The organism is Clostridium sardiniense (assembly GCF_016907995.1).
Classification (GTDB): domain Bacteria; phylum Bacillota; class Clostridia; order Clostridiales; family Clostridiaceae; genus Clostridium; species Clostridium sardiniense.
The window spans coordinates 57672-288357 of the sequence record NZ_JAFBDA010000002.1; the positions used below are offsets into that span (position 1 = coordinate 57672).

At 28.8% G+C, this 230686-nt stretch carries 223 protein-coding genes, 1 other RNA gene, 1 pseudogene, 3 riboswitches and 1 other annotated feature; of the genes and pseudogenes, 186 read left to right on the forward strand and 39 right to left on the reverse strand.

Annotated elements, in window-relative coordinates; translation table 11 throughout:
• The first annotated feature begins 58 nt into the window (after positions 1 to 58).
• The 27 genes from JOC62_RS02580 (at position 59) to kdpC (ending at position 28578) form a co-directional block, all read left to right on the forward strand.
• Positions 59 to 1123, forward strand: coding sequence for a DHHW family protein (locus JOC62_RS02580; RefSeq protein ID WP_341534788.1), 1065 nt, complete (start codon positions 59 to 61; stop codon positions 1121 to 1123).
• A 125-nt stretch (positions 1124 to 1248) separates the two neighbouring features.
• Positions 1249 to 1524, forward strand: coding sequence for an iron-sulfur cluster biosynthesis family protein (locus tag JOC62_RS02585; protein ID WP_204593610.1), 276 nt, complete (start codon positions 1249 to 1251; stop codon positions 1522 to 1524).
• Complete coding sequence (gene fni / locus JOC62_RS02590; RefSeq protein WP_204593611.1) at positions 1521 to 2564, forward strand: type 2 isopentenyl-diphosphate Delta-isomerase; 1044 nt, start codon at positions 1521 to 1523, stop codon at positions 2562 to 2564. The genes JOC62_RS02585 and fni overlap by 4 nt, the downstream gene beginning before the upstream one ends.
• Before the next feature lie 82 nt (positions 2565 to 2646).
• The gene (gene scfA / locus JOC62_RS02595; RefSeq protein ID WP_035279055.1) at positions 2647 to 2784 is read left to right on the forward strand and encodes a six-cysteine ranthipeptide SCIFF; all 138 of its coding nucleotides are present in this window, start codon (positions 2647 to 2649) and stop codon (positions 2782 to 2784) included.
• A 68-nt stretch (positions 2785 to 2852) separates the two neighbouring features.
• Positions 2853 to 4208, forward strand: a complete 1356-nt coding sequence (scfB, locus tag JOC62_RS02600; protein WP_204593612.1) for a thioether cross-link-forming SCIFF peptide maturase — start codon at positions 2853 to 2855, stop codon at positions 4206 to 4208.
• Positions 4209 to 4236: 28 nt separating this feature from the next.
• Positions 4237 to 5448: a M16 family metallopeptidase gene (locus tag JOC62_RS02605; RefSeq protein ID WP_204593613.1), complete on the forward strand. Its 1212-nt coding sequence runs from the start codon at positions 4237 to 4239 to the stop codon at positions 5446 to 5448.
• 218 nt (positions 5449 to 5666) lie between these two features.
• Complete coding sequence (locus JOC62_RS02610; RefSeq protein WP_204593614.1) at positions 5667 to 7082, forward strand: aminotransferase class I/II-fold pyridoxal phosphate-dependent enzyme; 1416 nt, start codon at positions 5667 to 5669, stop codon at positions 7080 to 7082.
• A 144-nt stretch (positions 7083 to 7226) separates the two neighbouring features.
• A complete protein-coding gene (locus tag JOC62_RS02615) occupies positions 7227 to 7670 on the forward strand; it encodes a hypothetical protein (RefSeq protein ID WP_204593615.1) in 444 nt (147 codons plus the stop codon).
• Positions 7671 to 7754: 84 nt separating this feature from the next.
• Positions 7755 to 7895, forward strand: a complete 141-nt coding sequence (locus JOC62_RS02620) for a hypothetical protein (protein ID WP_204593835.1) — start codon at positions 7755 to 7757, stop codon at positions 7893 to 7895.
• A 167-nt stretch (positions 7896 to 8062) separates the two neighbouring features.
• Positions 8063 to 8327 (forward strand) — a binding site (T-box leader).
• Between the two features lie 66 nt (positions 8328 to 8393).
• A complete protein-coding gene (locus tag JOC62_RS02625; protein WP_204593616.1) occupies positions 8394 to 8876 on the forward strand; it encodes an Lrp/AsnC family transcriptional regulator in 483 nt (160 codons plus the stop codon).
• Positions 8873 to 10042, forward strand: a complete 1170-nt coding sequence (locus JOC62_RS02630) for a pyridoxal phosphate-dependent aminotransferase (protein WP_204593617.1) — start codon at positions 8873 to 8875, stop codon at positions 10040 to 10042. Before JOC62_RS02625 ends, JOC62_RS02630 begins: the two co-directional genes overlap by 4 nt.
• 168 nt (positions 10043 to 10210) lie before the next feature.
• A complete protein-coding gene (locus JOC62_RS02635) occupies positions 10211 to 11581 on the forward strand; it encodes an MATE family efflux transporter (protein ID WP_204593618.1) in 1371 nt (456 codons plus the stop codon).
• Between the two features lie 272 nt (positions 11582 to 11853).
• Entirely contained in the window at positions 11854 to 12564 is a 711-nt protein-coding gene (locus JOC62_RS02640; RefSeq protein ID WP_204593619.1) for a phosphatase, read from the forward strand.
• A gap of 116 nt (positions 12565 to 12680) precedes the next feature.
• Positions 12681 to 13394, forward strand: a complete 714-nt coding sequence (locus JOC62_RS02645) for a hypothetical protein (RefSeq protein ID WP_204593620.1) — start codon at positions 12681 to 12683, stop codon at positions 13392 to 13394.
• 322 nt (positions 13395 to 13716) lie between these two features.
• Entirely contained in the window at positions 13717 to 14784 is a 1068-nt protein-coding gene (locus JOC62_RS02650) for an AEC family transporter (RefSeq protein WP_207758137.1), read from the forward strand.
• A gap of 25 nt (positions 14785 to 14809) precedes the next feature.
• Positions 14810 to 15808: a 2-hydroxyacid dehydrogenase gene (locus JOC62_RS02655; protein WP_204593621.1), complete on the forward strand. Its 999-nt coding sequence runs from the start codon at positions 14810 to 14812 to the stop codon at positions 15806 to 15808.
• Between the two features lie 125 nt (positions 15809 to 15933).
• Complete coding sequence (locus JOC62_RS02660) at positions 15934 to 17472, forward strand: ATP-binding protein (protein ID WP_204593622.1); 1539 nt, start codon at positions 15934 to 15936, stop codon at positions 17470 to 17472.
• Position 17473: 1 nt separating this feature from the next.
• Positions 17474 to 18148 carry a response regulator gene (locus JOC62_RS02665; protein ID WP_204593623.1) on the forward strand — a complete coding sequence of 225 codons (675 nt, stop codon included), beginning with the start codon at positions 17474 to 17476 and terminating at the stop codon, positions 18146 to 18148.
• Between the two features lie 73 nt (positions 18149 to 18221).
• A complete protein-coding gene (locus JOC62_RS02670; protein ID WP_204593624.1) occupies positions 18222 to 18395 on the forward strand; it encodes a hypothetical protein in 174 nt (57 codons plus the stop codon).
• Between the two features lie 160 nt (positions 18396 to 18555).
• Complete coding sequence (locus tag JOC62_RS02675; RefSeq protein ID WP_204593625.1) at positions 18556 to 20058, forward strand: DUF1846 domain-containing protein; 1503 nt, start codon at positions 18556 to 18558, stop codon at positions 20056 to 20058.
• 216 nt (positions 20059 to 20274) lie between these two features.
• Complete coding sequence (locus tag JOC62_RS02680) at positions 20275 to 20817, forward strand: NADH peroxidase (RefSeq protein WP_204593626.1); 543 nt, start codon at positions 20275 to 20277, stop codon at positions 20815 to 20817.
• 309 nt (positions 20818 to 21126) lie between these two features.
• Positions 21127 to 21753, forward strand: a complete 627-nt coding sequence (locus JOC62_RS02685) for a DUF47 domain-containing protein (RefSeq protein WP_204593627.1) — start codon at positions 21127 to 21129, stop codon at positions 21751 to 21753.
• On the forward strand, positions 21746 to 22750 hold the full coding sequence (locus JOC62_RS02690; RefSeq protein WP_204593628.1) for an inorganic phosphate transporter: 1005 nt from the start codon (positions 21746 to 21748) through the stop codon (positions 22748 to 22750). Before JOC62_RS02685 ends, JOC62_RS02690 begins: the two co-directional genes overlap by 8 nt.
• Before the next feature lie 163 nt (positions 22751 to 22913).
• Entirely contained in the window at positions 22914 to 23810 is an 897-nt protein-coding gene (locus JOC62_RS02695; RefSeq protein WP_204593629.1) for a DUF368 domain-containing protein, read from the forward strand.
• A 429-nt stretch (positions 23811 to 24239) separates the two neighbouring features.
• Positions 24240 to 25895 carry a potassium-transporting ATPase subunit KdpA gene (gene kdpA, locus JOC62_RS02700; protein ID WP_204593630.1) on the forward strand — a complete coding sequence of 552 codons (1656 nt, stop codon included), beginning with the start codon at positions 24240 to 24242 and terminating at the stop codon, positions 25893 to 25895.
• 23 nt (positions 25896 to 25918) lie between these two features.
• Positions 25919 to 27964 carry a potassium-transporting ATPase subunit KdpB gene (gene kdpB, locus JOC62_RS02705; protein ID WP_341534789.1) on the forward strand — a complete coding sequence of 682 codons (2046 nt, stop codon included), beginning with the start codon at positions 25919 to 25921 and terminating at the stop codon, positions 27962 to 27964.
• A 14-nt stretch (positions 27965 to 27978) separates the two neighbouring features.
• Positions 27979 to 28578 (forward strand): potassium-transporting ATPase subunit KdpC, encoded by a 600-nt coding sequence (gene kdpC / locus JOC62_RS02710; protein ID WP_204593631.1) that lies wholly within the window; start codon positions 27979 to 27981, stop codon positions 28576 to 28578.
• Positions 28579 to 28615: 37 nt separating this feature from the next.
• Here the strand turns inward: kdpC and JOC62_RS02715 are convergent, their stop codons facing one another.
• Positions 28616 to 29749 (reverse strand): universal stress protein, encoded by a 1134-nt coding sequence (locus JOC62_RS02715; RefSeq protein WP_204593632.1) that lies wholly within the window; start codon positions 29747 to 29749, stop codon positions 28616 to 28618.
• 22 nt (positions 29750 to 29771) lie between these two features.
• Positions 29772 to 30332 carry a response regulator gene (locus JOC62_RS02720; RefSeq protein ID WP_204593633.1) on the reverse strand — a complete coding sequence of 187 codons (561 nt, stop codon included), beginning with the start codon at positions 30330 to 30332 and terminating at the stop codon, positions 29772 to 29774.
• Between the two features lie 235 nt (positions 30333 to 30567).
• Here JOC62_RS02720 and JOC62_RS02725 point away from each other — a divergent pair, with 235 nt between their 5' ends.
• Both JOC62_RS02725 and JOC62_RS02730 read left to right on the forward strand, forming a co-directional pair.
• Entirely contained in the window at positions 30568 to 32436 is a 1869-nt protein-coding gene (locus JOC62_RS02725) for a HAMP domain-containing sensor histidine kinase (protein WP_204593634.1), read from the forward strand.
• Positions 32414 to 33076 (forward strand): response regulator, encoded by a 663-nt coding sequence (locus JOC62_RS02730; RefSeq protein ID WP_204593635.1) that lies wholly within the window; start codon positions 32414 to 32416, stop codon positions 33074 to 33076. The genes JOC62_RS02725 and JOC62_RS02730 overlap by 23 nt, the downstream gene beginning before the upstream one ends.
• Positions 33077 to 33108: 32 nt before the next feature.
• On the opposite strand, the gene JOC62_RS02735 is transcribed toward JOC62_RS02730, so the two are convergent.
• On the reverse strand, positions 33109 to 34011 hold the full coding sequence (locus JOC62_RS02735) for a GGDEF domain-containing protein (protein ID WP_204593636.1): 903 nt from the start codon (positions 34009 to 34011) through the stop codon (positions 33109 to 33111).
• A 217-nt stretch (positions 34012 to 34228) separates the two neighbouring features.
• Between JOC62_RS02735 and JOC62_RS02740 the strand changes: the two genes are divergently transcribed.
• The 11 genes from JOC62_RS02740 to JOC62_RS02790 all read left to right on the forward strand — a co-directional run bounded on the left by JOC62_RS02740 (position 34229) and on the right by JOC62_RS02790 (position 45250).
• On the forward strand, positions 34229 to 34741 hold the full coding sequence (locus tag JOC62_RS02740; RefSeq protein ID WP_204593637.1) for a hypothetical protein: 513 nt from the start codon (positions 34229 to 34231) through the stop codon (positions 34739 to 34741).
• Between the two features lie 254 nt (positions 34742 to 34995).
• Positions 34996 to 35244, forward strand: a complete 249-nt coding sequence (locus tag JOC62_RS02745) for a TM1266 family iron-only hydrogenase system putative regulator (protein ID WP_204593638.1) — start codon at positions 34996 to 34998, stop codon at positions 35242 to 35244.
• A gap of 17 nt (positions 35245 to 35261) precedes the next feature.
• On the forward strand, positions 35262 to 36320 hold the full coding sequence (gene hydE, locus JOC62_RS02750) for a [FeFe] hydrogenase H-cluster radical SAM maturase HydE (RefSeq protein WP_204593639.1): 1059 nt from the start codon (positions 35262 to 35264) through the stop codon (positions 36318 to 36320).
• A 27-nt stretch (positions 36321 to 36347) separates the two neighbouring features.
• Complete coding sequence (gene hydG, locus JOC62_RS02755) at positions 36348 to 37727, forward strand: [FeFe] hydrogenase H-cluster radical SAM maturase HydG (RefSeq protein WP_204593640.1); 1380 nt, start codon at positions 36348 to 36350, stop codon at positions 37725 to 37727.
• Between the two features lie 27 nt (positions 37728 to 37754).
• On the forward strand, positions 37755 to 39134 hold the full coding sequence (gene hydG / locus JOC62_RS02760; RefSeq protein WP_204593641.1) for a [FeFe] hydrogenase H-cluster radical SAM maturase HydG: 1380 nt from the start codon (positions 37755 to 37757) through the stop codon (positions 39132 to 39134).
• 15 nt (positions 39135 to 39149) lie between these two features.
• Positions 39150 to 40337 (forward strand): [FeFe] hydrogenase H-cluster maturation GTPase HydF, encoded by a 1188-nt coding sequence (gene hydF, locus JOC62_RS02765; protein WP_204593642.1) that lies wholly within the window; start codon positions 39150 to 39152, stop codon positions 40335 to 40337.
• 54 nt (positions 40338 to 40391) lie between these two features.
• Positions 40392 to 40501: riboswitch (TPP riboswitch) on the forward strand.
• A 145-nt stretch (positions 40502 to 40646) separates the two neighbouring features.
• The gene (gene tenA, locus JOC62_RS02770) at positions 40647 to 41312 is read left to right on the forward strand and encodes a thiaminase II (RefSeq protein ID WP_204593643.1); all 666 of its coding nucleotides are present in this window, start codon (positions 40647 to 40649) and stop codon (positions 41310 to 41312) included.
• 2 nt (positions 41313 to 41314) lie between these two features.
• On the forward strand, positions 41315 to 41911 hold the full coding sequence (gene thiT, locus JOC62_RS02775; protein WP_204593644.1) for an energy-coupled thiamine transporter ThiT: 597 nt from the start codon (positions 41315 to 41317) through the stop codon (positions 41909 to 41911).
• 120 nt (positions 41912 to 42031) lie between these two features.
• On the forward strand, positions 42032 to 43462 hold the full coding sequence (locus JOC62_RS02780; RefSeq protein ID WP_204593645.1) for a DEAD/DEAH box helicase: 1431 nt from the start codon (positions 42032 to 42034) through the stop codon (positions 43460 to 43462).
• A gap of 209 nt (positions 43463 to 43671) precedes the next feature.
• Positions 43672 to 44784: an iron-containing alcohol dehydrogenase family protein gene (locus JOC62_RS02785; RefSeq protein ID WP_204593646.1), complete on the forward strand. Its 1113-nt coding sequence runs from the start codon at positions 43672 to 43674 to the stop codon at positions 44782 to 44784.
• 49 nt (positions 44785 to 44833) lie between these two features.
• Complete coding sequence (locus tag JOC62_RS02790) at positions 44834 to 45250, forward strand: DUF3785 family protein (protein ID WP_204593647.1); 417 nt, start codon at positions 44834 to 44836, stop codon at positions 45248 to 45250.
• Between the two features lie 42 nt (positions 45251 to 45292).
• Here the strand turns inward: JOC62_RS02790 and ytaF are convergent, their stop codons facing one another.
• A complete protein-coding gene (gene ytaF, locus JOC62_RS02795; protein WP_204593648.1) occupies positions 45293 to 45913 on the reverse strand; it encodes a sporulation membrane protein YtaF in 621 nt (206 codons plus the stop codon).
• A 191-nt stretch (positions 45914 to 46104) separates the two neighbouring features.
• Complete coding sequence (locus JOC62_RS02800; RefSeq protein WP_204593649.1) at positions 46105 to 48507, reverse strand: hypothetical protein; 2403 nt, start codon at positions 48505 to 48507, stop codon at positions 46105 to 46107.
• Positions 48508 to 48661: 154 nt separating this feature from the next.
• On the opposite strand from JOC62_RS02800, the gene JOC62_RS02805 reads away from it, so the two are divergent.
• The 5 genes from JOC62_RS02805 (at position 48662) to JOC62_RS02825 (ending at position 54210) form a co-directional block, all read left to right on the forward strand.
• Positions 48662 to 49216, forward strand: a complete 555-nt coding sequence (locus JOC62_RS02805) for a TVP38/TMEM64 family protein (RefSeq protein WP_204593650.1) — start codon at positions 48662 to 48664, stop codon at positions 49214 to 49216.
• Positions 49217 to 49267: 51 nt separating this feature from the next.
• On the forward strand, positions 49268 to 50083 hold the full coding sequence (gene yidA / locus JOC62_RS02810; protein ID WP_204593651.1) for a sugar-phosphatase: 816 nt from the start codon (positions 49268 to 49270) through the stop codon (positions 50081 to 50083).
• A gap of 570 nt (positions 50084 to 50653) precedes the next feature.
• The gene (locus JOC62_RS02815) at positions 50654 to 52006 is read left to right on the forward strand and encodes a sodium-dependent transporter (protein ID WP_204593652.1); all 1353 of its coding nucleotides are present in this window, start codon (positions 50654 to 50656) and stop codon (positions 52004 to 52006) included.
• A gap of 85 nt (positions 52007 to 52091) precedes the next feature.
• Complete coding sequence (locus JOC62_RS02820) at positions 52092 to 52796, forward strand: response regulator transcription factor (RefSeq protein ID WP_204593653.1); 705 nt, start codon at positions 52092 to 52094, stop codon at positions 52794 to 52796.
• Positions 52783 to 54210 (forward strand): HAMP domain-containing sensor histidine kinase, encoded by a 1428-nt coding sequence (locus JOC62_RS02825; RefSeq protein ID WP_243425002.1) that lies wholly within the window; start codon positions 52783 to 52785, stop codon positions 54208 to 54210. The genes JOC62_RS02820 and JOC62_RS02825 overlap by 14 nt, the downstream gene beginning before the upstream one ends.
• A gap of 4 nt (positions 54211 to 54214) precedes the next feature.
• Here the strand turns inward: JOC62_RS02825 and JOC62_RS02830 are convergent, their stop codons facing one another.
• Positions 54215 to 55699 carry a phytoene desaturase family protein gene (locus tag JOC62_RS02830; protein WP_204593655.1) on the reverse strand — a complete coding sequence of 495 codons (1485 nt, stop codon included), beginning with the start codon at positions 55697 to 55699 and terminating at the stop codon, positions 54215 to 54217.
• 1 nt (position 55700) lies between these two features.
• A complete protein-coding gene (locus JOC62_RS02835) occupies positions 55701 to 56342 on the reverse strand; it encodes an undecaprenyl diphosphate synthase family protein (RefSeq protein WP_204593656.1) in 642 nt (213 codons plus the stop codon).
• A gap of 142 nt (positions 56343 to 56484) precedes the next feature.
• Between JOC62_RS02835 and JOC62_RS02840 the strand changes: the two genes are divergently transcribed.
• The 12 genes from JOC62_RS02840 (at position 56485) to JOC62_RS02895 (ending at position 68260) form a co-directional block, all read left to right on the forward strand.
• Entirely contained in the window at positions 56485 to 57168 is a 684-nt protein-coding gene (locus JOC62_RS02840) for a Crp/Fnr family transcriptional regulator (protein WP_204593657.1), read from the forward strand.
• Positions 57169 to 57221: 53 nt separating this feature from the next.
• Positions 57222 to 57995, forward strand: coding sequence for a formate/nitrite transporter family protein (locus JOC62_RS02845; RefSeq protein WP_204593658.1), 774 nt, complete (start codon positions 57222 to 57224; stop codon positions 57993 to 57995).
• Positions 57996 to 58008: 13 nt separating this feature from the next.
• Positions 58009 to 59028 (forward strand): anaerobic sulfite reductase subunit AsrA, encoded by a 1020-nt coding sequence (gene asrA / locus JOC62_RS02850; RefSeq protein ID WP_204593659.1) that lies wholly within the window; start codon positions 58009 to 58011, stop codon positions 59026 to 59028.
• Positions 59018 to 59812, forward strand: a complete 795-nt coding sequence (asrB, locus tag JOC62_RS02855) for an anaerobic sulfite reductase subunit AsrB (RefSeq protein WP_204593660.1) — start codon at positions 59018 to 59020, stop codon at positions 59810 to 59812. Before asrA ends, asrB begins: the two co-directional genes overlap by 11 nt.
• Before the next feature lie 15 nt (positions 59813 to 59827).
• Positions 59828 to 60799 carry a sulfite reductase subunit C gene (asrC, locus tag JOC62_RS02860; RefSeq protein WP_204593661.1) on the forward strand — a complete coding sequence of 324 codons (972 nt, stop codon included), beginning with the start codon at positions 59828 to 59830 and terminating at the stop codon, positions 60797 to 60799.
• 240 nt (positions 60800 to 61039) lie between these two features.
• Positions 61040 to 62239 (forward strand): glutamyl-tRNA reductase, encoded by a 1200-nt coding sequence (gene hemA, locus JOC62_RS02865; protein WP_204593662.1) that lies wholly within the window; start codon positions 61040 to 61042, stop codon positions 62237 to 62239.
• Entirely contained in the window at positions 62197 to 62868 is a 672-nt protein-coding gene (locus JOC62_RS02870; protein ID WP_204593663.1) for an NAD(P)-dependent oxidoreductase, read from the forward strand. Before hemA ends, JOC62_RS02870 begins: the two co-directional genes overlap by 43 nt.
• A 13-nt stretch (positions 62869 to 62881) precedes the next feature.
• Complete coding sequence (hemC, locus tag JOC62_RS02875) at positions 62882 to 63751, forward strand: hydroxymethylbilane synthase (RefSeq protein WP_204593664.1); 870 nt, start codon at positions 62882 to 62884, stop codon at positions 63749 to 63751.
• 17 nt (positions 63752 to 63768) lie between these two features.
• The gene (gene cobA / locus JOC62_RS02880; RefSeq protein ID WP_204593665.1) at positions 63769 to 65238 is read left to right on the forward strand and encodes a uroporphyrinogen-III C-methyltransferase; all 1470 of its coding nucleotides are present in this window, start codon (positions 63769 to 63771) and stop codon (positions 65236 to 65238) included.
• A 6-nt stretch (positions 65239 to 65244) separates the two neighbouring features.
• Complete coding sequence (hemB, locus tag JOC62_RS02885; protein ID WP_204593666.1) at positions 65245 to 66207, forward strand: porphobilinogen synthase; 963 nt, start codon at positions 65245 to 65247, stop codon at positions 66205 to 66207.
• Positions 66208 to 66219: 12 nt separating this feature from the next.
• On the forward strand, positions 66220 to 67506 hold the full coding sequence (gene hemL / locus JOC62_RS02890) for a glutamate-1-semialdehyde 2,1-aminomutase (RefSeq protein WP_204593667.1): 1287 nt from the start codon (positions 66220 to 66222) through the stop codon (positions 67504 to 67506).
• A 1-nt stretch (position 67507) separates the two neighbouring features.
• Positions 67508 to 68260 carry a sirohydrochlorin cobaltochelatase gene (locus JOC62_RS02895; RefSeq protein WP_204593668.1) on the forward strand — a complete coding sequence of 251 codons (753 nt, stop codon included), beginning with the start codon at positions 67508 to 67510 and terminating at the stop codon, positions 68258 to 68260.
• Positions 68261 to 68406: 146 nt separating this feature from the next.
• Here JOC62_RS02895 and JOC62_RS02900 read toward each other — a convergent pair whose 3' ends face one another.
• Positions 68407 to 68565 carry a hypothetical protein gene (locus tag JOC62_RS02900; protein WP_204593836.1) on the reverse strand — a complete coding sequence of 53 codons (159 nt, stop codon included), beginning with the start codon at positions 68563 to 68565 and terminating at the stop codon, positions 68407 to 68409.
• Between the two features lie 171 nt (positions 68566 to 68736).
• Between JOC62_RS02900 and JOC62_RS02905 the strand changes: the two genes are divergently transcribed.
• The 4 genes from JOC62_RS02905 (at position 68737) to JOC62_RS02920 (ending at position 72043) form a co-directional block, all read left to right on the forward strand.
• Entirely contained in the window at positions 68737 to 69246 is a 510-nt protein-coding gene (locus JOC62_RS02905) for a hypothetical protein (RefSeq protein ID WP_204593669.1), read from the forward strand.
• A gap of 121 nt (positions 69247 to 69367) precedes the next feature.
• Positions 69368 to 70429 carry an ABC transporter substrate-binding protein gene (locus tag JOC62_RS02910; RefSeq protein WP_204593670.1) on the forward strand — a complete coding sequence of 354 codons (1062 nt, stop codon included), beginning with the start codon at positions 69368 to 69370 and terminating at the stop codon, positions 70427 to 70429.
• 98 nt (positions 70430 to 70527) lie between these two features.
• On the forward strand, positions 70528 to 71094 hold the full coding sequence (locus tag JOC62_RS02915; protein WP_204593671.1) for a DUF3867 domain-containing protein: 567 nt from the start codon (positions 70528 to 70530) through the stop codon (positions 71092 to 71094).
• Between the two features lie 82 nt (positions 71095 to 71176).
• Complete coding sequence (locus JOC62_RS02920) at positions 71177 to 72043, forward strand: tRNA 2-thiocytidine biosynthesis TtcA family protein (RefSeq protein ID WP_204593672.1); 867 nt, start codon at positions 71177 to 71179, stop codon at positions 72041 to 72043.
• A gap of 34 nt (positions 72044 to 72077) precedes the next feature.
• Here JOC62_RS02920 and JOC62_RS02925 read toward each other — a convergent pair whose 3' ends face one another.
• The gene (locus tag JOC62_RS02925; RefSeq protein ID WP_204593673.1) at positions 72078 to 72944 is read right to left on the reverse strand and encodes a Cof-type HAD-IIB family hydrolase; all 867 of its coding nucleotides are present in this window, start codon (positions 72942 to 72944) and stop codon (positions 72078 to 72080) included.
• A 205-nt stretch (positions 72945 to 73149) separates the two neighbouring features.
• Between JOC62_RS02925 and JOC62_RS02930 the strand changes: the two genes are divergently transcribed.
• The 6 genes from JOC62_RS02930 to JOC62_RS02950 all read left to right on the forward strand — a co-directional run bounded on the left by JOC62_RS02930 (position 73150) and on the right by JOC62_RS02950 (position 78312).
• Positions 73150 to 73728, forward strand: coding sequence for a metallophosphoesterase family protein (locus JOC62_RS02930; RefSeq protein WP_204593674.1), 579 nt, complete (start codon positions 73150 to 73152; stop codon positions 73726 to 73728).
• Positions 73729 to 73786: 58 nt separating this feature from the next.
• Positions 73787 to 75124: an MATE family efflux transporter gene (locus tag JOC62_RS02935; RefSeq protein ID WP_204593675.1), complete on the forward strand. Its 1338-nt coding sequence runs from the start codon at positions 73787 to 73789 to the stop codon at positions 75122 to 75124.
• 166 nt (positions 75125 to 75290) lie between these two features.
• Positions 75291 to 76046: a carbohydrate deacetylase gene (locus tag JOC62_RS02940; RefSeq protein WP_204593676.1), complete on the forward strand. Its 756-nt coding sequence runs from the start codon at positions 75291 to 75293 to the stop codon at positions 76044 to 76046.
• Between the two features lie 23 nt (positions 76047 to 76069).
• Positions 76070 to 76258: a DUF4250 domain-containing protein gene (locus JOC62_RS02945; protein ID WP_341534790.1), complete on the forward strand. Its 189-nt coding sequence runs from the start codon at positions 76070 to 76072 to the stop codon at positions 76256 to 76258.
• 143 nt (positions 76259 to 76401) lie between these two features.
• On the forward strand, positions 76402 to 76524 hold the full coding sequence (locus tag JOC62_RS19270) for a hypothetical protein (RefSeq protein WP_279381495.1): 123 nt from the start codon (positions 76402 to 76404) through the stop codon (positions 76522 to 76524).
• A gap of 21 nt (positions 76525 to 76545) precedes the next feature.
• On the forward strand, positions 76546 to 78312 hold the full coding sequence (locus tag JOC62_RS02950; RefSeq protein WP_204593677.1) for a putative bifunctional diguanylate cyclase/phosphodiesterase: 1767 nt from the start codon (positions 76546 to 76548) through the stop codon (positions 78310 to 78312).
• Between the two features lie 13 nt (positions 78313 to 78325).
• Here the strand turns inward: JOC62_RS02950 and JOC62_RS02955 are convergent, their stop codons facing one another.
• Complete coding sequence (locus tag JOC62_RS02955; protein ID WP_204593678.1) at positions 78326 to 79057, reverse strand: polysaccharide deacetylase family protein; 732 nt, start codon at positions 79055 to 79057, stop codon at positions 78326 to 78328.
• 329 nt (positions 79058 to 79386) lie between these two features.
• Between JOC62_RS02955 and JOC62_RS02960 the strand changes: the two genes are divergently transcribed.
• Together JOC62_RS02960 and JOC62_RS02965 are read left to right on the forward strand one after the other, a co-directional pair.
• Positions 79387 to 80670 carry a uracil-xanthine permease family protein gene (locus JOC62_RS02960; RefSeq protein WP_204593679.1) on the forward strand — a complete coding sequence of 428 codons (1284 nt, stop codon included), beginning with the start codon at positions 79387 to 79389 and terminating at the stop codon, positions 80668 to 80670.
• A gap of 178 nt (positions 80671 to 80848) precedes the next feature.
• A complete protein-coding gene (locus tag JOC62_RS02965; protein WP_243424997.1) occupies positions 80849 to 81229 on the forward strand; it encodes a SpaA isopeptide-forming pilin-related protein in 381 nt (126 codons plus the stop codon).
• Between the two features lie 55 nt (positions 81230 to 81284).
• On the opposite strand, the gene abc-f is transcribed toward JOC62_RS02965, so the two are convergent.
• On the reverse strand, positions 81285 to 83216 hold the full coding sequence (gene abc-f, locus JOC62_RS02970) for a ribosomal protection-like ABC-F family protein (RefSeq protein WP_204593680.1): 1932 nt from the start codon (positions 83214 to 83216) through the stop codon (positions 81285 to 81287).
• Between the two features lie 162 nt (positions 83217 to 83378).
• On the opposite strand from abc-f, the gene JOC62_RS02975 reads away from it, so the two are divergent.
• Positions 83379 to 83990 carry a TetR/AcrR family transcriptional regulator gene (locus JOC62_RS02975; RefSeq protein WP_204593681.1) on the forward strand — a complete coding sequence of 204 codons (612 nt, stop codon included), beginning with the start codon at positions 83379 to 83381 and terminating at the stop codon, positions 83988 to 83990.
• 45 nt (positions 83991 to 84035) lie between these two features.
• On the opposite strand, the gene JOC62_RS02980 is transcribed toward JOC62_RS02975, so the two are convergent.
• Together JOC62_RS02980 and JOC62_RS02985 are read right to left on the reverse strand one after the other, a co-directional pair.
• Complete coding sequence (locus JOC62_RS02980; protein ID WP_204593682.1) at positions 84036 to 84659, reverse strand: DUF4397 domain-containing protein; 624 nt, start codon at positions 84657 to 84659, stop codon at positions 84036 to 84038.
• Positions 84660 to 84669: 10 nt separating this feature from the next.
• Positions 84670 to 85197 (reverse strand): hypothetical protein, encoded by a 528-nt coding sequence (locus tag JOC62_RS02985; RefSeq protein ID WP_204593683.1) that lies wholly within the window; start codon positions 85195 to 85197, stop codon positions 84670 to 84672.
• Between the two features lie 166 nt (positions 85198 to 85363).
• On the opposite strand from JOC62_RS02985, the gene JOC62_RS02990 reads away from it, so the two are divergent.
• Together JOC62_RS02990 and JOC62_RS02995 are read left to right on the forward strand one after the other, a co-directional pair.
• A complete protein-coding gene (locus tag JOC62_RS02990) occupies positions 85364 to 86668 on the forward strand; it encodes an aminotransferase class V-fold PLP-dependent enzyme (protein WP_204593684.1) in 1305 nt (434 codons plus the stop codon).
• 22 nt (positions 86669 to 86690) lie between these two features.
• Positions 86691 to 86957, forward strand: coding sequence for a hypothetical protein (locus JOC62_RS02995; RefSeq protein WP_204593685.1), 267 nt, complete (start codon positions 86691 to 86693; stop codon positions 86955 to 86957).
• A gap of 39 nt (positions 86958 to 86996) precedes the next feature.
• Here JOC62_RS02995 and JOC62_RS03000 read toward each other — a convergent pair whose 3' ends face one another.
• Positions 86997 to 88214: a 6-phosphofructokinase gene (locus JOC62_RS03000; protein ID WP_204593686.1), complete on the reverse strand. Its 1218-nt coding sequence runs from the start codon at positions 88212 to 88214 to the stop codon at positions 86997 to 86999.
• Between the two features lie 205 nt (positions 88215 to 88419).
• On the opposite strand from JOC62_RS03000, the gene JOC62_RS03005 reads away from it, so the two are divergent.
• Complete coding sequence (locus JOC62_RS03005; protein WP_204593687.1) at positions 88420 to 88965, forward strand: manganese efflux pump MntP; 546 nt, start codon at positions 88420 to 88422, stop codon at positions 88963 to 88965.
• A 79-nt stretch (positions 88966 to 89044) separates the two neighbouring features.
• Positions 89045 to 89464 (forward strand): Fur family transcriptional regulator, encoded by a 420-nt coding sequence (locus tag JOC62_RS03010; RefSeq protein ID WP_204593688.1) that lies wholly within the window; start codon positions 89045 to 89047, stop codon positions 89462 to 89464.
• A gap of 14 nt (positions 89465 to 89478) precedes the next feature.
• Here JOC62_RS03010 and JOC62_RS03015 read toward each other — a convergent pair whose 3' ends face one another.
• From JOC62_RS03015 to JOC62_RS03025, 3 genes are all read right to left on the reverse strand, one after another.
• Entirely contained in the window at positions 89479 to 90273 is a 795-nt protein-coding gene (locus JOC62_RS03015; protein WP_204593689.1) for a metal ABC transporter permease, read from the reverse strand.
• Positions 90274 to 90295: 22 nt separating this feature from the next.
• Positions 90296 to 90970 (reverse strand): metal ABC transporter ATP-binding protein, encoded by a 675-nt coding sequence (locus JOC62_RS03020; RefSeq protein WP_204593690.1) that lies wholly within the window; start codon positions 90968 to 90970, stop codon positions 90296 to 90298.
• A 71-nt stretch (positions 90971 to 91041) separates the two neighbouring features.
• Positions 91042 to 91425 carry a hypothetical protein gene (locus JOC62_RS03025; RefSeq protein WP_204593691.1) on the reverse strand — a complete coding sequence of 128 codons (384 nt, stop codon included), beginning with the start codon at positions 91423 to 91425 and terminating at the stop codon, positions 91042 to 91044.
• 149 nt (positions 91426 to 91574) lie between these two features.
• Between JOC62_RS03025 and JOC62_RS03030 the strand changes: the two genes are divergently transcribed.
• The 4 genes from JOC62_RS03030 to JOC62_RS03045 all read left to right on the forward strand — a co-directional run bounded on the left by JOC62_RS03030 (position 91575) and on the right by JOC62_RS03045 (position 95669).
• Positions 91575 to 91982, forward strand: a complete 408-nt coding sequence (locus JOC62_RS03030; protein WP_204593692.1) for a DUF6762 family protein — start codon at positions 91575 to 91577, stop codon at positions 91980 to 91982.
• 117 nt (positions 91983 to 92099) lie between these two features.
• Positions 92100 to 93896 (forward strand): oligoendopeptidase F, encoded by a 1797-nt coding sequence (gene pepF / locus JOC62_RS03035; RefSeq protein ID WP_204593693.1) that lies wholly within the window; start codon positions 92100 to 92102, stop codon positions 93894 to 93896.
• Positions 93897 to 94061: 165 nt separating this feature from the next.
• Positions 94062 to 95054, forward strand: a complete 993-nt coding sequence (locus tag JOC62_RS03040; RefSeq protein ID WP_204593694.1) for a rhomboid family intramembrane serine protease — start codon at positions 94062 to 94064, stop codon at positions 95052 to 95054.
• A gap of 9 nt (positions 95055 to 95063) precedes the next feature.
• Positions 95064 to 95669, forward strand: coding sequence for a DUF2238 domain-containing protein (locus JOC62_RS03045; RefSeq protein WP_204593695.1), 606 nt, complete (start codon positions 95064 to 95066; stop codon positions 95667 to 95669).
• A gap of 53 nt (positions 95670 to 95722) precedes the next feature.
• On the opposite strand, the gene uvsE is transcribed toward JOC62_RS03045, so the two are convergent.
• Positions 95723 to 96961, reverse strand: a complete 1239-nt coding sequence (uvsE, locus tag JOC62_RS03050) for a UV DNA damage repair endonuclease UvsE (protein ID WP_204593696.1) — start codon at positions 96959 to 96961, stop codon at positions 95723 to 95725.
• Positions 96962 to 97218: 257 nt separating this feature from the next.
• Here uvsE and gdhA point away from each other — a divergent pair, with 257 nt between their 5' ends.
• The 26 genes from gdhA (at position 97219) to JOC62_RS03180 (ending at position 129836) form a co-directional block, all read left to right on the forward strand.
• The gene (gene gdhA, locus JOC62_RS03055; protein ID WP_204593697.1) at positions 97219 to 98565 is read left to right on the forward strand and encodes an NADP-specific glutamate dehydrogenase; all 1347 of its coding nucleotides are present in this window, start codon (positions 97219 to 97221) and stop codon (positions 98563 to 98565) included.
• A gap of 232 nt (positions 98566 to 98797) precedes the next feature.
• Positions 98798 to 100186 (forward strand): glycosyltransferase family 2 protein, encoded by a 1389-nt coding sequence (locus tag JOC62_RS03060; RefSeq protein WP_204593698.1) that lies wholly within the window; start codon positions 98798 to 98800, stop codon positions 100184 to 100186.
• 191 nt (positions 100187 to 100377) lie between these two features.
• Complete coding sequence (locus JOC62_RS03065; RefSeq protein ID WP_204593699.1) at positions 100378 to 101547, forward strand: iron-containing alcohol dehydrogenase; 1170 nt, start codon at positions 100378 to 100380, stop codon at positions 101545 to 101547.
• Between the two features lie 224 nt (positions 101548 to 101771).
• The gene (gene tpx / locus JOC62_RS03070; protein ID WP_204593700.1) at positions 101772 to 102260 is read left to right on the forward strand and encodes a thiol peroxidase; all 489 of its coding nucleotides are present in this window, start codon (positions 101772 to 101774) and stop codon (positions 102258 to 102260) included.
• A 125-nt stretch (positions 102261 to 102385) separates the two neighbouring features.
• Entirely contained in the window at positions 102386 to 103420 is a 1035-nt protein-coding gene (mnmH, locus tag JOC62_RS03075) for a tRNA 2-selenouridine(34) synthase MnmH (RefSeq protein ID WP_204593701.1), read from the forward strand.
• A gap of 13 nt (positions 103421 to 103433) precedes the next feature.
• A complete protein-coding gene (locus JOC62_RS03080; RefSeq protein ID WP_204593702.1) occupies positions 103434 to 105383 on the forward strand; it encodes a DNA gyrase/topoisomerase IV subunit B in 1950 nt (649 codons plus the stop codon).
• Positions 105384 to 105406: 23 nt separating this feature from the next.
• Positions 105407 to 108316 carry a DNA topoisomerase IV subunit A gene (locus tag JOC62_RS03085; protein WP_204593703.1) on the forward strand — a complete coding sequence of 970 codons (2910 nt, stop codon included), beginning with the start codon at positions 105407 to 105409 and terminating at the stop codon, positions 108314 to 108316.
• Between the two features lie 16 nt (positions 108317 to 108332).
• On the forward strand, positions 108333 to 108881 hold the full coding sequence (locus JOC62_RS03090) for a DJ-1 family glyoxalase III (protein WP_204593704.1): 549 nt from the start codon (positions 108333 to 108335) through the stop codon (positions 108879 to 108881).
• 17 nt (positions 108882 to 108898) lie between these two features.
• Positions 108899 to 110665: a single-stranded-DNA-specific exonuclease RecJ gene (gene recJ, locus JOC62_RS03095; RefSeq protein WP_204593705.1), complete on the forward strand. Its 1767-nt coding sequence runs from the start codon at positions 108899 to 108901 to the stop codon at positions 110663 to 110665.
• A gap of 92 nt (positions 110666 to 110757) precedes the next feature.
• On the forward strand, positions 110758 to 111837 hold the full coding sequence (locus JOC62_RS03100) for an undecaprenyldiphospho-muramoylpentapeptide beta-N-acetylglucosaminyltransferase (RefSeq protein WP_204593706.1): 1080 nt from the start codon (positions 110758 to 110760) through the stop codon (positions 111835 to 111837).
• A 329-nt stretch (positions 111838 to 112166) separates the two neighbouring features.
• Positions 112167 to 115679, forward strand: a complete 3513-nt coding sequence (gene nifJ / locus JOC62_RS03105; protein ID WP_204593707.1) for a pyruvate:ferredoxin (flavodoxin) oxidoreductase — start codon at positions 112167 to 112169, stop codon at positions 115677 to 115679.
• Positions 115680 to 115956: 277 nt separating this feature from the next.
• Positions 115957 to 117195, forward strand: coding sequence for a sensor histidine kinase (locus tag JOC62_RS03110; protein WP_204593708.1), 1239 nt, complete (start codon positions 115957 to 115959; stop codon positions 117193 to 117195).
• Positions 117196 to 117217: 22 nt separating this feature from the next.
• The gene (locus JOC62_RS03115) at positions 117218 to 117979 is read left to right on the forward strand and encodes a response regulator transcription factor (RefSeq protein WP_204593709.1); all 762 of its coding nucleotides are present in this window, start codon (positions 117218 to 117220) and stop codon (positions 117977 to 117979) included.
• A gap of 376 nt (positions 117980 to 118355) precedes the next feature.
• Complete coding sequence (locus tag JOC62_RS03120) at positions 118356 to 120020, forward strand: propanediol/glycerol family dehydratase large subunit (protein ID WP_204593710.1); 1665 nt, start codon at positions 118356 to 118358, stop codon at positions 120018 to 120020.
• 20 nt (positions 120021 to 120040) lie between these two features.
• Positions 120041 to 120616 carry a propanediol/glycerol family dehydratase medium subunit gene (locus JOC62_RS03125; protein WP_204593711.1) on the forward strand — a complete coding sequence of 192 codons (576 nt, stop codon included), beginning with the start codon at positions 120041 to 120043 and terminating at the stop codon, positions 120614 to 120616.
• A 19-nt stretch (positions 120617 to 120635) separates the two neighbouring features.
• Positions 120636 to 121055 (forward strand): diol dehydratase small subunit, encoded by a 420-nt coding sequence (locus JOC62_RS03130; RefSeq protein WP_204593712.1) that lies wholly within the window; start codon positions 120636 to 120638, stop codon positions 121053 to 121055.
• 25 nt (positions 121056 to 121080) lie between these two features.
• The gene (locus tag JOC62_RS03135; RefSeq protein WP_204593713.1) at positions 121081 to 122913 is read left to right on the forward strand and encodes a diol dehydratase reactivase subunit alpha; all 1833 of its coding nucleotides are present in this window, start codon (positions 121081 to 121083) and stop codon (positions 122911 to 122913) included.
• Positions 122914 to 122918: 5 nt separating this feature from the next.
• Positions 122919 to 123281, forward strand: coding sequence for a glycerol dehydratase reactivase beta/small subunit family protein (locus JOC62_RS03140; RefSeq protein WP_243424998.1), 363 nt, complete (start codon positions 122919 to 122921; stop codon positions 123279 to 123281).
• Between the two features lie 20 nt (positions 123282 to 123301).
• Positions 123302 to 123817 carry a cob(I)yrinic acid a,c-diamide adenosyltransferase gene (locus tag JOC62_RS03145; protein WP_204593714.1) on the forward strand — a complete coding sequence of 172 codons (516 nt, stop codon included), beginning with the start codon at positions 123302 to 123304 and terminating at the stop codon, positions 123815 to 123817.
• A 16-nt stretch (positions 123818 to 123833) separates the two neighbouring features.
• Positions 123834 to 124259, forward strand: coding sequence for a GlcG/HbpS family heme-binding protein (locus JOC62_RS03150; protein ID WP_204593715.1), 426 nt, complete (start codon positions 123834 to 123836; stop codon positions 124257 to 124259).
• A gap of 112 nt (positions 124260 to 124371) precedes the next feature.
• Positions 124372 to 125529 carry an iron-containing alcohol dehydrogenase gene (dhaT, locus tag JOC62_RS03155; protein ID WP_204593827.1) on the forward strand — a complete coding sequence of 386 codons (1158 nt, stop codon included), beginning with the start codon at positions 124372 to 124374 and terminating at the stop codon, positions 125527 to 125529.
• Positions 125530 to 125647: 118 nt separating this feature from the next.
• Positions 125648 to 126358 (forward strand): MIP/aquaporin family protein, encoded by a 711-nt coding sequence (locus JOC62_RS03160; protein WP_207758138.1) that lies wholly within the window; start codon positions 125648 to 125650, stop codon positions 126356 to 126358.
• 176 nt (positions 126359 to 126534) lie between these two features.
• Positions 126535 to 126888 carry a DUF1292 domain-containing protein gene (locus JOC62_RS03165; RefSeq protein ID WP_204593716.1) on the forward strand — a complete coding sequence of 118 codons (354 nt, stop codon included), beginning with the start codon at positions 126535 to 126537 and terminating at the stop codon, positions 126886 to 126888.
• A 110-nt stretch (positions 126889 to 126998) separates the two neighbouring features.
• On the forward strand, positions 126999 to 127820 hold the full coding sequence (locus JOC62_RS03170; protein ID WP_204593717.1) for a PHP domain-containing protein: 822 nt from the start codon (positions 126999 to 127001) through the stop codon (positions 127818 to 127820).
• Positions 127821 to 127836: 16 nt separating this feature from the next.
• Positions 127837 to 129030, forward strand: coding sequence for a pyridoxal phosphate-dependent aminotransferase (locus JOC62_RS03175; RefSeq protein ID WP_204593718.1), 1194 nt, complete (start codon positions 127837 to 127839; stop codon positions 129028 to 129030).
• A gap of 167 nt (positions 129031 to 129197) precedes the next feature.
• Positions 129198 to 129836 (forward strand): HAD-IB family hydrolase, encoded by a 639-nt coding sequence (locus JOC62_RS03180; RefSeq protein ID WP_204593719.1) that lies wholly within the window; start codon positions 129198 to 129200, stop codon positions 129834 to 129836.
• A 140-nt stretch (positions 129837 to 129976) separates the two neighbouring features.
• Here the strand turns inward: JOC62_RS03180 and JOC62_RS03185 are convergent, their stop codons facing one another.
• On the reverse strand, positions 129977 to 131617 hold the full coding sequence (locus JOC62_RS03185) for a putative manganese-dependent inorganic diphosphatase (RefSeq protein WP_204593720.1): 1641 nt from the start codon (positions 131615 to 131617) through the stop codon (positions 129977 to 129979).
• Positions 131618 to 131784: 167 nt separating this feature from the next.
• Between JOC62_RS03185 and JOC62_RS03190 the strand changes: the two genes are divergently transcribed.
• Complete coding sequence (locus tag JOC62_RS03190) at positions 131785 to 134322, forward strand: calcium-translocating P-type ATPase, PMCA-type (protein ID WP_207758142.1); 2538 nt, start codon at positions 131785 to 131787, stop codon at positions 134320 to 134322.
• Positions 134323 to 134420: 98 nt separating this feature from the next.
• On the forward strand, positions 134421 to 134711 hold the full coding sequence (locus JOC62_RS03195) for a Dabb family protein (protein WP_204593722.1): 291 nt from the start codon (positions 134421 to 134423) through the stop codon (positions 134709 to 134711).
• Positions 134712 to 134805: 94 nt separating this feature from the next.
• Here the strand turns inward: JOC62_RS03195 and JOC62_RS03200 are convergent, their stop codons facing one another.
• Entirely contained in the window at positions 134806 to 135219 is a 414-nt protein-coding gene (locus JOC62_RS03200) for a hypothetical protein (protein WP_204593723.1), read from the reverse strand.
• A 245-nt stretch (positions 135220 to 135464) separates the two neighbouring features.
• On the opposite strand from JOC62_RS03200, the gene JOC62_RS03205 reads away from it, so the two are divergent.
• From JOC62_RS03205 to holA, 27 genes are all read left to right on the forward strand, one after another.
• Entirely contained in the window at positions 135465 to 135845 is a 381-nt protein-coding gene (locus tag JOC62_RS03205) for an NADH-quinone oxidoreductase subunit C (RefSeq protein WP_204593724.1), read from the forward strand.
• A 10-nt stretch (positions 135846 to 135855) separates the two neighbouring features.
• The gene (locus JOC62_RS03210) at positions 135856 to 136938 is read left to right on the forward strand and encodes a hydrogenase large subunit (protein WP_204593725.1); all 1083 of its coding nucleotides are present in this window, start codon (positions 135856 to 135858) and stop codon (positions 136936 to 136938) included.
• A 5-nt stretch (positions 136939 to 136943) separates the two neighbouring features.
• The gene (gene hypA, locus JOC62_RS03215; RefSeq protein ID WP_204593726.1) at positions 136944 to 137285 is read left to right on the forward strand and encodes a hydrogenase maturation nickel metallochaperone HypA; all 342 of its coding nucleotides are present in this window, start codon (positions 136944 to 136946) and stop codon (positions 137283 to 137285) included.
• Complete coding sequence (gene hypB / locus JOC62_RS03220) at positions 137286 to 137939, forward strand: hydrogenase nickel incorporation protein HypB (RefSeq protein WP_204593727.1); 654 nt, start codon at positions 137286 to 137288, stop codon at positions 137937 to 137939. It abuts the gene before it with no gap.
• A gap of 10 nt (positions 137940 to 137949) precedes the next feature.
• A complete protein-coding gene (locus JOC62_RS03225) occupies positions 137950 to 138474 on the forward strand; it encodes a Na+/H+ antiporter subunit E (protein ID WP_204593728.1) in 525 nt (174 codons plus the stop codon).
• Positions 138471 to 138731: an MrpF/PhaF family protein gene (locus tag JOC62_RS03230; protein WP_243424999.1), complete on the forward strand. Its 261-nt coding sequence runs from the start codon at positions 138471 to 138473 to the stop codon at positions 138729 to 138731. The genes JOC62_RS03225 and JOC62_RS03230 overlap by 4 nt, the downstream gene beginning before the upstream one ends.
• On the forward strand, positions 138728 to 139063 hold the full coding sequence (gene mnhG / locus JOC62_RS03235; RefSeq protein ID WP_204593729.1) for a monovalent cation/H(+) antiporter subunit G: 336 nt from the start codon (positions 138728 to 138730) through the stop codon (positions 139061 to 139063). Before JOC62_RS03230 ends, mnhG begins: the two co-directional genes overlap by 4 nt.
• 4 nt (positions 139064 to 139067) lie before the next feature.
• The gene (locus JOC62_RS03240; RefSeq protein ID WP_204593730.1) at positions 139068 to 139319 is read left to right on the forward strand and encodes a Na(+)/H(+) antiporter subunit B; all 252 of its coding nucleotides are present in this window, start codon (positions 139068 to 139070) and stop codon (positions 139317 to 139319) included.
• On the forward strand, positions 139316 to 139603 hold the full coding sequence (gene mbhE, locus JOC62_RS03245) for a hydrogen gas-evolving membrane-bound hydrogenase subunit E (RefSeq protein WP_204593731.1): 288 nt from the start codon (positions 139316 to 139318) through the stop codon (positions 139601 to 139603). The genes JOC62_RS03240 and mbhE overlap by 4 nt, the downstream gene beginning before the upstream one ends.
• Entirely contained in the window at positions 139593 to 140045 is a 453-nt protein-coding gene (locus JOC62_RS03250; protein ID WP_204593732.1) for an MnhB domain-containing protein, read from the forward strand. The genes mbhE and JOC62_RS03250 overlap by 11 nt, the downstream gene beginning before the upstream one ends.
• Positions 140035 to 140379, forward strand: a complete 345-nt coding sequence (locus JOC62_RS03255) for a sodium:proton antiporter (protein WP_204593733.1) — start codon at positions 140035 to 140037, stop codon at positions 140377 to 140379. The genes JOC62_RS03250 and JOC62_RS03255 overlap by 11 nt, the downstream gene beginning before the upstream one ends.
• Entirely contained in the window at positions 140376 to 142229 is a 1854-nt protein-coding gene (locus JOC62_RS03260) for a proton-conducting transporter transmembrane domain-containing protein (RefSeq protein ID WP_204593734.1), read from the forward strand. The genes JOC62_RS03255 and JOC62_RS03260 overlap by 4 nt, the downstream gene beginning before the upstream one ends.
• A 13-nt stretch (positions 142230 to 142242) precedes the next feature.
• Positions 142243 to 143199: an NADH-quinone oxidoreductase subunit H gene (locus tag JOC62_RS03265; protein ID WP_204593735.1), complete on the forward strand. Its 957-nt coding sequence runs from the start codon at positions 142243 to 142245 to the stop codon at positions 143197 to 143199.
• Between the two features lie 9 nt (positions 143200 to 143208).
• Positions 143209 to 143643, forward strand: coding sequence for an NADH-quinone oxidoreductase subunit B family protein (locus JOC62_RS03270; RefSeq protein ID WP_204593736.1), 435 nt, complete (start codon positions 143209 to 143211; stop codon positions 143641 to 143643).
• Position 143644: 1 nt separating this feature from the next.
• Complete coding sequence (locus tag JOC62_RS03275; protein ID WP_204593737.1) at positions 143645 to 144034, forward strand: 4Fe-4S binding protein; 390 nt, start codon at positions 143645 to 143647, stop codon at positions 144032 to 144034.
• Positions 144035 to 144256: 222 nt separating this feature from the next.
• The gene (locus tag JOC62_RS03280; protein WP_204593738.1) at positions 144257 to 145225 is read left to right on the forward strand and encodes a DUF4003 family protein; all 969 of its coding nucleotides are present in this window, start codon (positions 144257 to 144259) and stop codon (positions 145223 to 145225) included.
• A 17-nt stretch (positions 145226 to 145242) separates the two neighbouring features.
• On the forward strand, positions 145243 to 146289 hold the full coding sequence (locus tag JOC62_RS03285) for a DNA polymerase IV (protein WP_204593739.1): 1047 nt from the start codon (positions 145243 to 145245) through the stop codon (positions 146287 to 146289).
• 101 nt (positions 146290 to 146390) lie between these two features.
• Entirely contained in the window at positions 146391 to 147065 is a 675-nt protein-coding gene (gene deoC, locus JOC62_RS03290; protein ID WP_204593740.1) for a deoxyribose-phosphate aldolase, read from the forward strand.
• Between the two features lie 218 nt (positions 147066 to 147283).
• Positions 147284 to 149572, forward strand: coding sequence for an AAA family ATPase (locus JOC62_RS03295; RefSeq protein WP_204593741.1), 2289 nt, complete (start codon positions 147284 to 147286; stop codon positions 149570 to 149572).
• Positions 149573 to 149777: 205 nt separating this feature from the next.
• On the forward strand, positions 149778 to 150113 hold the full coding sequence (gene spoIIAA / locus JOC62_RS03300; RefSeq protein WP_204593742.1) for an anti-sigma F factor antagonist: 336 nt from the start codon (positions 149778 to 149780) through the stop codon (positions 150111 to 150113).
• Positions 150114 to 150126: 13 nt separating this feature from the next.
• Positions 150127 to 150561 carry an anti-sigma F factor gene (spoIIAB, locus tag JOC62_RS03305; protein WP_204593743.1) on the forward strand — a complete coding sequence of 145 codons (435 nt, stop codon included), beginning with the start codon at positions 150127 to 150129 and terminating at the stop codon, positions 150559 to 150561.
• A 9-nt stretch (positions 150562 to 150570) separates the two neighbouring features.
• Positions 150571 to 151326: an RNA polymerase sporulation sigma factor SigF gene (gene sigF, locus JOC62_RS03310; protein ID WP_204593744.1), complete on the forward strand. Its 756-nt coding sequence runs from the start codon at positions 150571 to 150573 to the stop codon at positions 151324 to 151326.
• Positions 151327 to 151457: 131 nt separating this feature from the next.
• Positions 151458 to 151916, forward strand: a complete 459-nt coding sequence (spoVAC, locus tag JOC62_RS03315) for a stage V sporulation protein AC (RefSeq protein WP_204593831.1) — start codon at positions 151458 to 151460, stop codon at positions 151914 to 151916.
• Positions 151917 to 151936: 20 nt separating this feature from the next.
• On the forward strand, positions 151937 to 152959 hold the full coding sequence (spoVAD, locus tag JOC62_RS03320) for a stage V sporulation protein AD (protein WP_204593745.1): 1023 nt from the start codon (positions 151937 to 151939) through the stop codon (positions 152957 to 152959).
• Between the two features lie 20 nt (positions 152960 to 152979).
• Positions 152980 to 153333, forward strand: coding sequence for a stage V sporulation protein AE (gene spoVAE, locus JOC62_RS03325; protein WP_204593746.1), 354 nt, complete (start codon positions 152980 to 152982; stop codon positions 153331 to 153333).
• 51 nt (positions 153334 to 153384) lie between these two features.
• Positions 153385 to 155079 carry a ComEC/Rec2 family competence protein gene (locus tag JOC62_RS03330; protein WP_204593747.1) on the forward strand — a complete coding sequence of 565 codons (1695 nt, stop codon included), beginning with the start codon at positions 153385 to 153387 and terminating at the stop codon, positions 155077 to 155079.
• Between the two features lie 23 nt (positions 155080 to 155102).
• Entirely contained in the window at positions 155103 to 156137 is a 1035-nt protein-coding gene (holA, locus tag JOC62_RS03335; protein ID WP_204593748.1) for a DNA polymerase III subunit delta, read from the forward strand.
• A 103-nt stretch (positions 156138 to 156240) separates the two neighbouring features.
• On the opposite strand, the gene rpsT is transcribed toward holA, so the two are convergent.
• Positions 156241 to 156504, reverse strand: a complete 264-nt coding sequence (gene rpsT / locus JOC62_RS03340) for a 30S ribosomal protein S20 (RefSeq protein ID WP_204593749.1) — start codon at positions 156502 to 156504, stop codon at positions 156241 to 156243.
• Positions 156505 to 156681: 177 nt separating this feature from the next.
• Here rpsT and gpr point away from each other — a divergent pair, with 177 nt between their 5' ends.
• The 13 genes from gpr to dnaJ all read left to right on the forward strand — a co-directional run bounded on the left by gpr (position 156682) and on the right by dnaJ (position 170099).
• A complete protein-coding gene (gene gpr / locus JOC62_RS03345) occupies positions 156682 to 157656 on the forward strand; it encodes a GPR endopeptidase (protein ID WP_204593750.1) in 975 nt (324 codons plus the stop codon).
• 155 nt (positions 157657 to 157811) lie between these two features.
• The gene (locus tag JOC62_RS03350; protein WP_204593751.1) at positions 157812 to 158876 is read left to right on the forward strand and encodes a stage II sporulation protein P; all 1065 of its coding nucleotides are present in this window, start codon (positions 157812 to 157814) and stop codon (positions 158874 to 158876) included.
• A 63-nt stretch (positions 158877 to 158939) separates the two neighbouring features.
• Positions 158940 to 160001 (forward strand): stage II sporulation protein P, encoded by a 1062-nt coding sequence (locus tag JOC62_RS03355; protein ID WP_204593752.1) that lies wholly within the window; start codon positions 158940 to 158942, stop codon positions 159999 to 160001.
• Between the two features lie 63 nt (positions 160002 to 160064).
• On the forward strand, positions 160065 to 160439 hold the full coding sequence (locus JOC62_RS03360) for a hypothetical protein (RefSeq protein ID WP_204593753.1): 375 nt from the start codon (positions 160065 to 160067) through the stop codon (positions 160437 to 160439).
• A 135-nt stretch (positions 160440 to 160574) separates the two neighbouring features.
• The gene (gene lepA, locus JOC62_RS03365) at positions 160575 to 162380 is read left to right on the forward strand and encodes a translation elongation factor 4 (protein WP_204593754.1); all 1806 of its coding nucleotides are present in this window, start codon (positions 160575 to 160577) and stop codon (positions 162378 to 162380) included.
• Between the two features lie 120 nt (positions 162381 to 162500).
• Positions 162501 to 162773, forward strand: a complete 273-nt coding sequence (locus JOC62_RS03370) for a hypothetical protein (RefSeq protein ID WP_204593755.1) — start codon at positions 162501 to 162503, stop codon at positions 162771 to 162773.
• Positions 162774 to 163061: 288 nt separating this feature from the next.
• On the forward strand, positions 163062 to 163277 hold the full coding sequence (locus tag JOC62_RS03375; RefSeq protein ID WP_204593756.1) for a hypothetical protein: 216 nt from the start codon (positions 163062 to 163064) through the stop codon (positions 163275 to 163277).
• Positions 163278 to 163424: 147 nt separating this feature from the next.
• Entirely contained in the window at positions 163425 to 163865 is a 441-nt protein-coding gene (locus JOC62_RS03380) for a hypothetical protein (protein WP_204593757.1), read from the forward strand.
• Positions 163866 to 163953: 88 nt separating this feature from the next.
• Complete coding sequence (hemW, locus tag JOC62_RS03385; protein WP_204593758.1) at positions 163954 to 165078, forward strand: radical SAM family heme chaperone HemW; 1125 nt, start codon at positions 163954 to 163956, stop codon at positions 165076 to 165078.
• A 173-nt stretch (positions 165079 to 165251) separates the two neighbouring features.
• Positions 165252 to 166283 carry a heat-inducible transcriptional repressor HrcA gene (hrcA, locus tag JOC62_RS03390; RefSeq protein ID WP_204593759.1) on the forward strand — a complete coding sequence of 344 codons (1032 nt, stop codon included), beginning with the start codon at positions 165252 to 165254 and terminating at the stop codon, positions 166281 to 166283.
• Between the two features lie 27 nt (positions 166284 to 166310).
• Positions 166311 to 166925 (forward strand): nucleotide exchange factor GrpE, encoded by a 615-nt coding sequence (grpE, locus tag JOC62_RS03395; RefSeq protein ID WP_423882971.1) that lies wholly within the window; start codon positions 166311 to 166313, stop codon positions 166923 to 166925.
• A 68-nt stretch (positions 166926 to 166993) separates the two neighbouring features.
• The gene (gene dnaK / locus JOC62_RS03400; RefSeq protein WP_204593761.1) at positions 166994 to 168853 is read left to right on the forward strand and encodes a molecular chaperone DnaK; all 1860 of its coding nucleotides are present in this window, start codon (positions 166994 to 166996) and stop codon (positions 168851 to 168853) included.
• 106 nt (positions 168854 to 168959) lie between these two features.
• Positions 168960 to 170099 (forward strand): molecular chaperone DnaJ, encoded by a 1140-nt coding sequence (dnaJ, locus tag JOC62_RS03405; RefSeq protein WP_204593762.1) that lies wholly within the window; start codon positions 168960 to 168962, stop codon positions 170097 to 170099.
• 115 nt (positions 170100 to 170214) lie between these two features.
• Here the strand turns inward: dnaJ and JOC62_RS03410 are convergent, their stop codons facing one another.
• Complete coding sequence (locus JOC62_RS03410; protein ID WP_204593763.1) at positions 170215 to 171318, reverse strand: ABC transporter ATP-binding protein; 1104 nt, start codon at positions 171316 to 171318, stop codon at positions 170215 to 170217.
• 324 nt (positions 171319 to 171642) lie between these two features.
• On the opposite strand from JOC62_RS03410, the gene JOC62_RS03415 reads away from it, so the two are divergent.
• The 24 genes and pseudogenes from JOC62_RS03415 to ppdK all read left to right on the forward strand — a co-directional run.
• Positions 171643 to 172602: a BadF/BadG/BcrA/BcrD ATPase family protein gene (locus tag JOC62_RS03415; RefSeq protein WP_204593764.1), complete on the forward strand. Its 960-nt coding sequence runs from the start codon at positions 171643 to 171645 to the stop codon at positions 172600 to 172602.
• A 182-nt stretch (positions 172603 to 172784) separates the two neighbouring features.
• Positions 172785 to 174941 carry a 1,3-beta-galactosyl-N-acetylhexosamine phosphorylase gene (gene gnpA / locus JOC62_RS03420; RefSeq protein ID WP_204593765.1) on the forward strand — a complete coding sequence of 719 codons (2157 nt, stop codon included), beginning with the start codon at positions 172785 to 172787 and terminating at the stop codon, positions 174939 to 174941.
• A gap of 134 nt (positions 174942 to 175075) precedes the next feature.
• A complete protein-coding gene (locus JOC62_RS03425; protein WP_204593766.1) occupies positions 175076 to 176797 on the forward strand; it encodes a cache domain-containing sensor histidine kinase in 1722 nt (573 codons plus the stop codon).
• Positions 176790 to 178358: a response regulator transcription factor gene (locus JOC62_RS03430; RefSeq protein WP_204593767.1), complete on the forward strand. Its 1569-nt coding sequence runs from the start codon at positions 176790 to 176792 to the stop codon at positions 178356 to 178358. The genes JOC62_RS03425 and JOC62_RS03430 overlap by 8 nt, the downstream gene beginning before the upstream one ends.
• A gap of 123 nt (positions 178359 to 178481) precedes the next feature.
• Positions 178482 to 179837, forward strand: coding sequence for a carbohydrate ABC transporter substrate-binding protein (locus tag JOC62_RS03435; protein WP_204593768.1), 1356 nt, complete (start codon positions 178482 to 178484; stop codon positions 179835 to 179837).
• A 76-nt stretch (positions 179838 to 179913) separates the two neighbouring features.
• Positions 179914 to 180795 (forward strand): carbohydrate ABC transporter permease, encoded by an 882-nt coding sequence (locus tag JOC62_RS03440; protein WP_221861405.1) that lies wholly within the window; start codon positions 179914 to 179916, stop codon positions 180793 to 180795.
• A 17-nt stretch (positions 180796 to 180812) separates the two neighbouring features.
• On the forward strand, positions 180813 to 181658 hold the full coding sequence (locus tag JOC62_RS03445) for a carbohydrate ABC transporter permease (protein WP_204593769.1): 846 nt from the start codon (positions 180813 to 180815) through the stop codon (positions 181656 to 181658).
• A 211-nt stretch (positions 181659 to 181869) separates the two neighbouring features.
• Positions 181870 to 182811 carry a 50S ribosomal protein L11 methyltransferase gene (gene prmA, locus JOC62_RS03450; RefSeq protein ID WP_204593833.1) on the forward strand — a complete coding sequence of 314 codons (942 nt, stop codon included), beginning with the start codon at positions 181870 to 181872 and terminating at the stop codon, positions 182809 to 182811.
• An 18-nt stretch (positions 182812 to 182829) separates the two neighbouring features.
• Positions 182830 to 183579 carry a 16S rRNA (uracil(1498)-N(3))-methyltransferase gene (locus JOC62_RS03455; RefSeq protein ID WP_204593770.1) on the forward strand — a complete coding sequence of 250 codons (750 nt, stop codon included), beginning with the start codon at positions 182830 to 182832 and terminating at the stop codon, positions 183577 to 183579.
• Positions 183579 to 184886, forward strand: a complete 1308-nt coding sequence (gene mtaB, locus JOC62_RS03460) for a tRNA (N(6)-L-threonylcarbamoyladenosine(37)-C(2))-methylthiotransferase MtaB (RefSeq protein ID WP_204593771.1) — start codon at positions 183579 to 183581, stop codon at positions 184884 to 184886. The genes JOC62_RS03455 and mtaB overlap by 1 nt, the downstream gene beginning before the upstream one ends.
• A 33-nt stretch (positions 184887 to 184919) precedes the next feature.
• Positions 184920 to 185264, forward strand: coding sequence for a histidine triad nucleotide-binding protein (locus JOC62_RS03465; RefSeq protein WP_204593772.1), 345 nt, complete (start codon positions 184920 to 184922; stop codon positions 185262 to 185264).
• A gap of 117 nt (positions 185265 to 185381) precedes the next feature.
• Positions 185382 to 185558, forward strand: coding sequence for a 30S ribosomal protein S21 (gene rpsU / locus JOC62_RS03470; RefSeq protein ID WP_008429643.1), 177 nt, complete (start codon positions 185382 to 185384; stop codon positions 185556 to 185558).
• A gap of 23 nt (positions 185559 to 185581) precedes the next feature.
• Positions 185582 to 186034 carry a GatB/YqeY domain-containing protein gene (locus JOC62_RS03475; RefSeq protein WP_204593773.1) on the forward strand — a complete coding sequence of 151 codons (453 nt, stop codon included), beginning with the start codon at positions 185582 to 185584 and terminating at the stop codon, positions 186032 to 186034.
• A gap of 173 nt (positions 186035 to 186207) precedes the next feature.
• Complete coding sequence (yqfC, locus tag JOC62_RS03480) at positions 186208 to 186492, forward strand: sporulation protein YqfC (RefSeq protein WP_307494979.1); 285 nt, start codon at positions 186208 to 186210, stop codon at positions 186490 to 186492.
• Complete coding sequence (gene yqfD / locus JOC62_RS03485) at positions 186492 to 187613, forward strand: sporulation protein YqfD (protein WP_204593775.1); 1122 nt, start codon at positions 186492 to 186494, stop codon at positions 187611 to 187613. Before yqfC ends, yqfD begins: the two co-directional genes overlap by 1 nt.
• A 38-nt stretch (positions 187614 to 187651) precedes the next feature.
• Positions 187652 to 189718: an HD family phosphohydrolase gene (locus JOC62_RS03490; protein ID WP_204593776.1), complete on the forward strand. Its 2067-nt coding sequence runs from the start codon at positions 187652 to 187654 to the stop codon at positions 189716 to 189718.
• A gap of 65 nt (positions 189719 to 189783) precedes the next feature.
• Entirely contained in the window at positions 189784 to 190284 is a 501-nt protein-coding gene (ybeY, locus tag JOC62_RS03495) for an rRNA maturation RNase YbeY (protein WP_204593777.1), read from the forward strand.
• A 20-nt stretch (positions 190285 to 190304) separates the two neighbouring features.
• Complete coding sequence (locus JOC62_RS03500; protein ID WP_204593778.1) at positions 190305 to 191006, forward strand: diacylglycerol kinase; 702 nt, start codon at positions 190305 to 190307, stop codon at positions 191004 to 191006.
• Between the two features lie 99 nt (positions 191007 to 191105).
• Entirely contained in the window at positions 191106 to 191504 is a 399-nt protein-coding gene (locus JOC62_RS03505) for a cytidine deaminase (RefSeq protein ID WP_204593779.1), read from the forward strand.
• Between the two features lie 11 nt (positions 191505 to 191515).
• Positions 191516 to 192406, forward strand: coding sequence for a GTPase Era (gene era, locus JOC62_RS03510; RefSeq protein WP_204593780.1), 891 nt, complete (start codon positions 191516 to 191518; stop codon positions 192404 to 192406).
• A gap of 11 nt (positions 192407 to 192417) precedes the next feature.
• A complete protein-coding gene (recO, locus tag JOC62_RS03515; RefSeq protein ID WP_204593781.1) occupies positions 192418 to 193167 on the forward strand; it encodes a DNA repair protein RecO in 750 nt (249 codons plus the stop codon).
• Positions 193168 to 193173: 6 nt separating this feature from the next.
• Positions 193174 to 193812 (forward strand): DUF4342 domain-containing protein, encoded by a 639-nt coding sequence (locus JOC62_RS03520; protein WP_204593782.1) that lies wholly within the window; start codon positions 193174 to 193176, stop codon positions 193810 to 193812.
• Between the two features lie 190 nt (positions 193813 to 194002).
• Positions 194003 to 194635 carry a transcriptional regulator CcpN gene (gene ccpN, locus JOC62_RS03525; RefSeq protein ID WP_204593783.1) on the forward strand — a complete coding sequence of 211 codons (633 nt, stop codon included), beginning with the start codon at positions 194003 to 194005 and terminating at the stop codon, positions 194633 to 194635.
• An 89-nt stretch (positions 194636 to 194724) separates the two neighbouring features.
• Positions 194725 to 196623: pseudogene (ppdK, locus tag JOC62_RS03530) on the forward strand (pyruvate, phosphate dikinase); the annotation flags it as partial.
• Here ppdK and JOC62_RS03535 read toward each other — a convergent pair.
• On the reverse strand, positions 196603 to 197190 hold the full coding sequence (locus tag JOC62_RS03535) for a protein kinase family protein (RefSeq protein WP_204593784.1): 588 nt from the start codon (positions 197188 to 197190) through the stop codon (positions 196603 to 196605). The pseudogene ppdK and the gene JOC62_RS03535 sit on opposite strands and share 21 nt — an antisense overlap.
• 169 nt (positions 197191 to 197359) lie before the next feature.
• Here JOC62_RS03535 and JOC62_RS03540 point away from each other — a divergent pair, with 169 nt between their 5' ends.
• The 9 genes from JOC62_RS03540 to JOC62_RS03580 all read left to right on the forward strand — a co-directional run bounded on the left by JOC62_RS03540 (position 197360) and on the right by JOC62_RS03580 (position 206239).
• On the forward strand, positions 197360 to 198391 hold the full coding sequence (locus tag JOC62_RS03540) for a deoxyguanosinetriphosphate triphosphohydrolase (protein ID WP_204593785.1): 1032 nt from the start codon (positions 197360 to 197362) through the stop codon (positions 198389 to 198391).
• 204 nt (positions 198392 to 198595) lie between these two features.
• The gene (gene dnaG / locus JOC62_RS03545; protein WP_204593786.1) at positions 198596 to 200368 is read left to right on the forward strand and encodes a DNA primase; all 1773 of its coding nucleotides are present in this window, start codon (positions 198596 to 198598) and stop codon (positions 200366 to 200368) included.
• A 7-nt stretch (positions 200369 to 200375) separates the two neighbouring features.
• Positions 200376 to 201500 carry an RNA polymerase sigma factor RpoD gene (gene rpoD / locus JOC62_RS03550; protein WP_204593834.1) on the forward strand — a complete coding sequence of 375 codons (1125 nt, stop codon included), beginning with the start codon at positions 200376 to 200378 and terminating at the stop codon, positions 201498 to 201500.
• Positions 201501 to 201620: 120 nt separating this feature from the next.
• A complete protein-coding gene (locus tag JOC62_RS03555; RefSeq protein ID WP_204593787.1) occupies positions 201621 to 202316 on the forward strand; it encodes a tRNA (adenine(22)-N(1))-methyltransferase in 696 nt (231 codons plus the stop codon).
• Between the two features lie 16 nt (positions 202317 to 202332).
• The gene (locus JOC62_RS03560) at positions 202333 to 203127 is read left to right on the forward strand and encodes a Nif3-like dinuclear metal center hexameric protein (RefSeq protein ID WP_423882970.1); all 795 of its coding nucleotides are present in this window, start codon (positions 202333 to 202335) and stop codon (positions 203125 to 203127) included.
• Positions 203128 to 203188: 61 nt separating this feature from the next.
• Positions 203189 to 203392, forward strand: coding sequence for a hypothetical protein (locus JOC62_RS03565; RefSeq protein WP_204593789.1), 204 nt, complete (start codon positions 203189 to 203191; stop codon positions 203390 to 203392).
• 52 nt (positions 203393 to 203444) lie between these two features.
• Positions 203445 to 203789, forward strand: an RNA gene (gene rnpB / locus JOC62_RS03570) — RNase P RNA component class A.
• Positions 203790 to 204276: 487 nt separating this feature from the next.
• On the forward strand, positions 204277 to 205203 hold the full coding sequence (locus JOC62_RS19090; protein ID WP_243425000.1) for an N-acetylmuramoyl-L-alanine amidase: 927 nt from the start codon (positions 204277 to 204279) through the stop codon (positions 205201 to 205203).
• A gap of 265 nt (positions 205204 to 205468) precedes the next feature.
• The gene (locus JOC62_RS03580) at positions 205469 to 206239 is read left to right on the forward strand and encodes a formate/nitrite transporter family protein (RefSeq protein ID WP_204593790.1); all 771 of its coding nucleotides are present in this window, start codon (positions 205469 to 205471) and stop codon (positions 206237 to 206239) included.
• Between the two features lie 220 nt (positions 206240 to 206459).
• Here the strand turns inward: JOC62_RS03580 and JOC62_RS03585 are convergent, their stop codons facing one another.
• Positions 206460 to 207644, reverse strand: coding sequence for a 3D domain-containing protein (locus JOC62_RS03585; RefSeq protein WP_204593791.1), 1185 nt, complete (start codon positions 207642 to 207644; stop codon positions 206460 to 206462).
• A 459-nt stretch (positions 207645 to 208103) separates the two neighbouring features.
• Complete coding sequence (locus JOC62_RS03590; protein ID WP_204593792.1) at positions 208104 to 208961, reverse strand: 50S ribosomal protein L11 methyltransferase; 858 nt, start codon at positions 208959 to 208961, stop codon at positions 208104 to 208106.
• A gap of 111 nt (positions 208962 to 209072) precedes the next feature.
• Between JOC62_RS03590 and JOC62_RS03595 the strand changes: the two genes are divergently transcribed.
• Positions 209073 to 209936, forward strand: coding sequence for a TraX family protein (locus tag JOC62_RS03595; RefSeq protein ID WP_204593793.1), 864 nt, complete (start codon positions 209073 to 209075; stop codon positions 209934 to 209936).
• Positions 209937 to 210177: 241 nt separating this feature from the next.
• On the opposite strand, the gene JOC62_RS03600 is transcribed toward JOC62_RS03595, so the two are convergent.
• Complete coding sequence (locus JOC62_RS03600; RefSeq protein ID WP_204593794.1) at positions 210178 to 210546, reverse strand: DUF1667 domain-containing protein; 369 nt, start codon at positions 210544 to 210546, stop codon at positions 210178 to 210180.
• Between the two features lie 144 nt (positions 210547 to 210690).
• Between JOC62_RS03600 and JOC62_RS03605 the strand changes: the two genes are divergently transcribed.
• Positions 210691 to 211650, forward strand: coding sequence for a D-2-hydroxyacid dehydrogenase (locus JOC62_RS03605; protein WP_204593795.1), 960 nt, complete (start codon positions 210691 to 210693; stop codon positions 211648 to 211650).
• Positions 211651 to 211694: 44 nt separating this feature from the next.
• Here the strand turns inward: JOC62_RS03605 and JOC62_RS03610 are convergent, their stop codons facing one another.
• From JOC62_RS03610 to JOC62_RS03620, 3 genes are read right to left on the reverse strand one after another with little or no spacing between them, the layout of a single operon-like run.
• Positions 211695 to 212855, reverse strand: a complete 1161-nt coding sequence (locus tag JOC62_RS03610; protein WP_204593796.1) for a Ger(x)C family spore germination C-terminal domain-containing protein — start codon at positions 212853 to 212855, stop codon at positions 211695 to 211697.
• Complete coding sequence (locus JOC62_RS03615; RefSeq protein WP_204593797.1) at positions 212812 to 213924, reverse strand: GerAB/ArcD/ProY family transporter; 1113 nt, start codon at positions 213922 to 213924, stop codon at positions 212812 to 212814. The genes JOC62_RS03610 and JOC62_RS03615 overlap by 44 nt, the downstream gene beginning before the upstream one ends.
• Complete coding sequence (locus tag JOC62_RS03620; RefSeq protein ID WP_204593798.1) at positions 213908 to 215398, reverse strand: spore germination protein; 1491 nt, start codon at positions 215396 to 215398, stop codon at positions 213908 to 213910. Before JOC62_RS03620 ends, JOC62_RS03615 begins: the two co-directional genes overlap by 17 nt.
• 115 nt (positions 215399 to 215513) lie before the next feature.
• Here JOC62_RS03620 and JOC62_RS03625 point away from each other — a divergent pair, with 115 nt between their 5' ends.
• Complete coding sequence (locus JOC62_RS03625; protein WP_204593799.1) at positions 215514 to 216104, forward strand: GNAT family N-acetyltransferase; 591 nt, start codon at positions 215514 to 215516, stop codon at positions 216102 to 216104.
• Between the two features lie 182 nt (positions 216105 to 216286).
• Positions 216287 to 216369, forward strand: a riboswitch (glycine riboswitch).
• 2 nt (positions 216370 to 216371) lie between these two features.
• Positions 216372 to 216468: riboswitch (glycine riboswitch) on the forward strand.
• A 70-nt stretch (positions 216469 to 216538) separates the two neighbouring features.
• On the forward strand, positions 216539 to 217870 hold the full coding sequence (locus JOC62_RS03630; RefSeq protein ID WP_204593800.1) for an alanine/glycine:cation symporter family protein: 1332 nt from the start codon (positions 216539 to 216541) through the stop codon (positions 217868 to 217870).
• 60 nt (positions 217871 to 217930) lie between these two features.
• On the opposite strand, the gene JOC62_RS03635 is transcribed toward JOC62_RS03630, so the two are convergent.
• Entirely contained in the window at positions 217931 to 218203 is a 273-nt protein-coding gene (locus JOC62_RS03635) for an acylphosphatase (protein WP_204593801.1), read from the reverse strand.
• A gap of 156 nt (positions 218204 to 218359) precedes the next feature.
• Between JOC62_RS03635 and ndk the strand changes: the two genes are divergently transcribed.
• A complete protein-coding gene (gene ndk, locus JOC62_RS03640) occupies positions 218360 to 218758 on the forward strand; it encodes a nucleoside-diphosphate kinase (protein WP_204593802.1) in 399 nt (132 codons plus the stop codon).
• A 43-nt stretch (positions 218759 to 218801) separates the two neighbouring features.
• Here the strand turns inward: ndk and JOC62_RS03645 are convergent, their stop codons facing one another.
• The 5 genes from JOC62_RS03645 to JOC62_RS03665 are packed head-to-tail and all read right to left on the reverse strand — an operon-like array spanning position 218802 to position 223093.
• On the reverse strand, positions 218802 to 219851 hold the full coding sequence (locus JOC62_RS03645; RefSeq protein WP_204593803.1) for an ABC transporter substrate-binding protein: 1050 nt from the start codon (positions 219849 to 219851) through the stop codon (positions 218802 to 218804).
• Positions 219852 to 220634, reverse strand: a complete 783-nt coding sequence (locus JOC62_RS03650) for an ABC transporter permease (RefSeq protein ID WP_204593804.1) — start codon at positions 220632 to 220634, stop codon at positions 219852 to 219854.
• Positions 220628 to 221467, reverse strand: a complete 840-nt coding sequence (locus tag JOC62_RS03655; protein WP_204593805.1) for an ABC transporter permease — start codon at positions 221465 to 221467, stop codon at positions 220628 to 220630. Before JOC62_RS03655 ends, JOC62_RS03650 begins: the two co-directional genes overlap by 7 nt.
• Positions 221460 to 222518, reverse strand: coding sequence for a spermidine/putrescine ABC transporter ATP-binding protein (gene potA, locus JOC62_RS03660; protein WP_341534791.1), 1059 nt, complete (start codon positions 222516 to 222518; stop codon positions 221460 to 221462). The genes JOC62_RS03655 and potA overlap by 8 nt, the downstream gene beginning before the upstream one ends.
• Positions 222519 to 222553: 35 nt before the next feature.
• A complete protein-coding gene (locus JOC62_RS03665; RefSeq protein WP_204593807.1) occupies positions 222554 to 223093 on the reverse strand; it encodes a helix-turn-helix domain-containing protein in 540 nt (179 codons plus the stop codon).
• A 421-nt stretch (positions 223094 to 223514) separates the two neighbouring features.
• Here JOC62_RS03665 and JOC62_RS03670 point away from each other — a divergent pair, with 421 nt between their 5' ends.
• The gene (locus JOC62_RS03670) at positions 223515 to 224603 is read left to right on the forward strand and encodes a GNAT family N-acetyltransferase (protein WP_204593808.1); all 1089 of its coding nucleotides are present in this window, start codon (positions 223515 to 223517) and stop codon (positions 224601 to 224603) included.
• A gap of 30 nt (positions 224604 to 224633) precedes the next feature.
• Here JOC62_RS03670 and JOC62_RS03675 read toward each other — a convergent pair whose 3' ends face one another.
• Positions 224634 to 224951, reverse strand: a complete 318-nt coding sequence (locus JOC62_RS03675) for a hypothetical protein (RefSeq protein WP_204593809.1) — start codon at positions 224949 to 224951, stop codon at positions 224634 to 224636.
• Positions 224951 to 225334 (reverse strand): YtxH domain-containing protein, encoded by a 384-nt coding sequence (locus tag JOC62_RS03680; protein ID WP_204593810.1) that lies wholly within the window; start codon positions 225332 to 225334, stop codon positions 224951 to 224953. The genes JOC62_RS03675 and JOC62_RS03680 overlap by 1 nt, the downstream gene beginning before the upstream one ends.
• Before the next feature lie 227 nt (positions 225335 to 225561).
• On the opposite strand from JOC62_RS03680, the gene JOC62_RS03685 reads away from it, so the two are divergent.
• A complete protein-coding gene (locus JOC62_RS03685; protein ID WP_204593811.1) occupies positions 225562 to 226392 on the forward strand; it encodes a hypothetical protein in 831 nt (276 codons plus the stop codon).
• Between the two features lie 51 nt (positions 226393 to 226443).
• Here JOC62_RS03685 and JOC62_RS03690 read toward each other — a convergent pair whose 3' ends face one another.
• Entirely contained in the window at positions 226444 to 227847 is a 1404-nt protein-coding gene (locus tag JOC62_RS03690) for an alanine/glycine:cation symporter family protein (RefSeq protein WP_204593812.1), read from the reverse strand.
• 274 nt (positions 227848 to 228121) lie between these two features.
• Entirely contained in the window at positions 228122 to 230647 is a 2526-nt protein-coding gene (locus JOC62_RS03695) for a transglycosylase domain-containing protein (protein WP_204593813.1), read from the reverse strand.
• Between the last annotated feature and the right edge of the window lie 39 nt (positions 230648 to 230686).

Consider the following 230686-nt stretch of genomic DNA (forward strand, 5'->3'; position numbering starts at 1 on the left):
GAGATTATTAGCAGTTAGTTTTCTACTTTTTCTAATAATCTTAGTAAGTTTAAATATTGTGATTAAACCCAAAGAGTTTTCAGAAGTAGAAAATAGAATGCTAGCTCAAGCTCCAAAATTTTCAATAGATAGATTATTCGAAGGTAGATTTATAAAAAAATATGAGAAATACAAAAGTGATCAATTTGCATTTAGAGGTTCTTGGATAAATATTAAATCAACAATTGATAAAATAAGTGGTAAAAAAGAGAGTAACGGAATTTATTTATCAGAGAATGCTTATCTTATAGAGAGTTTTAAGGAACCTAATGATGATTATATAAATCAAAATATAAATGCTATAAATAAGTTTTCAAAAATACATAAGAATATTAAGAGTTATGTAATGGTTGCACCTAATGCTATAAGTATAGTTAAAGATAAGTTACCTAAATTTGCACCAGTATTAAATCAAAGAGATTACATAAATAATTTTAAAAGTAAATTAAGTTCAGATATTAAATTTATTGATACTTTTGATATATTAAATAATCATAAGAATGAGTATTTATATTATAGGACGGATCATCATTGGACAACTTTAGGAGCGTATTACTCATACTTAGAAGCATGTAAGACTATGAATTTAAAAGCAAATACTAAAGATAATTATTCTATAGAGCGAGTTACTAATGATTTTTATGGAACATTATCTTCAAAGAGTGCATTTGATGTTGATGAGCCTGATAGCATAGATATATATATTCCTAAAAGTAGTGATGATGAAGTAATAGCAAACTATGTTAAAGAAAAGAAAAAAGAAGGGACTTTATATGATAGTGATAGTCTTAAAAAGAAGGATAAATATACAGTGTTTTTAGAAGGAAATCATCCTATTGTAAAAATAAATACAACTTCCAAGAGTGATAAAAAGTTATTACTAATAAAAGATTCTTATGCAAATAGTTTTGTACAATTTTTAACTACTCATTATAGTGAAATCGTAATGGTTGATCCTAGATACTATTATGATGATATTGAAAGTTTAATTAAAAATGAAGGAACAACAGATATATTATATCTTTATAATGCGAATACATTTTTCCAAGATAATTCCTTAGCACCAGTTTTAAATAACGAATAAGAAAATAAATTTAATATGTAAAAGGGACCATCATAGATTATGATGGTTTTTTTATATATTAAAAATAGAATTTTATTTTAATAAAAGGATAATCCTAAATATATAAAAATTAAGGAGATGATTTTATGAATATAAATATAGATGAAAAAGCAAAGGAAGCATTAATAAAATTAGGTGCAAATTCACAGGATGAATATGTTAGAATAAAAGCAACACTTTCTTGTGGAGTTTCCTATTATGAACTATTTACTGATTTTAAGAGGGAAGATGATAAAGTATTTAATATAGATGGAATAAAGTTTGTGCTAGATGAATATTCTGAGAAAGCATGTGATAATACTACAATCTTTTATGATAGAGATAAGTATATTAATGGATTTTATATAAAGGAGAATAAATGAAAGATTTAGAAAAGAGTAAGAGTAGAAAGTTAGAGCATATAAAATATGCTATGGAGGCTTATTCTAAAGAAGATTATTTTAAGGATATAAAAATTTTTAATAATTCTGTACCAGAAATAAATTATGATGAAATAAATCTTAAATGTAATTTTTTAGAGAAAAAAATAGATATGCCAGTTATGATAAATGCTATGACTGGTGGAACAGATTTGAGCTTTGAAATAAATAGAGATTTAAGTATTATAGCAAAAGAATTTAATATTCCTATGGCAGTTGGATCCCAAGCTATAATGTTTAAAGATAAAGGGTTAGAAAGAACATTTAAGGTAGCTCGAGAGAATAATAAAGAGGGTATTATTCTCTCTAATTTAAGTGCACTTAGTTCTTTAGAAAATGTAAAAAGAGCAATAGACTTAATAGAAGCGGATGGAATTCAGCTTCATTTAAATCCAGCGCAGGAATTGGTTATGACAGAAGGGGATAGAAATTTTAAGGGAATGTTAAAAAATATAGAAAATATAATAAAAAATATAGACGTTCCAGTTATTATAAAGGAAGTTGGCAGTGGAATTAGCTTTGATGCTTGCAAAGAATTAATAAATGCTGGTGTAGAGTATGTGGATGTTGGTGGAAAAGGTGGAACAAGCTTTATTAAAATTGAAGCATTAAGAAAAACTATTGATATATTCGAAGAAATAGAAGAAATTGAAATACCAACACCTCAATCAATCCTTTTTTGTAAGGTTGCAAAACCAGATTTAAATATAATATCATCTGGAGGAATAAGCAAAGGAAGTCATATAATAAAGTCTATAATGCTTGGTGCAAATATAAGTGGGATATCAGGACCTATACTATATAAATATTTAAATGGTGGAATGTATGAAGTTATAGAATATATAAATTCATTAAGAGAAAATATTAAAATACTTATGGGATGTTTAGGATGCGAGAATATTGAAGATATCAAAAAAGTAAAATATTACTATAAAGAGGAAGATATTATTAAAAACTTTGTAAAATCTAAAATAAATATTTAGTAACTATCCAATAAGTGTAGAAGATACAAGCTGTTTGTGTTATAATTTTCATGTTATTCTTTAATAATGGAGGAGTAAGTATATGAAACACATAAAAACAATTAATAAAACAAACATCAAGAACAGTTTAAAGAAACCAGGATGCAAAGAATGTGCAAATTCATGCCAATCAGCATGTAAAACTTCATGCACAGTTGCAAACTTAGAGTGCGAAAACTAATAAATAAGCAGTAACTTAAACTTAAGTTACTGCTTAATTATTAATGTAATTTAGGAGGAGTTTTTAAAATGGCATTAATACATAAATTTAAACAAGGGGACAATTGTTTTGTCTTAGATGTTAATACAGGAGCAGTTCACGTTGTTGACGAACTAGTTTATGACTTAGTAGATGACAATGGATTAAGAGATAAGAATACAGTTATAAATGAATTAAAATCAAAATATGATGAAAAAGAGCTTAGTGAAGCTTATGATGAAATAAAGCAATTAGTAGATGAGGACATGCTTTATACAAAAGATATGTATGAAGATATAGCTCATAGTTCAATGGATGATAGAGACTATATAAAGGCTGTATGCTTAAATATTATTCATGGATGCAACTTAAGATGTAAGTATTGTTTTGCAGATGAAGGAGAATATCATGGACACAAAGGTGTTATGGATATAGAAACTGCAAAGAAAGCAATAGACTATGTCGTAAAGAGAAGTGGTCCTAGAAGAAATATAGAAATAGATCTTTTTGGTGGAGAACCAACTCTTATAATGGATACTATTAAAGAAATAATAAAGTATGCAAGAGATAATGAAAAAGCGTGGAAGAAAAATATAAGATTCACTATGACAACTAATGCAACTCTTTTAAATGATGAAATGATGGAATTCATGGATAAAGAAATGGGTAATATTATACTTTCATTAGATGGAAGAAAAGAAGTAAATGATAATGTAAGAATTAAAGTTGATGGTTCAGGATCATATGATGATATACTTCCAAACATCAAAAAGATGGTTGAAAGAAGAAATAAAGATAAGATGTTCTATGTAAGAGGAACATTTACAAGAGCAAACACTGATTTCTATGAAGATGTTATGGAAATGGCTAAAGAAGGCTTTAGAGAAATATCAATAGAACCAGTTGTATTACCAGGGGAGCATCCTCTTTCATTAAGAGAAGAAGATTTAGATACTATCTTTGAAAACTATGACAAGCTATATGATGAAATGGTTAGAAGAAAGAGAGAAGGGGATGAATTTAGATTCTATCACTTCAATGTAGATCTTAATGGAGGACCATGTGTATACAAGAGAATTTCAGGTTGTGGAGCTGGATTTGAATATGTAGCAATAACTCCTCAAGGTGATGTATATCCATGTCATCAATTTGTTGGTAAGGAAGAATACAAATTAGGAACAATATTTGATGATAGCTATGATAAAGAACTTGGAAGAGAATTTAAGAAAGCTCATATATACAACAAACCAAAGTGTAAGGATTGCTGGGCAAGATTCTACTGTAGTGGTGGATGCCAAGCTAACAACGTAAACTTTAATGGTGATATACATGTTCCTTATGAAATAGGATGTAAGATGCAAAAGAAGAGAATTGAATGTGCAATTGCATTAAAGGCAGCAGAATAAATTTTAAAATATTTTGGAGTGATAAAGTTTGAAAGAGTATATCCTTGAAAATGGAGTAAAGTTAATATATAAAAAAAATATATCAGATCTTACTTCAATATGTATATCTTTAGATGCTGGAGCTTTAAGAGATGAAGAAAAGTATGGAGTAGCACATGCTACAGAGCATATGGTTTATAAAGGAACAAAAAATAGAAGCGAAGAAGATATAAATAAAGAACTTAGTGAAATTTTTGGATTCCAAAATGCTATGACAAATTATCCATATGTAATATACTACGGAACTCTTTTAGGAGAAGATTTAGAAAGAGGAATAGAACTTTTCTCAGATATTATTATAAATCCTTCCTTTAAAAATGATGGCTTTAAAGAAGAAATGAGTGTAATAGTTGAAGAGTTAAAAGAGTGGGATGAAGATTTAGAGCAATATTTAGAAGATAAACTATTTTTAAATGCATTTAAAAGTAGAAGAATAAAGTATCCTATAATAGGTACATTTGATAGTTTAAAAAATATATGCTTAGAAGATATTAAGGGGTTTTATAAAAAGACATATTTCCCAAGGAATACTAAAATTGCAGTTGTTACTTCATTAGATTTTGATATAGTCTTAGACATAGTTAAAAGATATTTTGAAGAGTGGAACAGTACACTAGATACAATAGATGAAATAACTTATGAAACTCTTTATTCAAAAGTCTTTGAAGATATAAAAGGTGATATAAAAACTAATAAAATACAAATAAATTATTCTATTGATAAACTTTCAGAAAAAGAAGTAAGAGCTCTTAGAATATTTAATGAATATTTTGGAGAAGGTATAAACTCTAAACTTTTTGATACATTAAGAACTAAAAATGGATTAGTATATGATGTATTAACGAGAGTTTGTCATGAAAATGGGATAAAATTTTATAAAATTACATTTAGTACAGCAAAAGAAAATGTGGATAAAGCACTATCTTTAATAGATGAGTGTGTTTATGAAATTAAAAATCTTAAAAATACAATTAGTGAATCTGAACTTTTAAAGTGGAAAAAGAGGTTTAAGCTTAAAAGATTATTTAGAGAAGAGCAAAGTATTGTTTTAGCTAAAGAGTTATCTACCTATGAGACCATGTTTAATGACTATAGAGTTTATATCAATGAAACGGAAGATATAGATAATATTGATATAGATTTTATAATAGATACTTTAGAGAAGGTATTTAAAAATAAATTAGTTCAAATTATCAAATAAAAAAGTTGCCTTATTAGCTTAGGGCAACTTTTTTAGTTATATAAATATTCAAAATTAGATTATAACCTTGTATAATTTATATAGTTAAAGCCATATTATGTTTTGAATATTAATATAAATTAATTTATTTTAAATAGAGATTTTAAGGGAAAATAAAGGGTTTAATTAGAATATTATAAACTGAATGGAAGAACTTATTAAAAATAAGGAGAAGTACTATGAGTAGAAAAATACCAATATTACAAACACTATTAGATTATCATAATGAAAATAATTTGATTTTATCAATGCCAGGAAATAAGTGTGGCATAGGTTTTTTGAAGGATGATATAGGAAAAGAATTTACAAATAGACTTGGATTTCTAGATATAACAGAAAATGATCCTTTGGATAATCTTCAACACCCAGAGGGAATAATAAAAGAGGCAGAAGAACTTTTAGCAAAAACTTATAACGGAAAAAAGGGTTATTTTATGGTTAATGGAAGTTCAGGTGGAAATATAATTTCTATATTTAGTGCTTTTAATGAAGGTGATGAGGTGCTTGTTGAAAGGAACTGTCACAAATCTGTATATAATGGATTGATATTAAGAAAACTTAAAGTTACGTATATAGAGCCAGTAATAGATAAGGAAAGAGATATATTCTTGCCACCGGATAAGAGTAAAATTTATGAAGCATTAAGTAAAAGTAATAATCCAAAAGGTATAATATTAACTCATCCAAACTATTTTGGTATAAGTTATATCTTAGAAGATATAATTAAAGATTTAAAAAATAGAGGTTTAAAGGTTGTAATTGATGCAGCACATGGAGCTCATTTTGGAATAAATGAAAGATTACCTAAAAGTATTACACAAGTTGCAGACTATACAATTTTAAGTGCTCATAAGACAATACCAGCATTAACACAAGGTGGATATTTAATTGTAAATGATGAAGAAGGAAATGTAGAGTTTTATAAAAATGCATTACTTACAACATCTCCATCATATCTTTTAATGGCATCTTTAGATTATGCAAGATACTATTTAGATGAATACGGAAATTTAGATTATGAGGAACTTATAGATAGAGCAGAAGCTTGGAGAGAAAGGATAAATAGTCTTAAAAAACTTCATATATTCTCAAGAGAAGATTTAAAAGAAGGATATGAATTTGATTTAAGTAGATATCTAGTATTACTTCCTAAAGGATATAGTGGACACAAGTTTCACGATTATCTGAGAAGAGAAAAAATTCAAGCAGAAATGAGTTTTTCAAGAGGTGTAGTTTTAATACTATCACCATTTAATAAAGATGATGATTTTAAAAAGATATATGATGCTATAGAGAAACTAAAAATTGATGATATTAAAGAAAAAGGAGGTTGTAAAATTTTTGACATTACACCAGAGAAGGTTTTAGAGCCTTATGAGGTCTTTGAAAAGCCCGGAAAATTTTGCAAAATTGAAGAGGCAATTGGACTTATAGCTAAAGAAGCTATAATACCATATCCACCTGGTATACCATTAGTTTGTCAAGGGGAAAGAATCACACAAGAAGTTGTAGATATGGTTATCAGTTATATAAAAAATAAAAAGGATGTAATTGGTCTATATAAAGATAGTTTTAAGGTTATAGAGAAAAAATAGTTTAAATAGAACATAGGATTTAAGTCTTATGTTTTATTTTTTTGGTATATTTCTAGAAGGAAATACTGGTAACAATAAGAGACATAATTCATATAGTATATTATAAGGATAAAAACTAAGTATACAAAAGAGAGGTAGGAAATTATGGGTAATTGTAATAGAGACTGTATGGAAAATAGAAGAAGACGCAATGATTGGGATTGCGATAAACATGATTGGTGCAAAGACAAATGCAAAGATAAATGCAAAGATAAAGATGATAAATGTGAAAAATTTGAAAAATGTGCAAAAGAAATGTCAGAAAGAAATCAAAAGTTAATCGAATGCATAAATAGAAAGTTAAAAGAAATAATTTGCTTACAAGAAGAAGGCGAAAAGAGTCTTGAAAGAGCTGCACGTTTATTTGAACAAGCTGAAGAAAGAACAAAGGAAGTTGAATGTTTAGTTAGAAAACTTAAAGAAATGGAAGAGAAAAGGGATTGCTGTTGTGAGAAAGCTATAAAATGTTTTAAAGAAAAATGCGAAGAAGAAGAATGCGAAGAAGAAAAATGCGAATGCGATTTTCATGATTGCTGGCGTTGTAGATAATTAATTTATAGAGAGGCTATAAAAAGAAGATTCTTTATAGTCTCTTTTTTACATAAAAAAGCATAAGAAAGGAAGTATATATTAATGCAGTTAGAGAAGGAACGATTAAGAACTTTTTTAATTGGAAGTTGTGATGGAGCATGTCCAGGAAGAAATTACTATAGAGAAATGGCACAAAAAGTACCAGAAGATGATTTAAAAACTATATTAAATCATCAAAATTAGACCTATCTATGTAGACTAAACTTAATATTAATTAGATAACATTTAAGAAGAGATTAATTATAAATGTTATCACATATATAAAAAAATATATTAAACTGTAAAAAAAAATAAAAAAAGGTATTGAATTTATTAAAATATAGTCATATAATATAGAAAATAAATAAATGTAAAAAGTTTTGAAGAGGAAGAGTACATTTAGATATAACTTTTAAGAGAGCTAAAGAGTGGTGTGAATTTAGTAAGTTAATCTTATGGAAGCAGCCTTGGAGTTGTCTATTGAGAAATAAGCTTATTGCTTAATAAAATAGTGCCGGAGTCCTACCGTTAAAGAGGAAGGAATATAATATGTATTCCTACTGAGTGAGTAATTATAGTAATATTTTTACTTATTAGGGTGGTACCGCGAAAGAGTTAGTAACCTTCGTCCCTTTTTTGGGATGAGGGATTTTTTTATTTTAAAAGAAAAAGATTATTGAGATCTATAGGGAGGAATAAAAAATGGAAGAAATTCTTGAAGTATTAGAGAAAAACAGTAGATATACTGATGAAGAAATTGCTATAATGACTGGGAAAACAGTAGAAGAAGTCAGAGATGCTATAAGAGATTATGAAGAAAAGAATATAATTGCAGGTTATACGACTTTAATTAATTGGGAGAATACAGGAAGAGAGACAGTAACAGCTTTAATTGAAGTCAAAATAACTCCACAAAGAGGAGAAGGATTTGATAAAGTAGCTGAGAGAATATATAAATTTTCAAATGTAAAAGCATGCTATTTAATGAGTTCAGGCGGCTTTGATCTAACTGTTATAGTTGAAGGGAAAACAATGAAAGAAGTTGCTATGTTTGTATCTGAAAAACTTTCAGTACAAGAATATGTTCAAGGAACAGCAACTCATTTTGTACTTAAGAAATATAAAGATCATGGAACAATATTTAAAGATAAGAAGATTAATGATAGGGAGGCAATATTTATATGATGATGGAAAAAATGATTTTAAGCAAAGTAAAGGACATGCCTCCATCAGGTATAAGAAAATATTTTGATATGATAAATGAGATGGAAGATGTTATATCACTTGGTGTCGGAGAGCCAGATTTTGTTACACCTTGGAATGTTGTAGAAGCTGGAATATATTCACTAGAGAAAGGTCATACTCATTATTCATCAAATGCAGGTTTTATTGAGTTAAGAGAAGAGATATCAAGCTATATGAACAGAAGATACGATCTTTCTTATAAAGCGGAGAGCGAAATATTAGTAACTGTTGGAGGCAGTGAGGGTATTGACTTAGCACTTAGGGCTTTAGTTGGACCTGGTGATGAAGTTATAATACCAGAACCAAGCTTTGTAGCTTATAGAGGATGTACTGCATTTACTGGAGCTACAGCAAAAATAATTAATTTAAGAGCAGAGGATGATTTTAAACTTACGCCAGATATGCTTAGAGAAGCGATAACTCCTAGGACAAAAGTAGTAATACTACCGTTTCCTAATAATCCAACAGGAGCTATAATGACAAGGGAAGAGCTCGAAAAAATTGTTGATGTATTAAAAGATAAAGAGATAGTGATCTTATCAGATGAGATATATAGCGAATTATCCTATGATAAGAAGCATGTATCAATTGCAAGTTTTCCTGAAGTTAAAGATAAAACGCTGATAATAAATGGATTTTCAAAGGCTTATGCAATGACAGGTTGGAGACTTGGATATGCATGTGGAAATGAAGTATTAATAGATGCTATGAAAAAGATACACCAATATGCAATTATGTGTTCTCCAACTACTGCTCAATATGCTGCTATAGAAGCCCTTAAAAATGGCGATGATAGTGTAAAAGAAATGGCAGGAGAGTATAATAGAAGAAGAAGAGTATTAGTTGATGGATTTAGAAAAATGGGACTAGATTGCTTTGAGCCATTAGGAGCTCTTTATGTATTTCCTTGTATTAAATCAACAGGAATGACATCGGATGAATTTTGTGAAAAACTTTTAATGGAAGAAAAAGTTTTAGCAGTACCAGGAAATGCATTTGGAGATTGTGGAGAAGGTTTTATACGAGCATGCTATGCAGCATCAATGAATGACATAATGGAAGCTGTTAAAAGAATAAGAAGATTTATAGAAAAACATAAAATATAATATATAGAATTATTAACAAGTGATAATAGTAGTACTATTATCACTTGTTTTATTAAATAATATAAATAAAAAACTTTATGAATTTTAGTTCATTTAATGTTGAAAAAGTATTGCAAAAAGATTAATATTATATGTATAAAATTAATAAAAGAAGAATGAGGGAAGAGTATGAGAGAAAAGGTTATAAATTTAGGCGATGGAAATATTAAGAGTTTATTATTTAAATTAGCACTTCCAGCGATTATAGCACAGCTTGTAAATGTATTATATAACATAGTAGATAGAATATTTATTGGAAGAATTCCGAATGGAGGAATTGCTATGGCAGGGGTTGGAGTTGCTTTTCCAATTATAATGATAGTTGCTGCATTTAGTGCTCTTATTGGATCTGGAGGTGCACCTATTGCAGCTATAAAGATGGGTGAGAAAAAGAATGATGAAGCAGAAAAAATAATGAGTAATAGCTTTGGAGCATTAGTTATTATTGGAGTAGTTATGACCATAGGATTCTTAATATTTAAAGAGCCTTTACTTTGGGCTTTTGGAGCAAGTGAAGCTACTATAGGTTATGCATCAGAATATTTAGGGATTTATTTAATAGGAACAGTATTTGTTCAAATTGCCTTAGGTATGAATCCTTTTGTTAATACACAAGGATTTGCAAAAATAGGAATGGCTACAGTTGTGATAGGCGCTGTTATAAATATTATATTAGATCCAATATTAATTTTTGGATTTGGTTTAGGAGTAAAAGGGGCAGCACTTGCAACTGTTATAGGACAGTTAGTTTCAGCTATATGGGTATTAAAGTTTTTATTTGGTAAAAAAAGTACTCTGAAAATAAGAAAAGAGCATATAATACCAAAGTTAAAAATATTATTACCTATAATGGCTCTTGGTGTATCACCTTTTATAATGCAAGCTACTGAAAGTTTAGTGATAATAATAATGAATAATCAATTATTAAGATTTGGAGGCGACCTTGCAGTTGGTGCAATGACTATAATGAGTAGTATAATGCAAATAATTATTTTACCACTTATAGGTCTTTCACAAGGTGCACAGCCAATAATTAGTTATAATTTTGGTGCAGGGAGATTAGATAGAGTAAAGAAGACCTTTAAGTTACTTATAATAAGTTGCGTAGTTTATTCAACTACTATGTGGCTTTTACTTATGACTGTTCCAGAAGTATTTGTAAGAATATTTAACAATGATCCTCAGCTTCTTGAAATAACATCATGGAGTATAAAAATATTCTTTGCAGGAATTCTAATTTATGGAGCACAAGTTGGATGTCAACAAACATTCCTTGCACTTGGACAAGCAAAAATATCTTTAGTTTTAGCTTTACTTAGAAAAATAATACTGCTAATACCATTAGCATTGTTATTACCAATGATTTTTGAGAATAAGCTTGCAGGTGTATTAATGGCAGAACCAGCAGCAGATATTATAGCGGCGACCATTACGATAATAGCCTTTGCTATATTTTATAAGAAACAATTATCAAATATTGATAAAGAAATAGAGCGTTAATTTGAATATAAGGTGTTTACTATTATTTAAAATATTTAAAAAGAATATGTAAGAGATATAATAAAAATGGTTAAGGATTTATATAAGTATTAATCATAAAAGTTTAATATTTATGCCCATAAATTCTAATAAAGCAGGAGTCTTTAAGATTTCTGCTTTTCTTATAAATTAGCATATAGTCAATAATAATTTATATGAATATATTTAGTTATTTTTGTTATAATAATTTTTTATGGTAAAATATATTAATAGTTACTTAAGGAGGAATTTAAATGAGAGAGTTAATAGATTTACATACACACACAGTATCTAGTGGGCATGCTTATAGTACTGTAAAAGAAAATATAGATAGTGCAAGTAATAAAGGGCTTAGATACTTAGGAATATCAGATCATGCACCTCAAATGCCAGGAAGTGCACATATATTTCATTTTCATAATTTAAGAGTTATACCAAAGGAAATAAACAATGTTAGAACGTTAGTTGGTGCAGAGGTGAATATTTTAGATTATGAAGGAAATTTGGATTTAATAGATAAAGATTTAGAGATGCTAGATTATGCAATTGCTAGTTTACATGCCACATGCATAGCATCAGGTACTGAAGAAGAGAATACGATAGCTGTAATAAATGCTATGGATAGGCCTAATATAAAGATAATAGGTCATTTAGATGATGCAAGATATCCAGTAAATTATGAAAAAATAGTTAAAGCAGCTAAAGAAAAAGGCGTTTTATTAGAACTTAATAATTCATCATTAAAGCCAAATGGGTTTAGAAAAGGTGCATTAGAAAATGATACAAAGATGCTAAATATATGTAAAAAGGAAAAAGTTAAAATTATATTTGGTAGTGATGCACATATATGTTATGATATTGGAAAATTTGATAATTGTATTAAGTTAGTAAAAGAACTAGATTTTCCAGAAGAATTAATTGTAAATTATAATGAAGATGATATAAAAGAAATATTTAAAATATAATTCAGGAGAGTTAGCAACTGAAAAATTGCTAGCTCTTTTTTATCATAGGTTACTTTGTTAAAAAATAAGCTAATTCATGGTACAATATATTTAAGGACATTAAAGGGGAGTTTGCTGTGAGAGAAGAGAATAATATAAAAATACTATACTATGGTATAGGGGAATCCGCTATAGTTAAAAATATAGATAAATTTAAGACTTCAAATTTTGAAAGGAAAATAAAATTAAAAGATAATATAATAAGTTTTTATGATACTTTTAAAATAAATATTAATAGATATAAAGTAAATTTTATAGATTTAACAAGAACGAATAAGTATGCAATAGTTGATATTTTCAAAGATGAAATAAATGAATATGATAATATAATTATTCTTGGAGATGATAATGATTTTGCAGAAGGTATAAATAAGTCGATATCTTATAAAAATATAAAATTTATAAATATAATTATAAATAAGGAAACAATAAAAAGAAGTAATATAGAAAATAAGAAAATAATATCTAAAGAAATGATAGAATTTTATATAAATAAATTACTAAATAGAGATGAAATCTTTGAAGGAAGAGTGTATATCTCTCAGGAAACTCCAATTAAAAGGTGTGGTATTGGTGTTTATAATGTATTAAGTGAATGTAAAGAATTATATTCTCAAAAAGAAGTAGCTCTAAATATAATTAGTGGAGAAAAATTATATTTAGATACTCTTGCATATATTACAGATCCTATTTTAGAATATATAAATGAGAATGCAAAAGTAAAGGTCAAGAATATAGTTTCAAAAGAACTTAATGAAAATTTTATAGTTAATATATTGGGAGTTCAATAACAAGAAGTTATTGAACTTTTTTTATTAATATAAGAATTAAAGTTTAAAATAATAAAAATATAGATAATACTAGATATTGTACTTATATAAAAATAAGACAAGAGTCTAAATTAATATCAAATATTGTCAATAAATTAACAAAAAACAAGTTAATTAAGTTAATTAAGTGATTTGGAATTGCAATTATACTTAAATAAGTTAAATAATTATTTAGAAATTTAAATATAATTTAAAGTTAATTGTTAATGTTATAACATAAATGTGAAAGAAATAACAAAAGCAATCATAAATTAAAAAAGATAAATAGAGGAGGATTTAATTAATGGACATCTTAAGCATTTTAGGAAAAACATTAACAGATAATGCAATTATCGGAGCAATTTTTTCATCAATAGCAATTATTTTCTTAGGATTTTATTTAAGAAAGAAAAACATAATTAATGATGGAGCATCAAAAATATTAACTAAGGTTGTTCTATCAGTAGCAATTCCAGCACTTGCATTAAAAGCATTCTTAGTAGATATAGATAAGAAGAGCATGCAAGAAGGGATAAACCTTTTAATATGGGGATTTGTAATATACATACTTCTTATATTTATAAGTAAATTAATTTACTCAAAATATCAAGGGGACAAGCAAGACACTTTAAGAGTATTAACTATATTTGGTTCAACTACTTTCTTTGGTACTCCAATAGTACAAGCTGTTTATGGACCAATCGGAGTTATGTACTCATCAATATTTAATATAGCTTATAGAGTATTTCTTTACTCATACGGTTACATAAAAATGTCAGGCGTAAAAATGGACAAGAGTAACATGAAGAAGAACTTAAAAGATATGTTCTTAAATCCAATAATTATAGCTACATTCTTAGGATTATTTATATGGTTATTCCAAGATTCATTACCACAAGTTGCGGTTACAACTAAAGAAGGTGTAAAGAATTATGCATTCTTAAGAATAGATCAAACATTACCATGGCTTTATAAACCATTAACATATTTAAGTTCATTATGTTCACCACTTGCATGGCTTGCAATTGGAGCAAAACTTGCGACAATACCATTTAAAGAAGCCATGGCTTCAAAGGAATCATGGATGTATAGTATACAAAAAGTTATTATAGTACCACTTATAAACATTGTATTACTATATGTATTAAATGTTACAGGTATATTACCAGTATCATATGTTGGACTAGCTACAGTAGTAATAATGATGGCAACACCAACTGCTACAGTTGCAGCTGCATATGCTATAAGTTTTGATAAAGAATCACTTTTATCATCTAACTGTTCATTATTATCAACAATAGTTGCAGTAGTAGCTATGCCATGTTGGATAGTTGTATTAGAAGTAATTAAAAACTTAGGATTATTTGTTTAGATAGCATAAGAAGGAGATGACTTGTATGTCAATTAAATTAGTTTGTTTTGGAGTAAGAGAAACAGAAGTTGAGTTCTTCCATAAATTAAATAAATACGGATATGATTTAAAACTTGTAGAAAAGGGATTAAATCATGAAAATGTTAAAGAAGCAATAGGTGCTGAAGCTATAATGGTTAGAGGTAACTGTATGGCAGATAGGCAAAACTTAGAATTATTAAGCAAGCATGGGCTAAAATATGTTCTTACAAGAACAGTTGGATTTAACCATGTTGATTTAGAGGCAGTTAAAGAACTTGGGCTTAAATCTGCAAGAGTACCTGGATATTCACCAAATGCAATATCAGAACTTGCAGTAACATTAGCAATGATGTTACTTAGACATACAGCATATACAGTTAATAGAACTAAGGATAAGGATTTTACTATTGATGCAACTATGTTTAGTAAAGAAATTAGAAATTGTACAGTAGGTGTAATTGGAGCAGGAAGAATAGGTCTTACGACAGCAAAACTTTTCAAAGGCCTAGGTGCTAAAGTTTTAGCTTATGATGTATTCCAAAGTGATGCTGCAAAAGAAGTTGTAGAATTTGTAAGTCAAGATGAATTATTGAATAGATCAGATGTAGTATCAATACACATGCCGTTTATCAAAGATGTTAATCATCACTTTATAAATGATGAATTCATTTCAAAGATGAAAGATAATTCAATACTTATAAATACAGCAAGAGGAGAGCTTCAAGATTTAGATGCAATAATTAGAGGTCTTGAAAGTGGAAAGCTTGCTGGATTTGGGGTAGATACATTTGAAGGAGAAAGTGAAATATTCTTTAAGAATTTAAATGGACAAGATATAAAAGATAAAAATATAGAAAAACTTATAGGAATGTTCCCTAAAGTATTAATAACTCCTCATATGGGTTCATATACAGATGAAGCTTTAACAAATATGATAAGTATTTCATATGACAATATGAATGAGTATTTAACTGAAAATGAATGTAAAAATGCAATAGCATAATATTTTATATAGTCCCACTTTGATTAGTAATATAATCTAGTGGGACTATTTTATAGTAAAATTAATTGTTAAAAGAACAATGAATATGTATAATCTAATATACAAACTATAATTAGGAGGGGAAAATGAGCTTTAAGAGAAGAATTAGAAAACGAAGTATAATAATAGCTGCAATACCGCTTGTTCTTACTTTTGCTTTCTTTATGAATATTAGGGTAGATGATATAAAAGATGGAATAAAGAAAGACTTAAAAGAAATAGCTTATGTGGTGTCAAACACCCCTTTAGTCCAAGAAAAATTAGCACATAAAGAAAATGATTTTTCAATTCAAAAGTATGTCCAAGGCTATATTGAAAAGTTCGATAATGTAGATATTATAGTTACTGGAGATATGAGTGGTGAAAAATACTCTCATTTAGATAGCAATCAAATAGGTAAAAAGTATGTAAATCCTGACAACACAGATGTAATAAAGTATGGTACTAGTTATTATTCGACTATGAAGGGGTCTATGGGAGTGACACTTAGATATTTTGAGCCTGTTTATTATAATGGACATCAAGTTGGATTTGTTATGGTTGGTAAGTATTTAAAAGATGTTCAAACCCTTACTAATAAAGTTATTGGTGGAGCACTATTACTTTTTATAATAATAATTACAATCACAATATTTCTTTCAGAAAGTTTTGCTAGAAAAATAAAGAAAGAAATGCTTGGAATGGAACCAGATGAAATTGCAAGATTATATAATGAAAAGAAAATAATATTAGACTCTATAGATGAAGGTGTTATTGCCATAGACAATAATAACAAAATTTTAGAAATAAATGATAATTGCCTTAAGATATTTGATAATTTAAACATTGATGAACTTATAGATAAATTAGATAAATACATAAAGAAGCATGAAAGTGTACGAATGAAGGAAATTAATTTATCTGGAGAAAAGGTATTTATTAATCTCAGCTTTATAAAAGAACAAGGAAAATACTTAGGAGCTGTAGTTACTCTATTAAAAGGTGAGAATATTAATAGACTTGCAAGAGAAATAACAGGTATAGATGGACTGTTAAAGAGTGTTAGGGCAAATGTTCATGAATTTAAAAATAAATTGCACGTAATACTTGGATTAATAAATGTAGAGGAGTATGAAGAAGCTAAAAAATATATTTATGATTGTCAGAAAGAAGTATTAGAAAATTCAACTAATGTAGCAAATATAAATGATAATTTAATAAGTGCTATGTTACTTAGCAAGAAATTAATTGCAAAAGAGAGAAATATAGAGTTTATAATAGATGAAAGCTCTTATATGAAAGAAAATCATGGAAATATAACATCTATAGATTTAATAACTATTCTTGGAAACCTTATAGAAAATGCATTTGATGCATGTGTTGAGGATGAAGATGAAAGCTTTGTTAAAGTATTTATAGATGAAAATGATAAAGAGATAGAAATAGAAGTAAGTGATAATGGAAAGAAAATAAATAAATCAATTAAAGATAAATTATTTGAAAATGGGGTAAGTTCTAAAGGGGAAGGACGTGGTATAGGACTATCTACTGTTAAAGGTAGAGTAGACCTGTACGAAGGAAGCATAGAGATAAAAGAATATAGAAAACATAAAAAATTTAAAGTTGTAATACAAAGGATGGGATAAAATGAGAAATGTTGTTATTGTTGAAGATGATCCAATGGTAGCACTTATAAACAAAAAATATGTTGAAATGATTGAGGACTTTCAGGTAGTGGGAACTGTTTCGAATAAAGAAGATCTTATCAAGTTATTAGAAAAAAATGATGTAGCATTAATATTAATGGATATATATCTACCAAAGGAAAATGGTATACAGATATTAAAGCATATAAGGGAGCGTGGCATTATAACCGAAGTTATAATGATGACAGCAGCAGATAATACAGAAGAAATTAAGACAGCTTTTGCATATGGAGCTATTGATTATCTTATAAAGCCATTTGAATTTGACAGATTCAAAAAAGCTATAGAGAAATATAACAAGAAAAGAAGCCTTCTGATAGGTACATCTAAATTAGATCAAACAGCAGTTGATAAGTTATATAGTGATAATATATCAAATAATGAATATAGAGATCTACCAAAAGGAATAAATAAGACCACACTAAATAAGATATATGAGGTTATAGAAAATAATAAAAAAGAATATTGGACTATAAGACAAATATCTAAAGAGACAGGTGTAAGTAATGTAACTATTAAAAAGTATATAGATTATTTAGAAAGTATAGATAAAGCTATAGTTACAATAGATTATGGAAATATCGGAAGACCAGAATATAAATATACATTTAAGTAAAATTAATAATTCATAGAAAAATATCCTAAATTTGTATATAATAAAAGAAGAATACAATTTTGGAGGGAGTTCTATGGAGTATAATAAACACAAATATATAGGTCTTTTAGGACTACTATCACTTATAGGATTAAAAGGGTTTACAGCAGGAGAACCATTATATTACATATTCTTTGTTAATATTTTATGGTTTACTTATTTTTATGAAAATAGTCCTATATATAATAAATTCAAAGCAAAGCAATAAATAAAAAAAGAAGTAAAATGAAGTTATTTTACTTCTTTTTTTATTTTATATTAATTTAACGAATATTTTAAGTATTATACAAATTTACATTAGAATTAATTTGTGCAATAATAATGGTTGTTATAAAAAATTAAAGAATAAAGTATATAAAGGAGATATTATGAAAGTAGGATTTGATCACAAAAAATATTTAGAAGAACAATCTAAGTACATATTAGAAAGAGTAAATAATTACGATAAGTTATATTTAGAATTTGGTGGAAAGTTACTTCAAGATCTACATGCTAAGAGGGTATTACCTGGTTTTGATGAAAATGCTAAAATTAAATTATTACATAAATTAAGAGCAAATGCAGAGATAATAATTTGTGTATATTCAGGGGATATTGAAAGAAATAAAATAAGAGGCGACTTTGGTATAACATATGATGCTGATGTTTTAAGATTAATAGATGAACTTAGAGCATATGATTTAGATGTTAACAGTGTTGTTATAACAAGATATGATGATCAACCTGCTACAAATATATTTATAAATAAACTTGAAAGAAGAGGAATTAAAGTTTATAAGCATAGAGCAACTAAAGGATATCCAACTGATGTTGATACAATAGTAAGTGATGAAGGATATGGAAAGAACCCATATATAGAAACAACTAAACCAATAGTTGTAGTTACTGCACCAGGTCCAGGAAGTGGAAAGCTTGCAACATGCTTAAGCCAACTTTATCATGAAAATAAAAATGGAAGAGTAGCTGGGTACTCAAAGTTTGAAACATTCCCAGTATGGAATGTACCATTAAAGCACCCTCTTAATATTGCATATGAAGCTGCTACAGCAGATTTAAAGGATGTTAATATGATAGATTCATTCCATTTTGATGCATACAATAAAGTTGCAGTAAACTATAATAGAGATATTGAAAGTTTCCCAGTTCTTAAAAGAATAATTGAAAAGATAACAGGAGAAGAATCCGTTTATAAATCACCAACTGATATGGGTGTTAATAGGGTTGGATTTGGTATTATAGATGATGAAGTTGTTAAAGAAGCTTCAAGACAAGAAATTATAAGAAGATACTTTAAAACGGCTTGTGAATACAAAAAGGGATATGTTGATAAAGAAACATTCCAAAGAGTATCATTAATAATGAGCGAGCTAAACTTAAAAGAATCAGATAGAAAAGTTGTTATAAAGGCTAGAGAAAATTCTGAAAGACTTAGAAAACTTCAAGATACTAATGATATATGTCCATCAGTTGCAATTGAATTAGAAGATGGAACAATACTTACTGGTAAGACTTCAGAATTAATGGATGGAACAGCAGCCGTTATTATAAATGCAATAAAGCATTTTGCAAATATTTCAGATGATATTCATTTAATTTCTCCAGTTATATTAAATCCTATAATAAGATTAAAAAAGGAAACTTTAGCTTCTAAAAGACCAGCACTTACTTGTGAAGAAGTTCTTATGGCATTAAGTATTTGTGCTGCTACTAATCCAATGGCTCAAGTTGCTGTTGAAAAGCTTCCTATGCTTAAAGGATCACAAGCTCATTCAACTACAATAATTAGTAATAATGATGAGCAAGCATTTAGAAAGCTTGGAGTTGATATAACTTGTGATGCAGAATATCCAACAGAAAATTTATACTACTAATAAAAATAAATTTATAGAGAAAGTTTTTTTGAGAGGGTTTATACCCTCTCTTTTCTTATGCAATAAAAAAATTAAAAAAAGGTATTTACAATGGATAATAATTATTATATAATAATGACTATAGAAAATAAAACAAATAAAACACCTATAAAAACCTATAATAAAAGTAAAAAAAAGTGTGTGAATTAAATAAAGAGAATAGAGGAGAGATTAGATATGAAAAAATTTGTATGTTTAGTATGTGGATATATTCATGAAGGAGAAACTGCACCAGAAAAGTGCCCAGTATGTGGAGTTGGAGCTGATAAATTCAAGGAACAAGTAGGAGAAATGGCTTGGGCTGATGAACACAGAATCGGAGCTGGAAAAGACGTAGATCCAAGAGTTGTAGAAGGATTACAAGCAAACTTCATGGGAGAGTGTACAGAAGTTGGAATGTACCTTGCAATGTCAAGACAAGCAGATAGAGAAGGATTCCCAGAAGTAGCAGAAGCTTACCAAAGAATAGCTTTTGAAGAAGCAGAACATGCTGCAAAATTTGCAGAACTTTTAGGAGAAGTTGTTGATGCTTGTACAAAAACAAACTTACAAAAAAGAGTAGATGCAGAATTTGGAGCTTGCCAAGGAAAGAAAGATTTAGCAACTTTAGCTAAACAATTAAACCTAGATGCGATCCATGATACAGTGCATGAAATGTGTAAAGATGAAGCTAGACATGGTAGAGCATTTAAAGGATTATTAGACAGATACTTTGCTTAATAAATCCTAAAATTTGATTTTAAATTTCTTAAGTGAAATATTAAATATTATCTTCCTAATTATACATTTAAGATACGTAAAATTAACAATTTTACGTATCTTTTTTATTTTTTTAATTCGGCATATCTAATATAAAAACTGTGTAAACGTTATAAAATTTAAACAAATAACTCATAATATTAAATTTAAGTTAAATAATAAAATAATAAGTAAACAAAATAGATAAAGCATTTAAATAAAAAAAGCTAACGATTATACTAAGATAGGAACGGTATTAATACCGTTAGCTGTTAATAAGGAGTGACAAAAATGTTCAATTTAAATCCAAGAGAAGATAAATTTTTTGTATTGTTTGTTGAAGAAGCAAAGAATATTCATGAAGCAGGTAAATTACTAAAGAAAGGATTTGTTGAATTACAAAACAAGGAGGAAAATTCTAAAGCTATAGGAAAGCTTGAACATAAAGGAGATAAAATAGTTCATGATAGCATACTTCAATTAGAAGAGGCATTTATAACACCTCTAGATAGAGAAGATGTATATAGATTAATCAAGAAGATGGATAATATTTTAGATTCAATTGATTCAGCAGGTAGTAGACTTATTATATATGATATAAAAGAAGTTAGAGAAGAAGCTGTTAAAATGTGTGATATGATAGTTCATGCTACAGAAGAAGTTGTAAACTTAATGGAAGAGCTTAAGAAGATAGGGAAGAAAAATAATAGAATAGTAGAAAAGATAAAAGAAATTAATTTAATTGAACATAATGGTGATAAATACTATAGAGAAACTATTACAAATTTATTTAAAAGTGGAGATGATGTTTTAGAAATAATAAAGTGGAGAGAAATCTTCTCGTTATTAGAAAATACATTAGATGATTGCGAAACTATTGCAACTATTGTTGAAGGAGTTGTAATGAAGAATGCCTAGTACAGCTGTTATAATTACTATTGTAATAGTTGTTTTATCATTAGCATTTGATTTTATAAATGGATTTCATGATACTGCAACAGCAGTTGCAACAACAATTACAACAAGAGCATTAAAACCAAAGACAGCAATACTTCTTTGTGCTGTATTTAATTTTTTAGGAGCCTTCATGGGTACAGCGGTTGCTAAAACTGTTGGAGATGACATAGTTAGTCATCAGTTTATGCCACAATGGGTATTAATTGGAGTACTAGTTGCGTGTATAATATGGAACTTATTAACTTGGTATTTTGGTATACCTAGTAGTTCATCTCATGCACTTATAGGTTCATTAATAGGCGGAGGTATAGCTTATAATAAAACTTTTAGTGTAGTTCAGTGGGCAAATGTATTTGATCATGTAATAGTATGGTTAGTACTGGGTCCTGCTATTGGCTTTGTTTTAGGTTACATAATAATGGTAGCATTAAACTGGATACTTAAACCTTTAAAGCCAAGATTCGTAAATAGATTATTCCAAAAGCTACAAATAGTAGCATCAGCATTTATGGCATTAAACCATGGTGGTAATGACGCTCAAAAGTCAATGGGTATAATTACAATGGCACTTTTAAGTGGTGGACTTATAAGCACATTTGAAGTTCCAACTTGGGTAATAGGAGCATGTGCACTTGCAATGGCTCTTGGAACATCAATTGGTGGTAAGAAAATAATAAAGACAATGGGAAGTGGTATGGCAAAACTTACTCCCGTAAGTGGATTTGCAGCTCAAATGGGAGCAGCTACTTCAATTCTTGGAGCAACTATATTTGATGCACCAGTAAGTACAACTCAAGTTATTACAACAACTATAATGGGAGTTGGAGCATCAAAAAATGTTAAGTCTGTTAAATGGGGAGTTGCAAAGAATATTATATGGGCTTGGATTTTAACAGTTCCATTAAGTGCAATAATTGCAGCCATAACAGTAGAAATTTTAAGATTATTTATAGGGTAATTTTTAAGGAGATAAATTTTGAGTTTAGTTTATCTCCTTAATTTTTTATAAAGAAGAATAAGAAAAGCTAGATTTTTAAAAGGAAAAAATGTAAAATATATTCTAGTGCTAACATAAATATACTATTATTTAGCATAATAACTTAAATAAGAGGAGAGATTGAATGTACATTATTAATTTCATAAGAGGTTTTTGTATGGCATTAGCTGATAGTGTTCCTGGAGTATCTGGAGGAACAATTGCATTTATCCTTGGATTTTATGATAAGTTTATAAATTCTTTGAATAATGTAGTAGTCGGAAAGAAAGAAGAAAGAATAGATGCAATAAAATTTTTAATTAAACTTGGAATAGGATGGATAGTTGGGTTTGTACTATCTGTATTATTTATAACATCAATATTCGAACAACATATTTATGAAATAAGTTCACTTTTCATAGGATTTATTATAGTAGCTATTCCTATAATATTTAAAGAAGAGAGAAAGAGTATTATAGGTAAGTATAAGAACATATTATTTTTAATACTTGGAATAATCATTGTTGTAGGAATTTCATATCTTAATCCAGCATCAGCCGGTGGAGAAGGTGTTATTGTATCAACTGACCATCTAACTATAGGTCTTGTAGTTTATATATTTATTTCTGCAATGATTGCAATATCTGCAATGGTTCTTCCAGGAATATCAGGATCAACAATACTTTTAATATTTGGTCTTTATGCACCAATACTTGGAGCTATAAAGCAAGTAATTAAATTTAATTTTGACTATTTACCAATAGTTGTAATTTTTGGACTTGGAGTATTAACTGGTATAGCAGTTACTATAAAGGGAGTAAAATATGCTCTAGCAAATTATAGATCACAAACAATATATTGTATATTAGGATTAATGATAGGTTCACTATATGCAGTAGTTATGGGTCCAACTTCCCTTGAGATGCCAAAAGCACCTATGGATATGAGTACATTTAGTATAGTGTATTTTATAATAGGTGGGGCAATAATTATTGGGCTTGAAAGACTTAAAGTTCAGTTAGAAAAGAAAAAGATAAAGTAATAGATATTTAGTTTAAAGAGATTTATTAAATTCTAGAATATTAGAATGTATATACATTTTAATATTTAAAGAATTAATAAATCTCTTTTTTATTATTAGAAAATTAATTTTCATTTGCAAAATAATTATAATAGTTTCCTTGATAAAATTAGAGAATTATAGAGAAAATATAATTTAACTTAGTTATTCTAGAAATAGAGAATTAAAACTGTAAGGAAATAAAATATATTAAAAGTTATAAGCTTATATATTTTGAAACTATTAGAAAAATGAAGTTGCAGAGGGGATTTATATGACAAAATAGGATATTTTTTAATCAGGTTAATTGAGGATACTGAAAATAGCTATTTATGCCTGAAAATCGCGTTGTTATACTCCAAAATAAGAGTATAATTCATTACAGAATTTAAATTTTGGAGGGGAATTTTAATGGAATGGATAGCTCTTTTAATACTAATTGGAGTATTTATATTTATTACTATTTATGTTGGTAAATATATGTATAGCATACTTTTTAATAAGAAATCATTTATTGATCCAGTTATGGATAAGGTTGATAATTCAATATATAAGGTATGTGGAATAAAGGGAACTGATATGAACTGGAAGCAATATATAATTGCTTTACTTATAACTAATTTAATAATGTTTGTTGTAGGATTTATTCTTCTTATGACTCAACAATATATTTCAGGAATGAAAAATGAACTTTTAGATATGAATTGGCATACAGCCTTTAATACAGCAATTAGTTTTATTACAAATACTAATCTACAAGATTACACAGGAGAATTAAATTTAACTAATATATCTCAGATGATAGTAATTACAATGTACATGTTCACATCATCAGCTACAGGTTTTGCAGTAGCTGGAGCATTTATAAAAGGGATTACGGGGCATCCTCTTGGAAATTTCTATAGGGATTTAACAAGAATTATAACAAGACTATTACTTCCTATCTCAATAGTAGCTTCAATTATATTAATATCACAAGGTGTACCACAAACATTAGACGCTCATAGAGTAGTTCAGACATTAGAAGGTGAAACACAAACACTTGCAATGGGGCCTGTGGCATCACTTGAAAGTATAAAACATTTAGGAACTAATGGAGGAGGATTTTTTGGAGCAAATTCAAGCCATCCATTTGAAAATCCAACACCATTTACAAATTTATTAGAAATATTATTAATGATGCTTACACCAGGTGCGTATTGTTATGTATTTGGAAAGGCATGCAAAAATAAAAAACAAGGATGGGCAATATTTGCTGCGGCACTATTTTTATTCGTTATTGTTATACCGATAATCTATACTTCAGAACTTTCAGGAAATCCAGTTATGAATGATTTAGGAATAAGTAACTCTTTAGGGAATATGGAGGGTAAGGAAGTTAGAAATGGAATTTTTGACTCTTCATTATTCACAGTAGTTACAACTTCATTTACAACAGGATCTGTAAATAATATGCATGATTCGCTTACTCCAATTGGAGGTGCTGTTCCTATGTGGAATATGATGCTTAATTGTATATTTGGGGGTAAGGGAGTTGGTTTCATTAATTTAATTATTTATGCAATGCTTGGAGTATTTATATGTGGACTTATGGTTGGAAGAACACCAGAATTTTTAAGAAGAAAAATTGAAGGAAGAGAAATGAAGCTAATTGCAGCAACAATTCTTATACATCCAATACTAATATTATTACCGTCTGCAATAGCTACAGCAATAGGACAAGCTACTTTAGGTGGATATCATGGATTTTCTGAGGTTCTTTATCAATTTACGACTTCAGCTGCAAATAACGGGTCGGGATTTGAAGGTCTTGGAGATACTACAATGTTTTGGAATGTATCAGCTGGGATAGTAATGTTACTTGGAAGATATCTATCAATGATATTAATGCTTGCACTTGCAGGTTCTATGCTTAGTAAAACAGAAGTACCAGAAGCGTCTGTAGCTTTTAGAACAGATAAACCTTTATTTGTTGGAGTATTAATTGCAACTATATTAATTATTGGTGCACTAACATTCTTACCAGCATTAGTACTTGGACCAGGTGCAGAATTTTTAACTATGTAGTTGATTTAGAAGAGGTGATATAAGTGAAAGAAAAAAAGAAAGGGTTTATAACTAAAGAAATGATGAAAGAAGCAATAGTTGATTCATTTAAGAAATTAAACCCAAAAGATATGATAAAAAATCCTGTTATGTTTGTTGCTTATTTAGGAATGATTATAACGTTTATATTAACTTTTGTTCCACAAATAGTTGGAGAAGATGGTAGGTTATACAATGCTATAGTTACTGTAATATTATTCTTAACAATATTATTTGCAAATTTTGCTGAAAGCATTGCAGAAGGAAGAGGTAAAGCTCAAGCAGATGCTTTAAAGAGCACTAAAAGAGATACTAAAGCAAAGCTTTTAAAACCTGATGGAGGGTATGAAATTGTAAATGCAACTGAACTTAAAAAGGGAGATATTGTATTAGTTGAAGCTGGAGATATAATTCCAAATGATGGTGAAGTTATAGAAGGATTAGCATCTGTAAATGAAGCTGCAATAACTGGTGAATCAGCTCCAGTCATAAAAGAAGCCGGTGGGGATTTTGCATCAGTTACAGGAGGAACTACAGTTCAATCAGATTGGATTAAAGTTATGATAACGTCAGACCCTGGGGAATCTTTTCTAGATAAAATGATATCCCTTGTAGAGGGAGCATCAAGACAAAAAACTCCAAATGAAATTGCATTATCAACTCTTTTAATAGCACTTACAGTAATATTTCTTGTAGTTATAGTATCACTTTATCCAATAGCAAATTTTGTTGGAGTTACTCTTGAAGTTTCAACTCTTGTAGCACTTTTAGTATGCCTTATACCAACGACAATAGGGGGACTTTTATCATCAATAGGAATAGCTGGAATGGATAGAGTTACTAGATTTAATGTTATTGCTATGAGTGGTAAAGCAGTTGAGGCTTGTGGCGATGTTGATGTAATGATTTTAGATAAAACAGGAACTATAACATTTGGTAATAGATTAGCAGCAGATTTTATACCAGTTGAAGGTATAGCAAAAGAAGAACTAATAAAATATGCCTTAATATCTTCAATAAAAGATACCACTCCGGAGGGAAAATCAACTGTAGAGCTTGGAGAAAAGCTTGGAGTAAAAATAGATGAATATGAATTTAGGGATAATGAATTTGTAGAGTTTACAGCTCAAACTAAGAGTAGTGGTATAAATTTAAAAGATGGAGAGAGGATTAGGAAAGGTGCAGCATCTGCAATTATAGAGTTTGTAAAAGAAAATGGGGGAGAAATTCCTAAAGAATTAAAGTCTATTGTAGATGATATATCAAAACTTGGAGGAACTCCATTAGTTGTTGCAAAGGAAGATATAGTATATGGAGTCATATATTTAAAAGATACAGTTAAACCAGGCCTTACAGAAAGATTTGAAAAACTTCGTGAAATGGGAATTAAGACAGTAATGTGTACAGGAGATAACCCATTAACAGCAAAGACTATAGCAAAAGAAGCAGGAGTAGATGACTTTATAGCAGAATGTAAACCAGAAGATAAAATAGATGCTATAAAAAAAGAGCAGGCAAATGGTAAAGTTGTTGCTATGACTGGAGATGGAACAAATGATGCCCCTGCACTTGCACAAGCAAATGTTGGACTTGCAATGAATTCAGGAACAATTGCGGCTAAGGAAGCTGCAAATATGGTAGATTTAGATTCAGATCCAACTAAAATTTTAGATGTTGTTGGAATAGGAAAACAACTATTAATTACAAGAGGAGCTCTTACTACATTTTCAATAGCAAATGATATTGCTAAGTATTTTGCTATAATACCTGCAATGTTTACTTTAGCTATACCACAGATGGCCGTGCTTAATGTAATGGGACTTAATAGTCCAAAATCAGCAATAATATCTGCGCTTATTTTTAATGCTATAATTATTCCACTTTTAATACCAATAGCTTTAAGAGGAGTTAAATATGTTCCTATGAAGCCAGAGAAGATATTAAAAAGAAACTTAGGTATATATGGTGTTGGGGGAATAATAGCACCATTCATTGGTATAAAGATAATAGATATTATAATTTCACCATTATTATCTTTAGTAGGTATGTAGGAGGAATAATAAATATGAGTCATATAAAAAAAGGGATTAAGATAACAATAGCTATGATAATTATTTGTGGATTAATATATCCATTATTTATAACAGGGATAGGTCAGCTCTTTTTTCCACATGAGGCTAATGGAAGTGTTATAGAGGTTAATGGTAAAGAGGTAGGATCTGAACTTATAGGACAAAAGTATAATAAAGATATTTATTTTACAGGAAGAATATCAGCTGTAAATTATAATACTTCAGAATCTAAAGAGGAGATAGATGCAACCTCAGGATCACAAAATCTAGGACCAACAAGTGATGAGTTAAAAGAAAGAGTATCAAAAGATATTGATGAATTCATAAAAAAGAACCCAGAAGTATCAAAAGATGAAATATCATCAGAGCTTATATCTCAATCAGGCTCAGGATTAGATCCAGACATAACTCCAGAGGGTGCATTAATACAAGTACCAAGAATAGCAAAGGCAACAGGGATTTCAAAAGAAAAACTTGAAGCTATTATAAAAGAAAATACAAAAGGAAAATGGCTTGGATTATATGGGGCAGATAGAGTGAATGTCCTAAGATTAAATATAGCCATTGATGAGATGTTAATGAATAAGCAATAATAAAAAGCTTACCTTAAAATTTAAGGTAAGCTTTTTATTATTCATTGTAAGGTATTACGATAATTTCAATATTTTTAGCGTTTTCTAGAACTTTATTTATTGTAGATCCTCTAATTAGCTTTTGAAGCGTTGTTCTTTTAGAATGTCCTATAACTAGCTTAGTTATATTATTTTCATTTGCAAATTTAACAAGTTCATTAGATATTGATCTCCCTTTTAATTTAACTATTATAGCATTGAACTTTTCTGCAAGAAGAAGATTATCTTTAAGAGAAGTTAGATGTTCTGGAGTATCTTTAGGTGATAGTTTATGGGTGCAATCAACATATGCAACATATAGATCACACTTATATTTTTTTGAAAGCCTTGCACCAACTCTTATGAGTCTTTTGCTTTTTGGATTTGATGATATAGATACAAGAATTCTTTCAGAAGTATGCCAATTATCTTTTATATCATGATCCTTCATATACTCCAATAATTCATCATCTACTTCATTAGCAGTTTCTCTTAGAGTTAGTTCTCTTAAAGCATTTAAATTACCTTTTCTAAAAAAGTTTTTAAGTGCTCTTTCAATCAAATGATTTTTATATATCTCTCCACGTTGTAGCCTATTTCTAAGAGCTTCTGGAGTTATATCTATAACAACTACCTCAGAATTTGCTATCAAATTATCAGGAATAGTTTCAGTTACTCTTACTCCAGTAATTTGGGAGATTACATCATTTAAACTTTCAATATGTTGAAGATTTACAGTAGAATAAACATTTATGCCATTATTAATTATTTCGAGAACATCTTCATATCTTTTTTTATTCTTAGATCCTGGTGCATTAGTATGAGCTAATTCATCAACTAGAACAAGATTAGGCTTTTTTTTAATTATTTCAGGTAGATTCATTTCTTTTAATACAATTCCATTATAATAAATATTCTGAAGTGGTATTAATGGTAAGTTTTTAATTTGATTTATAGTTTCTTTTCTACCATGACTTTCAAAATAGCCAATTACTACGTCTTCACCTCTAGAAAGACGCCTATTAGCTTCATTTAGCATTGTATAAGTTTTACCAACACCTGGGGCATAACCTAAGAAAATTTTAAGTTTACCTAATTCATTTTTTTTGCATAATTTTAGAGCAGCTTCTGGAGTTGTCCTTTTTTCGCTCAAATAATCACCTTACTTTACTAAATTATTTTAAATCAAGAAGTTTTAAAGATAACTCTTTAAATAATTTTCCTTTTTCAGATTCTCCTAAATCGATTAGTATATTGCCTAGATTTTCGTAAAGTTTTTCATTTAATGGGTTTTGGTATAGGCCTTCTTTTACTTTAGTTAATTTATTATCTATAGAAACGGATTTTTCTTTATCAGATTTATCAGAATCCAGTTTATTTTCAGGAAATATTTCTAATAGTGTTTTTCTAATAGTATTTGCTGTAAATGGTTTTTGTAAATATACTTTTGCTCCAAGTTTTGTAGTAGTTACCGCATTTTTTATTGTACCGAATGCAGTCATAATAATAACAGGAAATTCATAACCTCGACATCTTAATTCCTCTAGAAGTGCTGTACCACTCATATTTGGCATTTTAATATCTATAAAAGCAACTTCAAAATTATTAGTAGACACGAGTTCTAAAGCTTCATTAGCATTTGTTGCTAAAAAGACATTAAAGTTTTCATTTTCTAAACACTTTGATAATAAAAGTCTAATATTTTTAGTATCATCTACTATTAATGCATTTTTCATTAATTTTCCTCCATAATATACTTTAAAATATATTACTTTAGTTTATAAAAAATATCAATAAATGAATCTTATAGATAATTTAAAAAATACCTAAAAATACTACAAAATTAAGAGAAGGATTTAAATAATAGACTTTAATAGTATAGATTATTTTTAAAGAGGGTTAGATGGCAATTAGTAAAAAATTGTTAAATATATTATAATTTCATTAGTTAATAAATAGAGGAGATTGAAGATGATAAAGAGTATAAAGATAAAGATATTTATGATTTTAATAGTTTTTTTAACATTAACTCTAGGAAATACGTTAGTATCTATAAATTATTTTAATAAATTGCAAGAGTCTATAGACTCTATAATGCATGCTAATTATGATAGTGTAGTTGCAGCACAGAATATGATAGAAGCAGTAGAAAGGCAAGATAGTTTAGAACTAGCATTTATATTTGAAGAAGATAAATCACTATCTTTATTATATCAAGAGAATAATATGAAATTCATAGAGTGGCTTTATAAGGCTAAAAACAATATAACAGAAAATGGAGAAAATGAGACATTAAATAGTATAGAAAAAACTTATACAGAATATACAGAAAAGGTTAAAAGACTAGAAAGCCTAAAAGGAAAAGAGGGGGGAGATAAGGCACAAAAGTATTATTACAATGATATATTACCTTTATTTGATAAAGTAAAAGAAGATTGCACAAATTTATTAAATATAAATCAGAAATCTATGGTTAATATGAAGGAAGAATCTAAAGAATTAGCAAAAGAAGCAATATACTATACCCTAAGTATAGTAGTGGTAGTCTTAATAATAGGACTTTGCATAATTGGGTATTTATTAAAAAAAATAATTAGACCTATCGAAGATTTAACAATTGGAATAAAAGAAGTATCAGAAGGAAATTATGATTACAAAATACCTTTAAAGAGAGAGAAAGATATTAATTTTATGCTAGAAGAATTTAATCATATGGCTTATGAACTAAAAAAATATGAGATGTTAAACGTGAATGAGATATTAATGGAAAAACAAAAGGGAGAAGCAATTATAGAGAGTATAGATTCTCCAATAATAGTTACCGATTATGATAATAAAGTTACCATGGTTAATAAATCAGCAGAGAGAATTCTAGATGTTAAAGAAAAGAATATAGTAGATAGACATTTTCTAGAAGGGATAGAGAATAGGCAAATATTTAATATAATTAATAAAGCAAGAAACTCAGTAAGAGAATATAAAGCATTTGAAGATATAGAAATATATCAAAAGGGGGAAAAGATATATTATAGAGTTATATCTACTCCAATATGGTTCGAGCATAGTGAGAATATAGGAGCTGTAACAATAATGCAAGATATAACTAAATTTAAGGAAGTTGAAATATTAAAATCAGAATTTGTATCAACTGTATCCCATGAATTTAGAACTCCACTTACCTCAATTTCGATGGCAATATCATTATTGTTAGAAGAAAGCTTTAGTGATAAAGAGGAAGAGGAGGAATTATTAAATATTATAAAAGATGATAGTGAAAGACTTAGTAATCTTGTATCTGAATTATTAGATCTTTCAAAATTAGAATCAGGCAAAATAGAAATGGATATACAAAATGTTGATATTAAAAATGCTATAAATGAAGCAAAGAGAAGCTTCAAAATGCAATTTGAAGAAAATAATATAACTCTTAATATTGATTGCAATGGTGTATATAGATATGTAAAAGCTGACTTTAGCAAAATATCTTGGGTACTTGCGAATCTTATAGGAAATGCTATTAGATACGTAAGCAGAGATGGAACAGGATTAATAGAAATAAAGGCTAAAGAAGTTAATAATAATATGTTAATTTCAGTTTCAGACAATGGTGAAGGAATTAATGAAGATGATCAAAAGAAAATATTTGAAAAGTTTGTTCAATTAAAAGATAAAAATGGTGAAGTAACAGGAAGTTCAGGACTTGGACTTGCTATTTGTAAGGAAATAGTAATAGCCAATTGCGGTGAGATATGGGTCGATAGTACTTTAGGTGAAGGAAGCAAATTTTACTTTACTTTGAAATTAGGAGGTGTAATAAATGAAAAAAATATTAATAGTTGATGATGAAAAAAATATAAGAATTGGAATAAAACATTGTTTAAAATCAGAAGGATATAATATATCTATGGCTTGTGATGGAGAGGAAGCATTACACAAAGCAGAAAATGAAAATTATGATTTAATATTAATGGATTATCAAATGCCAAATAGAAATGGAGTAGAAATTTTAAAAATATTAAGAGAAAATAATATTTTAACTAAAGTAATTATAATGACAGCATATGGTACAGTTGACGTAGCTGTTGAAGCAATGAAGCTAGGAGCCGTTGATTTTATTAGCAAACCATTTACATTAGATAAACTAAAAGAGTGTGTTAAAGATAATATGAATAAAGATAATAGTATAATAAGAGTTGAAGAAAATAGTGAGTACTATATAGGAGTTGCTAAAGAAGCAATTTTAAAAGGTGATTTTGAAGAAGCTAGATATTATTTGAAGGAAGCATTAGTTACTGATACAAGCAATGCTATTATACAGAACCTTTTTGGGGTAATAGAGGAAAAACTTCACAATAAGAGTTTAGCACAAAAATATTATAGAGCAGCATTATCATTGGATGCTACTTACAAACCAGCTGATAATAATTTAAGAAGAACTGTTATGTATGGATACACTACTAAGGGAATAGATTTAGGGTAAGATAAACTAGAGTTGATTTTATATAATCAGCTCTAATTCTCTTTTTCAGGATTTGATGTAAATATTGTGTTGTTACGTCCATTATTTTTAGCTAAATATAAATTTTCATCAGCTAATTGAATAAAATCTTCAATATCTATATTTAAATCATTAATAGTATATCCACCTAGACTACAAGTTAATCTTATAGAAATGTCTTTATAGCTAAATAGATTAGATTCTATTTTTTTTCTTATTCTTTCTGCAATAAGGTTTGCAGTATCTAAAGGAGTGTTTTCTAAAATTATCATAAACTCCTCTCCACCAAACCTTCCAAAATAGTCATCTTTTTTTCTAAGACATGATGAAACAACAGAAGAAAATTCTTTTAAAACTTTATCACCTATTAAGTGACCATAAGTATCATTTATATTTTTAAAATGGTCTATATCAAGCATTATTATTGAAAGTGGAAGTGTAGAAGTATCTGAAGATAAAGATTTTGAAAGTCTTTCATAAATAACTCTTTTATTATAAATATTAGTTAATTCATCTTTGTTTAATGTTTCAGATAAATAGCTAAGAAGATTTTCTATTGTTATACAATCTGATTTATCTTTAAGAAAACTATTTTTTGATACGTCTTTTATTAATTCTACAACATATGTAGTTTCATTATTTATGATTGGAGTTGCAGTAACTAAAAATATTTTATTTTCTTTTAGTTCAATCTTAACAAAAGTTTTATTTTCATTGTAAGCCTTTAAAGATATGCAATTTTTACATTTTATATTCTTATTCCAAAATGCGTGACAAGGAATGTCTTCGTATTCCTTAATATTTGTTTTAGAATCTGTGTGTAAAACTTTATCATTAATTGGGTCAACTAATCTAATAGTGTCATAAAAATCTTTAAATATACATAGTCTGTTTTTTATATCATTAAGTAAATCCATATGTAACCTCGTATAAATTATTTTAATATATGTATTTATTATATAGTAGTAATAAAACCAATAACAATAAAATATTTCAAAATATGAATAATATAGTAAAAATTCGACAATGTTAATTGTTAATTAACAAATAGAAACTATATTTTATTATATCGTAGACAATGTTTTTCTACGCTACTATAATATTAATATACTTATATGAGAAAAGGAGAAATACATGGTTATTGAAATAAAGGATAAAAAAATAGAAGAGTCAGCTAAGCAATTAGAAAAAGCAATAGAAATAGTTGGTGGAATAGATTATTTAAAAGAATTTAAAAATGAATCAGAATTAATTGAAGGAATAATAAAGAGTGTGTTTTATAAAGGTTCAGCTACTATATATATAGAGGGAAGAGGATATACAGTAAAAGAACTTATTGAACTTAAAACTGAATTTGAAAAATACTTCTTAAAAAATAAGAGAAAAGTAATAGCAAGAATTGTATCAAAGATAAAAGAATATAATACTTTATTAGAAAGTAAAATAAGAAAATTTAAAAAGAGCAATTCAATTGAAGAGTTTAGAGATATAGTAAAAGAAATAGAAGAGAGATATGATTGGGAATTTGATAATTTCTTCTTAATGTATATAGATAATATTGATGAAAATAAAAATTATTATGGTAAATATTTAACAGAAAAGAAAAAACAAATAGTAGATAGTGTTTTAATGAAGTTAGGTATATAAATTTTAGGAAATTTATACTATAATATATTAGTGTTCAAATATTAAGAGAGTGTTCTTTTTATATTTGTTCCTTTAAATTACTTTACAAATAATCTAACAGAAAAGAGTAATCTAACCTGGAAGAAAATTAATTTAATAATGTATATTAATAAAAAGGTATTTTTGCGTTAAAATATCTTTACTAGTGATACATATTGGACTGATTTTCTTTTTATTATAAGAGAACCAGTCCTTTTTTTGGAGGTTTTTTTTATATGAAAAAAATAGCAGTAATTAGTGCTATACTTGAAGCTCCTAAGGAGTGTCAAGAAGAGTTTAACACTGTTATAGCAAACTTTAGAGGAAGTATTAGGGGTAGAATGGGAATACCATTTGAAGAAGGAATTTCAGTTATTTCTCTAACAGTGACAGGAGAATTAAATGAAATTAACAGTTTAACTGGGAAGCTTGGAAATATAAAAGGCGTGACAGTTAAAACAGCAATAGCAAAAAAAGAAATATAAAATAGAAAGGGAAATGTATGAAAGTAATAGACATTATAAATAAGTTATATAAAGAACATAATGCCAGCAGAGAAGAACTTTTATATCTTTTAGATAATATAACAGATGAAGACCAAGAGTATTTAATAGAAAAAGCTAATGATATAAGAATGCAAAATTATAGTAATAAAGTCTATATGAGAGGTCTTATAGAGTTTACTAATTATTGCAAAAGAGATTGTATGTATTGTGGAATAAGAAAGAGCAATAAGAATGCTGATAGATACAGATTAACTTTCGATGAAATAATACAATGTGCTGATATTGGAGATAAGCTTGGATATAAAACATATGTACTTCAAGGTGGGGAAGATGCTTATTTTACTGATGAGAGAATGATTGAAATTATTAAGGAGATAAAAAAGAGACATCCTAATAATGCAATAACACTTTCATTAGGTGAAAGAAGCTATGAGTCATACAAGAAGTTATATGAAGCAGGTGCTGATAGATATCTTTTAAGGCATGAAACAGCATCAAAACATTTATATGATAAACTTCATCCAGGTGCATCTTTTGAAGAAAGAATGCAATGTCTTAGAAATCTAAAAGAAATAGGCTATCAAGCTGGTGCTGGATTTATGGTTGGTCTTCCAGGACAAACAAACGAAGATTTAGTTAATGATTTACTGTTTGTAAAAGAGTTTAAACCAGAAATGTGCGGTATAGGACCATTTATACCACAAAAGGATACACCACTTGGAGAAGAAACTGGTGGAACTTTAGAAAAAACAGTTATTATGTTAGCTATAATTAGATTACTACTTCCAGATGTATTACTTCCAGCCTCAACAGCTTTAGGAAGTGTTGATCCACTAGGACGTGAAAAGGGAATAAAAGCAGGCGGAAATGTTGTTATGCCAAATCTTTCACCAACAGAAGTTAGAGATAAATATGCTCTATATGATGGTAAGATATGCACAGGTGATGAAGCAGCAGAATGTAGAATGTGCATAGAAGGAAGAATGAGAAGATTTGGATATGAAGTTGAAGTAAACAGAGGAGATAATGTAAAGTGGCTTAAGGAGAACAACTAAGAGGGGCATCATTTAGGAGGAGTAAAAATGTTTATAAACCACGAATTAATCAACGGTATTTTAGAAGAAACAAAAAATCCAACTAGAGAAGAAGCAAGAGAAGTCATAGAGAAGGCAAAGAGAAGAGAAACTTTAGACTATAGAGATATTGCTATACTTTTAGCTACTAAAGATGAAGAAATTGAAAAAGAAATCTTTAAGTTAGCTGGAGAAATAAAAGAAAGTATATATGGTAAAAGAATCGTTATATTTGCCCCACTTTATGTAAGTGATTATTGTGTAAATAATTGTGTTTATTGTGGATATCAAAGATGTAACTCATTTGAAAGAAGAAAATTAACTCAAGAAGAAATAGCTGAAGAAGTTAAGCTGTTAGAAAAGATGGGTCATAAAAGACTAACATTAGAACTTGGAGAAGATCCAGTAAATGCTCCAATTGAATATGTTTTAGAATGTTTAGATACAATGTATAAAACTCAAAATGCAAATGGAGAAATAAGAAGAATTAATGTAAATATAGCTGCAACATCAGTTGAAAACTTTAAAAAGCTTAAAGATAGAGAAATTGGAACATATGTATTATTCCAAGAAACTTATCATAAGCCAAGCTATGAAAAAATGCATCCAAAATCATTAAAGAGTGATTATGAGTACCACTTAACTGCTTTTGATAGAGCAATGGAAGCTGGAATTGAGGATGTTGGAGCTGGAGTTTTATTTGGACTTGCAGATCCAAGATTTGAAGTTTTAGGACTTATGATGCATAATGCCCATTTAGAAGAAAAATTTGGAGTTGGATTCCATACTATTTCAGTTCCAAGAATAAGAAAAGCAAAGGGAGTTACAATGGAGGATTTACCAAATCTTCTAACTGATGAAATGTTTAAAAGAGTAGTTGCAGTAATTAGAATAGCAGTTCCATTTACAGGAATGATGATTACTGAAAGAGAACCAGCAGAAATAAGAAGAGAAGCTCTTAAATATGGAGTATCTCAAATATCAGCAGGATCAAGTACCGTTGTTGGTGGATATAAAAAGAGAGAAATGAATCAAGAACATGATGAACAATTTAAACTTTTTGATGAAGTTAAACCTCTAGAAGTTATAAGAGAATTATTAGAAGATGGATATATACCAAGCTATTGTACTGCATGTTATAGAAAAGGAAGAACAGGAGATAGATTTATGTCTCTTGCAAAGTCTGGAGAAATACAAAATGTGTGTGAACCTAATGCTATATCTACACTTGTAGAATTTGCTTTAGACTATGGAGATGAAGACTTTAAGGAAAAAGCATTAAATACAGCAGAAAGAATAGCTAATGAAATAAAAAATGAAAAAACTAAAGAGATAACTTTAGAAAATATTAAAAGATTAAAAAATGGAGAGAGAGATCTTTTCTTATAAAGATGTGACCATATAGGAGGAGTAAATATGTTTATAGATCACGAATTAATTAATAGAATTTTAGAAGAAACAAAAAATCCAACTAAAGAAGAAGCAAGAGAAGTTATAGAAAAAGCAAAAAGAAAAGAAAATTTAGATTACAAGGATATAGCGATACTTTTATCAACAGAGGATAATGATGTTGTTTTGGATATGTATAAATTAGCTGGAGAAATAAAGGAAAGCATATATGGTAAGAGAATAGTAATGTTTGCTCCTCTATATGTAAGTGATTATTGCGTAAATAATTGTGTTTACTGTGGATATCAAAGATGCAATAAATTTGCTAGAAGAAAGTTAACTCAAGAAGAAGTTGCACAAGAAGTTAGAATACTAGAAAAAATGGGACATAAGAGATTAGCATTAGAACTTGGAGAAGATCCAGTAAATGCTCCAATTGATTATGTATTAGAATGTTTAAAAACAATATATAATACACAAAATGAAAATGGGGAAATAAGAAGAGTAAATGTAAATATTGCTGCAACAACAGTAGAGAACTATAAAAAGCTAAATGAGGCTGGAATAGGTACATATATCTTATTCCAAGAAACTTATCATAAGCCAACATATGAAAGAATGCATCCAAAATCATTAAAAGGAGATTATGAATATCATTTAACTGCTTTTGATAGAGCAATGGAAGCTGGAATAGATGACGTTGGTGGTGGTGCTTTATTTGGACTTGCGGATCCTAAATTTGAAGTTTTAGGACTTATGATGCATAATGCTCATTTAGAAGAGAAGTTTGGAGTTGGATTTCATACAATTTCAGTGCCAAGACTTAGAAAGGCAAATGGAGTTACAATGGAAAACTTCCCACATCTCTTAACTGATGAAATGTTTAAAAGAATAGTTGCAGTACTTAGAATAGCAGTACCGTTTACGGGAATAATACTTTCAACAAGAGAAACAGCAGAAATGAGAAAGGAAGTATTAAGATACGGAGTATCTCAAGTTTCAGCAGGATCAAGCACAGGAGTTGGAGGATACAAGGAAAGAGAAGAAAAAGGCCATGATGATAAGCAATTTGAGACTTCAGATGAGAGAACACCACTTGAAGTTATTAAGGAATTGTTAGATGATGGTTATATACCAAGTTATTGTACAGCATGTTATAGAAAAGGAAGAACAGGTGACAGATTTATGGCTCTTGCAAAGTCAGGAGAAATACAAAATGTATGTGAGCCTAACGCTATAACAACTCTTGTAGAATATGCATTAGATTATGGTGATGAAGAATTTAAGGAAAAGGCCTTGAGAAATGCAGATAAAGTAGCTAATGAAATAAAGAATGAAAAAACAAAAAATATTGTTTTAAACAATATTAAAAAGTTAAAAGAAGGAAAGCGAGACCTTTTCCTATAATAGGAGATGATTTGTATGAATAATACACCAAACTCAAATAGAAAACATATTGCTATTTTTGGGAACACTAACAGTGGAAAATCCTCATTAATGAATAAGATACTAGGACAAGAGATGTCTCTAGTATCTGATGTGGAAGGAACTACAACAGATCCAGTTCAAAAGGCTATGGAACTTATACCTGTTGGACCAGTACTTTTAATAGATACAGCTGGACTTGAAGATAAATCAGAACTAGGGAAACTTAGAATTGAAAAAACAATGGAAGTGCTTAGAAAGACAGATGTTGCAATTTTTGTACTTGATGCATCAAGTCCTGATTTTGAAGCCTTTGATAGATGGAAGATAGAAGCCTTAAAATATAATATTCCATTTGTTGTTGTTGCAAATAAGTCAGAAGTTGCAAATAAAGAAATTGTTGAGACATTAAAAGATAAAAATTCTAATGTAATATGCACATCCACAGTAACAGATATAGGAATAGATGATCTTAAAGAGGAATTAATAAAAATATTAGAAAAAGAAGATGATGAAAAATCTTTAATTGGAGATTTAGTGCCTTATAATGGGAAAGTAGTTTTAGTAGTTCCTATAGATTCAGAAGCTCCCAAGGGAAGACTTATATTGCCACAAGTTCAAGTAATAAGAGATTGCTTAGATAATGGAATTAAGAGTTATGTAGTTCGTGATACAGAACTTAAAGAAGCTTTAGAAGATTTAAAAAATGTAGATTTAGTAGTAACAGACTCACAAGCTTTTAAAAAGGTTAGTCAAATAGTACCAGAAAATATTAGACTTACAAGTTTCTCTATACTTTTTGCAAGACAAAAGGGAGATTTAAATGCTTTTATTGAAGGTGTAAATAAGGTTAGAAATTTAAGACCTAATGATACTATATTAATATCAGAAAGCTGTACACATAATGTTTCACATGAAGATATAGGAAGAGTTAAAATTCCAAAACTTTTAGAACAGTATGTTGGAGGAAAACTTAATTTTGAATTTAGAGTAGGTCATGATTTCCCAGAGGATATAGAGAAGTATGATTTAATCATTCATTGTGGTGCTTGTATGATAAATAGAAAAACTGTTTTAAATAGAGTGAAATCTTGCAATGATAAACAGATACCAATAACTAATTATGGTGTTATACTTGCATTTTTAACTGGTATATTAGATAGATCTACAGATAACTTAATTTAAACTTTTAAAATATAAGTTTAAATTTAAAAGGAAATAGTTTATAATAAAAGAGAATTAAATAGCTAGGGGTGCTTTAAAAAAAGCTGAGAGATAGTTAGATATTACTATTAACCCTTTAACCTGATATGGATAATGCCAACGGAGGGAAGCAAGAAAATAGTTACTTTTATATATCGTAATTTATGGCTTTCTGTGTGTTTCACATAGAAAGCCTTTTAATTTATTAAATTATAAAGAGTATTAATTTTCTAAAACTGCGGTAGCATTTTAGAAATTTAATGCTCTTTTTTTATTAAAAGGAGTGAGAAAATGAAATTTACAGATTATTTATTTGAAGAAGCAAAGGGTATATTTAATGGGTACTTAGAACATCCATTTGTAAAAGAACTTGGTGAGGGTACTTTAGATAAGGAAAAGTTTAAAGACTACTTAATTCAAGACTATCTATATCTTAAAGAATATGCAAAAGTATTTTGTGTTGGAGTTGTAAAAGCTAAAACTATGGAAGAGATGAAATTTTTTTATGATTCTATAAGAGGAACTATGGAAGATGAAACAGCTGTACATATAAAATATCTAGAAGAGTTTGGAGTAAGTCCAAAGGAAGCCGAAAATAGCGTAATAAATTTAAGTAATTCAAGTTATACAAGTTATATGCTAGGACAAGCCTTAACAGGTGATATATACGATATAATAGCAGCTGTACTTCCTTGTACTTGGAGCTACAATTATATAGGGCATGAACTTTATAAAAGATATAATAACAAATTAGAAAACAATTTTTATAAGCCATGGATAGAAGTTTATGTTGATAATGGATATGATGAATTCACAAAAGAATGGTTAGATTATACAAACAGAATGTGCCAAGATTTAAGTGATAATAAAAAGAAAAAGTTAAAGGATATATTTATAAGGTCAAGCCTTTATGAAATGAAATTTTGGGATATGGCATATAAAGTTGAAATGGATTAAATATGATAGTGAATATAATAATAGGTCTTTTCACTGTTTGTATATTTATATTATATGGAATTAGTTTAAAAAAGAATCCATTAAGTACAAAAAAATTAGTTGCAATAGGTATGTATGCTGCAATAGGTTTTTTACTATATTTAATACATTTTATAAGCTATCCCCAAGGTGGAGGAATAACATTATTTTCAATGCTTCCAATAATGCTACTATCAATCTTTTATGGACCAACTACAGGAGTTACAGGTGGACTGGTATTTGGGCTTCTTAAGCTATTAAATGGAGCCTTTATAGTACATCCAGTGCAGTTTTTATTAGATTATATACTTGCAAACATGGCACTTGGGCTAGCTGGAGCTTTTGGAACTAATACTAGGCTTAAGACAAATATAGGTGCATTTATAGCTGTAGCATTAAGTGTTTTTGTATCAATATTATCAGGTGTTGTATTTTTTGGTCAATATGCACCGAGTGGAATGAATATATGGATATACTCATGTATATATAATATAAGTAGTGCAGGCGTTGAAGGTATACTTAGTATTATCTTTATGAACTTTCTTCCATTAATAAAATTAAAAAAATTAGCACTTAAATAAAGTTAGTGAAAAAAAGCTATTTAATTCAAATTAAAGTGGTCAACTGACCACTTTTTTTGTTTATGAATAAAATTTTATGTTATAGTAAATAAGTAAAATAAAAAGTTATGGAGAAAAGATATGAAAAACGAATTTGATAAGTTTAATTTAAGTAAAGAAATAATAAATTCATTAAGTGATTTAGGATATAAAAAGCCAACAGAGGTTCAAGAACTTGTAATAAAAGAGGCACTTTTAAATAAGGATTTAATAGTTAAGGCTCAAACAGGAAGTGGTAAAACAGCTGCTTTTGGCATACCATTATGCGAAAAAATAGATTGGGAAGAGAATACTCCACAAGCACTTATACTTGCACCAACTAGAGAGCTTGCTATGCAGATTAAAGAGGATATTATAAATATTGGAAGATATAAAAGAATTAAAGCTATAGCATTAGTTGGAAAAGAATCTTTTAAAGAACAAGAAAAATCTTTAAAGGGAAAGGTACATGTAGTTGTAGGTACTCCAGGTAGAGTATTAGATCATTTAGACAATGGTAATCTAAATGGAAAAGCCTTTAAATATCTAGTTATAGATGAAGCTGATGAAATGTTTAACATGGGATTTATAGGGCAAGTAGAAGGAGTATGTAGAAGAATAACTAGAAAGAGAGTTACTATGTTATTTTCAGCTACTATGCCAGAAAAGATTAATGAGTTAAGTAATAAGCACATGGATAGACCTATAGAAATAAAAATAAAAGCACAGAGTTTAATAACTGATAAAATAACTCATGAATTAGTAAAAGTAGAGGGAAAAGATAAATTAAATAAAGCTAATGAAATCTTATTAAAAGAAGGGCCAGAAACTGCAATAATGTTTTGTAGAACTAAAGATAATGTAGAGGCTACCTTTAAGTATTTTAGGGATAAGGGATATTCAGTTGATAAAATTCATGGTGATATGCTTCAAAAAGATAGAACAAAGAAGATGAATGAATTTAAAGAAGGACAGTTTAGAATACTCATAGCCACAGATATTGCGGCTAGAGGAATAGATGTAGATAATATAACACATGTAATTAATATAGATATTCCAGTTGAGAAGGAAGCTTATGTTCATAGAATAGGTAGAACAGGAAGAGCTGGAACATCAGGTAAATCTATAACATTTATAACACCTTATGAAAATAAATATCTAGATAGAATAGAAGAATATATAGGTTTTAAGATAGATGATTATAATGAGGTAGAAAATAGCTTTAATATAAAGGATAGAGAAAAGTTATTAAGAAGTAAACCTGTTATAAAAAAGAGTACTAAAAAAATAACAAAAAATATTACAAAGATATATTTAAACGGTGGTAAGAAGAAAAAAATTAGAGTTATAGATATTGTTGGTACTATAATGAGTATTGAAGGTATTGATAAAGAAGATATAGGAATAATTGATGTAAAAGATATGGGGTCAACTGTTGAGATATTAAATAATAAAGGAAGAAAAGTATTAGATTCTCTAAAAACAAAAACTATTAAAGGAAAGACACTTAGAGTTGAAATAGCTAAAAAATAATTAATAAATTTAGTACTGTAGAGCTTAAAAAGCTCTACAGTTTTTTTTATAGATTACTTGCTTAATTTAAATAGTATACAATTTATGGATATTTTATATTTAATCATATTAATAGTACAATTAAAATAATATATAGTATTGGGTATTTTATGCAAAAGTGTTAAAATAAAGATTATAAGGTTAAGATCTTTTAATATGGAGGGGTAATTTTGAGGTTTAATTTAAAAGTTCCAACACAAGTATTTTTCGGAGAAAATACAATAAAAAATAATTGTGATAAGTTTAATAAGATAGGTAATAGAGCTTTAATAGTAATGGGAGGAAAATCAGCTAAATTAAATGGAGCTTTAAGTGATATATTAACAGCACTTGATAGTTGCGATAAAGAATATTATATTTTTGATAAGGTTGAGGAAAATCCATCACTTGAGACAATTGAAGCTGGAAGTAAACTAGGTAAAGCCATAAAAGCAGATTTTGTAATTGGAATTGGAGGAGGGTCTCCTTTAGATGCTGCTAAAGCTATATCATTAATGATTAATAATCCAAAGTTAACAAAGGAAAGTATGTTTAGTCAAAAGAATCTTGAAGGAATTCCAGTTATAGCAGTTCCAACTACAGCAGGAACTGGTAGTGAAGTAACGCAATATGCTATAGTTACAGATCATATAGGAAAAGTTAAGAGAAATTTAGGACAAACAATATATCCAAAGATGGCATTTATTGATTCAAGATATACAGAAAAGTTAAATATTCCTATGACAAGAAATACAGCTATGGATGCATTCTCGCACATTGTTGAGGGATATTTAAATAGCAATGCTACAGAATATACAGATAAGTTATCACAAGAGGCTTTAAAGATATGGGGAGAATCTTTAGACGGACTTCTAAAAGGAAGTTTAACTAAAGAAGATAGAAATAATCTTATGATGTCATCAACTTTAGCTGGGGTGATAATATCTAAAAATGGTACATCTATACCGCATGGAATGGGATATGCATTAACATATCATAAGGGAGTTCCACATGGATTAGCTAATTGTTGTTTATACAATGAATATTTAGATAGTTTCAAAAATAAGAAAAAGGTTAATAATATAGTTAATATATTAGGTTTTTCATCTCTTAAAGATTTAAAGAAAGTGATAAGTAAATTATCACAAATTAATTTATCGATTACAGAAGAGGAAGCTAAAAAATATACAGATGATATATGGAATAATAAAGAAAAACTTAAAAATCATCCAGAAGATATAAGTTATGATGAGTTATATAATATTTATTATAAGAGTTTAGTTAATAGTGGTAATATACAGTAAATATTATATGGTATAATATTATAAATACTAATAGAAAAGAGGTATATGAATGAAATACAGTTTTAAATATGAAGATAAGACATATGATTTAGATGAAAGCAATCTTATAGAAATAATTAATGATGAAGAAAGTCCTATAAAGGATATAGACATAGAGATAATATTAAAGCTTTTAAATGAAGGTGAAGAGATAGCTTTTGATAAAGCATATTATAGTAGTCCATGTGAAGAGTGTAATGCTAATTTTAAGGAAAAGAAAAGTATAAGTGAATATTTAGAATATTACTTCTACATTTATACCAAGGATGGAAAGTATGTTATAAGTGATATATCAAAAGAATATGAAAATCTAACATTTAATAGATTAGAGTTAGAAGGAAAAGTAGATGATAGTTATATAGTTACAGTTATTGTTTGCGCAAATTGTTCTAAGTATTTAGTTCAAATTGAAGAATTAGAAGTATAAAAAATGAGGTTATCTTATATGATAGCCTCTTTTTTAGTGAGATTATAGTTTTAAAAATGCAATTAATAATAAACATATTCCTGAAAGCCATGATAGATTTTTATTGGAGTTTTCAGGTAATAACTTTTTACCTACAAAGGAACCAAGTTTTATTGAACATATTCCAAAAATAAAACAGAATAATATCATAAGTATTGGATTTATATTAATAAAACTAGCTCCAAAACCAACGGCTAAGCTATCTATAGAAAGTGCAATAGCTAGATAAATAGATTCTTTTAATGATATAATTTTTGATTCATCAAAATCTGCTTTTGTTTCATCTATATACACTTGAAGTGCAAAGCTAAAGTCGAATAATTTAAATGTTAATGGCTCTTTACTTTTTGAGAATTTCCCCATGTATTTTTTAAAGAATCCCTCGAATAATTTATAAACACCTAAGATTATAAATATTCCAAAACTTATATACTTAGGTAGATATGAAGGCATTATATTCTCTAGATAATTTCCTAGAGTCAGAGAAAAAGTTAAAATTAAACAGGATACTATATTTATAATAATTACATAAAGATTAGGAATCTTAATTTTATCTGCACTATATGCAATACTTGCAACAAATGAATCTATTACAAGAGAAAAAACTAATATTAGAGCTTCCATAAATTCACCTCAAAAAACTCTTTGTTATACTATCTTATGACAAATACAGACAAAAAGTGAGTGAAGTAAAAGTTATATAGATAAAGTTTAAATAATTAAGCCTATAAGAGTTAAGTATCTCCTATAGGCTTAATAACTATAATAAAATATTGAGTTTAATATAGTTATCTTTTATAATTGTACAGCTATTTCTATTGGATATCAGCTTTGAATGGAGTAATAGGGTTTCCTTTAGCATCTTTAGTTAAAAGTTGATCTTGTTCTTTAGTTGTTGAAACAGAAAGTGGTATACTTGATAAATTTAAAGTATTAGATTCTACAGTTAATAATATAGTCTTAGTGTCACTAGTAGAAAGTTCAGCCTTTGATAATACCATAAATTTATTATCCTCTTCATTGGCTGTTTTTACTGTAAAGTCAGAAAGTGTAACAGAATCTTTATTTATCTCATTATCAAATAATAGTCCTACAGTAAGTGTAACGAAAGGTGTTCCAGTTGTTTGTGAATCCCTATAGGCTCTAACAAGTCTAGCTGATAACATATTTGATGTAATAGTATTACAAGTAGCTGAAGCTTTTATTTTCTTTCCAAATATATCTGTAGTAGTAACTGTATCTGTTGTTGTCATATCTAAAGTAGTAATAGATGATTCAAAAGTTCCAGTTGGGAATGTGAATGTAAGAGTTTTATAATCATCTGATAAAGTAACATTAATAGGAGTTGTAACATTGGAGTTTTTAGTAAATTTAAAGTCAGCAGCCGAAAGTGTTGAAGGATTAAACATAAATTCACTAGAAGTACTAGCTGTAAATTTTAGAGAACTATCTGATAAAATACTCATGGAGCCTCCAGCAATATCAAGTTCTGGAACTAGTGCTGTAATAGTACTTTCTTTACATATAGGGAATATATTACCTGATTGATTAGTTACATATATAATATCTCTAAGTCTTGCATATCCTATATTAATTGCACTCGTATTTACAGTTGCATTAAATTTACTAGATAGGTTTAACCTCATCCATTTGTTTGAATTTAATGAATCAACTTTAATAGATTCACTTAGAGGAATTGGATCAGTAGTTCCTGGAGTTTCAATTAATCTATAATTAGTAGCTACATTTGCTCCGTGCTCATCACTTACATTCATTACTCCATCAAACATTACTAAAAGCACATCTTTATCAGGATCAGGCATTAATATTTTTTCAACTGTTGGAACTGCTAAATCTACTATATCAAATGTTTTGCATACATCAACTATCGGAATTCCAAATATATCAGCTACATTTGAAACGCATAGAGTATAATTTCCAGCAGGTAGTTTAGCTGTTTCTATAACAAATTCGTTTGTAGGATCAGTTGAATTGATTATAGAAGTTATTGTAATAGGATCTGTAGGTGATGTATTACTATTTAGGACATAGTTGCTTAAATTTTTAGCTGAAGCAATATTCATATCCCAAGAATACTTAAGGTTTATTTTAGTTGTAGTTGAAGTAGTATTAGAAGTATCTTGGTATACAGCATCAAGCGTTGGTGAAGCAGCAGTAATAGTTGTAGTTAAAGGAACTATTTTTGTTGTAAAACCTGAGGCGTCAGTTATAGGGCTTACTACAAGTTCAACATTACCAGCTGTAAGTGGAGTTGTATATTTTAGTGTGTATTTTAAGCTCTTTTTATCAGATCCAACTCTTTCACGTGAATCTATTTCTTTAGAAACTCCGTTACACATTACATATCCAATGTTTGAACCATCTGCAGCTATAACATCTTCCTTTCTTAATAGAACTTCTTTATCAAAAGTTACTATGAATTCAGTTAAAGAAATAGGTGTAATATTAACTGGTTTTGTAGGATACTGATCACTTCTTAAGCTGAATGGCTTTTCCATTATAGGTATTTCACGTTCTTCTTTAGAATAGTCAACTAATATAGAAGACTTATCTGTAATATTAGATCCTTGAAGTCTAGTATAGTTTATAGTTAAGCTGTGAGTATCGCCTATAGGAAGATTTTTTATATTTGATTGTATTTCAATAGATTTTTGGTCAGGGCTTACTGTTGCAGTGAATAATTTTTCATCATCATCAATAGTAAAGTATCCTTTCCAGTCAATTGAATCGCCAGCATTAGGTTGGGTAGTTGCTCCTATAACATCTCTATTAAAATATATTGCATAGAAGTTATTTAAATTTTTAGTTCCACTTGGCTCTATTTTATCAAGATTTTTTACTGGGTAAGGAAATACTACTTCTATTATACGATTACCGTAAGTTCTTACATCTGCATTTATAATAGCAGGAAAATCTTCAACTAATATAGTTTGATTAAATAAATCTATACCATTATCTGAAACTACAACGGTATAAGATTCATTAACTTTTAGAAGAGTAGAATCATCAAAGAGTATAGTTCTTACTGTTTCAGAATCATTAAGAGAGCTTTTAACTACTGAAAACTTTAATTCCATATTAGGGTCTTCTATTGAAGAAATAGATACTTTAGTTGTATTTGTGAAATTTGAAGTTAATTCTATATCAAAGCTCTTGGGATTAATGTTAGATATTGAGTTTGGATTAATAGCAAACATTCAATTACCTCCTGGTTATTTAATTGGTATTATAAAATTCTTTTATATACTATGAATTAGCACATATTAATGTGAATTCAAAAGAAAATATAAATTAATAGTAGATATGCTTAAATATTTGTCTTATAATAAATAAAAATGAAGGGGATTTTATATGTTTAGTGTAGATGGAGTTTTGAACCTATTAAATAATTATAGTGAAATAGCAATATTGATTAGTATAGTAATTAGTATACTTATAGCTATATCTGGGGTAATACCTTCTGTATTTGTTACAGGAGCAAATATATTATTTTTTGGTCCTGTATGGGGCTTTTTTATATCGCTACTTGGAGAAGTCATTGGTGGTTGGATTACATTTAGGTTATATAGAAAGGGATTTAAAAAGAGTTTTAATAATTTTACAGATAAGCATGAACTTTTAAAAAAAATTGCAAAAAGTAGTGGAAATAGAGCAGCATTTTTAATAATTCAAGGTAGAATAATTCCCTTTATACCTTCAGGATTCGTAACACTTGCAGCGGCACTATCTAATATAGATGATTTTAGATATAATTTAGCTACATTAGTTGGAAAGATACCATCAATTTTATTAGAAGTGCTTATTAGTTATGAAGTCATTTCGCAAGGTGCTAAAGGTATAGAAATTGTTATTACTATTGTTGCAGTTTACTTTATTTATAAGACTATTAGAAAACGTAAAGTATGATATAATAAAAATGTTTAAATTACAATATAGAGTTAGGAGAGAGCAAAAAATATGTATAAGTTAATAGCATTAGATATGGATGGTACTCTATTAAATGATGATAAAAAAGTATCAGAAAAAACTAAAGAAGCTTTAAGAAAAGCTAAAGAACTTGGAGTTTATGTTGTACTAGCTTCAGGTAGACCAATAGACGGATTATTAAAATATTTGGAAGAGTTAGATCTTTTAGGTGAAGAGGATTATGTTCTTAGTTATAATGGATGTTTAGTACAAAAAACTAAGAGTAGAGATGTTGTTTGCGATGTAACTATTAAAGGTAGTGATCTTAAATACCTAAAGGGATTAGCAGATGAAGCGGGATTAAATATACATGGCTTCTCAAAAGAGAAGGGGCTTATAACTCCTAAGGAAAACAAATATACTTCATATGAAGCTCATCATAATAATATAGACTTTCATATAGATGACTTTAAAGATATAAAAGATGATGAGGAAATAATAAAAGTAATGATGATTGATGAGCCTGATGTTTTAGATGAAGGAATAAAGAAGCTGCCTAAGGAAGTTTATGAAAAGTATACTGTTGCAAAGAGTGCACCATTTTTCTTAGAATTCTTAAATAAAGAATCAGGTAAAGGTATTGGAATTAAACTTTTAGCTGAGCATTTAGGAATAAAGGAAGAAGAAGTAATTGCAGTTGGAGATGAAATGAATGATTTCTCAATGATTGAATATGCAGGACTTGGTGTTGCAATGGGTAATGCTTGTGATAAGATAAAAGAAATTGCAAATTATATAACTGATACAAATAATAATGATGGTGTAGCTAAAGTTATAGAAGAGTTTATAGTAAAAGAAAGAATATAATCTAATACGTTTAATAAAAGACTCCTAAAATTTAGGAGTCTTGTTTATTTAGTATGATACGGGTAGATTACGGTTTTTCTTTTTGATAAATAAATATATTTATTTGGAGGGTTAATATGAATAGCCACTCCTTCTAAAACAGTTAGAGTATTCTTTTTTATGTAAGAACTTTAGCACTAAATTTAGTTATATTACAAAGTATATTTAGTGATGGATGAAATACTTCATGTCTAGTTTCTGAAGTGTTTTAAAGAATTATTTAGACAATATAGAGATAAATATCCAATTGTAAAAGGGAGAGGGGAGGCAAATTGTTAAACTTCTCAGCCAATCAAAATAATCCCTTTGATGTAAGTAAAATAAATTAATAGATAAAATTAATAAAATAATATATTAAAGGAAAAACTGTAGAATATAGTATGCAGTTTTTCTTGTTTTTTCTTATAAATTTATTAAAATATTCCTATAACATGAACAAAAGTTAAAATATAATATAAAAAGATTGAAAATATGACAATGATAAGTATATAATCTACTAGTGATAAATTTAGTGAAAATGGAGAGGATAGTGTGGAAGAAAATAGAGAGAAATTCTCGTCAGGATTAGCAGTTTTTTTTGCTACATTAAGTTCATGTGTTGGTTTAGGAAATATATGGATGTTCCCTTATGTTGTAGGGGAAAATGGAGGAGCAACATTTATACTTATTTACTTAGCTTGTGTTCTAATAATAGGGCTTCCAACCCTTATAAGTGAGTTTGCTTTAGGAAGACAAACAAGAAAAAATATTTATGGAGCAGTATCATCTATAACAGATAAAAAAATGTTTAGAGTTATAGGTATATTTGGTGTTACAGCATCATTTTGTATGTTATTCTTTTATACTGTAGTTACAGGATGGGTATATTCATACGTATTTAAAGCATTAACAGGAGCATTTAAGGGTGCTGATGCACAACAGGTTGCAACTATGTTTAACCAAACAAGTTTGGGACCAATAAGTCCAATTTTATGGCAGCTTTTAGCTTTAGTAGTTGGAGGAATTATTCTAACAATGGGAGTTAAAAGTGGAATAGAAAAATTAACTAAGACATTAATGCCAGTTCTTATAGTATTACTTGCACTATGTGCAATAAGAAGTGTAAGTCTACCAAATGCAATGGGAGGAATAGACTTCTTATTTAAGCCTGATTTTAGCAAAGTTACTTTTAGTGTATTTTTATCAGCTTTAGGATTAGCTTTCTTTAAATTATCTGTTGGTACAGGGTCAATGGTTACATATAGTAGTTATTTTACAGATGATAATAATTTAATAGCTACAGGAGCAAAAGTTGCAGTTGCAGATACATGTGTATCACTAATTGCAGGTATTGCTATATTCCCAGCTGTATTTTCTTTTGGGCAAACTCCAGCAAGTGGTCCAGGGTTATTATTTAATACAGTACCTTTAATCTTTTCAAAAATGCCAGGTGGAACAATACTTGCAGTAGTATTCTTCTTACTTACAGCTATGGCAGCAACAATGGCTATGATATCAATTATGGAAGTTTTAATTGCTACTTTTTCAGAGCAATTTAAAATTGGAAGAGTAAAAGCTATAATAATAAATATAATTATAATAATAGTATTTGGATCATTAGCATCATTATCTGCAAATCCAGATGCACCATTAGCTAATGTAACTATATTTGGTTTAACATTCTTTGATTTCTTTAATGCAATTATATCAAATGTATTGTTACCTATTAACGGATTCTTAGTTACTATACTTATGGGACACGTTATTAGCAATAAAGTTTATACATCTCAATTAACAAATGATGGTACATTAAAGAATGAAAAATTAGTTAACTTTATTACTTTCTTAGTAAGATATATAACACCAGCATTAATATTAATAGTATTTGTTAAATCTTTCATTTAGAATAGAAAAATATGTTATAATAAAGGAAGTCCAATGTATATATTGGGCTTTTTTATTATAAATTTTTATAAGGTAGGGATAAAATTTGAGATACAGTATTTTATTATGCGATGATGAAAAAGAGATATTAGATGTTTTAGAAGTCTATTTATCTAAAGAGGGTTATAAAATTTTAAAGGCAACCAATGGAGTAGAGGCTTTAGAGATATATAAGAATAACGATGTAAATATTGCTGTTATAGATATAATGATGCCTAAAATTAATGGAATTAGAGTAGTTAAAGAATTAAGAGAAAATTCAAATATTCCAATAATAATGCTTTCAGCTAAAAGTAGGGATGAAGATAAAATTCTAGGATTAAATATAGGTGCTGATGATTATATAACTAAACCGTTTAATCCTTTAGAGGTAGTTGCAAGAGTTAAAGCGCAACTTAGGAGAGTTTATAAATTAATAGATGGAGAGAGCGATGGAAAAGAGATTATAAAAATTGGAGAAGTTGAATTAGATAGATATAATGTAAAAGTTCGTTTTAGAGATAAGGAATTAGAGCTTACTTCAATAGAATACAAGATAATTAAGTACCTTATGGAGAATGCAGGGAGAATACTTACAAAAAATCAAATATTTGAAGAAGTATGGAATGAGGTATTTTTAGGAGGAGATAATACCATAATGGTTCACATAAGCAGACTTAGGGAAAAAATAGAAGATAATTCTAAAAAACCGAAATACTTAAAAACAATAAGAGGGTTAGGATATAAATTTGAGAAAAATGTGGATATTTAATAAAGAAAAGAGGAAGGACAAGCTTGTAGTAACTGTTTTTAAAAGATATACAAGTTTTGTTATTATTCTTGGATGCATATGTTTAGTATCTTATGCATACCTAGGTATAGAATTATCTAAGGTTATAGATAAGAGTAGTATACCAGTTTTAGATATAATTAATGGAAAATATATAGATTATAACATAATTAATGTTGATGAATTAAAAAAATTAAAAGGTGAGATTGAGATACTAGATTTATCTGGAAATGTAAAAAAAAGAATAGGGAATATATCTGTAAATAAAGATCACTATACAGATAAAGAATTACTTAATATTGCTAGTAAAAAGGAAGTTGGATCATATCAGGTATTCTTAAATAATATTAAAAATAAAAATGGTGAAGAATATATTACTATATTAAGGCTTCCTAAGGAGAAATTCACATTTAATGTTAATCTATTAGAGATGCCTCTTAGTGTTAGTAAACCTTTTTATAAAGAATATGGAAAGGTATTTGCAATAACTGTAGGTATAGCTTTATTTTGTATAATTATATATAGTATATGGACAGCAAGAAAGATTAGTAAACCATTAAAAGAAATAGATGATACTTTAGTTGATATTATAAATGGTAATTATAATGAACCTTTAACGATAAATGGGGAAGAAGAGTTTCAAGGTGTAAAAGAGACGTTGAATTTTCTAATAAATAAGCTTAAAAAAAGTGAAGAGGAAAATAAGAGGTTAGAAGAAAGTAAGAATAAACTTATGCTTGATTTAGCTCATGATATAAAAACTCCTATGACGACTATTAAAAGTTATTCAATGGCACTTTATGAAGATATGATAGAAGATGAAAATAAGAGAAAAGAATATTTTAAAACCTTATATAAAAAATCAGAAAGAGTAAGTGAACTTATAGAAGAATTGTTTGAATTCGTAAAATTAAACAATGATAAATTAATTATAAATTTAGAGGATATTGATATAACAGAAGAATTAAGATTTATTGTATTAGAATTTTACGAAGAAATAGAGAATCTTAATATAGAGCCTATAATAGATATTCCTGAAGGACCTATATTTTTAAGACTAGATTTAAAATTAATAAGAAGAGGAATAAGTAATATAATAGAGAATTCTATTAAGTACAATGTGAATGCTACATATATAAAAGTAGAGTTAATAGAAACTAGTGATAATGTTGAAATACTGATAAGTGATAATGGTGTAGGAATACCACAAAAGATTAAAGATACATTATTTGATGAATTTGTAAGAGGAGATGAGAGCCGAGGAACTGATGGAGGTACTGGACTTGGACTTTCAATAAGTAAGAAAGTAATAGAAAAGCATAATGGGAAGATATATTTTATTGATGAAGATAAAGGCGCTAAATTTAGAATCTTATTAAAAAAGCAACAATATTAAAGTATTATTGTTGCTTTTTTATATCTTCGTTTATGGTGGAAACTGCTATTTTACTAGAGTTTAGAACTATAGATACGCCAGCACCAGGATGAGTTGATGCACCTACAAAGTATAAGTTATTTAATCCTTTTATTTTACATTGAGGTCTAAAAAATAGTAAGTTCTTAAAGGAATGATTTATTCCATATCCAGCACCAGCATAACTATTGAAAGCATTTAAAAAATCTAGTGGAGTTATATACTTTTCATATTTTATATAATTTTGCAAGTTAGATATTTTTAGATGTTTTTCTAATGTGTTGATTATACTATTTTTTAATGAGTATATAGTTTTATTATTCCAAGTTACATTATTAAAAAGTAAATTAGGAACTCGTAAATTAATAGTTATTAGTTCGTAATTACCAGTTTTATTGATTCTTGTAGGGCAATATACATATAGATGAGGATTAGTTTGTAAATCTCCATTAAAAGGTGCTTCTATATTATATTTAAAATTTTCACTTATAATAGAATTATGAATAGATAATTGAGGAAGTCTTTTATCTATAACTAAATGCATTATAAATGATGAACAAGAAAAATCATTAGCAGAGTTATATTTATTTTTTATATTAAGTTCTTTTGGAAGTAAGTTTTCTAGTGCATAAGGGACATCAGCATTACAAACTACTATATCTGAGAACAATTGTTCATTATTTTTAAGAAGAACACCAATACATGTTCTGTTATTAAAAATAAATTTTGTAACTTCAGAGTTTATTTTTATATTTCCACCTCGTTTTTTAAAGATAGAGATTAAAGATTTAATATAAGATGATATACCACCTCTAATAAAAAACATACCTGTTGAATAATTTATTAGAGGAAGAATAGTAAATAAAGATGAAGTATTATAAGGAGATACACCCATATACATACTTTGAAATAACAATGAGTTTATTAATAACTCACTTTTTAAATTATCTTTTAAGTATTCATAGCATGTAGAATCTAAATCTTTATTAATTAATGTTTTAATATTTTTCAATTTTAGGATATCTTTATTAGTAGTTAAAGGTACTTTCAAAAAAACATTATTTATTTCAGTAAAATCTATATATGACTTAGAGATTAATGATAAATAGTTTTTAAAATCTCTATTATCAATATTAGATATAGTTTCTGTAAGTTTTGGAATACAGGAAGAAAATATATAATTACTATTATTTTCAAAAAAAACTTTATATAGTGGATCTATCGATGATATATCTATATAATCATGTATATTTTCATTTATATCTTTAAATAATTCTATATAAGGATCAAATATTACAGGGATAGTAGCACATAAATCGAATTTAAATCCGTTACAAGATAAATTAGAAGTTTTACCACCTAGAAAAGAATTTTTTTCTAATAATGTAACAGCATATCCTTCATTTTGAAGACGTATAGCTGCAGATAAGCCACCTATTCCGCTTCCAACCACTAAAATATTTTTCTCCATTTTAACCTCCAAGTGTTATATCTTGCTTATCATACCAAGATAATGCGTCAAAAAGATCTGTTTCTTTAAAGTTAGGCCAAAAGTCATCGATAATATAAAAATCAGAATAAACAGATTGTATTGGTAAGAATCCACTTAACCTTCGTCTTCCTCCCCAGCGTATTATTAAATCTATACGAGATATATCAGTAGATTGAATTGAGCTAGAAATATTTTTCTTAAGATCGGTGCTTTTCTTAAGAGAATATAAATCCCATTCCCAGCCATAGTTTATAAGGAAATTAACTTTAATTCCGCCTTTTCCAATTTTCTTTCTAGAGATATACTTAAGTAACTCTTTAGGAAAATTTTTAGATTCTGCATTTCCCATAACTAATATTTCACAGTCTTCTTTCTCAAGAAGCTTTACTGATTCAATGCATGCATCAGTAAAGGCATCCTTTTGTACTGAAGGCCTTTTTGTGTTATCTATTGTAAATCCATAGAAGGTTAATTCTTTAATTCCTAAGTTTTGACACTGTTTAAATAATATAAGTCCAGGCAATATACCACTAGAATATCCTTTATCTTTAGTTAAACCAAGAGATATTGCATACCTTCTATTACCATCGGGAATTATACCAATATGATTTGGAATTCTCATACTTTTTTCCTCCTTAAAGTTTTAATTATTTTTATTGTTTCCATAATAACAAAAAATATCCAATAATAAATTGAGAAAAGTATTGAATTTGTTATAGAATCTAAGTATAGTAATAAAGAAATGGACGTTTACGGGTGATATTATGATAATTTTAAATGAACTAAAACAATGCAAAACATTCCAAAGTATATCAGATAAAACTTTAGAGAAGTTATGTTTGATTGGAGAAAAAACAGCTTTTAAAAAAGGGCAACATATATTTAGAGATAAAGACTTTATAGATAGTATCTATGTAGTCTACAGTGGAAAAGTATCTTTATACAAATTAAATGAAGCTGCTCATAAGAAAGTTATATTTATCTTAGGGGAAGGGAATATAGTAAATGAAGTTGTCTTAGAAAAGATGAAAGCATCTATAAGTTGTGAAATGTTTGACGATGGAGAACTCTTTGTCTTTGATAGAAATAAATTTATAAGGATTATGAGTGAAGATTTTGAACTTACAAAGCAGGTTATAGGAACATTATCTTTAAAGGTAAGAAGATTATATAGACAAATGAAGAATTCTACTCCTTTAAAAATAGAAAAAAGACTTGCAGCAAAGCTTTGGAAGTTAGCTAAGGATTATGGTGTAGAGGAAGATGGAGAAACAATAATAAATTTAAAAATAAGCATAACATATCTTTCAGATATGTTTGGAATGCCAAGAGAAACTATCTCAAGAGCACTTAAAATTTTAGAAAAAGAAGGACTTATAAGAAAAGATAAAAGAAAATTTATAGTAAAAGATAAAGAAAAACTATCAAATTATTTTAAAAGTTTGTGATAATTATCACAGATGTCAAATTAGAAAGGGAATATAATAAGGGGGAATCAACAATGTATGGAGAAGATTTTGGTAGGCTAATAGCACTATCTAGAAAAAAAACTAATTTTTTAGAGGATAACAGAAAAGGTTATGTAATAAGTGCTATGCATGCAGGTCTTTTTGTGGGATTTGGAATAATGCTCGCTTACACTGTAGGTGGAACATTAAATGAGGCTGGATCAGAATTTACTAAAATAGTTATGGGACTATCATTTTCAGTTGCATTATCATTAGTTATATTTGCAGGAGCAGAGCTCTTTACAAGTAACAGCTTAGTTATGGCTTCAGGGTATTTAGGAGAAGAAGTTAAAGTCAAGGATGTAGTTAAAATATGGAGTGTAAGTTATATAGGAAACTTCATAGGATCGATTTTAGCAGCTTTTCTTTATTATGCTTCTGGATTGTGGAGAGGTACTGCAGGTAATTATATGGCAAATTATGCTATGAATAAAATTAATGTTTTACCTAATGAATTATTTATTAGAGGTATATTGTGTAATATACTTGTGTGTTTAGCAGTTTGGTGTGCTTACAAAATGAAAGATGAAACCGCTAAAATATTAATGATGACACTTTGTGTATATGTATTCTTTGCAATTGGCTTTGAACATAGTGTAGCAAATATGACATTATTAGTTATAGGTTATCTACTTCCTCATGGAACAGTTACTCTAGGTGGAATTTTGTACAACCTATTGTTTGTTACATTAGGTAATATTGTAGGAGGAGTATTGTTTGTTGCTATCCCATATTATATGATTTCAAGAAATAAAAAAGCTCATTAGGAAGGAGTTTATTATGGGATTTAAAATTAGAACTAAAGATTTAAACAGTGTGTTTGAAAAAATGTCAGGTAGCTATAAAATAGTAGCGCCAACAGTTGTAGAAGGTGCTGGAAGATGCTCAGAAACAGATATAGTAAGATATGATGAAGTTAAAAGAGTAGAGGATATAGAATTTAATAGAAAGTCAGACTACTCATATAAGGAAGCATTACTTCCTATAACTCAAACTATATTATTCTTTACACAAGATGAATATAAAGAGCCAGTAGTTAATGAAAAGCCTCAAATAATATTTGTAAGAAGCTGTGATTTACATGGTGTAAAGAGAGTAGATGATATATATCTAAGAAATGGATTTGTGGATCCATACTACAAAAAACTAAGAGAGGGCGTTAAGTTCGTTCTTATAGGATGTGAAAAAAGTTTTGATAACTGCTATTGTGTGGATATGGAAACTAATAAATCAGATAATTATGATGCGTATTTAAAGGTTTCTGATGGATATGCGTATTTAGATATAAAGGATGATGAATTAAAGGAATACTTTAATGAAACTCCTAAAATGGAAATGGAAGTTAATCCAGATTTCGTAACAGAAAATAAAATAAAGGTTAATATACCAGAAAACTTAACATTAGATGTTATGGATTCAAAAATGTGGGACGAATACTCAGAAAGATGTATAGCTTGTGGAAGATGTAACTTTGTTTGCCCTACATGTACTTGTAATACAATGCAAGATATCTACTACAGTGATAATGAGAATGTAGGAGAAAGAAGAAGAGTTTGGGCTTCATGCCAAGTACCAGGATACACAACAATGGCTGGTGGTCATGAATTTAGAAAAGCTAATGGTCAAAAGATGAGATTTAAGATCATGCATAAAGTTTATGACTATAAAAAGAGATGGGGATATCACATGTGTGTTGGATGTGGAAGATGTGATGATATATGCCCAGAATACATTAGTGTACCAGGATGTATAAACAAACTACAAGATGCAATGGATGAGGTGAATTCAAATGACAAATAATGATTATATACCATTTCCTTCAAAAATATTAGAAGTAATTGAACATACAGATATAGAATATACATTTAGAATGGAATTTGAAGGTGAAGTAAAACCAGGACAATTCTTTGAAGTATCAATACCAAGATATGGGGAAGCACCAATTTCAGTAAGTGGTATTGGAGAAAACTTTGTTGACTTAACTATAAGAAGAGTTGGTAAAGTTACTAATGAAATATTTAAAAACTATGTTGGAGATAAATTATTTATGAGAGGACCATATGGAAATGGTTTTGACGTAGATATTTATAAAAATAAAGAGTTAATAGTAGTAGCTGGAGGAACAGGACTTTCACCAGTAAGAGGAGTAGTTGATTACTTTGCTACTAATACTAATGAAACTAAGGGGTTAACTTTAATCACAGGATTCAAGAGCCCTAAAGATATGCTATTTAAAGAAGATTTAAAGAGATGGAATGACAAGATGAATTTAATAGTTACTGTTGATTCAGCTGAAGAAGGATATACTGGACATACTGGACTTGTAACTAAGTTTATTCCAGAACTTGATATAAAGGATAAGGAAAATGTTCAAATTATAGTTGTAGGACCACCTATGATGATGAAGTTTACTGTTATGGAATTCCTAAAGCTTGGAATCAAAGAAGAAAACATATGGATTTCACAAGAGAGAAAAATGTGTTGTGGATTAGGTAAATGTGGACATTGTAAGATAGATGATACTTACATATGTTTAGATGGACCAGTTTTCAATTATACAAAAGGTAAACTTTTAAGAGATTAGGAGGGAGAAAGACTTATGGATATAAATACAAAGAAGCTTAAAAAGAATGCATTTAGAGTAACTAAAAAAAGAGGATATACTGCTTCAAGAGTTAGAGTTCCAGGTGGACATCTAGATGCAAAATATTTAGGTATGATTCAAGAAATCGCAGACAAGTACGGAAATGGAACAGTTCATATAACAACTAGACAAGGATTTGAAATTCCAGATATAAAAATGGAAAATATCCCAGAAGTTAATGAAATGTTACAACCTATAATCGAAGGATTAGAAATAAATCAAGAAGTTCCAGGCGGTGGATATACAGCAGCAGGAACAAGAAATGTATCAGCTTGTATTGGTAATAATGTTTGTCCATTTGCAAACTATAATACAGCAAACTTTGCTAAAAGAATAGAAGATGCAATTTTCCCAAATGATCTTCACTTTAAGGTTGCTCTTACAGGATGTCCAAATGATTGTATAAAGGCAAGAATGCATGACTTTGGAATAATAGGTATGACAGAGCCACAATATGATTACTATAGATGTATAAGTTGCCAAGCCTGTGTTAAAGCTTGCAAGAAGAAAGCAACAGGTGCATTAACTTTTGAAAATTATAAAGTAAAAAGAGATGCTAGCAAGTGTATAGGTTGTGGAGAATGTGTAATGGCATGTCCTACAAGATCTTGGACAAGAAGTAAGAAAAAATATTATAGACTTTCTATTATGGGTAGAACTGGTAAGAAAAATCCAAGACTTGGAGAAGATTTCTTAATATGGGTTGATGAAGATAGTATAGTTAAAATCATAGAAAACACTTATAAGTATGTTACTGAATACATCGATAAAGATGCACCAGGTGGAAAAGAACACATTGGATATATTATAGATAGAACAGGATTTATGGAATGGAAGAAGTGGGCTTTAGAGGGAGTAAATCTTTCAGAGGATGTTATATTAAAAAATAATGTTTACTGGAATGGTATTAAATATCCAAACACTTAAAAAGTATTAATTTTAAATTTCGTATAACTAATAACTTATATAAAATATAATATAATATTATTTGAATATCACTAGAGTCTGATTTACAATTAAATTTGAAAGTCTGTATCTAGTGATATTTTTATTATATAAAAATGAATAGAAGATAATCGTAAATAGTTGTATAATAAAGAGTAAATGGTCGTTTACATAATTAAAGTTTTACGATAATTTTACATAATATTTTAATGGAGTGAGAAGATGATAGCAGTTTTAGGAATACAAAAGAATATTCCATTGCAAATACGAGAAAAATTTTCTATAAAGCCTAAGCTGAGAGAAAAAGCTATGAATGATTTAAAGGAAAGCTTAGATGAAGTTGTTATTTTAAGCACTTGTAATAGAACAGAAATTTACTTTAATCATTCTTTAGAAGAACATGAAGTATTAAAAATTATTTTTAATTCTTTAGGATGGGATGAAGAATTAAGAGAGTACATATTTTATATAACAGGTGATAGTGCTGCAAAACATTTATTTAAAGTTATATGTGGTTTTCATTCAAAGATTTTAGGTGAAGATCAAATTTTAGGTCAAGTAAAAGATGCATATATGGAAGCATTAGAAGCTGGTTCAGTTAATTTAGAGCTTCAAAGGTTATTTCAAGAAGGTATAACTTGTGGTAAGAAGTTTAGAAATGAAGCAAAACTTTATGAAATACCAGTATCATCTGCATCAATAGCAGTAAATAAAGGAATTAGTAGTGAATGTAAAAGCTTTATGGTACTTGGGCATGGAGAAGTTGGAAAGCTTGTTGTTAAACATTTATTGTCCCATAATATAGAGGATATTATTATTGCTGTAAGGAATAAGAGCTCACTAGATTATAGTGAAAATGAAAATATCAAAATAATTGGTTTTGATGAAAGAGCTGAATATATAAATAAAGTTGACTCAATAATATCATGTACATCAGCTCCACATACTGTAATTTCAAAGAAGGAAATTGAAGAAGAAGGAGAAGAGTTATTAATATTTGATTTGGCACTCCCAAGAGATGTAAGTGAAGATGTTAATGAATTAGATAGAGTTACTGTTTATAATATAGATGAAATTAGTAAAGTAGATGATGAGAATAAAGATTTACGAAAAGACAGAATGAACGAATTTTATTATTTAATAGATGAGTATTTAGATGCTTATAATAAGTGGAGAAGTCTTAGAGAAGTAGCACCGTACATAAAAGATTTTAAAAAGCATGGAGAAGAAATATATATTAAAAGATATACTACCTTTAAGAATAAAGAAGGTAGAGAAGATAAGTTAGTAAAAATGCTTATGAAAAGTACTTCGGACGCTTATGTAAATAGAGCTATAGAGACTCTAAAAGAAGAAACCATAAGAGGATGTGGTGAGGAATGCATGAGAATCCTAAAGAAGATATTTATAGAGAAAATTTAGAATATATTATGTTATCTCTTTTTTCAAATAAAATAAATGTTTTAATAATTGGAGCTGGAAGAGCCGCACTTATTAAAGCTAAAACATTTTTATCAAATGGATGTAATATTAAAATTGTGGCTAAAGATATAAATGAAGAGTTTTATAAGCTAAGTTGTGAAAAAATTAGCATAATAAAAAGTGAATATGATGAAAAGTTCTTAAAGGGTAATCATATAGTTATAATTGCAATTGACGATGATAGTATAATAAAAAGTATAATAAAGAGTTGTGAAGCTTTAGATAAAATATATATAGACTGTAAGAATCCTAAAGGTGGTATAGGTGTTGTTCCAATGAATATGAGAAGTAAGGAAGTATTTTTAGGAGTTAATACTTTAAGAGGAAATCCAAAGGCATCAAGGATGATGGGAGATTATATATTAGATGAGGTTAAAGAATTTGACGATTTTATAAGGATAACATCTATTATAAGAAATAATATAAAATCTATTAAAAATAAAAAAGATGAGATATTAGATTTTATAATAAGTGATGATTTCAAATATATTATAAGTAAGGGAAAAGAAGAGCTTACCTTAAAGCTTTTTTATGAAGAAGAATTAGTTAATAAATTATTTAAGAATTAGGTAGGGTGAAGTAATGAAATTTATTGTAGCGACAAGAAAATCTAAATTAGCTCAAGTTCAAGCTGAAAAGGTTATGGAGTTATTAAAAGGAAGAAATGTTGATTCAGAAAAGCTTCTAGTTGTAACAGAGGGGGATAGAAGACTTGATATAACTTTAAATAAAATAGGTGGTAAAGGCTTATTTGTTAAAGAAATTGAACAAAAGATGCTTGAAGGAAAAGCTGATCTTGCTGTACATAGTATGAAGGATGTTCCACATGAACTTTTAGATGAATTTGAGCTTGTTTGTATGCCAGAGAGAGAAGATATAAGAGATGCTTTTATATCAAGAAATAATATCTCATTTAATGATTTAAGAGAAGGTGCTGTAATTGGAACTAGTAGTATGAGAAGAGCTGAAATGCTTAAAGAAATTAGAAGTGATTTAAAGATAGTTCCAATTAGAGGAAATGTTCAAACAAGACTTAAAAAGATGGAAGAAGAAAATATGGATGGGATAATTCTAGCAGCTGCAGGTCTTAAAAGATTAGGCATGGAAGACATAATTACAGATTATTTTGATCCTAAAGTATTTCTTCCAGCAGTAGGTCAAGGAGCATTAGGAATAGAATGTCTTAAATCCTTTGAGCACAAAAATATCTTAAAATCAATGGATAATGAGAAAGTAAGAATAGAAGTTTCAGGAGAAAGAAGCTTTATGAGAGCATTAGGTGGAGATTGCCATAGTATGATTGGAGTTTATTCTGAAATAAATGGTGATGAGATATATATGATTGGAACATATATGGTAGATGGAAAAATAGTTAGAAAAGATATAACTGGAAATAAATATGATAGTGAAATATTAGGGAAAAAACTAGCAGATAAAATATTAGGTAAGTAGTAATTTGGAGGTATAAAATGAGTAAAGCATATATTATTGGAACAGGACCTGGGGATGAAGAACTTTTAACCCTTAAAGCTAAGAGAGTGCTTGGAGAGTGTACAGCAGTTCTTTATGATAGATTAGTATCAAACAATATATTAAATTATTTAAATGATGAGTGTGAAATATATTATTGTGGAAAAGAACCAGGTGCGCACTATAAGACTCAAGAAGAAATAAATGATATGATTGTAGCATTAGCTAAAAAGGGGCATATAGTTGGAAGAGTAAAGGGCGGAGACCCATATGTATTTGGTAGAGGTGGCGAAGAAGTATTAGCACTTCAAGAAGATGGAATAGAATTTGAAGTAATACCAGGAGTAACGTCTCCAATTGCAGTTTTAAACTATGCAGGTATCCCAATTACTCATAGGGGTTTAGCTCAAAGCTTCCATATAGTTACTGGTATGTCAGCTAGAAGTTTAAATGTAAACTTTGAAGCCTTAGCTAAAGAAAATGGAACACTAGTATTTATGATGGGGCTTTCAAATATTGATTACATTGTAAGTGAGCTTATAAAGTATGGAAAAGATAATACTACAAAGGCCGCTGTTGTAATGAGAGGAACATCATCAAAGCAAAGAAAAGTTATAGGAACATTACAAGATATCTCAAAAAAGGCGGAAGAGGCTAAACTTAAGTCACCATGTATAATAGTAATAGGAGAAGTCGTTTCATTAGAAAATGAATTATCATGGTATGAAAATAAACCTCTATTTGGTAAAAATATATGTGTTACTCGTTCAAAAAGTCAAGCTAAAGGGTTAAAAGTTAAGCTTAAAAATTTAGGTGCTGAAGTTACAGAAATAAATTCAATAGTTATAGAAGATACTAGTAATAATTTAGATGAATACAAAGATGATATTAGTACATATGATCATATTTTATTAACTTCAGTAAATGGAGTAAAGATATTCTTTGATTACTTAATTAAAGAAAAGATTGATATAAGAACAATAAAAGCAAAATTCTCAGTGGTTGGAAAAGCAACAAAGAAAGCTTTGGAAGAAAAAGGAATAATCCCTTTTAAAGTATCAAGAGAATTTGTAGGGGAAGGTCTTTTAAATGTAATTACTCCTTATGTAAATAAAGGAGATAAAATACTTATACCTGCATCAGCAAAAAGCAGAACTCTTCTTAAAGATGAACTTGAAAATCTTGGAGCTGATGTTACAAAAGTAGATATATATAATGTATTAAAAGGTGAACTTAAAAATGAAAAGGCTTTTGAAGAAGTAGATGCAATACTATTTACATCTCCATCAACTTTTGAAAATATGAAAGAGATGGTTGGTCTTGATAGAATAAAAGAAAAGATATGCATTGCAATAGGTCCAATAACTAATAAAGCTATAAAAGAAGATGGAATTGATGCTTTAGTTTGCAAGGAACATTCAGAGGATGGATTCTTAAAAGAGATAGAGGAAATGTTAAAGGAAGTGTAGTAAACAATGAGAAGAGGAAGAAGATTAAGAGCAGATGAAAATATTAGAGGGTTAGTTAGAGAAACTATATTAACTCCACAAGATTTCATATTACCAATATTTGCTGTTGAAGGTGAAGGTATTAAAAGAGAGATTGAATCATTACCAGGAGTATATCACTACTCAGTTGATATGCTAAATGAAGTAGTAGAGGAAGCAGTTAATCTTGGAATTAAAGGAATTATGATATTTGGACTTCCAAATCATAAAGATTGTTGTGGAAGTGAAGCATATGCTGATAATGGAATTGTTCAAAGAGCTACAAGAAAAATAAGAGAATTAACTAATGATCTTTTAGTTAGTACTGATGTATGTATGTGTGAATACACAGATCATGGACATTGTGGAATAATACATGATGGAGATGTGGATAATGATGAAACATTAGATTATTTATGTAAGATTGCAGTTTCACATGCAAAGGCTGGATCACAAATGATAGCACCATCAGATATGATGGATGGAAGAGTATATAGAATAAGAGAAGCATTAGATAAGGCTGGATTTAAAAATGTTTCAATAATGAGTTATTCAGCTAAATACTGTTCTGCATATTATGGACCATTTAGAGCAGCAGCGAATTCAGCACCTGCCTTTGGAGATAGAAAAACTTATCAAATGGATCCTGCGAATAGAAGAGAAGCTATAAGAGAAGTATTATATGATATTGAAGAAGGTGCAGATATAGTAATGGTTAAGCCTGCGCTTTCATACTTAGATATAATAAGAGAAGTAAGAGATACTGTAGAGACTCCTGTATGTGCTTATAATGTAAGTGGAGAATATGCAATGGTTAAAGCAGCAGCTAAAATGGGATTAATTGATGAAGAAAAAGTTATACTTGAAACTTTATTATCAATGAAAAGAGCTGGTGCAGATATAATAATCACTTACCATGCATTAGAAGCCTCAAAACTTTTAAGAAGATAGGAGAGATAGCAGATGATGAATGAAAAAATATTTGAAGAATCAAAAAAATATATGCCAGGTGGAGTTAATAGTCCAGTTAGATGTTTTAAAGATATGGGAATTAATCCTCCAGTAATTAAAAGTGGAAATGGCGTAATTATAAAAGATGAAGATGGAAATGAATATATAGATTTCGTTCTAGCATGGGGACCATTAATATTAGGTCACTGTGATAGTGATGTTGTTAATGCTATAAATGAAGAATCAAAAATTGCATTAGCATTTGGTGCTCCAACAAAACTTGAGCTTGAAGTAAGTAAGTTTATGTGCGAAAATTTAGATACAATAGACATGATAAGAATGGTAAACTCAGGTACAGAAGCTACAATGAGTGCTATAAAACTTGCTAGAGGATATACTAAAAAGAATAAAATAGTTAAATTTGCTGGTTGCTACCATGGACATTTTGATGGATTCTTAGTTGAAGCAGGTTCAGGAGTATTAACTGAAGGAATAGCTGGATCACAAGGAGTACCAGAAGATAGTATTAAAAATACTTTAATAGGTATATATAATGATGAAAAAAGTATGGAAGATCTATTCTCTAAATATGGAGATGATATAGCATGCGTAATTATAGAACCAGTTGCAGGTAATATGGGTGTTATAAAAGCAAAGGATAGCTTTATCAAAACTTTAAGAAGATTATGTGATGAGCATGGCGCACTTCTAATTTTTGATGAGGTTATGAGTGGATTTAGAGTTGCATTTAAAGGTGCTCAAAGTCTATTTGAAGAAAAGCCTGATTTAGTAACATATGCAAAAATAATGGGAGGCGGACTTCCATGTGGTGCATATGGTGGAAAAAGAGAAATAATGGAGCATTTATCACCGCTTGGAGGAGTATATCAAGCAGGAACAATGTCAGGAAATCCTATTGTAATGGCAGCTGGACTTGCAACATTAACAAAACTTAAAAATAATTTAGATGGATATGATAAGATAGAAGCTCTTGGAAAGAAGTTAGAAGAAGGTATTGCTAGAATATCAGAAGAAAATGGAATAGGTTCAGTTGTAAATAGACTAGGGGGAATGATGACAATATTCTTTACTGACGATTCTAAAGTAGAAAGTTATGAAGATGTTAAAAAATGTGATGGAGAAAGATTTAAGAGATACTTCCTTCATATGTTAAATGAAGGCTTTAATATACCACCATCACAATTTGAAGCAGTATTTTTATCAGTTAAGCATACAGAAGAGCATATTGATAAGTTCTTAAAGGCATTTGAAGGATTTGCAAAGAAGGAAGCAAAATAATATGGATAAGAAGAAAGCTATAGTAATAGTAGCTTTTGGAACAGCTAAGGATGCAGGATTTAATAAATACCTGCTTCCTTTTAAAAAAGATGTAGAAGAAAAATATGGAGAAAGCTTTAATTGTTTTTTTGCACTAACTAGTAAAAAAATGCTTAGCAAATTAAGTGTAGATGTCAAGAGCTATGAGGATACTTTGGAAGAACTTAAAATGAAAAATTATGATGAGGTATATGTTGAAACTCTGTATTTTTCAAAAGGTAAGGAATATTCAAAGGTTGAAGAGATAACAAATAAATATATAAATTCTTTTGAGATTATAAAAATAACAAAACCTATTCTAGAAGAGAATAAAAATTTAATTGATGAATATTTTAATAAATATGATAACATCCTTTTTATTTGTCATGGCGTATTAGATTCAGAAGAATCTTTAGAAGAAGAATATATTAAAGGTGCAATAAAAGAAAAAAGTAAAGGACAGAGTTATGTTGCTTTAATAAATAAGCAAGATGATTATAAAAATGTAATATCTAATATAAAAAATGATAATATTCCTAAGGTAACAATAGTACCTATACTTATCACTAAAGGATATCATTTTAAAAAGGATATCATAGCTGAAAGTAAAGAAAGCTTTTTAGGAAAATTAAAGAATGAGGATATTACGGTAGAAGTTGTAGATAAGTCCTTAGGAGAGAATGAATTTTTTAGACAAGTAGTACTAGAAAGTTTAGATAAAATAATTGAAGAGTAGGAGAGCTTCTTCTGGAATAATAGTAGATAAAATATAAAAAAAGTATATAAAGGTACTGTATATGCCCTTATAGGAATTAATATCGCATTACCTAGCAAATAAAAATAAGTGGTGATTTAATTAATTAAATCACCACTTATTTTTATTTAGATGTCATCTACATCAGTTTCTTCACCATATCTTACAGTGCCTTCAGCAGAGAAGCTATCTCTAGGATCTTTTTCTATAAAGTTACCGTCATTTGGTTCTTTAGATTTTTTACAACTACTATTTGTGGAATTGAAATTTTTCTTTTTATTTCTCATAAAATTACCTCCTAATCTAATTAAGTGTTATTTTGTGTATAACTTATATAATTATCCATAAAACGATTAAAAAGTTCACACAATAGAAAAAAAGTTTACAAAATAGAGACAAATAATAATAAATTATGGTAATATGAAATTACTAATTAATTAAACGGAGGGGAAAAAGGTATGGAAATATCAAACGAATTGTTAAAAACAATGTCTATGCTATTTGTTATAATAACTATATTTACTTTAATAAATTATATATTTGTTGCTTTAGCAACATATAGAATAGCTAAAAAAGAAAATGTAGACAACCCATGGTTATCATGGATACCAATAGGTAATTCATATATATTAATTAAACTTGGGAAGGGAAACATGTTATTTCTTGCACCTTTAATTATTTCTATGTTTACTTCAGGAATAGTTAGAGAAGTAAGTATGGCTGTGTATGTAGTTTATTCAGTTTATATGTATTACAAAATATGTGATAGATATGAAGTTAGCTTTATACCAATAGCTATTGGATCATCTACACTAGTTATAGGATTATTCCCAGGACTTGTGGGTCTTACAATACCTGTTTATTTAATAGGTGTTTATGGACAATGGAAGCTTTACAAAGGGGCTACAAATGGGTCCGTAAATAAAAGAAAAATAACATCAAAGATTACGAATAAAAAGAAAAAATAAGTATAGATTATAAGAGTATTTCAAGTTTATAAAGTAACGTAGTACTCTTATATTTTTTATTTCCAAAAGTTAATAAAAAATATATAATATATATAAAATAAAAACAGGAGGACATAATAAAATGAGAAAAAGCAAAAAGATTATTGTTTCAATAATCTCAGCAGTATTTATGACTACGTTATTTGTAGGTTGTAGTACTAAAAATAAACAAGAGCAGGTTACTATAAACTTTTTTAACTGGGCGGAAAATATACCAGATGAAGTTATAAGTGATTTTGAAAAAGAAACTGGAATCAAAGTTGTACAAGATACATATGCAAATATGGGAGAGATGTATGCTAAACTATCTTCTGGGGCTGTACAGTATGATTTAGCAGTTCCTTCAGATTATATGGTTGATAGATTAAGAAAAGAAGATAGACTAGAGAAGATAGATTATAACAATATCCCAAACTTTGATAAGATAGATGATTCTTTTAAAGATAAGTCAATTGATCCTAAAAATGAATATTCAGTTCCTTATATGTCAGGGACAATAGGAATTTTATATAACAAGGATTTAGTTAAGGGAAAAATTGATAGTTGGAATAGTCTTTGGGATCTACAATATAAAAAGAGTGTATTTATGTTAGATGATATGAGAGATGCACTAGGAGTATCATTAAAAAGACTTGGATATTCAATAAATTCAACTAATCAAGAAGAGATAAATAAAGCAAAAGATGAATTGATAAAGCTAGATACTAATGGAAACTTATTAGCTTATGGAGATGATGATCTTTTAGATAAAATGGTTGCAGGAGAAGCGGCACTTTGTGTATTATGGTCAGGTGAAGGTCTTAATTTAGCTGATGAACATGAAAACTTAGAATTTGTAGTTCCAAAGGAAGGAGCCGATTTCTGGGTTGATTCGCTAGTAATTCCAAAAGGTGCAAAACATAAAAAAGAAGCAGAAATGTTTATAAATTATTTATGTAGCAAAGAGCCAGCTTTAAAGATAGCAGAGGAGATTGGATATACAACACCTCAAAAGGAAGCTAAAGAAGCACAGGAAGATCATGTTAAAAATAATCCGAATGCTTATATGCCAAAGGAAGTTGTAGATAAATGTGAGACTTATGAGTATTTAGGTGATAAACTGAAACTTTATGATGAAGCATTTACAAAAGTTAAGAATAGATAATTAATTTATATTTAATAAGGTACTACTTTTGTAGTGCCTTATTTTGATATATAATAATGAATAAGGGGACATAAATCTAAATTAAGGAGCTGAAATTTATGAGCGATGAGAGAATAATTGATTTTAATGAATTAAAAAATAGAGTAAATGAAAAAGATATAGATAAATTTGAAGGTTATATGTATGATTTGTTTTATAAAACACAAACAGGAGAGCTGAGTTTAAGTGACTTCTCTTTAAATATTTCAAAATACATGGAAGAAAATAATATTTCACAACAAAAACTTTTTGAAATACAAAAGAAGGTTATGGAAAGATACGGTTTTGATCCTTCAGGTATGGAAGAAAGTTTAAAGAATATGGGGATTGATATAAATTTAGAAGATATTCAGCCTGATTATGAAAAGCTAAGAAAGAAAATGTCATTCCAAGAAAAATATAATAAGAAGGTTTTAGCAAAACAAATAGAAGAATATTCAATACAAAATGAAAATAATAATGTAAGAATTATTTTAGACAAAGAATATGTAACTATAGTAAGTGAAAAATCAATAGATTTAAATGATACTGAATTAAATGAGTTTTTATGCTCATACAAGAAGATGGTAGAGGGTAATACATTAAAGATTACTATGTGCCAAAATAGTAGTATATACGATTATTAGATAAAAGCCAGTATTAATACTGGCTTTTCATTTTACTTTTATAAGAAAAATGATATAATATTTTGATGAACGAGGTGATAAGATGAGTATAGCAGGACAAGGTTGTGAAAGATTAATTCCAGAAGAGGAAAAGAAAACCTTAGAGGAAATTGAAAGAAGTATAGTTAAAAGATATAGAAAAAAGATATGGACTAAATTTGTTAAGGCAGTTAAGCAATATAATCTAATTGAAGAAGGAGATAAAATTGCTGTAGCTATTTCAGGTGGAAAAGATTCACTTCTTATGGCAAAATTATTTCAAGAGATTCAAAAACATGGTCAAATTAAATTTGACTTAGAGTTTATTGCTATGGATCCAGGATATCACGAACAAATAAGAGAACTTTTAATAGATAATTGTAATTATCTAAATATACCAATACATATTTATGAATCCGGAATATTTAAGGTTATTGATGAAAAGGCTAGCGAGTATCCTTGTTATCTTTGTGCAAGAATGAGAAGAGGTTCTTTATATGCAAAAGCTCAAGAACTTGGATGTAATAAGCTTGCCCTTGGACATCACTATAATGATGTTATAGAGACAACTCTTTTAAATATTCTTTATGCAGGAAACTTTAAGACAATGCTACCAAAGCTTAAGTCAAAGAATTTTGAAGGGCTTGAACTTATAAGACCAATGTACTTTATAGAAGAAGATTATATTAAGAGATTCATAAATTATAGTGGAATATGGCCTCTTAACTGTGCGTGTATGGTTGCAGCTAAAAAGGTCGGAAATAAGAGATTTGAAATAAAAGATTTAATAAAAAATCTTAAAGAAAACTTTGATGGAGTAGATAAATCAATATTTAAAGCAGCAGAAAATGTATCTATGGATTCTATCTTAGGGTGGGAAAAGGATGGAGTAAAACATTCTTATTTAGATTTTTATAATGAAGAAGAATAAAAAGTGGCTTGCATTAGCCACTTTTTTTATATAATTATGCTAGTTTTATATGCTCATAAATAGCATGAGCAACTCCATGCTCATCATTTTTTAGAGTAACAAATTTACACTCTTTTTTAATATCATCTTTAGCATTACCCATTGCTACACTATATTTTACTTTTTTGAACATTGAAAGATCGTTAAAGTTATCTCCAATCGCCATAACATCGTCTAAAGATATATCAAGTGAGTTAGCAACATATTCAACAGCATTTCCTTTTGAGGAAAGATCACTTACTATTTCAAAATTATTATCATGAGATGAAACGATTGAAATACCTTTTATATCTTTAAGAGCTTTTCGGCCTCTTAATAATTTATTTTGACTAAATGATACTATTGCTATATTATAGCAATGATCATTCATCATATCGTATATAGAATCAGCTTGTCTTAGTTCTGCTGAAGTGTCTGATATATAAAATAAATCTAAAAGATTATATAAATCCTCTTCCTTAAGAGAATCATCTGTTTCTTTAGCTTTATAAAAATCTGCAATTAATCGTTCTCTTCCATTTGAAGGTTCAATTATATAGTTATCAGTTGATATAACATAATAAAAATTATTAAGATCTAAATAAGGTAATAGCTTTTCAAGAACAGATTTCTTTAGCGGATAAGATTGCAATTCATTACCTTGAGATGTATGTATTTGTGATCCGTTACTAGATATTATAAAAGGGGTATCAATACCAGCAGTATTTAATATACTTTTAGCACTATTAAAAGTTCTGCCAGTTGAAATTATAACTTCAATTCCTTTTCTTTGAGCCTCTAGAATAGCTAGTATATTTTCTTGACTAATATTATGATTTGAATTTAGAAGTGTTCCATCTAAATCAGTTGCAATTAATCTCATAAAAATCCTCCTAAATGTGATATATTATCAATTATATTTCTAAGAAATATTTTACCAATAAATTACTGAAAAGTATATTAGCATTAATTAATTTGAAAGCAAGTTTAAATTAATATATTAGCAGATTATATTTATAAGTATTAGATTAAAGTTATTTATGTTAATATAAATTTATTAGGTTATATGATTTTAGGAGGAGAGGTTTTTGAGGGTAGCTATTATATCTGATTTGCATGGGAATTTAAAAGCGTTAGATTATTTTATTAATTACATAGAAAAAAATAAAATAAATATAGTGTTAAATCTCGGTGATATACTTGGGGGATTAAGACCAATTGAAGCTATGAGAATAATAAAGAATGATGAGAGGTTTATAAATGTATGCGGAAATCATGATGAAGATTTAGTATTTTTAGATGATGAACTAAGTAATGATGAAAAAATATGGCTTAGAAATATTCCAAAAAGCAGAGTTATTAATTTATATAATAAAAAATTTCTTATGGTTCATAGTAGAAAAGATAATAATAGAGATATACCAATTTTATATACTGGGGAAAGTATAGAGAAATTTTTAATGGACTATGAAGGCGATTTTGAGTATGTATTGTTTGGTCATACTCACTATCAGTGTCTTTTATCCTTTTATGAAGGTAAAGTTTTAATAAATCCAGGTTCATTAGGTTTATCTTATGACAATAAAATAAGCTTTGCAATAATCAATATAAATAAAAATGAATTTAATATTGAATTTAAGAAGATTGATTATGAGAGTGAAGACTAACAGTATAGGATGTAATTATTAATGAATAGTTTTAAATAGAATTAGGAGAAAACACGGAATGAAAAAAGTAGATTTACTAAAAGAAGATATATTAAAATTAATAATTAGATATATGATTCCTAGCGTTACAGGGATGCTTGGACTTTCTTTATGTATCTTTTTAGATACTATGTTTATAGGACAAGGAATAGGAAATGATGGTCTTGCAGCATTAAATATTGGAATACCTATATATAATTTATTTAACTCAATTGGTCTTATATGTGGTGTTGGAGGCGCAACTGTTCTTGCTATAAGTATAGGAAAAAAGAGATATGATGAATTAGATGAAATTTTTACAGTATCAATTTCTATTGCATTTATAATAGGTGTTTTAATAACAGTGATTGGAAGTATATTTTTAAAGCAAATTTCTATTATTCTTGGAGCTTCAGATACATTATTACCACTTGTTATGGATTATTTAAAAGTAATTCTTGGAGGAAGTATAGCTTTTATAATGGCAAGTATTTTGAATGTGTTTGTTAGGAATGATGGAGATCCTAAAAAGTCAATGTGGGCAATTATAGGAGTTAACATAACTAATATAGTATTAGATTATATATTTATATTTCCACTTAACATGGGAATGAAGGGGGCTGCTATAGCAACAACTATAGGGCAGATTGTTGGTATAGCAATATTACTTAGCCATTTTTTCACTGGGAGAAATGGAATAAAGTTTAATATGAAAAGTTTATCAACAAAGTATGTAAAAAGAATTTTATCAAATGGATTCCCAAGTTTTATATTAGAGATATCAGCAGGAATAGTTATATTTATGTTTAATGTAAAGCTTGCTAAGATAAGTGGGGATTTAGCTGTTTCAGCATATAGTATTATTGCTAATGTAGCATTAATATTTGTTGCAATTTTCAATGGTATATCACAAGGTATTCAGCCAATACTTGGAGTGAATTATGGAGCTGATAAATTGAAGAGAGTCTTTAAAACTTATAAATTGGGAATAATAATAGCACTTATATCAGGAATAGTATTTTTAAGTATAGGATTATTTATGCCAAAGGTTTTAATAAGTATTTTTTCAAGTAATACAGAAGGGTTACTTGAAATAGCAACAAAGGGAATTAGAATATATTTCTTAGCCTTCATTCCAATAGGAATAAATATAGTTAATATAGGTTTCTTACAATCCATAGAAAAATCTAAATTATCTACTTGGTTATCATTAATTAGAGGATTTGTACTAATCATAATAGTTCTTAATATATTCTCTATAATTTTTGGGGTAGATGGAGTTTGGATGACTATACCTATAGTAGAATCTATAACTATAATTTTATCTGGAATAATAGTTAAAAAAATTGAAGGAAGAATTGGGATAGTTCACAAATAATGCTATAATTAAAAGGAAATTTATAAGGTTAATTTTAATATGTCCTAGGAAATAACCTAAGGTAAATTAAATTTACTCTTAGATTAAAGTATGAATATAAACTAATTAAGCTAATTTTATAAAATATTATAAACTAGAGATTAAATAAGAAAGAGGGATGGGAATAATGAGGTTAATAATTAATGGTGATGATTTTGGAATAACAAAAGGGGTATCAGAAGGAATCATAAAATGTATTAAAACTGGAGTAATGGGTGATACAACAGCTATGGCAAATATGCCATTTTTTGAAGAAGCAATAGATATGGCAAAAAATGAAGGGATAGATAAGATGGGTATACATTTAACTTTTACTTGTGGAAAACCAGTACTTCCAAAAGATGAAGTAAAGAGTATATGTGATGAAAATGGAAATTTCTATAGGAAACCAGACCTAATACCTTCTAACATAGATATTAAAGAAGTAGAAAAGGAGTTAAGAGCTCAGATTAAAAAGTTCCAAGATACAGGTATGAAACTTAATCATATTGATGGACATCATCATTTTTATTCATATAATAAATACGTATTTAATTTAGTAATAAAACTTGCAAAAGAGTTAAATGTACCTATGAGATGTCCTCTTAATGATATGAAGTATATATTGGATGAAGATAATATAAAGTGTCCTGATTATTTTGATAATTCATTTTATCTGAAAAATATATCACTTGAATATTTAATTGATAGATTAGGAAAATTAAAAAAAGAATATGATGTTGTGGAGTTTATGGCACATCCATCAGTAGATGGAGAAGAGATTAAAGATATTTCTTCTTACAATATGATAAGAGAGAAAGAACTCGAAATATTAACATCAAAGGAAATAAAAGAGTATGTTTTAGAAAATAACATAAAAATAATTAGTTTTTCAGATTTATAGAATCTAGGAAGGAAGGATATAAAGTGACTACAGAAGAAATAAAAGAAATGGATGTAAATATTCTTGTAAGTATAATTAATCTTAAACTTAGGGATTATTACTCTAATCTAGATATTTTATGTGAAGACATGGATATTGATAAAAAAGTATTAATAGAAACTCTAGATAAAGGTAAATATGAATATAAAGATTCATTAAATCAATTTAAATAATTATGATTTATAATAGTAGCATTTTAATATTAAGAATGCTACTATTTTTTCAATTTGAAATTTTAAATTTTACTATAGAATAGATGCTATAAAATGGGTTATAATAAAGAAAAGATGTATAAAAAAGAGAGAGGTGGTTAATTATGAATATAAAAAAAACAGGGAAATTTGCAGCTTTAGCCGCTGCTACTACAGCTTTAGTTGTGACATTAATTAATGACAAAAAAAGAAAAGAGGAAAGCTTAAATAAAGATAAAAATGAATAATTTAGCTTAAGGGTAATGACAATGAAATATCATGATAGAGATATCAAAAATAATGAAAAAGTTTCTGCTCTGAAACTATCTAACTTTGCAGGAAAAATCAATATAGATAATTTGATTTTTACAAAAAATACTTATAAATATACAAGGGATACATTTATAAGATGGAATCCAGAAGAAGAAAAGGTACAGCTGGTAGGTGGACTAGTTACTGCTATATTTAATATAGAAGAATGTAACGTTGAATTAACTAAAGATGAGTTCTTACTATTACTAGATCGTAATAGTAAGGTCGTCTTTCAAGGACTTATTAATTCTTTGCAGAATAGCAATGCAATAAATGAATTTATCTTAAAAGGTATAAATAAGGATAATAATACATATTGGTTTAAATGTGTTTTTAAAAAGGACAACAATGCTAAAGATGGATTTTCATACATTGGAATATTAACAGATATAACATGTGAAAAGGTTTTGCAAAAAAAGTACAATAAGATAGTAGAGTATGATACAACAACAGGTGTGCCAAATAAATATTTTATGAAAAATGTTATAAATAGTTATCTTTCAAGATGTGAAAAGTGTAGAGACATTGGAGCATTCTTCTTAATTGACCTAGATAATTTTAAGTTTATAAATGATATCTTTAATCATGAAGTTGGAGACAAATTATTATATTTAATAGCTGATGAATTAACATCAATTTTAACCGAATGTAGTGTTATAGGCAGATATAGTGGTGATGAATTTATTATATTTGAACCAAATATTAAAAATATTGAAGGTGCAGAAAAATTTGCAAAGAAGATAATGAAAGTTTTTGAATCCCCTTTAAATGTAAAAGGAAAGCAACTTTATATAACTGCAAGTATTGGAATTGCACTTTTCCCTCATAACGGTAATGATTTCAATATGCTTCTAAAATCAGCTGATACTGCTATGTATTATGCTAAAAAGAATGGAAAGAATGGATACATATTTTTTAATAATGGTATATATACAGAACTTAATAGAGTATATACCCTTCAAAGATGTCTTAAGAATGCACTGAAAGATAATGAGTTATTTGTAGTCTTTCAACCTAATGTATCTTTAAATGACTCTAAAATGCATGGAATGGAAGCACTTCTTAGATGGAATAGTAGGGAACTTGGGCTTGTAAGTGCAAATGAAATAATACCAACAGCAGAGGCGACTAGATTAATTCTTCCAATTGGAAGGTTTGTGCTGGAAGAGGTATTTAAAAAAGTAAAACAATTATTATCAGAAGGATATGATGATTTTAAAATTGCCGTTAATTTATCAGAGCTACAATTAAGATATAATACGATAATTAAAGATCTTCAAGATCTTATGGAAAAGTATAATATTCCATTAAAATATATAGAAGTTGAAATTACAGAAAGTATTTTAATGAAATCATTTGATAAAAATGTTAAAATATTAAATCAAATTAGAGAACTTGGAGGAAGTGTAGCATTAGATGATTTTGGGACAGGATATTCATCTTTAAACTATTTAACAAAATTACCTATAGACATTCTAAAAATAGATAGAAGTTTTGTAATAGATTTAATGAGTAATGTAAAGAGTAGGTGTATTGTAGAAAATATTATACATCTTTCACATCAGCTTGGAATAAAAGTCATAGCTGAAGGGGTGGAAGATGTGGAACAAGTTATTTATTTAAAAAGTATTTGTTGCGATAAGATTCAGGGATATTATTTTAGCAAACCAGATAATTTTGAAAATGTTAAAAAATTATTTTGTAAACAGTTTATTAGTAAATAAAAAGAACGAGTATTTATTGCTCGTTCTTTTTTATGTAGTGGAAATGTTCTGGTGTTGATTCATCTATTTTTTTGAAAGTATATCCCTTAGATTTATAATAAGATATAATTTCTGGTAATGCTTTTGCAGAATTTTTATTAATATTACCACAGTGCATTAAAAGTATTATCATATCTTTATTACTCTTTGAATTCTTTATATATGTAGAAGGATTTAAGTTGTGATTAGCACCATCACCACTATCTACATTCCAATCATAAATTTTAAGGTTATTTTTATGAAGTAAATCCACCATAGAATGAGTAAGTTTATAATAACTATTATTACACCCAAAAGGAAATCTTAAAATTGTAGGAGATATTCCAATTGTTTCATTTATAATTTTTTGATTATTAAGCATTTCATTTAAAAAGCAATTATTTGAGGAATAAATATTACATTTTTCATGAGTGACAGTGTGAAGTCCTATAGAGTGACCTTCTTCATGAACTCTTTTTAAAACTTTTTCTTGACCTTTTATTTCTTCTCCAATAACAAAGAAGGTTGCTTTAACTTCTTCTTTTTTTAAGGTATCTAATATATCAGGTAAAACTTTCTTAGATGGTCCATCATCAAAGGTTAAGTATATTGTTTTTTCTTTAGAGTTATCTTCTTTAGAATCATTAGAAGAAGCAAAAGAAGATAGTTGAGGTATTAAGACTAATGAAAAGATTATTACTAAAAAAGTTAATATTTTTTTTGTCATTATTACACCTTCTTTTAAATAATATATGAATATATATATATTTTAAGTAAAAAAAATATATATATTCATAATAAAAAAATGTTGAATTAAGTCGTATATATATGATATAATTCAAATAATAAAATATTCTTTAAATTGGTCCAGAGAGGCTAGTAAGAAGGAAATATTATTATATATAGGTATACTTATGTATAATCATTTGCGAGTAATTATAACTTCTTACTAAAGTAAGAAGTTTTTTTTATACCTTTTAAAATCAGTCCAGAGAGGCTGAAAAAGGGAGAAGTTTAATAGATTTCTCCTTATATATAACAAGGAGTGATAATTTTATGCAATTATTTGAAACATATGAATTAAAAACAGAAAGAACAATAAAAGAAAAGGTTATAAGATGTGTACTAGCTATGCAGCATCTAATAGCAATGTTTGGATCAACAATATTAGTACCAATCTTAACAGGTTTAGATCCGTCAGTTGCATTATTTACAGCAGGCGTTGGAACTTTAATATTCCATGCATGTACTAAAGGGAAAGTTCCAGTGTTCTTAGGATCATCTTTTGCATTTATAGCAGTAATAAATGTGGTAAAAGTAGATTATGGTGATTTAAGATATGCACAAGGTGGAATGTTCGTAGCTGGTCTTTTATATGTACTAACATCATTCCTTATAAAGAAAATAGGTGTAAATAAAGTTAAAAGAGTACTACCGGCACAAGTGGTTGGACCTATGATTATGGTGATAGGTTTAAATTTACTACCAACAGCATTAAATATGGCAAGTAAAAATTTAATTTTAGCAGCTATAACCCTTGGAACAACATTAATGATAAGATTTTTCGGAAGAGGTTTTATTAAACAAATAGCAATACTTATAGGAGTGGCTGTAGGATATACAGTTGCACTTTTTATAGGTTTCGTAGATACAACTGCTATAAGTCAAGCAACTCTATTTTCAATTCCAAACTTTACATTGCCAAAATTTAATATAGGTGCAATAGCTATAATAGCACCAGTTGTACTTGCAGTATTTATGGAACATATAGGTGATATAACAACAAATGGAATGGTAGTTGGTAAGAATTTTATAGAAGATCCTGGTTTAAATAGAACATTCCTTGGAGATGGACTAGCTACATTAACTGCTTCATTATTAGGAGGACCTGCAAATACAACATATGGAGAAAATACAGGTGTACTTGCAGTTACTAAGAATTATGATCCATCATTATTAAGATTAGCAGCAGTATTTGCTATAGCACTTAGTCTTATATCAAAATTCGGTGTAGCAATAAGAACTATTCCAGAGCCAGTAATGGGAGGCATAAGTTTGATGTTATTTACTATGATAGCTATAGTAGGTACTAAAACAATAAAAAATGAAAATGTTAAATTCAATTGGAAAAATATTATAATAATGGGGTCAATATTATTTGTAGGTTTAATAGCACCGTATATAAACCCTATGTTAAATGAAAATTTTGGATTTATTATAGGACTTAAAATAACAGAAACTGTTACAATATCTGGATTAAGTTTTGCAGCAATAGTTGGAGTAATATTAAATTTAGTATTAAATGGTGTAGGGAAAAAGGAAACTGAAAATAGTAAATAACTTATATATAAATATGTAACAGCATAAAGGCAAAGGTCAGAAGTGATGAATATCACATCCTGACCTTTGCTTTTATAAATTTTATTAAAAAATAAATATAATCAATTATTTTTCTAATCACAACATCCTAACATTAATCATAGTGTGTATATTATAGATTAATTTAGGGGGTTTTTATTTGAGAAGAGAAGCATATAAAAAAAATGATAATAGAATTGAATCACATAAATGTGATGAAAGTAGAAATATTAAGGGAAATATAATTGTACACACATTAATGGATAGCATAAATGGGGAAAAGTTAGAAGGGATAAAGATAAATTTATATAGAATAAATGGGGTATCACCTTATCTTGTAGTAAGTAAATATAGTGATGAAAATGGAAGGGTGGAATTTTCAAACATAGAGGATGGAAATTATAGAATAATAGAAATTATAGATAAAAAATTATATGAAAAACCATCGTATATAAGATGGAATGAAATAAATATTTCAAATTATTCAAAAGAAGAAACTGTATATATAATAAATAAAAAGAAGAAAACATATATAAATTAAGGCTTAGTATTTTATAAAATAAGGAGGATGGTATATAAAGTCATCCTCCTTATAATTAATTATTTAATTCTTCGCTTAAGTTTTCCCATTCTTCATATAAAGATTCGATTTTTAATTCTGTTTCTGAAATTTCATGATTTACTCTTTCAGCCTCTTTAGGATCTGAATAAATTTCTTCTAAACATAAATCATTATTTAACTTTTCTAGTAATTCTTCAGACTCTGATATTTCATTTTCGACTTCTCTAAGTCGAGTTCTTTTAACTCTTATTTCTTTTTGAGCAAGTTTAACCTTTTTTTTCTCATCTTTAACTTGAGTTTTTGTTTTACCGTTAGCTATTTCTTCATAAGATTCAAAACGAGTTGGATTTTCTTTCTTTTCTATATAATAATTATAATTACCAAGATATTCAGTCATCTCATTTTCTTTTAATTCAACTATTTTATTTATTACCTTATTCAAGAAGTATCTATCATGAGATACTATAAGCATACTACCATCATAATTTAATATAGCATCTTCTAGAGCCTCTCTAGATGGTATATCTAAGTGATTGGTAGGCTCATCTAAAAGAAGAAAATTAGATTGTGATAGCATAAGCTTTAAAATATTTATTCTACATTTTTCGCCACCACTTAATGTTTCTATCTTTTTGAAAACATCATCTCCAGTAAATAAGAATGAGCCAAGGGCAGTACGGATTTTAGTTGTTGTTAAATCAGGGAAGGCATCCCAAACTTCATCTAAAATAGTTTTATTATAATCTAAATCAGATTGCTCTTGATCGTAATATCCAATATTAACATTAGCACCTAAAAGTGCTTTACCAGAATCACTTTTTACCTTACCCATTATAATATTAAGTAAAGTTGTTTTACCCCTACCATTTTCACCTATTAAAGCAACCTTTTCGCCTCTCTTTAAGTCAAAAGATACATTGCTAAATAACTTCGTATCTCCAAAGGATTTTGCAAGATTCTCAATATGAAGAACATCATGTCCGCTTTTAACAATGGTCTCAAAAGCAATTTTAGAAGCTCCTTTTTCTTTATCTGGTGCATCTAATCTTTCAAGCTTCTCTAAAGCTTTTTCTCTACTTTCAGCTTTTCTAATACTTTTTTCTCTATTAAATGATCTGAATTTTTGTATTATTTCTTCTTGTCTCTTTATTTCAGCTTGTTGAAGGTTATAAGCTTTAAGCTGAGTTTCATAGTCCTTTTCTCTAAGTTCTAAATACTTAGTATAAGGAGCATTATAACAATTAACATGACCATTTATAACTTGAAATGTTTTATTTGTAACAGCATCTAAGAAGAATCTATCATGGGATATTACTAAAAGTGTTCCTTTATATGTACTTAAGAATTCTTCAAGCCATTCGATTGCTTCTAAATCAAGATGATTAGTAGGTTCATCTAGAAGTAATATATCTGGAGACTGAAGTAAAAGCTTACATAATGCTACACGAGTTTTTTGACCTCCACTTAAATTTTCAATTAAATTATTAAAGTCTTCTTCTAAAAAACCAAGACCTTTTAAGACCTTTGCTATATCACCTTTATATGTATAACCACCCCTATGGGAATAAAGTTCTTGTGCAGTAGTATAATCTTTAATTAACTTTTCATGGTATGATGCATTATCTTCATCATAGGGTTCATTCATTTTAGTTTCTAAAGATTTAATTTTATTTTCTAAATCTATTAAATTTTTAAATACACTACATGCCTCATCGTAAATTGTATTTTCTGAATCAAGGTTAAGATGTTGTGAAAGATATCCTATTGTTTTATTTTTATCTACAAAAATATCTCCGGAATCTGGAGTTAGATTTTTTGATAATATTTTAAATAGGGTTGATTTACCTTCTCCATTGGGTCCAATTAAACCTACCTTGTCTCCTTCATTAATAGATATTGTTACATCTTTTAATACCTCTTGTATACCATAACTTTTTTTTATATTTCTACAACTTAAAACAATCATAATATATCCTCACTTATAAATTTTAATACTTATCATATTTCTTAATTATACTATTTATAAGGGTTTATATCAATTTCATGAATTAGAAAAGGTTTTATTATTTATAAATAAATGATAAGATTAGATTATAAAATACATAGGCATTTTAAGTTGGAGGGTAAAATGAATGATAATAATAATGCAATAAAGGGGAATATATCTTTAAAGAAAAAGAAAAAGGAATTAAATTTGTATAATTCTGCATATGAACTTTTTAAGGAAAAAGGAATAAATAGTACTTCTATCGATGAGATAGTAAAGAGCGCAGGAGTTGCAAAAGGAACATTTTATTTATATTTTAAAGATAAATATGATGTAGTTAATAAGCTTATATTATTAAAGGGGTCTACACTTATAGAAGAGGCATTTGAGGCTACTAAGGATAGACAATTTGTAGAATTTGAAGATATGGTATTGTATTTTACAGAATACATAATAGATTATTTTAAAGAAAATAAACTACTATTAAAAGTTATAAATAAGAATTTTTCTCATGTTATACATAGGAATGCTAAGATAATGGATGAGGATAAGAAGGTTATTGAGATTATAGATATATTCTTAAAAGAATTAATTAAAAGGGGACTATCAGAGGATGAGGGTAAGATAACTCTTTTTATGATAATAGAGTTAGTTGGTAGTGTATGTTATAGTTCTATAATTTTAAATGAACCTGATGACATTGAAGTTATAAAGCCAATATTATTTAAAAAAATAAAGATGATGCTTAAATAGTTAAAAGCCAAGTAAATTTTAATTACTTGGCTTTATTAGTCTATACTAATCTTGTCTACCATCTCTTGCTAATATAAATCCAAGCTGTGGTTCACCATTTAATAGTCCTATTACATAAATAGTTTGAAATTCCCCAGGGGTCAACGAAATGCCAGAAAGAGTTTTGCTTATTGCACTTGCACCTGAAAATGAAAGTTTAAAATCATATATTCCAGGAGAAAGCGGATAGTAGCCTGTTGTTTCTAAATATTCTACATCATTAAAAAGATTCTCTCCATTTTTAAGACCAAGTGTAATTAATGGTGCATTTGGAGAAAGATTAATAAATCTTAAAAAGCAAATATCTTTACCAGCTTTTGAACCAGCATCTTTTAAGGCGAATAATGTTAATACATTATTATTTGTTACTATACATATAGTATTTGAGATTCCAGGAATAACATCAGTTGATTGAGTAAGTAATGGAGTATCATATGTTCCTGATTTATAAACTTCTATACTATAACCACTTGGAGAAAGTTCTACATAATCACTTAAATCCCCAAATTTCACATTAGAAGCAAGTAGAGTCCCATCTGCATATATATCTATTGAAGGAATGCCAGGAGATGAATGTATAAATCTTACTTTTCCTTTTAAATCAGGAAGGGTCTCTCTTAACATAAACATTAAAATTCACCTACTCTCTATTACAATAAATATTACTTAAAGCTATAATACGTTTAATTAATGTTTTAGCAATTGGGAAAGGAATTCTATAAGATTCCATAGTTTTTAAAATTAAAGGATTATTTGCTCTTATTCTCTGGAAAATTTGCTCAGGATTACATTTTTTACCGTATCTTGTATATGATCCTAAAAGTTCATTTTCATCTAAATCCATATCAAATTCTCTTAAAATATCAGTCGGTGTTGGAACACCAGTAGTGGTATCTATTGGTGTACTAGAAGTATTATTGTATGAGTAAAGCTCGGATGGAACTCCTAATGCAGTGTTAATAGCTTGGTCTCTTAAGTCTATTTGGCTTCCTAATGAATATGGAATTTTATTAGATCTATAACCGTGAGAATTTTCTATATCTAAGCTATCCACATTAATTATAGGTGCCCATCCAGAATTAAGGTTATTATATGGTGCAGATGACTCAAAAGCTTCAAATTCATTTTCTTCATCAGTTATAGACATATATTTTTTATCTGGTTTCATTTTATACCTCCAAAGAATACTATATATTAAATATATGAAATCTAAACAGTCTTGTTACTTTAATAAATATTCATAATAGACGATGTATAGAACCATAATATGTATAGAGTAATAAATAGAACAATAGTAAATGATAGGAATATATTATATAGTGGAGGGATAACAAATGGATATAAGAAAAAATATACTAAGAGAGGAACTTCTCGGGATAGAAAGCAAAATTAAGTTAGGTAATGGTAGAGAAGTTTGCCAAATTAATTTTGATAATGCTGCAACAACACCTCCATTAAAAAGTGTAATAGAGTACATCGAGCTATTGAGTAAGTATTATGCATCAATTGGAAGAGGAACAGGGCAAAAAGCTACCTTTACAACTGATTTATACAATAGTGCTAGAGAGTATTTATTAGACTTTTTTAATGTTAAAAATAAAGAGGAATATACAACTATATTTGTTAATAATGCAACGGATGGAATAAATAAAATAGCAGAAACATTGCTTTGTAAAAATGACATAGTATTAACAACAAGAATGGAGCATCATTCAAATGATTTACCTTGGAGAGTCAATGGAAGAGTTGATTATGTTGAGGTTGATGATAAAGGTAGATTGGATTATGATTCTCTTAATAGGAAATTAAATGAATACAGTGGTAGAGTGAAATTTTTAAGTGTAACTGGTGCATCTAATGTTACAGGATATATTAATGATATTCATAGAATAAGCAAGTTAGTTCATAAACATGGAGGAAAAATAATTGTAGATGGAGCTCAATTAGTTCCTCATATTAAAGTTGATATGAGCGGAAAGGATAGTAGTGAAAGCATAGATTTTCTTGTTTTTTCAGCTCATAAGTTATATGCTCCATTTGGTAGTGGAGCAATAATTGGAAGGAAGGATGATTTTAATTCAAAATCCCCTGATAAACAAGGTGGGGGAACAGTAGAACTAGTTAAAGACTGGGACGTTAAATTTTTAGATACTCCAGAAAGAAATGAAGCAGGAACTCCAAACTTTTTTGGCGTATTGTCTATGATAAAATCATTAAAAAAGCTTGAAGATATAGGATTTGACTATTTAATAGCTAGAGAAAGATGTCTTTTTAATATTTTAAATAATGAAATAAAAAATATACCTCATGTAATAACTTACGGAGATACGGAAAATATTGATGATAGACTAGGTATTAGTGTTTTTAATATTGAAGGAATGTATCACAAAGATGTTGCAAGTATTTTGGCAATGGAGAAAGGAATAGCCGTAAGACACGGATGGTTCTGTGCACATCCTTATTGTAGAAGACTTATGGGAATAGATGAGATAGAGGCAGAAAAATATTTAAAAGATTCAAGTAAAAAGATGTATGGTATGATAAGAGTAAGTTTATCACCTTACAATACTATAGAAGAGATTAATGAATTATTAAATGAGATTGAGTATATATCAAAGAAGTATAGAAAAGCTAAGTAATTATTAGGGTGATGGAGCAAATATGAAGAGGTGTGTTTATTGTAATAGAGAGATATCACTTAATTATTTGTTAAAGCAAAGGGGAGAAGATACTATAAAATGTCCATATTGTACAAAGGAATTAAAGGTAAATAAAATATCAAAATTACTAGGAACATCATTATTAATTTTAGTAATTGCTATCATAATAATATTGCCATGTAGATATAACATTAAAATAATATCTGTAGTAGGTTGGACATTTATATGTAATTATTTATTGAGGCCACTTATTTATGTATATGAATAAAAGCACAGCTATAAAGTCTGTGCTTTTATTTTGGTCATATTATTTATTGAAAACTTTATACTTTGGAAGATTATCTTCAAAGCATAAAGAAGGAGTTCCTTCAAAAAGAGGTGAGAAGTATTCATAAGCTTCTTCAGTTAAATTATTTCCTTCTTCATTAATCCATTCTGTAGGGAAATATTTAACATTATTTGCAACCTTTGAAGCATCAACTTCAAAGAATGATGTTTTATAAGGTGAATTTTGATCTCTTTTTATAGCCACCATAGATCCATTCTTATTTTCTTTAGCATATTTTAAGGCTTCATAACCTGCAAGGTAAGCTTCTTCTATATCTAATTTTGATGAACAGTGCATAGCACATCTTTGAAGCACACCAAGCTCTAGTGCCTTAACTCTAGTTGTTATACCAGCTGTTAGTATAAGCTTTCTTAAACATTCACTTACACCACCTAATTGGGCATGTCCAAATGTATCCTGTGAGACACAATCAAATTCAGTTAAGAACTTACCATCTTCAGTTCTTAAACCCTCAGAAGCTACTATGTAAACTTGATTTTGTTCTTTAAATTTTTTTCTAACATCCATTAGGAACTTTTCTTTATCAAAAGCTCTTTCAGGTAAATATATAAAATCTGCTACTTGTGTACCATTTATTTTAGCACAGCATGCAGAAGCTGCAAGCCATCCTGTATCTCTACCCATTGTTTCAATTATAAATATTCCATTGTTACTGTAAACTGATGAGTCTAGATAAGTTTCAAGTACAGCTGTTGAAATAAACTTAGCAGCACTTCCAAAGCCAGGGGTATGATCAGTATACATTAAATCATTATCTATAGTTTTTGGAATACCTATAAATTTTATGTTTAATCCGTTATCTTTTGCATATTTTGATAGTTTTGCTGTTGTATCCATTGAATCATTTCCACCTACATAGAAAAATGCTTCAATATTTAATTCTGATAAAATATTAAATAATTTATCATATTCATCAGTTGACTCATTAATTGATTTTAATTTATATCTACAAGAACCTAATCCTGATGAAGGAGTATATGTGAATGTATTTAATTCTTCCTCAGTTTTAGCGGATAACTCAATTATTTTTTTATTTAATATACCTTCTATTCCATTTAATCCACCATAGACCTTATCATATAACTTTAATTCCTCGTTTGCTTTGACTAAACCAACGACACTTGAATTAATTACTGAAGTTGGCCCTCCTGATTGTGCAATAATACAATTTGACATAAATACTCTCCTTTAGAACAACATATATTTAGCATATGTGATATACTATTTAAAAATTAATCTACTCTGTTTAATACTATACATTAAAAAAGTGATAAAATAAAGACTTTTTATGAAAAAAATTTGAATAAATAAAAAAAGAATAATTTATAAGAGTTACTACTAATAATAATAGTAAAGTAATTTTAAGTGAAAGGTTAAATTTATGAGCATAATAACAGTAGTATTAATAGGTATAGCATTAGCTATGGATGCTTTGGGAGTTACACTTAGTATAGGCGTTTTACCTAATATAAAGAGAAAAATCAAATATACCTATATATTCTCATTTGGTTTTTTTCAGTTTCTTTTTATTTTTTTAGGAGGATTTATAGGCAAGGTGTTTAATAGATTTATTACAATACCTAATGCAATTGGTGGTATAATAGTCGGTGTTATTGGATTTATAATGATATTAGATGCATTAAAACAAAAGGAAGAATCTATATTACTCAAAAAAGGAATGAGTATATTTCTTGGAATATCCGTGAGTATTGATGCATTAGTTATAGGATTTACTATGATGAATGATATATCAATACTTGTATTGCTTTTATACTCAATAATGGTTGGCCTTATAACTATTGTGATATGCTATATAGGCTTTGGGGTATGCGATTACATTAAAAGAATAGATTTTGTAGAAAAGTATGCTAATTTCTTTGGTGGAATCATATTAATTATTATGGCGTTAAAGATGATTTTCTTTTAAAAGGATTTAAAATTATAATAATAAGTGTTAGAATTATTTATATAAAGAGTCTTTTAGCGTATAGAAGAGGGAGTATGTAATGGATATTGAAAAGATATTAAAAGATAAAAATATGAAAATAACAAAAGCTAGAATGAAAATTCTAATGATATTGATAAATGAAAAAGAAGGTATGACAGCAGAAGAACTATTTGATATTTGTAGAGATGAAAATATAAATATAAATTTAAGCACTGTATATAGAACATTAGATTCTTTCTGCGATAATAATATAATAGATAAATATTTGCTTGAAGATGGTGTATCATCATATAAGCTTCATAGTGAGAGTCATAAGCATTTATTAGAATGTGATATATGTCATAAAGAAGTGGAAATGCCATGTCCTATAGGACAAATAGAGGAATTAATTAAAAGGCAAACAGGATTCACCCTAACTGAGCATAATATAGAAATAAAGGGTATATGCGAAACATGTAAAAAAACATCTCAAAAATAAATTTGAGATGTTTTTTATTTAGAAAAGAAATTTTTTAAAATTATAGTAAGTATTAATGAGAATACTGAAACAATTGCGATTGTTCCACCTGGAGCACTGTTAACATAATAAGATAGTGCTAGACCAAACATTATATCTACAAAACCAAAAATTATTGAAAAAATAAGAGTTTTATTAAAATTTTTATTTAGCTGAATAGCAGTTGCAACAGGAACTACTATTATTGATGATATAACAAGTATACCCATTATACGGATAGACATTGAAATAGTTGCACCAATTAAAATTGTAAAAATATAATTTATTAATTTAACTCGTATTCCAGTCGTTTTAGCTCCTTCTTCATCGAAGGTAACATAAACAAGTTTGTTGTAAATAAATAATAATGTTATTAAACAAATAACTCCAGTTATAAAGATTAAAGCTATATCCTGTTTTGTTACTGTAAGGATGCTTCCAAATAAAAATGAGTTAACATTTGCAGAAGCTTTTCCACTACTTATTAGTATTATAGCAATACCTAAACTTAAAGTAAGTACAATTGACATTACAAGTTCTGCGTAACGTTTATAGTAATCTCTTAAAAATTCGATTATAAGAGCACAAAGTGTAGTAAATAAAAAAGCAGTTATCATAGGATTAACTCCCACAACAAGTCCTATTGCAACTCCAGCAAAGGAAGAGTGAGATAGAGTATCGCCAATCATTGAGTATCTTCTAAGTACTAAGAAAAGTCCGATGAAAGGGCATAGAATTGATATAATACCTCCTGCAATAAAAGCATTACGCATAAAGTCTAATTCGAACATAAAGTTTTACACCTTTCTATATCTATAAATTCAATATTTTTTTATCAAGAGAAGCTCTATAATTTATATACTGAGCTTTAGTATATAACGTAGGAACACCGGCTACAACGTGTAGTATATGGGTTGAATATTTTAAAGCAAGTTCAATATTATGCTCTACAGAAATTATAGTTTTACCATTTTCTTTATTTAATTTATTAAGTAATGCATAAATTGACAACTGATTTTTAAAGTCAACACCAGTTGAAGGCTCATCTAATATTATAAGCTCTGGGTTACCCATAAGAGCTCTCGCAATAAATACTCTTTGTTGTTGTCCTCCTGAGAGACTTCCAATTAACTTGTTAGTAAAGTCTAACATATTTACTCTCTCTAAAGCTTCTTTAATTTCATTTTTGTTTTTAACTCCTATTGAGTTACCATGTGTTTTAAGAACTTCATAGACAGAAATGGGAAATTGAGAGTTAAAACTTTCAATTTTTTGTGGAACATAAGCAATTCCCTTCGCATCTATATTTATACTACCTGATGTAGGTTTTAGTAGACCAAGTATTAATTTTAATAGAGTAGTCTTTGCACACCCATTTTCTCCTATTATAGAAAGGTAAACACCTTTTGGTATGTTTAAATTAACATTTTCTATAAGATAAGGAGGTTTGTTTGTATATGAAAATGTAAGATTATTTATATTAATCAAATTATCATCTCCTAAAAATAATTACCCCTTATTATACACTTTTATGCAAATGATTTGCAAGATTAATTGTTTTATTTTAATATATAAGAATTTTCTAGCTTCCAAGAATTATTTTTTTTCCTTAAATGGCACTCAACCTTTCTAGATTGATGAGGTTTTTCTTTAGATAATCCTGATGCATCAACAACTGCTGTATCTCCATCTGAAAATTTAAGTTCCATAGTCTGAACTCTAAGAAGGGCATTATCTACATTAGTAGTCATAAGATATTCAACAGCAGTAGATATATCTTGACATTTAACATAAGCAAATACTTTCTTTGCTGTAAATGCAGTTAATGCTATTATGAGTACGATGATTAAGGTAACTAATCTTCTTCTCTTTTTTTGGTTTATTAAAAAACGTTCTCTTCGGCTAAGTCTTTTATTTCGAGGTCTTCTTCTATTATTGCCCATAATATCACTCCTTAAAATACTTTATAATAAAATATTACCATATTTTTCCATAAAGTAAAGAATATTATATTTAATATTTCATAAAATAGTAGGTATGGTTTATAATAAGAACAACTGAAGAATTTTAAGAGTTAGAAAGGAAGATTAATATGGATTTTTCAAGCTTAGTTTTAATGGAGAAAGATAAAGATACAGGATTTATTTCCAAAGAATTAGGAAGTTTTAGCGTTGATGAAGGTGCTTTATTTGTAAGAAAATTTTTTGTAGAAGATGGAGTTGTTAATTTATACTTTGATACAAATAAAGATGTTGAAGAATGGGAATATTCAGCAATATATGATTTATTTAATGAAGAAGGATTTAAAGAAAAAGGATATGAATTAGAGGAAGATTTAGAAGAGTATAATCCTACATTTATTATAAAATTTGAATATGATGAAGAATATAGCAAAATACAAGAAAAGTTAAATGAGATTATTGGATTAATAAAAACTGAAATGGAAAATGTATTTAAGAATATAGAAGGAAAAGAAGAAGAATATAAGGAAGAAGTTTAGAACTTCATATAAAAGCATATAATAAAAGAAAACTTATAATAGGTGAGGCAAAGGCTTCACCTATTAATATAATTTAATGAAAAGAAATATTTTTAACTATAAAAAGGAGGAATTTATATGGCTCAAAATGTTTTAAAAAATAGAGATGAAATAAAAGAAGATGATAAGTGGAAAATTGAAAAAATCTATGCATCAAATGATGAGTGGGAAAAGGATTTTACAAAGCTTAAAGGTGAAGCACCAAAATTAAGAGAATTTCAGGGTAAGCTTAACAAGCCAGAAGTGATTTTAGAATATTTAAAGTTATCAGAAAAAACTTCTCGTTTAGCTGAGAGACTTTATGTATATGCACACCTAAAAAGTGATGAGGATACAGCTAATAATGAAAATCAAGCTAGAATGAGTAAAGTTGATAGCTATATGGCTGAATTATCAAGCTATTCTGCATATTTTGTACCAGAAATATTATCATTAGGAGAAAATTATATAAAGAAAGCAATTGAAGAAGTAGCAGATCTTAAAGAATACGAATTTATATTCGAAAATATACTAAAAGAAAAAGATCATGTATTAAGCAAAGAAATGGAAGAACTAATGGCACAAGTTTCAGACTGTTTAGATGCTCCATCTTCAATACAAAGCATGCTTAGTAATGCTGATATGACTTTCTCTAAAATTAAAGATGAGAATGGAGAGTTAGTTGAATTAACAGAGGGGAATTATTCTTCATTTATAAAATCAAAAAATAGAGCTGTAAGAGAAGAAGCATTTAAGGCTTTATTTTCTCAATATAGTAAACTTAAAAATACATTTGCAACAACTTTAAGTTCATCAATTAAGAATTTTTCTTTTGATGCAAGAGTAAGAAAGTATAATTCTTGTCTAGAAGCTTCTCTTAAACCTAATAATATTCCTATAGAAGTTTATAAGGAAGCTTTAAATACTATAGATAAGAATTTAAGTTCTCTTCATAGATATATTTCACTTAAAAAGAAGATGCTAGGACTTGAAGAAATGCATATGTATGATTTATATGTTCCAGTTATAGAAATAGAAAAGGATCACATAGAATTTAATGAAGGTGTAAAGCTTGCAATAGATGGACTTAATCCTTTAGGAGAAGAGTATCTTAATATATTTAAAGAAGGAATAAATTCAGGCTGGATAGATAAATATCAAAATAAAGGCAAAAGAGGGGGAGCATACTCTTGGGGATCTTACGATACAATGCCTTATGTTTTATTAAATTATAATTATGAGCTTAATGATGTATCTACATTAGTTCATGAAATGGGTCATTCAATTCATTCATATTATTCAAGAAAGAATCAACCATACTTCTATGCAGGATACACATTATTCTGTGCAGAGGTTGCTTCAACAACTAATGAAGCATTACTTATACACTATTTAATTGACAAAGAAACAGATAAAAAGAGAAAATTATACTTAATAAATCAAGAACTTGAACAAATTAGAACTACTGTATTTAGACAATTAATGTTTGCAGAATTCGAACTTTATACTCATGAAAGTATAGAAAGTGGAAATCCACTTACAGCTTCAGAATATTCAAGTAAATGGCATGAATTAAATGTTAAGTATTTTGGTGATGAGATGATTGTAGATGAAGATATTGATATTGAATGGGCAAGAATACCTCATTTCTACTCAGACTTTTATGTATATCAATATGCAACAGGATATGCAGCTGCATCAGCCTTTGCAAATTCTATATTAAATAAAGAAGAAAATGCTGTAGAGAAATACAAATCATTCTTAAAGAGTGGTGGAAGTGACTATCCTATAAATATATTAAAAAATGCAGGTGTTGATATGACTACATCAAAACCTTTAGAAGCTACAATTAAAAGATTTAATGAACTTTTAGATATGTTAGAAGAAAATCTATAGATTAAATATAAATCAATCTAATTTCCTAAGTCATATAAAACTTAGGAGTATTAGATTGATTTTTTAATATTTCTTATTAATTCTATAAATAGAATAGTATTTTCTTTGAAAAGTTTAAATGTATATTTTATAATGTATTTAAAGATTAAAAATAGTGGAGGAAATATGAGAGACTTTAATCAAAGAGTTTATGAGTTTCTTTCAAGTACTCAAGGCTTTTATATGCAACAATATTATAGTAATTTTTATAAAGAAGATAGATGGATTGCTATTAAAGATTTAGAGGAAGGCATATATGCTGTAATAATATCAAAGGATTCAAATGAAGACATTGATTATGATGAAGCTTTTAGGTATTTAAGTAGTTTAGGAAAGAGATTTTTATTAAATAGTATTGTACTTGTACAAGGTGATTATATAAGAGGGGATAACCCTCATAGGAGTAAGCTGGTATATAATATAAATAATATGGAGGTTACGCACTGTGATGAAGGGTGTATACCTTTAAAAGAATGTTTAGAAATTATAAATAAAGAAAGAGTATCTGTAAATAATAAAAAAAGAATATTAGATATTTTTAGAGAAAGTCCTGTAACTAGTATGCTTATTTTAATAAATGTTATTGTTTTTATAATAACAGCTATAGTATCTAAAAGTATAGTAGATATAAATACAAGGGTATTAATTGAATTTGGAGCAAAAGTAAATTATTTAATAAATCAAGGAGAAGTTTGGAGATTAATAACATGTGCCTTTCTGCATGGTGGAATTATGCATATAGCATTTAATATGTATTCATTATTCATTGTAGGTACAGTTGTAGAGAAAATATATGGATGGAAGAAATATTTATCTATATATTTATTTTCAAGTATAACTTCAAGTTTATTAGGATATATTTTAGGTCCAAATATGATATCAGTTGGAGCTTCAGGAGCTATATTCGGTATATTAGGAGCCTTTTTATGGTTTGCATTAAGGGAAAAGAAACATCTTCAAAGAGGTGTTTTAGGTAATATAATAGCAGTTATTATATTAAATTTATATATAGGATTTACTTCATCAAGTATAGATAATTTAGGACATATAGGAGGTTTTATAGGAGGTTTCATCCTTGCTATACCATTTTATCGTAGTAAAAAACATAATATTAATTAGGGGGTATTTATGAAAAAATTAACTTATGATAGCGTTATAACATATTTATTTTTAATATTATTAGCTATCACAACAGTATGGGATGTAATTTATAGAGAGGGAGAAAAGTTACCTAGGATAGTATTAATTCTAGTTACTGTAGGTCTACTTAAATTATTTTGCAGATATACATTTTTTGGAAAATCTAAAATGACATATGTAGCTATCCTTATATTTATATTCTTTTCAATGTATTTAGCAAATGTATTAAACTTTTATGCAATAGAAGGATATGATAAAATGCTTCATCTTGCATCAGGTTTATTAATAGGAGTTATTGGTTTTGCAATATACACATATTTATTTAATCCTAAAAAGAATAAAGGTATAAAACCTTTTGCTATGGTCTTATTTACTATAATGTTTGCAGTAGCTTGTGCTGGTGTATGGGAAATATGGGAGTTTACAACAGATAGTTTGTTTGGATTAACAGCTCAAAATGGACTAGAGGATACAATGTACGATATTATATGTGGAACAATTGGAGGTATAATGGTAACTATACCAATATATTTATATTCAAAAGGTGGAAAGAATAAGTTACTAGACAAAATGATAAAAGAGATAACTGATTAGTTAATAAGTTAATAAGTTAATATAAGGAGAATAGATAAACATCTATTCTCTTTCTAATTATAGAAATAATACATAGAGAGTGCATTATATAAGTTTTTTTTGAAGGCTAATTTATATAAATATTCTTTAGCTTTTTTTAATTTTTTATCATTAAATAGTTTATTAAAGTGATTTATTTCACTTTTAGTTAAATTATCTTCAAGTTCTAAATAGACTTCTTTAAGAGTGCTTATAGAACATTCAAAGGAAGGTTCTGAATAAATAAATCTATCTATAAATTTATAAAACTCTATTATTCCTTCAGTATTTAATATATATTTAGATTTTTCAAAGACATCCTTTCCTTTTTCTTTAAGATAATATTTATAAGATTCTAATTCTTTAATCTTAGATTCTTCGGATAAAGTTCCTTTTAATTCGCTCAGTAAATGTATAGTTTTAATTGCAGAAAAATCTTTATCTTTAACTTCTGTCATTATATCAATATCTAATCCATTTAAAGAATCTATATAATTTAAGAATCCATTACAAGATATAGTACTAGAATGAGATCCTTTCTTTTTAATTTTATTTTGTTCACTGTAATGAACTTTAATCGTGCCATCTTCTTTATGCCAAGTCTCATTAATGCTATTTAAGATTGAACAATTATCACCTTCATGACCTTCATAGCAAGTATAGTGTAAATTATCATATATTATTGGAATAGAGCATTTTTCACTTATATATAACAAATCTTTTATTCTGTAATTTTTTTCATCATTCTCAATTACTAGTCTTTTCTTTATATTTCTAGAAAGTAAATTATAATTATTAATAAAATTATCTATTGCTAATCTTTTATTGTTATATACTCCACCAACATGAAGTATAATCTTACAATCAGAGTCCAAGTTTAAGCTATCTAAAAATTTACAGTGATATTCTAAATCTCTAATTGATTTAGAAACTGTAGCCTTATTATGACTATTCAAAACAGTATATTGTCCAGGGTGCATTGATACTCTAACAGAATTCTTTTTTATTAAATCACCTATTTCCTTTAGATCTTTTTTAAAATAACTTTCCCAATCAAAAGTATTTATTTCGTGACTTGCAAAAGGAATTATATCAGAACTAATTCTGAATAAGTATATTTCATTAGAAATATTATAATTTAAAATATCTATTAGATTATTTAAATTATTAGATATGCAATTTATTAAAATATCTTCTGAATAGTTTTTTAGAATAAATGATTTTGTTGTTTTATTTGGAACTCTAAGTGGGGTACAGGCATAACCAATTTTCATTTTTATATCTCCTAAATATTTAATAGTTTTAATAATAGTTTTAATAATAGTTTTAATAAAATAGGCTTAAAGAATACATAATAAATATGAATAAAGAAAACTTTTTCATTTTTACTTAAATTTACATATTAACAAAATATTATTTTAAATTTTAAAAAAATGAGAAAATTCTAAAAAATTAATGTATTTTATAGTAAAATATATTAAAAAGTTGTATTATATAAATAAATTACTAAATGAGAAGGGGCGTTAAATTTATGAATGGAAAACAATATGTTGAAAATGTACTAGAACAAGTAAAGTTAAGAAATAGTGGTGAAAATGAATTTTTAGATGCAGTAACAGAAGTTATGAATTCATTAGTTCCTGTTTTTGATAAGAATCCGAAATTCATAGAGAATGGTATATTAGAGAGAATAGTAGAACCAGAAAGACAAATATTCTTTAGAGTACCTTGGGTCGATGATAGTGGAAAGGTTCAAGTAAATAGAGGGTTCAGAGTTCAATTTAATAGTGCAATAGGGCCATATAAAGGCGGTCTTAGATTCCATCCATCAGTAAACCAAAGTATTATTAAGTTCTTAGGATTTGAACAAATATTTAAAAACTCGCTTACAGGATTACCAATAGGCGGAGGTAAGGGAGGATCAGATTTTGATCCTAAAGGAAAATCAGATAATGAAGTTATGAGATTTTGTCAAAGTTTTATGGCAGAACTTTGCAAACATATTGGAAGTAATATAGATGTACCAGCTGGAGATATAGGAGTTGGTGGTAGAGAAATAGGTTATATGTATGGATATTACAAAAAAATAAGAAATACAAGTGAACAAGGAGTGTTAACAGGTAAAGGTCTAACTTATGGTGGTAGTCTTGGAAGAAAAGAAGCTACTGGTTATGGATTAGTTTTCTTTACTGAAGAAATGCTTAAGGATAACGGAACTAGTTTTTATGGAAAAACTGTTGTTATATCAGGTTCAGGAAATGTTGCTATATATGCAGCAGAAAAAGCAACTGAACTTGGAGCTAAAGTTATAGCACTTAGTGATTCAAATGGTTATATATATGATGAAAATGGAATTAACTTAGATGTGATTAAAGAAATAAAAGAAGTTAAAAGAGGAAGAATTAAAGAATATTTAGATTTTGTTAAAACTGCTAAATATGAAGATGGATTCAGAAATATATGGAAAATTAAATGTGATATAGCATTACCTTGTGCAACTCAAGGTGAGATAAATAAAGAGTCAGCAGAAATACTTGTTGAAAATGGAGTAATTGCAGTATCTGAAGGCGCAAATATGCCATCAACACTTGAGGCCATAGAAGTGCTACAAAGTAATAAAGTTATGTTTGGACCTGCAAAAGCTGCCAATGCTGGTGGAGTTGCTTGTTCAGCACTTGAAATGTCACAAAATAGTATTAGACTATCATGGAGTGAAGAAGAAGTTCTAGATAAACTTAAAGATATAATGGTAGCAATATATAAAAATTCAAGTGAAGCTGCTAAGGAATACGGAGAAGAAGGAAATATATTAATGGGTGCAAATATTGCAGGTTTCTTAAAAGTTGCAGATGCAATGATGGCTCAAGGTATAGTTTAGTTAAAAAATGGAGAAAGTAGACTTTAGAAGGGTCTGCTTTTTTTTATATTTATTTAAAAAAATTGCGTTTGAAATATGTGTAAAACTAAGGGTTTTAGCAATTCTTAAATATTTTTAATTTTTATATACTTGATTTTTACACTATGTTGAATTATATTTAAAAGGACGTACTTTTAGAGAAAATAGAAAATGAATGGGGAAGAATTTCCATTTGTCATTAGGAGTGAATTTAATGGGAAACTTAATTTATGCTGTAACAGCAGCGTTTCAATTTTTCGTATTCTTTATAACTATGTATTATTTAATACTAGCTTTCTTCGGATTATTTAGAAGAAAAGAGAAGAAAAATTACACACCAACTAAAAAGTTTGCAATGATAGTAGCGGCTCATAATGAGGAAGTAGTTATAGGTAAGCTTATTGAGAGCATGCAGAAACTTAATTATCCAAAGGAATTATATGATGTTTTCGTAATAGCAGATAACTGTACGGATAAGACTGCGGAAATATCAAGAAATTACGGAGTTAATGTATTCGAACGTTTTAACAAAGATAAGAGAGGTAAAGGTTATGCTCTTGAGTGGATGTTCGATAAACTTTTTAAAATGAATGAAAAATATGATGCTATTTGTATATTTGATGCAGATAATCTAGTGCATGAAGATTTCTTAAAAGAAATAAACTCAAAGATGCTAGAAGGATATAAAGTTGTACAAGGATATATTGATAGTAAAAATCCAAATGACTCTTGGATTGCAACAGCGTATTCAATAGCCTTTTGGTCACAAAATAGAATGTTCCAATTAGCAAGAAATAATGTTGGATTCTCAAACCAATTAGGTGGAACTGGATTTGCAATTGACACAGGAATGTTACAAGAATTAGGATGGGGAGCAACATGTCTTACAGAAGATTTGGAATTTACTTGTAAACTTGTATCTAACGGAGAAAAAGTTGGTTGGGCACATGATGCAAGAATATTCGATGAAAAACCATTAACATTAAAACAATCTTGGTCACAAAGAAAGAGATGGATGCAAGGATTTACAGATGTTGCATCAAGATACTTCTTTAAACTTATAAAAGCTTCAATAAAGCAAAGAAAGTGGTATATGTTTGATTGTGCATTATACGTAATGCAACCATTTGTTACATTGCTACTTGGTTTGTCAGCAGTACTTACTTTAGTGCAAGGAAATCTTGGAGCACCAGATGTCTTTGTTATAAGTAGTGTATTTAGTGATGTAGGTTGGAAGATATTTATAATATGCCAATTCTTAATTACACCATTAGTATTAAAACTTGAGAAGAAAGTTTCAACAGGATTCTTTGCTATAATATTTATATATTCAATGAATGTGTTTATATTACCAATATTATCAACTAAAATAGATAGTATGTATGCATTTACGATAGTATCAGCTGCGTATAATTTAGTAATGTTAGTAATTACATTTATATGCTTAGGAAAAAGTGGTTTACTATTATTTATCAGATTCTTATTATATGGATTATATACTTTAACTTGGATTCCAATTACGGTTCAAGGTATTATAAATAAGAATAATAAAGAATGGAGTCACACTAAGCACGTAAGAAATGTTGAAATATGTGATTTGTAAAATAAAGGTTTAAGACTTTGATTAGTCTTAAACCTTTTTTTGAATTTAAAAAGTCATAAATGATGATAATAAGTAATATAAATTATTTTGCAATAACTTAATATATAGTACAAGAAAAGTTTACCTATAAATTGATAATATATTATTTAAGGGTGTATACTTAAATTAATAAAGATTAGGAGGAGAGGTTTATGAAAAATTTTGATTATTCAATTAAAACAGAAGTCTATTTTGGAAAAGGCAAAATAAGAAGCCTTGGAAGGATATTACAAGGATATGGTGAAAAGGTTTTATTAGTATATGGTGGAGGAAGTATTAAGAAAATTGGATTATATGAAAAAGTTAAATCAATATTAGAAGAAAATAATATTGAATGCATAGAGCTAGGGGGAGTAGATCCTAACCCAAGAATAGAATCAGTAAGGGAAGGGGTTAAGCTTGTACATGAAAATTCTATTGATATGATTTTACCTGTAGGTGGAGGTAGTACTATAGATTGTGCAAAAGCTATATCAGGAGCTAGCTTTTATGATGGTGATCCATGGGAGATAGTAAAGAATCCTTCAAAAATAGAAAAGGCTTTACCTATAATTAGTATATTAACTCTTTCAGCTACAGGATCAGAAATGGATCCATTTGCTGTTATTTCAAATATGGATACAAATGAGAAATTAGGACTTGGTAATGAGATATTAAGACCAGTAGCTTCAATATTAGATCCTGAATATACTTATTCAGTACCTAAAAATCAAACAGCAGCAGGAACAGCTGATATAATGAGCCATGTATTTGAGGTATATTTTAGCAAAACTAAAGATGCATACTTACAAGACAGAATGGCAGAAGGTGTATTAAAAACATGTATTAAGTATGGAGAGATAGCGTATAATGAACCAGAAAATTATGAGGCAAGAGCTAATTTAATGTGGGCATCTAGTTTAGCTATAAATGGATTACTTTCTTGTGGAAAAGAAGGAACAGCTTGGTCAGTTCATCCAATAGAGCATGAATTGAGTGCATTTTATGATATAACTCATGGAGTTGGACTTGCTATATTAACACCTAATTGGATGAAATTTGTTTTGAATGAAGATACATTAGAAAAATTCTATGAATTTGGAGTCAATGTTTGGGATATAGATAAATTACTAGATAAAAAAGAAGTTGCAAATTTAGCTATAGAAAAAACAAGAAATTACTTTAAGAAACTTGGAATTCCAGAAAAACTTAGTGAAATAGGTATTGGAGATGAAAAGTTTGAAATTATGGCCGAAAAAGCAGTAAAGGTTGGAGGCTTAAAATATGGATATAGAGCTTTAAATAAGGATGATGTAATAAGCATATTTAAAGCATCATTATAATTAATAAATTAGGACTTAAGAATTTATATAAATTTTTAAGTCCTAATTTTAATATTAAAAATAATTATATAGGGAACTATAATATTATGTTAATAAAATATTCAAAGATAATCTATTGAATATTTTATTTAAAAGTATAAAATATAATTATCAAAAGAGAAAAATTAGTAATGGAAAACAATTATCGATATAGGTTTTGAATGCTAATTAAAGGAGTGAAGAAAATGAATATAACAGTAAATGGAGAAAAAGTAACAATTAGAGGAGCGGAAGTAAGAGTTGGTCAAGAAGCACCTGATTTTGTTTTATCAGATAATGATTTAAAACCAGTTACATTAAAGGATACAAAGGGAAAGAGAGTATTTCTAACAGTTCCATCATTAGATACACCAGTATGTGATATGGAAGTTAAAAGATTTAATGAAGAAGCTACAAAGTTTAAAGACACTACTATATATGTAGTATCAGTTGATTTACCATTTGCACAAGCAAGATGGTGTGGAGCAGCAGATGTAGGAAATGTAATAACTCTTTCAGATTATAAAGATAGAGTATTTGGAGAAAATTACGGAGTATATATAGAAGAAGTTGGCTTCTTAGCTAGAGCGGTATTCGTTGTAGATGAAAATAATAAAGTTATATATGTAGAATATTGTAAAGATGTAAGTGATCATCCAAACTATGATAAAGTATTAGAGGTCCTAGCTAAATAGTATTATCTAAAAAGATAGAAACATAGAAAAAAATCGTACAAACGTATGTACGATTTTTTTCTTTTTTTATTTTGTAAAAGTATGATAGAATAGAATGGTTAATAAATTGTATAGGGGTCCTTAGTATGTTTAATATAATAGATTATAAAGATATAGTAGATGATAAAGAGTGTATTTTAATTGATGTTAGAAGTCCAAAAGAATATAAAGAAGCTACAATAAAAGGTGCAATTAATATACCTGTACTCTTAGATGATGAAAGAGATATAGTAGGAACACTTTATGTTAGAGAAAGTGTAGAGGCTGCTAGGACTAAGGGGATTGAATTTATATCAAAGAGACTTCCACAGATTTTTAATGATATACAAAACATGTATAATAATGGTGAGAAAAAAATAGTACTTTTCTGTTCAAGAGGCGGTATGCGAAGTGGTAGTATATATTCTCTTTTATATTCATTAGGAATAAAAGTGTATAAATTAAGAGGTGGATATAAAGGGTATAGAAAGTATATAAATGATAATTTTGAGGGAGTAAATAAAGGAGTTAAATATATAGTCTTACATGGAAAGACTGGTGTGGGAAAGACTGAATATTTAAAGGCTTTAAAAGAAAAAGGTTTTGATATACTAGATCTAGAAGGTGCTGCCAATCATAGAGGTTCTTTTTTAGGTAGTATATCTCTAGGAAAATCTAATACTCAAAAAATGTTTGAGACTGAAATTTTTGAAGCACTTAAAAATAGAAAAGGCAATTTAGTTTTTGTTGAAGGGGAAAGCAAAAGAATAGGTAACATAATAATTCCTGAACCTATATGGAGTTCAATGGAGGAGGGAATTAAGGTTTATATTGAAGATTCTATTGAAAATAGGAGTGAAATATTAATAAAAGAATACATAAAGGGCAATGATAGTGTTAAAGAACTTATAGATTGCTTAGACAACTTAAAAAGATATTTAAATGATAAAAGAGTAGAAGAGTATAAAAAGCTTCTTAAAGAATGTGATTATAAAACTGTATGTGAAGAACTTATGTTAAAGTATTATGATCCTTTATATTCTAATAGTTTTAAGATAAAAGATTTTTATGAGACAATAGTAAATAAAGATAGAAATGAAACAATAAATAGATTAATAGATATTTATAATAAAAATACTTAAGGTGGAGGAGAAAATGGTAAAAGAAAGTAATGTATCATATGATGTTACGGATTTAACATCCTTAGAAAAATTAGAACCAGTGAGGATTAGACCAGGTATGTACATTGGTTCTACTGGAAGCAAGGGACTACACCATTGTGTTTGGGAAATACTTGATAATTCAATTGATGAAATTTCAAATGGATATGGTAGTAAGGCTACTGTTATTTTAAATAAAGATAAAAGTGTAACTATAATTGATGATGGAAGAGGTATACCAACAGGTATTCATCCTATTAAGAAAAAGAGTGGGGTTGAGATGGTATATACAGAACTTCATACTGGTGGTAAGTTTGATAATAAAAACTATAAAACATCAGGTGGATTACATGGTGTTGGAGCAGCAGTAGTAAATGCTCTTTCAAAATGGGTAGAAGTTGAAGTTCATCAAAATGGAAATAAGTATAGACAAAGATTTGAATATGCTTATGATAAAGAACTTAAAAAAGATATGCCAGGAACACCTGTAATACCATTAGAAATAGTTGGAAAAGCAAAGGATACAGGAACTAAGGTAACCTTTTTACCTGATAAAGAGATATTTTCAACTACTGATTTTAAATTTGATATTATAGATGAAAGACTTCAAGAGCTAGCATTCCAAAATAAAGGGATGAGACTTGAATTTATTGATAATAGAAAAGATGAAGAAATTAAAAAAGAGTATTATTCAGAAAGAGGACTTTTAGATTTTATAGAATATTTAAATGAAAGTAAAACACCACTTCACAAAGATCCTATTTTATTTGAAGGAGATAAAGAAATAGGAGGAATAGCTATGTCAGGAGAGGTGTGTATTCAATTTACAGACTCAACTACTGATAATATAGCAAGTTATGTAAATAACATTCCAACAACTGAAGCGGGAACTCATGAAACTGGATTTAAAACAGGTATGACAAGAGCTTTTAAGGAATGGGCTAGAAAGCTTGGTCTTGCAAAAGAAAAGGATAAGGAATTTGAAGGAGACGATTTAAGGGAAGGTATGACTGCAATCGTAAGAATTAAAATTTCAAATCCAGTCTTTGAAGGACAAACAAAGACTAAGCTTGGTAATAATGAAGCATATACTATGATGAATGAATTAGCATATACTAAGCTTGGTGAATGGATAGAAGATAATAAAGAATTAGCAAGTAGACTTATAAATAATGCTCTTTCAGCAGCGCAAAGAAGAGAAAAAATTAAGAAAATAAATGAAGCTGAAAAGAAGAAAGTGGGTAAGGGAGCGGCACCACTTGCTGGTAAAGTTGCAGTTTGTACTGGAAGAGAGAAACAATATAATGAATTTATTGTTGTCGAAGGGGATTCAGCTGGAGGTTCAGTTAAGCAGGCTAGAGACAGAAGGTTCCAAAGTATAATGCCATCTAAGGGTAAAATAATGAATACTGAAAAGCAAAAGCTTGAAAATGTACTAGCTTCAGAAGAACTTAAAATATTTAATACAGCAATAGGTACAGGAACTTTAGATAACTATAGTGAAGATAATTTAAAGTATAATAAAATAATAATAATGAGTGATGCTGATGTTGATGGATATCATATTAGAACATTATGGATGACTTATATTTATAGATATATGAGACCACTTATAGCAAATGGACATTTATATCTTGCCCAACCTCCTCTTTACAAAGTGTATAAGAAGGTTAAAGGAAAAGAAGTGAGTGAATATGCGTATACTGATGACGAGCTTGAAGAAGTGAAGAAAAGAATTGGAAAAGGTGCTTTAATTCAAAGATACAAAGGTCTTGGAGAAATGAACCCAGATCAGCTTTGGGATACTACACTTAATCCAGAAAGTAGAACTCTACTTCAAGTTACAATAGATGATGCTGCAAAAGCAGAAAAGATGGTATCACTTCTTATGGGAGATATAGTAGAACCAAGAAGAAAGTATATGTATAAATACGGAGAATTTTAAATAGATAGAAATGGAGTAATGACATGGCTAAGAAAGTTAGTAATATACCAGTGGATAAAAATATAATAAGAATTCCACTTGAGGAAGCAATGCCAGATAACTACCTTCCTTATGCAATAGAGGTAGCAAAGGATAGAGCACTTCCGGATGTTAGAGATGGGCTAAAACCAGTTCATAGAAGAATACTTTATGGGGCATACCTTTTAAAGGCTTTTCCAGATAGACCTTATTATAAGTCAGCGAGAATAGTTGGAGATATACTTGGTAAATTCCATCCACATGGAGATTCATCAGTATATGATGCTATGGTTATTCTAGCTCAAAACTTCTCAACTAGAGAACCACTTATAGATGGACATGGAAACTGGGGTTCAATGGATGGTGATGGTGCAGCGGCAATGAGATATACAGAAGCTAGACTTGCACCAATTGCTATGGAGATGATAAGAGATATTGATAAAGATACTGTTGATATGGTACCAAACTATTCAGATAGTGAAATGGAGCCTACAGTACTTCCAAGCAGATATCCAAATCTTTTAGTAAATGGAACATTTGGAATAGCTGTTGGACTTGCAACTAATATACCACCACATAATTTAGGAGAAGTAACAGAAGGGGTTTTAGCATATATTGATAATCCGGAAATTACAACAGCTGGGTTAATGGAATATATAAAAGGACCAGACCTTCCAACTGGTGGAGTCTTAATTGGAAAGAATTCATTAAAATCTGCCTATGAGACAGGAGAAGGAAAGGTTACATGTAGATCTAAGACCTCTATAGAAACATTAGAAAATGGAAGATTAGGCATTGTAATTACAGAATTCCCTTACAGAAGAAATAAATCAAAGCTTCTTCAAACTATTTCAGAAATGACAGCAGATAAGAAACATGCTAAAGTTTTAGAAGGAATAACAGATATAAGAGATGAATCAGATAGAAATGGTGTAAGAGCTGTTATTGAATTTAAAAAGTCTTTAAGTGAGAGTGATGCAGATAAAGTATTAAAGTACTTATTTAAAAAAACAGATCTTCAATGCAACATAAGTTTTAATATGGTGGCTCTTGCAGATGGAAAACCTCAAACTATGGGACTTAAAACTATAATACGTCATTATGTTAATCATCAAAGGGATATAATTACAAGAAGAACAAAAAGAGAGCTTGAAATTGCAGAAAAGAGATTCCATATTGTAGAGGGATTTATAAAAGCAATAGATATTATGGATGAAGTGATTAAGACTATTAGAGGCTCAAAGTCAAAAAAAGATGCATCAGAAAACTTGATTAATAACTTTGGATTTACAGAAATTCAAGCAGGTGCAATTTTAGAGCTTATGCTTTATAGATTAACAGGACTTGAAATTAAAGTATTCCAAAAAGAATATAATGAACTCAAAAAAGAGATAAAGAAACTTAAGAAAATTTTATCAGAAGAGAAAGAACTTCTAAAAGTAATAAAGAAAGAATTAGAGGAAGTAACGGAGAAATTTAAGAATCCTAGAAGAACTAATATAATAGAAGATGATAGTGAAGCCAAGATAGATGTAGAAGAGCTTATTGTAATAGAAGATGTTATGGTTACCTTATCTAAGGATGGATTTATAAAAAGAATACCAACTAAAAACTATGTTAGATCAAATCAAGATGTTGAGGCGATAGAATATAGAGAAGGTGATGAACTTAAATTCTTATTTGAGTCTAATACTAGAGATAATGTCTTAATATTCACTAATAAGGGGAATATGTATCAATTAAAAGGAATAAATATTCCAGAAGGTAAATGGAAAGATAAGGGTGAAAGAATAGATACCTTAATAAAAACATTAAACCTAGATGAAGAGAAGATAGTTGAAGTTATATCACAGACAACATTACATCCTAATAAATATCTTCAATTTATTACGGATAAGGGAATTGTAAAGAGGAGTTCTTTAGATAAATTTAAGACATCATATAGTAAACTTCAAGCAATAAAGCTAAAGGAAAATGAAGAAGTAATAAATATAATACTATTAAATGAAGATGAAAAGAAAGATTTCTTAAAGATTAAGACAAAATTAGGATTAGAATTTAATCTGGAGTTACCAGAAATCCAAGATACCCCAAGAAATATAATGGGAACATCTTTATTTAATATAACTTCAAGAGATATGGTAATCTATTGTGAATATATAGATTCATTAGAATATAAAGAGTTTGCTATAGGGGTAACAAATAAAAATACATTAAAAGCATTTTCAAGAGTTAGTAAAAATGATAGTTTAAAAACTTATACTGATAATACAAGTGATATGCTATTATTTACTAACAAAGGTAATGTAATTAAGGTTAAGTCATTCTTATTAGAAGGTGCAGTAAATGGTGAAATTAGAATAAGTGATATTGTTGATGGATTAATGAAAGATGAAAAAATAATAAAAATATTATCCTTAAAAATATATCCTGAAAGTTTAGCAGTATATTCAATGACTAAAAGTGGATTAATTAAGAAAACCATTTTAAGCGAATTTAGCAATGAATTTACTTTAACTCAATATTATAAGTTGAAATTTGAAGATGATAGAGTTGTTTCAATAGAGATAAATAATGCAAGTAATGGAGAAATAGTTATAGTAACTAAAAAAGGAATGGGTATACGTTTCTTAAGTACGAACTTAAATCCTATGGGAAAAGTAGCATCAGGTGTTACAGGGATAAGCTTAAAAGAAAATGATGAGGTTATCTATGGAAAGTATATATCAAGAAATGATAATGATGAAATAGCAATAACTTCAGAACATGATAGATTATTTACATTAACATCATCAAATAAAAATATTCAAGAAGTTAAAGTTACTGATATAAAGCTTCAAAATAGAGCTGGAAGAGGAACTGATATAATGATGATTGCCTTAGATGATGAAGTAGAGTCAGTTCAATATAATTAAAAAGGAGTGAGATTTTATGAAAAAAGTAGCTGTATTATTAGCAGATGGATTTGAAGAAATTGAAGCATTAACTGTTGTTGATGTTTTAAGAAGAGCAGATATACATTGTGATATGGTTTCAATTAATAATATAGAAGTTATAGGAGCTCATAATATAAAAGTTTGTGCAGATATTCTAATAGATGATATAGAGGAAGTTGATATGGTAGTCCTTCCAGGAGGAATGCCAGGAGCTACAAACTTAAGAGATAATAAGAAAGTTATAAATTTAATACAAAACTGTATTAAAAATAATAAAAAGGTTGCAGCTATATGCGCAGCACCAATTGTATTATCTAAAGCAGAAATAATAAATGGAGAAGATGTAACATCTTATCCAGGTTTTCAAGAGAATATAATAGGAGCTAATTATAAAGAAGAGTTAGTTGTAGTAAGCAATAATATAATAACAAGTAGAGGTCCAGCAACTGCTTTAGAATTTTCATATACACTACTTAAAGAATTAAACTCACCTAAAGAAGAAGAGATTAGACGTGGGATGTTATATGAAATGCTAATAAAGTAATTAGAAGGGTGAAATAAATGAAAGAGAAGTGGCTTGTAAGAAATAAGAGAGAAGAATTCCAAAGCTTATCTAAGGATATGAGTGAGAATAGTCTTATATTAAGATTATTAGCAAATAGAGGAATCTCTCGAAAAGAGTCTGCTTCTCTTTTTCTAAATGGTACAGTAGATGATATGTATGATAGCTTTTTACTAAAGGACTTAGATAAAGGAGTTGCTATTATAAAAGATGCCATTGAAAAGGGGAAGAAGATAGTAATATACGGGGACTATGACTGTGATGGAGTTTGTAGTACTGCAATTTTATATAAAGGACTTAAAAGACTAAATGCAAATTTTGAATACCATATTCCAAATAGAGAGAGTGAAGGATATGGTATGAATTCTGGAAGAATAAAGATATTAAAAGATGAAGGTGCTGAAGTTTTATTAACTTGTGATAATGGTATATCAGCTTTTAATGAAGTTGAATATGCTAAGGAGGTAGGGCTTTCAGTAGTTATAACTGATCATCATGATATACCTTTTGTTGAAGAAGATGGTAAAAAAATAAAAATGATGCCTAAGGGAGATGCTGTTATTAATCCTAAAAGAGAAGATTGCAAGTATCCTTTTAAAAATCTTTGTGGTGCAGGAGTAGCATTTAAGTTTATTCAAGGGTTATATAGAGAATTAAATGTTGATCTTGAAGAAAGTTTTCAACTATTAGAGTATGCAGCTATTGCAACAGTTTGTGATGTTGTAGATCTTTTAGATGAAAATAGAATAATAGTAAAAAAAGGTTTAGAACTTATAAATAATACAAATAAAAAAGGTCTTAAAGAGTTAATAAAGGTAAAAAAGTTAAATGATAAGGAAATATCAGAATATCATTTTGGTTTTGTTATAGGACCTTGTATTAATGCTACTGGAAGACTAGAAATTGCAGATATATCTGTAGAGCTTTTAATTACGGAAGATGATGAGAAAGCTAAAGAACTTGCAATTAAGTTAAATGATCTTAATGAAAAAAGACAAGAATTAACTATGGAAAGTACTGAAAAGGTAATAGAGAAGGTAGAAAATACTCTAAGAGATGGTGAGAAAGTTATTCTTGTTTATGAGGATAGTATTCATGAAAGTATAGCAGGGATAGTTGCAGGAAGAATAAGAGAAAAGTATAATTTACCTGCAATTGTTATGACTAAAGGAAGCGAGATGCCAAAGGGATCAGGAAGATCTATAGAAGAGTATAATATGTTCGAGGAACTATCTAAATGTAAGGAATTTATATATAAGTTTGGTGGACATCCAATGGCTGCAGGATTATCAGTAGAAGAAGAAAAAATACCTATGTTAAGAAAAGCGCTAAATGAAAAGTGTACACTAACTGAAGAAGATATAATAAGAAAAGTTATTATAGATGCACCATTGCCACTTGAGTATATTGATTTTGATTTAGTAGATAAATTAAATGGAATGCGCCCTTTTGGGAAAGGGAATGGAAGTCCAATGCTTGCAGTTAAAGATGTTTTAGTAAATAGAGTTATCTTCATGGGAAAAGAAAAGAACTTTTTGAGATTTAAAATTAAAATGAATAACGGTAAGACAATTGATGGAGTTAATTTTAATAAATATGATTATTTTAAAGAATTATTTGAAGAAAAATATGGGGAAGATGAATTTTTAAGATTACAAGATACAGGTTACTGTAATTTTAAAATGGATATATTATATTATCCAGAGATAAATGAATTCAATGGGAAACAAAATATACAATTATCACTAAAAAGTTTTAGGTTATAGGTATAAAATATATTGTACTTTTAAATAAATTATATATTATAAAATATAGATAATGAAAAATTAAATATCATGTATTAAGGAGAGGATATTTTTTGAGTAAATATAAAATAATAATGACTGGAGGGGGAACAGCTGGGCATGTTACTCCAAATTTAGCATTAGTACCATCATTAGTAGAAGAAGGTTTTGAAATAAAATATATAGGAAGTAGAGATGGAATAGAAAAAGAAATAATAACAAACAATAATATACCATACTATGGGATTTCATCAGGTAAACTTAGAAGATATTTTGATATAAAGAATTTTACTGATCCTTTTAAGGTATTAAAGGGAGTTCATGAAGCAAGGAAAATTTTAGCTAAAGAAAAGCCAGATGTTATATTCTCAAAAGGTGGATTTGTAACAGTTCCTGTTGTTATAGCGGCCTCAATGAAGAAGATACCAGTAATTGCACATGAGTCAGACATTACACCAGGTCTTGCAAACAAGTTAGCATCACCTTTCTGTGATAAATTATGTGTTACATTTAGGGAAAGTTTACAATTTGTTAAAAACAATAAGGGAGTATTAACAGGAAGTCCAATTAGAAAGGAAATTCTAACAGGATCAAAACTTAAAGGTAAAGATATGTGTGGGTTTAAAGATAATAAAGATACAATTCTTATTATGGGAGGAAGTTTGGGGTCGAAAGTTATAAATGATGCCATAAGAGAGAATATATATAATATTCTGAAAGATAACAATATTATTCATATATGCGGTAAAGGTAATCTTGATAGTAATTTACAAAATGTAGATGGATACAAGCAATTTGAGTATGTAAGTGAAGAGCTTACACACCTTATGCATACAGCTGATTATATAATTTCAAGAGCTGGAGCAAACTCAATTTTTGAATTCCTTGCATTAAAAAAGCCGACTTTATTGATTCCACTTTCAAAAAATGCAAGTAGAGGAGATCAAATCTTAAATGCAAACTCATTTAAAAAAGAAGGATTTTCACTTGTAATGGAAGAAGAGGAGCTTCAAAGAGAAGGGATTTTAAAAGGGATAAAAATGTTAAAAGAAAGTAAACAAGAACTTATTAATAATATGAATGAAAGTAAAATGAATGATGGTGTAAAAGAGATCATAAATGTGATAAAAAGTAGCATCAGAAGGAAAAAGTAGTAAGTTTGATTAGAGGCTTGGGATTGTTAAAAATTTAATTTATAAATATTTTCATAAGCTTGCAAAATTAAAATAGTGTTATATAATAAAAGAGACGGTTTTTTCTTAATGACAAATAAATTTGTTTTAAGAAAGTTTAATTATTATAAACACTATTTTAATAATTATACAATAGTCATGATATTGAATAAAATTATATTTTACGTTTTTTACTGATATATAATTTTATTTTATATACAGTCGTAAAGGTCCAGTATAGGCTTTTACTCAATAATAAATATTAAAAACTAAAATTTTTAATTTTTATAATTAGAAAGAGGGGTCACGCGATGAGAAAAATGAAAACTATGGATGGTAATACTGCTGCTGCTCACATATCTTACGCATTTACAGAAGTTGCAGCTATCTATCCTATAACACCATCATCACCAATGGCAGAACATGTTGATGAGTGGGTAGCACAAGGAAAGAAAAATATATTCGGTCAACCTGTTAAGGTAATGGAAATGCAATCAGAAGCTGGAGCTGCTGGAGCAGTTCATGGATCATTACAAGCAGGTGCATTAACAACTACTTACACTGCATCACAAGGATTATTATTAATGATTCCTAACATGTATAAAATTTCAGGGGAATTACTTCCAGGAGTATTCCATGTATCAGCTAGAGCACTAGCTACATCAGCATTAAACATCTTTGGAGATCACCAAGACGTTATGGCTGCAAGACAAACTGGTTTTGCAATGCTTGCTGAAGGATCAGTACAAGAAGTAATGGATTTATCAGCTGTAGCTCACTTAGCAGCTATTAAATCAAGAATTCCATTCTGTAACTTCTTCGATGGATTCAGAACTTCACATGAAGTACAAAAAATTGAAGTTATTGATCATGAAGAATTAAAACCATTAGTAGATATGGAAGCTTTACAAGCTTACAGAGATAGAGCATTACACCCAAATCACCCTGTAACTAGAGGTACTGCTCAAAACCCAGATATCTACTTCCAAGAAAGAGAAGCTGTTAATAAGTTCTACAATGCTGTACCAGACATTGTTGAAGGATACATGGCTGAAATGACTAAGTTAACTGGAAGAGAATATCACTGTTTCGATTACTATGGTGCAAAAGATGCAGATAGAATCATCGTTGCGATGGGATCATGTACAGATGTATGTGAAGAAACAGTTGACTACTTAAATGCAAACGGACAAAAAGTTGGGGTTGTTAAAGTAAGACTTTATAGACCATTTGACGTTGCAAGATTAAAGAAAGCTATACCAGCTACAGTTAAGAAGATAGCTGTTTTAGATAAGACTAAAGAACCAGGATGTAACGGAGAACCATTATACTTAGATATTATGAGTGCATTCTACGGAGAAGAAAATGCTCCAGTTATCGTAGGTGGTAGATACGGATTAGGTTCAAAGGATCCAAATCCAGGTCACATTGCTGCAGTATACGAAAACTTAGCAAAAGACGAACCAAAGAACGGATTCACTATAGCTATAGTTGATGATGTAACTAATACTTCATTAGAAGTACATGAAGATATAGATGCTACTCCAGAAGGAACTACAGCATGTAAGTTCTGGGGACTAGGATCAGACGGTACTGTTGGTGCTAATAAGAGTGCTATCAAAATCATCGGAGACCATACAGATATGTATGCTCAAGGATATTTCTCATACGACTCAAAGAAATCTGGTGGTATAACTGTATCACATTTAAGATTTGGTAAGAAAGCAATTAAATCACCTTACTTAATAAACAAGGCTGATTTCGTAGCTTGTCACAACCAATCATATGTATACAAATACAATGTTTTAGAAGGATTAAAGAAGAATGGAACATTCTTATTAAATACTATCTGGAGCCCAGAAGAAGTAGAAGCTCATTTACCAGCTTCATACAAGAGATACATTGCTGAAAACAACATTAAGTTCTATACTTTAAACGCTGTTAAGATAGCACAAGAAATCGGATTAGGCGGAAGAATCAACATGATAATGCAATCAGCTTTCTTCAAGTTAGCTAACATTATCCCTGTAGAAGACGCTGTTAAATACTTAAAAGATGCTGTTGTAACTTCATACGGTAAGAAGGGTCAAAAAGTTGTTGATATGAATAATGCTGCTATCGATAAGGGAATCGAATCAATAGTAGAAATTACAGTACCAGCTGAATGGAAGACTGCTAAAGATGAAGTTAAAGAAGAAGGAAGACCAAGACCAGAGTTTGTTAAGAAGATCGTTGATCCAATGAACAGACAAGAAGGATTCGAACTTCCTGTATCAGCATTTGATGGAATGGAAGATGGTACTTTCGAACAAGGTACTGCTGCATTTGAAAAGAGAGGTATCGCTATAAACGTACCAGAATGGGATAAAGAAAAATGTATACAATGTAACCAATGTTCATATGTATGTCCACATGCTACAATTAGACCATTCTTATTAACAGAAGAAGAAGCTAAGGATGCTCCAGAAGGATTAAAGTTAGTTGCTGCTAGAGCATTAAAGACTGAAACTCCAATGAGCTACACAATGGCAGTAGATCCACTTGACTGTACAGGTTGCGGAAACTGTGCACAAGTTTGTCCAGCTCCAGGAAAAGCACTAGTTATGAAACCAGCTCATACTCAAGAAGTTGAAATAGATAACTGGGATTATGTTATTCATGAAGTTTCACCAAAGAAAAACCCAATGAACAAGAACACAGTTAAGGGTAGCCAATTCGAGCAACCATTATTCGAGTTCTCAGGAGCTTGTGCTGGATGTGGAGAAACTGCATACGCTAAACTTGTAACACAATTATTCGGAGATAGAATGATGATAGCTAACGCTACTGGATGTTCATCAATCTGGGGTGGATCAGCTCCTTCAACTCCATATACAACTAACCACAAGGGATATGGTCCTGCTTGGGCTAACTCATTATTCGAAGACAATGCTGAATTCGGATTAGGTATGTTCTTAGGAGCGAAAGCTATAAGAGAAAGATTAGTTGATAAAGCTAACGAAGCTATCACTTCATTAGAAGAAGGAGAAGCTAAAGAAGCACTTAAGGATTGGGTTGCAAATGTAGAAGTTGGTGCTGGAACTAGAGATAGAGCAGACAGAGTAATAGCTGCTTTAGAAGGTTTAGACAACGAATTTGCAAAAGCAATCTTAGAAGAAAAAGACTTCTTAATCAAACCATCACAATGGATCTTTGGTGGAGACGGATGGTCATACGATATCGGATTCGGTGGAGTAGATCACGTATTAGCATCAGGAGAAGATGTAAACATATTTGTATTTGATACAGAAGTTTACTCAAATACTGGTGGTCAATCATCAAAGGCTACACCAACTGCTGCAATCGCTAAGTTTGCTGCATCAGGTAAGAAGACTAAGAAGAAAGACCTTGGAATGATAGCAATGAGCTACGGATACGTATATGTTGCTCAAATTTCAATGGGTGCAGATAAGAATCAAACTCTTAAAGCTATAGCTGAAGCTGAAGCTTACCCAGGTCCATCATTAATCATTGGTTATGCTCCATGTATTAACCACGGAATAAGATTAGGTATGGGTAACAGTACTTTAGAAGCTAAGAGAGCAGTTGATTGTGGATACTGGGGAATGTACAGATTCAATCCAGAACTAAAAGGAACTGGTAAGAATCCATTCACTCTAGATTCAAAAGAACCAACAGCTGACTTCAAGGAATTCTTAATGGGAGAAGTTAGATATGCTTCACTTGCTAAGGCATTCCCAGAAGCTGCAGAAGCTTTATTTGAAAAGACTTATACAGATGCTATGGAAAGATTAGAAGGCTACAAAAAACTAGCTGGAAAATAATAGTTATCTCTTATGAAGCTCAGATGAGAATATTCTCATCTGGGCTTTTTATTTTAATATATTAATAGATTTATTTTACAAATTTAATTAATTTTATAAAAAATGGATGTATAATTGTAAGATTATTAGTAGCTGTATTCGTTTTATGTCGAATTTAGTTGAATTTTATATACATTACAAAGTATAATTAAAGTTAGATAACTAAATAAGAGTAATAAAAAATATATTTAGTTTAAGATGATTTTTTTATCGAAATCTATAAAATAAGGAGGCTAATATGCCTAGGAGAATTTTATATTTAAATGATGTAATAGATATAGAAGTATTTCAAAAGATACAAGATGATATTGCTGAAGCAACTGGAATTTCTATTATAACTGTTGATTATAAAGGCAAACCAGCAACTAAACATAGTAGATGCAGTGATTTTTGTAATCTTATGAGAGCAAATAGTAAGTATTCAGAGCTATGTGAAAAATGTGATTCAAGAGGTGGACTTGAGGCAGCTAGATTAGAAAAACCATATATTTATAGGTGTCATAAAGGATTGATTGATTTTGCAACACCTATAATTGTAAATGGTCAATATTTAGGATCAGTAATGGCTGGTCAAGTATTAACAAGTGAGAATGAAAATATTGATCTTGAAGATATAGTAACTAGAAAACATATATTTTCTGATGTGGCTGAAGAAGAAAGAGAAAAATTATTAGAATCATATAATAAGCTTCCAGTAGTTGAATTTGATAGAATAAAATCTATAGCCAATATGATGTTCCATATAAGTAATTACATAGTAGAAGAAGCAGTGCTTAAAATAGCTCAAAAAGAATTAAATGAAAAAAATATTAAATTTATTGAAGCTAAAAAAGAGAAGGCAGAGCTTGAGAAAGAGTATGAAGCTTGTAGACTAAAAGCGTTACAATCTCAGATAAATCCTCATTTTTTATTTAATGTATTAAACAGTATATCTTCTCTTGCTATAATTGAGGAAGCACCTAAAACTCAAGAAGTCATATATGATTTATCTAACATGCTTAGATATACCTTGAAAAAAGTAGATAAAATACTTCGTTTGGAAGAAGAATTAGAATATATAGAATCATATTTAAATTTACAAAAAGTAAGATTCGGTGATAGATTAGATTATAGTATTAATATTAGTGATGAAGTTAAAGAGCAAAAAATACCTTTTATGAGTATACAAACTTTTGTTGAAAATGCTATAGTTCATGGGTTGGAGACAAAAGAAGAAGGCGGGAAAATAGAAATATTCTCTGAAGAAACAAATGATAGCTTAAGTTTATTTATAAAAGATAATGGTACTGGAATAACAAGGGATAAGTTAAATGAGATAAGAGAAGAGTTAAAATATAAATATGGTAATGATTTAGATAAAATAGGAATAAATAATGTTAATAAGAGAATGGCTCATTATTATGGAGAAGATTATAAAATAGAAATAGAAAGTAAAATGAGAGAAGGAACTTTAGTTAAAATTACCTTTGCAAAATAAAAAGTAGCTTAGGAGTGTAGATATGTTTAAGATAATGATTGTAGACGATGAGGTTTTAGAGAGAAAGGCTTTAAAAGTTATACTTAGTGATTTAAAAGGTGCTGAAATAGTAGCTGAAGCGTGTAATGGAAGAGAAGCTATAGAATTTGATAAAAAATATAATCCTGACTTAGTGATAATGGATGTAAAAATGCCAGGATTTGATGGATGCAAAGCGGCAGAAATAATTAAAGGTAATAGTCCAGATAAAATTATAATTATGATAACTGCCCATGATGATTTTGATTTAGTTAGAAAAGCTTTAGTATTAGGAGTTAATGATTATATTTTGAAACCAGTTAGGCCAAAAGAATTAATAAATACTCTTAGCAATATAATTGTTAATTTTAAAATTAACGAAGATGAAAAAGAAGTGGAAAAATATGCTGATAATAAATGTATAATTAATGAAGAAGTGAGTGATATTAATAGACCTATTGAAAATGCAATAGATTACATTGATAAAAACTTTAAAGAAAATATTAGTTTAGATATGATAGCGTCAATATGCAATTTAAGTCCATGCTATTTTAGTAAATTATTTAAAAAAGAAGTTGGAGTTAATTATACAACATATATAAATAATAAAAAGATAGATTATGCAAAAAGAATGCTAGAAACTACTGATATGCCAATTTTAAACTTATCAATAGACCTAGGATTTGAAGATTGTGGTTATTTTATAAGAGTATTTAAAAAGGTTGAAGGAGTTACTCCCAAAAAGTATAGGGAAATGAATGCATAATATATAATAGCATCCCCTAAGTAAAAGATTATGATAATTTTTTACTTAGGGGATATTTTTTATGATAAAATATTGATATTTTATTTAAAAAGGTGAAATTTTTGATTTTTATTTTTAATAATATAAGAAAATTTAATTTTTTTGACATATGTATACGTTAACCTATGGGATGCTTGACTAAATATTCACATTTCCTGTTCATTGTAGAGAAAAAGTACAATTTTAATTGATAAAAATTAAACAATATAGTTCGAGAAGAAGACAAGATATTTTAATGGATTTTAATGTTTTTTAGATTAAAATGAATACATCGATAAAAAAATAACAATTAATAAAAATATCAAATATAAATTTATTTTAAGGGAGGAAACTTAAAGTGAAATCAAAAAGATTCGAGACTTTAGCAAAACGTCCTGTAAACCAAGATGGTCTTATTGGTGAATGGCCAGAAGAAGGTTTAATCGCAATGGAGAGTCCAAATGATCCTAAATCTTCTATAAAAATAGAAAACGGTGTAGTTATAGAATTAGACAGTAAAAAAAGAGAAGACTTTGATATGATAGACAAGTTCATAGCAGATTATGCAATTAATCTAGATTATGCAGAAGAAGCTATGAAATTAGATTCAGTAGAGATAGCAAAGAAGTTAGTAGATATAAATGTAGGTAGAGATGAAATTGTTAAGATAACAACAGCAATAACTCCTGCAAAAGCAGTAGAAGTTATGTCACATATGAATGTTGTTGAAATGATGATGGCACTTCAAAAGATGAGAGCTAGAAAAACTCCATCAAATCAATGTCACGTAACAAATCTTAAAGATAATCCAGTACAAATTGCAGCAGATGCAGCAGAAGCTGGTATAAGAGGTTTCTCAGAACAAGAAACAACAGTAGGTATAGTTAGATATGCACCATTTAATGCATTAGCAATACTTATAGGTTCACAAGTAGGTAGACCAGGAGTTTTAACTCAATGTTCAGTTGAAGAAGCTACAGAGCTTGACCTTGGTATGAGAGGACTTACAAGTTATGCAGAAACAGTTTCAGTATACGGAACTGAATCAGTATTTACAGATGGAGATGATACTCCATGGTCAAAAGCATTCTTAGCATCAGCTTATGCTTCAAGAGGACTTAAGATGAGATATACATCAGGAACAGGTTCAGAAGCATTAATGGGTTATGCAGAAGGAAAATCAATGCTTTACTTAGAATCAAGATGTATTTACATAACTAAGGGAGCTGGAGTTCAAGGACTTCAAAATGGAGCAGTTAGTTGTATAGGGATGACTGGTGCAGTTCCATCAGGTATCAGAGCAGTTCTTGGAGAAAACTTAATAGCTGCAATGCTTGATATAGAAGTTGCTTCAGCTAATGACCAAACATTCTCACATTCAGATATAAGAAGAACAGCAAGAACATTAATGCAAATGCTTCCAGGAACAGACTTTATATTCTCAGGATATAGTGCAGTTCCAAACTATGACAACATGTTCGCTGGTTCAAACTTCGATGCAGAAGACTTTGATGATTACAATGTACTTCAAAGAGATTTAATGGTAGATGGCGGACTTAGACCAGTATCAGAAGAAGAAACAATAGCAATAAGAAATAAGGCTGCAAAAGCTATACAAGCAGTATTTAGAGAATTAGGATTCCCTAAAATAACTGATGAAGAAGTTGAAGCTGCAACTTATGCTCACGGAAGTAAAGATATGCCAGAAAGAAATGTAGTTGAAGATTTAAAAGCTGCAGAAGAAATGCTTAAGAAGAGATTAACTGGATTAGATATAGTTAAAGCTTTAAGTGTTAATGGATTTGATGATGTTGCAAATAACATATTAAATATGCTTAAGCAAAGAGTTACAGGAGATTATCTTCAAACTTCAGCAATACTTGATAATGATTTTGAAGTTATAAGTGCTGTTAATGATGTAAATGACTATAAAGGACCTGGAACTGGATACAGACTTAGCAAAGAAAGATGGGAAGAAATTAAGAATATTCCTAATGTAATAAAGCCAGAAGATATAGAATAAGGTTCGGAGAGGTGAAGATAATGGAAAATACAACAAACAAATTTGTTATGCCAGAGCTTACTCTTACAGAAGTAGGTGAAGCTAAGGTTGGAACAAGAGCAGATGAGGTTGTAATTGGACTTGCACCAGCATTTGGAAAATTCCAACATAGAACATTAGTTAATGTAGAACACACAGATATACTAAGAGAAATTATTGCAGGTATAGAAGAAGAAGGATTACACGCAAGAGTTGTTAGAATAGTAAGAACTTCAGACGTTTCATTTATAGCAAATGATGCAGCTAAGCTTAGTGGATCAGGAATTGGAATCGGAATACAATCAAAAGGAACAACAGTTATACATCAAAAAGACTTACTTCCTTTAAATAACTTAGAGTTATTCCCACAAGCGCCACTATTAACTTTAGAAACATATAGATTAATAGGTAAAAATGCAGCTAAATATGCAAAGGGAGAGTCACCAACACCAGTTCCTACAAAGAACGACCAAATGGCTAGACCAAAATTCATGGCAATAGCAGCATTATTCCACATAAAAGAAACTAAACACGTAGAAGTTGGTGCAAAACCAATAGAGATAGAAGTTAAATTCTAATTTGTAAGGAGAAGATGTTATGAAGCAAAGAATGACACCTAAAGATTATCCTTTAGCAAGTAAAAGACCTGAGGATATAAAAACACCAACAGGAATGAATTTACAAGAGATAACTTTAGAAAATGTTTTAAATGGAAATGTTAAACCGGAAGACGTTAGAATATCACCTGAAACTTTAGAGATGCAAGCTCAAATAGCTGAAGGTATGAATAGACAAGCTATAGCTAGAAATCTTAGAAGAGCAGCTGAACTTATAAGTGTACCAGATGATAGAATTCTTGAAATATATAATGCATTAAGACCATATCGTTCAACTAAAGAAGATCTTTTAAAGATTGCAGATGAACTTGAAAATGTATATGGAGCAAAAGTAAATGCAGATTTCGTAAGAGAAGCTGTTGAAGTATATGAAAAGAGAAGCAAATTAAAACAAGATTAATTTACTCTTATGCAGGGAGGAAACAATGAAAATAATTGCAGGAGTCGACATTGGTAATGCTACTACGGAAGTAGCATTATCAAGAGTTGAAGATAAAAAGGTTGAATTTCTTTCAAGTGGAATAGTTCCTACAACAGGAATAAAAGGTACTGAAGAAAATATAGAAGGTGTTTTTGATTCACTTAAACAAGCACTTAAAAAAGTATCTTTAGAGCTTAAAGATTTAGATTTAGTTAGGATAAATGAAGCTGCACCAGTTATTGGTGATGTTGCAATGGAAACTATAACAGAAACTATAATAACTGAATCAACTATGATAGGACATAATCCTCAAACTCCAGGCGGGATTGGGATTGGTATAGGAAAAACAATATGTATAGAAGATTTAGAGAATATAGATTCAAAGGATCTAGATGATGATGATAAATTTATACCTCTTATATTAAGTAGAGTTAATTTCTTGGAAGCAGCGGCTAGAATAAATCATGCCACAAGAAGAGGAATTAATATTACTGCAGCAATAGTTCAAAGAGATGATGGAGTACTTATAAACAATAGATTAGACAAGAAAATACCTATAGTTGATGAAGTAATGCTTTTAGAAAAAGTTCCTGTAGGAATGAAGGCGGCAGTAGAAGTTGCAGCACAAGGAGATGTAGTTGAAAACTTAGCAAATCCATATGGAATAGCAACAGTATTTAATTTGTCATCAGAGGAAACTAAGATGATAGTACCTATATCTAGAGCACTTATTGGAAATAGATCAGCTGTAGTTATTAAAACTCCAAAGGGAGATGTTCAAGAAAAGAAAATCCCTGCTGGATGTATAAATATAGATGGTTTAAAACGTAAAGAAAGCGTTGATGTAGAACACGGAGCAGAAAAGATAATGGATGCTGTAAGATTATGTGTGCCAATACAAGATGTTAAGGGTGAAGCTGGAACTAATGCTGGTGGAATGCTTGAAAGAGTAAGACAGGTAATGGCAAATCTTACAAAACAAAAGATAAGTGACATAAAGATACAAGATTTATTAGCAGTAGATACTTTTATTCCTCAAAAGGTTAAAGGTGGACTTGCAGAAGAGTTTTCACTTGAAAATGCTGTAGGAATTGCAGCAATGGTTAAAGCTGATAAGCTTCAAATGCAGATGATTGCAGATAAACTTGAAAATGAACTAAAGGTTCCAGTAGAAGTTGGTGGAGTAGAAGCTGATATGGCAATACGTGGAGCACTTACAACTCCAGGAAGTAGTACACCACTTGCAATACTTGATATGGGAGCAGGTTCAACAGATGCTTCAATAATAAATAAGCAAGGGGAAATATCATCAATTCACTTAGCTGGTGCTGGAAATATGGTAACTATGCTTATAAAGTCTGAACTTGGACTTGAATCATTTAATTTAGCAGAAGATATCAAGAAATATCCTCTAGCTAAAGTAGAAAGTTTATTCCATATAAGACATGAAGATGGAACAGTTGAATTCTTTAAAGAACCTTTAGATCCATCAGTTTTTGCTAAGGTTGTAATAATAAAAGATGGAATGCTTGTGCCAATAGATGGGCAAACTTCTATAGAAAAGATAAGAAGTATAAGAAGAGGAGCAAAGGAAAAGGTCTTTGTAACTAACTGTTTAAGAGCGTTAACAATAGTTTCACCTACTGGAAATATAAGAGATATAGAATTTGTTGTACTAGTAGGAGGATCATCTTTAGACTTTGAAGTACCTCAATTAGTTACAGATTCTTTATCACAATATGGAGTTGTAGCTGGACGTGGAAATATTAGAGGAACAGAAGGTCCTAGAAACGCTGTTGCAACTGGACTTATACTAGCTTGTAATGGAATGGAGTAATTGTTATGGCAATGGTAATGAAAGCATACGAATATGAAATACCTTGTATATACTTATATCATTCATATGCATTAGAAGATACATCAAGATTTGATGAAATATTATGGGGTATAGAAGAAGAAGGAATTCCTTATGATGTAAGAAGTTTAGAATGCAATGATTCAGAAGAACTTAGTCATCTAGGAGCTGTAAAATCTAAACTAGCAGTAGGAATTGGAGTTGATTCTGAAGGAAAGGTAACGCTTGCCTTTAATAAATTATCTAAAGATAAACCATTATTTACAGTACATTTAGATAATGATCCTAATATTTTAAGAGATCTAGGTGCTAATGCGGGTAGATTAGTTAAGGGTATAGCCTTTAAATAAATTTTAAGGAGTAATAAGTTATGTATAAAATTTATACGAAAACTGGTGACAAAGGAACTACTGCACTACTTGGCGGAAGTAGGGTAGATAAAGATAGCTTAAGAGTAGAGGCTTACGGAACTGTAGATGAAGTTATATCACTTTTAGGTCTTGCTTATGCTAAGTCAAACTCTAATGAATTAAAAGAAGAGATTAATGCTATACAAAAGAAATTATTCACTTTAGGTGGAGAGCTTGCAAGTGATAGCAAGGGTCTTGGATACTTAAAAGAATTAGTAAATGAAGATGATATAAAAAATTTAGAATCCTTAACAGATAAATATATGGAAATTACAGGTCCTATAAGAGAATTTGTTATTCCAGGTAAAAATGAATCTTCATCAGTTCTTCATGTAGCAAGAACTGTAGTTAGAAGAGCTGAGAGAAGAATAGCAACTCTTGCTAGAGAAGAAGAGATAAGAGAAGAAGTTAGAATATATGTAAATCGTCTATCAGATACTCTTTTTGCAATGGCAAGATTTGAAGAAGAAAAATAAGGGAGGATTTAATACTATGAAAAAATTAAATGAAGTTAAAGAATTAAGTTTAGAAATAGTAAAAGAAATGGCTAAAGCTGCAGAGAAAAAAGCAACTGAAATGAATGTTCCAGTTATATTTGCAGCAGTTGATAAAGGTGCTAACTTAATGTTAATGCACAGAATGGAAGATGCATTTATAACAAGTATAGATATAGCAATAAATAAAGCTTATACAGCTGCATGCTTAAAGCAAGGAAGTCATGAAATTGCTGAATGCGTGCAACCAGGACAAAGCCTTTATGGACTACAACTTACTAACAATCAAAGAATAGTACCATTTGGCGGAGGATTCCCAATCATCGTTGACGGTCAAGTTGTTGGAGCTGTTGGTGTAAGTGGTGGAACTGTAGAAGAAGATATGGCTATAGCACAAGCTGCAGTAGAAGCATTTAACAAATAATAAAGTACCGTATAAATTTAGTAAAAGTTAATCCAAATTTAAAATATTATTTATAATTTTAAATGTTAATCAAATATAATAACAAATCTAGGAGGAAAATGAAATGAGTGAAATGAGAATGTACGATTATTTAGTACCAAGTGTTAACTTTATGGGTGCAAATTCAATATCAGTAGTTGGAGAAAGATGTAAAATATTAGGTGGAAAGAAAGCTTTAATAGTTACAGATAAATTTTTAAGAAGTTTAAAAGGTGGAGCAGTTGAATTAACTGAAAAATACTTAAAAGAAGCAGGAATAGAAGTTGCTTACTATGATGGTGTTGAACCAAATCCAAAGGATACAAATGTTAAAGATGGTTTAAAAGTATACCAAGATGAAAAGTGTGACATGATAATCACTGTTGGTGGAGGAAGCTCACACGATTGTGGTAAAGGAATAGGTATTGCAGCTACACATGAAGGAGATCTTTATGATTATGCTGGAATAGAAACTTTAACTAATGCATTACCACCAATTGTTGCAGTTAACACTACAGCAGGAACTGCAAGTGAAGTTACAAGACACTGTGTTATAACAAATACAAAAACTAAAGTTAAGTTCGTTATAGTTAGCTGGAGAAACTTACCATTAGTTTCAATCAATGACCCATTATTAATGGTTGGAAAGCCAGCAGGACTTACAGCTGCAACAGGAATGGATGCTTTAACTCATGCTGTAGAAGCATACGTATCAAAGGATGCTAATCCTGTAACAGATGCTGCTGCAATTCAAGCAATTAAATTAATATCAAACAACTTAAGACAAGCAGTTGCTTTAGGAACTAACTTAGAAGCTAGAGAAAATATGGCATACGGTTCATTATTAGCTGGTATGGCATTTAACAATGCTAATTTAGGATATGTACATGCTATGGCTCACCAATTAGGTGGATTATACGATATGCCTCATGGAGTAGCAAACGCTATGCTTCTTCCACATGTTGAAAAGTACAACTTAATAGCTAACCCACAAAAATTTGCTGATATAGCAGAATTCATGGGAGAAAATATTGAAGGATTATCAGTTATGGATGCTGCTCAAAAAGCAATCGATGCAATGTTCAGATTATCAGGTGATGTAGGAATTCCTGCAAGACTTAGAGATATGGGCGTTAAAGAAGAAGATTTCGAATACATGGCTGAAATGGCATTAAAAGATGGTAATGCTTTCTCAAACCCAAGAAAAGGTAATGAAAAAGATATAGTTAACATATTTAAAGCTGCATTCTAATTTGTAATATATAATGTAACACTTATAATGGAAGCTATTATATAAACAATATAAGCCCCTTTAAATACTTAAAGGGGCTTATATTATGAAAAGTTTTAAACCTAGGAGGAATTTACATATGGATATATCAACCTTTATGGCTGAATTAATAGGAACGGCACTTTTAGTTTTACTAGGTGATGGTGTAGTTGCAAACGTTGTACTTAAAAAATCAAAAGGGTTTAGTTCTGGCTGGATGGTTATTGCATCAGGATGGGCCTTTGCAGTAGGAGTACCTGCATACATGTTTGGAAGTATAAGTGGAGCACACTTTAATCCAGCTGTAACTATAGCCTTTGCAGTTACAGGAAAGTTCCCATGGAGTCAAGTACCAATATATCTTTTAGCTCAATTACTTGGAGCTTTTATAGGAGCAGCACTTGTACTTTTATCATATTACAATCATTTTGAAGCTACAGAAGATAAAGCTACTAAGCTTGGAGTATTTTGTACAGCTCCAGAAATAAGAAATACTAAATGGAACTTTGTTACAGAATTTATAGGAACTTTTGTATTAATGTTTGGTATTATCGGAATTACTGCACATCCATTTGCAGATGGACTTCAACCTCTTGCTATAGCTATTCTTATATGGGCTATTGGATTATGTTTAGGAGGTCCTACAGGATATGCAATTAATCCAATTAGAGATTTTGGACCAAGACTTGCTCACTTTATATTACCTGTACCAGGTAAGGGTGGATCAGATTGGAGATACGCTTGGATACCAGTTGTTGCTCCAATATTAGGTGCCATAGCAGGGGCTATTGCATATGGTGTTATATTTTAATAAAGTTTTATAAGTATATATTAAATTTAAAAGTGGCTAAAGCCACTTTTTTGTTATGTAATTTTAATTATATAAAATATAGAAAAGTTTTAAATTTAGCTTTTAATTTGTGGTAAATAAGGGTACAATTAAACTATAATGTTAAGTAAGACGCTTAAGTATAAGGAGGAATTGAAATGGATAAAGAATTAAATAAATGTGGATGTGGAAATCACGAACATAATGAAGGACATGAATGTTGCGGGGGACACGGACATGATCATGGACACGATCATGAATGTGGATGTGGAGAAGACCATCACGAACATTTTGTTGTAGATTTAGTAGATGATGAAGGAAATACTATATCATGCCCAATTATAGATGCTTTTGAATTTGAAGGAAATGAATATGTTTTAGCTAAAAACATGGAAGATGAATCAGTATATCTATTCAGAGCTTCAGAAGAAAATGAAGAATTAGTAGTTCCTGAAGAAGATGAATTCGAAAGAGTTTCAACATATTACAACGAAACATTAGTAGAAGAATAGGAAATAAATAAAGAGAGTGGTGTTACCACTCTCTTTTGTGAATATATTAAAGTGTATCAATTTATAAAAAACATGGTATAGTCATTATTAGGTAAAGAAGGTGTAAGAATATGAAATATGCAGATTTACATATACATTCTACCTTTTCTGATGGCAAGCTAACACCAGAACAAATATTAGAGGATGCTTTAAAAAAAGGAATAAAATATATTTCTATAACTGATCATGACACAATAGATTCGCAATATATAACTAAAAAATCTAATAATGGGGTAATTGTAATACCTGGTATTGAACTAAGTAGTGAAATAGATGATTTTGAGATTCATATATTAGGGTATTTTATTGATGTAGATGATATTAAACTTAATGAAATAGTAAAATCTTTAAAAGAAGCAAGGGTTAGCAGAGTAAAATTGATAGTTAAAAAACTTAAAGATGAGGGGATAAACCTAGATCTTGAAGATATTATAAAGGATAACTCTTCAATTGGTAGAGCTCATATTGCAAATGAAATTGTAAGATGTGGATATGAGGAGAATTTTAAGAGTGCATTTTCAAAGTATTTACTTAAAGGAAAACCAGCCTATGTAAGAGGAAGAAAGCTTACTTATAAGGAAGCTTTAAAAGCCATTAATGATTCAAAGGGTATTGCTGTACTTGCACATCCTGGTAAGATATATAGGAGTATGGCCATTGAAAAAATAATAAAAGAATTAAAGTGTTATGGATTAAAAGGAATTGAGGTATATCATCCAAGTCACACTAAGGAACAGATTAATTTACTTTATAATTTAAGTAAAAAGTATAAGCTTTTAATAGCTGGAGGAAGCGATTTTCATGATGAATCAAATAGAGAGATGAGTATTGGTTCTGAAGGTATAAATGAAGCATTATTAAATAAATTAATTAATAGTAGATGCAATAAGTAAAAGGGGCGAAAAGACAATGAAATTATCTAATAGAGCAATGAATATATCAGCATCAATAACATTAGAAATTACTGCTAAAGCTAAAGAACTAAAAAATAGCGGTGTAGATGTAATTAGTTTTGGGGTTGGTGAACCAGATTTTAATACTCCTTCAAATATAATAGAAGAAGCACATAAAGCTATGGTGGAAGGAAAAACAAAATATACAGAAGTAGCTGGAGTTAAAGATCTTAGAGAAGAGATTTGTAGAAAGCTTAAAAAAGATAATAACTTAGATTATTCTATAGATCAAATAATTGTTTCAAATGGAGCAAAGCAGTGTTTAGCTAATGCTTTTATGGCAATATTAAATGAAGGTGATGAGGTAGTAGTTCCTAGACCTTACTGGGTAAGCTATCCAGAACTAATTAAGCTAGCAGTTGGAGTTCCTGTATATGCAGACTCTAGTGAAGAAGAGAATTTCAAGTATACAATTAAAGCTTTAGAGGCAAAAGTAACAGATAAAACAAAGGCTATAATAATAAATAGTCCTAATAATCCAACTGGTACAATTTATAGAAAAGAAGAACTTTTAGAACTTGCGAAATTTTGTGAAGATCATGATATAATAATAATTTCAGATGAAATATATGAAAAGTTAATATATGATGGAGAAGAACATATAAGTATAGCATCATTAACTAAATATGCTTATGAAAATACTATTGTAATAAATGGGTTATCAAAATCATCAGCAATGACTGGCTGGAGAATTGGTTATGCAGCTGCAAGTAGAGAAATCATAAAGTTAATGACTAGTATACAAAGTCATATGACTTCTAATATAAACTCTATGTCACAATATGCAGCAATTGAAGCATTAAGAAATTCAGAAGAAAGTCTAAAGGTTATGGTAAAAGAGTTTAATAACAGAAGACTATGTATGATAGAGCGACTAAATCATATTAAAAATATTAAATATATTGTTCCAAAGGGTGCATTCTATGTAATGATAGACGTAAGTAATTTTTATGGAAAGAAGATAAATGGCACATTAATTCAAGGCTCTCTAAGTTTTTCAAAAGAATTATTAGAGGAAGAAAAGGTTGCAGTGGTTCCAGGCATTGGATTTGGAGTTGATAATTATATAAGATTATCTTATGCAACTTCAAAAGAAAATATAGAAGAGGGAATAAATAGAATAGAAAAATTTCTTCAAAAATTAAGTTAATAAAGAGATGATTAACCTCCATGGTTAATCATCTTTCTTTTTAATGAAAAAAGTTATTAAATTTACAAATATGATAGAAATAATAGTAGATTAAATTTAATAATGATAGAAATTTATAGTAAAAATATTATATAATATATATAATGACGTTATATTTGGAGGAAATTATGATAAAATTAGCAATGTTTGATGTAGATTTTACTATAACAAAAAAAGAAACACTTATGCAATTTTTTAAATATATGATACATAAAGATAAAAAGAATTTAAGGTTTTTACCAAGAGCTATTTTTTCAGGAGTTATGTATGGTGTTAGGGTTTATGATGAAAAAAGAGTTAAGGAAGCATTCTTAAAGTTTATAGATGGCATTGATGAAAAAGATTTAGCTATATTAGTAAAAGATTTTTATAAAGATGTTTTGAGTAATATTTTATATGATGATGCTATAAAGATGATGAGAGACTTAAAAAAACAAGGCTATAAAATATATTTAATATCAGCATCACCTGAATTTTACTTAAATGAATTCTATCAATATAAGGAAGTAGATAAGATAATAGGAACTAAGTTTAAGTTTAAAGATAAGAAATTTATTAGAGAGATGGATGGATGTAATTGTAAGGGTGAAGAAAAAGTTAAAAGATTAATGGAAGAATTAAAAAAAGACAATATAGAGGTAGATTTTAAAGATTCGTATATGTTCTCAGATTCTTTATCAGACAAACCATTACTTGATTTAGTAGGTCATCCATATTTAATAAATTTTAAAAAGCAAAATGATATAGAAATACTTAAGTGGAAATAACTATAAAGCTAATTTAAATATCTACTTAGGTATTTTATTAGCTTTAAGATAACAATGAAGTCAACAAGTAGATATTAATAAGTTAGTATATAAATAATTAATCTAAAAATAAGCCGTGCTAATTAGCACGGCTTAATATTTTACTTACTCATAACTGAATGTGTAAGTGGTGGTATAACTTGTTTCTTTCTTGAAAGAACTCCTGGTAAGAATGCCGTTGAATCTTCAAGTTGAATTCCAAATGCTTTTTCAACTATTTCAGGTTTCTTTCCAGCTACAAGTATTTGTGAACCTTCGTTTAATATGTCAGTTAATAATAACATAACCATATCAAAGTTAGCTTCTTCAGCTTTTTTATTCATATATTGTAACATTTCATCTTTTAAAGGCATAAATCCTTCAATATCCATTGTATTAACTTGAGCAACACCTATTTTAATATCACCCATAGTAAATGGTTTGAAATCTTGATTGAATATTTGTTCAACTGTTTTACCTTGTAAAGATGTACCAGCTTTAAACATTTCTTTAGCAAATTTTTCTATATTAATACCAGCTATTTCAGCAAGTTTATTACAGATATATTTGTCTTGTTCTGTGCAAGTTGGGCTTCTGAATAATAATGTATCAGAAATTATTGCACCACATAATAAACCAGCAATCTCCTTTGAAGGTCTAATTCCATTTTCGAAGTAGCATTTTGCAACGATTGAAGATGTACTTCCTATTGGCTCATTTCTAAAGAAGATTGGATTGTTTGTTTGAATATCAGCAACTCTGTGGTGATCGATGATTTCAAGAACTTCTGCTTCTTCAAGTCCAGGAACTGATTGAGCTCTTTCATTATGGTCAACTTGAATGACTTTTTTCTTGAAGTTTGAAATTAAGTGGTATCTTGAAATTGTTCCAATAACCTTTCCATCTATATCAATAACAGGATAGCTTCTGTATCTAGTTTCAAGCATTGTTCCTTTAACATCTTCAACTAAATCATCAGTAGAAAATGATACTAAATCATCCTTAATCATAACAAATCTTACAGGAATACTCTGTATGATAAGTCTTGATGTTGTAAATGAATCATGTGGAGTTGATATTACAGTGATACCAGCTTCTTTAGCCTTATCTAATAGTTCATCATTTAATACAGTTGAACCAGTTAAAATCATTAAAGAAACTTTTTCATTTATAACTTCTTCTTGTATTTCAGGTCTGTCACCAAGAATTACTATATCACCTTCTTCAACATGCTCTTTCATTGAATCAGGTTGCATAGCAGCAACACATATTTTACCAGGGAAAGTTTTAGTATTTTCATTTACATAAAAAGCTTTCGCTGATAATGTATCGATTATATTATCGATAGTTGTTTCACTTTTACTTAGAATTTTATTATCCCATATATCCATATAGGATGATGTTAAGTTAGAAACTGATAAAATTCCTATAAGGTGATCATTTGCATCACCAACAGGTATAGTTTTAACGTTCTTATCTCTCATTATATTCCAAGCCATTTTTAAAGATATATCAGATGATATAGGGCTGATGTTATCTATCTTTAAATCTTCAACTTTTAATTTTACTGTCTCTAAAAACTCAGGTGCTTCAACATTGAAGTAATCTAAAATGAATTGAGTTTCTCTACTAACGTTTCCTAATCTAACTGGAACAGCTGGTATTTCACCTACTTTATTTTTAAATGCAGCATATGAAATAGCAGCACAGATTGAATCTGAATCTGGATTTCTGTGTCCAGTAACATATATTACGTTTTTCAAAGACATTACCTCCTTTATCTTATGAAATTACAGTATAATTGTACGACCTAAATAAAAAAATGTAAAGTAAGTTATGGCAAAACTTTTCATAAGTTAACAACTTTTAAATATATATATATAAGAATGCTTAAAAAGGAGGAATTATTAAGGTGATACAGGAACAAAATATGATTCCAGGACTTACAACGAAAGAGGCAGAAAAAAGGATGAAAAGTTTTGGTTTAAATGAGCTTGAACATAAGAGCAAGGCATCTCCAGTTAAGATTTTTTTATCACAGTTTAATGATTTTATGGTATGGGTATTAATAGGAGCTACTGTAATATCAGGATTTATGGGAGATACTGCAGATGCAATAACTATACTTATTATAGTTATAGTGAATGCATTTTTAGGGTTCTTTCAAGAGTTTAAAACTGAAAAATCCTTAGAAGCTTTAAAAGATATGGCAGCACCAACCTGTAAGGTATACAGAGATGGAAGGATAAGTGTAATAAACTCAAAATATCTTACAATAGGGGATATTGTTATATTAGAGGCTGGAGATAGGATACCAGCAGATGGGGAGTTTTTAGAAGCTTCTGGAGTTGTTGTGGATGAATCTCTTTTAACAGGAGAATCTGTTGGAGTAAACAAAGATGCTAACAAAGGACATAATTCTGGTTTCATGGGCACAAATGTTTTAAAGGGTAAAGGACTCTTTAAAGTTATTGAAATTGGTATGAAAACTGAAATGGGTAAGATTGCAAATCTTCTACAAAATATTGAAGAAGAAAAATCACCACTTAAAGAGAAGTTAGATTCACTTGGGAAAATACTAGTAATACTATGTTTAATCATATGTGTTATAGTTACAGTATTAGGTATTTTAAGAGGAAATGAAGCTGGTGAGATGTTTATGCTAGGGGTTTCTTTAGCAGTAGCTGCAATTCCAGAAGGACTAGCTGCTATAGTAACAGTTGCATTGGCACTTGGGGTTTCTAAAATGTTAAAGAGAAATGCATTAGTTAGAAAGCTTCCAGCAGTTGAAACTTTGGGCTGTACTTCTGTAATTTGTTCTGATAAAACAGGAACGTTAACACAAAATAAGATGACAGTTAGAGAAGTTTATATTAATGATAAGATAGTAGAATTACAAAAAGAAAATATTAATAATGTAAAAGGAATAGAAAAATTAAAGAGTGCCTTAGTACACTGTAATGATTGCCAGTTAGATAAAAAGAGTAAAAAATTAGATAAAGCACTATTTGGAGATCCAACTGAAACTGCATTAGTTAGAATGTTTTTTGATAAGGTTTCAGATGTTAAAGACTTTACTGATAAAGTACAAAGAGTATTTGATATACCATTTGATTCAACCAGAAAAATGATGTCTGTAATAGTAAAAGAAAATGATAGAGAAATATGTTATATAAAAGGTGCTCCAGAGAGAATAATTGAAAAGAGTAATTATATATATGAAGATGGAATTGTAAAGCCTTTAACCTATCAAAAGAAAAAGCTGATAAGTAATTCATTAGAGGCTATGTCTTCAAGGGCATTAAGATGTATTGGAGCTGCATACAAGGTTGATGGATTAGTAAAAAATGAAAAGCTTGAAAATGATTTAATATTCATAGGTCTTGCAGGAAGTATAGATCCACCAAGAGCGGAAGCAAGAGATGCTGTATTAAAATGTAAGCTTGCTGGAATAAAGCCAGTAATGATTACAGGAGATCATAAAAATACTGCTCTTGCAATTGCAAAATCTTTAAACATATGTAAGAATGAAGAGCAAGTTTTAACTGGAAAAGAAATAGAAGGTATGACAGATAAGGAGCTTTACAATAAGGTAAATAATACACGAGTATTTGCAAGAGTATCTCCTAATCATAAATTAAGGATTGTAAAAGCATTTAAGTCAAGAGGTAATATAGTTGCAATGACTGGAGATGGAGTTAATGATGCTCCAGCAATTAAAGAAGCTGATATTGGAATATCAATGGGTATATCAGGGACTGATGTAACAAAGGAAGCTTCAGCAATGATATTAATGGATGATAATTTTAATACAATTGTAGCTGCTGTAGAAGAGGGAAGAGTTATATATGATAATATAAGAAAATTTATAAGATATCTTTTATCATGTAATTTAGGGGAAGTTTTAACAATGTTTTTAGCTACTTTATTTATGTTACCGAATCCTCTTACTCCAATACAAATATTATTTGTAAATTTAGCAACGGATGGACTTCAAGCAATAGCTTTAGGTGTAGATCCAGCAGATAGCGATATAATGAGGCAACAACCTAGAGAGAAGAAAGAAGGGATATTTGCAAGAGGACTTACAGAGAAAATCCTTATAAGAGGTACTTTAATTGGGATATGTACATTGCTTTCATTTATGGTAGGAAGATATTATAGAATGGACCTTGAGACATGTAGAACAATAGCGCTTTCAACACTTATAATGTCACAATTATTCCATGTATTTGAATGTAGATCAGAAAGACATTCAATATTTGAAATTAAATTATTTACTAACCCGTATTTAGTTGGAGCAGTTGCTATTTCTATATCAATGCTTCTTGCAATATTATATCTGCCATTTTTAAGAGGTATATTCCATACAGTGCCTTTAATGATAAATCATTGGGCAATAGTAGCATTCTTCTCAGGAGTAATAGCGTTTATAAATAGTGTATATTTATTTATAAAAACAAAATAAAGTATTAAAGGGGGCTGGGTAATTTCAGTCCCTTTTTAATTAGAAAAAATCTTAGTATTAGGATATAATTAAAATAAAATATTTAAGAGGTGATTTACATGATAAAACATATAGTAATGTGGAAATTAAAAGATGAATGTAGAGAAGAAAATGCAAAGAAAATAAAGGAATTATTAGAGAATTTAACTGGAATTATAAAAGAAATAAAAAATATAGAAGTTGGAATAAATATAAATAAAAGTGATGCAGCTATGGATGTAGTTCTTTATTCAGAGTTTAATAATTTAGAAGACTTAGATATATATCAAAATCATCCAGAACACGTCAAGGCTGGAAGTTTTGTAAAATCAGTAGCAACAGAAAGAAAAGTTTGTGATTTTGAAGTATAAAATTTAAATATACAAAAAAATAACCCCATTAAGTAAATTGGATACAGTATTTAAACTGTGTTTACTTAATGGGGTATATTTTATTCTAACTTTTTTACCTTTGTCTCATTCTTGAAGCTGTTTGTCTAGCTTTTTTAATTTGTGAATGATCGATTGGAATTAAGTCTCTCTTTGTAGTTAAGTTAAGGATGTTTTGAATTTGAATTACCTCTGAATCAGCCTTACCCTTAATACCTTTAAGACCCATTATCATAACTTTATGACCTTTATTTAATTGAATGAAGTCAGGTTTTTTAAACCATCTCTTTTTATTGTATCTGCATTTTGTAGCACCTCTACCTGCATCAGGTTTAAGTATTATGTCAACAACTAATTTATGAAAAATTATATAATTCTTTTCTTCAGTTTTAACTGAGATAATAGTTCCTGCAGCACTTGTTATTCTATCACCATATTTTTCGAAATAAGAATCTCTAAAATATTTATCAAATTTATCTTTTAATCCCATAAAAAAATTCTCCTTTTTAAAAAAATAAGTCCGTTTTTGGAAAAATCCATTATAACATCTAGTATTATAACATAAATAAAAAATTAATAAAATATAAAATTACCAGAACAATACCTTGTTATATAGTTCTTTAGAGAATTTATAGGAGTATTTTAATCCGTAATGAAGGAATAAATTTGCAGCTAGAATAATAAAGAGAATATATAGGGAAAGTTTGATATTAATTTTAATTAGGAGATTTATATATGCACGATTTTAACAAAATAGAGATTACCTCAAAGGATATAGTTAGAATAGCTAAAGAAATGATATGTAAAAAAAGAAGATTAGTAATTATTAATGGATATATAAATGAAAATAAAGAGAATGTTATATGCTATAACTTTGATATTGATGGAAAAATAGATACATACACTATAGTTGGAGAAAAAGAGATACCATCAATAACAACAATATACGAGGCATCAGCTAGATGGTGCGAAGAAGAGATTGAGGAAATGATGGAAGTTAGATTTATAGGACTCAATAGAAGTGGAAGATTATTTTTGCCGGAAGAATTTAAAGAAGGGGAAGGTCAAATATTAATAATGCCTTTAGAAGAACTTAAAAAATTAAAGGAAAAATAGGAGGTAATAAATGAGTTATATTGTACCACTGGGTCCATATCATCCATCTCTTGAAGAGCCTATACACGTAAAGCTTTTTACAGAAGGGGAAATAATAAAAGATTCAGAAGTATTTATTGGCTACAACCATAGGGGAATAGAGAAGTTATGTGAAGAGAAAAATTATATACAAACAATAACTTTAGTAGAGAGAGTTTGTGGAATTTGTTCACACTCGCATACATTAGCATATTGCTTAGCACTAGAAAAAATTTTAGACATTAAAGTTCCAAAACGGGGAGATTATATAAGAGTTATTATCTGCGAACTTGAAAGACTACATTCACACTTTTTATGGCTTGGGCTTGCAGCACATATAATTGCCTTTGATTCATTATTTATGATGTGTTTTAAAACAAGGGAGAAAATAATGGATATATTAGAGGAAGTGTCAGGAAATAGAGTAAATTATGCTATGAATATTATTGGTGGAAGTAGAAGAGATATAGATATTGATAAAATTTCAAAGATTAAGAGTATGTTAGAAGAAGTTAAAGAAGAACATAAAAAAATAACTCAAATATATAGTGAAGATAAAATTGTAGAGCTTAGAACTAAAGGTGTAGGAATACTCACTAAAGATGATGCAATAGTTTATGGAGCTTGTGGACCTCATGGTAGGGCATCAGGAATGAAAGATGATGTAAGGGTTTTAGATCCTTATTGCTCCTATGAAGATTTTGATTTTAGATCAATAACATTAAATGATGGAGATGTATTTTCTAGAGTTCTCTTAAGAATATTAGAGATAAATGAAAGTATAAAAATAATAGAACAAGCATTAGAAAATTTACCAGATACAGAAATAAATTTAGGAATTAAAATGAGGAAAATTCCTAAGGGCGAGTATCTATCAAGGATTGAGGCTCCAAGAGGTGAAGTGACTTATTATGTAGTATCAAATGGTGGACAAACAAACGGAAGAGTTAATATACATGTGCCTACATTTAAAAATGCAGCAACAGTGCCTATTATGCTTAAAGAAAATACAATCAGTGAAGCTGGACTTATAGTTGCAAGTATTGATCCATGTTTTTCATGTTTAGATAGGTAATATATATGCATGAGCTTTCGGTAACTAAAAGTATATTAAATATCTGTGAGAATGAAGCGGCTGTAGGTAATTTTAAGAAGATAAATAAAATAAATTTATGTGTTGGAGAAATAACAGGGCTAGTTCCAGATTGTATAAATTATTATTTTAATATTATAAGTAAAGGTACAATTGCAGAAGATGCTGTAATAAATATAAAAAAGATAAACATAAAGATAAATTGCCTAGATTGCAAATATGAAGGAGTAATGGAGAAGAGAGAGTATTTATGTCCCAATTGTAATGGGAGAAAATTTAAGATATTAAATGGTAAGGAATTTTATTTAGAAAGTATTGAGGTGGATTAAATGGAAATAAAAATAGTAAAGCAAATAATGGATTGGAATGAAGAGTGTCACAGTGAATTAAATAATAAGTTAGATAACAATAAAGTTACTATGATAAATGTTATGGGGTCTCCTGGTGCTGGAAAGACTACATTTATATTAAATCTTATAAGAGAATTTAAAAGAGAAGGACTAAAAGTTGGCGTGATAGAGGGAGATATCGCAGGAAAAATAGATGCGGAAAAAATAGCAAAAGAAGGTATTGAAGTTGTTCAATTAAATACAGAGGGTGCATGCCATATTGAAGCAGAATCAATTAAGAATATATTACCAAGTTTCGATTTAAAATCATTAGATTTAATTATAGTAGAAAATATTGGGAACTTAGTTTGTCCAGCTGAATTTAATATAGGAGAGCATTTAAAAATAGCTTTATTATCTGTTCCAGAAGGTGATGATAAAGTTGAAAAGTATCCATTGATGTTTGCAAACTCAGATGGATTGATAATAACAAAGAGTGATTTAAAAGATTATTTTGAATTTAGCTATAGCAAGGTTTTTGATGATGCAATAAAAAGAAATGGAAAGATAAGAACTTTTGCAGTTAACTCTAAAATCGATGGATGCTTAAGTGAAGTAAAGGAATGGATTTTAAGTAAAAGAAATAAATCTTAGGAGGATGTTTATGAGGAAATTAAGAAAAATAATACCGGTTTGGATTATTTTATTTATATTTTGGATTGGGTTTACTCTTCAAGATTTCACTTTGACATCAATAAATGTAACAGAAATAGTAGTTGGATTAGTAATATCTTTCTTAGTCAGTGCTTTAACATCTTTGTACTTACTAGAAAATATTTCTTTTAAATTTAGGAAAAAAGGAGCATTAATTGGAATAATTAGGTTTATACCAATTTATTTGTTAGAACTTATTTATGCAAATATAGATGTAGCTAAAAAAGCATTATCTAAAGATATAGATGTATCTCCAGGAATAATTAAATATAAGACAGATTTAGAGTCAGATATGGGACTATATATATTATCAAATTCTATTACATTGACACCAGGAACAATAACTATGGATATATATGAGGAAGATTTAAAAACTAACCTTTATATACATTGTATTGATGTAAAAGATAAACAAGGTGTTATAAATGGTATTAAAAATAAGCTAGAGAACAATATTAGGAGGTTTTTAAGTTGATAGATTCCATAATGATTATAGTTGAAATATTGTTAGGCTTATTAGCAGTTTCTCTTTTATATAAGGTTTTTAAAGGACCAACAATTATAGATAGGGTAATGTGTGCTGATTGTATAGATATAATACTTGGAGTACTAATGGTAGTATATGGAGCTAAAGAAGAAAGAGCATTGTTTGTAGATTTAGGGCTTGTATTAACTCTATTAGGATTTGTAGGAACAGTTTTGATATGCAAATATCTGGAGGGAAAATTATGATTATAAATTTTATAATTGGTGCATTGATTATTATTGGTATGTTTTTCATTATAGCAGGAGTTATTGGGATATTTAGATTTAAAGATGTATTTTGTAGATTACAGGCTTCAACTAATATATCTACATTAGGAGCTATGTCAATTTTAATTGCTTGTTCAATATATGGATTTTCAAATAATGATATTTCTCTTGGCATGAAGTGTATTATAATAACAATATTTTTACTAATTACTAATCCAGTTGCATCTCATGCAATGACAAGAGCTGCTTATAAAAAGGAAGCTAAGTTATGTGATGAAACTATATGTGACGAATATGGTGGAAGGAAGTAGTATTATGAATTGGTTTAGTTTGCTAAATTTTATAATTATGATTGGAATAATTATAGCTGGAATAGTAGTTTATTTACTGGATGATTTACTTCCATGTATTATTGCAATGGCTGCTCTTGGAGCATTTATGGCTCTTGAATTTTTAATATTAGGAGCACCTGATGTTGCTATAGCTGAAGGTGCAGTTGGAGCTGTGATAACTCCTTTAATTTTCATTGTAACTCTTAAAAAAGTAAGAGGGGAAGAGAAAAAATGAAAAAAATTATAGTTAAGATTTCTATTATTATAATATCTCTTAGTTTTTTATCAGTAGCTATTGAGATGCAGGGGATGGGATCAACATATGATGGAACTGGAGAAACTATAGTTAAAAATACAATTGAGAAAACAGGCGCTATAAATACTGTTACTGCAACAGTATTTGATTTTAGAGGATATGATACCTTAGGTGAATCCTTTGTACTTTTTACTGCAATTTGTGGAACAACAGCAGTTCTTAGAAAAGCTTTGAAAAAAGGAGATGAATCTAATGGAAGGTAAAGAAAAGGATATAATTGTTAAAATATGTGGAAGTATAATATTACCTTTAGCATTGCTACTTGGGATTTATATAATACTACATGGGCATTTAAGCCCTGGTGGAGGATTTCAAGGAGGAGTAATAATTGCAAGTGCTGTGTCTATATATTATGTAGCATATGGAAGAGAAAAAACATTAAAAATGTTTAATAGCAAAAGACTTAGTAGAATGGAGGAGTTTGGAGCCTTAACATTTATTTTTATTGCATCTCTTGGAGTAATTTATGGAGTATCATTCTTTTCAAATATATTAAGCAAGGGGAATGTTGGAAATATATTCTCATCAGGAACTGTATTTTTTATGAACTTTGCAGTTGGATATAAAGTTTTAGCTGGAATATCTGTTTTAATACTCGTTGTTATTTCATCATTAAAAGGAGAGGAGGAGAGGGATGACTATTAATTATCTAGGCGGATTTTTTCTTATAGTCCTTGGATTAGTAATCATTATTTCAAAAAAGAACCTAATAAAAATAGTTATTGGAATGGGATTATTAGATTATGGAATAAACTTAATACTAATAAGTGTTGGATATAGAATTAATGGAACAGCACCAATATTTTTAAATGGAGTGAAAGATAATAGTGGATTTGTTGATCCTATACCTCAGGCACTAACTCTTACATCAATTGTTATAGGAGCATGTGTAACTACTCTTTCTCTTGCAATAGTTATGAAAATTAAGAAGTACTATAATTCTATTAATGCAGATGAGGTTAGGAGGCTTAAAGGATGAGTACCAGTTCTAATTTACCAGTTATATCTATAATGATTCCGTTTATTGCTGCATTTATAATTGGGCTCATTAAAGAAAAAAATATACAAATAAAAAGAGTAATTTCAATTTTTGCATCTCTTTTATCGTTTATAACTACTTTACTTATGATAAAGCCAATTTTTATAGAAAATAAGATATTAGAATATTGGATGGGAGGATGGGAACCAATAGATGGAGCATCTATTGGAATAGCATTAAGAGTAGATGCCCTCTCTTTATTTGTTGGAATAATAATTACTGGAGCTTGTCTTATATCATCCATTTATTCTATACGATATATGGAAGAGGATAATGGATTATCTAAATATTATATGTTATCAATGCTACTAACAGGTAGTATGATTGGCTTTGTATTTACTGGTGACTTATTTAATATGTATGTAATGTTAGAGATTATGACAATAGCTGCTATATCATTAACTGCATTTAGAAACCATAAAGGAAAAGCTCTTGAGGCAAGTTTTAAATATGTGGTTATTGGAGGACTTGGGTCATCTTTTATACTTCTTGGAACTGTTCTTTTATATATGGAGACTCATACCCTAAATATACTAGATATATCTAGTAAGTTATCACAAAATGGAGGAGTATATAGCAAAGTAAGTATATTAGCTTTTGTTATGCTTATTGTGGGATATGCAGTTAAAGCTTTTATGGTACCTTGTCATACTTGGCCACCGGATGCTCATATGTCTGCACCATCTTCAATTTCAATGTTATTATCAGGAGTTATGAGTAAAACAGGAGTTTATGGAGTAATTAGAATTTTATTTTTAATATTTTCTTTTACTACAAATAATGCGATAGCCTATTTAATAATAGCATGGGGAATTATAACAATGATACTTGGAGTAACTATGGCATTACTTCAAAGTGATTTCAAAAGACTCTTGGCATTCCATTCTGTATCGCAAATAGGATATATAATAATTGGAATTGGTGTGGCTTTATTTGCGAATGATTGGAGAGGAGACATTGGACTTGCATCATCATTGTTCCATATGATAAATCATGCAAGTTTTAAATGTTTATTATTTTTATGTGCTGGTGCAATTCTTTATAGAACTGGCACAACTAATTTAGATAAGGTCTCTGGTATAGGAAAAAAGATGCCATTTACTATGGGAGTATTTATAGTAGGAGCCTTAGCTATTAGTGGAATACCACCATTTAATGGGTTTAGTTCTAAATGGCTTATTTATTATTCAACTTATAATATTAGAATGCCAATAGTAACAATAGCATGTCTTATTGTTTCAGTTATGACTTTAGCTTCATTTATTAAAGTGTTCTATACAGTTTTTATGGGTACACCTTCAAAAAGTATACTTAAAGTTAAAGAAGTACCTTTTTCAATGAAAGTACCAATGGGACTTCTTGCGGCATGTTGTTTATTATTAGGTTTGTTCTCGGATAATATTATTAAAAATTTTATAAACAAGATTATAGAGAGTATAAGGGGCAGAGCTGTATTTTTAGATTATATTTCTCCATATAATCCTAGTTCATTTTTAATTCTATTTTTCATATTGATACTAGCATTTATAGTACTTCTTAATATTAAAAATACTAGAGTAAGCATAGTACATGAAAATATAGAAAATAGTAAATTTGAACCTTTTGTTGGAGGGGAAGTAGATTACAATTCTAAATTAGGATCACACGATATATTTTGGGGAATGAAATACGAATTTAAGGAATACTTTAATATAATAAGGGATGCTCATAGTGGGTGTGTAAATGATTATGCTCTTTGGGTAGTTTTGACATTAAGCTTTATGCTTGTATATTCTTTTATGTTTATGTAGAAGAGGTGAGAAAGTGGAATTTTTTAAATTACTATTTCATGCATTTATATTTCCGGGGGGAATATTCATAATATGCATATCTTTATTAATTTCTGGAATTGATAGAAAATTAGTAGCAAGAATGCAAAGAAGAATTGGACCACCTATATTACAGCCCTTTTATGATATTTTAAAGCTTATTGGAAAAGAGGTAATAATACCTAAATATTCAAATAAAAAAATATTTTTAGTAATGCCGATAGTTGGATTGGTTAGTGTTTGTATTACACCATTACTTATTCCTATCTTTAATAATATCTATATAAGTTTTAATGGAGACATTATTTTTATAATATATTTAATTACTATTTCAGTAATTGCATTAATTGTATGTGGAATAAATTCATCATCAACCTTTGGAAATATAGGTGCATCCAGAGAAGCAGTACTTCTTTTAAGCTTAGAATTACCTATGGTTATATCTATTATTTCAGTATGTATTTTTTCAGGTGAGATATTAGGGATAAATAATAATTTTTTAATGAATAGTATATCTCTTGCGCAGATAAATCAAGGAAGCTTTATGTTTACACTAAAATTACTACCAGCAGCTTTAGCATTTCTTATGATAATTCCAGGAGAAGCTGGTGTAATTCCATTTGATATTGCAGAAGGCGAAACAGAAATATGTGAAGGACCATTAGTAGAGTATTCAGGAAGATATTTAGCTATTTTAAAGTTAACTCAATCTATAAAAGGCTTTATTATGTCATCTTTATTTGTATCATTGTTTTTAGGTGAAAATATTAGTAGTTATAAAGTTATTAATATTATTATATTTATAATTTTAACTTGTATAGTTATGTTTTTTTCTATAACGGTTGTAAGAACTGTATTTGGTAGGCTGAAAATAAATCAAGCATTAAAGTTTTATTGGACAATCCCAACAATTTTATCATTAATCAGTTTAATATTAGTTAGCTATTTTTAGGAGGAAGATATGGAAATTCTAAAAAGAGGAATGGAAAAATCACCTTGGATATACCATATAAATACTGGATCATGTAATGGATGTGATATTGAATTAGTTGCTCTTTTAGGACCAAGATATGACATTGAAAGATATGGTGCAAAGCTGGTCGGAACTCCAAGACATGCAGATATAATTGTAGTAACGGGACCAATTACATCACAGTCAAAAGAGAGAATGCTAAGAGTAATATCACAAGTTCCAGAGCCTAAGGTTATTATGTCTTTAGGGTCATGCCCTATGTCTTGTAATGTATTTAAGGGAAGCTATTCTGTTGAGGGACCTTTAGATAAATGGGTAGATGTAGATGTTTCAGTTGGTGGATGTGCACCTAAGCCTGAGGCTATAATTGAAGGCTTAAAAAAAGCCATAGATATATTAATTAAAAAAAGGAGCGTGACTTAAAATGAAGGTTCCTTTTTTTAGAGAAGCATTTAAAAATTTATTTAAAGCATCTAGTACAAATAAAGAATTAAATCAAAGTAATCCAGAAGGGTATCGAGGGAAAATTAAATTTGATAGTGAAAAGTGTATAGGGTGTGGCTTATGCACAAGGGTTTGTGCTCCATGTGCTATAACAAAAACTACGAAGAAAATAGATGAGAACACACAAGAGATAACTCTAATATTTGATTTAGCTAGTTGCACTTTCTGTGGAATGTGTAGTGATTTTTGTTCTAAAAAGGCAATAACATTGACTAAAGAATCAAATATTATAGTATGTAATAAAGAAGAGCTTATGGTTAGAGGAAGTTTTACTAAAACTATGCCTAAGAGAGTAGAAAAGAAAAAATAATATAAAAATGACTAATTCGATTTTTTTGAATTAGTCTTTTTGCGTGAAAAAGATAAATAATACAATTAATTACAAATAAAAGGAAATATATTATTTAGCCATACTATTGTCATAAATAAATAGTATAATAAAAAAGAAAATATTGTAACTAATATTTAAGAGATTAGTTTATAAAATGATATATAATATAGTTAAGCAGTATTTTAAAGGGAGAGGGATATTATGAATAACCTGTTATATACAATTACAAATAGAGTAATAGAAAATTATAAGTTAGCAAAACATAAATTAAGATTTGATGGGGAATATATAAATCATTTTGCATCATTAATATTTGGTGAAGATGAAAATATCAATATAGATAGAATAAAAGAGATTAGAAAATATATAAAATCAAATACAAATAAAATGTCAAGTTTTAGAGGTGACATTCTATATATGATATCTATTCTAATAAGTAAAGAAAATAATTATATTGAATTTTCAAATAGAGTTATGGAAATGAATGAATATTTGAAAGATAACGATTTCAAGGATGGGAATTTTTTAGTTCTATCATCATATGCTCTAGCTAAGCATGCAAAGATAGGTGAAGAAGAAGCTATAATTAATGATATGAAAATGATATATAAATCCTTAAAAAATCAATATGAGGGATTTATAGACGAGGAAGATTATCTAGTATTTGCACTTCTTGCAATTAAGGGCAATAAAGATAAATCTGATATAGAAGACACTAGTAAGTACATCGATAGTATGTTTAATTATTTATCAGACTTAGATTATTATTCAAAAAATGACTTGCAAGGAATAGCTAGTAGTTTACTTTTAAATAGTAGTGCATCAGCACCTTATGAAATAAAAGAATTTATTAAGGCTTTCAATGATAAAGATATGAGAATTGGAGATGAGGTTTTGCCCTTAATAGGTGTAGTTGCAAGAGATGAAGAGATTTATGAGTATTTAAATAAAGTTAAAGAAGTTACAGAATGTCTTTGTGAAGAAGAGGGAGAATATGCTTTTTATATGGATAAGACATTTAGAACATTAATAGCTATAGTTATAGTTGAAATTTATGAAAGGAACAGTAGCTCCTTCTCAAATGAGTATTTAGAGGAATTATTATGCTTCGCCATATATTCCTTTCTTGTCAGCAAAAAGCAAGGGCTATTTGAGGAGGTTTTAGCGTAATAGATGGAATAAATCTAATGGAAAAGGTAATTTTACACGTTGATATGGATGCTTTTTTTGCATCAGTTGAGCAAAAGGATAATAAAGAACTTAGAGGTAAGCCAGTTATAGTTGGTGGAGTTAGTGAAAGAGGAGTAGTTTCAACTTGCTCTTATGAAGCAAGAAAATATGGTGTGCATTCTGCTATGCCAATCTTTATAGCAAGACAAAAATGCCCAAATGGGATTTTTGTTAATGTAAGATATTGGAGATATAAAGAGGTATCAAATAGAGTATTTAAAATATTTAAAGAAGTAACACCACTAGTTGAACCTCTTTCAATTGATGAGGCTTACTTAGATTTATCAGAAGGAAATATTAAAGATGGTAGGGAAGCCGCATTATATATAAAAAAAAGAGTTTTTAAAGAACTAGGATTAACTTTATCTATAGGTATTTCTTATAATAAATTTTTAGCAAAGCTTGCATCGGATTGGAATAAGCCAAATGGAATTATGGAAATAACCAAAGAAATGATACCAAAGGTTTTGTTAAAACTTCCTATATCAAAGATATATGGACTTGGAGCTAAGTCTGTATCTAAACTAAATAATATGGGATTTTTTAATATAGAAGATTTATATTTAGTATCTAAGGAATTTTTATATGAATACTTAGGAAAACAAGGAATAGAAGTATATGAAAGAATAAGAGGTATAGATAAAAGGGAGGTTAAAGTAGTAAGAGATAGAAAATCTATGGGAAAAGAAAGAACTCTTAAAAGAGATACAAAAGATAAAGATGAACTATTAAAATATTTAAAAGAATTCTCAAAAAATATAGCACATCTTCTAAAAGAGAAAGATAAATCAATAAAAACTATAACAATAAAATATAAAACTAGTTCCTTTGAAAATCATACAAGAAGTAGAACGCTAAATGATTATATAAATATGGAAGAAGATATACTAAGAATAGCTAATGAAATTCTAAATGAAGAAGAATTCTTAGAAGATATAAGACTTATAGGACTTAGTGTATCTTCATTTAAAGAGAGTTTAGAAGAGCAAATTTCATTGTTTTAGTATGTCGTAAAATAGATGATTTAAGATAATAATATTTGACAAAACTGAAGAAAAAGTTCTATAATCACCTTAAAGAATAATTATGTAAAGGAGTGCAAATGATGAGCAAAAATGAATTAGCAAGAATGATAGATCACACTATTTTAAAACCAGAAGCAACAAGTGAAGGGGTTAAAAAATTATGTGAAGAAGCATTAGAATATACATTTGCGTCAGTATGTGTAAATCCTACAAGAGTTAAGGAAGCATATGAAATATTAAAAGATAGTGAAGTTAAAGTTTGTACGGTTATAGGATTCCCTTTAGGAGCCACAACAACGAATGTAAAAGTATTTGAAACTAAAGATGCTATAGAAAATGGTGCAACTGAAGTTGATATGGTTATAAATATCGGAAGACTTAAAGATAAAGATTACGATTTTGTAAAAGAAGATATAAAGGCAGTTGTAGAAGCTGCAAAAGGAAAGGCTTTAACAAAGGTTATAATTGAAACTTGTTTATTAACAGATGAAGAAAAGGTTATAGCTTGTAAACTTGCAAAAGAAGCAGGAGCAGATTTTGTAAAAACTTCAACTGGATTCTCAACAGGTGGGGCTACAAAGGAAGATATTAAGCTTATGAGAGAAACTGTAGGACCAGAACTTGGAGTTAAAGCTTCAGGTGGAGTTAGATCATTAGAAGATGCTGAGAGTATGATAGAGAATGGAGCTACAAGAATAGGAGCTTCAGCTTCAATTGAAATATGTGAAGGTAAAGTGTCAAATAGTAATTACTAATTGAAAATACTTTAAAATACCTAAGGAGATTAATCTCCTTAGGTATTTTTTTTGCTTTAAATAGCTACTTATTAGAAATAATTAAACTTATTTGCATTAAATGAAAAAAACTATATCTAAAATCCAATAAATAGAATATTAATATAATATACAACTATAAAGGTAAGGAGGAATTAGCTGAGTTTACTTTTTAAGAGTAAATTTGGGAAAAGCATTATATGAAGAAAGAATTAACTCAAAGTGAAATAATTTATGATGTGGAATATATTAGTGAAGACGAGGAAATAAACTTTAAAGAAATTCCAGAGATAAGCACTCCTTATAAGGAAATAAAGAGAGCTATTAATATAAAGAGGGCTGGGTATAACTTATATATGATAGACTCATTTTCAAATGACAAAATAGATGGGTTAGTTAATTTCATAGATAATGAATATAAATCCTTAGAACCTCCTTCAGATATATGCTATGCAACTCTGAAAGATAGAAAGAAACCTTTTCCTATATTTATTTCTAATGGAAGAGGAAAAGAGCTTAAAAAGGAAATCAAAGAATTAAAAGAAGAATATACAATAAGCTTTTTAGAATTTTTTAATACATCTTCAGACGAGGAAAAAGACGATATAGTAGAAAATATTCATCTTAAAAGGAATAAATATATAAGTGAACTTGTAGAAGTTGCAAAAGTAGATGGATTTGATGTAAAAGCAACTTCAGGGGGATTTGCTTTTATTCCTTTAAGTGAAGGTGAAGTAATGACAGAGAAGGAATATGATGAGCTAGATATAGAAGATAGAGAAGAAATACTTCAAAAAGCAACTAAACTAAAACAAAGAGCAGAAGTTATACTAGATGATCTTAAAGAATTAGAGGTTGGATCTATTGAAAGACTGAAGGTTATTTTTAAGAATTTTATTGATGAAAGAATGGAAAATATAAGAGATGATCTATTACTAGAATTTATAAGAGACGATGACGTATATAATTATCTTGAAAATTTATATAAAAGCATAGAAGAAGAATTAATTGAGAATTATAGTATAGACTTAGAGGATGAAGATACTAAAGTTGAAGAGATATTAGGAAAATATAATATAGAAGTATTAGTGGATAACTCGAATAATGATCATCCAAGAGTTATTTATGAGGATGATCCAAATATCGTAAATCTCTTAGGTAATATCGAATATGAAAGTCAAAATGGTAATTATGTAACGGATCTTTCATTTATAACTCCAGGATCTCTTTTAGAAGCAAATGAAGGATGTGTAATTATTAGATTAAATAGGCTTATACAAAATCCAAATAGTTATTATTATTTAAAGAAGACACTTATGTCAGAAAAGCTTAACCTAGATAGTAATAGAAATTATCTAGAGCTTTTATCTATAAATGGACTTAAGCCTGAAGCTGTACCAATAAATGTTAAGGTGATAATAATTGGAGATTATGAAAGTTACAATATTCTTTGTAGCAATGATGATGACTTTAAAAATTTATTCCCTTTAAAGTGTGAAATTAAAAGTGAAGTTAAAAATCCTAAGAATATAATCAATGGATTAAAAAAATTCATTGTTGAAAGAGCAGAAAAAAATAAATTATTGAAAATAGAAGAAGCCGGGATTAATTCTATAATAAGATTCTTAGTTAGAGAAGCTTCTAGTAGAGAAAGAATTAATGTAAATGAAAGTAAAATTGATAATATATTAGTTAAAGCTGATAATCTTGCGAAGGAAGATAATGAGGATATAATAGGCAAGAAATATATTGAGAATATAATATATGAGAAAGATAGTATTCTGGATGACTATATGGATATGTATAAAGAGAAGAAAATATTTATAAAGACTGAAGGGAAAGTAGTTGGGAATATTAATGGACTTGCAGTACTAGATACTGGAATTTATAGATTTGGAAAACCACTTAGAATAACTTGCCTGGCATTAAAGGGTGATGGTAGTGTAATAGATATTCATAAAGAATCAAAATTAAGTGGTAAGATACACGAGAAATCTATACAAACACTAACTGGATTATTGTATAGTATATTATCTCCTTATGAAAAACTTCCTATAAATCTTCATTTAAGTTTTGAACAAAGTTATGGAATGATTGAGGGAGATAGTGCATCTGTTGCTGAAATGATAGCAATGTTATCATCTATAAGTAAGAGAGGTGTTAAACAAAATATTGCTGTAACAGGATCTTTAAACCAATTTGGAGAAGTTCAAGCTATTGGAGGAGTAAATGAAAAGATAGAAGGGTTCTTTAATGTGTGCAAAGAAATTGGAGGATATAAGGGTAAGGGCGTATTGATTCCATCTACTAATAAGGATGAGTTAATATTATGCCCAGAAGTGGAAGCTGCTATAAGAGAAGGTGACTTCCATATATATGAGATGGATGTTTTAGATGATGCTATTGAAACTCTAATATTAGAAGATAATGAAAAGTTAGAAGACTTTTATAAATCAATAAATGAAGAAATAAATAAATATAAAGAATAAGTATAGGACTACTACATTTAAGGTTTAAAAATTTTATTATGTAGTAGTCTATTTATTTATGACTAATTTAATAACAAAAATTTCCATAAAAAATGCTAATATAATTGACTTTGAATATAAATATATGTTAAAATATGGAAGAAATAGAGTGAAAAATATAAATTAGGAGGTGAATTACTCTAAAGCAAACTTTAGGGTAGCTTATATGTATCTTAAATTTGAAAAAAGTGATGAGACTTTAATTGTTCATCTAATAGGAGAGTTAGATCATCATAGTGCAGAAGAGGTTAGAGTTAAGATTGATGATAGAATAGAAAGAGATAACATAAGAAAAGTTATATTAAATTTTAGTGGCGTAACATTTATGGATAGTTCAGGAATTGGAGTAGTTGTAGGAAGATATAAAAAGGTATTGTCAAACGGTGGGAATATTTGTGTAGCAGATGTTAATAAAAGTGTAAATAGAGTTTTTGAATTATCAGGATTATTTAAAATTATAAAAAAATTTAATACTGTAGATGAGGCAGTAAGGTGCGTTTAATGGAGGGGTTTTCATGTATGATAATAAAATAAGTATTGAATTCTTAAGCAAATCTCAAAATGAGGCTTTTGCAAGAGTAGCAGTGGCAGCCTTTGTTTCACAGTTAGATCCTACAATAGAAGAATTAACAGATGTAAAAACTGCAGTATCTGAGGGAGTAACAAACTCTATTATTCATGGATATGAGAATAGAGAGGATGGAAAGGTTAGAATTGATGCATCTATAAAGGGAGATGAAATTGAGATAGTTATAGCTGACTTTGGTAGAGGAATTGAAGATATAGAAAAAGCAAAAGAACCATTATATACATCAAGACCTGACCTTGAAAGATCAGGAATGGGCTTTACTGTTATGGAAAGTTTTATGGATAGTTTAGAAGTATATAGTGAAAAGGGAAAAGGGACAAAGGTGGTTATAAAGAAAAAATTTGATACTGAATTAGGTTAGGGGAATAATATGAATATTGAGAATTATAAAAGAGAGGAATTTAATTATGATGATAATTCTGAGCTTTTACCTTTAGCTAAAAGTGGTAATCAAAAAGCCTTAGATAGATTGATAGAAATGAATCTTCCATTAGTATCTTCTATTAGTAAAAAGTTTTTAAATAGAGGATATGAATATGAAGATATATATCAAATAGGCTCAATTGGGCTAGTTAAAGCTATAAAGAATTTTGATGATTCATTTAATGTTAAGTTTTCAACATATGCAGTTCCAATGATAATTGGAGAAATCAAAAGATTTTTAAGAGATGATGGAATGATTAAGGTAAGCCGTAATGTTAAAACTTTAGCTAGAAAAATTCATTACTGCAAAGAAGAGCTTACAAAAACCCTTAATAGGGATCCTACAATCGATGAGTTAGCCGAATACTCTGGAATAGATAAGGAAGAGATTGTTATAGCTATTGAAGCATCATCTAGTATGCAGTATTTATATGATACAATTCATCAAGATGACGGTGCTCCTGTACTCTTAATAGATAAACTCAGTCAAAAGGGAGAAGATGATACTTCTATGATTGACAGAATAGCACTAAAAGAAGCTATAGGAACACTAGATGTTAAGTCTAGACAAATTATAATGCTTAGGTATTTTAAGGATAAGACACAAGTTCAAGTAGCCAAAATGCTTGGAATAAGCCAAGTTCAAGTTTCTAGAATAGAAAAAAAGGTGCTATTAAAAATGAAAGAAAAATTAAAAGAATAAAAAAAGAAGGATTTTAAATCCTTCTTTTTTATTTTCAAAAATTGAGTATATTTTCCAGTGTTAGATTTAAGTTTTTACAAATACTAATTATATCAATTTAGAAAGGGGCTGTAATTTTGAGTAAGAAAAAAATGAAAACTAAAGAAGAGTCTGTAAAACAAAGGTTCCAAACTCTTTCCAAAGAAAGCGAGCCTAAACCACAACTTACAAGAAATTGCATTAGAGCATTTTTTGTTGGTGGAATAATTTGTGACATAGGACAATTAATATCAAATATATTTTTGCAACTTGGATTTCCAAAAGAAGAAGTTGCAAGTATTTCAGCAATAATAATGGTATTTTTAGGGGCACTTTTAACAGGTGTAGGGATATATGATAAGATTGCAAATTATGGTGGTGCAGGTACAGTAGTACCTATAACAGGGTTTGCAAATGCAGTAGTTGCACCAGCTATAGAGTTTAAAAAGGAAGGCTTTGTTTTAGGAGTTGCTGCAAAGATATTTACAATAGCTGGTCCAGTTTTAGTCTATGGTATTGGAACTTCTGTAATTGTAGGATTAATTTATTACATAAAAGATTTGTTTTTTTAAAGTAAGGAGTTGGATTTAGAATGGATAAAAAGATTAAGAAAGTTGGAGGTCAAACAGTAAAATTAGAGCATCCTCCAAGAATAATATCTGCTTTTTCAATAGTAGGTCCAAAGGAAGGCGAGGGTCCTTTAAAAGAATATTTTGATGAAGTTTTAAGCGATGAAACTTGCGGAAAAGAAACGTATGAAAAGGCAGAGAGTGAAATGATGTACACAGCTATAACCCAGGCTATAAAAAGAGCTAGCTTAAAAGAAACTGATATAGATTATATGTTTGCAGGAGATTTATTAAATCAAATAATATCTTCAGGTTTTGCCGCAAGAGATCTTAATATACCATTCTTTGGACTTTATGGTGCTTGTTCTACTATGGCTGAATCTTTAGGGCTTGCAGCTTTAATTATGGATGGTGGATTTGCAAATAATGTTGTTGCATCGACTTCATCACACTTTTGTGCGGCTGAGAGACAATTTAGATTTCCATTAGAGTATGGATCTCAAAGAAGTAAAACAGCTCAATGGACAGTTACAGGTTCAGGAGCAATGATACTTGGAAAAGAAGGGACTCAATTTCCAAAGATTACATATGTTACAACAGGAGTTGTTAAAGACTATGGAATAATGGATGCAAATAATATGGGAGCTGCAATGGCTCCAGCTGCAGTAGATACTTTATATAAGCATTTCAAAGATACAGGAAGAACTCCTAAAAGTTATGACGTAATAACAACTGGAGATTTAGGGAAAGTAGGTAAAACTATTTCTGATAAATTAATATTAGAATATGGTTATGATATAAGAGAAAATCATGTGGATTGCGGTGATATTATATTTGATAATGAAGTTCAAGGAACTGACTCAGGTGGAAGCGGATGTGGATGTTCTGCTGTCGTAACTGCTGGATATATATATAAGAAGATGATGAGAAGAGAAATAAAAAGTGCTTTAGTAATTTCTACAGGAGCTCTTATGAGCACTACATCATCCCTTCAAGGTGAAAGTATTCCAGGAATAGCTCATGCGGTTGCTATTGAAATGGATTAGAGAAAGGAGAATATAGTCATATGGATTATGTAAAAGCATTTATTGTAGGTGGTCTTATATGCGTTATAGCTCAAATACTTATGGATAAAACAAAACTTACACCAGCTAGAATATTAGTTTTATTTGTTACCTTAGGTGCTATACTTGGAGCATTTGGAATATATGATAAACTTGTTGAATTTGCTGGAGCTGGAGCTACAATACCACTACCAGGTTTTGGTAACTCCCTCGCTGTTTCAGTAATAAAAGAGGTAAGGGAAGTTGGATTAATTGGAATATTTAGTGGAGGAATAAAGGGTGCAGCAGCTGGAATTACAGCATCTATTTTCTTTGGATATTTAATGGCAATTATATTTAATCCAAAAAGCAAATAAAAGTATAAAAAATAATTATCTGTCAATAATCATCTATGAGGTGGTAAGGTTATGAGGTTATTTGAAATAGGCAAAGTGAAATTACCTATTTTATATATAGCTATAGCACTACTTATTAGTAGTTTATATTATAGATATTTTGATAGAGATTTATGGCTAGCTATTATTTTAGTTAGCCTTTTATTTTTATGGGTATTTTTAAAAGAAGGAAAGGAATTTTTAGTTTTTATATCATTTGTATTTATTATTGGAATCTTAATAAATAACAATTTTTATAATTTTAATATTAGTGAATATCAGACCATAAGAGTTGAAAGAAATTATTCCTATGGGGGAGTAGGTAAAGTAAATGGAAGAAAGGTTATTTTAAAAGGCAGCCTAAAAGGATGTAGAGAGGGAGATTTAATATTAGCTAGAGGAAGCTTTAAAAGAGATATAGATAAAGAAAAAGGTGTAATTGGAGAATTTAAAATTAAAGAGTTTAAGATTGATAATAAAAGTATATTTACTAAATTAGCTAAACTTAAAGAGAAGTTTAAAGAGATACTAACTGATAATATTGGTATACGAAAAGCTTCACTAGTTACATCTATAGTATTTGGACGAGATAGTACATTAGATAAAGAAGATGAAGAATATATGAATAGATTTGGCGTTATACATGCACTTAGCGTATCTGGACTTCATATAGGAATTATATTTATAATATTTAAGAAGCTTATAAATGAGAAGGTATCTCTTGTAATGACATTTATTTATGTAATTATGACAGGAATAGCTTTTTCAAGTCTTAGAGCATTTATAATGCTTTTATTCTCAAATTTAGGCTTTATATTAAAGAAAAAATATAATCCCATAGGAGGTATAGCTATAAGTGCTATAATAATATTTATTATGGCTCCATACTGTATTTTTAATATAGGATTTTTATTATCTTTTAGTGCAACTATAGGAATATTACTATATAGTAAAAAAATAAGAAGAAAGCTATATAAAATACCAGAATTTTTATGTGATACAATAAGTATATCACTGGCAGCACAGATATTTACCCTTCCATTACTTATAATATTTTTTAATGAGTTTTCTATTGGGTTTATAGTGGGGAATATTATTTTGATTCCAATTATAAATTTAATTCTTATAATAGGCGTTATATGTATTGCTACGATAGGGGTTCAAGAGATATTTGATTTCTTAAGTTTTATATTAAATATAATAATAAATATTTTAGATGATATAATAGACATATTCATAAACTTTGTTCCAGAGACTTTAAATATAACTGTGGAGTATGCTTACTTTTATATAAGTTTATTAATTACATATTACCTATATAAAAGAGGAGTTAAGAAAATTATAGTATTACCTATTGCTTATATAGTGGTTATTTCTATTAATTTCTATAGCTTAAATCCTAAGATAACCTATAGAAAAGAGGGCGGATTAGTAATATCTTATAAGGGGGACAGGATAGTAGTTTCTGATAAAAAAGCTAATATGGATGATTTGAAAAGTAAAACTGCATCTTCAAAAGGATATAAAGATTTTAAGAAAATAAATATATCAGATAGTTATTACTTAGAAAAAGAAGGAAAAGATTATATTCTAAGTGTAAGTGGAAGTAATTATTATTTAAATGTATCTGGTGGGAATAAAAAGGAAGTGAAATATGATATAATAAATTTCAAAGATAATGAAGCCAGTGAGATTATTATATTAGGTGATGATATATTAGTAAAGTAAATTAAATTTGAAAGGTGATTAGTTTGATAAATTATGAAACATTAGAGAAGGACATAAAAAATCAAAAAATTAAGAATTCATATGTTTTTTGTGGTGCTGATGAAGAATTAATTAAAGAAGCAGTAGGGAATTTAGTAAATCCATATATTGATGAAGGACTTAGAGATTTAAATTTTATTAAGTTTGATGGAGTTCAATGTACTTTTGATGAAATTATGAATGCATGTGAGACTCTTCCATTTATGGCCGAAAAGAAAGTGGTTATAGTCTATAGATGTGCATTTTTAAAAGAGAAGTTAGATGCTTCAAGCAAGATTTTATATAATAGTATTAAGGAATACTTAAAAGATATGCCAGAACATACTATATTGGTTTTATATCATGTTTTTGGTGATAAGAGAGACACTGTAAAGAAAAATAAAAATATAGTGGCGTTGGATAAAATAACTACTGTAGTTCAGATAGATAAACTAAAGAGAGATGGTTTTTATAAAAGAGTTGACTCTATGTTTAAAGAAAATAATAAGAGTATAAATAAAATAGAACTTAGGTATCTTTGCGAAAAGCTTCCGATGAATTTAGATATAGCTAAAAAAGAAGTTTCTAAAATTGTTGATTACACAGGGAATAGAGATATAAGTAAAAAAGATATTGATTTATTAATTCCAAATAAAAGCGAAGACGATGTATTTGATTTAGTTGATTTAATATCACAAAGAAAAATTGAAAGAGCACTTGATATATTAAATGAACTTTTATTTAAAGCTGATCAACATATGCTTATAATTACAACCATAGAAAATCAATTTAAAAGACTGTATGATATAAAGATTGGGTTATTAAAAGGTAAGAATGTACAAGACTTTATTGGAGAATTTAGAATACCTCAATTTGTTGTTGAAAAGTTAATTCTTCAAAGTAAAAAATTTTCGAGAGGCCAGCTTGAAAAAATATTAACTTTTTGTATAAATACAGAGAAAAATTTAAAGAGTAGTTCAGGAGATAAAAAAGCAGAGCTTGAATTATTCCTTTTAAATATTGCAATGGTTAAAAAGTAAAAATACCTCACCAATAAGTGGTGAGGTATTTTTATGTAATTAAGATATTCTTAATCAAATTCACTAAAAGTAAATAACCGACCGTCAAGGTCGGTTTATGTTACTATGCCATAGCATTTAACTTTGCAGCTAGTCTTGATTTCTTTCTAGCAACCATGTTCTTGTGTAGAACTCCTTTTGAAGCAGCCATGTCTAAAGACTTAGTAGCTTTAACGAATAAAGCTTTAGCTTCTTCAGCGTTGTTAGCAGCGATAGCAGCTTCTAACTTCTTTATAGCAGTTTTTAAAGCTGATTTAACCATTCTATTGTTTAAAGTTTTTGTTGCAGTAACTTTAATTCTTTTCTTAGCTGATTTTATATTTGCCATTACTTTTCACCCCCTCTAAATTTTATAGGGCCTCATAGCAGAATTCACAGGGAATTTGCGTACGAGTTTACATTCAACAAACCATATTATAGCATTGAAGTTTATTATATTCAAGTATTAAATTTAAACAAAGAGGAAAAATAATTTAGAATACATAATAAAATAAGAGGTGAGAGTATGTTAAACTTTAGAACAGACCTTGCAATTGAAGCAAAGGAGGACTATTCCAAGGCTCATAAAAACGACATTGACGGGGTTATTGTAGACGAAGATATAATAAACGATAGTAAAGTTACAAAAGTAACAATAAAAAATGAGGATGGAGCAAAAAAATTAGGAAAACCAATAGGAAATTATATAACCGTGGATATTCCAGAGTATACAGTATATGATGGAGAGATTATGGATGATGTTTCTCAAGCGGTAGGAAAGACATTAAAAGCCTTAGTAAATATTGAACAAGATAAGACAGCTCTTGTAGTTGGACTTGGAAACTGGAAGGTTACTCCAGATGCTCTTGGACCTAAGGTTGTAGAAAAAATAATGGTAACAAGACATTTAAAAGATGTAATGCCAGAATCTATTGATGATTCAATAATACCAGTTTGCGCTATTGCACCTGGAGTACTTGGTATTACAGGAATAGAAACAGGAGATGTTATAAAAGCTCTTGTAGATAAAATAAAACCGGATATAGTTATATGTATTGATGCATTAGCATCTAGAAGAATAGAAAGGGTAAATAGAACTATTCAAATAAGTGATACAGGAATATCACCAGGAGCTGGTGTTGGAAATCATAGAATGAGAATAAATGAGGAAACATTAGGTGTAAAAGTTATAGCAATTGGAGTACCAACAGTAGTTGATGCTGCAACTATTGCAAATGATAGTATAGATTTAGTAATAGATGAGCTTATAAGTAAGTCTGAAAAAGATTCAGCATTCTATAATATGATAAAAAGTATAGATAAGCATGAAAAGAGTGTACTTATAAAAGAATTATTAAATCCATATATAGGTGATTTAATGGTTACACCAAAGGAAGTTGATTTAGTAATAGACTCCCTTTCAAGAATAATTGCAAATGGAATAAATATAGCTGTACAGCCGAACTTAGATATGGAAGATATAAATAAGTTTATGAGTTAAAAGCAGGTATTGATTAAATATGGAAATAAAAAAGGTTAGAATTAAATTCTGATCTTTTTTATTTTATTTATATATAGATAAATTCATTAATTAAAAACATATAATAACTATGTAAATTCCCTCATATATATTTATAAATGAGGAGGGGATAATAGGTGATATCAAAAACTAAAGGAAGAAAAATAAATAGTTCTATGGATATAGGAGTTATAGTACTACTTATAATTATAGTTATATTCTTTGGAAGATGTATTTATATAATGAAAAATAATAATGAGAGAGGTGGACTTGCATATGTAGAGCTTTTAAATTTTTCACTGCCTTTAGTGGAGACTCAGGTTTATGATAGGGAAGCGTATTATGAGAATAATCTATCTCTAAAAAACATAGCGTTAGAAGCAGTTGGGCTTTCAGATATAAGTGGAGAAAAATTAATAAAGAATGAAATGCCTATATTTAAATTAAATGAAAAGATATTAAAGAGAGATGAAGTAGAAAGATATGATTCTTTTCAGTTAAATCAAGGGGCAATAATAAAATATACAGAAGAAGAAAAAAGTAATCTATATAATCCAAAACTTAAAAAGGATCTTAATAAATCGAAGCCAGAAGTTCTAATTTATCATACTCATACAGGAGAAGGATATTCAGAGAGTAAGAATTTTAGTGATGATCCAAATCTTAATGTAGTTGGAGTTGGAAGTATAATAGCTAAAGAGCTTGAAGAAAAGTATGGTATATCAGTTATACATGATAAAACAGCTCATGATGTTTCTTATAATGATAGTTATGATAGATCTAGAGAAACTATAAAAAAATATTATAAAAATTACGGTGATAGCTTCAAATTGGTAGTTGATATCCATAGAGACGGTATAGATCGTAAAAAAGCTACAAGTAGAACAAAAGAAGCTTTTACAGCTAATATAAATGGAGAAGATATGGCGAGAATAATGTATTTAAATACAAGAGGAAGCTCTAAATTTAAATCTAATGATAAAATGCAAAAAGAATTAGTAAGTATAACTAATTCTTTGTATCCTAGTCTTATAAAAAATGTTGAAACATGGAATGGAGGAATAAATCTGCTTAATCAAGATATATTTAACAACTCAATTCTTATAGAAGTAGGGTCAAATATAAATACATCAAAAGAATCTATGACAACGGCAAAATATCTTGCGAGAGTAATAGCTGAATATATAAATAAGAAAAAATAATTTACTAAAAGAATAATTATGTAAATCCCCTCATATATATTTAAAAGTGGGAGGGGATAAGATGTGATATCAAAAAGTAAAGTGAAGAAAATAACAGGTTCCATGGATATAGGAATTATGATCTTACTTATTTTCATAGTTGTATTTTTTGGAAGATGTATCTATATATTGAAAAATAACAATGAGAGAGGTGGCCTTGCGTATGTAGAACTCTTAAATTTTTCAATACCCCTAATAGAAACTCAAGTTTATGATGAGGGTGCATATTATGAAAATAATTTATCACTAAAAAATATAGCATTAGAAGCCTTAGGGCTTTTAGATATTAGTGTGGCAAAGTTAGTAAATAGTGAAATCCCGATGTTTAAATTAAATGATAAATTAGCAAAAAACGACCAAGCAGAGGAGTACACTCCATTTAAATTAAATGATGGTGCAGTATCAAAGTATACAGCGGAAGAAAAAAATAATTTATATAATCCAAAACTTAAAAAGGAACTTAATAAATCAAAGCCAGAAGTTTTAATATATCATACACATTCAGGAGAAAATTATGCTGAATCAAAAAAGTCAACTAATGATCAAAATTACAATGTAGTTGGCGTTGGAAATGTAATTGAAAAAGAACTTGAGGAAAAGTATGGTATATCAGTTATACATGATAGGACAATACATGATACTTCATATAATGATAGTTATAATAGATCAAGAGAGACTGTAAAAGGATATGCGAAAAAATATAATGATACTTTGAAACTTGTAATAGACATTCATAGGGATGGTGTTGATCTAAAAAAAGCAACTCAAAAAACTAAGGATCTATTTACAACAAGTATAAATGGTGAGAGTATGGCTAAAATAATGTATGTAAATTCAAGAAGCAGCTCCAAATTTAAAGCTAATGATAAGTTAGAAAAAGAATTATCTACAATAACCAACGAATTATATCCGGGACTTGCAAGAAAGACATACACATACGATAGGGGAATAAATTCATTTAATCAAGATATATTTAGCAATTCAATACTTTTAGAGGTTGGAGCTAATATAAATACATCAAAAGAAGCTATGACATCAGGTAAATATGTTGCAAGAATAATTGCTGAACATATAAATGGGGAATAAATGAATAAATTTACTTAAAGTGGAAATCTTTATAAATAGGAATTTTTAAAGAGGTGAAACTTTATGAAAAAGAAGAAGTATTTAATAATAATATTTTCAAGTTTTCTTTTAATCTTTGCTAGTGTTGGACTAGTAAAAATTAATATTATAAATACTAAATCATTATCACCAGTAGGAAATACTGATGATAATAAAAAGATAGTTAATACAGAGTTTGGAGAAGAGTTTAATAGTTTTATTCAAGATAATTCAAATGTTAAAATCTATAATAATGAAAATGAAGGGGAATATTTAGTAACTATAAATGATAAAAGAATAAAAATAAAAGAGGAATCTTACCTAATAAGTGGAATTAAAAAAGCGGTTTTAGCAGTTAAGAATATATCAGTAAATTTAATTAATGACATAGAGGCCTTATTTGAAAAAATAATGCCTTAAAATAAATAATAAATAGCAGTTATATTACCCTATAAATTATTGACACTTACTATGCAAAGTGTGATATAATTTAGCTTGACTTTAATATATGGGGGTGAAATAACTGCTTTTGTACATAGAAGGGCAGTTTTATATATGAAAAATGATAGACAAAAATTTATTAGAAATTTTTCAATAGTAGCGCATATAGACCACGGTAAATCAACATTAGCAGATAGATTGTTAGAAATTACAGGTACTTTAACTAAAAGAGAAATGGAAGAACAAGTACTTGATAATATGGAAATTGAAAGAGAAAGAGGAATAACAATTAAGTCTCAAGCAGCAAGACTTATCTATAGAAGAGAGAACGGAGAAGAATATATATTAAATCTTATAGATACTCCAGGACATGTAGATTTTACATATGAAGTATCAAGAAGTTTAGCAGCATGCGAGGGTGCAGTATTAGTTGTTGACGCAACACAAGGGATACAAGCACAAACATTAGCAAATTGTTATTTAGCATTAGACAATGATTTGGAAATAAGTCCTGTTATAAATAAGATAGACCTTCCATCTTCAAGAGCGGATGAAGTAAAGCAAGAGATTGAAGATGTAATTGGTATTCCAGCTGAGGAAGCACCAATGATATCAGCCAAGACAGGGTTAAATGTAGAAGATGTATTAGAAGCTGTAGTTCGTGATATTCCAGCACCAAGTGGAGATGAGGATGCACCTCTTAAGGCCTTAGTTTTCGATTCATACTATGATACTTATAAAGGTGTTGTAAGTTATGTAAGAGTTAAAGATGGTATAGTAAAAAGAGGAACTAAAATAAAGTTTATGGCAACTAATAAAGTTTATGATGTTACAGAAGTTGGAGTATTTACTCCAGGATTCTTACCAACAAATGAACTAAGAGCAGGTGACGTTGGGTATATCACAGCATCTATTAAAAATGTAAAAGATGCTAGAGTTGGGGATACAATAACTGAAAGTGGAAGAGAAACTAAAGAGGCACTTCCAGGATATAAGCCAGCTATTCCAATGGTTTATTCAGGTATTTATCCAGTGGATGGAGCAAAATATGAAGAGCTAAAAGAAGCATTAGAAAAACTTCAAATAAATGATGCAGCATTAAACTTTGAACCAGAAAGTTCAGTTGCATTAGGATTTGGATTTAGATGTGGGTTCTTAGGATTGTTACATATGGAAATAATCCAAGAAAGAATAGAGAGAGAATTTAATCTAGATATAATTACAACAGCACCATCTGTTATATACAAAATTAAAAAGACTGATGGAGAAGTTTTAGATATTACAAATCCAACAAATCTTCCAGAAATGAGTGAAATTGATTATATGGAAGAACCTGTTGTTAAAGCTTCTATAATAACTCCAACTGAATATGTAGGAGCTGTTATGGAACTTTGCCAAGATAGAAGAGGAACATATATTGATATGCAATATATGGAAGAGACAAGAGCCGTTATAAACTACGATATTCCTTTAAATGAAATAGTTTATGATTTCTTTGATACATTAAAATCAAAGACAAGAGGTTATGCATCATTGGATTACGAATTTAAAGGATATGAAAGAGCGGATCTTTGTAAGCTTGATATTCTTCTAAATGGAGATGTAGTAGATGCACTTTCAATGATAGTACCAAAAGAAAGGGCTTATCATAAAGGCAGAGGAATAGCAGAAAAGCTTAAAGAAATTATTCCAAGACAACTTTTTGAAGTGCCAATACAAGCAGCAATAGGAGCTAAAATCATAGCAAGAGAAACTGTTAAAGCTATGAGAAAAGACGTACTTGCTAAATGTTATGGTGGAGATATATCAAGAAAGAGAAAACTTCTTGAAAAGCAAAAAGAAGGTAAGAAGAGAATGAGACAAGTGGGATCAGTTGAAGTGCCACAAGAAGCATTCATGTCAATTTTAAAAGTAGATTAATAAATGTTTTTAAGAAACTCTAATTAAATTAGAGTTTCTTTTTTATAAATTTTGATGTAAGAATTAATTTATTTATGTTGCATATACATTACTATAAGAAATTATGGAGGTGTATATTAAGTGATAGAAGTAAGTAGAAGAGATCCAAAAATAAAGTGTAAGAAATTAAGAAGAGAGGGGATCATAACAGGAACCCTTAGAAGATGTAATGGAGACATAATTCCTATAAGTGTAAAAGGAAGTAGTATAGACACCTATGTTAACAATAATGGCTTAAATAATGAACTTATTATATTATTCGATAATAATGAAATCAAAACAAGGATATATAGAGTTCAGAAGAATCTTATAATGCATAATGTAGACAATATAGATTTATTAGAAAAGAAATAAAGTGATAATTTAAGCGTTAAAGTTAAAAGTTTAAATAATAGTATAAAAATTTATTGAAAAAGTGCTTACTTTATTAGTAAGTGCTTTTTATGTTTTATGTTATTTTTAAAATTAGAAGGATATGTTTTAGTTAATAATTTTTTTTTACATAGGATAGTAATAGATACGTAAATTGACAAAGCTATTACTTCGTATCTATAAAGTATTCAATTGATCTATATAATAGCACTTTCAGCGATGTTCTTGCAGATAGTGGAGGAGAAATTCTTTTGTTAGTGGTTACATGTATTGGTATATGATTTGAAAACAGCAATTGTAACTAGTGTTTTTATTATGTCATTCACTGCTTTAACTGGAACAGCTGTACATATAATTCATGGAGGAACTGACGTATTAGATTTAATAATATGTGTAGTATTTGCTATAGTTGATTCTAGAGGGTCGGCAAAATTTGCAAATAAAGCAAATAATAAGAAGTTAAATAAAGTATCAGGTGTCTTTTAAATTATATTTGGAGTTGCTCTTATAACTTAAATAGTTTAATTTACGATGAAAATAAGTTTTTATAAATTTAAAATTAAAGTTTAATTAAGTTGAGTGAAAAAAGGCATTTTTTAATGTATAATAAACAAAAGAAATGGAGGGTGTTAGATGTTTTTAAAAGAACTTAACAATGAAGAGGCAGTATCATTTGTAAATTTATTAGATCAATTTGCAAACATAGATAATGAAGTTGCTAGAGAAGAAAAGAGATTAATAGAAGGTTATGTAAAGGAACTTGGATTAGAGAAAGATAAAATTGGGATATTATCTTATGATGATATAGTAGCTGTTTTAAAGAAAAGTAAGGAAAGAATAAAAAGAATTATATATTTTGAATTAATTGGACTAGCTTTAGTAGATGGCAATTATGGAGATTTAGAGGTAGATTATTTAGATAAAATAGCAGTAGATCTTGACATAAATAGGGCTCAGAAAATAGCATTTGCAAACTTTTTCTATAATTTCAAAGAAATACACGATTTTTCTGTAATAGAAACTGAGAATAAAGAATTAAAGCTGCTTGAAGAGCAAGCAGAAGCGTTACTATAAATTTATTAAAGAAGATTCTAATAAATTAAGATTAGAGTCTTCTTTTTTGTTATAATAATTAAAAGTAAAAGAAGAAGGTGAATTTAAAATGAAAGAAATTGCATTATATGTACATATTCCATTTTGCAAGCAAAAATGTTTTTACTGTGATTTTCCATCATATGCTGGAAAGGAAGGTCTAGAAGATGATTATATAAATTCTTTAATCAAAGAGATAGATATAAAGTGTAGCGATAAAGTTATTAAAAGTTTATTTATTGGAGGTGGAACACCATCACACTTAAATGAAGATAATCTATATAAGTTATTAAATAAGTTAAATTGCCTAAGTTATATAAAAAATGTAGAAAGAACTATAGAATGTAATCCAGGAACATTAACAGAGAGTAAGCTTAGAATTATAAAAGATTGTGGGATGAATAGAATAAGCATGGGACTTCAGGCAACTAGTAACAATCTGCTTAAAAAAATAGGAAGAATACATACAATAGAAGAATTTTGTGAAAATTACAATAGAGCTAGGAAGTTTGGATTTGAAAATATAAACATTGACATTATGTTTGGGTTACCAGATCAAAGTATTTCTGATTATAAAGAAACTTTAAAGGATATTATTAAGTTAAATCCAGAGCACATATCATGCTATAGTCTAATCATTGAAGAAGGAACACCTTTCTATGATATGAGTGAAAGCGGTATTCTTAATCTTCCAAAAGAAGATGATGAAAGACAAATGTATAAATTAACTAAAGATATATTAGAATTTAATGGATATCATCAATATGAAATATCTAATTATTCAAAAGAAGGTATGGAATGTTATCATAATAAAGTTTACTGGAAATGTGAAGAATATTTAGGAGTAGGAGTATCATCTAGCTCATATATAAATGGTAGTAGAGTAAAGAATATAGATAGTATAACAGAATATATCGAAAGAATATGTAGCGGGAAAGATATATATGAAGAGGTTGTAAAAAATACTGAAAAAGAAGATATGGAAGAGTTTATGTTTTTAGGACTTAGAATGATCCAAGGTATAAATAAAGATGACTTCAAAAATAGGTTTAAAAAAGATATATATGATGTATATAGAGCGGTAATTAAGGAAAATATAAAAAAGGGCCTTTTAAAAGAAGAAAATAATAATATTTATCTAACTGACAAAGGTATAGAATTATCAAATTACGTTATGAGTGAATTTATATTGTAAAAAGTAAAAAATAAAAGTAATTTGAAGAAAAATAAAGATAATATGGATTAAATTAAATAAATTAATATTAAAAAGTAAAAATTCTCGTTGACAAAAATAATCAACGAGAATATTATTTAAATATAGTCATTAGCACTCGTTATTAGTGAGTGCTAATAAGTAGAGGTGATGATATGGTTATTGATGATAGAAAAATAAAAATATTAGAAGCTATTATCAATGATTACATTAAAACTGGAGAGCCAGTAGGTTCTAGAACAATAGCAAAGAATCATGACTTAGGAGTTGGATCTGCAACAATAAGAAATGAAATGGCAGATCTTGAAGATATGGGTTATTTAGAACAACCTCATACCTCTGCAGGAAGAATTCCATCAAGCAAAGGATATAGATTATATGTAGATAGTTTAATGGAAAAACCACTTTTAAGTAAAGAAGAAGATTTAAAGATAAAAGAATATGTTATAAACTCAGCAATGTTAGAAGTTAATAAGATAGTTAAAAATGCAAGTGCTTTACTTTCAGAATTAACACATCTTACATGTGTTGTAAAAACACCTTCTATGAGCATGAGCTATTTAAAATCTATCCAAGTTATGAATCTTGATGAGAAAAGCCTTTTAGCAGTAATTGTTACTGATGGTGGACTTATTAAGAATCAAATAATTAGAATTAATAAAGTACCTTCTATAGAAGTATTAAATAAAATAAATACTATTTTAAATAAAAGGCTATTACATCTTTCAATAGATGAAATTAACTTGGAGGTTATAAATAACTTAAAAGTAGATTTACATGGGTATGAGGAAGTATTTAATGCAATGCTCCCAGCATTATATCAATGCTTAAAAGAAGATGATACATCTAGAGTATTTATGGAGGGTGCAACAAATATTTTTAATTTCCCTGAGTACAACGATATAGAAAAGGCAAAAGAGATATTATCACTTCTTCATAATAAAGATTGTGTTGTTGAACTTATAGAACCTGAAAATGATATAACAATAAAAATAGGCGATGAGAATTATATTCCAGAAGCAAGAGAGTGTAGTGTTATATCAGCTGAATACTCGCTAGGCGATAGTGCAAAAGGGACTATTGGATTGATAGGACCTAGAAGAATTAACTATTCAAAAGTAATCGCAATAATGGCACAGGTCATGAAAGAATTGAATAAGACTTTAAAAGGACAGTCTAAAAATTAAAGAAGACGAGGTGTGTATAAGGAAATGATAGATAAGAATGAAAATTTAGAAAATGAGATCAAAGATGATGAAAATATCATAGTTGATGAAGAGATAAAAGAAAATTTGGAAGAGCCAGTAAATGGAGAAGAGGAAGTAGTAGAAGAGTCTCAGGAAAATGATAATAAAAAAGAAGAGGATGAGTTAGAAATGTTTAGAAAGACTAAAGATGAAAACAAAAAATTAACTAACGAACTTGAGACTTTAAAAGATAGACTTCTAAGAGTTACAGCTGAATATGAAAACTACAGAAAAAGAACAGCTAAAGAAAAAGAAGGTATTTATACAGATGCATGTATAGATGTACTAAAAGAAATAGTACCAAATCTTGATAACTTAGAAAGAGCTGTCGAAGCTAATGGAAGTGTTGAAGACATGAAAAAAGGTGTTGAGATGACTCTTAAAGGCTTCCAAGCTGCTCTAGAAAAGTTAGGAGTTGAAGAAATAGCAACATCAGAAGGATTTGATCCTAATCTTCATCAAGCAGTAATGCATATTGAAGATGAGAACCTTGATAATAATTCAGTTGCTGAAGTATTTATGAAAGGTTACAAAAGAGGAGATAAAGTTATAAGACATTCAGTTGTTAAAGTAGCTAATTAAAATAAAAATAACATAAATAAAATAGAAATTAATAGTAAGCTAGGGCTTGCGTTAAGGAGGAATAAATTATGTCAAAAATAATAGGAATTGATTTAGGAACTACAAATTCATGTGTAGCAGTTATGGAAGGTGGAGAACCAGTTGTTATAACTAACTCAGAAGGTTCAAGAACAACTCCATCAGTTGTTTCATTCCAAGCAAATGGAGAAAGATTAGTTGGTCAAGTTGCAAAAAGACAGGCAATTACTAATCCAGATAAAACAATAATCTCAATAAAGAGACATATGGGAACTGATTATAAAGTTAAGGTTGACGAGAAAGAATATACACCACAAGAAATATCAGCAATGATACTTCAAAAATTAAAAGCTGATGCTGAAAGTTATTTAGGAGAAAAAGTTACTCAAGCAGTTATAACTGTACCAGCTTACTTCAATGATGCTGAAAGACAAGCAACAAAAGATGCTGGTAAAATAGCAGGACTTGAAGTACTTAGAATAATAAACGAACCAACAGCTGCAGCTTTAGCATATGGATTAGAAAAAGCAGATCACGAAGAAAAAGTATTAGTATATGATTTAGGTGGCGGTACTTTCGATGTATCTATCTTAGAACTTGGTGATGGAGTATTTGAAGTATTATCAACAAACGGAGATACAAAGCTTGGTGGAGATGACTTCGATAATAAGATCATGGATTACATTGCAGACACATTCAAAGCTGAAAATGGAATCGACTTAAGACAAGATAAAATGGCACTTCAAAGATTAAAAGAAGCTGCTGAAAAAGCTAAGATTGAATTATCATCATCAACACAAACAAATATTAACTTACCATTCATCACAGCTGATGCAACTGGTCCAAAACATATAGATATGAACTTAACTAGAGCTAAATTCAACGAATTAACTCATGACTTAGTTCAAAGATCAATTGAACCAATGAAGAAAGCAATTGCTGATGCTGGAATTTCAGTAAATGATATAGATAAGATATTATTAGTTGGTGGATCAACAAGAATACCAGCTGTTCAAGAAGCAGTTAAAAACTTTACAGGAAAAGAGCCTTCAAAGGGAATAAATCCAGATGAATGTGTTGCAATTGGTGCAGCTATTCAAGCAGGTGTATTAACTGGAGAAGTTAAAGATGTATTATTATTAGATGTTACACCATTAACACTTGGAATTGAAACTTTAGGAGGAGTTGCTACTCCACTTATAGAAAGAAATACAACAATCCCAGCTAAGAAGAGTCAAACATTCTCAACAGCTGCAGATGGTCAAACATCAGTTGAAATTCACGTAGTTCAAGGTGAAAGACAAATGGCTGCTGATAACAAGACATTAGGAAGATTCACATTATCAGGAATAGCACCAGCACCAAGAGGAATTCCTCAAATCGAAGTTACATTTGATATAGATGCTAACGGTATCGTTAAAGTATCAGCTATGGATAAAGGAACAGGAAAGGAAGCTAATATTACAATTACTGCTTCAACAAACTTAAGTGATGACGAAGTAGAAAATGCAGTAAAAGAAGCTGAAAAGTTCGCTGAAGAAGATAAGAAGAGAAAAGAATCAATAGAAGTTAAGAATAATGCTGATCAAGTTGTATACCAAACTGAAAAGACATTAGAAGAACTTGGAGATAAGGTTTCAGCTGATGATAAAGCAAAAGTTCAAGCTAAGTTAGAAGAAGTTAAGAAGATCAAAGATGGTGATGATATAGAAGGTATCAAGAAAGCTATCGAAGAATTAACTCAAGAATTCTATGCAATATCATCAAAGATATACCAAGAAGCTGGAGCACAACAACCAGGAGCTGAAGGATTCGATCCAAACAACATGGGTGGAGCACAAGGAACTAATGAAGCACCACATGATGATAATGTTGTAGATGCAGATTTTAAAGTAGAAGACGATAAATAGTTGTAAATATACTATAATCTCTTATATAATACAGGGAGGGAAGGCAAGTGTCGTCTTCCCTTTTGTAAAGTTTATGAAATTTAAAAAAATATGGTGGTGAAAATAGATGGCACAAAAAGACTATTACGAAATCCTTGGTTTAGAAAAGGGTGCAAGTGATTCAGAGATTAAAAAAGCCTTTAGGAAGCTAGCTATAAAATACCATCCTGATAAAAATCAAGGAAATGCTGAAGCTGAAAAGAAATTTAAAGAAATTAATGAGGCTTATCAAGTACTTTCAGATCCAGAGAAAAAAGCTAAGTATGATCAATTTGGAACAGCTGATTTTGATGGAAGTGGATTTGGAGCAGGAGCTGGTGGATTTGGTGGATTTGACTTCTCAGATATGGGAGGATTCGGAGATATATTTGACTCATTCTTTGGAGGCGGTGGTGGTGGTTCATCAAGAAGTAATGGACCAAGAAGAGGCGCTGATATAGAATACACAGTAAGATTAACTTTTGAAGAGGCAATAAAAGGAGTAGAAAAAGAAATATCAGTTACAAGAAGCGAAAATTGTGAAACTTGTAATGGAACGGGTGCTAAACCTGGAACAACTCCTAAGACATGTCCATCATGTCATGGTTCAGGACAAATAAGAGTACAAAGACAAACTCCGCTTGGAAGTTTTGTAAGTACAACAACTTGTGATAAATGTCATGGAACTGGTAAGATAATTGAAGAACCATGTACAACATGTAAAGGAAAAGGTAAGGTTAGAAAGACTAGAAAGATTAAAGTTAATATACCAGCAGGGGTTGATACTGGAAATGTTATGCCACTTAGAGGACAAGGTGAACATGGTAGCAATGGTGGACCAGCTGGAGATCTTTATATAAAGATAGTAGTTGCACCTTCTAATAAATTCACAAGAAAAGGTAATGATATATATGTAGATACACATATATCAATGGCAAAAGCTACTTTTGGAACAGAAATAACTGTTGAAACAGTTGATGGTAATGTTAAATATACAGTACCATCAGGAACTCAATCAGGAACTTTATTTAGATTAAAAGGAAAAGGTGTACCAAGAGTTAATAGTAGTGGAAGAGGAGATCAATACGTTAAAGTTATAGTTGATATTCCAAAGAAGCTTAATGAAAAGCAAAAAGAAGCTTTAATGATGTTTATGGAAGCATCAGGAGAAAAGGTTGATGGAGCTGAAGAACATCACAAAAAAGGATTTAGAGATTTATTTAAATAAATCTTAAAGACTGCTTTTAGCAGTCTTTTTTTATACGAAAAAGACATAGAATTAATTCTATGTCTTTTTCGTATAAAAAATATTTCGGGGATAAAATAAGTTTATATTTTAAAATTTAAAATATCGTATCTTGTGACTCCTTATCAAATACATGGATTTTATTAATATCAAAAGCAAAAGTTATTTTATCTCCATTATTATAAGATAAAGCGCCAGCAGCTTTGATAATAATGTGTCTGTCTTCTTTCTTTAAATGAATATAAGTTTCAGAACCTAGATTCTCTAAAATATCAACAGTACCAGTAAACTTAACCATGTTCTTATCAGTAGGAATATTATCAGTTATAAAAATATTTTCAGGTCTAATTCCTAGAATAATATCTTTTCCTTTAGACTTATTTAGTAAATTAATTTTATCCTTAGGAATAGGGATATTATTTTCAAATATTTTAATAGTATAATTATCATTTTTATTATCAATAGATCCATATAAGAAGTTCATTTGAGGACTTCCAATGAAGCTAGCTACAAACATATTAACAGGATTCTCATATATTTCTTTAGGAGTATCTACTTGTTGAATTATACCATCTTTCATTACAACAATTCTTGTTCCAAGTGTCATAGCCTCAGTTTGATCATGAGTTACATATATAAAAGTAGTTTCAAGATCATTGTAAAGTTTTGAAATTTCTATTCTCATTTGAACTCTAAGCTTTGCATCAAGATTTGAAAGAGGCTCGTCCATTAAGAAAACTTTAGGGTGTCTAACGATGGCTCTACCCATAGCTACTCTTTGCCTTTGTCCTCCAGATAATGCTTTAGGCTTTCTGTCTAATAAATGAGTAATATCTAAGATCTTAGCAGCTTCCTTAACTTTTTTATCAATTTCATCTTTAGGCATTTTCTTTAATCTAAGACCAAAAGACATATTTTCATAAACTGTCATATGAGGGTACAGCGCATAATTTTGGAATACCATTGCTATATCCCTATCCTTTGGAGCAACATCATTAACTAAGGTATTCCCTATATAAAGTTCACCACCACTAATTTCTTCAAGACCTGCGATCATTCTAAGAGTCGTAGATTTACCACACCCAGAAGGACCTACAAATACTATAAACTCTTTATCTTCAATATTTAAATTAAAATTGTTAACGGCTTTAAAACCATTATCATAAACTTTATCGATATTTTTCAGTACTAATCCTGCCATAATTAAACTCTCCTTTATGTAGTTAATAAATTAACTAGTGTTTTGAAATATTAAAAAACGTAGTATCAATCAATATAGTTTAATTATAAAGATGTATAAAAATAAACACTATGTATTATTTTTACTAGTATTATTAAATAATTTACTTTTTTTGTAGTTATAATATTTAGAATTTTTATAAAAAGAATTATATGTATAATTATAGTTACTTGTACTATTATTTTTTTAACATATAGCAATTTCATTGACTGTAGTTAAAATTTATTGATAGAATTAATAAAAAATATGGTAATGCTTTAAGAAAGTTTTGGGAGGGATAGATTTATGTATTATTTAGGAGTAGATGGTGGAGGAACTAAAACTAGATATATTTTAGTAGATGAGAACCTTAATATAATTAAAGATGTAGAAAGAGGTACAATTCATATACATCAAATAGGAGCTATAAATTTAAGGAATGAACTTAAAAGTGCTTTAGATATTATAATATCAGAAAGTAATATAAGAAAGAATGATATTGAACATGTATTTCTAGGTGTACCTGGATATGGAGAAAGTAAGAGTGATAAGAATATTATAGATGATATAGTAGGGGATATTTTTAAGGGGATAAATTATACTGTTGGAAATGATGCCGTTGCAGGATGGGCAGCAGGAACTGGATGTAATGATGGTATAAATATAGTTTCTGGAACTGGAAGTATAGCTTATGGAAGAAATAAAGAAGGAATAGAAGCAAGATGCGGAGGATGGGGACCAGGAATTGGTGATGATGGAAGTGCATATTGGATAGCTCTTAGGGTTATTAATGAATATACTAAGCAAAAGGATGGAAGAAAAGAAAAGACAGTATTATTAGATATAATGGAGAGGGAGTTAGATATAAAGGATTATTTTGAAGTGGTGGATATTGTTTTTAATAGATTGAAATTTTCAAGAACTGAAATAGCATCCTTTGCTAGAATAGCATCAATTGCTGCAAAAGAAGGGTGCAGGGTATGTAATTTTATATTTGAAGAAGCAGCATATAATTTGTTTCTTCATATAAGATCATTATCAACTACTTTAAATTTAAAAGATGGCTTTATATTATCATACACTGGAGGAGTATTTAAATCAGGAGGTTTAATATTAGATCCATTAAAGGTTATGTTAGATGAAGATAGTATAAATTGTATAATTAAGGAGCCAGAAATAGAGCCTTGGCATGGAGCTGCCCTTATGGCGTATACACTAAGTGGACAGGAGGTTCCAAAAGATTATAAAGAGAGATTTAAACATTAGAAAATAATAATTTAAGGAAGCCTAAGTAGGGCTTCTTTTTTTATTTATGGTGATATTTTAATTACTATTATGATTTGATGGATGAAAGTAAAAATATTATATATATCTAAAAAAAACAACCATTTTAATAAGTAGTCCTATAAATTAAAATTTAATTAAATAACTTTTAGGGGGGATCAATTATGATAAAAGGAAGAGTTACAATACCAACTGATAAAAATATGAATGATTATATAAAAGATATAATAGAAAAGTGGGGAGCAGATGCTATAAGAGATTGTGATGGCACAAAACTTGGCGAAGAAATAACAGGATTAGGTGTAAAAAATTATAGTACATACCTAACTACTAGAAATGATCAAGATTTTATTAGAGAAAATATGGATGAGGTACAACAACTTTATTTAATGTCAGAACCGGTTGTTGCAACTTCAAATAATATAGAGATAGATTTACTTAAGGGATATTTTAAGGAGCAATTTGACATAGATAAAGTACATGATGAAAAACTTTGGTGGGAAGTTATAGATAGAACAACAGGTGAAGTCTTAGATAATAATAAATGGACTTTTGATAGAGAAAACGGAAAAGTTTTAATAGAAGAGGCCGTTATATGGCATAAATATACAGTAAACTTTTTAGTTTATATGATATGGGATCCTACTCAAATGTACAATCATATAACAAATGATTGGGGGGATAAGCCACATGAAGTTCCATATGATTGTAGACAACCTAAATCCCAAAATCATATGCTAGAACTTTTAGAAAAATGGCTTGATGAAAATCCAGAAATAGATGTTGTGCGATTTACAACATTTTTCCATCATTTCACACTATGCTTTAATGAAATAGGAAAAGAAAAGTTTGTTGATTGGTTTGGATACAGTTCATCTGTTAGTCCAAAGGCTATGGAGGATTTTGAAAAAGATAAAGGTTATAAATTAAGACCAGAAGATATTGTGGATGAAGGATATTACAATTCGCCCTTTAGAGTTCCAACAAAGGAATATAAGGACTATATAGATTTTCAATCAAAATGGGTAGCATCCCTTGCAAAAAAGATGGTTGATATGTGTCATGAAAAAGGGAAAGAGGCAATGATGTTCTTAGGAGATAATTGGATAGGTACAGAACCCTATGGAAAATATTTTGAAAGTATAGGACTTGATGCAGTTGTTGGATCAGTAGGTAATGGGGCTACTATGAGAATGATAAGTGATATACCTGGAATTAAATATACTGAAGGTAGATTTCTTCCGTACTTCTTCCCAGATGTATTTACAGAAGGAGGAGACCCTGTTAAAGAAGGACAAGAAAATTGGATTCAAGCTAGGAGGGCAATTCTTAGAAAACCTCTTGAGAGAATAGGATATGGTGGATATCTAGGGTTAACTAAAGAGTTCCCAGAATTTGTAGATGAAGTTGAAAAAATTTGTAATGAATTTAGAGAAATTCATGAGACTATAAAGGGAACAAATTCATATACTTCATTAAAAGTTGGGGTGCTAAACTCATGGGGTAAACTTAGAACTTGGCAAACAAATCAGGTAGCACATGCTTTATGGTATAGAGAAATTTATTCTTATGTTGGAGTAATAGAATGTTTAAGTGGCATGCCAGTTGATGTAGAGTTTATAAGTTTTGATGATATAAAAGAAAGAGGGATTTCAGATGATATAAAAGTAATAATAAATGCTGGTGATGCTTATACTGCTTGGAGTGGTGGAGACAACTGGATGGATGAAAAGCTAGTTAGTAAAATAAGAGAGTGGGTATATAATGGAGGAGGCTTCATAGGTGTTGGAGACCCAACAGCATGTCAATATCAAGGGAGATACTTCCAATTAGATGATGTAATGGGAGTAGATAAGGAAATAGGATTTTCATTGAGTACAAGAAAGTATAATGATACAAATGATAAACATTTCTTGCTTGAAGATATAGATGAAGAGTTAGACTTCGGAGAAGGAATGGATGGTGTATATGCTAAAGGTGATAATTACCAGATATTATCTAAAGATAGAGAATACTCAAATCTTGTAGTAAATACTTTTGGAAAGGGAAGAAGTGTTTACTTTGCAGGTCTTCCCTATACTCCACAAAACTGTAGATTACTTCTAAGAGCAGTATATTTTGTTGCAGGTAGAGAAGATGAAATGAAGAAGTATTATGTTACAAACGTAAATACCGAGTGTGCAGCCTTTGAGGAACTAGGAAAAGTAGTCGTAATTAATAATACTAGATATATACAGAATACAGATTTAATTATAGGTGGGGAAATTAAGGAGCAATTAAAACTTAATCCAATGGAAATGAGATGGATTGAATACAAATAATTTAAAAGATAGTTATGGGAAAACCTATAACTATCTTTTTTTGTATAAATATTTAAATTAAGTAAATTTTGTAAAAAATTTATCGAGGTGATATAATAATTAATATGATGCGGCAAGGGGGCTTAAGGAGGGAAATGAGTAAATTTAAAAGAAATATTATTAGATCTATTGGAATAAAAAAGAGATTGATATTTGGTTTTTTAATAATACCAATAATATCAATTATAGTTATTTTTTTTATAGGATATAAAGAAAGCAATAAGATTATTAAAGAAAATATAGATAATTATTCTAATGAGATGTTAAATATTGTTGAAGAAAATATCAATTTAAATATTGGAAAGTTTGAACAACAATTAGATGAAGTTCTGTTATCACCATTAATTTATGAGGGATTAAATAAATCTAAGATTATGAGTTCTACTGAGGAATATAATTTTGCAAATAGAATGAATGAATTTCTATATTCAAAACTACATTTACTATCAAGTGCTGGAGAAGTTGAGATACTTACAAATGATTTATCTATATTGTACACTCAAGGATTTAAGTATTTTAAAAAAGAAGATGTTTTAAAGTATTCAGCTATAGCACAAGAAGTTCCAGGAAGAACTATATGGTTTTATACGCAAATTGATGGACAAGGTGCTATATCAATGGCTAGAGCTATTAGAGATCCATTGACTAAAGTTGTAAATGGATATATTTTTGTAGCTTTAAATGAGAAGGCTTTTGGAGGAAGTTTTTTAAATGTAAATTTAGATAATTCAGCATCGATAATAGTACTAAATGAAAGAAACGAATATTTATTTGGACAACAAAAATTTCCTTATAAAAAAATTATAGATTTAAATGGAGATAAGACAATTATAGATTCTTCAAGGTATATAGGTAATTATGAAGATGTAAGTAAAGTAGGATGGAAGGTTGTAAATTTAGTACCATATGAAAGTTTTCTAGATAGAATAAGGGGGGTATTAGTGACTTTGCTTATATATATGTTAACTTTTATAGCATTAACAATTATTTTATCTAATTATATTTATAAAAGTATATATAATCCTATAAATAATTTAGTTAAAGGTATGGATAGAGCAATCAGTGGATGTATAGATGCTAAGTTAGAGGATGATAGTAATGATGAAATAGGAAGATTATCAAAGCAATTTAATGGATTAATTTCTAAGATAAATAGTTTGTTAGATGAAATTAAGTACGAGCAAGAACTAAAACGCGAATCAGAGATAAAAATGCTACAAGCTCAGATAAATCCTCATTTCTTATTTAATACGTTAAATACATTAAAATGGATAGCGGTAATGAATGAAGATACATCAGTATCAAATGGGCTTGGAGCTTTAGCAAAGCTACTGAGAAATACGATAGTGGACTCAAATGAATTTGTAACTATAAGAGAAGAAATAGATAATATAAAAAGTTATATAGTAATACAAAAACTTAGATATGGAGATTCTTTTGAAGTTGATTATCATATAGAAGAGGAATTTTATAATTATAAAATAATTAAGTTTATACTTCAGCCTATAATAGAGAACTCTATACTTCATGGCTTTGATGAGGATAAGGATAATCAAAAAATAGATATTATAATATCAGAAAGGAATAATATACTAGAAATACTTATAAAAGATAATGGCAAGGGTTTTAATCAACATAAGCATAAAGAAAAAAAAGAGGGGAAATTATCTGGGGTTGGATATAAAAACGTCTGTGAAAGAATTAAATTAACTTATGGCAAGGAATATACAGTGGAATTAAAAAGTGAGATTGATAAGGGAACAGAAGTTAAGATAATGCTACCGGTAAATAAAGATGGAGGGGAATTAAATGCTTAAGGTTTTAGTCGTAGATGATGAAAAGTTAATTAGAATAGCTATGAGGAATATAGTAAATTGGAAAGAACTTAATTGTGAAGTTATTGGATATGAAAAAGATGGTGTTGAAGCATTAAAAGTTATTGATGAAGATATACCAGATATAATAATAACTGATTTAAAAATGCCTAATTTAGATGGAATAGAACTTATAAAAGAGGTTAAGAGACGAAATATACAAAGTAAAGTTATTGTTTTAAGTAATCATGGAGATTATGACTTAGTAAGAATGGCGATGAAAGAAGGAGCCTTTGATTATTTGTTAAAGGTTACTATTGAAGGTAAAGATATTGAGGGTATAATAAATCAAGTGAGTAAGGAGATAGAGTTTAATAATTTAAAATGTAAAAGTATAGAAAATTTTGATATTGAAGACTTAAAAAAGAATTTACTTCTTATGACAAAACACGAAGAAATTGATGAAAAAGAATTTTTAAAGTGTATTGATAATAAAGAGTTTAAAATACTAGATAAGGGTTTTAATGTTAGCTACTTTAAAGTAGATAATATAGATAAAATTTATAAAGAAAAAATAAAAGAGCATACGAACCTTAAAAAAAATATAGAAAATATTATAGATGAAACTATATATAAGGATATAAATTATAAATTAATATTTATAAATAATCATAGTGGAATAATTATATTTAATAATAGTGAAAAAAATAATTTAATTAATATAAACAGCACCATTATAAAGAATATAAAACAATATTTAAATATAACTATGTCAATTGCAGTATCTAAAGAATATGTTGGGAAAAAAAGTTTTAGAAATTGTTTTGATGAGATAGTAGATTTATTCCAATGGAGATTTTATTTAGGGGAAGAATCTGTTATAGATTGTTCAACAATGCCGAATTTTAAATATATTGATTATACAAAAATAAAATATCCAATGGAAATTGTAAAAAATGTACGTGAAAGAGAGTTTAGCAATAATTCCTGTTTGGTAGATAAAATAATTGATTATGTAATAAAGGAAGAAGCTAATCCTAAGTATGTAAAAGAATTATTTATATTTATTCTTGCCAATATAGAAGGAAATGAATTGCAAAAAGGATTCAAAAATGTAGATAAATTTAATTATATAAGAAAAGCTATTGAAAGTAGTAAAGATATACTTATTCTTAAGAGTTTTCTAAGAGAAGAGTTTAAAAATATAGAAAATTGGATAAATGATGCAAATAATAGAGCTTATAGGAAAGAAATTGAAGATATTATAAATTATATAGATAAAAACATAGAAAGAAAGATTTCTTTAAAAATGCTATCTAAAACTATAAATATGAATGAAAGTTATTTAAGTAGAATTTTTAAGAATGAAACAGGTAAAAATATTACTTATTTTATTAATGAAAGAAAGATGAATAGAGCACTAGAACTTCTTTCAAATAAATCTATTATGATAAAGGAAGCCTCCTTAATGGTAGGGATTGATGACCAGTTTTATTTCAATAAATTATTCAAAAAATTTTATGGTATAAATCCTAGTGAATTTAAGAAAAAATGTTACAAATAATTACGTAAAAATATTCCATATTATTGTAAATAGCGTTTATATTAAGTGAAAACGATTAATGGTAATATTTAGTTGTAAGGTAATTATAAAGTAAATATAAAAAGTATTTAAGGGGGAGAAAAAATGAAGAAGAGAAGTATTAAGATGCTAACTCTTTTAGCAGCGACAACTGTGGGTCTATCAATGTTTGCAGGTTGTGGAAACAAAACTACAGAAACAGATTCAAAACCTGGAGAAGAACAAGTATTAAATATTGCAGTATTTGAAGGCGGACATGGTTCAGAGTATTGGAAAGAGATTAGTAAAAAGTTTGAAGAAGAAAATCCAGGGGTTAAAGTTAATGTTGAAGCCAATCCAAAGATTGGTGAAATAATAAGACCAAGAATAGCATCAGGAGATGCACCAGATTTTATATACTTAGGATCAACTGATAAATCTGGATTAGCTACATCTTTAATAAAAGATAATGCACTAGAAGATATATCAGATGTATTTGAAGGTGAAGATCCAGACGGAGGCGGAAAGCTTAAAGATAAAATTTTAGATGGATTCTTAGATACTTCACTTACAGCCCCATATGGAGATGGAAAGGTATATTTAGCACCACTTTACTATAATGTAACAGGTATGTGGTATAACAAAACTTACTTTGAAGATAAAGGATATAAAGCACCAAAAACTTGGGATGAATTCTTTGCTTTAGGTGATAAAGCTAAAGCTGATGGAAAATCATTATTTACTTACCAAGGTTTAAATCCATCATATAATGAAGCTATGATATGGCCAATGATTGCATCAGCTGGTGGAGAAAAAGACTTAAAAGCAGTATTTAATTATGAAGAAGGAGCTTGGAATAGTGAAGGAGCTAAAAAAGCTTTAGAAGCATTTGAAAAGATAGGAAAAGATGATTATTTATTAAAAGGAACAGTTGGTATGAGCCATACAGCAGCACAACAAGCATTCTTAGATGGAAAAGCTTTATTTATACCAAATGGAAACTGGTTTGAAGATGAAATGAAAAACACAATTCCAAAAGAAGGTTTCTCATTTGGATTTATGGCTCCTCCTGTATTTAAGGATGGAGATACTCAATATGCAACTACTATGATAGAACAAATGTATATTCCAAAAGTTGCTAAGAATAAGGAATTAGCAAAGAAATTCTTAGCATTCCAATATAAAGATGAAAATGTTAAATCGAACTCTGAATTATCAGGTGCAGTTGTACCAGTTAAAAAAGGTTTAGAATTTGCTAAAGAAAAATTAAATCAATCAAACTATGAGTGCTTCAAAATATTTGAAGATGGCGTTAAACCAATAACTGTTGACTTCAAGACAGTAACTGGAACTGAAGTTAATATCGCTGATGAAGTGTACAATCCAATGGCTTCAATCATGAATAAGAAGTTAACAGCTAAAGAGTGGGCTGATAAGCTTGAAAAAGCAGATGCAAAACTTCGTGAAGCATTAAAAAAATAATAAATATTAAAATAATGGATAATGGTTGGGGTAAAACCCAACCATTACTAAATATATAGCATTGGAAGTGAGATACGTGAAAAATAATAAAAAGAAAGTATTTATAGCGTGGTGCATAATTCCTGCATTAGTATTGTTTTGTTTATTTATGGTGTACCCAATAATAAAAGGATTTAGTATGTCTTTATATAGCTGGGGAGGATTATCAGATAATGCAACTTTTATAGGCTTTGATAACTTTAAAACTCTCTTTACAGATGAATATTTTATAAAATCTTTAAAAAATACAGGATTTTTACTTTTAGTATTCCCAAGTATAACAATAGTTTTTTCATTATTGTTAGCAATCTTCTTAACACAAGGAAAACTTAAAGAAAAGAATTTTTATAGATTAGTTTTCTTCTTCCCAAATGTTTTATCTATGGTTGTAATAGGGGTCCTATTTACATACATTTATGATCCTTCAATTGGTATATTAAATTCTTTCTTTGAAATGCTTGGGCTAGAGTCTCTTCAGCTAGTTTGGCTTGGAGATCCTAAAACTGTATTATGGGCACTTGCGATGGCAATGGTGTGGCAAGCGGTAGGATATTATATGGTAATATACATGGCAGGTCTTGATGGAATTCCACCAGAACTTTATGAAGTGGCAGATATAGAGGGAGCTACTTTTTGGCAAAGATTTAGATATGTTACATTACCAATGATTTGGGAAATTGTAAGAGTTACTTTAGTATTCTTTATAACTGGAGTATTTAATTTAAGTTTTATATTTGTAAATGTAATGACTGGAGGAGGTCCAGATGGTGGTTCAGAAGTATTGCTAACTTACATGTACAAGCAAGCTTTTGTTAATTCTAACTATGGTTATGCAATGGCTATAGGGGTCGTAATATTTATTATGGCAGTTGGACTTGCACTTATTTTAAATAGAATAACAAAAAAGAGTGAAGCATAAAAGAGAGGAGAATAGCTATGAGAGTTGAAAATAAAGGCGAAAAAATTAAAAATTGGACATTGAGAATAGTATTGATTTTCGGAAGCTTGCTTGTTATTGTTCCTTTAATTTGGACAGTTTTATCTTCACTAAAATCACCAAGTGAATTTACTACTGCACCATGGGCACTACCGGAAACATTAAAATTTGAAAATTATACAAATGCTTTTACTAAAGCAAATATGGGAGATTATTTTATAAATTCAATAATAGTAACATTACTAGCATTAGCTTTTTTAATGATACTTGCAGTACCATCAGCTTATGTACTATCTAGATATAAATTTATAGGATCAAACTTCTTAAAGAATTCATATATGGCGGGATTATTTATACAATCAGTATATATAATAGTACCATTATTTTTAATAATGAGTGATTTAACTTTATTAAATAATAGAGTAGCACTAAGTTTAGTTTATGCAGTTTTACAATTACCATTTTCAATTTATATATTAATAGGATTTATGCAAAGTATACCTAAAGATTATGAAGAAGCTGCAATGATAGATGGATGTGGTTATACAAGGACATTAACAAGTGTTATAGTTCCTCTTGCAAAGCCTGGAATAATAACAGTTTTAATATTTAATTTCATGGGATTCTGGAATGAATATGCTATGGCAATGACATTTATAACTCAAGATTCAAAGAAAACATTACCTGTAGGACTTCAAAATTTAATGGAAGTAAATAAGTTTGCAACTGATTGGGGTGCAATGTTTGCCGGTATGGTTATAGTAATGGTACCAACAATAATTGTTTATTCAATATTCCATAAGAAGTTAACTGAAGGAGTTAATATAGGTGGAATTAAGGGGTAGGATTATTATATATTATAAAAGATAAAAGCAATATTAAATTAACAAAAAAGATTAAAGAGAGATTTATAAATGATACATTTTAAAGTTTCACTAAAACCCAGATGAATATATATTCATCTGGGTTTTAAGCTTTTCTTGACAGATTTCATTTAAAAAGGGTAAAATTATTTATTAAGTTCATTAATAAATGAAAGAGAAAGGAATGAATTTCATGGAAGGATCATGGATAGAAGTAAAAGTTATTACAACAAGTGAGGCACTTGAACCTATAGAAGGTATTTTTTATATATTAGACTGCAAGGGAGTTTCAGTAGAAGACCCTAATGATATATTAGAAAGAGAACAAGGACCATTAACTTGGGACTTTGCAGATATAAATGTTTTAGAACATAAGGGGGAGTATGCTGTAGTTAAAGGATATTTCTCAGAGGAAGATAATATAGATGAAGTTGTTACATATGTAAAAGAAAAAGTACAAGAAATAAAAGAAATGGGATTCAATGTTGGAGAAGGAAGAGTAGAAGTTACTAAAACTCATGAAGAAGATTGGGCAAATAATTGGAAGAAGTACTATAAGCCTTCAAAAGTTGGAGAACATATTGTTGTTAAACCAATATGGGAAGAATACAAAGAAAGCGAAGGGGAACTAGTAGTAGAATTAGATCCAGGTATGGCATTTGGAACAGGCGATCATGAAACAACAAAAATGTGCATTCAGGCCTTAGAAAAATATGTTGAAAAAGATAGTACTGTATTCGATGTTGGTACAGGATCAGGGATACTTGCAATAGCAGCAGCTAAACTTGGTGCTAAGAAAGCTGTAGGTGTTGACTTAGATCCGGTTGCAGTAGAATCTGCTAAAGAAAATGTAGGATATAATGATTTAGATAATATAGAAATACTTTATGGAAATCTAGTTGAAGTAATAGAAGGAAAAGCTGATATAGTTGTTGCAAATATTATTGCTGAAGTAATATGCATACTAATTGATGATGTTAAGAGAGTGCTGAAAAGCGGTGGAATGTTCATAACATCAGGTATTATACATGAAAGAGTAAGTATGGTTACTGATAAATTAGAAGAAGCAGGCTTTGAAATTATTAAAGTTAACAAAGATGGAGAATGGAACTGTATTATAGCAAAAGCAAAATAAAGGTTAGGTGAAGAGTAAATGCATAAGTTTTTTACCCCATCAAACTATATATTTGATAATAAAGGGAAAATAGTGGGGGAAGATGTAAAACATATTTATAAAGTTTTAAGACTAGCTGAAGGTGAAGAGGTAGTTTTAAATGACTGCGCTGGTGTAGAATATTTAGCTAAAATAAATGAAGTAACAAAGAGTGAGGTTACATTAGATATAATTGAAAAGCTAGATATAAATAACGAAAGTGATGTTGAAATAGTATTATTTCAAGGAATGCCGAAAGCTCAAAAGATGGACTTAATAGTTCAAAAGGGTACAGAACTTGGAGTAAGTAAATTTATTCCACTTATAACTGAAAGGGTAGATGTAAAGCTTAAGGGTGATTTTAAAAAATTAGATAGATTAAATAGAATAGCACTTGAAGCTTGTAAGCAAAGTAAAAGAAGTGTAATTCCAGAAGTTTTAAGCCCAATTGGAATTGATGAATTAATAAATGAAATAAATACCTTTGACTTAATTTTAGTTCCATATGAAAATAAAGAGGACTATGGAATTAAAGCACTTATGAAAGATATAGATAAAGAAAATATAAGAAGAGTTTGTATAATAGTAGGTCCAGAAGGTGGATTTGAAGAGAGTGAAATTGAAAGATTGAAGGATGCTGGAGCTTATATAATAACTTTAGGTAAAAGAATACTTAGAACAGAAACAGCTGGCTTTGTAGCCACTTCATTAATTCAATATGAGTTAGGAGATCTAGGAGGAATAATTTAATGAAAGTTGCATTTGCTACATTAGGATGTAGAGTAAATATGTATGAATCAGAAGCTATGACTGAAAAGTTTGTAAGAGAAGGATATGAAGTTGTAGACTTTACAGAAATTGCAGATGTATATGTTGTAAATACATGTTCAGTTACAAATATGGGAGATAAAAAATCAAGACAAATAATAGGTAGAGCAAGAAGATTAAATCCAGAGGCTATAATTGCAGTAGTTGGATGTTATTCACAAATCGCTCCTAAAGAAGTTTCAGGAATAGAAGGAGTAGATGTTGTTCTTGGAAGTAGAAACAAGGGAGAAGTAGTTTATTACGTAAATAAAGCTATAGATGAGAAAAAACCACAAATAGAAGTTGGTGGAGTACTTAGAAATAAGAATTTTGAACAATTAAAGATAGAAGATTATAGAGATAAAACTAGAGCATTCTTAAAAATACAAGATGGATGTAATAGATTCTGTGCATATTGTTTAATACCATATACAAGAGGAGCTGTTTGTTCAAAAGACTTTAATAGCGTTCTTGAAGAAATAAAACAACTTGCAGCCCATGGGTTTAAAGAAGTGATATTATCAGGAATTCATACAGCCTCTTATGGATTAGACTTAGAAGGTAATGTTAATTTAGTTACATTGCTTGAAGAGATAGAGAAAATTGATGGAATAGAAAGAGTTAGAATAGGCTCTATAGAACCAGCATTTTTCACAGATGATGTTGTAGAGAAAATTAAGAATATGAAAAAACTTTGTCCACAATTCCATTTATCATTACAAAGTGGATGTGATGCTACATTAAAGAGAATGAATAGAAGATATACAGCAGCAGAATATGAGAGAATAGTTAATGTATTAAGAGATACTCTAGAAGATGCGTCAATAACAACAGATGTTATCGTTGGATTCCCAGGAGAAACTGATGAAGAGTTTAATGAAACATATGAATTCTTAAAGAGAAATAAATTAACTAAAACTCATATATTTAAGTTTAGTCCAAGAACTGGAACAAAAGCAGCAGATATGAAAGATCAAGTTGACGGAACTAAAAAAGAAGAAAGAAGTAAAAAATTAATAGAGCTTAATGAAAAAAATGAAGCCGAGGTTACTGAAAGCTTAATAGGAAGAGAAATGGGTATATTAATTGAGCAAGAAGTGAAAGGTAAAGAAGGAATATATGAAGGATATACTAGAAACTTTATTAAAGTTCATGTAGATGGAGCTTCTAAAGATGATATTGGAGATATAATAAAAGTGAAAATTTTATCATCAAAGGGTGACTATGCAGAGGGAAAAGTGGTAAAATAATAAAGTAACTACTCTGTTAAAGGGGGTGAGTTTATGTCAGACTGTATTTTTTGTAAAATAGTTAATGGGGAAATTCCATCAAATAAGATATACGAAGACGAATATGTATATGCTTTTTATGATATAAGTCCAGAGGCTCCAGTTCATTTTTTAGTTATACCTAAGGAACATATAAAAAGTGCTAACTTCATAACAAAAGAAAATTCAAATGTAGTTGCACACATCTTTGAAGTTATAAATAAAATAACAAGTGAACTAGGTATTTCAGAAGATGGATATAGAATTGTAAATAACTGTGGAGTTCTAGGCGGTCAAACTGTAGATCATATGCACTTCCACGTTTTAGGTGGGAGAGAATTAAAATGGCCACCAGGCTAAAAAATCTTTCATGAAATTGTTGACACAATTAACATGAATAATGTATAATATAGCTTGTGTTATTAAGCCCGTAGCTGATTGAATTGATAATTTAAGCTAGCGGAGGGAGGGATAATTATGTCAGAAATAAAAGTTGGAGAAAACGAAACACTTGAAAGTGCGTTAAGAAGATTTAAAAGAAAATGTGCTAGAGCTGGAGTTCTTTCAGAAGTTAGAAAGAGAGAACATTACGAAAAGCCAAGCGTAAAGAAGAAAAAGAAATCAGAAGCTGCTAGAAAGAGAAAGTTCAAGTAGTATTTTGAAAGAAGGTATAGAAAATGCCAACAATTAAAGAGAGACTTCAAGAAGATTGGAAAACTGCTTTAAAGGCAAAAGACAAGTTTAAGGCTAATGTATTAAGTACTGCTAAAGCTGCAATTTTACTAGTTGAAAAAACAGATAGTAAACCTGTAGATGATAGTCAAGTAATTGAGATATTAGCGAGAGAAGTCAAGCAAAGAAGAGAAGCTGTGCTTGAGTTTGAAAAAGGTAATAGACAAGATTTAGTAGATGAAGCTAACGCTGAAATCAGTATCTTGCTAAATTACCTTCCTCAGCAATTAAGCGAAGAAGAAATCTTACAAATCGTTAAGGAATCAGCTATAGAAGCGGGTGCAAATAGCATAAAAGACATGGGAAAAGTTATGGCGTTAGTTAGACCAAAAACAGTTGGTAAAGCTGATGGCAAACTTGTAAGTCAAATAGTGAAAAATTATTTAAATAATAAATAGCAAAAGGACTCTTATAAGAGTCCTTTTTGTTATGCTTAGATTAAATATATTTAGATTAAATATATTTAGATTAAAAGAAGGTGAGCATTATTAAAGCTCACCTTCTTTTTGGTATTAAAACAATATAAAAATCATAAATTACTATGATAGAAATATTGTGGGGAGAGGATTTAGTGAGAGAAAGTTTAGTAAACAAGAAAAATGAGATTTTAGAAAAAATGGACCTTCCTAAGGATGTAATAATGGGATTACCTAAGATAACGGTTTTGGGAGATAGCGAGATAACGATTGAGAATCATAAGGGGATAGAGAGTTTCGAAAATGAGTGTATAAAAGTTAAAACAAATAAGGGAATCGTAAAAATAGATGGGATGAATTTTGAGATTCTATATATAGCCTCAGAAACAATAGTTTTGAGTGGGAAATTTAAATCAATTAATTATGGAGATTTTGTATAATGAATTTTGAAACAAAAAAATTAACAATAATAACAGTAGAAGTAACCCTTATAAATACAGAACAAATGTTAAATGCACTATGGAAAAATGATATAAGAGTAGATAATATACGAAAAATTGATGCAGCTACCTTTACTATGAATATATATGGTGAAGATTATGATGATGTAAAAAAAATTGTTAAAAGGTGTAATGGGAAGATAAAAATATTAAAGAGAAAAGGTGCTATAATAAGATTTTCTAGATTAAAAAAGAGGATTTCTTTTGTAATTGGAGGATTGATATTTTTAGCTATGTTATTTATACTTTCAACTCGTATATGGGCTATTGATATAGAGACAGAGAAGAATGTATCTCCTTTCGAAGTTAGAAAGATGCTTAGTGGATTAGGTATTAAACAAGGATTAAGTAAAAGCCAAATAAATGTATATGATATTGAAAAGAAATTAGAAGATCTTAGTCCAGAAATACTTTGGGTTAGAGCAAGGATGGAAGGATCAAGTTTAAAGCTTAAAGTTGAGGAAAAGGTTAATCCGCCTGAAATTTCTGATGGAAGAGAAGATGAAATAATAGCAAAGAAAGATGGAGAGATAAAGAGAATATATACTGAATCTGGAACAGCTGCTGTAAAGCCTGGAGATATAGTAAAAAAAGGTGATATATTAATATATCCTTATGATGGACTTAGAGAAGAAAAATATGCCGTGAATCCAGAAGGAGTAGTTATAGCTAATGTATTCTATGAAAGGAGTTTGGAGGTTCAAATAAATGGTGAAAAATTAGAGAGAACCGGAAATAAAGATAGGGATATCTATTTAAATATAGGTGGAAAGAAAATTTACTTAAAAAAGTCTACAAATTCCTTTGAGAACTATGATAAAATAGAAGATAAAGATGGAATAGTCCAGTCTGTTACTTATTATGAAATGGAAAATAAAGAAATAAACTTAAATAAAGATGAAGTAGTAGAAGAATCCGTTAAAAAACTTGAAAAGTTTCTTGTAAAAGATCTAACTAATGAAGCTAAAGTGGTAGGAAGAAATTATGATGTAGAATATATTGGCGATGGAAAGATAAAAATTATTGCAAGATTTGCAGTTGAAGAAGATATTGCATCATAACAGGAGGCTATATATTAGTTGATAAGAAGGTGGTAAACTTGATAAGAAGAAATAAAATTGAAATTAAACCTAAAGAGAAATATGTAAGATTTTTAATAAATACAATTACGATTGTTATAACATATATATTACTTATAACTGCAATTGCACCTAAACAATATGATTTAAAAGAGGGAGACATTGCAAGGGTAGATATAAAAGCACCTAGAGATACGGTGAATGAATTAGCTACTCAAGAGAGAATTAAAGAAGCCACGGAGAAGATTGATAAGCCGTATACTCTTAAAGGTGAAATTCAAAATGAGGTGGAAAAGAACATTGATGATGTTCTAAATAAAATTATAAACTTAAATACCACAGTTGATGATGAAAAAGAGAAGCTAAAAGAACTTTCAAAGCTAGGTAATAGTAATTTATCTGAAAGTGATTATAAAGTATTACTTGCTTTGTCACAAGAAACTCTAAATGATATAAAGTTTGAAGTTAACGGAATAATAAAAGAAGTGTATGAAGAGAATATTCAAGATGGTAACGAACAAAGTATAAAAAAGGCAACTGATTTAACAGAAAGAAGAATTAATGAAATGAATGCTTCAGTTAATGTAAAGAAAGTTCTTAAAAAGTTAATTTTGCCTGAATTAAAGCCGAATTTCTTCTACGATAAAGAAAAAACAGATGAACTTATAAAGGAAGTACAAAAAAATGTACCTAAAGTAATTATAAAAAAGAATCAAACTATAGTAAGTGAAGGGGAACCTGTTACAGCAGAACAGATAGCTGTTCTTGAAGATTTAGGACTTCTAGACCAAAGTGGAGGTACTTCTTTCTTAATTCTTTATGCTGTGCTTGCTCTATTTACAATAGTAGTTTTCTTTACACAATATGTATATATATCAAAAAATCATAAAGAAGTTTATAAAAACACTAAGCTTATTATACTTATGAATATAATAAATATATTTAGTTTTATTTTAGCAAGGGTAATAGGTGGATTATCACCTTTTGCAATTCCTCTTGCTTGTGCACCTATACTTATATCATTATTAGTTGATTATAAATTATCCCTTGTTGTATGTAGTATAAATGTAATTATAATAGGAGCTCTAGTCAATTTTAATCCTCAAATTATAATGCTTGGAATTCTAAATGCTATATTAGGTTCTACTGGACTTAGAAAAATGCAACAAAGAAATGATATATTTTATTCATCAATATCTCTGATGATAATGAGTGCGCTACTTACATTTACAACTGGTGTATTACTTTCAAATAATTTTAAAGAAATATTAATGTTTAGTGGGCTTGCAGCTGTAGGAGTTGTATTCTCGGCGGTTTTAGCTATTGGGGTGTTACCATTTTTAGAATCAAGCTTTGATGTTGTTACAACATTAAAATTACTTGAATTATCAAATCCTAATAATCCATTACTAAAAAAATTATTAATGGAGGCACCAGGGACATATCACCATAGTATGTTAGTTGCAAATCTTGCAGAAATGGCAGCAGAAGAAATTAATGCAAATCCTGTAATAGCAAGAGTAGGAGCATATTTCCATGATGTAGGTAAGACTAAGAGGCCATTTTTCTTTGGTGAAAATCAAATAGGAAAAGAAAATCCTCATAATAAAATAAATCCTAATTTAAGTACACTAATAATAATATCTCATGTTAAAGATGGGGTAGAACTTGCGAAAGAATATAATTTACCTGATGTAATTAAAGATATAATAGAACAACATCATGGTACAACACTTGTTAAATATTTTTACTATACTATGAAAAATAATGCGGAAAATCCTGAAGATGTAAAAGAAGAGGACTTTAGATATCCAGGACCAATTCCAAGCAGTAAAGAGGCTGGAATAATAATGCTATCAGATAGTGTAGAAGCCGCAGTTAGATCTATTTCTGAGCCGACTAAAGGCAAAATAGAAGAAATGGTTAATAATATTATTAAGGATAAGCTTTACTCAGGACAGTTAGACAATTGTGATTTAACACTAAAAGATTTAGAGAAGATACGTAAGTGTTTTCTTAAGGCTCTATATGGTATTTATCATCAAAGAATAGAGTATCCAACAGAGAAGAAGATTAAAAATAGTTAATTTTTATGGGGAGAGCGATACTCCCCATAATTTAATTTATAATTAAATTAATAAGGAGAATTTATATGATTTATGTAGATAACAGACAGGATAAAATAGAAGTAACAGATGAATTTATTAAAAAACTTGAAAGTGTTATAGAGTTTGCTTTAAAAGAAGAAGAAGTCTATATTGATTGTGAAATATCTATGCTTTTTGTAGATAATGAAGAAATAAGAGATATAAACAATGAGACGAGAGGGGTAGATAGAGCAACAGATGTACTTTCATTTCCAATGTTAGATTATGATAATAAAAAAGTTTTTAAAGAAATGTATAAAGGTAATAACTTTGATGCAACATTTATGGATGGCGAAGAGTTAGTTTTAGGTGATATAGTGTTATCATTAGAAAGAACATTAGAACAAAGTAAAGAGTATAATCACTCCTTCGAAAGAGAAGCTTGTTATTTAGTAGTACATTCGGTATTACATCTTCTAGGATATGACCATATGGAGGATGAAGACAAAAAAATAATGAGAAGAAGAGAAGAAGAAATACTTGGGAAATTAGATATTACAAGATAAAAAAATAAGGGTGACTTTTTATGAGATTAAAAAAGATTGTTGATAGCTTTAATAATGCTATAGATGGAATAATTTATACTGTTAGGACTCAAAGGAACATGAAGATACATATGGTGTTAACTTTGCTAGTGTTAATAGCATGTCTTTGTTTTGATGTTTCAAAAAGTGAATTTTTAATACTTGCTGTAACTATAACTATGGTAATTGGAGCAGAACTTTTAAATACTGCAATAGAGGCAGTGGTTGACATGAATATTAAGCATTATCATCCCCTTGCTAAAATTTCTAAAAATGTAGCGGCGGGAGCAGTACTTTTAACGGCTATAAATGCAGTTGTAGTTGGGTATATTATATTTTGGGATAAATTATCTAATTTATCTCTTATATTACTTCATAAAATAAAAGGATCTGAGCCATATACTATATTTATTGTACTAGTTATTGTTTGTATAGTAACAATAATAGTAAAGGCAATATTCGGAGAAGGTACACCACTAAAGGGAGGCATGCCAAGTGGACATAGTGCACTAGCTTTTTCATTAGCTACGGCTATATCCTTAATAACAGAAGAGCCTATATGTATTATACTTAGTTTTATTATGGCGATAATAACAGCACAGAGCAGAGTAGACTCTGAAGTTCATTCAACTTTTGAGGTTATTGTAGGTGCTCTATTTGGTATTTTAATAACATTACTTATATTTACCATTTTTAAATTATAAACCTTTAGACATAAAACTTTTTTTAATTAAGTATTAGTGATATAATAAATAGCACATAATAAGATATAGTTTATACAATTTAGAAATGAGGGATGTTATATGGCAAACATAAAATTAATAAAAGAGGCAATTTCAGCAAGAGAAAAAGCATACTGTCCATATTCAAATTTTAAGGTAGGAGCAGCAGCACTTTTTGAAGATGGAAATATATATACTGGATGTAATATTGAGAATGCATCATATGGAGCAACAAATTGTGCAGAACGTACTGCTATATTTAATGGGGTATCAAAGGGTAATAAAGTATTAAAAGAGCTTGCACTTATTGGTGATGTTAATAATTACACATATCCATGTGGTATATGTAGACAGGTGATTACAGAATTTGCAGAAAGCAAAGATATGAAAATTTACATTATAAAAAATGAAAATGATTATATAGAAAAAACTTTAGATGAAATATTGCCAGGATCTTTTACAAAGAAGGATCTAGAGTAACAGGAGGAAGAATGTTTAAATCAGGATTTATATCAATAGTAGGGAGACCAAATGTAGGTAAATCTACTTTAATGAACTATATAATGGGAGAGAAACTTTCAATAGTTTCAAATAAACCACAAACAACAAGAAATAATATTCAAACAATATTAACTACAGATGACTATCAAATGGTATTTGTAGATACACCAGGTATTCACAAGCCTAAGCACAAGCTAGGAGAATATATGGTTAATTCAGCTAAGGATTCAACAAAGGATGTTGATTTAATTCTTTTCTTAACTAATCCAGGTGAAGAAATAGGAAGAGGAGATAAGTTTATTTTAGAGTCACTAAAAAGTAAAAATGCTCCAGTTTTCTTAGTTTTAAATAAAATTGATGAATTTACTCAAGATGTAGTTGCAAAATCTTTAGCAGACTTTGCAAAAGAGTTTGATTTTAAAGAGATAGTGCCAATATCAGCTATAAAGGGTAAAAATGTAGATAAATTATTAGAATTAATGGTTGCAGAATTACCAGAAGGACCTAAATACTATCCAGAAGATATGATTACTGATGTACAAGAAAGATTTGTAGTATCAGAGATAGTTAGAGAAAAAGCACTTAGAACATTAAGAGATGAAGTTCCACATGGTATTGCTGTAGATGTAATACAAATGAAGCAAAAAGAAAATGGAACTTATCATATAGAAGTAGATTTAATTTGCGAAAAAGACTCTCATAAAGGAATAATAATAGGAAAAAATGGGCAATGTCTAAAGAAGATTGGAGAAACTTCAAGATATGAATTAGAAAGATTCTTAAGAAGTAAGGTTAATATAAAAATATGGGTAAAAGTAAGAAAAGAATGGAGAGATAACCAAACATTACTTAAGGAATTAGGATATAAGAAGCTTAAGTAAGGTTTTGGGGGTTGATTAAATTGTCCTTATTAAAAACGCAGGGTGTAATAATTAAAGCTCAGGATTATAAGGAAAATGATAAATTAGTCTGGTTATATACTGAAAAACTTGGGAAAATCACAGCTATAGCAAGAGGCGCAAAAAGAAATAAGAGTAAGTTGTTTGCAATCACTCTTCCTCTTTGCTATGGAGACTATATGATTTTTAAAGGAAAAAATTTATCCAATTTACAAGAAGGAAAAATTATTAATTCATTTCAAGGTCTTATGGGGAATTTAGATAAACTTACATATTCATCCTATCTTTGTGAACTTATTGATATAGGTCTTATGGATGGAGAAAGTAATAGATGGTTATATAAAGAATTTATAACAACTCTATATCTTTTAGATACTGATGCTATAGATTATGAACTTCTTATAAGGGCCTTTGAATTAAAACTTCTTAAAGCCACAGGATATGGTCTTCTTTTAGATCAATGTGTAAGCTGTAGAAGGAAACTTGGTGTTTCAAACTACATAAGTTTATCAAATTTTGGTGGGATTTGTGAAGAATGTAATAGAACTCATGGACTTCATGTATCAAAAGGAGCATATAATGCACTTAAATTTTTAACAAATATGAGTTCGGATAAAATATTTAGACTTAATTTATCAAAAGATATAAAAAAGGAAATAGAAAGGGTAACGACATTTATAATTTCATCAAATTATGCGAAAAAGCCTAAAAGCTTAGAAATGTTGAATTACTTAAAGGAGTGATAATTTATGAAAGAGATTACTTTAGAAAAAGTGGATCAAATAAGAGAAAGAACTGGAGTTAGTTATGAAGTTGCAAAGGAAGCTTTAGAATCTAATAACGGTGATGTACTAGAAGCATTAATATATATAGAAAATAATGTAGTTGTTCCATTTGCTGAAGAAGAAAGTTCAAAATATGATTATACTAAAGCAGATTCATCAAATGATGGATCAAAAAGAGGAGAAACTATAGATGAACTTAAATCATGGTTAAAAGATACAATAGAAAAGGGTAATGTAAGTAGAATAAAAGTTAAAAAGGATGACACTATTTTAGTTGATGTTCCTGTTAATGCTGGAATTGCGGCAACTGTTATAGCAGTTATAATTCCTCCAATTTTAGCTTTTGGAGTAATAGCAGCAGTTGCTACAAAATTAACTATAGAAATAACAAGATGTGATGGATCTGTTGAAGTAGTAAATAAATATGTTGAAAAAGCTGCTGTAGAGGTTAAAGGTAAGGCTTTTGAAATTGCAGATATAGTTAAAGGTAAATTTAATAATACAAAAAGCGATTTTAAAAATATAAAAGCAAATAGAAAAAACAGTCATACAGGTGATGAAACTGTATATACATACACAGTGAATTTTGAAGATAAGGAATAAATGGAAGAAATTTGAAGAAAAACACCTGTATGATAAAGATAAAATGAACAAATAGGGAATATTCAGAATATTTGGTGAAATTTTGATAAAATATTATATAGTAAAACAAAAATTACATGGTATAATTAGTATATAATTTAAAAATATAACAAATGTGAATATTCCTTATTTTTAGAAAGAGGGATTCGTTTTGAAATTGTCAGATAGACAAGAAGAAATAATTAGGCTAGTTAGAGAAGGTCAACCTATAACTAGTGAATGTTTGGCTGAAAAGTTAGGTGTAACTAGAGCTGCGCTTAGAGCAGATTTAGCAATTTTAACAATGATAGGAACATTAGATGCGAGACCGAAGGTTGGTTATGTATACTCAAATAAACCAAAAAGTAGTTTAGTTCATGAGTATATAAGTGAAATTAAAGTTGGAGACATAATGTCAAAGCCATCAATAGTTAATGAATCAACGATGGTATATGATGCAATCGTATACTTGTTTTTAAATGATGTGGGTACTTTATTCGTTGAGAATTCAGGCTTTTTAACCGGTGCAGTATCAAGAAAAGATTTTCTTAAAATTGCTATAGGTGGTACAGATATTCACAAAGTTCCAGTTGGAGTTATAATGACTAGAATGCCAAATATAGTATGTGGAACAGTAGATGATCCTGCATATGACATTGCAACAAAAATAATAGAACATGAAATTGATAGTATTCCAATAGTAGAAAAAATTGTGGTAGATGACAGGGAACAATACAAAATAGTGGGTAAAGTATCAAAGACTAACGTTACAAAATTATTTGTTAAACTTGGACAAAACAAATAAATAAATAAATTTTATTGGGTTAACTACGGAGCAAATTATAGGCTTCCGCTAGTATAGATAACATTAGTATTGAACGGAGGAGTATTGAGATGGAGAAAAAGTACGTTTACCTTTTTAAAGAGGGAAATGCATCAATGAAAAATCTTTTAGGGGGTAAAGGAGCTAACTTAGCAGAAATGTCTATTTTAGGTGTTCCAGTTCCGCAAGGATTTACTGTTACAACAGAAGCTTGTAATAAGTATTATGAAGATGGAAAGGTTATAACACCTTCTATAATTCAAGAAATTGAAGATTCTATGAAAGAACTTGAAAAAATAACAGGAAAAGAGTTTGGAAGTACAGAAAATCCATTGCTTGTATCCGTAAGATCAGGAGCCAGAGTTTCAATGCCTGGTATGATGGATACAATTTTAAACCTAGGATTAAATGATGTAGCTGTTGAAGCTATGGGAAATCTTACTAATAATCCAAGATTCGCTTATGATTCTTATAGAAGATTTATTCAAATGTTCTCAGATGTTGTTATGGGTATAGAAAAGAGATTATTTGAAAATAAAATTGATGAGATGAAGGAAGCAAAAGGCGTTACTGTCGATACAGATTTAGATGCTGATGATTTAAAAGAGCTTGTTGGTCAATACAAAGAAATTTATAGAAAAGAAAAGGGAGAGGAATTCCCACAAGATCCAAAAGAACAGTTAATTGAATCAATCACTGCTGTATTTAGATCATGGAATAATCCAAGAGCTATTGTTTATAGAAGATTAAATGATATTCCGGGTGAATGGGGAACAGCTGTAAATGTTCAAGAAATGGTATTTGGTAATAAGGGAGAAACTTCAGGAACAGGAGTAGTATTCTCAAGAAATCCTGCAAATGGAGATAAAGAAATATATGGTGAATACTTAATGAACGCACAAGGTGAAGACGTTGTTGCAGGAATAAGAACACCACTTCCTATAAAAAAATTAGAAGAGCAAAATCCAAAGATATATCAAGAATTTATTGATATTGTTAATACATTAGAAAATCACTATAAAGATATGCAAGATATGGAGATTACAATAGAAGAAGGTAAATTATATTTCCTTCAAACTAGAAATGGGAAGAGAACAGCTCAAGCTGCACTTAAGATAGCTGTTGATTTAGTTGAAGAAGGAATGCTTAATAAGGAAGAAGCTATACTTAAAGTTGAACCTAAGCAATTAGATACATTACTTCATCCAGCTTTCTATGATGAAGATTTAAAGTCTGCAAATCCAATTGCAAAAGGTCTACCAGCTTCACCAGGTGCTGCATGTGGTAAAATTGCATTTACAGCTGAAGAAGCTAAGGAAAGAGCTGCAGAAGGTGAACAAGTTGTATTAGTAAGACTTGAAACTTCACCAGAAGATATAGAAGGTATGATAGCAGCTGAGGGGATTTTAACTGTAAGAGGAGGTATGACTTCTCATGCAGCAGTTGTTGCTAGAGGAATGGGTACTTGCTGTGTTGCTGGATGCGGAGAGCTTAAAGTAAATGAAGATGCTAGAATCTTAGAAGTTAATGGTAATGTTTATACAAGCAATGACTTTATTTCAATAGATGGAACAACAGGAAATATATATGGAGAAAAGATTAAAACTGTTACTCCTGAAATAACTGGACATTTTGCAACGTTTATGGAGTGGGTAGATGGAATAAGAAAGTTAAAGGTTAGAACTAATGCTGATACTCCAAGAGATGCTAAACAAGCAGTTGAATTTGGAGCTGAAGGTATAGGTCTTTGTAGAACAGAGCATATGTTCTTTGCAGAAGATAGAATATTAGCTGTTAGAGAAATGATAATAGCAAAGACTGAAGAAGAGAGAAGAAAAGCTCTTAATAAAATTCTTCCAATGCAAAAAGCTGACTTTATAGGTATATATGAAGCACTTAAAGGAATGCCAGCTACAATAAGACTTTTAGATCCACCACTACATGAGTTCTTACCTCATACAGAGGAAGACAAGATAGCGAAACTCAATAGAATAATCATCTAATAATTTGTAGGCTGTATTATAAGATATCAATATTTGGTTGAAATGCTTTAAAGTTGATATGTAATAGTCCGAAAATCCTATTCTTTTTTCACTTCCTTCAATGGGAGTAAACTTTCTTGAGCATGAATGGATAGCAGCTAATTGCTTTGCAGAGATTATAACATGGTCTAGATTATCAAAGTCACATTTCATTCCATCTATCCATATTGTAAGGATAAAATACATGTTATTAAATTTAACAAATTTATTTCCGTATGATGTATTTAAAAGTTTTGGTGTCTTTATTCCATTTTGCCAAAGCCACTCCAATGATGAATATACAAATAATAGGTTAGCTTCGTCAAAGTAAACCTTTTTTAGACAGTAACATTTTCCTTTAAAGCATACTTTATATACAGCTCTTTGTTTATCTGTATCTTTGAATTTTACAATATTAACTTTAGCATTCTCTAGGCCGTAATGAGTTAATATATATTTTTTTATATTTTCTTCAGAAAAAATATCTATAATTTGGTGCTCTTTCTTTCTATCCATAAATACTCCCCTCAAATAATTGCTTATTATTATACTATTAGTAATAAGTATGAAATAGAATAATATAATTTTAAATAATAAATTTTAAATTTTTGCAAATAATAAATTGAAGTAATAATTAGAGGATTTTAGAGATAATTATAGAATAGTTGATATGAGGTGAAAATATATGGTTATAAGAGAGAAAATTGAGAAGTTTGAAAGGTTGACATTAAGACAAGAATCGCAATTCTCATTCGAAAGTAGAGGGCGAGAAAGAAAAGAACAAGATGATTCAGTTAGAACATGTTATATGGTTGATAGAGATAGAATAGTACATTCAAAGGCCTTTAGAAGATTAAAGGATAAGACACAAGTTTATATTAGAACAAACGGGGATCATTATAGAAATAGATTAACTCATACATTAGAAGTATCTCAAATTGCAAGAACAATAGGAATAGGAATAGGACTTAATGAGTATCTAATAGAAGCAATATCATTAGGTCACGATTTAGGTCATGTTGCATTTGCACATAATGGAGAAGAAGTTTTGAATAAGTTCCTTAAAGAAGGCTTTAGGCATAACGAACAAAGTGTAAGAGTTGTCAAGAGGCTTGAAAAGGATGGGAAGGGATTAAATTTAACAGAGGAAGTCATTGATGGAATTTTAAAGCATAGTGGACTTTCTAAGAATAAAAATTATGATGCAATTACGTTAGAGGGAAGAATTGTAAAGTATTCAGATAAAATAGCTTATATAAATCATGATATTGATGACTCTATAAGGGCAAATTTATTAAACGAAGAAGAGTTACCGAAAGAAGTAATAAAGGTACTTGGAAAAACTCATTCTCAAAGAATAGAGACGTTAGTTACAGATTTTATAATTGAATCAAATAAAAACTTAGATGAAGGAGTATTTAAAGTAGGCCTTAGTAAAGAGAAGGATGAAGCTATGAGAGAACTTAGAAGTTTTATGTTCAAAAATATTTATTTAGGAGAAATTTTAAAGGTAGAGAGAGATAAAGCAAAATTTATTTTGGAGGCAATAATAGATTTTTATACCAAAAAGCCAGAAAAAATGCCAAAGCTTTATAAAGATATAGTGGAGGAAGAGGGGATATATAGAGGTGTAGCAGATTATATTGCTGGTATGAGTGATGATTATTGTCTTAATAAATTTAATGAAATTTATGTTCCTAAACTAGTAATATACTAATTTAAGGAATAAAAAATACAAAATTAGGAAACATAAAATTATTGAATAAAAAGAAGGAATTTTATTCTTTAAGCAGAATAAATAATAAAGAGTGAAAAAAATATAATATTCTACAATTATATATAAATAAAAGAAGGAATACTAAAAAAAATGTCGAATACAATATAGGTTGCATAAAAAAAGCTGAGGAGGGAGAGAAGCTCCTTGCGTATTACAGAAGAAACTATTGAAAGAATTAAGCAAGAAAATGATATTGTTGATGTTATTTCAGAAACAGTAAAGTTAAAAAGATCAGGGCGTAATTACATGGGACTTTGTCCATTTCATGGAGAAAAATCGCCTTCTTTTAGTGTTTCACAGGATAAGCAGATTTATAAATGTTTTGGCTGTGGAGAAGCTGGCAATGTACTTACATTTGTAATGAAGCAAAAGAACTTAAACTTCATAGAAAGTTGCAAGCTTTTAGCTGAGCGTGCAAACATTCCTTTAAACCTTGGAAATGGAGAAGAAAGTAAAGTAGTTAAGAAGAAAGAACTTTTATATAAGATAAATGTAGAGGCTGCAAGATACTTTTTCTCAAATCTTCAAAGGGATAAAAATGCAAAAGAGTATTTTACAAATAGAGGAATGAAAGAAGTAACCATAAAGAGATTTGGTTTAGGTTATGCAAAAGATGGATGGCAAAACCTTCGTATGTACCTTAAGAAAAAGGGGTTTAATGAAGCTTTAATGCTTGAAGCAGGCCTTGTAATAAAAAGTCAAAAAGGAACAGTATATGATAGGTTTAGAAACAGAGTAATGTTTCCCGTATTTAATATTAAAGGAGAAGTTATAGGTTTTGGTGGTAGAGTGTTAGATGATTCAAAACCTAAATATTTAAATTCTCCAGAGACATTAGTGTTCCAAAAAGGAACAAATCTTTATGGGTTAAATTTTGCTATTAAAAATAAAATAGAGGAAAGATATTTTATTATTGTTGAAGGATATATGGATTTAATTTCACTTCATCAATATGGAATAACAAATGTTGTTGCATCTTTAGGTACAGCACTTACAGTTAATCAAGCAAGACTACTTAAAAGATATGCAGATAAGGTTATTATTTCCTATGATGCAGATGTTGCAGGTCAAACAGCCACCTTAAGAGGACTTGAAATTTTAAAAGAGGCTGGGTTTGATGTTAGAGTACTTCAAATTCCTCAAGGAAAAGATCCGGATGAGTTTGTAAGGAGTAATGGAAGAGAAGCCTTTCTGAAATTAGTTAATAAAGCTGATAGCTTAATAGGTTATAGACTTAGCAAAGCAAAAGAAGGAATAAACTTTAAAGATAAATCTTCACTTGTAGAGTATGGTAATAGAGTTACAGAAATATTAGCAAATTTGAACCCTGTAGAAAAGGACATTTACGTAAAAAGTATATCAGAAGACACAGGAATTAAAGAACAGTCATTATATGACCTAATTGCTATTACAAGGAATACGAAAAGTGATGATTTAATGAATAAAAAGGAAGAATATGGAACAAAATTATATGTAGAGCCTGGTTATATAAAAGCTGAAAAATCATTAATAAAATTAATGCTAGAGGATGATTGTTATGAAGATATAACTTTAAATATTTCATCAGATGACTTAAATTCTAAAGCACATGCAAAAATCTTTAATTTGATTAAAGAGGCTAAAGAAAATGGATTAAATGATATTAATCTACATGTTGAGGCAGGTTGCGATGACGTAGATTCTTCTAAAGAATGGGTAAAAATAAAAGAATTCCAAGTTTTAAAAGCTCGAGATGTACAAAGACTAGTATTAGACTACATAAAGCAAATAAAAGATTTTAAACTTAGAAAAAAAGTAGAAGAGCTTAAAGTAAAATTAAAAGGGTTAGAAAAAGAAGGATTAATAGAGGAATCAATAAAAATTGCGTTAGAGCTAAATAAAATAAATGATGCACTAAAAAGGGGAGAGAGGGTTTAATTTGGTCATGACGGAAGGAGGTCACAAAATTATGGCAGGAAAAACAAAGGTAAAAGGTAAAGAAGAAAAGAAAGATAGAAATCAAAAGATGACCGTAGTTAAAAGTCTTATAGATAAAGGAAAGAAAAGCGGTTCATTAACTTATAAAGAAATTATGGATGAGATTGACAATATTGAATTAACTCCAGAACAAATAGAGAAAATCTATGAGGTTTTAGAGTCAATGGGTATTGAAGTTATAGGTGAGCCACAAGAAGCTGAGGCTGAGGAAGAGGAATTAGACTTAAGTGTACCAGAAGGTATTGCAATAGATGACCCAGTTAGAATGTACTTAAAAGAAATTGGTAAAGTTCCACTATTATCATCAGAGGAAGAAATAGAACTTGCTAAGAAGATAGAAGAAGGAAGTCAATATGCTAAAAAGAAATTAGCAGAAGCCAATCTAAGACTTGTTGTAAGTATAGCAAAAAGATATGTTGGAAGAGGTATGCTTTTCCTAGACCTTATACAAGAAGGTAATTTAGGTCTTATAAAGGCTGTAGAAAAATTTGACTACAGAAAAGGATATAAGTTCTCAACATATGCTACATGGTGGATTAGACAGGCGATTACAAGAGCTATTGCAGACCAAGCAAGAACTATAAGAATCCCTGTTCATATGGTTGAAACTATAAATAAGTTAATAAGAGTTCAAAGACAATTATTACAAGAACTTGGAAGAGATCCTTTCCCAGAAGAGATTTCAAAGGTTATGGATTTACCAGTTGAAAAAGTCAGAGAAATTCAAAAAATTGCTCAAGAACCAGTTTCACTTGAAACTCCAATTGGAGAAGAAGAGGATAGCCATTTAGGTGATTTTATTCCAGATGATGATGCATTAGCACCAGCTGAAGCAGCAGCATTTACAATGCTTAAAGAACAACTTATAAATGTTTTAGATACATTAACTCCAAGAGAAGAAAAAGTACTAAGACTAAGATTTGGATTAGATGATGGAAGAGCTAGAACTCTTGAAGAAGTTGGTAAAGAATTTAATGTTACTAGAGAAAGAATTAGACAAATAGAAGCAAAAGCTCTAAGAAAATTAAGACACCCATCAAGAAGTAAAAAGCTTAAAGATTATTTAGATTAATCTTAAAATAGCACCTTAAATGGTGCTATTTTATTTTTGATATTATATGTTATAATAAAATTTTGTAAAACAAAAGAGAAATTATATTAAAAATCATTGTTAGGAAATAGGAGACGAGTTATGGAATTAAGTAAAAGATTAAGTTTAATAGTAGATCATATTGAAGAATGTGATACTTTAGTTGATGTGGGAACAGATCATGGATATATTCCTATATATGCAGTTAAAAATGGAATATGTAAAAATGCTATTGCATCAGATATAAATAAAGATCCACTTGATAAGGCTAAATTAAACTCAATATTTGAAGGTGTTGATGAAAATATTGATACAAGATTAGGTGGAGGATTAGAAACTATAAAACTTGGAGAAGCTCAAGTTGCTATTATAGCAGGCATGGGTGGAAATTTAATAAGAGATATACTTGAAGCTGATAAAGATAAGGTAAAAGAATTAGAATTTATGGTACTTCAACCAGCACAAAATCCAGAGGTATTAAGAGAATACCTTTATACTAATGGATATGAGGTTATTGCTGAAGATTTATGTATAGATGAAGATAAGTATTATGAATTATTTAAGGTTAAAGCTAAGGTTGGAGAAGAAACAGAGTTAGATCCTATTTACTATGAAATTAGTCCGAAATTATTAAGAGATAGACATCCTTTAATGGGAGAATACATAAACGCTAAAAAAGAAAAATATGAAAAAATATTAAGTTTTATAGAAGATGATACAGAAAGTGCTTTAAATAGAAAAAAAGAATTAGAAGAAAAAGTAGCTATATTAACTAATTTAGAAAATTATTGTAATTAGTTTGGAGATGAAGAATATGGGTATAAAGGTTAAAGATATTAAATATGCTATGAATAAAATAGCACCAGAAGTGTTAAAAGAAGATTTTGATAATGTTGGTCTTATGGTTGGTGATGAAGAACAAGAAGTTAGTAAAATATTATTAGCTTTAGATTGTACAAAAAAAGTCATAGAAGAGGCTAAAGATAATGGATGTGATATGATAATAACTCATCATCCACTTATATTTAGAAAACCTAATAAAATTATAAAAAACGATTTATTAGGAAGTAAAATAATAGAACTTATAAAAAATGATATTTCATTATATTCAAGTCATACTAACTTAGATTCTGTAGAGAATGGAATAAATGATACTATTGTTAAGATGCTAGGATTTACTTCATGTGAAATAATTGAAGAATCTAGAATAAATGGTTTTAATAATGCAGGTCTTGGAAGAATAGTTAGATTAGAAAAAGAAACTAATATTAAAGAAATTATATCTTTAATAAAGAAAAATCTTAATATAAACAACTTAAGAGTTGTAGAAGGAGTAAATACAGTTAAGACCTTAGCTATAATAAATGGAAGCGGTCAAGATTTTATAAGTGAAGCAGTAAAACTTGGTTCTGACTGTATAATAACAGGGGATACAACATATCATTTTGCATCAGATTATAAAGAATTAGGAGTAAATATAATTGATGCTGGACATTTTAATACAGAGTGGTTAGTATTTTTAGAAACTATGAAAACATTAAAAGAAAATTTTAAAAATATAGAATTTATAGATTCTAAAGTAAGTAACGATCCGTACACATTTTTTTAAAAGTAACAAAATATTAAATAACACATACATTAAGTAATAATAATATTTTATGGATGGTGTTATGGGTAGAAGAAGAAGAGGTGGAATCTTTGGCGGATTGCCAGGATGGCAATTTATTAGAAGACTTAATTGTATAGCTTGGTTTACTCCTGCAAAAATTGCTGTATGTATAGCAATGTTTTTTACGTTGCTATTTTTAGGGGTAGGCTTTACAGGAATAATTATAATGGCTCTATTAATTATAATATTTGTACTTGTTTGTTAAATGGAAAATTTTTATTTGTATTATTTTAAATTATGTGATATCATAAATCTTGCGAGTAAGACGTGCAATCGCTGCTAGCCTTAGAGCTAGGAGAGGAAAGTCGGAGCTCCATAGGGCAGGGTGCTGGCTAACGGCCAGTCGAGGCGACTCGAAGGATAGTGCAACAGAAATATACCGCCTAAGTTTTCTTAGGTAAGGATGGAAAGGCGAGGTAAGAGCTCACCAGCATAATGGAGACATTATGGCTATGTAAACCCCACTTGGAGCAAGACCGAGAAAGAAGCATTTTGGAACGGCCCGTTCCGCTTCGTGGTGTGTCGCTTGAGTTTGCTAGCAATAGTAAACCTAGATAGATGATTGCTTAATACAGAACTCCGCTTATGGCTTGTCTCGCATGAATTGAATGTTAAGGTTGAATAAGATAGAAACAAAAGTTTCGCTTATTCAACCTTTTTTGTTTTTATATATAAATTAATAATTTATATATAAAAACAATCTAAAAAGAATTTAGTGAGACATATAATTTAACAAAGTATGTTAATAAAAATAAAAAAAGATTACCTATATCAGAATTTGTTCAGAAATTATTTTAATTTAAAGAGATGATAGAAGTCAAATTTATATATTTAATTTTTAAAATATATAAATTATTTTTTAAATAAATACATAAGCACCAGGTGTATACTCAATAATACAACTGCAATTTTCAAAATTTATATGTAAGAAAATAAAAATTTTTAATATAGAAGTTTTTATAGAATAAATTAAAAATAAGAGTAATAAGTTTAGAAATTTAGATTACAAAATTAGGATAAGTTGAGTATTTATATAATAGACAGATAAATACAAAAGTTACTAAAGCTAATAAAAGGAGATGGATATAAATGAAAATAGCAGTAAGAGGTGGACATAATTTTAGTGTTCCTGGTGCAAGAGGAATAATTGATGAAACTACAGAAGATAGAAAAGTAAAGAATGAGGTTATAAAATATTTAAAACTAGGTGGCGCAGATGTACTTGATGTTACTTCAAGTGATTCATATAATACAATAAATAGTGATTTAGCATATGGCGTTAATAAAGCTAATAGCTGGGGGGCAGACTTATTCGTAAGTTGTCATTTTAATAAGGCATACGATCATTATAATGGTGCTATTGGAACAGAAGTGTGGACTTACAATGAAAGTTTTCAATCTGCCATTAGGATAGTAAATAAGATATCAAGCTTAGGTTTTAAAAATAGAGGGGTAAAGCATAGTACAGCTTTATATGAGTTAAGAGCAACTTCTATGCAATCAATGATTATTGAAACTTGTTTTGTTGAAGCTACAAGAGATGTTGAATTATATAAGGCTCTTGGAGCTGATAAGATAGGTAAGGCTATAGCAGAAGGGATACTAAACAAAACTATAAATGCAGGTTCAGGAGGTAGTGGATCCCAAGGAGGTAATATAAATCCTCCATCAAATAATACAAATGATTTATGGAAAAATAGTATTAGCGGAAATGAAGTGAAAAAATTACAAGAGGAGTTAAATAGACAATTTAATGCTGGATTAAAGGTAGATGGTTATTTTGGAGATGATACTTTAAGAGCATGTGTTATTGTAAAAAGTGGAGCTAAGGGAAATTTAACTAGATTAATTCAACAAAGATTATTAAATAGAGGGTATAGTCTATCACCCTATGGAGCAGATGGATCATTTGGGGAAAAGACTACTAATGCAATTAAGAATTTACAAAAAAATAAAGGTATATCTATAGATGGAGTAGTTGGAAAAAGTACCTGGAAAGCTTTATATAGTAAATAAAGAATACTGTTAATAAAAAAAAGATACTCACTATTGTGTGAGTATCTTTTTTTATTATTGGAAGAAGATATTAAATTATAAAAAAAATATATATAATAAATTAACTATATAAATAATATGTTACATAAAAAAATATATATAATTATATAAAATTTTTAAAATAAAAAGATAATATGTTTCTAAAATGTGATAATTATCACGGAAATTGGTTAAAAGTCGTTATATATTTAACAAGGGAAATACATAATCTAAGGGGAGAAAATATATGTTTAAAGATGAATTAAAAGCTGTAGCTAATGTAGGAAAAAACAAGGTGAATCTATTAAAAAATAATAAGCTAGGATATATGGTAAGTAGCATTTTAGCTGGCCTGTATATAGGTCTTGGAATTATGTTAATATTTTCAATTGGAGGAATTTTAACAAATGGAGGGTCACCTGCAGCAAAAATAGTTATGGGAGCTTCATTTGGTGTTGCACTTAGTTTAGTAATATTTGCAGGAGCAGAATTATTTACAGGAAACAATTTTGTAATGACTGTTGCTTCATTAGATGGCTCAGTTTCTTTTATAGAAACAATAAAGGTCTGGATAGCAGCTTTTATAGGAAATTTAATTGGGTCAGTAATTGGTGCATGGGCATTTGTTATGGCAGGACTTGCAACTGGACCAGTAGGGGAATTTATTGCTAAGACAAGCGCTATGAAGATGACAATGGGAGCTTCAGAATTATTTATGAGGGGAGTTCTATGTAATATACTAGTATGTTTAGCTATATGGTGTTCAATTAAACTTAAGAGTGAATCAGGAAAGCTTATTATGACATTTTGGTGCTTATTTGTGTTTATAACAGCTGGATTTGAACATAGTGTTGCTAATATGACACTTTTAGCTATTGGGATATTATCACCGCAAGGTATGTCAATTACAATTAGTGGGTTTATATATAATATAGGAATAGTCACTTTAGGCAATTTAGTTGGTGGAATATTATTAGCAGTTTGTTATCATATAATTTCAAAAAATAAGTTGAATTAATAAATAAAGATAATTAATTCATAATAAAACTGAAAGTTAAAATAGCTCCTAGTTTTTTGATCAGAAATAAAAGAAAAATATTATATATTATATTTATTTCTGATAATTAAAATTAGAGATAGAACTTTATAAATGATATATTGTGATAAATAATAAGTTTTAAATTTATATTAGAAATTTAAAAGAGTAACTCAAAATATTTTGAGTTACTCTTTTTAGATTACCATTCTCCTGGGTAAGCTATAATTTTTACTGTTACTGTTCTTCTGCCAAATTGGAGACATTCTGCTTCGGAATTCATAAATAAATCTATTTTATTTCCCACAATAGCACCACCTGTATCTGAAGCAATTGCATATCCATATCCATCTACATAGACCTTACTACCTAGAGGGATAACACTAGGATCTACAGCAACAGAACTTATTCCATTAGGATCTCTAACAGGTTTAATACCCATAGCAGTGGTATTATGTCCAGCATAAGCAGTAGCTTCCATAGTTAATGTTTTTTTACCTGCAGTATTATTAGGTTTAGTATTGTTTGAGTTATTATTGTTATTTGAACTATTATTAGCCTTTTCTTCAGCCTTCTTTTTGTCAATTAAACTATTTCCTTTTGATGTATAAGAATTAACCTTGTCTTTAACAGATGAAGTAGAAAGTTGAGGTAATAGTTCTTTTAGTGTTGATACTGCATTTTGTAAATCGCTAATTGATGATGAAGAAGAATCAATAACATTAATAGGGTAAGCAATAAGCTTTTCTTCATTTTCTATAATAACTGATTCAACTTTTGATCTTTCAGCATCAAATTTAGCTTTAGATGCTTTTAAGTCATCTTGCTTTGCGATGACAGTTTTTAAGTTATTATTATTCTCATCATTAAGTTTAACTATTTCTTCTTTTTTTGAAGTTAAACTTTTCATATCATTTTGTAAAGCTGATGCATTACTTTTTAGTCCAGTTATCATATCATTATCTGCAGTTACTATTTTATTTATAGCATTAAGTCTTTCAAGTAAATCTCCAAGACCGTTTGACTCAAATATGAAAGCTATATAAGAAGATATAGAATAGCTACCACTCTTATAAACGGCTCTTAATCTATCGGATAAGACAGCTTGTCCTTCTTCTATTTGCTTTTCAGTTGAAGCTATTTTAAGCTTTGTAGTATCAATTTCTTTTTCAACTGAAGTAATTTTATCTTTATTATTTTGTATCTTTGCATTAAGAGCATTAACTTGTGAATCTAAGTCTGCTATTTTATTATCTAAATCTTTAATTTCTCCACTTATTTGGTTATATTTGACCTTACTTTCATCTAGATTATCTGCAAAAGCCGGTAATACCATACTAGATGTTAAGGCTAAAACAGTAAAAAAACATATCAAAATTTTTCTCATATAAAGACCTCCTTTTTAGAAGAAAATGTTGATATTCCCTATTTAATATTTATTATAGTATAGCATAACAGATAGAATTCAGGAAAGAAAAGTGTGGATTTATAGAAAATCATCAAGAAAAAACTTATATAGATTAGAAATTATGAAAAATTTTCTAATATAATTAGTATAATAATAAAGGTATTTAAAAGGGAGAGAGGGAGCTTTTAAATACAATTATATGAAATATAAAAGGAATTACATAAACTTTATAGATAAATATGTATGATAAAATTCACTTTAATTTAAGGAGATTTATGGAATTTTGATTTTGTATATAATTAGATATTAAATGAATTACAGGTATAGGATAAAAAGCCTAATATAGATAAAAAATTCTTTATAATTGAGAATAATATGAGAAGAGTTTAATAGAAAAAAGAGGACTATTAAATTAAAGTAATCCTCTTTTTTAGTATATTAATTAAATATAGCAGTACACCATTCATTTGACTGATATTTTTCAACCATTTTAAATCCATAAGATTCTACCATAGTTTTTACGGAATCAAAACTCCATTCAACTAAGCCAGATACTAATAGGTATCCATTTTTCTTTAAATTATTTTTAATAAGGGGCATAAACAGTTCAGTTTCTGCGCCACCTATGTTTATATATATCCAATCAAATAAACCATCTACAGTAATCTCACCAGATATTGCATCTCCTACTAAAACTTTAATATTTTCAATGCCGTTTAATGATGCATTAAGTAAAACTTCATCTTTAACATCTCTAATATCTAAGGCTACCACTTCAGAAGCATCTTTTATAGCTGTAGCTAATGATAATATACCAGAACCAGTTCCAATATCTAATACTCTTTTTCCTGTAAAATCTTTTGAAAGTATTACTGATAATAAATCTTGTGTTGTTTCATGTAGTCCAGTACCAAAGGCGCCTTGAGAGATAAAGTTTATTTTTTTCTTGCCTTCTATTTCTTCATCAGGGGATGCTAGCACCCACTCATCATTAATATGTATTGCTGGAATAGAGAAGTCTTTATATTCGTAATTTATTTCTTCAATAGAATCTTCTTTTTTGCCTATTATATTTGATACTTTTTCTTTAAAGTTTTCAAAATTATTAATATCTTCATCATAAGCAACTTTAAGTATTATTTCTTCATCTTCTTTTTCAATGTATCCATAACCAAATTCATCAGTTGTTATCTCTAATGGATTTTCATAGAAAACATTAAAGATATCATTTATTTGTAGGTTGGTTATTATATCATCAACCTCTTTATATGTAACCTTATATGATAAAATATGCATATTTTCACCTCTTTATAATTGTCTACTAGATATAGTATTACAAAAGGCTTTTAATGTAAAGGTTAAAGATGTATAATTTATTAATGTGAAATAAATACAAAGGAGAAAAAGATGGATAGATTTAAGCTTAAAGTATTAATGATTATCTTTATGCTACTTGACCATATTGCAACCTTTTTTGATGGTGCACCATTTTGGTTTCATTATGTTGGTAGAGTAGTAATGCCTGTATTCTTTTATCTTTTAGTTGAAGGATACTTTAAAACGTCGTCAAAAACTAATTATCTAAAAAGGTTATTAGTTGCAGCAGAAATTATGTTTTTAGGGAATGCAATTATTTCTATTGCATTATTAAAAGGAGTAAATGGAAGCAATTTATCTTATTGTGATTTTGGATTGGTAGCTTACTTAAGTTTTACAGGAGTAATTATACTATCAGGTATACTAATATATCTATCAGTTAAAGATAAGGTTATATCAGATAAAAAAGCATCTATATACATATTCCTAATGCTAGTAACAAGCTTAGGATTAAGTCATGCCTTTCAATCAAAGATATACATATTACCAAATAACATATTCATTTCAATGGTAGCAGGATTTGTTATGTTAAATGGAATGGTTCAATTTAGAACAAAAAATTATAAATCGGCATTTGTTAAAGTATTAGTAGCTGTTTCATTAGGAATTGCTAGCGAATCTTTAATAATAGGACCTGCATTTGTATTTATATTTTATAAATGCTTCAATAATAGAAGAGATATGTATCTTGCTATTTTTGTTTTTTCTGCATTATTTTTCCCGGGATTTAATGTTCAAGCATTATTAACTTATCCATTATGGATGATGGTATTTACAATACCAGTTATATATATATATAACGGAAAAAAAGGAAGAGATTTAAGGTGGTTATTTTACATATTTTATCCGGCTCATTTATGGATACTTTTCTTACTTGCTAACTTTATAAAATGATATTTTAAATAGATAAATTAAAAGATGATCTATACATTTAATTAAAATTATAAAAAGCCCAGTATAAAAGTGTAGCTCTTTTATACTGGGCTTTTAATGATAAATCTTAAATTATTAGAAGTATATCTTCTAATGCTTTTAGAGAGGTATTGTTATTTAAATTATACGTTTACAGATATGAAAATATTCTTAAAATAAAAAATATAATAAAATAGTATATAGTTTTTATTATATTTAAAACTTAAGGGGAGATTGCTACGCTTTTAGTTGCTATTATATTAACACCTGTATTACAGATATTTTCTTTAATAATATCACCAGTATTAATTGGAGCAGTTACTGTTAAATCTTTAAGCTCTTTTAAAATACTAAAAATTAATGATTTAGGAACATTAATTTCACTTTTTACAGGAACTGTCCTAGTGCTTCCATTAACAACTTTTATTATTGTTGTAACTACTCTAGAAGGAATTATACATTCTTTATTTGCGTAAGAAATTCCATTTCTACACTTATTACCTGTTATTGATGTAATCTTAGAATTGTCAATATTGATAGCAAGATTACAAGAGCGTTCACAAGCTAGACATACTAAATCTATGCTATTCATATAAAAGACTCCTTTCATTATTAGTATCTATTATTATTTTTGTCAAATATTTGAATTAATACACATAATTATTATAAATTAGAAAGAAATTATACAAAATTTTATGATAAAATAAATTATAATGATATTGAATGGAGTGATATTATGAAAAATTTAGTTGTTTTAGACGGAAAAACGCTGGGAAATATAGATTATGATATGCTAAAAGAGTTTGGCGAATGTGTAGTTTATGATATGACTGATAAAGTTGATGTGGCAGAAAGAATAAAAGATGCTAATGTAGTTTTAACTAATAAAGTTGTGCTAAATGAGGACAATCTAAAAGAATCTAAAAATTTAGAATTAATATGTGAGATGGCAACAGGATTTAATAACATTGATATTGAGTATGCAAAAAAGAATAATATTGCAGTTACAAATGTTGCAGGATATTCAACTAATACAGTAGTTCAACATACTTTTGCATCATTATTACACTTATATGATAAAATAAGTTTTTATGATAACTTTGTTAAATCAGGAGAATATTCAAAATCTGGAATGTTTACAAATTTAGATAGACCATATAACGATCTTATGGGTAAGACATGGGGGATTATAGGTCTTGGAGCTATAGGAAGAGGCGTTGCTAAAGTATGTGAAGCATTTGGTGTAAATGTAATTTACTATTCAACATCAGGAAGAAATAGTAGTTCAGATTATAGAAGAGTTGACTTAGAAGAGCTATTAAAAGAATCAGATATAATATCAATACATGCACCACTAAATGATAATACAAAGGGACTAATTAATTATGAAAATTTATGTAAAATGAAAAAGGAAGCCATTCTAGTAAATATGGGAAGAGGTCCAATTGTAGTAGATAAAGATTTAGCAAAGGCAATAGATGAGGAAAAAATATCAGGAGCAGCACTTGATGTATTTTCTGTAGAACCTATACAAGGAGATAATCCTTTATTATCAGTTAAGAATAAAGATAGATTAGTTTTAACTCCTCATATAGCTTGGGCAAGTGTTGAGGCTAGAAATAGGTTATTTAATGATTTATTAGAGAATATAAGAGCATATAATAGAGGTGAAAAACGAAATAGAGTAGATTGTTAAATATAAGAGCTTAATACTATTTATAAAATAGTATTAAGCTTATTTTAGTTAAAGGATATTTTACCAAGACCAAATCTGTTTATCTTAAAGTTTACATTAATATTAATAGATGATTTTAATATTTCTTCATCCCAATTTGTTATCTTATGACGACCATATTTAGCAGCAGCTATGTGTCCGAGATTTAAAAGATCCATTTTATACTCGGATTTCATAATATCTATGAAATCCGTTAGATTAGATTTCATATAGTCGGATAATCTTTTTTCTAATTGTTTTTTTTCAGATGGTGAAGAAGTTGACTTAATTGAAGTATTATTATTAGCTACTGTACCATTAACATCTATAGTAATATCAAAATTAAAGATCCCATCTTTATTCTTTGTACAATCAACTTTCCTTTTAAAAACTAAGTTGAAGGTAATAAAGTTATTATCATCTAGAGAAAATGTTGCAATTCCTGAACCTTTATCATTTCTAAGGGTATTTACATATTTCATTAAAGTTACAGGTATAGAAGCAACAAGTCTACCTTTGTTAAAAACTGACATAGACGTAAAAGAAAGTTTATCATTTATTATATCCATATTTGGAGCTATGAACTTACAGCCTTCTGTACTATTGTCAATATATGCGGTAAAGAGTGAGTGTTTAGTTGAAAAGTATGAATATGCTTCTAAGGATTTAACTAAACCGGCTATATAGTCAGGTGCTGTTGGATAGCCAGGGATCTTCAATGAAAGTACGTCTTTTGGATCATTAGATGTTGTGATTATTAATGCAGAATTAGAAACTTGATTGTTTTTCATTAAACCATCTAGAGGAACTTCTAGACCATCTAGGGAAACCTTTTTAGAAAAAATATATGCTTTTTCTGTACCTAATGAAAACTTCTTGCCAGAGTGTAATTGTCTATTGACCCTAGATTCAACTGGAGTTACCCCTTTAGCCTCTAGTAAATTTCCCTCTGCTGAACCACTTTTACTATAGTCATATACTAATACAGGAATTGAATATATTTTTTTATCCATATCAGTATTAATATCATATCCTACACCTGCAACGAAATCTATATCTTCAATCTGAGCAAACTGTTTATTTTTATACAAGGTTGATATTATAATTAAAAATAAAATTAATAAAATTAAAAAAGAATATCTTTTAATGGTTTTTAGTAGTACTACTTTTTCTTTTTCTTCTTCCATATGATTTCCTCCTTAATACAACAATAAATAATAAAAATATATTAAATAATAGTATAAGCATAAGTTTTATAAAAATTACATTTACAAAAAAAACAATATTAATAATATTACTCATTAAATTTGTTGTAAAATAGAAAAATGGTATTATAATAATTAACCAAAGTTTCTTGAATTTTGAGTTTGTTGCTGGTGGAAGTAAATTTAAAACGTTAGTAATTGCTAACGTTGAATTTTTTAAGGAGTATATTGACCATATTGTAACAAATATTAATATAAAATTATTTATAAGAGGTACTTTAATAGAAGCAGTTAAATTAAGTAATGGAAAATTGAAAAAATTAAGTGTATCAGGTCCAAAATAAAAAATAGTTATAAATACTATCCAAGTAAGAATAAGTATTAAAAATGTACAAGTTGAAATGGCTATTTTCTTATAATCTTTTTTATTCTTTAAGTAAGGTAAATATAGAAGCATTATTTCAAAACCAGCATAGGCATATATACCATGAAAAACAGCTTTAATTAAATTCTCAGAGCTTATTGAAAGAATAGGCGTAATATTTAGCAATTTACCATCTTTTAATGAAAAACCTAATGATAGAATGAGGAATACAAGTAAGTAAAAGGTTAATTGACCAAGTTTTAATTGAGATCTAAAAGAATAAAAGGTCGCTAGAGATGATGCAATAATAATAATAAGTATAACTTGAGAGTTAGTATAATAGGAAATTACTGTGTTTACTAGCAGTATTGTAAAACCAGCTAGATGAGTTATAGCATAGCAGACTAAGTATATAATAAATAATATATTAAATATATTACCTATAATTTTTCCAAGTAATTCTCTATTTATTTGAAAAATATTTTTATAAGGATATTCTTTATAAACAAATCCATATAAAATAAAAAAGATAATTGGATATAGACCAGATAATGCAGTAGCTATCCAGCCATCTTGAGCAGCATAGCTATTCATTACAGCTGGATACTTAAGTTCTGTTGCAACTATTGTATATGATAATAGCATACAGACAAATTGATTAGTTGTTATTTCAAGATTTTTTTTCATTATAATTCTCACCGCGCTTTTTCTTAGGAGTATTACTTAAACGAATTTTATCAATTGTCTTAAATAAAATAGGCCTTTTTATAAGAGTTTGAAGTTTGCTTCTAATAAAGGAATCTTTCATATCATCAGAATAAAAGCAAGCAAAATCTACACCATATACATTTAAATTAAAGATAGTTGTTAAAAGGATATAAATACCAGTAACAAAACCTATAAGACCAAATGTATTCGAAAGTATCATAAAGGGAAATTTAATAAGCCTTAAAGATAATGCCATCCTATAATTAGGAATTAAGAATGTACAAACCACACTTATTCCTACTATAAAAAGAGCAGAAGGGGATATTATCTTTGATTGAAGAGCAGCATCTCCAATTATAATACCACTTACTATACTAAGTGTCTGACCAACTTTACTTGGGAGGCTTGTGCCCCCTTCTCGTAATAACTCTACTATAAGTTCCATAACAAAAATTTCTAAAAAAGGTGAAAGGGGTATACCTTGCCTAGAATTAACTATTGGCTGAACAAATTTATCAACAAGTAGGTCCGGGTTAAATTTAGTTAAAATAATATATAAAGAAGGCATAGTTATTACAATAATTGTGGCAAGAAATCTAAGCAATCTTGCAAAGGATCCAGTTATAGATCTATTGCTATAGTCATCAAGACTATGGAAGAATTCAACAAATAAGGCAGGAAGACAAAGGGCATAAGGACTTCCTTCCATAAGAACAATAACCTTACCTTCTGCTAATTTGTCTACAGCACTTTCTGCTGAGTCAGTTAAATAGCCTTGTGGTATTATATTATAACTAAATTCCTCAATATACTGCTGAAGTGCTCCTAGAGACTGAATATTATCTACATCTATAGCAGCTATTTTTTCAATTACATTATCAACAACATTAGGATTAGCTACATCTTTTACATATAGAATACTGACATTGGTTTTACTTCGCCTACCTACAACATTTTTATCTATAACTAAGTTATGATCTTTAAATCTACGTTTGAAAATAGATATATTAGTGTCTAAAGATTCATTAAGGTCTTCTTTAGATGAAGAAAGAGTTGGTGTTAAAGTAGGTGATGATACACTTCTATATGTAAAAGATATTGTATCTACTATAATGCTTTTTCTATATCCATCAAAAATTATAAGGGTCTTTCCAGAACGCAAGGAATTACAAATTTCTGAAAAGGAGGTTTCAATTACTGCATTACATACTGGCAATGCAACTTTAATTAAAAACTCATATTTATCAATATCTTTTGGGAACAAGACATTAAAGTTATGCATAATAGGGTTTAATATATCTCTATTAATAATATCTTTATCTACTGTTGATTGAGAATACATGATTGTAATTTGTGTTGATTTATCCCTATCTATAAGAAGCTCCTTTTTTATAATAGTCGATGATGTGGAGGTAGTAGTTTGTAATATTTCATTAATAAAAGAGTTATTCATAAGTTTTTCCTCCAAGTTATAATATTAATAAAGATATTTTTCTCATAAAATGTTTTATTTATTCTTTTATATTATTTATAATTAATAGTAAAAATTAATGAGAGGAATGAGAGTTTTGTATAAAGATAGCTTAATTATTGAAAATGGAAGGGAAGAATATATAAATAAGATTTCTAATCTTTTATTTGAAACAGAAGATTTTCCAGAGATAGAGTGGGGAACGGGAAATAGAGATAGTTTAATAAATAGATTGAGAAAAATTATGATGATCGAAGGAAGTAGAGTTTATTATAAGAATTTTAGAGTTATTAAAAATAAAGATGAAGTAATAGGACTAACCTTGGCTATAAGGGGGGAAAGGCTAAAGAAGTCGACTTTTAAGGGGGATAGATACTTAATAAAAATGCAAGAAAATATAAAAGATAAGGTTAAATTTATATGTGGATGGATTGAATATATATTTTATGAGGAGTGCAAGAAAAATGAGTATTATTTATCAAATATTATTATAGATAAAAACTACAGAGGGAAAAATTATAGTCAATTATTATTAAAGGATACCGAAGAGAGAGCTAGAGCGTATGGATACTCGTATGTATCTCTTATAGCTAATAACGAAAATTTAGTAAAGTATTATACTAGATGTGGATTTAAGAGGGTAAGTTTAAAAGGCAGAAGAATGATAAAAGATATTAATAAGTATTAATATCTTTTATCGTAAAAGTCTTAATAAATCTATATTGAGAGAGTATTAAAAATTTTATAATAATAAACATAAAATAATTAAAGAGAAAATAACAAAAATAAAATAGAAGAATATAATATTACAAAAAACTTGATTTACATCAATTTTATATATATAATATAATCACAATTCAATATGTTCGGATGAAGGTAGTGGGAGAGAGATTGATTTTATATCAATCCACCGAAGAGGGAAATCTTTCAGGTATTAGGACCGCTACTGGACGAGCCTCTGGAGAGCCTCAAAATATATATTTTGAGCACCGAAGGAGCAAGGCAGGTAAAATTTATTTTTCTGCTGAAACTCTCAGGTAAAAGGACAGGGGATTTTTTGAAGCTAAGTAACTTAGCTTTATTTAATCTCCTCCGGAATTTTTAAATTTAGGAGGATTTTTTATGGAAAAAATTTTAACAAGTATTGACTCTTTTGTATGGGGTCCACCACTTCTAATCTTATTATTAGGAACTGGAGTGTATTTAACATTTAAACTTAGGTTTTTACAAATAACAAAGTTACCTAAGGCTTTAAAATTTATATTTAAAAAAGAAAATGGGGCAAAAGGGGATGTATCAAGTTTTGGTGCCTTATGTACAGCTCTTTCAGCTACCATAGGGACTGGTAATATAGTTGGTGTTGCAACAGCAATTAAAGCTGGTGGACCTGGAGCATTATTTTGGATGTGGGTTGCAGCGTTTTTTGGAATGGCAACTAAGTATGCAGAAGGTGTTCTTGCTATAAAGTACAGAGAGTTTGATGAAAATGGAGCAGTGAAAGGTGGACCGATGTACTATATACAAAATGGTATGGGTGTTAAATGGCTTGCCAAAATATTTGCATTATTTGGAGTTCTAGTTGCACTATTTGGAATTGGAACATTTGCACAAGTAAAATCTATTTCAGAAGCTTTAAAGACAGGATTTAATGTACCAATAATTATAACTGCAATCATAGTTACTATATTAGTTGCAATGGTAACTTTAGGGGGAATACAAAGAATATCTAAAGTATCAGAAGCTATTGTTCCATTTATGGCAGCTCTTTATATAATTGGAGTAGTTATCGTTATAGTCTTTAATATACAATCTATTCCTATGGCTGTTAAGATAATAGTAGATAGTGCATTTAATCCACAGGCAGCTCTTGGAGGAGCAGCTGGTGTATCTATTATTATGGTTATGCAAAGAGGAATAAGTAGAGGTGTATTTTCAAATGAAGCTGGACTTGGAAGTGCACCAATAGCAGCAGCCGCTGCAAAAACAAATTCACCTGCAAGACAAGGATTGATATCTATGACTGGTACTTTCTTCGATACAATAATAATTTGTACAATGACAGGTATAGTAATAGTTCTTACAGGAATGTATACTTCACCACTTGATGGTGCAAACTTAACAACTGCAGCTTTTGAGATTGGTTTTCCTATTGCTTTAATTGGAAAATATATAGTTAATGTTGGACTTATATTCTTTGCATTTACAACAATTTTAGGTTGGAATTACTATGGAGAGAAATGTATAGAATACTTAATTGGTGAGAAGGCAATAATTCCATTTAAGATACTTTATATAGCGTTAGTAGCTGTTGGTGCTTTTATATCATTAGATACAATATTTATTTCTGCTGATATAGTAAATGGTCTTATGGCTATACCAAATTTAATTGCAATAATTGCTTTAAGAAAAGTTGTATTTGATGAAACAAATAAATTTCTTAGAGATATAAAATAAATAAAGAGCTAGTTTAAATAATTATTTAGACTAGCTCTTTTATATTATATTACCTTTATGTTAATAAGTTACTTTAAACTTTTTTTCTAAAGGATCTAAGTCAATTTCATGTATAGATATATTTTTTACTTTAGCGAATCGATTTCCATCCTTTAGTATGCCTAAAAACTTTTCAATATCTATTTTATTTCCCTGAGCTTCTAATGAGACATCTCCATCAGAAAGGTTTTTAACCCATCCAGTTAAGTTATATTTTAAGGCATTAATCTGAACAAAGTATCTAAATCCCACACCTTGAACATGACCACTAATTAAGGCTTTTACTCTAAACATAAACAGCATCCTTTCAATAATGTATTATAAATAATTATATCATAGGGTGAATTATTTAGATATAAATAGGAAAAATATTACTAATGTTAAGAGAAATATTGAAAATAAATAAGATATAATTTAGAATAAAATAAAAAGGAAATTTATGGAGGAAATATGGAGAAGAGTTTAGTTCTTATAAAACCAGATGGAGTGGAAAAAAATATAATAGGAAAAATAATTTCTATGTATGAGGAAGCAAATCTAAAGGTCATTGAACTTAGGATGACGACTATAAATAAGGAATTTGCAATGAAGCATTATAAAGAACATATAGGAAAGCCTTTTTTTGAGGAGTTAATAAATTATATTACTAGAGGGCCACTATGTGCATTAATATTAGAAGGGGATAATGCGATAGATAAAATTAGAAAAATAAATGGAGCAACTAATCCTAAGAAAGCAGACAAGGGAACAATAAGGGCATTGTATGGAAAAAATTCAACTGAAAATTGCGTACATGCATCAGATTCAGTTGAAAGTGCTAATAGAGAGGTAGAACTTTGGTTTAAATAAAATAAAAGACAATCAAGAATTAATCTTGATTGTCTTTTTAATATTAAGAACGAACTTTAATCCAGGCATCATTATACTCTAATAATGTCTTATGATCTAAGTCTTTAAATACTTCAGAATTTTTAAGTTCTTTTTCACTTGGATATTGTTCTTGTATTTCTTTAGGTAACATCTCAAAAGCTTTAGTGTTTGGAGTTTGATATCCTATATATTCAACATTTTGAAGTGCATTTTCTGGGTCACATAAGAAGTTTATAAATTCTTCAGCTTCCTTTTTATGTTTTGCTCCTTTAGGAATGGCTAAGGAGTCAAACCACTTATTAGTACCTTCTTTAGGAACTACATATTTAATTTTAGGATTTTCATTCATTATATATTGAGCATCTCCTGACCAAACAGGAGCAATAGCAGCTTCACCACTTATCATTGCATCTTTAACTTCATCAACCATGTAAGCTTGAACTAGGGGTTTTTCTTGTATTAAAGCTTCAGCTGCTTCATTTATTTGTTTTGGGTCTGTTGAATTAATAGAGTAGCCAAGTTTTTTTAATGCAATCGCCATAGCATCTCTAACAGAATCAAACATAACAATTTGACCTTTATAATCTTTATCCCAAAGAATATTCCAGCTATCTACAGGTTTCTTTACTATATCAGGATTATAAACTATACCTATTGTACCCCACATATAAGGAACTGAATATTCATCATTAGGATCGTAAGGAAGATGCTTGAATTCTTTTCCAATATATTTATAGTTTGGGATTTCTTTATAGTCTATCTTATCTAAAAGATTTTCTTTAATCATTTTTTCTATCATATAATCAGATGGGATTATTAAATCATAATTGCTAGAACCATCCTTAATTTTTGAATACATAGTTTCATTAGTATCATAAGTATTATAATTAACTTTAATACCTGTTTCTTCCTCAAATTTAGTAACTAATTCAGGATCTATATAATCTCCCCAGTTGTATATATTAAGTTGTTTTGAAGTAGTTTTATCTGATTTATTTCCGCATCCAGTGAATAGCCCTACAACAAGCACTGCACTTAAGGCTAATGCGCTGAAAAGTTTAAATTTTTTCATTTAGTTCACCTCTACTTTTTTCTTTTTATTAACTATTAATAACAATATTAATACTGTTACAAACATTAATGTAGAAAGTGCATTAATTTCAGGCTTAATACCACGTCTTGCCATTGAATATATTTCAATTGAAAGGTTTGTAACACCAGGACCTGTAGTAAAGAAGCTAATTACAAAATCATCAATTGACATAGTAAACGCCATTAAAAATCCTGCAAATATTCCAGGTTTTATTTGCGGTATTATAACCTTTCGCATTGCATACCAAGGAGTAGCACCAAGGTCCATAGCAGCTTCTATTGTATTATCTGGAAGTTGCCTAAGTTTTGGAAGTACAGATAATATTACATAGGGAATATCAAAAGATATATGAGCTAGTAACATTGTCTTAAATCCAAAATCAAATTTTAAGAATATAAATAAACTCATTAAAGCAACACCGGTAACTATATCCGGATTTATTATAGGTAAATTATTTACATTCAATAATAATGATTTTTTTCTTCCTCTCATATTATGAATACCAATTGCTGTAATTGTACCTACAATAGTTGCTATAACAGAAGCTATAACTGCAATTAAGATAGTATAATATAATGCTTCCATTAAAGATTCATTATGAAATAGCTCTCCATACCATTTAAAAGTAAATCCATTCCATTTTCCCATTGACTTTGAATCGTTAAAAGAGAATACCATCAAAGTAACAATTGGTGCATATAAAAATATAAAAATTATAGCTAAATAGAATTTTTTTATGAATTTTTCGAATCTGCTTACCATAAACGACCACCACCTTCGTTTTGCTCACCATCAAATCTTGACATTAAAGCCATAGATATTAATATTAAGATCATTAATATAATTGCTAGTGCTGATCCAAAGTGCCAGTCACTCATAGTTGTAAATTGTTGCTCTATAACATTACCAATTAGCATTTCTTTTCCGCCACCTAATAATCTTGAGATAACGAATGTTGAAACAGCTGGCATAAATACCATTGTTATACCTGATATTACTCCAGGAATGCTAAGCGGAAGTATAACTCTTATAAAAGTTTGTTTTCTATTTGCTCCAAGGTCTGATGCTGCATTTACTAAATTTTGATCTATTTTAGATAATACTGTATATATAGGTAGTATCATAAATGGTAAGAAATTATATATCATACCAAGTAAAATAGCTCCATTTGTATAAAGGAATTGAATTGGCTCTATGCCGAAAATTCCTAAAAAGTTATTTATTATACCATTCTTACCTAAGATAGGTAACCAAGCATATGTTCTTAATAAGAAGTTCATCCACATTGGTAATATAAATAGCATAATAATTAAATTACGTTTACTCTCTGGCATTTTTGCAACAATATAAGCTACTGGGTAACCTATAATTAAGCAAACAGCTGTTGATATAAGTGCTAGAGAAAGTGAACGACCAAATATTCTAATATATTGTGGATTCATAAGTCTTTGGAAGTTTTCAGTTGAAAACTGATAACCTGACCCAGAATCAATTGTTAAGCTGAAAAATAAAATCATTAATAAAGGAATTACTATAAATAGAGCACTCCACACTACATATGGATAAGCTGCAAAACTTCTTTTCTTATTATTCATTTTCTGTCACCTTTTTCATTACATGAATATCTTCTGGATATATATCTATTCCAATAATTGAGTCTATATCAGCAGACTTAGTATTGTGTATAATCCATCTTTTATTACAATTTTCAACTTCTATTTCTATTTCATAGTGAACTCCTTTAAATATAACAGATATAACTTTTGCCTTAAGCATTCCATCATCTGCTTTAACCATTTTTATATCTTCTGGCCTAACAACTATATCAACTGCTTCATTTTTATTGAAGCCTTTATCAACGCTTTCAAATATTTTTCCACAAAACTCTGTTTTAAAGTCTTCGTGCATTATACCATCTACTATATTGCTTTCACCAATGAAGTCGGCAACAAATGCATTTGCTGGTTCATTATATATATCTTGAGGAGTTCCCATTTGCTGAATAACCCCTTTATTCATAACAACTATAGTATCTGACATAGTAAGAGCTTCTTCTTGATCATGAGTTACAAATATAAAAGTAATACCTAATCTTTGTTGAATTTTTTTTAGCTCAATTTGCATTTCTTTTCTAAGCTTTAAGTCTAATGCACCTAAAGGTTCATCAAGAAGTAAAACTTCAGGTTCATTAACTAGAGCCCTTGCTATAGCAACTCTCTGTTGTTGACCGCCACTTAATGATTCTATACTTCTTTTTTTAAAGCCACTAAGTGCAACTAGTTTAAGCATTTCAGTTACTTTTTCCTTAATTTCTTCCTTAGGTGTTTTCTTTATTTTTAATCCAAAAGCTATATTGTCATATACGTTCATATGAGGAAATAAAGCGTATTTTTGGAATACAGTATTTACAGGTCTTTTGTGAGATGGAAGGCTTGCCATATCTTTATCATCAAATATAACTTTTCCACTATCTGCTGTTTCAAATCCAGCAATTATTTTTAATGTAGTTGTTTTACCACATCCACTTGGACCTAATAGAGTTAAAAATTCATTTTTCTTTATATTAAGATTAAGTGTTTTAAGCACCTCATTATCTTCATACTTTTTACTTATACCTTTTAGCATTAGAATGTTATCATTCATAATAAACACCTCTTTCTAGAATTTAAAATTAAAGCATATTAAAATGATGGGGGAGTACTTATCCAGATTAATTTTGCAACTGTCTTTCCTGGATTTGAAAGATAGTGATTTAGTTTAGGTTTAAAATAAAAGCTTTCACCTTTTTTTACCTTATAACTTTTATCGCCTAAATGAAGTATTACACTTCCATTTAATACAAATCCAAATTCTTCTCCTTCATGAGGTTCTTCCTCTATGTATCGACCATCAGGTTCTAAAGTTAGCATAATAGGCTCCATATCATTTTTTTGAGCACTTGGTACTAACCATTTCAAACTATATTTTAAGTCTTCATCTTCAGTCTCAAACATATCGTCACTTTTATAAGTAATTCGTTCTTCACCATTTTCACTAAAGAATTCAGTTAAATTAGTTCCTAAAATTTCTAAAATATCTACTAAAGTAGCAATAGATGGGGAAGTTAAATCATTTTCAACTTGAGAAATAAAACCTTTAGATAATTCACATCTATTGGCTAATTCTTCTTGAGTAAGCCCTTTAGCAATTCTAAGACTTCTAATTTTATCGCCAATTTCCATTCTTCACACCACCATTTCTATTTAAAAAATATCACTGTTACTAAACATAAAGTTTAAGATTACTAAACAAACAAGACTAATTATAATTACTATATGCAAAAAAATCAATATATTTAACAAAAAAAAAATAAAAAAACTTATAGCTTATTCATTGAAGTTAAAGGGATGTAGAAGATTAGTTTTAGAATAAGTTTAAAAAAAGAGTAAGAAAAGTTTAGTAATACTAAGAAATTTTTAAAATAGTGAATAATTTGAAAAAGTTGGCAAGGGTATTTTTCTAAAATTTATTAATATATGAAAAATAATGTATAAACAATAAAAATTTATTAATATATAAAAAAGTGGCGAAAATTTGTTATAATAAAGTAAAGTTAAAATAGTTACAATTTAGAAGGGTAAATTTTTAATAAAGGTGATTAGAATGAATCTAAGAGAAGGATTATATAGAAGGAATGGTAAAAAAGTATATATAAAGCAACCAGAGTATAATGAACTAAAATTTGTTCAAGAGCTTTGGGGCGATAAAGATACCATGAAGGATATTGGGGGAGTATTCAATTTTTCAGAGAATAAATGGGAAATGTTTTATAAAAAAATGGTTGCTCCAACAGATGGAAAGAATTTTTATTGCCTTATCTATACTAATAAAGATGAGCCTATAGGGGAAGTTAGTTTCCATGGTTATGATTCTGCAACTAAAATTGCACGCTTTAATGTTAAGGTCCATTCAGATTATAGGAATAAAGGGTATGGTGAAGAAGCTGTTAGATTGCTCCTTGAATATTACTTTGTAGAATTTGGTGGAGATATGCTAATGGATAATGTAATAACGGTGCAAGGTGAAAGGGTAGCTCAAAAGATAGGATTTGAAGAGGTAAGAAAATTTAGTGGTAAGACAACAATAAGGATAACAAAAGAAGAATTTTTAAATTTTGATAAAGGAACAAATACTAATATAGGAATATTAATGATAAATAATATGAATATGCTTGATTATACTATGGCACAAGAGTTATTTGATAAAGCTAATGATATTATAGGCAAGAGAATGTTTAATGTTTATGGTATTAATATTGATAATGAAATTAATATTAGTAAAAATATAAAATTACAGCTTAATAAAAATGAAGAAATAAAAAAGCTCAATGTATTAATAGTTCCAGGCGGAAAGAATATAGTTTCAAAAGAAAGTAGGGAAAAGGTCATTGATAACATATTAAGTTATTATAGTGAATGTGACTTTATTTGTGCTCTTAATGAAGGTATTTACTACTTAGCAAGTTGCAAAGAGTTAAGTGGGGTTCTAGTTCCTTATGGAGATTGGATTGATGGGCTTGATATGGAAAAAAGTGATTTTAGGTTAGTAAAAAGAAATTATACTGATAATGGAAAATTAATGTTAAGTACAAATATAATGGGAAATTTAGAATTATATCTTAATTTGATCAAAAAAATTGGTGGGAATGATTTAGAAGAAAAATTAGCATGTGAAATAGGGTTAAAAAAGTAAGTGGAAAAAGGAAAATTCCACTTGCTTTTTTTATTTCTTTAAAAATACGCTTGTAGCTATACTTATAATATCTTTTATAGTATTAAGTTGATCTGTTAAATTTTCTTTTACAACTATAGCGTCTGCTGTAGCTTCTGTTGCAACATCACTGATATCTTTAACATTATCAGAAATATCTTTAACGTTAGTTAAAGTAGTGTCAAGATTTTTCTTATTTTGATCTAAAAGAGTATCAACTCTGTTTAAAACACTTGAAAGTTTTAATAAGCAAAGTATTAAAATTATTAATGCTACTGCACCTAATATTCCAATAAAAAGCCAAAATAAATCAACTACGTTAATATACATTATTTATTTTCCTCTACAGATTCTACTTTTTCATCTACTACTTCTTCAACTTCCTTTTCATTAGGTAAGGTAGACTCTACCTCAGTAGCTTGATTTTTATTATTTAAATAATCTTTAATCTTGGATTTAGCATCTAAGATATTATTTTTGCAATTAGCTGTAGCTTTAGTAGCGTGAGCTCTTACTTTATCATTAACATCTTTAGCTGTACCCTTTATATCTTTAATTGTTTCTTTGCCAGATTTTGGAGCAAGTAAAACTCCACTTACAGCACCTGCAATTGCACCAACTGTTACACCGGCAACTAATGTCTTAGCAGTCTTTTTTTGTGCTTGTCTAATTTTTGCTTTCCTCTTTTGTTCTATTAATGTTGATAAACTCATACAATAACCTCCTCTAATAGTAAAAATATGATAAATTTCTTAAACCTATTATACTATAACATTAATAGGAAAGTCACCACAAAGAAGGGGAATTATAACAATGTTCATATATGATGTAAGTAGTTTAAAAAGTACATAAATTGTTTTTTATAGTATTCCATAAATAAAAGGATTAGTGTAAAATGATTATATAATTAGGCATGTATTTACTTAAATGGAGGGACATTATGGGAAGAAAAAAAGGGAGATATATTAGCATAGCAATATTAGTTGTGCTTATAGTAATGATACCAATTTTACTGTATACTTACTTTGGACAGGGAAGAAAACAAATAGTTGAAGCAGATAAGTTTATTAAAAAATTGCAAAATGAAAACATTATTGAAAAAAATGATAGCAATATAAAATTTAAATTAGAAGAAAAAACAGGTGCAGAAAAAAATAAAGAAATATATTCTTTAATAAGTGATAATTATAGAGTAGATTTAGATAAGAATTTTAATGTAATTAGTTTTGCAGACAATATTAAATTAAGTAAAATAATAAATATTAATCTTAAAGAGGCACAAGATAATGCAAAGGTTTACTTATCGAAAATATGTACTGGTGATTATAGGATAAAGGAAACTAATACTAACAATAATGATATAAAAGAAGATTCACCATTTTATTCAGTTATTTTTTCTAAATACGAAGATGGATATCCATATTATTCAGAAGAAGTTATAATGAACATAAATAAGAGTAATGGTAAACTTCAAGGATACGTAAATAAAACTAAAGATGATAATCATAAGAAAATTGACATTAATGTATCAAAGGATGAGGCCGAGAAGAAAGCATTAAAAGCATTTAATGATACCAATAAGGATGGCAAGATATCTTCATCTACATATCTAGCTTTTGCTAGTGGAAGAGAAGAAGGTAAGAAACTAGAGCTTTGTTACGTAATAAGTGTATCAAATAATAAAGAAAGCAATGTTTATTTTATAGGATCAAGTTCAGGTAACATAATAAATACATTTAGTAATATAGTAGAGAAAACCAAAGTAAAATAGCTTAACAAAAAAACAGTAGGTGTTTAAATACCTACTGTTTTTATTATTTTATTAATTCCACTCAGATACATTTTTAAGTCCAGGTATTGAAGAAGCTTTAAATAAAGGTTCTTTTATACCAGATCTTTTTTGTTCCGTATAATCACGTAATGCAGCAAAGGCTTGCTTACTAAGCAATGTTATAGCAATTAAATTTACAATTGCCATAAGTCCCATGAATACATCGGCTAAATTCCAAACTATTTGAATTTCTGCGACTGATCCAAAGAATACCATAGCTATTACGAAAATTCTATATATAAATAGATAAGATTTCTTTTCAGTTAAGAATTCTATGTTAGATTCTCCGTAATAATAATTACCTACTATAGAACTAAAGGCAAATAGAAGTATACATATAGCTATAAATGAATTTCCCCATGCACCTACTTCAGCACTTAAAGCTTTTTGAGTAAGTTGTATTCCTGTAATTGTTTTATCAGTATAATCAACACCTGATAGAAGAATTATAAACGCAGTACAACTACAAATAATTATTGTATCTGTAAAGACACCTAATGTTTGAATAAGACCTTGCTTAACAGGATGAGTTACATCAGCTGTAGCAGCAGCATTTGGAGCACTACCCATACCAGCTTCATTTGAGAAAAGACCTCTCTTAACACCCATAAGCAGAGCACCACCTAGTGTACCACCAGCTATTTCTTTAAACCCAAAAGCATTTTCAAATATTAATTTTATTACTGAAGGTACTTCAGTAATATTTAATATTAATATAAATATTGAAACTGCAATATAAGTTAAAGCCATTATTGGAACTAAAACTTCTGAAACCTTTGCTACTCTATGAACTCCTCCAAATATTACGAAAAGAGTAATTAAAGTTAAAATAATACCGACTACTATTCTATCTATTCCAAAGGCATCTTTAAATGCTAAAGTAATAGTATTTGATTGAACTGAGTTAAAGATTAATCCAAAGGCTATAGTTATAAGTATTGAGAATATTACTCCCATCCATCTTTTATTTAGTCCCTTTTCCATGTAGTAAGCAGGACCACCTCTAAAGGAACCATCCTCATTTTTTTGCTTATATATTTGAGCTAAGGTTGATTCGATAAAGCTTGAAGCAGCCCCTATAAGCGCAATTAACCACATCCAGAATATTGCACCAGGCCCACCCAGTGATATTGCAATTGCAATACCTGCTAAGTTTCCAGTACCAACCCTTGAAGCTGTACTAATACAGAATGCCTGGAAAGAAGAAATACTCCCTTTCTTTTTCTCTGATGAGAAGCCATCTCCTAGCAATCTAAACATTTCTTTTATGTACCTAAATTGTACGAATTTAGTCCTAAAAGTAAAATACGCACCTAAAATTAATAACAGTGCTATTAAAATATACGTCCATAAAATATTATTAAACTGTAAAATAAAATTATTTAATAATTCCATTTTTTCCCCTCCCTAAACTATATAATATAATATATTTTATAATAAAAAGAATAAAAATGCAAGAACGTGCAGTAAAAAATTCATAGATATACAATTTATTGAATAAAATAGTTAAAAAAATATAAAATGTATATTTTACTGCAAGAGAGTATTGTATAAAATTCATATTTAAAAATAAAAATAACCACCACAATTTGTGATGGTTATTATAAAATTAATTTTGCTTATTTCTTTGTGGATTTCCTCCTGAATTACTTCCACCAGAAGTAGTTCCCTATGATGGAGGAGTTTGTGGGGTAACTGTTGGTTTATTATCATTATTAGTATTGTTTTCATTATTATTGTTATTATCTGATGGAGACGTATTTTCATTATTAGGTTTATCTTCATCATGTTTATTATCTTTGTCTTTATCTTTATCCTTATCCTTATCTTCGCTTTGTGGCATTGATGTCATACTATCATATGAAGTTGGAAGAACATACTTATAATCAGCAGTCACACTATTTGGATGATCTTTCTTAATAAAGATTCTATTTGTTATTAATCCTAGTGGAGTATTGTCAGTTGCAAGTAATCCAGTAAGACTATTAACTCTAGCACTTACATGAGTTTCACAGTAACTTGTTGGTTGAGTACCATCAATGAACATTTCTGTATAAACTCTGTTTCCTCTAGGATCATTTCTACATAAATCAGTTGCAAGTAATCCTGAATCTTTACAAACAGCAACTTCAACTATTCCAGAAGGCTTTTCAATATCTTTAGTGCTTAAACCTTCATTAGCTTTCTTCATGATTAATCCCCAAAGATTAGAAGCTGTTCTACCAGAGCCGCCACCTTTAATTGATGCTTGATTATCATAACCTACCCAAACAGCACCACTGAAATGAGGAGTTAATCCTGCAAACCAATAATCTTTAACATCAGAAGAGGTACCAGTCTTACCAGCAGCTGGCATAGCACCTAAGTTAGCTCTTTGAGCATTATAAGTTAAAGGCCCTTTCATCATATCATATACAATATAAGCTGCTTGAGGAGATAGTATTTTTTCTTCGTGCTTTGTACTATCTAAAAGTACCTTTCCATTTTCATCTACAACTTTAGTATATAATCTAGGTTTAACATAAACACCATTGTTACCAAATGTACCTATAGCTGATGACATAATATAGGTATTACCTCCATCTGGATTACTCGGTGAATTATCAAATTGTCCTAAGGCATAAGTTGATTGATTTCTTGATTTACTATTAAATTTAAGTCCAAATTTCTCACCATATGCTAATGATGTAGCATCTCCAACCATAAGCTGTTGAGTTAAAGTAGCACCAACGTTACTAGATACTCTTAAGGATTCTCTAAGTGGAATTAATCCTTGATAAGTATCAGGAGAGTTTTTTGGACTAAATGATAATACTGACTTAGGAATAGGTGCATCATCTACTACAGTTGCAGCTGTTGCTTTCTTAGTATCTATAGCAGGACCGTATACTGTAAGTGGTTTTATTGAAGAACCTACTGATCTTAGAGAATCATAAGCTCTATTTAAAGATCTAGCTCCCTGATCACCTCTACCACCAACCATTGTAATAACCTCACCAGTTCTGTAATCTGTAATTGTAGCTGATGCCTGTAATAGGGGGACACCATCTTTACCAAGCTTATCAGAACCATTTATTCCATAGTTATTATAATTATTTAATACTTTTTGAGCATAGTCTTGTAGGTTTCTATCCATAGTTGTATAAACTTTAAGTCCACCAGTTTGAATAAGATTTTCTACTTGTTCATCACTATACTTATATTTTTCTTTTAAATCTTTCTTTACTTGATCTACAGCAGGGTATATGAAATCTTCATATGGAAGCCTGTAATCAGTTTTAGATTTTTTGAAGTTAAGTTTTCCAGCATCTAAATCTTTAACTGCTTTATTATATTCATCTTGAGTAATATAATTATGCTCTAGCATCTTAGATAAAACAGTTTTAGTTCTATTTATATAAATGCTAGGATCTTTTTCATTTCTAGGGGTAAAAGCGCTATAAGATGTAGGTGCTTGAGTTACACCTGCAAGATAAGCACATTGTATAAGACTTAGGTCTTTAACATCCTTATCAAAATACATTTGCGCACCAGCTTGAGCACCATAAGCAATCCCCCCTACAGGGAAATGGTTTAAATAAGCAGTTAATATTTCATCTTTTGTAAGCATTTTTTCAAGCTCTAATGAAAGATACATTTCACTTACTTTTCTTTCGATTGTTTGTTTATTAGTTAAAATAGTATTTTTAACTAATTGTTGAGTTAATGTAGAGGCCCCTTGAAGACCACCTTTTCCCGTTACTACATAAATAGCATCATTAGCTACAGCTCCAAGGATTCTCTTAATATCAATACCATTATGTTCATAAAATCTTTCATCTTCTATAGATACTATAGCATCTTTAAGATTTTGTGGTATCTCATCAGAAGTTGCTTTTTGATAATCTTCTTTACCGTGAAGAGATGCTATAAATTCATCCTTATTATCATAGGCTTGAAGAGTTTGATCAACGTTAACAACTTTATTAATATCTATAGGTGGTGTATTTTTAACCACCGCAACTACATAACCTACACCAATTACCGCTATTGCTAAAAATGCAAATAAAATACTAAGTCCAATCCATTTAAAGATTTTTTTCTTTTTAGATTTCTTAGAAATATTTTTATCAGATTTTGATTTCGAATTATTTATCTTTGAAGCTTGGCTCTTTTTAATGTTCTTATCTTTGTTTGTATCTTTTTTATCCGCCATATCTTCCTCCCAATCATTTAAAATTAATGAATAATATTC

Coding starts and splice junctions, on each gene's coding strand:
- JOC62_RS02585 (WP_204593610.1), top strand. CDS start 1,249: ATGAATATAAATATAGATGAAAAAGCAAAGGAAGCATTAATAAAATTA.
- fni (WP_204593611.1), top strand. CDS start 1,521: ATGAAAGATTTAGAAAAGAGTAAGAGTAGAAAGTTAGAGCATATAAAA.
- scfA (WP_035279055.1), top strand. CDS start 2,647: ATGAAACACATAAAAACAATTAATAAAACAAACATCAAGAACAGTTTA.
- scfB (WP_204593612.1), top strand. CDS start 2,853: ATGGCATTAATACATAAATTTAAACAAGGGGACAATTGTTTTGTCTTA.
- JOC62_RS02610 (WP_204593614.1), top strand. CDS start 5,667: ATGAGTAGAAAAATACCAATATTACAAACACTATTAGATTATCATAAT.
- JOC62_RS02615 (WP_204593615.1), top strand. CDS start 7,227: ATGGGTAATTGTAATAGAGACTGTATGGAAAATAGAAGAAGACGCAAT.
- JOC62_RS02620 (WP_204593835.1), top strand. CDS start 7,755: ATGCAGTTAGAGAAGGAACGATTAAGAACTTTTTTAATTGGAAGTTGT.
- JOC62_RS02625 (WP_204593616.1), top strand. CDS start 8,394: ATGGAAGAAATTCTTGAAGTATTAGAGAAAAACAGTAGATATACTGAT.
- JOC62_RS02630 (WP_204593617.1), top strand. CDS start 8,873: ATGATGATGGAAAAAATGATTTTAAGCAAAGTAAAGGACATGCCTCCA.
- JOC62_RS02635 (WP_204593618.1), top strand. CDS start 10,211: ATGAGAGAAAAGGTTATAAATTTAGGCGATGGAAATATTAAGAGTTTA.
- JOC62_RS02640 (WP_204593619.1), top strand. CDS start 11,854: ATGAGAGAGTTAATAGATTTACATACACACACAGTATCTAGTGGGCAT.
- JOC62_RS02650 (WP_207758137.1), top strand. CDS start 13,717: ATGGACATCTTAAGCATTTTAGGAAAAACATTAACAGATAATGCAATT.
- JOC62_RS02655 (WP_204593621.1), top strand. CDS start 14,810: ATGTCAATTAAATTAGTTTGTTTTGGAGTAAGAGAAACAGAAGTTGAG.
- JOC62_RS02660 (WP_204593622.1), top strand. CDS start 15,934: ATGAGCTTTAAGAGAAGAATTAGAAAACGAAGTATAATAATAGCTGCA.
- JOC62_RS02665 (WP_204593623.1), top strand. CDS start 17,474: ATGAGAAATGTTGTTATTGTTGAAGATGATCCAATGGTAGCACTTATA.
- JOC62_RS02670 (WP_204593624.1), top strand. CDS start 18,222: ATGGAGTATAATAAACACAAATATATAGGTCTTTTAGGACTACTATCA.
- JOC62_RS02675 (WP_204593625.1), top strand. CDS start 18,556: ATGAAAGTAGGATTTGATCACAAAAAATATTTAGAAGAACAATCTAAG.
- JOC62_RS02680 (WP_204593626.1), top strand. CDS start 20,275: ATGAAAAAATTTGTATGTTTAGTATGTGGATATATTCATGAAGGAGAA.
- JOC62_RS02685 (WP_204593627.1), top strand. CDS start 21,127: ATGTTCAATTTAAATCCAAGAGAAGATAAATTTTTTGTATTGTTTGTT.
- JOC62_RS02690 (WP_204593628.1), top strand. CDS start 21,746: ATGCCTAGTACAGCTGTTATAATTACTATTGTAATAGTTGTTTTATCA.
- JOC62_RS02695 (WP_204593629.1), top strand. CDS start 22,914: ATGTACATTATTAATTTCATAAGAGGTTTTTGTATGGCATTAGCTGAT.
- kdpA (WP_204593630.1), top strand. CDS start 24,240: ATGGAATGGATAGCTCTTTTAATACTAATTGGAGTATTTATATTTATT.
- kdpC (WP_204593631.1), top strand. CDS start 27,979: ATGAGTCATATAAAAAAAGGGATTAAGATAACAATAGCTATGATAATT.
- JOC62_RS02720 (WP_204593633.1), bottom strand. CDS start 30,332: ATGAAAAATGCATTAATAGTAGATGATACTAAAAATATTAGACTTTTA.
- JOC62_RS02725 (WP_204593634.1), top strand. CDS start 30,568: ATGATAAAGAGTATAAAGATAAAGATATTTATGATTTTAATAGTTTTT.
- JOC62_RS02730 (WP_204593635.1), top strand. CDS start 32,414: ATGAAAAAAATATTAATAGTTGATGATGAAAAAAATATAAGAATTGGA.
- JOC62_RS02735 (WP_204593636.1), bottom strand. CDS start 34,011: ATGGATTTACTTAATGATATAAAAAACAGACTATGTATATTTAAAGAT.
- JOC62_RS02740 (WP_204593637.1), top strand. CDS start 34,229: ATGGTTATTGAAATAAAGGATAAAAAAATAGAAGAGTCAGCTAAGCAA.
- JOC62_RS02745 (WP_204593638.1), top strand. CDS start 34,996: ATGAAAAAAATAGCAGTAATTAGTGCTATACTTGAAGCTCCTAAGGAG.
- hydE (WP_204593639.1), top strand. CDS start 35,262: ATGAAAGTAATAGACATTATAAATAAGTTATATAAAGAACATAATGCC.
- hydG (WP_204593640.1), top strand. CDS start 36,348: ATGTTTATAAACCACGAATTAATCAACGGTATTTTAGAAGAAACAAAA.
- hydG (WP_204593641.1), top strand. CDS start 37,755: ATGTTTATAGATCACGAATTAATTAATAGAATTTTAGAAGAAACAAAA.
- hydF (WP_204593642.1), top strand. CDS start 39,150: ATGAATAATACACCAAACTCAAATAGAAAACATATTGCTATTTTTGGG.
- tenA (WP_204593643.1), top strand. CDS start 40,647: ATGAAATTTACAGATTATTTATTTGAAGAAGCAAAGGGTATATTTAAT.
- thiT (WP_204593644.1), top strand. CDS start 41,315: ATGATAGTGAATATAATAATAGGTCTTTTCACTGTTTGTATATTTATA.
- JOC62_RS02780 (WP_204593645.1), top strand. CDS start 42,032: ATGAAAAACGAATTTGATAAGTTTAATTTAAGTAAAGAAATAATAAAT.
- JOC62_RS02790 (WP_204593647.1), top strand. CDS start 44,834: ATGAAATACAGTTTTAAATATGAAGATAAGACATATGATTTAGATGAA.
- ytaF (WP_204593648.1), bottom strand. CDS start 45,913: ATGGAAGCTCTAATATTAGTTTTTTCTCTTGTAATAGATTCATTTGTT.
- JOC62_RS02800 (WP_204593649.1), bottom strand. CDS start 48,507: ATGTTTGCTATTAATCCAAACTCAATATCTAACATTAATCCCAAGAGC.
- JOC62_RS02805 (WP_204593650.1), top strand. CDS start 48,662: ATGTTTAGTGTAGATGGAGTTTTGAACCTATTAAATAATTATAGTGAA.
- yidA (WP_204593651.1), top strand. CDS start 49,268: ATGTATAAGTTAATAGCATTAGATATGGATGGTACTCTATTAAATGAT.
- JOC62_RS02825 (WP_243425002.1), top strand. CDS start 52,783: ATGTGGATATTTAATAAAGAAAAGAGGAAGGACAAGCTTGTAGTAACT.
- JOC62_RS02830 (WP_204593655.1), bottom strand. CDS start 55,699: ATGGAGAAAAATATTTTAGTGGTTGGAAGCGGAATAGGTGGCTTATCT.
- JOC62_RS02835 (WP_204593656.1), bottom strand. CDS start 56,342: ATGAGAATTCCAAATCATATTGGTATAATTCCCGATGGTAATAGAAGG.
- JOC62_RS02840 (WP_204593657.1), top strand. CDS start 56,485: ATGATAATTTTAAATGAACTAAAACAATGCAAAACATTCCAAAGTATA.
- JOC62_RS02845 (WP_204593658.1), top strand. CDS start 57,222: ATGTATGGAGAAGATTTTGGTAGGCTAATAGCACTATCTAGAAAAAAA.
- asrA (WP_204593659.1), top strand. CDS start 58,009: ATGGGATTTAAAATTAGAACTAAAGATTTAAACAGTGTGTTTGAAAAA.
- asrB (WP_204593660.1), top strand. CDS start 59,018: ATGACAAATAATGATTATATACCATTTCCTTCAAAAATATTAGAAGTA.
- asrC (WP_204593661.1), top strand. CDS start 59,828: ATGGATATAAATACAAAGAAGCTTAAAAAGAATGCATTTAGAGTAACT.
- hemA (WP_204593662.1), top strand. CDS start 61,040: ATGATAGCAGTTTTAGGAATACAAAAGAATATTCCATTGCAAATACGA.
- JOC62_RS02870 (WP_204593663.1), top strand. CDS start 62,197: ATGCATGAGAATCCTAAAGAAGATATTTATAGAGAAAATTTAGAATAT.
- hemC (WP_204593664.1), top strand. CDS start 62,882: ATGAAATTTATTGTAGCGACAAGAAAATCTAAATTAGCTCAAGTTCAA.
- cobA (WP_204593665.1), top strand. CDS start 63,769: ATGAGTAAAGCATATATTATTGGAACAGGACCTGGGGATGAAGAACTT.
- hemB (WP_204593666.1), top strand. CDS start 65,245: ATGAGAAGAGGAAGAAGATTAAGAGCAGATGAAAATATTAGAGGGTTA.
- hemL (WP_204593667.1), top strand. CDS start 66,220: ATGATGAATGAAAAAATATTTGAAGAATCAAAAAAATATATGCCAGGT.
- JOC62_RS02895 (WP_204593668.1), top strand. CDS start 67,508: ATGGATAAGAAGAAAGCTATAGTAATAGTAGCTTTTGGAACAGCTAAG.
- JOC62_RS02900 (WP_204593836.1), bottom strand. CDS start 68,565: ATGAGAAATAAAAAGAAAAATTTCAATTCCACAAATAGTAGTTGTAAA.
- JOC62_RS02905 (WP_204593669.1), top strand. CDS start 68,737: ATGGAAATATCAAACGAATTGTTAAAAACAATGTCTATGCTATTTGTT.
- JOC62_RS02910 (WP_204593670.1), top strand. CDS start 69,368: ATGAGAAAAAGCAAAAAGATTATTGTTTCAATAATCTCAGCAGTATTT.
- JOC62_RS02915 (WP_204593671.1), top strand. CDS start 70,528: ATGAGCGATGAGAGAATAATTGATTTTAATGAATTAAAAAATAGAGTA.
- JOC62_RS02920 (WP_204593672.1), top strand. CDS start 71,177: ATGAGTATAGCAGGACAAGGTTGTGAAAGATTAATTCCAGAAGAGGAA.
- JOC62_RS02925 (WP_204593673.1), bottom strand. CDS start 72,944: ATGAGATTAATTGCAACTGATTTAGATGGAACACTTCTAAATTCAAAT.
- JOC62_RS02935 (WP_204593675.1), top strand. CDS start 73,787: ATGAAAAAAGTAGATTTACTAAAAGAAGATATATTAAAATTAATAATT.
- JOC62_RS02940 (WP_204593676.1), top strand. CDS start 75,291: ATGAGGTTAATAATTAATGGTGATGATTTTGGAATAACAAAAGGGGTA.
- JOC62_RS19270 (WP_279381495.1), top strand. CDS start 76,402: ATGAATATAAAAAAAACAGGGAAATTTGCAGCTTTAGCCGCTGCTACT.
- JOC62_RS02950 (WP_204593677.1), top strand. CDS start 76,546: ATGAAATATCATGATAGAGATATCAAAAATAATGAAAAAGTTTCTGCT.
- JOC62_RS02955 (WP_204593678.1), bottom strand. CDS start 79,057: ATGACAAAAAAAATATTAACTTTTTTAGTAATAATCTTTTCATTAGTC.
- JOC62_RS02960 (WP_204593679.1), top strand. CDS start 79,387: ATGCAATTATTTGAAACATATGAATTAAAAACAGAAAGAACAATAAAA.
- abc-f (WP_204593680.1), bottom strand. CDS start 83,216: ATGATTGTTTTAAGTTGTAGAAATATAAAAAAAAGTTATGGTATACAA.
- JOC62_RS02975 (WP_204593681.1), top strand. CDS start 83,379: ATGAATGATAATAATAATGCAATAAAGGGGAATATATCTTTAAAGAAA.
- JOC62_RS02980 (WP_204593682.1), bottom strand. CDS start 84,659: ATGTTTATGTTAAGAGAGACCCTTCCTGATTTAAAAGGAAAAGTAAGA.
- JOC62_RS02985 (WP_204593683.1), bottom strand. CDS start 85,197: ATGAAACCAGATAAAAAATATATGTCTATAACTGATGAAGAAAATGAA.
- JOC62_RS02990 (WP_204593684.1), top strand. CDS start 85,364: ATGGATATAAGAAAAAATATACTAAGAGAGGAACTTCTCGGGATAGAA.
- JOC62_RS02995 (WP_204593685.1), top strand. CDS start 86,691: ATGAAGAGGTGTGTTTATTGTAATAGAGAGATATCACTTAATTATTTG.
- JOC62_RS03000 (WP_204593686.1), bottom strand. CDS start 88,214: ATGTCAAATTGTATTATTGCACAATCAGGAGGGCCAACTTCAGTAATT.
- JOC62_RS03005 (WP_204593687.1), top strand. CDS start 88,420: ATGAGCATAATAACAGTAGTATTAATAGGTATAGCATTAGCTATGGAT.
- JOC62_RS03010 (WP_204593688.1), top strand. CDS start 89,045: ATGGATATTGAAAAGATATTAAAAGATAAAAATATGAAAATAACAAAA.
- JOC62_RS03015 (WP_204593689.1), bottom strand. CDS start 90,273: ATGTTCGAATTAGACTTTATGCGTAATGCTTTTATTGCAGGAGGTATT.
- JOC62_RS03025 (WP_204593691.1), bottom strand. CDS start 91,425: ATGGGCAATAATAGAAGAAGACCTCGAAATAAAAGACTTAGCCGAAGA.
- JOC62_RS03030 (WP_204593692.1), top strand. CDS start 91,575: ATGGATTTTTCAAGCTTAGTTTTAATGGAGAAAGATAAAGATACAGGA.
- pepF (WP_204593693.1), top strand. CDS start 92,100: ATGGCTCAAAATGTTTTAAAAAATAGAGATGAAATAAAAGAAGATGAT.
- JOC62_RS03040 (WP_204593694.1), top strand. CDS start 94,062: ATGAGAGACTTTAATCAAAGAGTTTATGAGTTTCTTTCAAGTACTCAA.
- JOC62_RS03045 (WP_204593695.1), top strand. CDS start 95,064: ATGAAAAAATTAACTTATGATAGCGTTATAACATATTTATTTTTAATA.
- uvsE (WP_204593696.1), bottom strand. CDS start 96,961: ATGAAAATTGGTTATGCCTGTACCCCACTTAGAGTTCCAAATAAAACA.
- gdhA (WP_204593697.1), top strand. CDS start 97,219: ATGAATGGAAAACAATATGTTGAAAATGTACTAGAACAAGTAAAGTTA.
- JOC62_RS03060 (WP_204593698.1), top strand. CDS start 98,798: ATGGGAAACTTAATTTATGCTGTAACAGCAGCGTTTCAATTTTTCGTA.
- JOC62_RS03065 (WP_204593699.1), top strand. CDS start 100,378: ATGAAAAATTTTGATTATTCAATTAAAACAGAAGTCTATTTTGGAAAA.
- tpx (WP_204593700.1), top strand. CDS start 101,772: ATGAATATAACAGTAAATGGAGAAAAAGTAACAATTAGAGGAGCGGAA.
- mnmH (WP_204593701.1), top strand. CDS start 102,386: ATGTTTAATATAATAGATTATAAAGATATAGTAGATGATAAAGAGTGT.
- JOC62_RS03080 (WP_204593702.1), top strand. CDS start 103,434: ATGGTAAAAGAAAGTAATGTATCATATGATGTTACGGATTTAACATCC.
- JOC62_RS03085 (WP_204593703.1), top strand. CDS start 105,407: ATGGCTAAGAAAGTTAGTAATATACCAGTGGATAAAAATATAATAAGA.
- JOC62_RS03090 (WP_204593704.1), top strand. CDS start 108,333: ATGAAAAAAGTAGCTGTATTATTAGCAGATGGATTTGAAGAAATTGAA.
- recJ (WP_204593705.1), top strand. CDS start 108,899: ATGAAAGAGAAGTGGCTTGTAAGAAATAAGAGAGAAGAATTCCAAAGC.
- nifJ (WP_204593707.1), top strand. CDS start 112,167: ATGAGAAAAATGAAAACTATGGATGGTAATACTGCTGCTGCTCACATA.
- JOC62_RS03110 (WP_204593708.1), top strand. CDS start 115,957: ATGCCTAGGAGAATTTTATATTTAAATGATGTAATAGATATAGAAGTA.
- JOC62_RS03115 (WP_204593709.1), top strand. CDS start 117,218: ATGTTTAAGATAATGATTGTAGACGATGAGGTTTTAGAGAGAAAGGCT.
- JOC62_RS03125 (WP_204593711.1), top strand. CDS start 120,041: ATGGAAAATACAACAAACAAATTTGTTATGCCAGAGCTTACTCTTACA.
- JOC62_RS03130 (WP_204593712.1), top strand. CDS start 120,636: ATGAAGCAAAGAATGACACCTAAAGATTATCCTTTAGCAAGTAAAAGA.
- JOC62_RS03135 (WP_204593713.1), top strand. CDS start 121,081: ATGAAAATAATTGCAGGAGTCGACATTGGTAATGCTACTACGGAAGTA.
- JOC62_RS03140 (WP_243424998.1), top strand. CDS start 122,919: ATGGCAATGGTAATGAAAGCATACGAATATGAAATACCTTGTATATAC.
- JOC62_RS03145 (WP_204593714.1), top strand. CDS start 123,302: ATGTATAAAATTTATACGAAAACTGGTGACAAAGGAACTACTGCACTA.
- JOC62_RS03150 (WP_204593715.1), top strand. CDS start 123,834: ATGAAAAAATTAAATGAAGTTAAAGAATTAAGTTTAGAAATAGTAAAA.
- dhaT (WP_204593827.1), top strand. CDS start 124,372: ATGAGAATGTACGATTATTTAGTACCAAGTGTTAACTTTATGGGTGCA.
- JOC62_RS03160 (WP_207758138.1), top strand. CDS start 125,648: ATGGATATATCAACCTTTATGGCTGAATTAATAGGAACGGCACTTTTA.
- JOC62_RS03165 (WP_204593716.1), top strand. CDS start 126,535: ATGGATAAAGAATTAAATAAATGTGGATGTGGAAATCACGAACATAAT.
- JOC62_RS03170 (WP_204593717.1), top strand. CDS start 126,999: ATGAAATATGCAGATTTACATATACATTCTACCTTTTCTGATGGCAAG.
- JOC62_RS03175 (WP_204593718.1), top strand. CDS start 127,837: ATGAAATTATCTAATAGAGCAATGAATATATCAGCATCAATAACATTA.
- JOC62_RS03180 (WP_204593719.1), top strand. CDS start 129,198: ATGATAAAATTAGCAATGTTTGATGTAGATTTTACTATAACAAAAAAA.
- JOC62_RS03190 (WP_207758142.1), top strand. CDS start 131,785: ATGATTCCAGGACTTACAACGAAAGAGGCAGAAAAAAGGATGAAAAGT.
- JOC62_RS03195 (WP_204593722.1), top strand. CDS start 134,421: ATGATAAAACATATAGTAATGTGGAAATTAAAAGATGAATGTAGAGAA.
- JOC62_RS03200 (WP_204593723.1), bottom strand. CDS start 135,219: ATGGGATTAAAAGATAAATTTGATAAATATTTTAGAGATTCTTATTTC.
- JOC62_RS03205 (WP_204593724.1), top strand. CDS start 135,465: ATGCACGATTTTAACAAAATAGAGATTACCTCAAAGGATATAGTTAGA.
- JOC62_RS03210 (WP_204593725.1), top strand. CDS start 135,856: ATGAGTTATATTGTACCACTGGGTCCATATCATCCATCTCTTGAAGAG.
- hypA (WP_204593726.1), top strand. CDS start 136,944: ATGCATGAGCTTTCGGTAACTAAAAGTATATTAAATATCTGTGAGAAT.
- hypB (WP_204593727.1), top strand. CDS start 137,286: ATGGAAATAAAAATAGTAAAGCAAATAATGGATTGGAATGAAGAGTGT.
- JOC62_RS03225 (WP_204593728.1), top strand. CDS start 137,950: ATGAGGAAATTAAGAAAAATAATACCGGTTTGGATTATTTTATTTATA.
- mnhG (WP_204593729.1), top strand. CDS start 138,728: ATGATTATAAATTTTATAATTGGTGCATTGATTATTATTGGTATGTTT.
- JOC62_RS03240 (WP_204593730.1), top strand. CDS start 139,068: ATGAATTGGTTTAGTTTGCTAAATTTTATAATTATGATTGGAATAATT.
- mbhE (WP_204593731.1), top strand. CDS start 139,316: ATGAAAAAAATTATAGTTAAGATTTCTATTATTATAATATCTCTTAGT.
- JOC62_RS03250 (WP_204593732.1), top strand. CDS start 139,593: ATGGAAGGTAAAGAAAAGGATATAATTGTTAAAATATGTGGAAGTATA.
- JOC62_RS03255 (WP_204593733.1), top strand. CDS start 140,035: ATGACTATTAATTATCTAGGCGGATTTTTTCTTATAGTCCTTGGATTA.
- JOC62_RS03260 (WP_204593734.1), top strand. CDS start 140,376: ATGAGTACCAGTTCTAATTTACCAGTTATATCTATAATGATTCCGTTT.
- JOC62_RS03270 (WP_204593736.1), top strand. CDS start 143,209: ATGGAAATTCTAAAAAGAGGAATGGAAAAATCACCTTGGATATACCAT.
- JOC62_RS03275 (WP_204593737.1), top strand. CDS start 143,645: ATGAAGGTTCCTTTTTTTAGAGAAGCATTTAAAAATTTATTTAAAGCA.
- JOC62_RS03280 (WP_204593738.1), top strand. CDS start 144,257: ATGAATAACCTGTTATATACAATTACAAATAGAGTAATAGAAAATTAT.
- JOC62_RS03285 (WP_204593739.1), top strand. CDS start 145,243: ATGGAAAAGGTAATTTTACACGTTGATATGGATGCTTTTTTTGCATCA.
- deoC (WP_204593740.1), top strand. CDS start 146,391: ATGAGCAAAAATGAATTAGCAAGAATGATAGATCACACTATTTTAAAA.
- JOC62_RS03295 (WP_204593741.1), top strand. CDS start 147,284: ATGAAGAAAGAATTAACTCAAAGTGAAATAATTTATGATGTGGAATAT.
- spoIIAA (WP_204593742.1), top strand. CDS start 149,778: ATGTATCTTAAATTTGAAAAAAGTGATGAGACTTTAATTGTTCATCTA.
- spoIIAB (WP_204593743.1), top strand. CDS start 150,127: ATGTATGATAATAAAATAAGTATTGAATTCTTAAGCAAATCTCAAAAT.
- sigF (WP_204593744.1), top strand. CDS start 150,571: ATGAATATTGAGAATTATAAAAGAGAGGAATTTAATTATGATGATAAT.
- spoVAC (WP_204593831.1), top strand. CDS start 151,458: ATGAAAACTAAAGAAGAGTCTGTAAAACAAAGGTTCCAAACTCTTTCC.
- spoVAD (WP_204593745.1), top strand. CDS start 151,937: ATGGATAAAAAGATTAAGAAAGTTGGAGGTCAAACAGTAAAATTAGAG.
- spoVAE (WP_204593746.1), top strand. CDS start 152,980: ATGGATTATGTAAAAGCATTTATTGTAGGTGGTCTTATATGCGTTATA.
- JOC62_RS03330 (WP_204593747.1), top strand. CDS start 153,385: ATGAGGTTATTTGAAATAGGCAAAGTGAAATTACCTATTTTATATATA.
- rpsT (WP_204593749.1), bottom strand. CDS start 156,504: ATGGCAAATATAAAATCAGCTAAGAAAAGAATTAAAGTTACTGCAACA.
- gpr (WP_204593750.1), top strand. CDS start 156,682: ATGTTAAACTTTAGAACAGACCTTGCAATTGAAGCAAAGGAGGACTAT.
- JOC62_RS03360 (WP_204593753.1), top strand. CDS start 160,065: ATGAAAAAGAAGAAGTATTTAATAATAATATTTTCAAGTTTTCTTTTA.
- lepA (WP_204593754.1), top strand. CDS start 160,575: ATGAAAAATGATAGACAAAAATTTATTAGAAATTTTTCAATAGTAGCG.
- JOC62_RS03380 (WP_204593757.1), top strand. CDS start 163,425: ATGTTTTTAAAAGAACTTAACAATGAAGAGGCAGTATCATTTGTAAAT.
- hemW (WP_204593758.1), top strand. CDS start 163,954: ATGAAAGAAATTGCATTATATGTACATATTCCATTTTGCAAGCAAAAA.
- hrcA (WP_204593759.1), top strand. CDS start 165,252: ATGGTTATTGATGATAGAAAAATAAAAATATTAGAAGCTATTATCAAT.
- dnaK (WP_204593761.1), top strand. CDS start 166,994: ATGTCAAAAATAATAGGAATTGATTTAGGAACTACAAATTCATGTGTA.
- dnaJ (WP_204593762.1), top strand. CDS start 168,960: ATGGCACAAAAAGACTATTACGAAATCCTTGGTTTAGAAAAGGGTGCA.
- JOC62_RS03410 (WP_204593763.1), bottom strand. CDS start 171,318: ATGGCAGGATTAGTACTGAAAAATATCGATAAAGTTTATGATAATGGT.
- JOC62_RS03415 (WP_204593764.1), top strand. CDS start 171,643: ATGTATTATTTAGGAGTAGATGGTGGAGGAACTAAAACTAGATATATT.
- gnpA (WP_204593765.1), top strand. CDS start 172,785: ATGATAAAAGGAAGAGTTACAATACCAACTGATAAAAATATGAATGAT.
- JOC62_RS03425 (WP_204593766.1), top strand. CDS start 175,076: ATGAGTAAATTTAAAAGAAATATTATTAGATCTATTGGAATAAAAAAG.
- JOC62_RS03430 (WP_204593767.1), top strand. CDS start 176,790: ATGCTTAAGGTTTTAGTCGTAGATGATGAAAAGTTAATTAGAATAGCT.
- JOC62_RS03435 (WP_204593768.1), top strand. CDS start 178,482: ATGAAGAAGAGAAGTATTAAGATGCTAACTCTTTTAGCAGCGACAACT.
- JOC62_RS03445 (WP_204593769.1), top strand. CDS start 180,813: ATGAGAGTTGAAAATAAAGGCGAAAAAATTAAAAATTGGACATTGAGA.
- prmA (WP_204593833.1), top strand. CDS start 181,870: ATGGAAGGATCATGGATAGAAGTAAAAGTTATTACAACAAGTGAGGCA.
- JOC62_RS03455 (WP_204593770.1), top strand. CDS start 182,830: ATGCATAAGTTTTTTACCCCATCAAACTATATATTTGATAATAAAGGG.
- mtaB (WP_204593771.1), top strand. CDS start 183,579: ATGAAAGTTGCATTTGCTACATTAGGATGTAGAGTAAATATGTATGAA.
- JOC62_RS03465 (WP_204593772.1), top strand. CDS start 184,920: ATGTCAGACTGTATTTTTTGTAAAATAGTTAATGGGGAAATTCCATCA.
- rpsU (WP_008429643.1), top strand. CDS start 185,382: ATGTCAGAAATAAAAGTTGGAGAAAACGAAACACTTGAAAGTGCGTTA.
- JOC62_RS03475 (WP_204593773.1), top strand. CDS start 185,582: ATGCCAACAATTAAAGAGAGACTTCAAGAAGATTGGAAAACTGCTTTA.
- yqfD (WP_204593775.1), top strand. CDS start 186,492: ATGAATTTTGAAACAAAAAAATTAACAATAATAACAGTAGAAGTAACC.
- ybeY (WP_204593777.1), top strand. CDS start 189,784: ATGATTTATGTAGATAACAGACAGGATAAAATAGAAGTAACAGATGAA.
- JOC62_RS03500 (WP_204593778.1), top strand. CDS start 190,305: ATGAGATTAAAAAAGATTGTTGATAGCTTTAATAATGCTATAGATGGA.
- JOC62_RS03505 (WP_204593779.1), top strand. CDS start 191,106: ATGGCAAACATAAAATTAATAAAAGAGGCAATTTCAGCAAGAGAAAAA.
- era (WP_204593780.1), top strand. CDS start 191,516: ATGTTTAAATCAGGATTTATATCAATAGTAGGGAGACCAAATGTAGGT.
- JOC62_RS03520 (WP_204593782.1), top strand. CDS start 193,174: ATGAAAGAGATTACTTTAGAAAAAGTGGATCAAATAAGAGAAAGAACT.
- JOC62_RS03535 (WP_204593784.1), bottom strand. CDS start 197,190: ATGGATAGAAAGAAAGAGCACCAAATTATAGATATTTTTTCTGAAGAA.
- JOC62_RS03540 (WP_204593785.1), top strand. CDS start 197,360: ATGGTTATAAGAGAGAAAATTGAGAAGTTTGAAAGGTTGACATTAAGA.
- rpoD (WP_204593834.1), top strand. CDS start 200,376: ATGACGGAAGGAGGTCACAAAATTATGGCAGGAAAAACAAAGGTAAAA.
- JOC62_RS03555 (WP_204593787.1), top strand. CDS start 201,621: ATGGAATTAAGTAAAAGATTAAGTTTAATAGTAGATCATATTGAAGAA.
- JOC62_RS03560 (WP_423882970.1), top strand. CDS start 202,333: ATGGGTATAAAGGTTAAAGATATTAAATATGCTATGAATAAAATAGCA.
- JOC62_RS03565 (WP_204593789.1), top strand. CDS start 203,189: ATGGGTAGAAGAAGAAGAGGTGGAATCTTTGGCGGATTGCCAGGATGG.
- JOC62_RS19090 (WP_243425000.1), top strand. CDS start 204,277: ATGAAAATAGCAGTAAGAGGTGGACATAATTTTAGTGTTCCTGGTGCA.
- JOC62_RS03580 (WP_204593790.1), top strand. CDS start 205,469: ATGTTTAAAGATGAATTAAAAGCTGTAGCTAATGTAGGAAAAAACAAG.
- JOC62_RS03585 (WP_204593791.1), bottom strand. CDS start 207,644: ATGAGAAAAATTTTGATATGTTTTTTTACTGTTTTAGCCTTAACATCT.
- JOC62_RS03590 (WP_204593792.1), bottom strand. CDS start 208,961: ATGCATATTTTATCATATAAGGTTACATATAAAGAGGTTGATGATATA.
- JOC62_RS03595 (WP_204593793.1), top strand. CDS start 209,073: ATGGATAGATTTAAGCTTAAAGTATTAATGATTATCTTTATGCTACTT.
- JOC62_RS03600 (WP_204593794.1), bottom strand. CDS start 210,546: ATGAATAGCATAGATTTAGTATGTCTAGCTTGTGAACGCTCTTGTAAT.
- JOC62_RS03605 (WP_204593795.1), top strand. CDS start 210,691: ATGAAAAATTTAGTTGTTTTAGACGGAAAAACGCTGGGAAATATAGAT.
- JOC62_RS03610 (WP_204593796.1), bottom strand. CDS start 212,855: ATGGAAGAAGAAAAAGAAAAAGTAGTACTACTAAAAACCATTAAAAGA.
- JOC62_RS03615 (WP_204593797.1), bottom strand. CDS start 213,924: ATGAAAAAAAATCTTGAAATAACAACTAATCAATTTGTCTGTATGCTA.
- JOC62_RS03620 (WP_204593798.1), bottom strand. CDS start 215,398: ATGAATAACTCTTTTATTAATGAAATATTACAAACTACTACCTCCACA.
- JOC62_RS03630 (WP_204593800.1), top strand. CDS start 216,539: ATGGAAAAAATTTTAACAAGTATTGACTCTTTTGTATGGGGTCCACCA.
- JOC62_RS03635 (WP_204593801.1), bottom strand. CDS start 218,203: ATGTTTAGAGTAAAAGCCTTAATTAGTGGTCATGTTCAAGGTGTGGGA.
- ndk (WP_204593802.1), top strand. CDS start 218,360: ATGGAGAAGAGTTTAGTTCTTATAAAACCAGATGGAGTGGAAAAAAAT.
- JOC62_RS03645 (WP_204593803.1), bottom strand. CDS start 219,851: ATGAAAAAATTTAAACTTTTCAGCGCATTAGCCTTAAGTGCAGTGCTT.
- JOC62_RS03650 (WP_204593804.1), bottom strand. CDS start 220,634: ATGGTAAGCAGATTCGAAAAATTCATAAAAAAATTCTATTTAGCTATA.
- JOC62_RS03655 (WP_204593805.1), bottom strand. CDS start 221,467: ATGAATAATAAGAAAAGAAGTTTTGCAGCTTATCCATATGTAGTGTGG.
- JOC62_RS03665 (WP_204593807.1), bottom strand. CDS start 223,093: ATGGAAATTGGCGATAAAATTAGAAGTCTTAGAATTGCTAAAGGGCTT.
- JOC62_RS03670 (WP_204593808.1), top strand. CDS start 223,515: ATGAATCTAAGAGAAGGATTATATAGAAGGAATGGTAAAAAAGTATAT.
- JOC62_RS03675 (WP_204593809.1), bottom strand. CDS start 224,951: ATGTATATTAACGTAGTTGATTTATTTTGGCTTTTTATTGGAATATTA.
- JOC62_RS03680 (WP_204593810.1), bottom strand. CDS start 225,334: ATGAGTTTATCAACATTAATAGAACAAAAGAGGAAAGCAAAAATTAGA.
- JOC62_RS03685 (WP_204593811.1), top strand. CDS start 225,562: ATGGGAAGAAAAAAAGGGAGATATATTAGCATAGCAATATTAGTTGTG.
- JOC62_RS03690 (WP_204593812.1), bottom strand. CDS start 227,847: ATGGAATTATTAAATAATTTTATTTTACAGTTTAATAATATTTTATGG.
- JOC62_RS03695 (WP_204593813.1), bottom strand. CDS start 230,647: ATGGCGGATAAAAAAGATACAAACAAAGATAAGAACATTAAAAAGAGC.